Genomic DNA, 229,545 nt, shown 5'->3' with positions numbered 1-229,545 from the left:
ACGGCACCTGCCACTGCGCCGGGAATTAAGAACAGGTTGGCGAGAGGAATCCAGGTCACGAGCATAATTAACCCGCCGTAGGTGAGACTTGGCCACCACCGTTTCGATAATCGTGTACGCATATCGCGAAAGGTAATCTTATTGTTATCCATAGGATAATCTAAATAAGTGATTGCCATGATCCACGCGGAAAAAAGGATCCACAAAATAGGCGCTATCAGGTTTAGGCCAGGTATCCAGCTAATGATAAACAGTATCACCATGCGTGGCAGAATATAACCGAGTTTGACTAGCTCGCGACCCAAGGCATCGACGGCGGTTTTAGCGAGCCCGCGGTCATCCAGGGGTTCACGCCCTGTTGCTTGACGCTCTACCTTCGCGGCTAAAAAACCATAGAAAGGTGCGGCGATTAAGTGGGTGACCAGGGTGAAGGTAAAAAAGATCACCAGCAGTAGGCTGATAAAGAACAGTGGCCAGATTAGCCATGAGAGCCACTCAAGCCAGCTTGGCACCATGGTCATCGCACTATCTAACCAGCCAGAAAAGCGGCTGACTACGAAGCTGAGCATGCTGGCATAAACGATTATATTGACCACGATGGGTAGGAAAATATAGCGCCGCAGACCTTTCTGGTAGACCAAGCGAGTGCCTCGACTCAGCGCCGTCATCGCATCCAACATATTTGCTCCTTAGAAAAAACGCCCAGAGGGAATATCTGGGCGTATTGCAGGAGGAATCGCGTGCTAGGTCAAGATTTTTTAAGTACCTGCGGGTCGATATTGTCGGGATCGCTATGGCGAATATCTAGCCCTTTGACCAAGTAGACAACGTACTCCGCCAGGTTGTTGGCATGATCCCCCACGCGTTCTAAGGCACGTAGCACCCACATAATGCTAAGTACAGAGCTAATCGAACGTGAATCTTCCATCATAAAGGTCATCAGCGAGCGCATGGCGCTACCATACTCATCGTCAACGAACTCATCTTCGCGCACAACTTGCATTGCAAGATCGGTATCAAAACGCGCAAAAGCGGTAAGTGCATCGCGAAGCATTTTACGCACGTGCTCGCTGATATGGCGTACTTCGACTAAACCACGGATGCTGCCGCTACTTTCGCTCAACAGTAGTGCATTTCGAGCAATTTTGCTGGCTTCATCGCCGATACGCTCGAGGTCGGACGTTGCGCGAATAACCGCCAGCACTAAGCGTAAGTCGGAAGCCGCTGGCTGACGACGTGCTAATACCCGCGTACATTCATCGTCAATTTGCAGTTGCAGGTCGTTCACTTGGCGGTCATTGTCGCGCACTTTCTCAGCAAGACGGCTATCACCTTCCAGTAGCGCAAAAACAGCATCTTGCACTTGTTTTTCCACCAGACCGCCCATGGCCATCAGGTGGGTTTTTAGCTCTTCCAGCTCTTGGTTGAACTGGCGAGAGATATGTTGGCTGTGGCTATCGCTCGTAATATCCATTGAGCACTCCTGACGTGATGTCTTTGGGGCCTAGGTAATGCGGCCAGTGATGTAGTTTTCGGTGCGTTGTAAACGCGGGTTGGTGAACACTTGATCCGTTGGCCCGTACTCAACGAGTTCACCGTGCTGCAAAAAAGCCGTGTAGTCAGAAACCCGCGCGGCTTGCTGCATATTGTGGGTAACCAGCACTAGCGTTAGCTGTGATTTAAGGTTACGAATCAGCTCTTCAATTTTCAGCGTTGAGATCGGGTCTAAGGCTGACGCTGGTTCATCAAGTAGCAGTACATCCGGTTGTACGGCAAGCGTACGAGCAATGACCAAGCGCTGCTGCTGGCCGCCAGATAGCTGCCAGGCCGACCGGTGCAGTCGGTCTTTAACCTCATCCCACAGTGCTGCCGATGTCAGTGCCCATTCGATAATGTCGTCCCGCTTCCGCTTGGGTAAGCGTTGCTGTAAACGCAGGCCAAAGGCCACGTTTTCATAAATCGACATAGGGAAAGGGTTGGGTGTTTGAAACACCATCCCAACGCGCCGTCGCAACTCGGTAACATTCATGTCCGGGGCATGAATATCCTGACCTTCAAGCTGAATATGGCCACTGTGTGTTACCGATTCATTAAGGTCGTGCAGTCGGTTAATCGCGCGTAGTAGTGTCGACTTTCCACAGCCTGAAGGGCCAATAAAGGCCGTTACACGGTGGCGTGGTAGGTCTAATGTTAGATCGCGCAACGCCATTTTCCCCGCATAAGCGAGGTGAAACTTTGCAATGCTCAAGCAGCGCTGTTCGGCAGAAAAACGCGCCACGGGTGCGAGAGCCGCATTGTTGGACGATAAAGACGCTAACATTCGTTTCCTCGCTGACGCCTCAGATAATGACGCAGAAATATGGCAGTTAGATTAAGCACGAGTACGATTAATACCAGCAGCAGCGCAGTGGCGAAAACTAGCGGAATGGCGGCCTGCACATCTTCACCATGAAAGGCGGTATCAAATAAATGATAGCCGAGGTGCATAAACTTGCGCTCTAGATGAAGGTAGGGAAACTCACTATCTACAGGCATTTGCGGGGCTAGCTTGGCGACGCCCACTAGCATTAGCGGCGCCACTTCACCTGCGGCTCTGGCGACGGCTAAAATCATCCCCGTTAGCATGGCGGGCGTTGCCATGGGTAACACCACCCGCGTTAACATTTCCAAGCGTGTCGCACCCAGCGCAACGGCACCTTCCCGCTGGGCATCAGGTATGCGTGCTAGCCCTTCTTCGGTAGCGACAATCACTACCGGTAACGTGAGCAAGGCAAGTGTTAGCGAGGCCCAAAGAAGGCCGCCGGTTCCAAATGTGGGTGAGGGCAGTTCATCGCTAAAAAACCAGCTGTCGATAGAGCCGCCTACTCCGTATACAAATACCCCAAGGCCAAACACGCCATAAACGATTGAAGGCACGCCTGCCAGGTTGCGTACGCCAATGCGAACTAAGCGTGTTAAGCGGTTTTGGTGGGCGATTTCGTTTAAGTAAATAGCCGCGAGAACCCCAAACGGAGTAACGATCACTGACATCAGAATGACCATTAAGACGGTGCCAAAAATGGCTGGCCAGACACCTCCGCCAGTATTTGCGGCGCGTGGCCCTTCACTCAGAAATTGCCAGATGCGCTGCCCCCAGGCGATGGTTTTTTGTCCCCAGGACATGGAATTTGGTGATTGAAAATAGGTAACACTTGCCAGCGGCTGGCGAAGTATTTGGCCATCGGCGGTGGCTAGCACTAACGTGCCAGGGGGCCGTTGCTTGACGGGTAAGGCAAGCGCATCATGGATGAAGGTCCAGGCTGCTTGTTCTGTTAACCGTTGATCGCCACTCTCCAGCGTCATTAAACGGCCTATAAAATCACCCCATGGGGTGCGCGTTAAGCGGATAAGATTGGCTGGCTCGGCCTGTTGGCTAATCTCATCAATGGCAATCCACTGCCAGTTGCTTCCTGTAATATCCTGATTACCAGTGAAATAGAGCCGTTCTGACCCTGCTCCCTTGGGCAGCGTCGTTTCACGAACTGGCTGCCCAATGACGATATCGCCTGACTTGAGGGTAACTTCCTCTAATGGTGCTGGCCAAAAATGGCCTAACCCCCGAATCGTCAGCAGCGTTAATAATGCTGCCAACATTAATAACGAAAGCGCCACGCAGGCAGCACAAAGCCAGGGCCAGAGCCCGCTGCCGCTCATTTTTAAAAAACCAACGTTTGCAAAACCAGCCCGCTGCCCACGCATTAGAGTGTGCTCCCTAAGCGTTGATAGCGTCGGCGCAAGCGCTGTCTGACAATTTCAGCCAGTGTGTTCACCACAAAGGTAAAAATGAACAAGGCCAGCGCCGCCAGTATCAGTAAGTGATAGGTCAGCCCGCCTGGTGAAGCCTCGGGAAGCTCAATGGCGATAGAGGCTGATAGTGAACGTAGCCCTTCAAACGGACTGGCACTCAAGAGCGCGGTGTTACCGCTGGCCATTAACACAATCATGGTTTCGCCCACGGCGCGGCCAGCGCCAATCATCACCGCTGAAAAGACCCCAGGACCTGCCGTGGGTAGGGCAACTTTCCATAGTGCTTGCCAGCGGCTAGCGCCTAGCGCTTGAGCACCTTCCATTAAGGTAGGGGGCACATCGGCAAGTGCATCTTCTGCGAGTGAATAAATACTGGGAATCACCGCAAATCCCATCGCAATGCCCACAATCAATGCATTTCGAGTGGCGTAATCAAGACCGTAACGTTGATCCAGCAAGCGTCGCAGGTCGCCGCCAAGCCAGTGTTGTTCAATGATGGGAGCAATCCATATAGCCAGTACAGCCATGCCAGCCAACCAGGGGATCAGCCATAAGCCTGCCCAAGAAAGCGGTAGTCGTTGACGAACGTGGGCGGCCGTCCGATACCATAGATATCCTGCTAAGGCTGCGCTAAGAGGTAGCCAAATAATGATCATCAAGGCACTGGTCAGGTTTCGTTCCACCCAGGGGGCGAGTAATAAACCAGCAATAAAACCGATGACCACGCCAGGCACCGCTTCCATCAACTCAAGCGTTGGCTTCAAACGGCTACGGAGCCGTGCGGACATAAATAGCGCAGAGTACATTGCCGCGCCCAGGGCAATAGGCGTTGCGAATAGCATGGCCGCCAGTGCCGCTTTTAATGTTCCCCAGGCAAGGGGCGAGAGTTTAGCGAGGCTGAACGTGTCGCCAAAGGCGAGCAAGGGTAGCGTTTCCCAAAAAAGGAACACGCCAATCGCTAAAATTGCCAACAAAACACCGATGCCACCAGCGGTGATAAGCCCGGTAGCAAGTCGGTCTTGTATATGGCGCAGCGGCTGACGCGAGAAGGGTAGCCGAGGAGGAGTCATGTCGACATCATAGAAAAGCGAAAGCCATCACGAAAATAAGCATGCATGGTCAAGTCTCCTTACCCTATCGTTTATTTATGACAATTAAATGACAGTTCACAGGTGTTGGCGCTGGGCATCACGCAGGTGATTGGGCAGCGGCACAAAGCCTGCAGCTTTGACAATCTGCTGGCCCTCTTCGGAAAAGATAAGTGCCAGAAAGGCCTGCTCCACGGGTGGCAATGACTCGCCGGGCGGCAGGTTAACGTAAAGATAGAGATCGCGTGATAATGGGTACTTTCCTTGCTGAATAGAGCGTTCGTTGGGCGCAACGGCAGCGCCGGATTCATCTACTAGGCGCAGTGCGCGCACCATTGGGTTTAAGTGGTTGTAGCCTGCATAGCCCATGGCATTGAAGGACTCTCCTACAGCAGCAATGACCGCCGATGAGCCTGGGTGTTCACTGATATCTAGGCGGAACTCGCCATCGCACAGGGCTCTTGCCTGAAAGAGGCCATGAGTACCTGACGCTAGGTTACGACCATGCAGGGCTATTTGGCCATAGGGCCAATCCGTCGCCGGGATCAGCGTACTCCAGCGCCGGATGGGGTGGGGAGCACCGCAAGCGAGGCTAGTTGAAAAAGTCGCATCGACTTGTTGGAGTGTCAGGGTATCCAATGGGTTATGGCGATGTACAGCCACGACTAATGCATCCCGAGCAACTCGAAGTTCAAGCGGTGGGTAACCGTAGCGGTCAATAAACTGCTGGCGTTCTGCATGGGTCATGGGGCGTGACATCGGCCCTAGGCGGGTGGTGCCTGCCACTAAGGCAGTTGGCGCGCTGGCTGAGCCGCCGGCCTGAAATTGCAGGTTGATATCCGGGTGGCGGGCGCTTAAGGCTTCGCCCCAGCGCAGCACCAAGCCTGCCATGGTGTCAGAACCGACGGCACCTAACGTGCCGCTCACCGAGGTTGGCTGCCCCCAGGCAAGCGTGCCTGCCATTAAAAGCCAGCCAGTCAGAAGCAGTAGCAGTTGATGTTTACTCACACGTCGTAAATTGTAACGCTTCAAACGACACCCCTCTTGTGATTAACTATTACCAGCCTATTGCGATGCAGCAACATCACAACAATAACCTTTTGAAGCGACCACCTTATGACACCGCTGGACACCGATTTGGACGATGTACCTGCTCCGCAGGGGCAGCTCACCTTAAAGTTACTGGCTTCTCGGCAAGATACCAATCTCTATGGTGATATTCCGGGTGGTTGGTTAGTCAATCAGATGGATCAAGCCGCCGAACTAGCCGCGGGCCGAGAGGCAGGCGGTCGCACAGCGACCGTAGCGATTGAGGCGATGGATTTTTTAAGCCCGGTACGTGTGGGCTCAATGGTGAGCGTTTATACCTGCGTGCGGGAAATAGGCCATAGCTCGATTAAGATTGATGTTGAGGTATGGGTGCGTCCACCTCAGGGTCGCCATTTGGAAGAGCGGCAGAAAGTGACCGAAGCGCGTTTTGTGATGGTAGCGTTGGATGATAATGGGCGTATCCGTGCGGTGCATAGCTGAGAGATTGGTTGACCATTAACATCATAAAAGGGCGCCAAGGCGCCCTTTGTTGTGTCGCTACTAAACGTTGGCGAAATTCCTAGACGCCGACATTGTCGCGGTTTTTCAGGTAGGCGTATTCGCCGACATCGCTGAATGGGCGCAGTAATTTCTGGAAGGCTGAGTAAGAGTCATAAACACGGCGAGACTCTTCGTCACTGTCTACTTGGCGTTGGATCGCCTCTTTTGATGATTCATACAGTGCTGCCATCACGTCTTCCGGGAAGGTGCGCAGTTGAACACCATGTTCATCGACCAGCGTTTCCAGTGCCTGAGCGTTACGGTAGGCAAACTCGCTGATCATGGCGAGGTTAGAGGCTCGCGCGGCTTCACGGATAACGTCTTGCAGATCTTCTGGCAGGGAATTCCAGGCGTCTAAATTGATAGTGCCTTCCAGCACGGCTGTCGGCTCGTTCCAAGCGGAGGTGTAGTAGTAATCCGCCACTTGGTGAAGGCCAAACGCCATATCATTGTAAGGCCCGACCCAGTCCGCTGCATCAAGTGCGCCGGTTTGCAGCGAGGTGAAGATTTCTGAGCCCGCCATAGTGACGGTACTCACACCAATGCCGTTCATCGCTTCGCCAGCAAGGCCTGGCAGGCGAAGTTTTAGGCCCTGCATATCGTCTAGAGAGTTAATCTCTTTTTTGAACCAGCCGCCCATTTGCGTACCGGTGTTACCGACAGCGAAAGGCTTCAGGTTGTGGTTGGCGTAGATTTCATCCCACAGCTCCTGGCCGCCACCGTTATACAGCCACGCATTCATTTCGGTGGTGTTCATGCCAAACGGCACCGCGGTGAAAAACTGTGAGGCCGCGACCTTGCCGCGCCAGTAGTAGGATGCGGAATGCCCCATCTCTGCGGTGCCCGCAGCGACCGCATCGAACACCTCAAGTGCAGGCACAAGCTCACCCGCACCGTGTACACGTATGCGCATGCGGCCATTGGAGAGCTGCTCGACCCGACGTGCGAAGTCATTGGCACCTGTGCCAAGCGCTGGGAAGTTTTTCGGCCAGGAGGTCACCATATCCCAGGTGTAGGTTTCGTTGGCGCTAGCAGTGGAAACAAAAGGCGCAGCAGCGACACCGGCGGCACCGAAGCCGGCGGTTTTTAGAAATTGGCGGCGTTGCATGGCGGGCATAACTCCGAAATTATCTGATGTTTTTTTATTAATGCGCAGTGAGCGCAGTGTCCATCAGCCAGTATGCGCTAAGCAGGTTTTAATGGGCAAGTACTCGCCTACCGCTTTACGCTTACGTTAACACCGCTCAAAGTGGGGTGAGTTTGGCAAACCCTAGTACGAGCCATTTCACCCCTTCACCTTCAAAGCTGACCTGTACGCGGGCGCGGGCACCTTCGCCTTCCGCGTTTAAAATTATGCCTTCGCCAAACACTGGATGCATTACCCGCTGGCCAACATGCAGGGCAGGTAGATCGCCGTCGCTTTCAACCCGCTGTTGCGCAAAACTTGAGCGTGAGGCGGTAACGGGACGGGAAATATGACCGCGTAGGCGGACTTCTTCCAACAGATGGGGCGGAAGTTCACGTAGAAAGCGCGATGGCCTGGGGAACACTTCTTTGCCGTGCAGGCGGCGGGTTTCGGCATGGGTCAGGTAGAGTTTCTGCATCGCGCGGGTAACGCCGACATAGCAAAGTCGTCTTTCCTCTTCGAGCCGCCCTGGCTCTTCGATCGACATTTTATGAGGAAATAGGCCCTCTTCAACGCCGGCAATAAACACCACGGGAAACTCCAAGCCCTTAGCAGAGTGCAGGGTCATCAGCTGCACGCTGTCTTCAAATTCATCGGCTTCATGGTCGCCCGCATTAAGTGCCGCTTCGGAAAGAAACGCTTCCAGCGCTGCCATACCTTCGCCTGCTTCCGGGGTTTCGAAGGCATCGCCGTGGGTAAAGGCGCGCGCAGCAGTCACCAGCTCTTCCAGGTTTTCCACGCGCGCTTGGCCTTTTTCGCCGCGCTCGCTCTTGTGATGCTCGATCAGGCCGGTATGCGTGGTGATGTGGTCGATAATTTCATGCAGCGGCAGGCCAGATGCATCGTTGTCTAATTGCTCAATGAGGTTGGCAAATGTCTGCACCGCGTTGGCTGCGCGGCCTTTTAGCGAGCCGTCTTGAATGGCATCGTGCAGCGCCTGCCACAGAGAAATGCTTTGTTCTCGGGCACGATGGCGCACAATTTCTACCGTACGGGTGCCTATCCCGCGGGTAGGTACGTTAATCACGCGCTCCAAAGAGGCATCGTCATCACGATTAAGCAGTAGGCGCAGATAAGCTAAGGCATTTTTGATCTCTAAGCGCTCATAGAAGCGGTGCCCGCCGTAAATACGGTAGGGCATGCCTTGGCGGATCAGCGTCTCTTCCAGTAAACGCGATTGAGCATTGGAGCGGTAAAGAATGGCAACATCGCGGCGATTAAACCCTTCATCGACCTTTTCTTTGATGGTATCGACGATATAGCGGGCTTCTTCTAAGTCGTTAAACCCGGCATAAACAGAAATGGGGTCGCCTTCGACACCGTCAGTCCATAGGTTTTTACCCAGCCGCTCGCTGTTATGACTGATCAGCGTGTTAGCGGCTTCCAGAATCGCGCTTGTGGAGCGGTAGTTCTGCTCTAGGCGTACGGTGTGAGTGTTAGGAAACTCCTCCTCAAAGCGGCGAATATTTTCCACTTTGGCGCCACGCCAACCGTAAATTGACTGATCATCGTCACCGACGGCGGTCATCGGTGTTTGTAGCCCAGTGAGTAGTTTTAACCACGCGTATTGCAGCGTATTGGTGTCCTGAAACTCATCGACCAATACATGACCAAAGCGCTCGCGGTAATGGTTTAGCAAAGGCGGATTGTCACGCAACAGTTCTAGGCTGCGCAGTAGCAGTTCACCGAAGTCCACTAGGCCGCCGCGTTCGCAGATAAATTGGTAGCGCTCATAAAGCTCTACCATCTGGCCAAGATAACCATCGCCGTCCACGTTGACTTGATGGGGGCGCAGGCCTTCCTCTTTGCAGCCAGAGATAAAGCCTTGCACCTGGCGGGGCGGGAAGCGCTCATCATCGATGGAATAATCTTTGAGCATCCGTTTTACCAGCCGTAACTGGTCATCGGAGTCGATGATTTGGAAGTGCTGTGGCAGCCGAGCATCCTGCCAGTGAGTGCGCAGTAGGCGATGGGCGATGGAGTGAAACGTGCCAACCCATACATGGCGCATGGAGATGCTCAGCAGAGCTTCCAGACGAGTGCGCATTTCCCGCGCGGCCTTGTTGGTAAACGTGACCGCCAGCAGGGCATACGGCGAAAGCCCTTCGGCCTGCATTAGCCAAGCAATGCGATGAACCAGCACGCGGGTTTTACCGGACCCGGCACCCGCCAGTACCAGTAAGTTACCCTGGGGTGCGCTTACTGCCTCGCGCTGGGCAGGGTTAAGCTGATCAAGTATCGCCGTGACGTCGTCCATATAAGCCGCTGCCGGTTCGAAAAATGGGCGGTCAGTTTAGCACAGCCAGTGAACTGGCTGTGCATACAGTCGAATGGACAGCTACGGCTCTTCAGGGTAACGCAGCGTATTCAGGCTCTTTTTGACGGCTTTTAGCTGCTCAGCAAGCCTCGGGCCGCGCGTTTTGGCAACGCCAACGGCGAGGACGTCGATAAGCACCAAATGAGCGATTCGTGAGCTAAGCGGCGTGTAGATTTCGGTATCTTCATGCACATCGATATACAACGGCAGACTCACTTCGCCAGCCAGCGGTGAGTCACTCGGGCACAGGCCAATAACGGTAGCGCCTGCTTCGCGCGCTAGGCGAACGCTAGCGACCAGTGCTTTGGTGCGGCCAGTTTGTGAGATGGCGACCACCACATCACCCTCTTTTAGCGTGACCGCCGACATATTTTGCATATGCGGGTCGGCATAAGCGGAGGTCGATATCTGCAGGCGGAAGAACTTGTGCTGGGCATCGAAAGCTACGGCACCGGAGGCCCCAAAGCCATAGAACTCAACGCGGTTTGCCATGGCGAGAGCGTTGACCGCACGCCCGAGGGCATCATTATCAAGCCGGTCGCGCACCGATAAAAGTGTGCCCACGGTGGAGTCGAAAATGCTGTGGGAAAATTCGGCAACCGAGTCGCTATCGTTCATAGAGAACTGGGCAAACTGACTACCACTGGCCAGCATCTGGGCAAGTTGGAGTTTAAAGTCCTGGAACCCATTACAGCCGAGTGCGCGACAGAAGCGCACGACGGTGGGCTCGCTAACTTTAGCCTCTGTTGCGAGGTCGACAATCCGCATATGGATGACCTCGTCTGGGTTGCGCAGTACGAACCGCGCAACCTTTTGCTCGGAGCGACGAAAGTGCTCCATGCGGCGTCTCATTTCATCGAACAGGGCGCGGCTCACATTAAGCTCCTTAAATTCTCTTTAGTACTTATGCAGACACAGTATAAATGCGATTGACTCATGCGTTTAAACGCCGTTAGGGCATTTCAGCTGGATTCGTCATCATTTTGTCAAGTAGGTTATAGTAAGAAGTGAAGTGCCGCACTGCATCATTTAAATAAACAGTCGTCACGGATGCAGGTGGACGTAGGCATATTCACCTGGAGGAACGTCGATTATGAGAAACGTCGAACGAATCACCTCGGTAAAAAGCGAGCTGCTCGACATCTTTATGAGTATGGAAGTGGATGAGCATGTTGAGCGTCGGCGCAGCGCCGCGCAGCGTAGCCTAAGGGCGCGTAGGGGTATCGAGCTGCATCGGGAGTTTCAGAAACTATCGCGAGATATCGCCCCCATGCCAGACGATGACGAGCAGCAAGAGAGCGAACTGCATTAAAAAAGTGCACTAAAGAGTGCACTTAAAAAGGTAGGCTTAAAAAGTATACCTAAGGGATTGTAGAACGTTGAAGCAGATCCGCCCCGCTCATGCACAGGGCGGTACTGCTCAATAGTGCTGACTGTCAGTGAGGGCTTAGAGTAGCCCTGTGACGAACACTGCAATAACGCCTGCGGGCGCTATAAAGCGCGCGATGACGTTCCATACGCTAACGCCTGTGGACGAAAGCCCCAGTTCAGCCTCTACACTGTCACGCTTCAAACACCACGCAACAAATATAATTGCCCCTAGCCCGGTTAATGGCAGCAAGATCTTGCTGGTAAACGTATCGAGTAGATCAAAAATATTAAGGCCGAAGAAAAGCACTTCAGACCACACGTTAAACGACAACAATGCGGCGACGCCCAGTACCCAGACACCAATCCCGCTTGCTAACGTGGCGGTAACGCGAGACATTGCAGTGCGCTCTTCAAGCATTTCTACCGTCGGTTCCAGCAGGGAAATTGCTGACGTTAAGGCAGCAAAGGTCAGCAGTAAGAAAAACATCAAGCCCAAAATTGTACCGCCAGCCATATTACCGAAAGCCAATGGCAACGTGACAAAGATCAAGCCTGGACCTTCTCCAGCACTGAGACCATTAGCAAACACAATGGGGAAGATCGCCAGCCCCGCCAGCAGTGCAATCACCGTATCAAGAATGATCACCGTGCGGGCCGTGCTAATGAGATTAACATCTTCGCCTAGGTAGGAACCGTAGGCCATCATGATGCCCATACCCAGCGATAGGGTGAAGAACGCTTGTCCCATCGCGGCGAGTACAACACCGCCGTCAAGTGCATCCCAATTCGGGCTGAACATAAAGGCTAGCGCTTCACCAAAATAGCCGCTGGTCATGCCGTAGCCCACCAGTATCAGCATTAATACCACTAGAGCAGGCATCAGCAACCGTGCTGCGCTCTCAAGGCCCTTGGTTACGCCACGTGCGACGATACCAATGACGAGCACCATAAAGGCAGTATGCCAAAGCAGCAGGGTCGTCGGGCTAGCCAGCATGCCGCCAAAAAGGCCACTAATCGCATCAGCATCTTGGCCGTTAAACGTACCAATGACTGAACTGAGGGTGTAGTTCAGCGACCAGCCCCCAATGACGCTGTAAAAAGACAGAATCAGGAACGCCGCTAATACGCCGCTCACCCCGATTAACGCCCACGCCTTGGATTTACCATGATCGGCTGCTAGGTCCGCCATAGTGTTGATTGGATTTTTCTGGCCACGACGACCAATCATCCATTCAGCCACCAATATGGGCAGGCCCACCAACGCTACGCAAGCAAGGTAGACAAGCACGAAAGCTGCCCCACCACTATCGCCCACCATGTAAGAAAAGCGCCAAATGTTGCCAAGGCCAACGGCTGAACCAGCGGCCGCTAGCACAAACCCCATGCGCGATGACCACTGTGCATGTGCAAGTTTTGCCATGAAATCACCTGTTTAGTTAATTGTAATAAGGCGTTATAAGCCTAATGTGCTGATTTTCGGAAAAGAGAAATGTTCTAACGTTATTTTCCGAAAGTACGCGCAATTTATCCGATCGTGGTGGGGGTTGCCAGTCAGTTAGCCTAAAAAGATCGGTCAAAACAGTTGGCTCTGCTTCTCGTCGGCGAATGACGCAAGCGCTGGCAAAGTGATGCGTTGTTGAACTTCATGGTACAAACAGCGCGCCAGTTCTGGTGACGCTCGGTTATCAGCAGTATGCACAAATAAGAAAGGGGTTTTCCCCTGACTTATCCACAGGATGAGCCTGTCTATCCACGGCTTGAAGTAGTCCCTATTAATTGTTTTGTCAATATGGCCAATAAAGCGAATGACTGGATAATTTGCTGTGGAAAGCACGTGTAGCGGGAGTTTCGGCTTTTCTTGCTGAGCATGCGCTAGGCCAGGATGGTCATTGGCGGGTGTTGAAAACACCGGGCGAACATCGAGCATCACGCGGTTAGCTGAATAAGTTATTAACAAGCGGTTCAGGGCTTTTTCAGCGTCTCCTTTAAGGAAAAAAGCGGGGTGGCGTACCTCAACTGCGCAAGGCAAGTGGGTCGGCCATTGAGCAAGTAGTGCTTCTAGTTGTGGCAGCTCCGAAGGGCCAAAATCACGTGGTAGCTGAACCATGGTAGGACCAAGGCGATCATGCAGTGGCGTGAGTGCTTCGAGAAACGCCCAGGCATTTTCTGGCTGGGTTAAACGCTGGTCATGGGTGACTGTGGCAGGAAGTTTAAAGCAGAAACGAAAATGAGGCGGTGTTTGCCGCGCCCACGCGGCCACCGTTTCTGCCTTTGGTGCGCCGCTATAAAACGTTGTGTTGCCCTCAACGCTTGAAAAGACCGCCGCATAATCGCTTAAAAGGTCAGTTTTGGCATGCCTTGGATAGAGAGTGCCTAGCCAATCCTGATTGGCCCACATGGGCAGACCAAGGTAAAGCGGTAGCGTCATGTTAAGGCCTTTCGTAGTTATCTTTATACTAGTGTAACTGTTTCATAGAAGCGTTTAGGTGCTTTTCTAGGGCACTGTTTCTAGAACATTATTTCTAGGACACAGTTTCTAGGGCACAGTTTCTAGGACATTGTTGCGACGATTAAATAGACAAGAACTACTTGGGTGAGCATTGGCGCCGATCTGTACTGCTCTCGGAGGATGAGCAAAAAAGTGCATAGTGTTCCTCCAAGAACTGCATAGTGAAGGCTGGGGGAAGCCTCTAGGGTTAGACGTACCTCATAAGTAATAAAAAGGTAACGACCCATGACTGCATATCGCTCCCCCTCCGACTGGCAGGCTTTCGTCGAGAGTTGTATCGACTTCCGTCCTGATGAAGGCGTTTTTAGGGTTTCTCGTGACATGTTCACCGATCGGGCGCTGTTCGATCTCGAAATGGAACTCATCTTCGAAAAGCAGTGGATCTTCGCCTGCCACGAAAGCCAAATTCCCAATAAGAACGACTTTATTACCATGCAGGCTGGCCGTCAGCCGATGATCATCACTCGTGATGGCAAGGGAGAGCTGCGGGCGCTGGCCAACACCTGCCAGCACCGTGGGGCCACCCTGACCCGGGTTGGCAAGGGCAACCAGTCCACCTTCACCTGCCCGTTCCACGCCTGGTGCTACAAGTCCGATGGCCGCCTGGTCAAGGTCAAAGCGCCGAGCGAATATCCCGAAGACTTCGATAAGGCCAGCCGTGGCCTGAGCCAGGCGCGCATCGAAAGCTATCGTGGCTTCGTCTTTATTAGTCTGGACACAGAATCCACCGTCAGTCTCAAGGAGTTCCTCGGTGACACCAAGCTGTTCTTCGACATGATGGTCGAGCAGGCGAAGGATGGTGAGCTGGAAGTGCTGCCCGGTGAGTCCCGTTACACCTTTAACGCCAATTGGAAGCTGCAGAACGAGAACGGTCTGGATGGCTATCACGTCAGCACTGTGCACTATAACTACGTTTCCACCGTACAGCACCGCCGTGAGCTGGAAGCCCAACAGAAGGGTAGCAGTGGTGACACCCTCGATTACAGCAAGCTAGGTGCTGGCGACAAAGATACCGACGATGGTTGGTTCTCCTTCAATAACGGCCACAGCCTGTTGTTCAGCGACATGCCTAACCCCCAGGTACGCCCTGGTTACGCTGCGGTGATGCCGCGCCTACTAGAGCAGCTCCCCCAGGAGCGTGCTGAGTGGACCATGCACCGCCTGCGTAACCTGAACATCTACCCCAGCCTGTTTTTCATGGATCAGATCAGTTCCCAGCTGCGCATCGTGCGCCCGGTGGCTTGGAACAAGACGGAAGTGATCAGCCTCTGCTTGGGCGTGAAAGGTGAGTCCGATGCTGATCGCGAGAATCGTATCCGCCAGTTTGAGGACTTCTTCAATGTCTCTGGCATGGGGACCCCCGATGATCTGGTGGAGTTCCGTGAGCAACAGCGTGGCTTCGAAGCGCGGGCCACTGAGTGGAATGACATTTCCCGGGGCTACCAGTGCTGGGAGTACGGCGAGACCCACAACAGCCAGGTGCTCGGGATTAAACCGGTGATCACCGGAACCGAGTTCACCCATGAGGGACTCTACGTCAACCAGCACGGCAGCTGGCAGCAAATGCTGCTCGCGGGTCTCGAGAAGAAAGCACTCAAGCTCCAGGAGGTATAAGTCATGAGCCAGCAGCAATCCATCGAACAGTTTCTCTATCAGGTCGCCGAACTCTGTGACAGCCAGGATTGGGATGCTTATTTAGACCAGTTCGCCCCAGAGTGTGAGTTTCATATCCCTCAGTGGAAGGGCGACCATGAGATCACCCAGGATCCGAAGCGTGAGATGTCGCTGATGTACTACGCGGACCGCACGGGCATTGAGGATCGCATCTTCCGCCTGCGTACTGGTAAGTCCGCTGCTTCCACGCCGATGCCCCGCACGCTGCATCTGATTAATAACGTGCGCTGGGCGCCACGTGATGATGGTCAGGTGCAGGCTAAGGTGAACTGGGTCACTCACTTCCACCGCTTCGGTGAGAGCGGCTACTTCTTCGGCACGGCCAGCTACACGCTGCGTGGTGATGGCGACGACTGGAAGATTACCCGTAAGCACACGGTACTGCTCAACGACAAGATCGATTCCGTCTTGGATTTCTACCACGTCTGATGTTGCTGGAGGGCGAGTCATGCATAACACAGCCGCCATTGTCTTTCGGGACGGCACCACCCGCTTCGTCAAGGTCGATAAGAATGAGCTGCTGATGGATGCCGCTCAGCGTCACGGAGTCAATCTGCCGGTGGATTGCCGAGAAGGGGTTTGTGGTACCTGCCGCTGCCTGCGCGAGTCCGGTGATGTCGACGTCGAGTATATCGATGAGGAAGCCTTGACCGAGGAGGAGATCGCCGCAGGGCATGTATTGGCTTGCCAGACTCGCCTGCGCTCCAGTCAGGCTTCTTTCTACTTCGATATCGATTCCAACGTCTGCAGTGTGGCTACCGAGGTGCATAACGGCACTGTCAGCGCCGTGGAGCAGGTCTCCGATGGTGCTGCCATCCTCGAGATCACCCTCGACGATCCCACTCAGGCATTGCCGTACCTGCCTGGTCAGTATGCTCGCATCGAGGTGCCGGGTAGCGATCAGTGGCGGGCTTACTCCTTTGCCACCTCGGCGGTACAGGAGGGAAAGTTGCGCTTTTTGATTCGCCTGTTGCCGAGCGGTGTGATGAGCGATTACCTGCGCGACTGTGCCCAGGTGGGCGATGCCATCTCTCTGGAGGCGCCCTTGGGAGCCTTCTATCTCCGTGAGGTACAGCGCCCGTTACTGATGGTGGCCGGCGGCACAGGCCTTTCTGCCTTCCTCGGTATGCTTGAGGAACTGGCCGAAAAGGGCGAGTGCCAGCAGCCGATCCGTCTCGTCTATGGAGTAACCCAGGAGCAGGATCTCAGTGAGCTCGCGCGTCTAGAAGCTTTCACCGAGACGCTGCCCGACTTCGCCTTTGGCACCGTTGTAATGACGCCTTCCGAAGCGTGGCAAGGCAACAAAGGCGTCGTCTGTGACCTTTTTGATCTCGACTTCCTCGCCCAGCCCTTCGATGCCTACCTGTGTGGGCCGCCGCCGATGATTGAGGCTAGCAAGACTTGGTTTGAGGAAAATCCGGTGGGCGAATGCCGAGTGTTTTTTGAGAAATTTATCTCTAGTTGAGGTTTCTATGCGCGGCGTCTCTATTGAAGACATTCAAACAGTGCTGGTCGATTTACCGACCATCCGCCCACACAAGCTTTCCATGACCACTATGGCCTGCCAAACCATGGTCATTGTGCGCATGCGCCACTCGGATGGGGTTGAAGGGCTAGGCGAAGGTACCACCATTGGTGGCCTTGCCTACGGCCCAGAAAGCCCCGAGAGCATCAAGCGCAATATTGATACCTACCTAGCGCCGCTGCTGATCGGTCAACCGTCAGGCAATATTCATCAGCTACGCGCCCGTCTTAACCGCCACATCCGCGGCAATATGATTGCCAAATCGGCGCTGGAAACCGCGCTGTTAGATGCTCAGGGAAAACGTTTGGGGCTAAGCGTGGCCGAGCTGCTCGGCGGCGCCCGCCAAACACATTTGCCGGTGCTCTGGACGCTGGCCAGTGGCGATACCGCCAAGGATATCGACGAAGCGCAGTTGCGCTTAGAGCAGCGTCGGCATTGCGACTTTAAGTTGAAGATCGGCGCACATCCGGTGGATCACGATGTACGTCACGTGGCGGCCATCAAAGAGGCCTTGGGGGATCGCGCCAGCGTGCGCGTTGACGTCAACCAGGCATGGGATGAGTCCACCGCGGTTCGCGGTATTCAGGCACTGCAGGAGGCCGGTATTGAGCTGATCGAGCAGCCCATTCCTGCCCGTGAGCACGCCGGGCTGGTCCGACTGGCTAATCGTTTCAATGTGCCAATGCTCGCTGACGAGGCAGTACAAGACGCTCGCGACGGGCTTGACCTTGTCTGCGGCGGTTTCAGTGGTGCCTTCGCGCTGAAGATTGCCAAAGCCGGTGGCATGTACGGCGTGCTGGAACTGGCCCATGTTGCCCAAGCTGCGGGGGTTGGCTTATACGGTGGCACCTTGCTGGAGGGCACCATCGGCACTGCCGCGTCACTCCACGCCTGGGCAACGCTACCAGAAATGGCCTGGGGTACGGAGATGTTCGGCCCGCTGCTGCTCAAAGACGACATCGTCGTTAAACCGCTTAATTACCATGACTTTGGCGTCGACTTACCGACAGGGCCGGGGCTGGGTATCACGCTAGATGAAGACAAGGTTACGCACTACTCACGTAAAGACTAGTCGCGTAAGAGCCGAGGAGGAGAGCGCCATGCTGTATCAGGTAGAAATGACCGTTAAATTGCCGACGGATATGCCCGCCGAGCAAGCGGCAGACATTAAGGCTGCTGAAAAGAGCTACTCCCAAGACCTGCAGCGCCAGGGCAAATGGCGCCACTTATGGCGGGTGGCAGGCAGCTACTCGAACGTCAGCATCTTTGACGTTGAAGATAACGCCGAGCTGCAAGCATTGGTTAGCAACTTACCGCTGTTTCCCTATATGGAGATCAGCATCAAACCGCTGTGTCGTCACCCCTCTTCAGTGCGTGACGACGATAGCTGATATACCCAGGTGCAAGGTTAGTTCTTATTAATAACAACAGCTTATAACAAATAGAGGGTTTCACCATGACCGTGAAGATTTTTGACACTCCCGACGTGCAAGACTTCATCAAAACCGTTGCTGGCTTTGGCCAAACCGGTGGCAATGATCGCGCCAAACAAATTGTGCATCGCTTGGTATCTGATCTGTTCAAGCTAATCGATGACTTCGATGTGACCGAGGAAGAGTACTGGGCGGCGGTCAATCTGCTCAACTCGCTGGGTAGCCAAACTCAGTTTGGTTTGCTGTCTCCTGGACTTGGTTTTGATCACTACCTTGATATGCGCCAGGACGCTATCGATGCCGAAGCCAAACGCACCGGCGGCACCCCGCGTACTATTGAAGGCCCGCTGTATGTCGCTGGCGCCCCGGAAGCCGAAGGCTTTGCCCGCATGGACGATAGTCAGGATAACGACGGTGAGACCATGTGGCTGACCGGTCAGGTGCGTGACGTGAACGGCACGCCGATTGCTGGCGCGAAGGTCGAGATTTGGCACGCCAACTCCCATGGAGGTTACTCCTTCTTTGATCCTTCGCAATCTGAGTACAACCTGCGCCGTACGATTTATACCGACAGCGAAGGTCGCTACACCGCGCGTAGTATTATCCCCTCCGGTTACGGCGTACCCGAAGGTGCGCCCACGGATGTGGTGCTGAAATCCCTGGGACGTCACGGGCAGCGTCCAGCGCATATTCATTACTTCGTCTCCGCCCCGGGCCACCAGCACCTGACCACTCAGATTAACCTAGCGGGTGATCCCTACACCTATGACGACTTTGCCTTTGCCACCCGTGAAGAGCTGGTCGTCACTGCCGAACGTATTGAGGACCCCGCCGAGATTGCCAAGCGTGAACTAGACGGTCCGTTTTCTCATGTGGTGTTCAATGTGGCACTGGCCAACGTTGAGGCGCCCGAGCTACAGGTGCGCCATGCCCGGCCGCGGGCTAAAGAAGATGAGCAGGATCTCGCCAGTCAACTGGCCGGGACCGCGAAGGTTTGAGTCTGTTTTAAAACCACATAAAAACTATATAAGAGACCCATTATGACTCCTGCGAAAGCCTTTCTGAACACTGCCATGGCGGCCTCTCTACTCTTTAGTGCCGTTTCTGCCCAGGCTCGCGATTTCCGCCTGGGGGTGATTACACCTCCCCAACATCTCTGGTCCACCGAGGCTGTGGCGTTTGCCGACTCTCTTCATGAACGTTCTGATGGCGAGCATAGCGTCAGTGTCTTCCCGGCCCAGCAGCTCGGTAACGAAGCACAGATGGTTCAGCAATTGCAGACTGGCGCACTGGACATGGCCTTTCTGACCATCGCTGAAATTTCCAATCGGATTCCTGACTTCGGTGCCCTCTATGCGCCCTATCTGGTTGATGATGTGGATCATGCCGCGCGCCTACTGCGTTCCGACACTGCCGGTGAACTGCTCGACCTGATGCCCCAGGGCGTGGGTATGGTCGGCGTTGGCTATGGCATGGTAGGCATGCGGCAGGTGCTCTCTCGGGCACCTATCGAGAACCAGGCCGATATGAGCGGGAAGCGCTTGCGTATCACCCCCTTTGAGCCAATCCGTGACTTCTATACTGCCACTGGCGCGGCTCCAGCCCCGTTGCCATTGCTCGAAGTCTATGACGCTCTGGCTAATGGCCAGGTAGATGCCATCGACATGGACTTTGATTCTATCTTGATCCTCAAGTTTTATGAGCAGGCGCCTAACTTACTGATCTCCAACCATATGATGTTCCCTATGGTGGGTGTGGTCTCCGGTCGGGTTTGGCGCGAACTCTCAGTAGAGGATCGTGAGTTGATCGAGACCACCATGGCTGAGCACCTGGAGAATGTCCTGTCCGGCTTTCAGGCTAAGGATGCTGCCCAAGAAGCTGAGATCCGTGAGCTTGGTCTGAACATTGTCGAGGCCGATGCTGAGTTCTTCGGCGACGCCATTGCCGAGTGGGAAGCAATCTGGGGTGAGAAAGCTCCGAGACTGGAGATGCTTCGCCAGGAAGCCGACCGTCTACGTGAATGAGGGCGACGTGATGTTGTCACGACTTTCTGACCGACTTGCCAAAGGAGAGGAGATCACTGCCGCTGTCCTAGCGGCGGCAGTGACCCTGCTGATCCTTGTCAATGTGGCTTTTCGTGCCGCCGGCTACCCGATCTACTGGATCAGCGAGCTGGCTATCTACGCCATGATCTGGATGACTCTGCTGATCTCCAGTGCGGTTTTTAAACGGCGCCAAGGGATTGCTGTGACGCTGTTCACTGATCTCTTGCCGACCTCTTGTCAGCGCCTGGTAGGTTTGTTCGTCGACCTCATGGTGGCGCTCTTCGCGCTGATGCTGCTGTGGCTTTGCTGGCGCTGGTATCAGCCATTACTGCTGTGGCAGACCGGCTTCGATATTCAGGCTTTTCAAGGCGAGACCTTCAATTTCATCTATGCCGAGAATACCTCAACGCTGGGTATCAAGAAGTTCTGGGTGTGGCTGATTCTTCCTTGGTTCGCCGCTTCCTTGCTGTTCCACAGTCTGATCAATTTATGCCAATCGCTGTGCAATCTTGGTCGTCCGGCATCCCACACCACTCAAGAGGAGGTGGCCCGATGACTGTCGCTGTCTTTGCTGTGCTACTGCTGGGGGCGGTGCCCATTGCCCTGGTGCTGGCACTTACCGCCCTGTTCTATATCTTGGTATCGGGTAATACCGTGCTCTTTGAGTCCTATCCTCAGCAGTTATTCGCGGCCATCGAGAGCTATGGGCTGCTGGCCATTCCACTCTTTATGCTGGCCGGAGAGTTGATGAACGAAGGTGGGGTAACTCGCCGATTGATCGACCTGGCACGGCTGCTGGTGGGTGGTTTTCGCGGTGGCTTGGCCTACATCAATCTGGTTGCCAACATGATGATGGCAGCGATTATCGGTTCTGCCGCCTCGCAGATCGCCATCATGTCTCGGGCTATGGTGCCAGCCATGGAACGGGAGGGCTATGACAAGCCCTATAGTGCGGCCATTACCGCTGCTGGCGGCTTGCTGTCACCCATCATCCCGCCCTCGATGCTGTTCGTGCTGTTCGGCGTGATGGCCCAGGTCCCCATTGCGGATATGTTTATCGCCGGTATCTTGCCGGGCCTACTGCTAGGCGGCACCTTCTTTCTGACTATCGCCATCATGGGGTTGGTACAGCAATACCCCAAGGGAGAGTGGCTGAGTCGACAAGAAGCAATAAAAGCGCTGAAGATGGGCCTGCCGGCCATGTCGATACCGCTGATTATTATCGGCGGTATTCTGCTGGGCTTAGCGACTCCCACCGAATCGGCGGCGCTCGCCTCGCTGGCGGCATTGCTATTAGGGCGCTATCTCTATCGTGATTTGAAAGTCGCCATGCTGCCCGAGATACTCAAACGCACCGCTATCAATGCCGGCCTGGTGATTATGTTGATCGCTGCTGCTGGAGTCTTTGGCTGGGTGGTCGTCTACGAGCAACTGCCGCAAATGGCTGCCGCCTGGATCGCTGCTTTGACCACCGACCCCTTTATTTTTCTGCTGTTGCTGGTGGGGGTGTTGCTACTGGTGGGAATGATCATCGATGGTATCGCTGCGCTGATCCTGGTAGTCCCCATCCTGCTGCCGATTGCCACCCAGCAGTTTGATATTACTCCCTACCAGTTTGGTGTGGTGGTCTGTCTGACGTTAGTGCTGGGACTTCTGACGCCGCCAGTGGGTGCAGGACTGTTTATTGCCTCTTCCATGACGGGGGTGCCGCCTATGCGTATCTTCCTGGCATTGTTGCCATTCCTGCTGGCGAGTCTTGTGACCTTGGTGTTGTTAGCTTGGCAACCCTGGCTGACGTTGGCACTTCTCTAGAAAACGGATGTACAGCATATAATTAGCAGAGCCCCCTCAAGGTGTGACCTTAAGGGGGCCGCCCACCTTCAAACTATTCATGGCTACCTGACTGGCAATATCACGGATGCCTTCCATTGGGCTGACCGTGGTCGATAAGAAATGGGATAGCTCTGCGAGATCTGCGACCACCACCTTAAGAATAAAATCATGGTTGCCGGTCACCGCGTAACAGTCAATCACTTCATCTCGGGATAACAGCGTTGCCACTGCATCTTTGGGAGACGTCATACAGCCTTTGTCAACCGAGAGAAAAATAAACGCGGTGACTTTGAGGCCGAGCGCCTCTGGGTCAAGCCGTAAGGCATGTCCTTGGATAATGCCATGCTCTTCCAGGCGGGTAATGCGCCGAGAGCACTGGCTTGGCGATAAATTTACCGCCTCGGCTAGGGAGGCCAGGGTTAAGCGAGCATCCCGTTGTAATGCTTGAAGGATCCAGCGATCAAAGCGGTCAAGATGTTCCATTCTTAAATACGACCATTTTATGCAAAGAATTTGCATAAAATGCCTTTTTTGTGACGTAGAACGCAAGTTATTTCCTCTCTATCCCTTCTAGAATCATGAGTAGTTCATTATTCGGTTAACTGGAGGCTGCCATGACCCCAACCCTTAAAAGTGTGAGTGAGCTGGACAGTCACGACCCCCTAGCGCCGTTTAAGGCTCACTTCGCTTTACCTGACGACGTGCTTTACTTGGACGGCAATTCCCTGGGGGCCCAGCCTCTGGCTGCTCGAGAAGCCCTTGCCGCCACTCGCGACCAGTGGCGTGATCAACTGATCAAAGGCTGGAATCAAGGTTGGTTCGATGCGCCGGAGCGTTTGGGTGACCTGTTAGCGCCATTGATTGGTGCAGGCGCTAATGAGGTGATCGTCACCGATAACATCACACTCAATATCTTCAAACTACTTGGCTATATCACCGAATCGCAGGGGCGCTCGCGCCCCGTTATCCTGAGCGAGGGAGGGAACTTTCCCACTGATGGATATATCGCCCAGGGGCTGTGTCGCTTCGCAGGCTTTGAGCATCGAGTGCTTCCGGAAGGTGCGGCGCTAGCAGATTACCTTGACGACGATGTGGCCGCCGTAGTGCTAAGCCAGGTTAATTACCGGACTGGGCGGCTGCGCGATATGTCGGAGACGACTGCCTTGGTACATGCGCACGGTGCAGAGGTAGTGTGGGACTTAGCTCACTCCGCAGGAGCTCTTCCAGTGGATCTGCATGGCTGTGGTGCTCGCTATGCAGTCGGCTGCACCTATAAATATCTCAACGGCGGACCTGGAGCTCCGGCATTCCTCTATGTGCACAAAGATCATCAAGACGGTGGCTGGCAGCCGCTATCAGGCTGGCATGGTCACGCGACTCCTTTTGCTTTTGGTGGCGACTATACCCCCGCTGCGGGCATTACCCGTTTTCGTACAGGAACCCACTCGGCGTTGATCTATGCTCCTCTAGAAGCCTCCCTACGGCTCTGGCAGGAAGTAGATATGACCGCTCTAAGGGAAAAGAGCTTGGCGTTGAGTGAGCTGTTCCGCGATTGTCTGGCCGATTTACTTGAATCTGAGGGCATTGAGGATATTACCCTGCCTCAGGGAGAGCGTGGCAGCCAGGTCGCTTTTATCCATCGCGAGCATGGCTATGCCATTGTTCAGGCACTGATTGCACGTGGAGTGATAGGCGATTATCGGGAGCCAGGACTAATGCGCTTCGGCTTCACACCTCTTTATCTTAGCTATGCAGATGTCTGGCAGGCGGCTCAGCACTTCCGTGAGGTGGTGGAAAATCGAAAGTACCTGGAAGCACGTTTCCAGATTCGCTCGGAGGTGACCTGAGATGTTGCCCGGTGAAGGTTTAGCAGCTCGTGAACATGCTTTTTCGCCGAGTCGCTGGGCCCGGGATTTTGAGGCAACGCTGGATCGCCAAGCCGCGTTAGGCGAGCTGCTCAGGGAGAGTCACCCGCCTAAACGTCTGGTCTATGGAACAGGGCCGCAAGAAGGGCTCAATCTGTTTGTTCCAGAAGGTGAGGGACCTTGGCCGCTAATGGTCTTTCTCCATGGTGGCTACTGGCAGGAATTAAGCGCTTCCGCGACCGACTTTATGGCTTTCCATTGGCTCGAGCAGGGCTGGGCTTTTGCCTCCATGGACTACCCTTTAGCACCAAATGCCTCAATTGAAACGATGGTGGCATCTTGTCGGCAGGGGGTTAAGGCTTTACGTCGTGAGTCAAATGCACTTGGGCTGAATGGGCGTATTCACTTAGGTGGGCACAGTGCTGGAGCTCAGTTGGCACTGATGAGTTGTTTAGGGCCAGAACGTCTGAGTGGTATCGAATCGCTCTTGCTGGCCAGTGGGATCTATGACCTACGCCCTTTAGTGGGGACCTATATAGATGCGCCATTAGGATTAGATACCGAACGAGCAGAGCGCCTCAGCCCCCTGTGTCAAGCATTGCAGGGGTTACCACCGCTGCAACTGGTGCATGGTGAGCTTGACCCACCCGCATTTCGTGCTCAAGGGCAGACCCTTAAGGCGCTGGCACAGGCTGCTGGTGTGGATGTGGAGCTTTGTACTCGACCCGAGTGTGATCACTTCGATGTTGTCGAGTATATAAATGCCAATTTCATGTTTTTTAATAATAAATAGCGTGAGATTGTTTAAATAACACCATAGCGGGTAAATAAAAGCTATAACTGTCTTAAATGGAGTGACTATGAACAGCCCTGATAATAAAAATGCTAGCCAGAATGCGTTAAGCTTGAAAGATGAAAAAAATGTTCACTGGGATCAAGATATTAGTTACGGACAGTACTTGGAGCTAGAGCCATTGTTGTCTTGTCAGCGTCCCCGTTCAGAAGTTCATGATGAGATGCTGTTCGTTATTATTCATCAGGTCTCTGAGTTATGGCTTAAGCAGTGTCTTCATGAAGCCCATGCGGCTGCTAATAATATTATAGCTGACGAATTGCGCCCAGCTCTCAAAATGTTGACGAGGGTCGCGCGGATACAGGAGCAAATGATTCAGGCCTGGGAAGTGTTGGTTACCATGACGCCAGCCGATTATATTTCCTTCCGTGATAGTCTCGGTCAAAGTTCTGGATTTCAATCGTATCAGTACCGCGAGCTGGAGTTCTTGCTGGGAAATAAACATCCAGGGCTGGTTGAAGCACATCGCTCGCATCCTAAGAACTATCAACACCTGGCGAATGTTTTAAACGCACCCAGCCTTTATGATTCTTGTCTTAAATTATTGAGTCGGCGCGGCTTTTCTCTTCCCGAAAAAGTGATTAACCGAGATTGGTCTGAGCCGTATGTGGCTTCACCTGAAGTAGAGGCCGTTTGGGCCGATATTTATCGCGATACTAATCAGTATTGGGATCTTTATGAGCTAGCCGAGAAGCTTATTGATACTGAATACAATTTCCATAAATGGCGCTTTAGCCATATGAAAACGGTGGAAAGGATTATTGGGTTTAAAACGGGAACTGGAGGGACTGCAGGCGTAAGCTACCTTAAAAAAGCGCTTGATTTGAAGTTTTTTCCTGAACTTTGGTCTGTTCGTACCTCTATGTAGGTAAAGAGTTTATTAATTCTAGAAAATCTTTCATTTCTTTGTGAAGACGGTCAGGTGTGCCGTCTTTATGCCTAATTTCTGGGTGTGGTTTTTTCCACTCCTATTAGCTAACTATTGATGATAATAAAAATTACAATCCTGGCGATTGTTATCTTTTTAAGGATGACCACTATGATAAAAAAAACATCTGTTTTCGGCGGTGCCTGTATTGTTGCCAGCGTTTGCGTTGGTGCGGGAATGCTCGGTTTACCTACTGCGGGAGCAGGCGCTTGGATGATATGGTCTGCATTTGCACTGCTTGTTACGATGCTTGTCATGACACTATCTGGTTGGATGCTGTTGGAGGCGTTGAAACACTACGATTATAGAGCATCATTCAGTACCGTTACGAAAGACTTGTTAGGAAGTAAAGTTAATTATTTTAATAATTTAATGGTCTATTTTGTTGGTGGGATTCTATTGTATGCTTACATTACATCCGCAGGTTTGATGATTTCAGGCGTTGTTAATATTGGCCGTGAGTTATCTGCTGTAATCTTCGTTATTATATTTTCATCGTTTGTTCTCCATTCTACCAAGGCAGTAGATAAGATTTCTGTTGTGCTGATATTGTTTATGGTGTTGAGTTTTGTTTTGGGGGTTTTTGGACTGACTTTTAATGTTAAGGCATCTAACCTTTTTAGTGGCCTATCTCAAGAGTTTCGCTATTTTCCTTATGTTCTTGCAATGTTCCCTGTTGCACTGACATCTTTTGGGTATCATCACTCCGTGGCTTCGTTAAGGTCATACTATAAAAGCGAAGAATTGGCGAAGAAGGCGATACTAGGAGGGACTCTGATAGCGTTATTTTTATACATGGTATGGATTTTTAGTGTGTATGGTAATTTACCTCGCTATGATTTTGGTCCAGTGATTGCTCAAGGAGGAAATATTGATGCTCTGTTAGCGAGCTTAGGTGATGCGATAGAGTCGGAACGGGTTTCTAATATTATTAGTATTTTCTCTGCAGCTGCTATTTTTTCATCGTTTGTCGGCGTTGGCCTGGGTGTATTTGATTTTATCGCTGATCTATGTGGCTTTGAAAATGATCGTAAAGGCCGTGTGAAAACATGGGGATTAACTTTTCTTCCCCCACTTATATTGTCGTTGTTTTTCCCCTTTGGTTTTTTAATCGCGATTGGTTATGCTGGCGCTGCTGCTACTGTTTGGACATGCATCGTCCCCGCATTGTTGGCGAAAAAATCACGCACCCTTGCTAAAGGTGGGGTGGGGTTTGTGGCACCAGGTGGGAATAAGATGATTCTCTTGGTCGTTTTTTATGGCGTTGCTGTCGCGGTACTACATTTTATGGGAGTTCTAGATTTATTGCCTCACCCTAGCCTATGAAAATAACCGGCTATTGCCTGCGCCGGTAAATAGTACTTGGCACTGGTAAGGCAGGAGCTTTTATTGCAACAGTACAGTGGCCGAGCGCTTTAGGGTTTCCGAGGGCAGTTCGCTGAAACGCACCTTGTACTCCTGTGAGAAGCGCCCCAACTGTTGGAAGCCACAATCCATGGCGATGCTTGAGACGCTTTCGTTGGGGGTGGCTAGTTCCAGGCGCTGGCGCACATAGTCGAAACGCAGCTGGCGGAAGTAGGCGATGGGAGAGACCCCGTAGTGGGTATGGAAGTCTCGATAGAGCCGTTCTCGAGAGACGCCAGCCGCTTGTTCCAATTCGGCTAGGCCGAGGGAGCGATCCAGGGACTCATGGAGTAGCGCTTCTAAGTCACTCAGGTAGGCAGGGCGCCCCTGTTGGCGACCGAGTAGCTCGCTTGTGTAGTTGTGAGGCTGGGTATACAGCAGGCTGGTAATCAGTGAGTTCTCGAAATTGCCCCACACCTCGGGAATATCGCAGAGTGAACCTTCGGCATGCAGCATTTCCTGCAGGTTAGCTACCATCTGCCACCACTCCTTCACCGTTCCGCTCAGAAGCATGCGTGGATCAAAGATGACTGGCTGCGATAAATGGCGGTGCAACAGCTGTGATAGCTTGTGTTCAAGGGCCTGGCGGGAGAGGCGTACAAGGCGCTTCTGGCATTGCTCGTCCATACTCAGGCGCAACGTTTGGCTAGGCGAGATGATCGCTCCCACGGCAGTATCAGAGTCGAAGGCTTTATCTTGATACTCCATGCTCTGGGTGCCCTGAAGGGGCAAACTAATACTGTAGCTGTGGGTCAGATCGGCAATGTCGACGGTTACCCGAGTGGCGTATTCGATGGTACCGATCGAAACACTGCCTAGGCAGGTTCCTTGATGGCGAAAGCTGAGCTGACGCGGTTGAGGTACTTCCAGACGATGGGGGCCGTTGACTTGGCTCATCCAGCGGCAGGCCGAGTCGGGATGACGAAACTCGGCGGTGATTTGTTGTCGGGTCACAGGTACGGTCATGTTTCCTCCTAGCCTCGCCGCAGTAATCATTATTTTGGGGCCTTGAGGCCGTAGCGCGGTCGAGGGTTTGTTCGCATGTCGTCTTTAAGTGCGCATTGCGAACTTGTATTGTTATTTTGCCACTTTGGTGAAGCAATGGCTATTCGTCTAAAAGTATTGCTTTTAGCCGCCTGAATAAAGACAAAACCGCAGACTTTCTGCTCGCTACCGGCCGACGAGACACCGGCTTCGTAGTGTCTCGCTGGGCGATTCGCCAAATACCTGACGATAACTGAGGCTGAAGCGCCCCATATGAGTAAAGCCCCAGCCCATGGCAATGTCGGTGATTGTCGCCGTGTCAGTGTCGGTTAGCAGCGCCTGCCGGACTCTTTCTAAGCGCACCTGACGTAAGGTTTCCATGGGGCTCTGATGGCGAAAGTCTCGGAAGCCAGCATAGAGGGTTCTCAGGCTAACACCAGCTACCGACGCCAACTGAGCTGGCGTCAGCGGCTCTTGGGCATGGGCCTCGATATACTCCTCCACCCGTTTGACGTGGCGTGGGGCGAGGCGTTTATCCCCTTGGCGCAGCGCATCGCTGTAATTGTGGGGCTGGGTCGTTAACAGGGTATGGATGATCAATTGCTCAAGCTGGGGGGCAATCAGCGGATCTTGGTGTGCCTCCGGTGACTCCTTGAGCAGCCGAGTGATATAGCCGATTAGGTTGAACCAGCTGGGCGTGTCGCGCCAGTACATTACGGGGTGAAAACTTAAAGGGGCGCGTAGAGGGCGTCCTAAAAAGCGGCTACAGGCATGCTCTAGTGCTTCACGCTCGATACGTAACATCAACTGATCACAATCTTCACTATAGTGCATCCTGAGTCGTGCCGTGGGGTTGAGTACTGAGGCCAGCAGCTGTCCCGAGTCGATCTGTTCGCCGTCGTTGTCAATCCGGGCTTGTCCCTGTAGGGGCATCTGAATCAGGTAGAAGTGCTCGAGCCGCTCAGGGTCGATGCGCACAGCTCCGCCATAGGCGAGGCGGTTATAGGAGACGCAGCCCAGCGCTACTGAGTGCAGGCGGGCAGACAGTTTGCCACCGTGACTCAACGGTTCCAGATGATGTGACTTAAAGATATTGGCGACGTTTGTGCGTGTTTCCTCAGCGGCAGTCGAGCTGAATACCAAGTTCCGATGATCCTCCATCAGGGCTTGCTTCATCCAACGGGGTAGTGATTGTTGCGTTGTCATAAGGATCTCAATTGTTGTTATGTGCCCGCATCAATGGGGAGTGTCGAAAGTCCTTTCAGTATAAATAGCGATTTTCTTGATTCATTTCTTGGCAAATTACTTTCTGCACTCAGCGGATAGAGATGGCAGTTAGCGGATCGTGAAGTGCTTACTTTCTTGTCTAAGGTGATGGCGTGGACTTTAGCAATGACCCGCCAACAACAACGAAAGGTATCTACATGGGCACTTGTATCGAGATCAAGGCAGCGGATGGCAGCGGAAACTTCACTGGTTATCTGGCCGTTCCCGCCTCCGGCAGCGGCCCCGGGATTGTGCTGCTGCAGGAAATATTCGGTGTTAATGCCACCATCCGTGAAATCGCCGATTACTACGCTGAAGAGGGTTATGTGGTGCTGGCACCGGATCTGTTCTGGCGTCAGGCGCCTAGCATTGAATTAGACTATACCCCGGAGGATTGGCAACGTGCCTTTGGTTTATTTCAAGGCTTCGATCAGGAGCTCGGTATTGAAGATATCGCCGCTGCTGTCGAGACCCTACGGTCGCGTCCAGAGTGCAGTGGTGCCGTAGGTGCCCTGGGCTTCTGTCTCGGTGCCCGTCTGGCCTATTTGACGGCTTGTCGTTGTGATGTAGATGCCGCGGTGGGTTACTACGGCATGGGAATCGAGAACCATCTGGACGAGGCAAAAAACATCCGTGGGACTCTAGTGCTGCACTTCGCCGAACAGGATGAATATTGTCCCGCCGCCGCCCGCGAGGCGATAGAAGCTTCCCTGGGCGAGCAGGATAATATCGAGCTGTATCTATACCCGGGTGTGGATCATGCCTTTGCCCGCCCTCATTCAGAGCACTACCACAAGCCCTCAGCGCTTATGGCTCACCAGCGCTCGGTGACGGCTTTTCGCAATGCCATGGGACCTCATTACGACCTCTCGGCGCTGTGGGATAAGCATTGCGAGTACGAGTTTTCCACCCGCAACGTGGACGACACCATGGCCACCATGGTGGAACAGCCCTATGTCAACCATATCCCGACGCTCACGGGCGGGGTGGGGTATCGGCAGCTCTATCGCTTCTACAAGCATCACTTCGTCGACAGTAATCCCGCCGACACTACCCTAATTCCTCTATCACGCACTATCGGGGCGACTCAAATCGTTGATGAAACATTGTTCTGCTTTACCCACGATCGCGAGATCGACTGGTTGCTACCAGGGATTGCGCCCACCGGTAAGTATGTGGAAATCCCGCTCGTCGCCATCGTCAAGTTCCGTGGTGACAAGCTCTATCATGAACATATTTACTGGGATCAGGCTTCGCTACTGGTGCAGATCGGGGTGCTCGACCCGACAGGGTTGCCAGTAGCAGGTCATGAGACAGCCGTTAAATTGCTAGACGAAACCTGGCCTTCCAACGAACTGATGCACACTTGGGGCAACAGCGCCAATCGCTGATCTATTTGTGCCTGCCTACTCGTAGCAATCACCTCAAAACCACTTGATGTTAAGAGAGCGTTTTCTGCTTGATCAGCGCAAGCTGCTCGGTTCTTTACCATTGTACGTCTGAGTTAGCTGCTGATGACGCGGTTGAAACACCGTCAGATTTGGCAAAAAAAACGCGTTAACACGTAAAGAAAAAGGGTGCCCATGATGGGCACCCTTTTTCATTAGCGGCTTGCTAACGACGTTAAGCGCTTTGTTTAACGCCTTTTTTGAGCTCACTTTGTTTGCTGTCATTGGCATCGCTTGGCTGTGGAAGCGAGGGCAGTGATTTAGCGAGCATATCGACACTATGCCGGTAGTAGAGCTGGCTCTTGTTGTGTTCGCCAAGGCTTGCATAGAGGCGAGCAAGCTCGGCGCATACTTCACCGCTGGGGCGTTGACGTTGACTGGCTTCAAAGTACTCCAGTGCTTTTTCCCACTTACCAGTACGCAGCGATAGTCGGCCACAGGTCAGCAATAGTTCGGGATCGTTGGGGCGTTCTTGCAGCCATTTTTCCGCTTTTGCTAGCTGGCGCGCAGCGTCTACGTTTAGTAGGCCGTAGCGTTTTACTAAGCGCGCATCCCAGTGGTTGTCCAGTGAGTGATTAAGCAAGCGCTCAGCAATAGGCTCTTCGTTGGCCTGTAAAAGCGCCTCGGTATAGAGCACGATTAGCTCGGTATTGCCGCGTAGATAGTCCGGCATATCGGCCCATAGCCCGCGTACACGCTCGATATTCGTGGGGTTTTTGGCCTCAAAAATAATCAATTCACGGTATGCTTTGAATTCCAGTTGCTCACGTTCTTGCTGAGTGATCAGCTTTTGCGCTGCCAAACGGGGTATTAACTGGCGTAAGCCTTCCCAATCGTTAACGCTTAAGTGCACTTGCTTAAGCAGCTTGAGGACTTGCGGGTGGTTGGGCAGCTTCTTATCCAGACGATTCAGAATGGCCAGCGCCTCTTCAGGCTGCTGACGATCAATCATCAGTTGAGCTTGCATCAGGCCAATCGCCGTATCAGCCCCTTCGGTAGTGAGCTGAGCCTGATTCAAATGCTCCTGAGACATTTCGTGGTGGCCTTGGTAATGCGCCGCCAGTGCCGCAGAAAGATAGTTCACAAGAGGTGTGCTGGAATCGTCAGCCGCTCGCACCAACGTTTTCTCGGCTTTTTTCCAACGGCCTTCGGTTAAGGCCACCAAGCCGCGCACGGTACGTTTCATGGCACGACGATTGCGGGCACGGCTATTCCAGGTGCGAAAACGCCCGACTGGGCGAATAATGCCGCTGAGCAGGCGTAATGCAAAGTGCAAAACGATGAAAGCACCCAGTAGCAGCACCAAGCCGAACCAGAACGACGTTTGTACCGAGGTGTCACCAACGCGTATTAACCAGTAGCCTGGCACCGACATCATTAGGTGCCCGAACAGTGCGCCGACCGCTAGGCCGGCAACAATTAAGAGAATTAGCTTTCTCATGCATCACCTCCACCTTGGCGACGCGACTCAAAGCGGTTTTCAATGAAGCCCGCTAGTGCCTGTTGCGAAGCACTGATGTCTGGTAACTCAGGCTGCACCTGGGTTTGCTTCAGTTCTTGCAGGCGAGCAATAACGCTTTGCGTCTCTTCTCGTTCGGTATCGTAGTAGCCGTTGAGCAGCGCCAGTGCCTTATCGATGCTTGCCTCAAAAAGCGCTTGCTCTTCTTTAAGCAGTGCCAACTGAGACTGTTCCAGAATCAGGCGTAGGCTTTGACGCAGATAGGACTCTTGCTCGGGTGTAATCAATGTTTCTAACGCTTCGTCGTGCTGACGAATCACCACAAGATCTTTTAGCTCTTCCCCAAAGCGAGCCAATTGACGTTGGAAGGTGCCCGTGGGCGGCTGTTCAATGCTAGAGGTAACGGCGCGCTCTTCAATCTCTTGTGACAGGCGTAGGCCAGCAATACGCTCTTGTTGAGCGTTCAATGCGAGATAAATACCTGTGCGATCAACCTGTGGTACGGCGTCCAGGGCGGCAAGTTCGTTAGCAATTTCACGACGTACTGGCGTTAATGCAGGGTTGTCGGCATCGACCAAGCGAGCATCGGCGGTGCGCAGCAGGGCGGCAGCACCTCCAACGTCACCTTCCAGCTGCAGGCGCTGGTTGGCTAACCGTAGCAGGTAAGCGGCTTCAGCGTGTAGCCAGTCTCGCTCGTCGGTCTCCTGCTCTTGAGAAAGCTGTGCTAGCACGTTGTCTAATGTGTTGTTGACCTCGCCACGATAGCTGTCCAGCTCGCTACGCAGTTCGCTCATCGTGCTATTCAGCGCTTGGGTGCGCTCGGCTTCGCTGCTCTCAATGCGCGATGTTAGGTTGCTAACTGCCTGTTGCGAGGCACTGCTTTGTGTCAGTTGGGCGAGCTCGTCTATACGCTGCTGCTGGTTATCCAAGCGTTGCCAGCCTTGCCAAGCAGCAAACGCGACGGCAAGTGCCAGGATAATCACCAATGCAATGGCGATACCACTGCCTTTGCCACCACCACTGTTCGTGGTGCTGTTCTTAGAAGAGGGCGGGACATGCGCAGCATTGCCAGACGCGCTATTGCTAGACGTGCTATTGCCACTGCTCGTTGGCTTGGCGCTTGCCGTCTGCTTGGTACCTGCTGACGGCTTAGTGTCTGCCGAAGATTTAGTATCTGCAGAAGATTTAGCATCAGCTGTCTGTTTGGGCGCGTCGCTTGGTTGGGGCGAGGCTTGGTCATTATTGACGTTCGCTGAGGTGGTGCTGGCACTGGGCGCGCTAGAGCCCGCTTTATTACGGCGACGCGAGCGGCTGTTTTTAGCGGCGTAAGAAGATGCTGCCGTATTGCCTGCTGTTGACGTTTCGCCGCCCGACGCGGCTGACGCGGAGGTGTCGCTCGGTTTAGCGTCGTTTTGAGTTGTATCGGCAGACGCGTTGTGTACGCCTTCCTGATCATTTGGTTGTTTGCTCATCTGTCGCTAGCCCTTATTAAGTTCCTTGATCGACATCGGCACCCTTCGGGTTGCAGGACCGACCCAACGCCGCTGCCAGTGCAGCTGGTGTTGCTCCCGACGCCACCTTGAGGTCACGAAAACCCAGTTTACCGGCCAGTTTAGCTAAACGGTGACTGGAAACGATTAGCGGTTGGTTCAACGCTGCTTGTTCACACCATCTTGCCAGATGTTGAAGCAGTTCGCCGCTGGTAGCGATTAACGCTCGATAATCGCCGGTTAATAGACGTTGTTGCAGGGCAGGCGTTGGCGCTTGATATACGCGTCGATACACGGCTATGCGGGTCACGTTGGCCCCGCGTGCGCTCAATGTATCGGCTAATAATGAGCGACCACCTTCACCAGCCACTAGCAATATACGCTGATGCGTAAGCGTTTTGAGTGAGGCTAGTGACAACAGCGCCTCGCTCGTGTCTTCTCCGTAGTCAGGCGAAGGAATATGGACACGCACACCCAGTTGTTCAAAGAGCATGCTTGCCGTCGCACGGCCTACGCTATAGTAATCAATGCCCACAGGCAGCTGTGGCCAATAGCGATCAAGCGCCTCGCTTAAACAGTAAGCGGCAAAGGGGCTGACCACCACTATTTTATGGTACTGATCAATATCTAACCACACGCTACGTTGAACGTGGTCCTCGGGCAGCGGCTCTAAGCGCATAACATTGAGGCGCTCTACAGAAGCTCCCTGAGCACGCAGCGAGTCTGCTAGGGCTTCACCCCGCTCACCGGGGCGGCAGATCAGTACCGGTTGACTCATACGTTGCGGCCATACACCTCGGCTAATATATCGCCTGCCCCTTGATCCAGCAGATCCTCGGCGATTCGGATACCCAGGGCTTCGGGCTCATGAATGGAACCGCTGCCTTCTGCACGCAGTACCTCTGTACCTTCTGGGTTGCCAACCAAACCGCGCAGCCAAATAGTATCGCCTGCCTTATCAAGCACGGCATGGCCTGCGATAGGCACTTGGCAACCGCCTTCAAGACGGGTGTTCATGGCGCGTTCGGCACGTACACGAGTGGCAGTGTCGGGGTCATCCAGCGGGGCTAATAAGCCGATTAGCTCGGGGTCATGGAGGCGACACTCGATGCCTAGTGCCCCTTGGCCACAGGCAGGAAGGCATATTTCAGGCGGCAGTGCTTGGGCAATTCGTTCATCGAGACCTAAGCGTTTCAAGCCAGAGGTGGCGAGAATAATGGCATCAAATTCGCCCGCATCTAATTTGGCTAAGCGAGTCTGTACGTTTCCGCGTAGATTAAGAATCTGCAGATCAGGGCGCGCTTCACGTATTTGCAAGCCACGACGCAGACTAGCGGTACCGATACGAGCACCCTCTGGTAGCTCGTCGATGCTGGTATAGTGGTTAGAAACAAACGCATCGGTCGGATCGGCGCCTTCCAAAATGACAGAAAGACCGAGCCCTTCGGGAAAGTGCATAGGAACATCTTTCATTGAATGAACGGCGATATCTGCACGCCCATCGAGCATGGCATCTTCTAGCTCTTTCACAAAGAGCCCTTTACCGCCAATCTTGGAAAGCGGTGTGTCGAGAATTTTATCGCCCTTAGTGGAGAGCGCAATAAGTTCGACTTCCAGGCCGCTGTGTGCCGCCATCAAGCGGTCGCGGACGTGCTCGGCTTGCCACATGGCAAGCTGGCTTTTACGCGTGGCAATGCGCAGTTTAGTGATGGATGACACGTGGTTCTCCCTTTGTCGCTGACAGGTCGCGACGAACTATGATAAGTCTCATCATAAAGCACCCAGCCACACAGTAAAAATAACCGGCTGAATTTAAGGCCAGTGTTGTCAGGCAAACCACATATTTAGGTAATGCCATGCCCCTTGCTAAATCTCAAGGCAAGTTAGACCAGTTTTTTTTATTATCACAAGACTTATTCTTTAGTATTGATTTCGCAGGCATTTTACTTAACGTCAACCCTATGTTTGAAACCTTGCTGGGCTATTCCGCTAGCGCATGGATAGGCAAGCCATGCAGCAAGGTAGTGGACCGTCGCGATATCCCAGTTGTCGAGGAAGCATTGGCGCGTCTCCAGTCCCAAAAGAGAGTACCTCCGTTTGATGTTCGAGCGCTGACGGCTGAGGGACAAATGGTGTGGCTAGAAGTTACCGCCGTGGTGGGGGAAGGGGTCATTTACGTAGTCGCCCGTGATATTTCGCGACGAAAAGCCATCGAGAAACAGCTCATCCGTAATCAGAGGCTCTTCCAAATAGTTGGCGAGACAGCGCTGATTGGTGGCTGGTATGTTGATATGTCCGAAAGGCTGCCTATTTGGTCGAACGAGGTGTGTCGCCTGCATGGCGTTTCGCCCGGGTTTCAACCCACTGTTGAGGAGGCAATTGACTTCTATGCGCCGAGCTTCCGGCAGCGTATCCGTGAGGTTTTTGAAGCCTGTTGCGAGCACGGTATCAGCTTTGATGAAGAGCTAGAGATCATCACTCGACAAGAAGTAAGGCGATGGGTAAGAGTGATTGGAAAAGCCGTACGAGACGAACAGGGGCACGTTGTTCAGGTTCAGGGCTCAACCCAAGATATCACTGAGCGCAAAGCGACAGAACGGCAGCTTACACTGCTAGAGAGGAGCGTTGAATCGAGTATCAATGGTGTCATCATTGTTGATGCTCAGCGGCATGATTTGCCAATAGTTTATGTGAACATGGCTTTTGAGCGAATTACCGGCTACTCCCGGGGTACGGTGATAGGGCAAAACTGCCGCTTTTTGCAGGGCGAAGAGACGGATCCCACCACGCTGGATCAACTGCGCAGAGGGATTCGAGCGCAGCAAGACGTTCATGTCGTGATGCGCAATTACCGTCGTAACGGAGTGCCATTTTGGAATGATCTGTATGTTTCCCCTGTGCGCGATACTGCGGGCGCTGTAACGCACTTCATTGGTGTACAGAATGACATTACTGCCCAGCGCGAATACCAAGCGCAGCTTCGACATAACGCTTGCCACGATGCATTAACAGGCTTGCCTAATCGATTGTTACTCGACCAGCGACTGGCACAAGGCTGCCAGCTGGCTAAGCGGTATCACCGCTATATAGCCGCGCTATTTGTCGATTTAGATGACTTTAAACCGATTAATGACACGCTTGGTCACGAGGTAGGCGACTATATGTTAATTGAGGTCGCCAAGCGCCTTGAAGAAGAGCTGCGCCCTTGGGATACCGTGGCGCGTTTTGGGGGAGACGAGTTTATCGTTCTATTGCCTGATTTAGCCCATGAAAAAGATGTCATGCAGGTCGTTGAGCGGCTGCTCGCTCGTCTCTCTGCGCCCTACTGGTATCGAGGCAGCGAGCTGCGTATGACTGCCAGCATAGGAATTGCCACTGATGATGGAACGATTAGCGAGCCGCGCCAGCTTATACAGCAGGCGGATCTGGCGATGTATAAAGCCAAGCGGCAAGGGCGTAATACCTATCAGTGGTATACCGATGAGCTAAATCGTAAAGTTTCCGAACGGGTTAATTTACGTCATGCGTTGCAACAAGCCATAGAACAGTCGCAATTTGAGCTGCATTACCAACCGCAAATACATGGCTCCACTGGTCGAGTTTCTGGCGTAGAGGCGCTGATTCGCTGGTATCACCCTGAGCGTGGCAACATTGCTCCTGGTCAGTTTATTAGTTTGGCAGAAGATACCGGACAGATTATGCCGATCAGTGAGTGGGTGTTGGAGAGGGCGTGTCGTGATGCTGTCAGATTGAACGCGAGCGCAAATGTGCCTATTACCATGGCGGTGAATATTTCGCCCATGCAGTTTCAGCGCGCGGGATTTTTGTTATCTATTGAACGGGTGCTTGAGCAGACAGGCTTGGCACCCGAATTATTAGAGCTAGAGCTTACCGAAGGCGTGCTAATGGACAGTACGGAGCATGTCATACAAACATTGCAGGATCTGCGTTCGCTGGGTGTGCATATTGCGCTGGATGATTTCGGAACCGGCTTTTCAAGTCTTAGCTATCTCAAACACTTGCCGATTAACAAGCTTAAAATTGATCGATCATTTGTGCGCGACGTGGTCAACGACACTCGGGATGCTGCGATTGTCGATGGCGTGGTAACCATGGCGGCCAAGCTGGGTCTTGAGGTATTAATCGAAGGCGTAGAGACGGCAGAGCAGTATGCATATCTCAGCGCACGCCATAGCACGCATTTTCAGGGCTTCTACTTTGCTCGTCCGATGCCATTTTCAGCCATACGTAGCTTATTACACGAATCTCCTTATCCGTTTAGTGACGCTGAGCCCTCGCCGACATGAAAAACGACTATAAAACGGCATGCCGCTGAGTGCGGCGACTCTGGTACACTTTCTGATAACGATGACTTTAGTTTTTAACGACTCCTTCAGTTTTGTCAGCAGGATATGCCTCCGATGAGCCAAGCTACGAACCAGTCTTGGGGCGGTCGCTTTAGCGAGCCCACCGATGCTTTTGTCGCACGCTTCACCGCGTCTGTGACTTTCGACCAACGCCTGGCGCGCCAGGATATTCAGGGCTCGATTGCCCACGCCACCATGCTAGCGCGAGTCGGTGTCCTGACCGATGAAGAGCGTGACACCATTATCAATGGTCTCACCGAGATTCAGGGTGAAATCGAGCGAGGCGAGTTTAACTGGTCGATTCCGCTTGAAGATGTACACATGAATATCGAAGCGCGGTTGACCGACAAAATTGGTATTACCGGCAAAAAATTGCACACCGGCCGCTCACGTAACGACCAAGTAGCGACCGATATTCGCTTGTTCATGCGTGATGAGATCGATGTGATCGAAGCGGAGCTGGTGCGTCTGCGCGAAGGCATGATTGAGCTTGCTGACCGTGAAGCCGATACCATTATGCCCGGCTTCACTCATTTGCAAACGGCACAGCCGGTGACCTTTGGCCACCATCTATTGGCATGGCAAGAGATGCTAACCCGTGACCACGAGCGCTTACTGGACTGCCGCAAGCGGGTGAACGTGATGCCTCTTGGCGCCGCGGCGCTAGCGGGTACCACGTACCCCATCGACCGCCATGTCACTGCTGAATTACTCGGCTTTGATCGCCCGGCAGAAAACTCGCTGGACGCCGTCTCTGATCGTGACTTCGCTATCGAATTCACCAGCTTTGCCAGCATTCTGCTAATGCATCTATCGCGGATGAGTGAAGAGCTGGTGCTATGGACCAGCGCTCAATTTGATTTTATCGACCTGCCTGACCGCTTCTGCACCGGCTCTTCGATTATGCCGCAGAAGAAAAACCCTGATGTTCCCGAACTGGTTCGCGGTAAAACGGGCCGTGTGTATGGTCATTTAATGGCGCTGTTAACGCTGATGAAGTCTCAGCCCCTGGCCTACAACAAGGACAACCAGGAAGACAAAGAGCCGCTGTTTGATGCTGTTGATACCGTGCGCGACTGCTTAAAAGCCTTTGCTGACATGGTGCCTGCTATCGAGCCGAAAAAAGACAGCATGTATGAAGCCGCACGACGTGGATTCTCAACCGCCACGGACCTTGCTGATTACTTGGTTCGCAAGGGCGTCGCCTTCCGCGATGCCCATGAAATTGTCGGTCAATCGGTGGCTTACGGTTTGAAGACTAAGAAAGATCTGTCTGAAATGACCCTTGAAGAATTGCAGCAGTTCTCTGCCACGATTGAGCAGGATGTGTTCGAGGTGCTTACATTAGAAGGCTCTGTGGCCGCCCGTAACCATATCGGTGGCACCGCGCCTGACCAGGTGCGCGCCGCTGCCAGCCGTGCCCGCGAGGCGTTAGCTGCGCTTAAAGGTGATGCATGAAACGCTGTGTTACCACCTTGAGTGCGGTGCTGATGATCGCGCTGCTATTAGTGGGCTGCGGCCAGAAAGGGCCGCTCTATTTACCTGATGAAGACACCCATGGTTCGGCTGCCGAGCAGGAGGGGTAATGGATCACTTTAACTACCGCGATGGCGTGCTTTATGCCGAAGACGTCCCGCTTACCCAGGTCGCCGCTGAACTGGGCACGCCCTGTTATGTTTATTCGAAAGCGACGTTAGAACGCCATTTTCGTGCTTATACCGAAGCCCTGGGTGGTCATCCCCATTTAATTTGTTATGCGGTGAAGGCTAACTCTAATTTGGCCGTGTTGGGTTTGCTTGCTCGCTTGGGCGCTGGGTTTGATATTGTTTCGATTGGTGAGCTTGAACGCGTGCTGAAAGCGGGTGGTGATCCGAAAAAAGTCGTGTTTTCAGGCGTTGCCAAGCAGCCTCATGAAATGGCCCGTGCGCTAGACGTTGGCATTAAGTGCTTCAATGTTGAATCACGCCCCGAGCTTGAGCGATTAAATGCTGTTGCGGCGGAACTGGGCAAGGTGGCACCGGTATCGCTGCGGGTAAACCCCGATGTGGATGCTGGTACCCATCCCTATATTTCCACTGGGCTGAAAGACAATAAGTTCGGTATTCCAGTCGACGAAGCGCTGGATGTTTACACGCTGGCTGACAGCTTACCTAACTTGCGTGTCACCGGGCTAGACTGCCATATTGGCTCTCAGCTCACTGAAACGGCACCCTTTTTAGATGCTCTTGAGCGGCTGTTAATGTTGATGGAGCGGTTGCGTGAGCGCGGCATCGAGATTGACCATTTGGATTTAGGTGGTGGGCTAGGTGTGCCTTATCGTGATGAAAAGCCACCTCAGCCGTTTGATTATGCGAGTCAATTGCTGGCACGCCTTTCTCGCTGGGAGGGCGGTGAAGCGCTTACTTTGCTATTTGAGCCGGGTCGCTCTATTGCCGCTAACGCAGGTTTAATGCTGACCCGCGTAGAGTTCTTAAAGCCCGGCGAAACCAAAAATTTCGCGATTGTTGATGCCGCCATGAATGACCTGATCCGCCCTGCGCTGTACCAGGCATGGCAGGCGATTGTGCCGGTGGATACCCGCCAGCAGCGTGAGCGTGCGGTCTATGATGTGGTCGGTCCTGTCTGTGAAACCGGCGATTTCCTCGGTAAAGAGCGCGATTTGGCAATTGCTGAGGGCGATTTACTGGCCGTTCGATCAGCGGGTGCTTACGGCTTTGTGATGGCGTCAAATTACAATAGCCGTCCACGCCCTCCGGAAGTGATGGTCGATGGCAGTAGCTATCATGTGGTCCGCGCTCGGGAAAGCCTGGAAAGCCTGTGGGCCGGTGAAGCTCTGCTGCCGGAAGGGGAGCGCTGATGCTGTTGCACTTCACCAAAATGCATGGTCTGGGTAATGATTTTATGGTGGTGGATCTGGTGACTCAGCGAGCGCGTCTGCGTGATGAGCAGATTCGCCAGCTAGCAGACCGGCGCTTTGGCATTGGCTTCGACCAATTATTGGTGGTTGAGCCGCCCCGTGATCCAGAGATGGACTTTCGCTACCGTATTTTTAATGCGGATGGCAGCGAAGTTGAAAATTGCGGCAATGGCGCGCGCTGCTTTGCACGTTTTGTTCGCGATCAGCGCCTGACACATAAGCATGAAATTCATGTGGAAACTGCCGGTGGGTCACTGGTACTTAATGTTCAGCACGACGGTATGGTGCGCGTTGATATGGGGAGACCGCGCTTTAATCCCGCCACGTTGCCGTTTGAAGCACCGGGGGATCAACCCTTACACACTGTCGAGGTCGACGGTGATACGCTGGAGCTGGGAGTTGTCTCGATGGGCAATCCCCATGCTGTGCTGCAGGTGGAAAGTGTTGATAGTGCACCGGTTGAGCATCTTGGTCCGTTGCTTGAGTCCCACCCTCGCTTTCCTAAGCGGGTGAATGTGGGGTTTATGCAGGTTGTGTCGCCCAGCGAAATTCGCCTGCGAGTGTATGAGCGTGGCAGCGGCGAGACGCTTGCTTGTGGCACCGGCGCCTGCGCTGCTGTGGCTAGTGGTATTCGCCAGGGGTTATTGAAAAGCCCGGTCACCGTTCATTTGCCGGGTGGTCAGTTAAGCATTGAGTGGCCCGATCCCGAAGCGCCGTTGGTGATGGTGGGCCCTGCTACACGCGTCTTTGACGGTCGTGTCACACTCAACTAATTCGAGGAGAACGGCGATGTCTCAAGCCCCCGAGCCGCGCAAAACGCTCGACCCTGATCAAGTGGCGTTTTGGCTGGCCCGTCATCCCGATTTTTTTGTTGGTCGTGAAGGCTTGCTGCAGCAACTTAAGGTACCGCACCCCCACATTGATGGGGCGGTATCGCTGCTAGAGCGCTTGGTAATCGATTTACGTCAGCGCGCTGAAACAGCAGAGGGACGGCTTGAGCACCTGCTAGAAACAGCACGGCATAATGAAGCCCAATACCGTCGACTGCGTGAGACGCTACTCAGTCTGGTGGGAGCAGAAGATCGTGATGCCTTGGCCCAAGCGCTCGCTGTTCAGTTAAGCGAGCACTTTCAAACGCCGGCAATGGCGCTATGGTGCCCATCCTCATTGAGTGACAATGAGCCGACGCCGCCTCAACCGCCACGCCACGTATTGGACCAGCATGCCAGCGCCCGTTTGGCTGCGCTGCTAGATGGGCGCACTAGTCGTTGTGCCAAGCTCAGCGTTAGCGACTGGAAATGTCTGTTGCCGCATACTAAAGCACCCCGGCGGGCGGGTTCCTGCGCCATTTCGCGTCTTTCGGCGGGCGAGCAACTGGGGTATTTGCTGCTCGCAAGTCCTGATCCCGACTGTTACCGCGCCAGTATGGATACGCTGTTTACAGAGTACCTGAGCGATATCGTGGCACGGCTACTGCTGCGCCTAGAACACCATGGATAGCCCAAGCTCATTAACGACGCAGGTCGAGGCGTATTTACGTAAGCTTGCGACCCACGCAAGCCCTGCCACAGTGGCTGCGTATCGTCAGGATTTAACCGCCCTGCAGCGTTTTTCTGAGCAACGCGGCGTCACCGAGGCAGCGACGTTAGACACTACATTTCTACGCGCCTTTTTGGGGGCGGAGCGCAGTCGCGGCCTGGCGCCGAGAAGTTTAGCCCGCCGCCGCGCTGCACTATCACGTTTTGCTGACTATCTTGTGCAGCATCACGTGCTTGCCGACAATCCTGTGGGGTTACTGCGCACGCCAAAGCAGCCAAGCCACTTGCCCAGACCGCTTGATGTGGATGCGCTCTCACGCTTTTTAGACACGCCGCACGACGGCACACCGCTGGCAATACGTGACCAAGCCATGCTCGAGTTGTTTTACTCCAGCGGCCTACGCTTAGCGGAGCTTGCTGCGCTGGATTTGGGGCACTTAAATGCTCAGCATGTGCGGGTGATGGGTAAAGGCAGTAAGCCCCGGCAAGTGCCCGTTGGTCAGCGAGCGGATCAAGCAATTAAGGCGTGGCTGTCGTGTCGGCCTGAGCTAGCTGCAACCGGCGAAATGGCGTTATTTGTCGGTCAGCGTGGGCAGCGGCTGGGACACCGCGGTATTCAAAAGCGTTTGGCGCAACTTTCTATTGTGCGTGGTTTGCCTGAACACCTCCATCCCCATCGCCTGCGTCACTCGTTTGCAAGTCATTTGTTGGAGTCCAGCCAAGATCTGCGCGCGGTGCAGGAATTGCTGGGCCACGCTAATTTATCGACGACACAAGTCTACACCCGCCTGGATTGGCAGCACTTGGCCGAAAGCTATGATGCCGCTCATCCTCGCGCAAAACGCCGCACGACACGGAGTTAACCATGGCTTCTCTGCAAGCGATTACGTTTGATCTTGACGATACGCTATGGGACAACCAAGGCGTGATGTTAAAAACGGAAGAGGGCCACTATCGTTGGCTAATTGAAGCGCTGGCAACGTGGCGCAAAGCACGCCACGAAGCGCCATTAGCGCTAAGTTACCAGCAGGGGCTGGCTGATTACCTGGAGCGCCGCCAAGAGTGGGCCAAGCGGGTGCCAGAACGGCGCGGTGATTTTACCTGGCTGCGTTTGCGGGCGTTAGAAGCACAGCTGGAAGCCCAAGGCTTAGCACGCAGTAGTGCGTTGCTATGGGCTGCCGCTGCTATGAATGAGTTTCATCGTCTGCGGGTACAAGTAACGCCGCACCCCGAAGCCGCGGGGCTATTATCTGCGTTGAGCGAACGTTACCAGCTAGCCGCTATTACCAATGGCAATATTCACCTTAAACGCCAGCCGTTAGCGGCGTACTTTCCAGTGGCTATTGCTGCAGGCGAATTACTGGCGCCAAAACCAGATCCTAGGCCGTTTCTCACCGCCCTGGAGCGTCTGAATGTTGTGCCACACCGCGCCATGCATGTAGGTGATTCCTGGCAAGAGGACATATTACCTGCACAGCAACTGGGCATGCACGCCGTATGGATCGCCGCGCAAGGCGACCAAGCCTTGCCAGCACGCACCCACCGCATTGCCCACGTGAAAGAATTGCCCGAGTTGATCGAGTGGTTGGAGCGACGCTCGTGAAAAAGCGGCTTGTTTAAGAAGACTGAGTTTGTTTGGCAAGATTCCGTTTAATCGGGAAAGCTTGGCTTGTTCGGCGATCCTTGGTTTACTCAGAAGTATGCAGCCACTGGTCGAGCTTTTGAGAAAGCGTATCTACACCGTCGCGCTTGAGCGATGAGAAGAGCTGAACGGAGACTAAGTCTTCCCACTCTTTAAGACGAGAGCGGACTTTTTGCAGCGCGGCACTAGCAGGGCCTTTTTTTAATTTATCGGACTTAGTAAGCAGAATGTGCACAGGCATTTCGCGCTCATCTGCATAGTTGAGCATCATTTGGTCGAACTCGGTTAGCGGGTGGCGCACGTCCATTAGCAGTACAAGGCCACGTAGGCTGAAGCGGCCACGAAGATAGTCAGACAGGTGCTGCTGCCACTCTAGTTTTACCGCTTCAGGCACTTTGGCGTAGCCGTAGCCTGGCAAGTCGACTAAGCGACGCGATTCGTCGTTCATGACGCTGAAAAAGTTGATCAACTGGGTGCGGCCTGGCGTACGCGAGGTGCGGGCAAGGGCATTTTGTTGAGTAAGTGCGTTAATCGCGCTTGATTTACCCGCATTTGAGCGCCCAGCAAACGCGACTTCTGCGCCGGTATCGTCTGGACACAGAGCAAGCGTTGGCGCGCTGATCATAAAACGCGCTGTGGGGTAGTTCAGTCGAACGACTGGGTGATCATTGGCAGTAGACATGGTGTTAATCCTGAAAAACAGACGTATAAGACGGCCCGTTTCACCACGTTAACGTGAGTAAATGACGGTACCGCGACGAATTACCCCAAAAGCAGACCTGGACTTGCATTCCCGCCGCTAGGGTGATTCGTTATAATGCAAGCGGTTTATAACTGCGACCTGGGGCGCTAGTGTACCATCGCGCTCTAGCCAGCAGCGACCAACACGGCATGTTGTTCGTTTTGGCGGAGCTGACCCTGGTAAAGTGCTGAACCTGGGCAGCGCCCGGGATGCGTACCAGTCAATAATCAAACGGCATAGTGGAATAGCAATGAGAAAGTTACTGGCAAGCCTGGCAATTACCATGGGTGCCGTTGGCACCGTACACGCTCAAACCGACCACCAAGCTGACGCGGATGCGGCGGCAGGTCGTGAACTGGCTCAAACCTGTGCGGCCTGTCATGGTCAGCAAGGTATCAGCGCAGTGGGTACTTTCCCTAATCTGGCAGGGCAGCAGATGTCCTATCTGGCCAAGCAAATCATGGATATTCGCGACGGCAACCGCTTGGTTCCCACCATGGCTGGTCAAGTCGATGCATTCTCTGATCAAGATGCTTGGGATGTTGCGGCTCACTTTGCTGGCCAAAACGCAAATCTTGGCCAAACCAACGATGAAGACTCAGAGTTTTTAGCGCGCGGTGAAGAGCTGTACCGGGCGGGTGATATGTCCAAAGGTATTCCTGCTTGCAGTGCTTGTCATACACCTACGGGGGCTGGTATTGGCAGCGCGGTATATCCAGCGCTTTCAGGTCAGCACACAGAGTATATGGTGTCTACATTGCAAGACTTTGCTTCCGGTGAGCGTGCTAACAGCCCGAATAACATTATGGGCGATATTGCTTCTAAAATGAGTGATAACGACATGGAAGCTGTAGCGAATTATCTATTAGGCTTGAACTAGTCGCTGATGATAAATAAAGGTGCCCTATCTCACTGGTAATTAAAGAGATGGGGAACCTCTATGCATGTCCTGCAGTCATAGCCTCGCTCATTCTTGGAGAATTTTCGCTATGTTGAAAACGTTAATGGTCGCGATTGCTGGCTTAGGTTTATCTGCGGCAGTAAGTGCTCAGGAGTTGGTCGAGGGTCAGCACTACACACTGCTTGAGTCGCCAGTGGAGACACAGGTCGACGAGGGGCAAATTGAAGTGACCGAAGCGTTTTGGTTTGGCTGCCCGCACTGCTATCGGCTGCAAACACCCGTAAATGAGTGGTACGAAACGCTTGAAGACGACGTTAGCATTGTCCATATGCCGGCTACCATGGGTGGTGCCTGGAACACCCATGCGACGGCGTTTTATGCAGCAGAATCTCTGGGTATCGAAGATGAACTGCACGCTGATTTCTTTGAGGCCATTCATGAAGATGGTCGCTCACTGACAGATGAGGATGAAATCGCCGAGTTTTTCTCTAATTACGGTGTCAGTGAAGAAGAAGCTAAGCAGGCGTTGAAGGCATTTGGCGTTCGTAGCGAAGTCAATAAAGCCAACAGCCGCATGCGTGAAATGCGCTTAATGGGTGTGCCGGCGCTTATTGTTGATGGCCGCTACGTTGTGTCGCCAAGCACGGCAGGTAGCTTGGAAAATATGCCGCAAATTGCGGATGCGCTTGTCGAGCGCGTGCGTAACGAGCGTGCACAATAACGGTGTTAAAGCATGGTCACGCAGGTGGGCAAGTAGGCTCGTCTGCGTTGTCTTTGGTTGAACGTGGCCATATCCGCTTACTGACATTTAATTTGCAGGTAGGTATTCAAACGTCGGCGTATCACCACTACCTCACGCGTAGTTGGCAGCATGTTTTGCCTCACCCTCAACGTCTGGAACGCTTGGCGCAAATGGGTAATGTGCTAGAGCCATTTGATGTGGTGGGCCTGCAAGAGGTTGATGGCGGTAGTTTTCGTTCCGGTCGCGTAAACCAAGTTGAATACCTTGCCGCTAAAGCACGCTTTCCCCACTACTTTCAGCAGCTAAATCGTAATTTAGGGCAGTTTGCTCAGCACAGTAATGGGCTATTGTCACGTATCGTGCCTAGCCACATCGAAGAGCATCGTCTGCCAGGAATGTTGCCAGGGCGTGGTGCAATTCACGCACGCTATGGTGAGGGACCAGATGCACTGCATATCTTTGTCGCCCACTTGGCGCTGAGCCAGCGCGGGCGTGTGCGTCAGCTAAATTATTTAAGCAATATTATCGAGCCGCTGCGCCATGTGGTAGTCATGGGTGATTTAAACTGCACGCCTGACCAGCTTCATGCTCATGAACGTTTTAGTACTTCGTTGCCACTTCACCCGGTTAAGCCGCTGCTTAGCTATCCATCCTGGCAGCCTCGACGCGCCCTGGATCACATCCTGCTTTCCCAGACACTTGAAGTCGCAGATGTCCATGTACTGGACCATCTGTTTTCTGACCATTTACCGATTGCTGTCGATTTACCGTTACCTCCCGCCTGCCTAGCGGCGATTCGCCAAAGCGTTTAATAATAAGCTTGCTAGGCGGTTTATGGGCGCTGCATTGTCTGCGTATATGCGCTATTGTCTGGGGCGCTGACCCCCTTAGTCGTTTTACGCGAGACACTTCCATGTCAGATACAACACAACTACCTGCGTTTATCGCTGCGCTGGACCGCGCTTCGGAGTGGTTCGGACGTAGCCTTGCGTGGCTGATCATCATTATGATGTTGATTCAGTTCGCGATTGTACTGCTTCGTTATATTTTCAGCGTTAACAGTATTTTTATGCAAGAGCTGGTGATGTACATGCACGCCAGTGTCTTTATGCTCGCTGCGGCCTATACCTTTCGCCACGATGGCCATGTGCGTGTCGATATCTTCTATCGTGGAATGACGCCCCGTCGCCAAGCGCTGGTTAACATCGTGGGTATTATCACGCTGTTGATGCCTGTGATGGTTTTTGTCATCGCTTCCAGCTTGGGCTACGTCGCTAACTCCTGGCGTATTATGGAAACCTCCTCCGATTATGGTGGCATTCCAGCCGTCTTTGCACTGAAAACGTTAATACCGCTCTTTGCCATGCTAATGATACTGCAAGGTGTCATTGAGGTAGTGCGCAATGGCTATGTATTTACTGGCCGGATACCCCCATCTGTTGGTGATGACAACCGCCTTGAGGAGCGCGTTTGATGCTGGAATTTATGCCGCTTGTTTTATTTGCCACCATTTGCATCGTGCTGATGTTTGGCTTTCCTGTAGCGCTTTCATTAGCAGGTACCGCGCTACTGTTTGCAGGGATGGGCCTAGGCCTTGAGACCATCGGCGTAGACGCCAATTTCGATAGTGGTTATCTCGCCGCGTTGCCCAACCGGCTTTACGGCATTATGACCAATCAAACGTTATTGGCAGTGCCATTATTTGTCTTAATGGGCGTTTTATTGGAGAAGTCCAAAGTCGCAGAAACACTGCTTGATGCAATGGCGCTGCTGTTTGGTGCCATGCGTGGCGGATTAGGTATTTCAGTGACATTGGTAGGTATGTTGATGGCAGCATCTACCGGCATTGTGGGGGCCACCGTGGTTACCATGGGGCTTATGTCGCTACCTACCATGCTAAAGCGCGGCTATAGCACCTCGCTGGCGACCGGCACCATTTGTGCGACCGGCACGCTTGGCCAAATCATCCCGCCCTCCATTGCATTGGTACTGCTTGGCGATGTGCTGTCGTCCGCTTACCAGCAGGCACAGCTCTCGATGGGTATTTTCAGTCCTAAAACGGTCTCTGTAGGTGATCTGTTTATGGGCGCGCTGGTGCCGGGGTTACTCCTGGTCGTTATGTACATGATTTACGTGGCCCTGGTCGCGTGGTTGCGCCCGCAAATGGCGCCTGCCGCAGACCGTGAAGAGCTCATGGCGGAGCTTGGGCATACTTCCGGCCTTGGGATGCTGTTGTTGAAAGGCTTAGTACCGCCCGTGGTGCTCATTGTGGCAGTGCTTGGCTCGATTTTAAGCGGCTTTGCAACGCCTACCGAAGCGTCGGCTGTCGGTGCCTTTGGTGCCCTGGTGCTGGCCATTGCTTATCGTCAACTGGATTGGGCAACGCTGAAAGACGTGCTGCGTTCAACTACCCATGTGACGACCATGGTGTTTATGATTTTGATTGGTGCGGCGCTGTTTTCGTTGGTCTTCCGGGCCTACGGCGGCGAGCATATGGTCACCGACTTGTTCGAAGGTATGCCTGGTGGAGTGGTGGGGGCGACTATTATCGTAATGCTGGTCATCTTCCTACTTGGCTTTATTCTCGACTTTATCGAAATCACGTTTGTGGTGGTGCCCATCGTTGGGCCGATTCTGCTGGCCATGGGGCTTGACCCAATTTGGCTGGGCATCATGATCGCTATTAACCTGCAAACGTCATTCTTAACCCCGCCGTTTGGCTTTGCGCTGTTTTATCTGCGCGGCGTAGCGCCACCCTCGGTACCGACCTCGGCAATTTACCGTGGGGTTATCCCGTTTATCCTGATGCAGCTTGGCATGTTGCTGATGCTAACGTTTTTCCCGCAGTTGGCCACATGGCTACCTACTCAATTTTAGGCTACGTCTTTTTGATTAGTGGCGAGTTGAAAGCTATCGTGACTATCAACGCAACTAAGTGGCAACCTTAATCAAAAGCAGCCAAGCTGCATAAACTAACGGCTTGTAACAAACCGCCTAGCCAATTGGGCTAGGCGGCCTTCTCCTACCTATAACAGTAATAATAGAAGCAAGAGGGTTAATGTATGAAAGCCAATGCTTTACCTGTCGCCATTGCGATGACAACCGCTCTATCCACTAGTTTGCTGGTGGTTTCAAGTTTTGATAATCAAGCTCAGGCACAAGAAAATTTCCGCTGGAAAATGGTCACTTCCTGGCCGAAGAACTTCCCAGGTGTGGGGCAGGGTCCTGAGCGGCTCGCGCAACTGGTGGACGAGATGTCCGATGGTCGCCTGACCATTGAAGTGTTTGGCGCTGGCCAGTTGGTACCTGGGTTTGAGGTCTTTGATGCTGTGTCTGACGGCACTGCTGAGCTTGGCCACTCTGCTTCTTATTACTGGAAGGGCAAAGCCCCTGAAGCACAGTTCTTCGCTGCCGTGCCGTTTGGCATGAACGCACAGGAAATGAATGCCTGGCTGCATTTTGGCGGTGGCATGGAGTTGTGGAACGAAGTTTACGAGCCTTTTGGTGTGGATGTCATGGTGGCGGGTGCTTCTGGCGTGCAAATGGGTGGCTGGTATAACAAGGAAATCAATTCGATTGAGGACCTTGATGGCCTGAAAATGCGTATGCCAGGCTTAGGTGGTGAAGTGATGAGCCGTATGGGCGTCGCCATTGTGAACATGCCGGGTGGCGAAATCTTCACATCACTTCAGTCAGGTGCCATTGATGCGACGGAATGGATTGGCCCCTATAATGATTTAGCGTTCGGTCTGCATCAGGCTGCCGATTATTACTACTATCCTGGCTGGCACGAGCCGACAGTGATGTTTGAAACCATCGTCAACGAAGAAGCCTTAGCCGAATTGCCCGCTGATTTACAGGCTATTTTGACGACCGCAGTGCGCGATATTAATGCAAACGTGCTTGATGAATACACCGCGCGTAATAACGATGCGTTGGAGACGTTGGTCAACGAGCATGAGGTTGAACTGCGCCGTATTCCTGATGACGTGTTGGCTCAGGCCCGTGAGCATTCAGAAGACGTTATTGCTGAATTGGCTGAATCAAGCGAGCTGGGCACACGGATTTATGAGTCGTACCGTACCTTCCAGGATAAGGTCGGAAACTATCATGCGATTTCTGAGCAGGCATACTACAACGCACGTAATCCAGAAGGTGACACAACGCAGTAACGGCTCAATAGCGATGTAGCTATACTATTAGCATACTACTCTCGTTGAACACGCAATGGCTGCCTCTTAGGCGGCCATTGTTTTGGTTAAGAAGCCCTGTTTGGCGTTGTATTTGGGTATTTTAGAACACGACTGAACCGTTAATTAAGGAACACCATGTCCAACGATTCCCGCCTTCGCAATGTACTGACAATCGCAGGATCTGACCCCTCTGGTGGTGCTGGCTTGCAGGGTGATCTGAAAACTTTTTCGGCGCTGGGTGTCTACGGCACCAATGTCATCACTGCTGTCATCGCTCAAAATACCTGTGGTGTGGCTTCCGTGTATCCGGTTTCGCCTCACGCTATTCGCGAGCAGTTAGAAAACCTGATAAATGATGTGGCGTTAGACGCCGTTAAAATTGGCATGGTCGCCAGCCGGGAGGTTGCCGAAGTAATCGCTGACGTATTGCGGCAAAACCGCCCCCGCTGGATCGTGCTGGACCCGGTAATGGTGGCCAAAAGCGGTGATATTCTGGTCGATGACGCAGGCATTCGTGCCGTGCGCGATATATTGGTACCGTTGGCTGACGTAATTACGCCCAATTTGCCTGAAGCTGCTGTTCTGTTAGATGCCGAGTCACCGAATTCGCTGGATGACATGGAAGCGATGCTACCAGCGCTAATTGAGTTGGGCGCGCCTTATGTGGTGCTGAAAGGTGGGCACCTGCGCGGAGATACCTGTCCTGACTTACTGGCAACCCCGGACGGCCACACATGGCTTCCTGCTTCGCGTATTGACACTGACAACCTGCACGGCACGGGCTGTGCTCTCTCGTCTGCGATCACTGCGTGTCTAGCAAAACTACCCGCCGATGCGGCGCCAAACGCACCTAAGCAAGCGATTGGTGAAGCCAAGTTGTGGCTACATGCTGCATTAGAAGCGAGCACGCGGCTAAGTGTCGGTCATGGGCGTGGGCCGGTGCACCACTTTCATGCGTGGTGGTGATGTAAATGACCTAGCGCCATAAAGGTGCCGAGCAGCAGTGTAAAAAGTAAGTCACACCTTGCAGTATGCGCCAACGGACACCATGCTGAACATTGCCTGTTTGGCTATCTCACGTGTTACTGACGGTGCCGACTTGATCGGCCAGGGAGTTGTGCCATGTCTCGCACGCTGCTGTTTGCCACGGACCTTTCTCAGGATAACCGCGCTGCGTTTGCTCGCGCTCTTCGGCTGGCCTATGCCCAAGGGGCGCAGCTCGACATTCTTCACGTCCTTGACCCTCACTTACCCCACCGTGTTCTTCACGACGTTGAAAGCGCGGTTAACGAAGATATCAGTGCCACATTGACCGACCTGCGCGAAGATTACGCGCTGGAAGCGCCTTCGCTGCTTATTCAAACCGTTGTGGGGGAGCCGCATGTTGAAATTGTGCGAGAAGCCCACGAACGTAATGCCTCGTTAATTATTATGGGTATGCACCGTAAGCGCGGTCAGAAAGATCTTCTTTTGGGCACCACTGTGATGCGCGTGATGAGAAGTGCGCCTTGTCCGGTGGTGGTCGCCTCTTATCTACCGACGCAGCCTTGGCAGCATATCCTGGTGCCGATCGATTTTTCGCTGACTGCTCGGCAAACACTCAGGGAAGCACTCATTCGCTTTCCAGAAGCGACGTTGACGCTACTGCATGCTTGGAGCTTACCTGGTGAGCGTGAGCTGGGCTCCCAGGCTAATTTTGCCCAGTGGCGAGATCACGAAGTAGAACGTTTACGCAGAACGCTGGATAACGAGATTGAGAGCTTGATGCGAGACCTTGACGGTGTCCCCGATATCGAGCTGGTGCTCGAACCAGGGCAGCCCTGTGATGTACTTCAAGATTACATGAAGCGACACACTCCCGATTTGGTGATTATTGGTAGCCGTGGCCAGCCCCAGCACACCAGCCAAGTGACTGAAATGCTGTTAGGCGAACCTCACTGCGACCTCATGCTGTGCCGCTCCTGGTAGTTGTTGTATGGGAACCTTTATTTAGGCGGTTTTCGCGATTCGCTACTGGGATAGAGCTAATCCAAACAAGGCTTTGTCTCAAGCCTATGCCAGCGATTACACTGCCCCTTGTTGGGATGATATCGTAAGGGGCAAGAGTGAAAGCACTGATTCAGCGGGTAAAAAACGCCAGCGTGGCGGTCGAAGGTAAGATGGTGGGGGCCATTGACCATGGTCTTTTGGCTTTAGTGGGCGTTGAAAAGGGCGACAGTGAGGCCGATGCTGAAAAACTACTGCATAAGCTGCTGCACTACCGCGTTTTCAGTGACCAAGAAGGCAAAATGAATCATAACCTTCAGCAGGCTAACGGGGGCTTACTGCTGGTATCACAGTTTACGCTGGCCGCTGATACTCGCAAAGGTTTGCGCCCCAGCTTCTCTAGCGCGGCACCACCTGCTGAAGGCGAGCGCCTGTTTGACTATTTGGTGGCTCAGGCATCCGCTGCCTGGCCCAACGTTGCAACCGGCCAATTTGGCGCTGATATGCAAGTGGCGTTAGTTAACGATGGGCCGGTAACGTTTATGCTTGAAAGCTAACCTAGTTAATTCGACTGGATTCAAAGCAGCGAGGATTAGCTAGCGTAGGGCTAAGCGTCTTCGCTGGCCAATAGCTCTGCTTCCATTGTTTCCAGCGCTTCCTCGGCGGCGAGCCACTGCTGCTCGGCGGTGTCCAAACGGCTTTTGATTTTCGCCTGTTGGGCAAGTGCTTCGGTCAGTTCTGCTTTACGAGCGCTGTCGGTATAAAGCGTCGGCTCAGCCAAAACAACTTCTACTTCTTCAAGCGCCTGCTGAGCTTTTTCCATGGTTTTTTCAGCTTGATCGCGCGCTTTTTTCAGTGGTCGCAGCTTCTCGCGCAGCTCTGCTGCTGCTTTGCGAGCGGCTTTTCGGTCACCGCTAGGCTGCTGACTTTGGCGTTCGTTTTTTTCGCTACGCGCATCGCGCCTGCCCTCTTCCAAACGCGCCTTTAACCATGCCCGGTAATCATCGAGATCGCCATCAAAGGGTTCAACACGATGGTCTGCTACCCGCCAGAATTCATCAACCGTGGCGCGCAGTAGATGACGGTCGTGCGACACCAGAATAACCGTACCCTCAAAGCTTGCCAGTGCCTCGGTGAGCGCCTCGCGCATTTCCAAGTCTAAGTGGTTGGTTGGCTCATCGAGCAGCAGCAGGTTGGGCTTCTGCCAGGCGACCAGCGCGAGCGCTAAGCGCGCCTTTTCACCGCCAGAGTAAGTACCAACTTCGCCAAAGGCGTCATCGCCCTTAAAGCCAAAACCACCTAGGAAGTTGCGAATTTCCTGGTCACTCGCCGTGGGAGAGAGCCGTTGCACATGTACAAACGGCGTCGTCGTCACGTCCAAGCTTTCCAGCTGGTGCTGGGCAAAATAGCCAATGGCTAAATGCTCACCTGGCACGCGCTTGCCCTCTAGCAGCGCAAGCTCACCGGTCAGTGATTTAATCAATGTCGATTTACCCGCGCCGTTGGGGCCTAACAGACCGATGCGGCTACCGGGTAATAATGTAATGTTGACCTTCTCTAGCTGCGCGACATCACCTGCTTCGCTGCGATAGCCAAGGGTCGCTTGGTCAAGCACAAGCAGCGGATGTGAGGTCTTATCTGCGGCAGGCAGCGTGAAGTGAAAAGGCGAATCTGTATGAGCAACAGCGATATCCCCCATACGCTCCAGCATTTTCACACGACTTTGCGCCTGCTTTGCTTTGGTTGCCTGGGCGCGAAAACGCGCTATAAAGCGCTCAATTTCTTCGCGGCGAGCCTGCTGTTTGGCTGCTTCTGCTTGCTGTAGAGCGAGTTTTTCAGCCCGCGTGCGCTCAAAGCGAGAGTAGTTGCCGCGGTAAAGCTCGAGTGTTTGGTGATGCATATGCACAATGTGATCACACACGGCATCCAGAAAGTCGCGGTCATGAGAAATCAGCAGTAACGTGCCTGGGTAGCGGGTTAGCCACTGTTCTAGCCAAAGCAGGGCATCGAGATCCAGGTGGTTGGTCGGCTCATCAAGCAGTAGTAAGTCGGAAGGCATAAACAGCGTGCGGGCTAGGTTCACCCGCATACGCCAGCCACCGGAGAAATCTGACAAAGGCCGCTTAAGATCCGTTTGCACAAATCCGAGCCCTACCAGCAGCTGCGATGCCCGCGATTCTGCCGTGTAGCCATCCAGGGTTTCGATAAGCCCATGCAACTCGGCTTCCCGATGCGCATCGTCTGCTTCGCGCGCGGCGAGTAGATCAGCCTCCGCTTGTCGCAGCGCATAATCGCCATCCAGCACGTACTCCACAATGGGACGATCCAGCGCTTCAACTTCCTGGGCCATGTGGGCTATCCGCTGACCGCCGCTCATCTCAACGTCGCCCTGGTCGGGGCCGAGCTCGCCTAGCAGAAGTTTGAATAAGCTCGACTTACCGGCGCCGTTTGCCCCGATAATGCCTGCCTTTATACCGCTGTGGAGCGTAAGGTCAGCGTTATCGAGTAGCGTTTGTGTACCCCGTTGCAGGGCGACTTGGCGCAGTGCGATCATGCATTCTCCCGAAAAAGTGGGTAAATCAATGTTCGATTCTAACCGATTCCAGCGCTTACAGCAGGCTCCACTATGGGATTTTGCACTGACATTTTATGCCCAGCCCGGAGTCGAGCAAGCATGCCTTGTTCTGCAAGATAGAGCAGGGGTGGATGTGTGTGAGCTGCTAGTGCATAGCTGGCTCTACCACTACGGTCTTCAGGTAACGCCTAGTGCGCTGTCAATGGAGCGCAAAGTGCGGGAGTGTTGGCAGCAGTCGGTCACCGCTGTTTTGCGGCAGTTGCGTCGTGATCTTAAGCCCCAAGCAGCAGAAAGTGAGGGGATTGCCCAGTTGCGAAAGACACTTCAGCAGGCCGAACTTCAAGCTGAGCGTGAGAACCTTCAACGCTGGCAGCACTGGATATTGCAAACGTCTGAGCTTAACCAGCGGTTAACAAACTGCGCTATAAGTAAGCAAGATGTTGCACAATGGCTGCAAAGTAAGCTGTTTTCTGATGGCCTTGCGTTTGATCAAGTAGTTGTGTCACCCGAGCGCGAGAACGTCAGAGAGGCGATTGCTATACTTGCGACACGGCTTGACCGCTACGAGCGACCGCGCTAGCCTGAAATTAAGCTATTTTTGAATAACGCGTGTTTTAAGGTTGTTATTGCTTGTGTAACTGTTTCTAAACGGATTCAAAAAGATAGGCTTTATGAATGATGGTTTTATAAATAGTTACTCTAAAGTCACTGGCAACTAACAGAGCGTTTAAGAGCGACACGCATTATACAAAAATTAAATATTGGCGCACTCGCATAGCGCGCTTACCACTGCTAGGGGAACTCTGCATGAAGGCAAGCAAGTTAATTTCGACTCGTTCAGTAACGACTAAGTTAATGACGACGGCGAGCGTTGGTGCACTACTATTTGGTCTCAGCGCAGCCGCTCAAGCAGATAACTGGCGTTACGCCCACGAAGAGTACGAAGGCGATGTCCAAGATGTGTTCGCTTACGCATTCAAAGAATATATCGAAGAGAATTCCGATCACAGCGTTCAGGTTTATCGTTTTGGTGAATTAGGTGAATCTGATGACATCATGGAGCAGACCCAAAACGGCATTCTTCAGTTTGTAAACCAGTCGCCTGGTTTCACGGGTTCTCTGATCCCAGAAGCGCAAATCTTCTTTATCCCTTACCTGCTACCAACAGATGAAGAAACCGTCCTGACTTTCTTCGATGAGAGTAAGGCCATCAACGAGGTGTTCCCAGAGCTCTACGCTGAGCAGGGCCTTGAGCTATTGAAGATGTACCCTGAAGGTGAAATGGTCATTACCACCGACGAGCCGATCAGCTCGCCGGAAGATATGAATAACAAGAAAATTCGTACCATGACGAATCCTTTGCTTTCAGAAACTTATGATGCCTTTGGTGCAACACCGACGCCGCTACCGTGGGGCGAAGTATATGGTGGTCTGCAAACCGGCATTATCGATGGTCAAGAAAATCCGATTTTCTGGATCGAGTCTGGCGGTTTATATGAAGTATCACCGCACCTTACCTTCACAGGTCATGGCTGGTTCACTACCGCCATGATGGCTAACCAAGACTTCTATGAAGGCTTGTCCGATGAAGACAAAGAGCTAGTTCAGGAAGCGTCTGATGCTGCCTATGATCACACAATCGAGCACATTAAAGGGCTAGCCGAAGAGGCATTAGCTAAAATCCAAGAAGCTTCGGATGAAGTCACTGTGACTCGTTTGGATGAAGAACAAATCCAGGCTTTCCGTGACCGCGCTCCACAAGTTGAAGAAGCCTTCTTAGAAATGACGGGTGATAAAGGTGCTGAGCTGCTGGAGCAGTTTAAAGCTGATCTCGAAGCTGTAACTAACGAGTAATTTACCGTTTAGTGCACTCATTTTGAACGGTAAATCACCTAGGGGGCAGCCAGCGCTGCCCCTTTTTTATTTTTATATGCACACCCGGTGCTGACAGCCACCTAGCAAAAAAAAGCGCGTAACCTTGCGTAAAACACAGAAAAATTTACGTACATCCAGCGTTGAAGCGGAAAGAGTTATTAACCGTTACGCTACAAAATGAGTAAGGCTGGACACGCTCCGTTCGGTGGTCAGTGAAAGAAGAGGCACTAGGTTTTTAATCGTTAGCTGCCACGCTGCATAAGAGGAGATCGGCCATGACCGAAGAAGAATCCGAAAAGAATTACAGCTCTGGTTTGCCCGGCATACTAGGCGTGATCGACACTGCAATTAGCAAAATCGAGTCAGTCATACTGGCGATGGGGGTTTTGCTAATGGCGCTGAATACGGTCACTAATGTTATTGCCCGCTTTGTATTTGGCAATAGCATTATGTTTTCAGGGGAATTAAACCGTATTTTGATCATTATGATTACCTTTGCGGGTATCGGCTACGCTGCTCGACACGGCCGTCATATTCGTATGTCAGCCATCTACGATGCCTTGCCTGTCGGGGGGCGTAAGGCATTGATGATAGGTATTTCGTTCTTTACCTCCCTCGTCATGTTCTTCCTGCTGTACTACTCCGTGGTGTACATCCTCGACCTTCAAAGCAAAGGTCGCGTGCTGCCGTCACTCGGGCTACCTATTTGGATCATTTATATCTGGGTACCAGTAGGTTTTCTCATTACGGGCATTCAGTACCTGTTAACGGCAATTAAAAACCTTACCTCTCGGGATGTATATCTCTCGACAGGGGTAGTTGATGGTTACAAAGACACCGAAACAGAAGTGTAAAGCAGGGCTTGCACTCTAGGGGAACGCTATGACGACGATAATGGTAGTCACCATGATTGCCCTGCTGCTGCTGGGCTTTCCTATGATGATCCCGCTGATCACGGCAGCGGTGATCGGCTTTTATATGATGTTTAACGGCTTCGGCCAAATGGATACGCTGATTCAACAGATGATGGCGGGTATCCGGCCTGCTTCGTTGATTGCGGTGCCGATGTTTATATTAGCGGCAGATATTATGACGCGTGGCCAGTCGGCCAATCGCTTAATTGATATGGTGATGTCCTTTATCGGTCATATCAAAGGCGGCCTTGCGGTCAGTACGGCGGCCTCCTGTACGCTGTTTGGCGCAGTTTCTGGTTCTACCCAGGCAACCGTAGTCGCGGTGGGCTCACCGCTGCGACCCAAGATGCTGAAAGCGGGCTATTCCGACCCGTTTACACTGGCACTGATTATCAACGCGAGTGATATTGCCTTTTTGATACCCCCAAGTATTGGCATGATCATCTACGGGGTTATTTCAGGAACATCCATTGGCGAGCTGTTTATTGCGGGTATTGGGCCAGGGCTTCTGATCCTGTTTATGTTCTCAGTTTATTGCATCGTTTATGCTGTGGTAAAAGGCGTGCCTACCGAACCCCGCGCTAGCTGGAAAGAGCGTGCCGTAGCCGTGCAGAAAGCACTGTGGCCGCTAGGCTTTCCAGTCATTATCGTTGGCGGTATCTACGGAGGTATTTTTAGCCCGACAGAAGCCGCTGCGGCCTGTGTGCTATATGCCGTATTGCTTGAGTTTGTGGTATTCCGTTCGCTCAAAATGAACGATATTTATGCGATTGCTAAATCCACCGGCTTAATTACCGCAGTGGTGTTCATATTGGTCGCTGTTGGTAATGGGTTCTCCTGGATAATTTCATTCGCGCAGATTCCACAAATGATTTTGGAAGCGGTAGGCGTCAATGAAGCTGGGCCGACAGGCGTACTGATTGCAATCTGTATCTCTTTCTTTGTCGCTTGCATGTTTGTTGACCCGATTGTGGTCATTCTGGTGCTTACGCCAATTTTTGCTCCGGCGATTGCGGCGACCGGTCTGGATCCTGTTCTGGTAGGTATTTTGATTACGCTGCAGGTAGCCATAGGTTCGGCGACCCCACCCTTTGGCTGCGATATATTTACCGCGATTGCGATCTTTAAGCGGCCTTACTGGGAAGTCATCAAAGGCACACCGCCCTTTATCTTTATGCTGATTTTAGCGGCGGCGCTGCTGATCATGTTTCCGCAAATTGCGCTGTTCTTGCGTGATATTGCCTTCCGCTAAGCAGTCACAAGGAGAACGCGGATGTTTAATCGCATTTTAATTCCCGTAGATGGCTCGAAAGGGGCGATTAACGCACTGGAGAAAGCGGTTGGCCTGCATATGCTCACCGGTGCCGAGCTTTATTTGCTGTGCGTATTTAAGCACCATAGTTTATTGGAGGCATCGCTTTCTATGGTGCGGCCGAATAAGCTGGATCTGCCTGATGATGCGCTAAAAGAGTACGCCACGGAAATTGCTGTACACGCTAAAGCCTACGCCATAGAGATGGGCGCAGACAGTGCGCGAGTAAGGGCGTTTGTGAAAGGTGGCCGCCCCTCGCGAACTATCGTGCGCTTTGCCCGAAAGAGGGAGTGCGATTTAATCGTGATCGGTGCTCAAGGAACCAATGGCGAGAAAAACCTGCTGTTGGGTAGTGTCTCCCAGCGCGTGGCGGGTGCGGCACACTGTCCCACATTGGTCGTTTAAGACACCAAACTACTGAACTTAATAGCGGTCTTACTAACACCCGCCATCTCAGGTAATGCAGCCTGAGATGGCGGGTGTTAGTCTTTGAGCTACTCAAACATTTGGCGCGTTGCGCCGTTGGATAAGGTTTTTTACATGAAAGCATTGTTTTCTTCCACCGCTTTGGCGAGTTTGTTACTGGTTGCTCCGTTCGCGGCAGCGGCGCCTGAAACCGACGAACAGCGCCTTGCTTATAGCTTAGGCGTCACTCTAGGCGAGAGCATGCAGGCTGATATTGAAGACCTCGATCTAGATACATTTACGGACGGCATGCGCGATGTCTTTGATGGCAACGAGTTGGCGTTAAGCGAGGAAGAAATGATGGAGGCGCTGGTCGCTTTCCAAGAGCGTTCTATGGCAGAGCGCGAGCAAGAAGCCGCTGAAATTGCCCAGCTTAATCTAGAGGAAGGTCAAGCTTACCTAGCGGAAAACGCTGAGCGTGAAGAAGTTGAAGTGACTGAGTCTGGCTTGCAGTATGAAGTGCTTGAGTCTGGTGACGGCGCAACGCCTGGCGCTGAAGACACCGTTGAAGTGAACTATGAAGGCATGCTGCTGGACGGCACCGTATTCGACAGTTCCTTTGAGCGTGGTCAGCCGGTGAGTTTCCAGGTAAATCAAGTCATTGAAGGTTGGCAGGAAGCGCTTCAACTGATGAGCGTTGGCGACAGCTGGATGCTATATATCCCTGCTGAGCTGGCTTATGGTGAAGGCGGCCAAGGCCCTATTGGCCCAAATGAAATGCTGACGTTCCGTGTTGAACTGTTAGGCGTCGAGTAAATGATACGTCCCGCCGCTTCTACATCCTGTTTTTTGGGTGCGCTGTTACTGCTGGGCAGCACGGCTGTTCACGCTGAAGCAGATACCGTGCCTGGTGATTTACCTGCACTAAGCGCAGCGAGCGATCACGCGAGCGTGGTAGGTGTCTCTTCTGGCGGTTACATGGCCGCACAGTTGGCGGTTGCTTGGCCTGAGCGCTTTAGTGGTGTAGGTGTATTAGCGGCGGGCCCTTGGAGCTGTGCCCAGGGCGCGCTCAGTTTGGCGCTTAACCAGTGCATGAGCATCCGCCGTGGGTTGCCTTCCTTGGATGAGCTGGACCGTCGGCGCGAGCGTTACGAGTCGCTTGAGCAGGTGGGTGAGCGCGACGCATTAAGCCAGCTGCGTGCCTATGTATGGCACGGTGATGAAGATGACACGGTTTCTCCAGAGCTGGGCAGTTTGTTAGCAGAACAGTGGCAGCGCTGGCTGGCATCTTCAGAACAGCTGCGTTTCGTGCGCAGTGAGCACACAGGCCATGGCTGGCCCATCAAACTGCCGAAGCAAACCAACGCTAGCCCCCAGGCACTTGGCGACTGTCGCCAGGGCGGTGGTAGCCATGTGCTTGCCTGTGATGAGGACGTGGCTGGCGATATGTTCTCATGGCTTTACCCTGAGCGTGAGGCTAATGCTAGCGAGGGCGAAGTGATTGCCTTTGATCAGTCGGAGTTCGCGGTTAAAGGCTTGGCCGATGTGGGGTATCTGTTTATTCCGGAGGCGTGTGAGGCGGGAGGGTGTCCTGTCACAATCGCCTTGCATGGTTGTCAAATGAGTGTTGATGCCATTGGCGATACGTTTGTACGCCACAGTGGTTTGAACCGTTGGGCAGCAGACCATGGTCAAGTGGTGCTATACCCGCAGGCGGAAAGCAGTATGGCTAATCCTCAGGGGTGCTGGGATTGGTGGGGCTTTGCCGAAAGTACTTGGCAGCTCAACCCGCTGCATGACACGCGTGATGGCACTCAAGCCAGAGCGCTAATGGCGATGCTTGAACACCTACAAAGCACGCCTTAATTCCAAGTACATCCTAAATCCAGATACTTCGTCGTGTATTTCGGCTAGCTACCTAACTCATTCTCCAGCGCTGACACTAAGCCGTGCGGTGCTGGGGAGTAGAGCACTCTCTGTAAAATCTCACCGTTGCGGTTAACCAAGAAAAGCGAGGCGCTATGGTCAATGGTGTAGGCCATGGCTGAATCGGGCGCCTCCACTCGCCGCCAAATCACGCCATAGCGTGCCGCTACATCTGCAAGCTGCTCTTGACTACCCACCAAGCCGATAAACGTATCACCAAAGAACTGCATATACTCTTCCATGCGCGGCAGCGTATCGCGTTCAGGGTCAACCGTTATCATTATCGGCACCACGCGTTCGCGCTGTGCATCGCTTAGCTGGGCCAATGCCTGACGTTTAACAGCCTGATTCATTGGGCAAACATCTGGGCAGTAGGTGTAGCCAAATGAAACAATCGCAATGTCGTCTTCATCTAGCTGGGCGAGAGAGAAATCACCTTGAGTAGAGGGCATTTCTATTGGTCCCCCCGTCACGTCATCGCTGTCTGGCTGGAAAGCAAACTGGTAAAGGCCGATAGCCGAAATGGTCAGCAAGACAAGTATTAGCACTAGTCCCAGCCAGAGTGCTTTACGATTGTTTGGTTTAGCGGCCATACGTACTAACTCCTAATCACGTCAAAGTCGAACCAACTGCCCAGCTTGCCTTCTGGTGTTTCCAGGATAACCCGTGCTCGCCAGGGCATCACGTCTTGCGTGCAGATACCGACTTGCCCTTGGCCATGAAAGTGACCGGGCGCAGAGGCGGTTAACCCAAAACGGTGTAAGCCCATATCCATATCACGCCCGATAAAGTCGACCGAAACATGGCTTGGGTTGAGGCCCTCGACTTCTACATCCAGTGGCAGAATATCCAGCGCATTGATACGGCCATCGGCATCAACGGTGAGTGTTAGGCGGCCTTTATCGCCCAGTACTGCCGAGCACGTACTGGTGTGTAGGTTGCAGTTGGCATCTGGTGTAAACCAGGCAATATCACCATCATCGCGCAGCCAGTTGGCAAACACGTACCACGTGCAGGCGGCCAGTGAGATGCCCGTGATGAGGATAAGCACTTTCAGCGCTGGAAAACCCGTAAAGTAGCCAGGTTTAGGCAAGTTCTTCATGGCAGAATGGTCACTACGCAGGCCGTAAGATGGAAGTTAGTTTCATGGTAACAGTAATCGCACGGATGTCGCTGTGCTGGGATGTCGCAGTTAACAAGGAATAACAATGGAGAGCATTACTGGCGCACTTGGGCCACTGTTTTTATTGATTTTACTGGGCGCTGCCATTGGCTATGGCCGTTGGCCAAGTGCTACGTTCTGGCCGCAAATGGAGCGTCTGATCTACTTTGTGCTATTTCCAGCCATGCTGATAGGTACGCTGGCCACTGCTGATGTCAGCCAAGTACCGGTTGGGCGTATAGCGCTGGTATTGCTCGGCACGATGGGGGTTTTGGGCCTGTTGCTATGGCGCTGTCGTGGTTACCTTGGCTTAACTCCTGCGGCGTTCACGTCGGTGTTCCAAGGCGCCGTGCGTTTTAACACCTACGTGGGTGTCGCGGGCGCTGCGGCACTGCATGGCAGCATGGGGGCGACTACCGCCGCTGTGGCGGTGGCACTCATGGTACCGGTGGTGAACGTAATGTGCGTCGCAAGCTTTGTCGCGGCAGGGACGCTAGGCAGTGGAAGCCTTGGCCAAAGTGCCCTCGCACTGGCTAAAAATCCGCTGATTTTGTCCTGCCTGGCAGGTATCGGACTCAATCTTTCGGGGGTTGGCTTGCCCGGTTGGAGCGAGGATACCGTAGGGTTATTGGGAGGTGCGGCGCTGCCGTTAGGGCTCATTGCCGTGGGCGTGGCGCTGCGCCCCGCAGCACTGCTACGGCTTGATCGTGGCGTGATAGCGACGAATAGCATCAAGCTGCTGTTAATGCCTGCGGTGGTGCTGCTATTCGCGTGGCTGGTGGGGCTGGATCCTATCAGCCGTGATGTGGCGCTGCTGTTTGCAGCGCTGCCAACCGCCACATCTGCTTACATTCTTGCTCGGCAGTTGGGAGGTGATGCAGAGCTTATGGCGGCAATTATTACCGGCCAGACGCTGTTAGCGATGCTGACGTTGCCCGTTTGGTTGCAGCTGGTGGGGTAGTGTAAAAAAACTGTCTTAAAAATAAATAAAAAGTATTCGCATTTAGGTTGACGCGGTAAATGAGAATGATTATATTGTGATTGTCAGCGTTTAATGAGACGTTGGCAGCCACGACAGAAACCGCCAGTTTCCTGTCATGGTTTCTCCCTCTCATTGCTAGTCACGGTCTTTTGCCGCTCCCTTGGAGCGGCTTTCTTTTTTTCTAGTGCCCGTGTTTGCTGAAACATTGGCAACCACGACGCTATTTCAAAGATCAGCGCCAGTTTCCTGTCATGGTTCCTCTTTCCTTGCTAGTCACGGTCTTTTGCCGCTCCCTTGGAGCGGCTTTCTTTTTTTCTAGTGCTCGTGTTTGCTGAAACATTGGCAACCACGACGCTATTTCAAAGATCAGCGCCAGTTTCCTGTCATGGTTCCTCTTTCCTTGCTAGTCACGGTCTTTTGCCGCTCCCCTGGAGCGGCTTTCTTTTTTTATAGCGGCATCTTTCTTTGATCTCGGTGAATACCTCTTGTGACGTTTGGGCAGACAATAGGCGAATTGCCTATGCTGATCATCTATCCAGAGCCAGGAGACATGCCATGCGCGTTGCCGTTTTTAGCGCTAAGCCTTATGACGAAACCTTCCTTACTCGTGCTAATGCCTCGAATCGACACGAATTAAGCTTTTTTGATGCGCGCTTGACCGTCGATACGGCGCCTCTCGCGAAAGGGTTTGAAGTTGTATGCGCTTTTGTAAATGACCATCTGTATGCGGACGTTTTAGAGCAGCTACACACGAGCGGCATACGATTGGTCGCACTGCGCTCGGCGGGCTTTAACCATGTTGACTTGGCGGCGGCCGAACGGTTGGGAATTACCGTGGTGCGGGTGCCCGCTTATTCGCCTCATGCCGTAGCAGAGCACGCGGCGGCCTTAGTGTTAAGCCTGAACCGCATGACCTATCGCGCTTACAACCGAGTGCGCGAGGGCAACTTTGCCCTAGACGGACTGCTGGGGTTCGATCTGCATGGCAAAACCGTGGGTGTGATTGGCACTGGGCAGATTGGCTTGATCTTTGCCAACATCATGCATGGCTTTGGCTGCCGAGTAGTTGCCAGCGATCCTTTTCCAAACCCGAATGCCGAGCCGTTTGTGGAGTATGTGCCGCTGGCGTCGCTTTATGCTCAAGCAGATATTATTTCGCTGCACTGCCCGTTAACACCCGATACTGATCACCTGGTTAACGTCGATGCCATCGCGCAAATGAAGCAGGGTGTGATGCTGATTAATACCGGACGTGGGCGAGTGGTCGATACTCAAGCGGTGATCGCTGGTTTGAAAAGCGGCAAAATTGGCCGCTTAGGGCTAGATGTTTACGAAGAGGAGGAGCAGCTGTTCTTCGAGGATCTATCGCACAAAGTGATCGATGATGATCAGTTCATGCGCCTGACGACCTTTCACAATGTGCTGATTACCGGTCATCAGGCTTTCTTCACTACCGAGGCGCTGACCAATATTGCCGAAACCACGCTGGCGAATATTGATGCCTTTGAAAGTGGTAGCGGTACGCTGCATCGCGTCGTCTACGATAAGCGAACGTAAACGACGCTGAGCTATCTTTAGTCGCTGTGTTTAAACGTCACGGCGGTAAATTAAATCCCATACGCCGTGGCCAAGTTTCTCGCCGCGGGCTTCAAACTTAGTTAGCGGGCGAAAGTCTGGGCGTGGAACGTAGGGCGCTGTGTCGGCGCTGGCGGTATTCGTATAGCCGGGTGCGGCGTCCATAACCTCAGCCATCCACTCGGCATAGGCTTCCCAGTCGGTCGCCAGGTGGAAGGTGCCGCCAGGTTTTAAGCGCGTACGAATCAGCTCAACAAACGCAGGTTGCACAATACGCCGCTTGTGGTGCTTCTTTTTCGGCCATGGATCGGGGAAAAAGAGCTGTAGCGTGGTTAATGAGTCTTCAGGTAGACACTGCTCCAGCACCGCTAAGGCATCTTCGCGGTAAACGCGCAGGTTAGTTAGGCCGCGTTTATCTACCTCATCTAGCAGCTTGCCCACACCCGGCGCGTGAACCTCGATACCGATAAAGTCAGTATCTGGGTGGCGTTCGGCTTGCTCGATGAGTGAGTTGCCCATACCAAAGCCAATTTCCACCACGCGCGGTGCTTGGCGGCCAAACAGGGTGTCCAGATCCTGACGCCCATCGGCAATCGTCAGTCCTAAGCGTGGCCAAACGTCTTCTAAACCGCGGCTTTGCGCTGGGGTCATGCGCCCTGCGCGAATCACGTAGCTCTTAATCCCCCGCCGGTGTAGCGGGGCATCAGCATTTTCAGGGCCTGTGGTGTTGCTCTCAGCGCCAGCAGTGTTGTTGCTTTCAGGCGTGGTGTCGTTCGTATCGGTCATGGTGTCTCTGTATCAGCCGTTAATTCGGCCTGCAAAAGGCGAAGAGGGATCGGCGCTCTGGCGGCGTGGCATACGGCCTGCTAAGAAGGCATCGCGGCCAGCTTCTACGGCCAGCTTCATGGCGTTAGCCATACGCAGCGGGTCGCGGGCATGAGCGATCGCGGTGTTGAGCAGCACACCGTCACACCCGAGCTCCATTGCCATGGCGGCGTCAGAAGCGGTGCCGATGCCCGCATCGACCAGCACGGGTACACTGCTTTGCTCAACAATCAGGCGTACATTATGCGGGTTTTGAATGCCATGCCCCGAGCCAATCAGCGAACCTAGCGGCATGATGGCGCAGCAACCCATGGCTTCTAGTTCACGTGCCACAATGGGGTCATCACTGGTGTACACCATGACGTCAAAGCCATCAGCCAGCAGTGTCTCAGCGGCTTTTAGCGTCTCGACCACATTGGGATAGAGGGTGTGATCGTCGCCGAGCACTTCCAGCTTGACCAGGTTATGGCCGTCTAGCAGCTCACGCGCCAAGCGGCAGGTGCGCACAGCGTCTTTGGCGTTGTAGCAGCCAGCGGTGTTGGGCAGCAAGGTGTAGCGCTGGGGGGAAATGACATCGAGAAGGTTAGGCGCGTCGGCATCCTGGCCTAAGTTGGTGCGGCGCACAGCAAAGGTGACAATTTTCGCGCCGCTTTGGGCAATGGCCGCGCCGGTCTCGGTAAAGTCTTTGTATTTGCCAGTACCCACCAGCAGGCGGGAGCTGAACTCGCGTCCAGCAACGGTAAACGGTGTATCAATCAGTGGCGTCATAGCGGTTCCTTTTGAAAGCAAAAACGGTGATGGGCTACGCTAGCCGCCGCCAATGGCGTGAACGACTTCTATCTGGTCGCCATTGGCTAAATGCGTTTGAGCAAGCTGGCTTTTGGGCACGATCTGTTCGTTAATTTCCACAGCGATACGGCGCCCGGTCAGGCCTAATTGCTCAATTAGATCAGCGGCGCTTAGGCCAGCTGCCAGCGTATGCGATTCGCCATTGAGCGTCAGTTGTATCGACTCATTAGGAGTAGGCATAACGGTAAGTGTCCCATTCGGTGAGGCAAAACATTGTCTATTGTAGCGGTTTCGCACCGCTCAAGGTATGTGACAACGTTAATCATCTCAGTGAAATATCGAGTGCGTATGTCGAGTACTTATCTCAAGTATTTATAACGAGTATTTATAAACAGGAGTAACGCATGCAGCGAGCAGACAAACCCTGGTGGTGCCTAGTCGCACTCTCAGGAGCATTAATGGTGATACTCGGGGCCTATGCGGCTCACGGGTTGGCATCGCGTACCACTGCTGCCATGGTCGACATCGTTGAAACTGGCGTGCGTTACCAAGCGTGGCATACGTTGGCTATGTTAGCGGTACTGGCTTGGCGCAGCCAGTGCCCTCAGCCAGGACAGCGCATCGTGCTAGCGCTATGGGCGTTGGGTATCACCGCATTTTCGGGCTCGCTTTACCTAATGGCCCTAGTAGGGCTTAGCGTTGGTATTGTAACGCCCATCGGTGGTTTGCTGCTGATGGCAGGCTGGTTAGGCTTAGCCGTCACTGCGCTGCTCAGCCGTTAGCGCGGTGGTTAGCCAGTTGGGCTGTCTGGCAGCGCGTAGCTAGCGGTAATATGCGCAACCGGTTTAGTGTCATCGCTGGCAGAGAAAATCTGCACTTCGCCGACCGCTAAACGGCGGCCTAACTTGATGAGTTTGGCGTGAGCAACAATATCGTGCTCGCCGGAAGCGGCGCGTAAGAAATGGCAGTTCAAGTCACTGGTGACCGCCATGGCTTCGGGGCCTATTTGCGCCAAAATGGCCACATACAACGCCACATCGGCAAAGCCCATCATGGTCGGACCAGATACCCTGGGGCCAGGGCGAAGGTGTTGCTCACCGATGGTTAGTCGCAGGGTGGCACTCATCGCACCAACGCTTTCAATTCTGCCCATCCGCTGGGGGAACACCTCATCTAAAAAGTGCTCAATCTGCTCGGCAGTCATTACGGTCATTATTATTATCCTTTATAAAAAAGCCCCGAGGCATGCGCCTCGAGGCTGATGATACCGCAAAGCGCGTTTACTTCGCCTTATGCACCTGACGCCACGCGTGAAGTAGCGGTTCGGTGTAGCCAGAAGGCTGTACGCGGCCTTTGAACACTAAGTCAGAGGCTGCTTTAAAGGCGGTTGAGCCTTCGAAGTCGGCGCTCATGGCCGTGTAGGTGGGGTCGCCAGCGTTCTGCTGATCAACCACTTTCGCCATACGCTTAAGCGTTTCTTCCACTCGCGGCGCATCGACAATGCCGTGGTGCAGCCAGTTGGCGATATGTTGGCTGGAAATACGCAGCGTAGCGCGGTCTTCCATTAGGCCAACGTTATGAATGTCCGGCACTTTTGAGCAGCCCACGCCATGTTCAACCCAGCGCACCACGTAGCCCAGAATGCCCTGACAGTTGTTATCCAACTCTTGTTGAATCTCCTCATCCGACCAGTTGGCATTTTCGGCTACTGGCACGGTGAGCAGGTCATCTAAAAAGTCGGGTTCGCCTTGGGCTTCCAGTTCGCGCTGTACGTCCGCTACGTTGACTTGGTGGTAGTGAAGCGCATGTAGCGTAGCCGCCGTTGGAGAAGGCACCCATGCCGTGTTAGCACCCGCTTTCGGGTGACCAATTTTTTGCTCTAGCATGCTATGCATCAGATCCGGCATCGCCCACATGCCTTTACCGATTTGAGCACGACCACGCAGGCCACAGGCTAAGCCTACCTGCACGTTGTTCTTCTCGTAGGCGGTGATCCACGCAGCGCTCTTCATATCGCCTTTGCGAACCATCGGGCCTGCTTCCATGGCGGTGTGCATTTCGTCACCGGTGCGGTCAAGGAAACCGGTGTTGATGAACACAACACGAGAAGCCGCTTCAGCAATACACGCCTTCAAGTTGACAGTAGTGCGGCGCTCTTCATCCATGATGCCCATTTTCAGGGTGTCGCGGCTCATGCCCAGGATGTCTTCAACGCGACCAAACAGTTCGTTGGCGAACGCCACTTCTTTCGGCCCGTGCATTTTCGGCTTCACGATATACACTGAGCCAGCGCGGGAGTTACGCGGCTGATCGGCGTCTTTCTTCAGATCGTGCAGTGACAGCAGCGAGGTCACTACCGCGTCCAGAATACCTTCCGGCAGTTCGTTGCCATTTTCGTCCAGGACGGCAGGCGTGGTCATCAGATGGCCAACGTTACGCACGAACATCAGCGAACGACCCGGCAGTGTAACGGTGCTGCCATCAGTGGTTTGCCAAGTACGATCGGCGTGCAGCGTCCGCTTGAAGGTTTTGCCGCCTTTGTCGATGCTCTCTTCCAGGTCGCCCTTCATCAGGCCAAGCCAGTTGCTGTAAACACCGACTTTATCTTCAGAGTCGACAGCAGCAACGGAGTCTTCACAATCCATAATAGCGGTCAGCGCCGCTTCCACCACCACGTCTTTCACGTGAGCGGGGTCGGTTTTACCGATCGGGTGGCTGTCGTCGATCTGGATTTCCAGGTGCAGGCCGTTGTTAGTAAGCAGGATTGCTTCCGGCGCGGATGCATCGCCGTTAAAGCCGATCAGCTTGCCGGAATCTTTTAGGCCGGTTTCACGACCGCCTTCCAGACTAACGACCAAGTGGCCATCACGAATAGCGTATTTCACCGCATCGCGGTGAGAGCCGGTGGCCAGTGGGGCAGCACGATCAAGCACACCACGGGCATAAGCGATAACTTTTTGGCCACGTTTCGGGTTGAAACTGGTGCCTTTTTCAGCGCCATCTTCTTCTGAAATCGCATCGGTACCGTATAGGGCATCGTACAAACTACCCCAGCGGGCATTAGCGGCGTTCAGTGCATAGCGGGCATTGCTCACCGGTACCACCAGCTGCGGGCCTGCTTGAACAGCCACTTCACGATCTACATTGGCCGTGGTGGTTTTAACGCTACTGGGTGCATCCACCAGATAGCCAGCTTCTTTCAAGAAGCTGCGGTAAGCCGGCATATCGCTAACCGGGCCCGGATTTTCACGGTGCCAGACATCCAGTTTTTCTTGGAGCGTGTCGCGCTCTTCAAGCAGCTGGCGATTTTTCGGTGTCAAATCATGGAACAGGGCGTCAACGCCAGCCCAAAAGGTGCTTTCGTCGACACCAGTGCCCGGTAAAGCCTGCTCATTGATGAAACGGTCCAGGTCTGCTGACACCTGTAAACGGTGACGCGTGATACGCTCGCTCATGGGGTTCTCCTGTAAAGGTGCCCGTGGGATATTATCGTGCCACGGTCAGGGTAAATGTATATTTGTGGAAAATACTTCCACAACTGCGAGAGCATGTAAACAGTCTATGCCGTAAAGCAGCAAAATGATCGACCAAATGATGAGAGCGGTAGTGGTCTCCGCTATCATTCAGCCAATGGATAGGTGGCGTTCACGGAGAGACGTTAATGCATAATTTCCAACACCTGGAAGGCTTGTTTAGACAAGCAGCAGGCGAGTCATCGCTCTCCCAGCTTAGGCCGGGCGACACGCTAACGGACGCTGTGCATGACTATTTTCGCCACTACGGTTTAGAAACGCTACTAAACGATACCAGCGAAGTGCACGCGGGATTTATTGATACTGGACGCTTTGCTCTGTGGTGCCAAGTATGGAGCCCGCCTGTGCCCACGGGCACTGCGTTTGTGATTCATGGTTACTTTGACCATTTAGGCCTTTACCGCCATTTGCTCGGCTGCCTGCTGGCCAAAGGGTGGCGAGTGGTGTTGTGGGATCTTCCTGGTCACGGCCTTTCCAGCGGACCACGCGCCGACATTGACGATTTTGACGACTATCAGCACTGCCTTGCGCATTTACAGGCAACATTACAATGCCAGGGCATGGCCCCTACGCCGTGGCTAGGTGTTGGGCAGAGTACGGGGGCGGCCATCTTGGCGACCGACGCGCTCACTCGTCGTGAAACGGCAGGCTGGGCCGGTATTGTGCTGCTAGCGCCATTGGTACGCCCCTGGCGCTGGAGCCAGTCTAGCTGGCTGCACCTGATTGCCAGCCCTTTTCTAAAGGAGCTACCACGTAAGTATCGCCCCAACTCCACCGATGAGCAGTTTACGGCGTTCCTACGTGACCAAGACCCGCTGCAACCGGAACGCTTAAGCGTCGCCTGGATAACCGCGATGCGACGTTGGATGCCGCGTTTGCTAGCGTTAGAACCTAACCCACTGCCGACGCTTATTTTACAGGGTGAGCAAGATCTTACCGTCGATTGGGAGTGGAATTTGGCGGTGTTGGAGGAGAAGTTTCCCAATGCCGAGGTCCACCGCCATCCAGAAGCACGACACCATTTGGTCAATGAGGCCGATCCCATTCGTGAAGTGTTGTTTGAAGCTCTGGATGGTTTCGTAGATAACGTTGTTGAGGGCGTTCAATAACGTAAATGTTTAAAGCGCGGGGAGGGACAAGCTGAGGCTAGGGCGCTTGCGCGCGCCCTGCCTCAGGCCTATTTTCGTTACTGAGTTTCGTTACTGAGCGTTCAGAAAGTCCTCCACATCGAGCAGTATCAGCTCATTATCATCAGCGCGTCCTTGCTGGCGGCCAATCGAGAAAGGGTAGTTGTTGTCATTGGCGACCACGATGGTGCTCTCATCGACGCGATCGACGTTCTCAATGGTCACAAAGGGAAAGTTAAAGGTGCCGTTGATCGTGCCGCGGGGTGCGATGCCATCTGGATCCTGGATGTTCATCAGGTCTATATAGGCGATTTTCTCAAGCACTCCCTGCTCGTCTGTACGGTCGAGGTCGATAAGATAGATGCGTTTGAACTCAGCGGGATTGTCTGCCCACGCTTCTCGCGGGTCACCCTGGCGGCTATCACGCTCGATAATCAGGCCGCGTGTTCCGCCAATGAGATTGAAATCGCCAATCGCATGATCCGCTGACTCCAAGGGGTAGTAGCGGGTTGTGTCGCCCCATTCTCCGGTTTCAGTATCGAGCTCGAACATTCTTAATACGGGAGTGCCATCAATGGTTTCCGGGGCATTGGCGTTGCTGTCCCAGATCGGTTTTTCCAGCAAGGGATAGAGCGTTGTTTGGTCTTCGGAGAGCGCCATGCCTTCATAACCGCCGGAGCGAAACACCACCACCTCATCAGCGAGAGACGCGCCAGGGTTCGGGGTGAGGGTAAAAGCATTGTCAGGTGAGCGCATCAGAGTGCCGCCGGGGTCTGTGGCCAACACTTGCAGCACTTCGCCCTGATTATCGACCTGGATAATCCAGGGGCCGAACTCATCGCCAATCCAGTAGCTATCGCCCACCGGCTGTATCGATTCAATATCGAAATCAGCGCCGGTTAAAAAGCGACCTGGCGTGGCTTCATTCATAATTGGGAAGGGCACTTTGCGGTTTGGGTCCGATAGTTGAACGGTCTCTTCGATGATGACACGCCCGGTGTCCCAGTCAGTCTTTATGATGTTAAACATCAGAATGACGTCAGAGGAGTTGGCTTTGGAGCCAAAGCCGTTATCGGTTAATACCAAGAAACGATCATCGCCTAGTGAGCGAATACCTGAAAACCCCTGCAATGGCTGGCTGGGGAAGGGTAGCGCTAAGCCGGTGGCTTGCATGTTGGTATACAACTGCTCAGCACGGCCCTCTGGGCCAGTAAAACGGCCTGAAACGTTGTAGTGCTCAGCGGCGCCGGAAGGCGCCGCCACAAAGCTGCTGCCGGGTAGCTGGGCATGGCCGGACAATGTGGCGCTAAAATCCTGCTGGGCGTGTGCCGCACTGGTAAATACAAAGGCGAATAGGGCAGTCGCTAGTAACGGCTTGGTCATCACGGTTTCACCATTTAGGAAGAGAAAGTAGAGCAGCTTCAGAATTTGCTAATTTTCACCCGTAATAGTGATAGTTAAATGACAACGTGCAGATGTTTTAATGATGATGAACTTGCATATCGAGCCTCGCCGCTAATCAGTCAAAAACGCCTTGCTCTAAAGACACAAATGCTAAATGGTGAGTCTTTCAAACACGTTCTTATAAAGAGGAAGTGGTATGGCATCAGTAGCAAAAGTTCTCGTATTAGCGGGCAGTGCTCGTGAAGGCTCGCTTAACAAACAGCTCGCAAAGCTTGCCGCCAAGCGTATTGAGGCCTTGGGTGGAAAAGCGACCTTTATCGATTTAAAAGACTACCCTTGCCCGCTGTTCGATGAAGATATTGAAGCCCAGGGCATGCCTGATAATGTACTGAAGCTACGCGAAATACTGGCCGATCACCAAGCAGTGATGATCGCTTCGCCAGAGTACAACGGCTTTATCACGCCGCTGCTGAAAAACACACTGGACTGGCTGTCACGACCCTACCAGGATACGCCGGGGCTCAAGTTATTTGCCGGTAAGTGGGCTGCGCTGGTAGCGGCATCCCCTGGTGGGCTGGGCGGTATTCGAGCATTGCCCCTTGGACAGCAATTGTTGGCCAATCTGAGTTTGACCGTACTGCCGCAGCCACTATCATTGCCGAAGGCAGGCAGTGCGTTTAACGAGTCAGGCGCGCTCAAGGATGAGGCGACGGGTGGAAAGCTCGACGCCTTATGCCAACGGCTTGTCGATGTAATGGCCAATCACCATCGCTAGGCACCTTTCAACAGCCTATCCAACTGCCGGTAGCCGATAGCCTCGATAAAGTGCGGCTGGGTGGGCTTGGGTTCGCCTTGTAGGTCGGCCAGGGTAAGCGCGACCCGCAGGACGCGGTGGTAAGCACGGGCAGAGAGCTTGAGCTTTTCCAGCACGCCTGCCAGCCAGGCGCGCTCTTCATCGTTAAGTGCGCAGGCGGCTTCTAAGGCTTTGCCGCTTAGTTGGCTGTTGAGTGCGCCTCGCGCCATTTGGCGCTCTCGGGCGGCCATCACCCGCTCGCGCACGGCGTTGGAAGGTTCGCCTTGGGTTTGGGCGGTGAGCTGCTCCGGCGGTAGGGCGGGCACTTCCACTTGCAGGTCAATGCGGTCTAGCAGCGGGCCAGAAAGGCGTGCCTGATAGCGCTGAATCTGGCTGGCGCTGCACTGGCAGCGCTGACGCGGATCGCCCAAGTGGCCACAGGGGCAGGGGTTCATGGCGGCAACGAGCTGAAACTGTGCCGGGTAACGGCGCTCATGACTGGCGCGTGAGAGGTGAATTTCCCCCGTTTCTAGTGGCTGCCTTAATACTTCTAAGACGTTGCGCGAAAACTCCGGCAGCTCGTCTAAAAACAGCACGCCGTGGTGAGCAAGCGAGATTTCCCCAGGTTTGGGTTTTGAGCCTCTGTCATTTTCAGCAATTAGTGCGACCCTCAGGGCGTAATATCGGGCTATTATGGTAGTCTGTACAGGATTGAGTGCGACAGAATTAATAGCAATTGATGCGACAGGTCTTGTTTTATTCAACATTTGGTGCGACTGCCCATGCCACTGCCTACATCCGTTCGTAAAATCGGCCCTACCCGACGAAGTGTGTCTGGCTACTATGCCTTTCGCGGGGAGGAGTCTATTGCGTTCGAGTCGACGCTCGAACGTGATTTCCTCATCAAGGCTGACTTTGATGTGAGCGTCCTTGGTGTGATATCCCAGCCGTGCGAGATCCCGTTTCATCATCCCGTGACCGGTAGGCGCTACACCTACACACCTGACTATTTGGTTTATTACCGTCTCGGTAACCGTCATTACAGGGATTACCCAAAACCTCTCCTGGTGGAGGTCAAACCACGGGAAAAGTGGCAAGCACATTGGCGTGAATGGTCGCCTAAATGGAAGGCGGCGATACGGCATGCCAACAATGAGGGCTGGGCGTTTCGCATTCATGATGAAAGCCGCATTCGTGATAAGACCTTGGACAACATTACCTTCCTAGCGCGCTACAAGCGGATGGTGTTTCCCTCTGTCGAAAGCCAGGCAGTCCTCAACACGGTGAGGGAAATGGGGGTGGCGACCTTGGATTACCTGCTTTCTCGGCACTTTATGGGCGATATTTACCGGGCAGAGGGGATTGCGCATTTATGGCATCTACTGGCGACTCGGCAGTTAGATTGCGATATGGCCCAATCCTTCAGTCCTCTATCGGAGGTATGGGTACCCGATTATGAATAACCATCGTGGCAGCGCAACTGAACCCAATAACGGCGTCGCCCAAACACGCCAACACTTGCAGATTATGGTGGGTGAGCAGGTTCAGAAAGATGGCACCGTTTACCGAATTTCCCAGGTGCTCGATTTTGAGACAGTCATTGGCATTGCCGTTGAGTCCGGGCGTAGTTGCCCGCTTCGCATCAAAGAACTAGCGCCTCTCAATAGCGGGTCCGTATCCCCTGAGCAGGATATGTCCGAGATTGGGGATGCCGATTGGCGGGAGGCCGAGCATCGCTTTTCCATCATTAAGCCCTTGGTGGATCGCCATACGGTGGGGCGGGATGCAGCGGAGGAGCGTGCGAAACAAACGGGGGTTGATACGGCTACGATCTACCGTTGGTTGAAGCGGTATAAAGCGACGGGCTCGGTGCTCGCATTGATTCCTCAAAAGCCAGGGTGGAAGAAGGGAAAGTCGCGTATTCCCGCGCATGCCGAGGCAGTGATTCAGGAAGTCATCAAAGAGGTGTATTTGACGCTGCAGCGTCCGTCCGCACAAAAAGCGGTACAGGAAGTCATGCGGCGCTGCCATGAACGGCGCATCGACCCGCCGAGCCCTGGTACCGTTCGTGCTCGTCTGCGTGATATCCCAGAGCGTGACCGGTTGCGTGGCCATGGTTTTAGAGACAAAGCCATTAACAAGTTCCAGCCGGCTGCCGGAAAATTTCCCAATGCGGACTATCCGTTAGCCGTTATGCAGATTGACCACACGCCTGCCGATATTATTTTGGTCGATGACGTGTATCGCAAGCCGATTGGTCGCCCATGGATTACGTTGGCCATGGACGTGTTTACTCGCATGGTCACGGGGTATTACTTGTCGTTTGACCCGCCCTCTGAAACATCTGTCGGCATGTGTGTGGCGCACTCCATGCTTCCTAAAGATGAGTGGTTGCTACTGCATAATGTGGAGGCTGAGTGGCCGGTATGGGGCACACCCGCCACGATTCATGTCGATAACGGCCCAGATTTTCGCTCTGAGACGTTTCGGCGCTCATGCCTAGCCTATGGGGTCAACCTTGAGTTTCGGCCTGTTAAGCAGCCTCGTTATGGTGGCCACATTGAGCGGGTACTGGGCTCTCTTCTAAAGGAAATCCATAACCTGCCTGGGACGACCTTCTCCTCCATTAAAGAGAAAGAGGGATACGATCCAGAGAAGCACGCGGCCATGACGAAAAGCGAGTTTGAAGAGTGGCTGGTGACGTTGATTTGCAAGGTTTACCACCAGCGCCTTCATTCTGGGATTGGTATGTCGCCGATGAAAAAGTGGGAAATTGGTGTGTTTGGCAATGCGGATGTGCAGGGAGTGGGATTAGCGCCGAGGCCTGCTGACAGGCTCTCTGTATTGCTCGATTTTTTGCCCAGCTTTCAGCGTACGATCCAGACCTTTGGTGTGACCATCGATGGCATAAACTATTACGATGAAGCGCTAAGACCTTGGATCAATGCCAAAGATCCAGACATGCCAGACAAGAAACGCACCTTTGTTTTCCGGCGCGACCCTCGCGACATTAGTGTCATTTGGTTCAAAGACCCGGAGCTCGGGCACTATTTTCGCGTGCCCTTTGCCAATCTTGCCCTCCCCTCGATGAGTGTTTGGGAGTATGCCCAAGCTAAAGCGCGCCTTCGGCAGGAAGGAAGAAACTCGGTCAATGAGACTGAAATTCTACGCGCTATTAGTGAGCTGCGAACCCATGTGGAGGAGTCGCAAGCACGTACTAAGCGAAGTCGCCGTCAGGCACAACGACGTAAAGAGCATGAGAAGAAGGTGACGCCTGCAGATCCCCTTTTACATGCGCCCTCAACTGCGGCCCCTAAAGAGACACCCGCTCAAGGGGACGGTCTTTTAACGGGTGATATCGATGTGAACTGGGACATAGCATGAGCACACACCTTCATCCTGATCTTCGTCACGTCTTGGGGCTGTCCGCTAAAGAGCGAATGGAGTTTATGGATCAACCGCGCTGGTTGGGCTATCCATTGGCCAATCGTGTCATTGAGGTCATGCGTGGGTTGATGGAGAAGCCCAGTCGTCCTCGTATGCCTAACCTCTTGCTCGTGGGTGACTCCAACAACGGAAAGACAACCATCGTTCAACGGTTTCGTAAGCAGTACGGTGAAGGCTACGTGAATGAAGACGTAGAGCCCGTGAAGCCTGTTGTTGTCACTCAGGCTCCCCCGAGTGCCGATGAGAAAAGTCTGTATATCGCAGTGCTAGAGAGTTTCTGGGCTCCCTACCGGCCTACAGATCCTGTTCCCAAGCTGCGCTACCAGGTGATTCATCAACTGCGTGCTTGCCATACGCGCTTACTGATCATCGATGAGTTTCACTCTCTGTTAACCGGTGGTGCTGTTAAGCAGCGCGAAACGATGAATGCCATTAAGCTTTTATGCAATGAGCTAATGATTCCCATCGTTGGTGTGGGGACGCAAGATGCTGTGCGTGTGCTGCATTCAGACCCACAGCATGCGAGTCGCTTTGATGTGGTCGCGTTACCAAAGTGGGAGCTCAATCAGGAGTTTCAGAAGCTGCTCGCTGGCTTTGAGAAGATATTACCTCTCAAACATCCTTCCCAACTGCATGAGCCCCAATTGGCGACCCAGCTCCACGCGATTTCTGGCGGTAATTTGGGTGACCTGCACCGGCTGCTGATTGAGTGTGCAAATGCCGCTATTTTGTCTGGAGCTGAGTGCATCGATGAGAAAATTATTCAGAGTAAATCATGGGTGCGGCCCACCCGTGGCATTAGGGAAGTGATGCTGTAATGACCTGGGCGCTGAGTGTGCCCCTGCTGCCTGAGGAGTCCCTTTCATCATGGCTCGTTCGGGCGGCGTTGCGACAGGGGTGTGATCCTTTGTCGCTCACCGGGGCTATTTGGCCAACATGGCGTATATGGACGAGGGACATTGATAGGGAAATACCCCTCGCAAGAATGCGCCCATTAGTGAATGCCTCGGGGATATCTTCCGCTAAGTTTCAGAAAGCGGGGATGCGGGACGATTGTGAGAAAGTGGTCGGTTACTCGTTACCGGAAACCCGGACTTGGCCCTGGTTGTTGGCACTCGGCAGCCGAAATCGAACCCGCCATGGAGGACAACAGGTATGCACGTTGTGCTTGGCAGAGGACTCAACCCCCTACTTGCGCCGGCACTGGCGATTCGCTTGGCACACTGGGTGCCGCTTTCATGGGGTGCAGCTGGTAGATGAGTGCCCAGCATGCAAGGCCCCTATAGAGCCCCATCGCCTGACAGCGGAAGATCAACATTTAGCTCAATGCAGCCGGTGTCATAACGATTTTAGAAAGGCGGTATGCACGTCGCCTTTACCTGAAGCGTTCAGTGTTCAAGTGATGGCTGATCGTGTGTTAGAACAGGATAAGGTGACGTTTAGGCAGGCCTCTATCGCACCCGCCGATTGGTTTTCTATGGTGGCCTTTTTTATTGGCGTTATACGGCGTGCAAGTCGGCGGCCTGTGTCACCCCTGGCCGATGCGCTTCTTTCATTGGGCATTTCGGTTACGGATTGCCGAATGCCTGTGTCTGGCCTGGCGTTTGAGCTGCTGGCTGTCAGCGAGCGTAGTGCCTTATTGGTAGCGTTGGAACGCTTGCTCAGTATGGGCCTTGAAGAAACGTTCAGCGTTCTGGTCGCGTGCAATGTCAAAACGAGCGCGCTTCATGATCCCCGAAGGTCGCCCCCCGTTGTGTTGTTGCCGCTGCTATCACGGTTATCTCACCACCCTCATGGGCCGCATCGCCGCCGTGTTCCCCCGGCTTGTCGCCCCATGTCGGAACGCGCTGTTAGAGCCTCATGGGCGCGTTTAAAACGCAGAATGAAAGCGGAGCCAACCTCTTGAATCAACACCAAACGGTCGACTGCGATGAGTGTGGCCGAGAAGTCTCCAAATTGTGGCGACGCCATAAAGGGCACGGCTACTGTTCAACTTGCTATGCTCGTGTGTTTAAGCGGCGGATGTGCCCACGATGTGGTGAGTTAGCCCGTCTGCCTAAGAATGACCCAGACGCCGTCTGTCGTCAGTGCAACGTTGACAAACCGTGTGCACGATGTGGAAAAGCCAGTTCAGACTACAACATCGGCAAGGTCACTCCCTACGGCCCTGTCTGTATCGCCTGCGCTCCCTATTTCAAAGAACCAGAGCCCTGCGAGGCGTGTGGGAAAGCATCTCAACGTCTTACCCGAGTGGCGCGTATGGGGCATGATCATCGCTTATGTCCACGCTGTTCGACAGCAGACCACGGTACCTGTTCTGCATGTCGTCGACATCGTTTATTGGTGGTGGCACCCAACGGGGATGCGTTGTGCAAAGCCTGTAATGAGCAAGGGGAAATTGCCTGCCCATCGTGTGGTAATCCCATGCCAGCGGGTCGAGGTGATGCCTGTGAGCCCTGCTATTGGACGCGAACATGCCGTAAACGCATCACCATTGGCCAAGCCGGTATCACTACCAAAGCGTTAAGTGAGGCCTTTGGGGAATTTGGTGAATGGCTGATTCGTATCACTGGGCCGCATAAGGCTGCCCTCAAGATCAATCATTTCTTCTCGTTCTTCCTTGAGCTCGACCAGGCATGGTCACGGATACCGAGCTATTCGGAGCTACTTCATCACTTCGGGGCGGAGGGCTTGCGGCGTGTGAGGCTTCCCATGCGATGGTTGCATGAAGAGCAAGGGGTAGAGCCGGATCACCAAGCAAAGCGGATCGACTCAGAGAAAAGACGTATTCAAGCGTGTCTCAGTTCTATGCCGTTCGCTTCGCTATCAGACCAAGTGCTGCAAGCCTATTGGCTGCAATTGGAAACCCGTATAGAGGCGGGCAAAACGTCCCACACCTCCGCACGACTTGCACTAAGAGCGGCAGCCGCATTGCTACTCGCTACTGACCGGGAGGGGCAGCGACTGCCTCAACAGGGCGATGTGGACAACTATTTGCATGCGGTGCCCGGACAAGCAGCCTCGGTCACGGGGTTTACTAATTTCTTAAATCGCCAACATGCCACCACGTTGGCTCCTCGGGTGGATGTAAAACGGGCAAGAAAGCGGCGAAAAGAAACACTAGCCCGCACCCTGATGACGATGGCCCGGTGTGCTGATCAAGGAGAGGCCTGGAGGGAGGCATGGATCGTTGCTGCCATGGAGTATTTCCATGACACAAAATTAACGCAGAAAATGCTTCGACAACAGACCGTAGAGCGGACGACAGACGGGATACAGGTGGTAGTGGGTGGCGTTACCTACTGGCTGCCTCTGGATATTGAGTGCTAAGACACTGATAGCGCGCAGTCACTTGGAGGGCCCCGCGACTCTGTAGGCGAATGTCGCCCCGCCGTTTGGACGGGGCTATGGCTCTCTACCTATATGCCAGGGCTCAACGGGGTGCCAAAAGGCGTGTCATGACCGTTGAGATGACGTCAAAACCAGGTCTTCATAAATGCCCTTGATAGCCTTCTCTTCTGGGCTGTGGCGCTGTGGCTCCTGTTCCTGCTTTGGATGTAGTGGGGTTATAAGCCCGTTAGAGAGTGACAGGACATCGCTGAGCTGCTCGTAATCGAGGTTTACGTTATCGACATTGTATTGGTTAAGGCGTGTCATGGTCTCTGTGAGTGCGGTCATACTGTGCTCTTCTTCTCCAAGCGGCGGAAAGGCTTGAATCAGCGGCTGACCGCCTTCCCAACCTATCTTGATCGGCTGATTGATGATGTTGACTTGGGTGCCGGGTGGAATGCGGTCAAATATAGATTCGATGTCTTTGGGTAACATGCGGATACAACCTCGGCTTGCGCGCATGCCAATGCCATCGGGCTGGTTGGTGCCGTGAATCAAATAGCCATCGAAGCCTAGGATGATGGCATGGTCTCCTAGCGGGTTATCGGGGCCGGGCGGTACAACGCTTGGTGCGGTTTCGCCGCGTGCTTCCGCTTCACGTTTTACCGACTCAGGCGGGTACCATGCGGGGTTTTTAATGTTCATGGTGGTCTCGGTCACACCAAGGGGTGTATCAAACCCTTCGCGACCGATGCCGATAGGATAGGTCTCAACGCGCGGTGTCTCACCGGTTTTGACATCTGGGTAGTAGTAAAGCCGCAGCTCGGCGATATTGATGACGACCCCAGTACGCTCGACATTCGGCAGGATGAAGCGTCCTGGAATGGTTACTTCAGTACCCACTCCGGGCACCCAAATACTGACCTCTGGGTTAGCACGTACAATCTCCTGGTAGCCAAGGTTGTGACGTCTGGCAATATCAATCAGAGTATCCTCGTAATTCTTCACGATGAAGGTGTCAGCCTCTCCGATAATATTGCCTTCCTCAGGTAGCGGGTAATGCCCCTTGGGCCATTCCGTCTCCTGGGCAGTGGAAGGTTGTGCCGCCATGGCGACAGGGAGCCATGCCAGAAACGAAACCATCACACTCACGATGAAGCCGATCTGCATTGGCCATGGGAGGAATCTCTTAAGTATTGCTGCGTTCTTTGCCAAGAGCATCGCTAGGTTCCTTTTTCATCTAATGCGTCGTTTTTTGATCGAGATAAGTTCAGTTGTAACCCGAGCAGTGTCAGCACCGCAGCGAGTATCCAAGCGGGGCCACTACCGGTGCGTGTGAAAGGAGTTAGGCCCTGCATCGGGGTCACCTCGCCCGTTAAACTGGCCTGTTCAAACTGTGGGGCACGGGCTGTGACGTGACCTTGTGAATCGATGATGGCCGTCACGCCATTACTGGTAGCTCGAAGTAGGTGACGACCATTTTCTAAGGCACGTAGACGCGCCATTTGAAGATGTTGGTGTGGGCCAATGGAGCGCCCAAACCACGTATCGTTGGAAACCGTTAATAGCAGCTCGGCATTACGCGCCTGTTGGGCGACATGGTCGGCAAAAATGATTTCGTAACAAATGGCATTGCCAATGGTGGCTCCAGCCACGTGTAACGGAGCCTGTTCGCCTGACCCTGGGGTCAGGCGAGGTACTGGCAAGTCGAAAAAAGCAAGGGTGCCAGCGAGGAGACTTTGGAATGGCAAATACTCGCCAAAGGGCACCAAGTGCGCCTTCTGGTATTCGCCCTGCACATCATTTAGCCCTATGACGCTGTTATAAGAGCGCCCTTCACTGTCGCGTTGCAAAATGCCGGTCAACAAGGCGGTGTCAGGCCCCAGGTCGGACGCTACTTGCTCAAGTATTTGCTGTGCTTCCTGCTCAAGCATGGGAAGGGCTGCCTCAGGCCAAACGATGAGATCGATATCCCTTGCTTGCTCCCGTGTCATCGTCGTGTAGATACTGATCGCTTCGCGCTGCCCTTGGGCAGTCCACTTAATGCGCTGGTCAAGATTCCCTTGCAGCAATGCCACCCGGATGGGCTTGCCAGCCGGGGTTGTCCATTGGGCGGGCAATAGGAATGGAACGATCCACAAGGCGGCCATTGGGACAAGGAAACTCCAGCGGCGACGCAGTACCTCTACCCCTAACGTACCTGTCAGCGCGGTCATGAGTGACAGCAAGTACACACCACCAACGGGCGCCCATGGGGCTAGTGGAGAATCAATCTGAGAGGTGCCCAGCAATAACCAGGGAAAGCCGGTGAGCATCCAAGTGCGTAGCCATTCGCTCACCACCCACATACCGGCAAAGCTAAGAAAGGCGAACCGTGGCCCCGTGATGCGTCGATAGAGCCCAAAGGGGACTGCAAAGAAGAGCGCCAGGACGCTGACAAAAAGAGTGGTGAGGAGCATCGCCACCAAGGCCCCGGTGCCACTGAAATCGTGAATAGCAACGAAGACCCACGACGTGCCTGAACCGAACAGGCCTACCCCATAGCACCACCCACGCAGGGTGGCCATGGCGGGCGTTAGCGACGCTATTCTCCAATAGACCAGTGCCACGCTCACTGGGCCAAGCCACCATAGGGAAAAGGGGGCGGCACTCAAGGTGGTCAGCACCCCAGCGGCGAGCGCTACAACGCAATCGACTATTGGTGAGGAGCGCCCAGCAAAAAGCGTATATTCTTTATCTTTATCGACCACATCCATAGCGTTACTCAGAGCGCTTAAAAGCAGGACTTTCACGCCATAACGCCACCGCGAACATCAATACACCGGCAAATAGCGCGATATCGGCCATGTTAAAGGCGGGCCAATGCCATTCGCCCCAGTAAATGTCCAGATAGTCGACGACGTACCCTCGCGCTAAGCGATCAACAGTATTACCGAGCGCGCCGCCAAGAATCAGGCTGTACGCACAGGCCTCCAAGCGCGACAGGGGTTTGCATAGCTGCACAACCAATACGACGACCACCACCAACGCTAAACCAAGAAAGAGGTAGCGCTGCCAACCCCCTGCTTCTGCGAGAAAGCTGAAAGCGGCTCCTGTGTTCCCGGTATAAACCCAGTTAAAAAACGGCGTTAGCGGAATGACTTGGCCAAACGACATCTGGGCATGCACAATTTCCTTGACCAGTTGATCGGCTAGAGCCATCACGCAAGCTAATGTGAACCATGGCCAGCGACGTGAAGGGCTATCGTTTGGCGCTGTTCTCATGACGTTGTTTTTCCTTGTGACAGGCCTGTCATTGCGGTACTGGGCGAAAAGCGGTAACCCAGCAGTCGCATGGCGTTCAACGTCACCAGGACGGTAGCACCGGTATCGGCCATCACCGCAATCCACATGCCGGTAATACCCAGCGCCGTTGTAACTAGGAAAATGGCTTTTAAGCCAAGGGCGAGAACAACGTTGGTTTTCACATTGCGCAGCGTGGCACGAGAGAGGTCTATCAGCTCAGCGATGCCGGTAACGCGGTTCTTGAGCAAGGCTGCATCGGCGGTTTCCAACGCCACATCCGTGCCACCCCCCATCGCGATACCCACATCTGCTGCCGCGAGTGCCGGTGCATCGTTGATGCCATCGCCTACTTTACCGATGGGGCCACGGCCTGCCGCTTGCCAGTCTCGAACATACGCTGCCTTGTCTTCAGGCATTAGTTCGCCGTACGCTTCAATGCCTAAGCGACCCCCCGTGGCAGCGACGGTGCGGGCATTATCACCGCTGAGCATGACCGCCTGTACGCCTAAACGGGATAGCGCCGCTAGGCCTTCCATGGCATCTTCGCGTGGCTCATCGCGAACCGCGATCAAGCCCAGTAAACGCTCGCCTTCGACGAGGAGAGCGAGGCTCTTACCGGCTTCTTCTAACGCGACAATCCGAGCACTGAGACTTTCCTCAAGGATGACTTTCTCGTGAAGGTGACGAGGCGTCATTAAGCTCAGCTCGCGACCCTCCACCTGGCCGGAAACACCGCGCCCCGCCAGAGCGCGGCCGCCGGTGACGGTGGGGAGGTTGATGCCCGACTGTCGGGCATGCTCAACGATAGCCGTGGCGATAGGGTGACTGGAATCCCGCTCTATTGCGGCGGCGAGCCGCAATACGCTGTTATCGTCTTCCTCAGCAATCCAAGACTCCACATCTGTGACTCTTGGGGTACCCGCAGTGAGGGTGCCCGTTTTATCTAATGCCACCAAGCGAAGCTTACCTAACTGTTCAAGAACGGCTCCCCCTTTGATCAGTAGTCCGCGCCGAGCTCCCGCCGAGAGACCGGCGGCGATGGCGGCAGGGGTGGAAATGACTAACGCGCAGGGGCATGCGATTAACAGCAATGCTAACGCACGGTAAATCGACTCCGACCATGCCATGGTCGATACCAGCGGTGGCACTATCGCCATCAGTAGGGCGAGTAAGACGACGGCGGGCATATAGTAATACGCAAAACGATCAATAAAGCGTGCTATCGGTGCCTTGGCGGCCTGTGCTTCTTCAACCAGACGAATAACGCGTGCGATCGTATTGTCATCAGCGCCTCGTGTTACCTCCACCTCCAGGGCGGCATCAAGATTCACTGTGCCAGCAAAAATGTCATCACCAGGCGCTCGCGAACGAGGTATGGACTCGCCGTTTACCGGCGACTCGTCAATGTCGGAGGTGCCCACCAGGATGCGTCCATCGCAGGGTACGCGATCACCGGGCCGCACCAGCACACGCTGACCGGGTTTAAGTGACTCCGCCGAGACATCACGCAGATGGCCGTTGTCCATCAGCCTCGCCGTTGAGGGTGTTAAGTTTGCCAAGGCTGAGATACTGCGGCGCGCCCGTGACGCAGCTACCCCTTCGAGTAGCTCACCTACGGCGAACAAGAACACGACCATCGCAGCTTCAGCAGCAGCATTGATGGCCAATGCGCCAACCGCAGCGATGCACATCAGCATCTCGATGGTAAAGGGGTTGCGCATTTTGAGGGCGCCCCAGGCACTCTGCGCAATGGGCATTAAGCCGACCAGCGTGGCCAGAATGAACGGCACATTACCCAGCGCAGGCCATGCTAAACGAAGCGCGAAGGCTACGATCAGCAGATTTCCCGTGATAATGACCAAGCGCCCTTTAGCGGTTTGCCACCAAGAGGATGAAGCACCAGATGCGCGTGTTTGGCCAGCAGGGGAAGTCACTTGATAGCCTAGTTCGTTCAGGATGCCCTCAATGGTCTGTTGCGAGGGGCCTCCATGATCGCGCTGGTGAATCTTCACCGATCCTGTGACGGAGCTTGCCGTGACTTCCTCAATGCCGTCCAGCCGCTCTAGCGCCGACACAACCTTGCGCTCACAACCGCCGCAGTCCATGCCTTCAACACGCAGTGTCAAGACGGTAGGCGCTGTCGCCTGCGTTGATGTTTTCATGGTGCCTCTTCTCCCAATGAGCTATGGTTTTGAAGTGTAAACCTTGTAGCAACTACAGCTTCAAGCCCTGCGTAAGGAGTTTTACCATGTCGATGATGGGGCAAAGTATCAGCATTGGTGAGTTAGCACGACGAGCCGATTGCAAACCTGAAACGGTTCGCTATTACGAGCGTATTGGGCTGTTGCGCGATGCGACACGAACCGGCGGAGGACAGCGCCGCTATGGAGACGACGCTGTGCGGCGCTTGACCTTTATTCGTCATGCCCGTGACTTTGGCTTTTCGGTGGAGTCAGTGCGAGAGCTTTTGGCCATGTCAGATCAACCTGATATGCCTTGCCAAGAAGTCGATGCCATCGCCACGCATCACCTAAAGAAAGTGGAGTCCCGCCTTCAACGACTGTCCATACTGCGTGAGGAGCTTCAACGGATGGTCACACAGTGTGCCGGTGGTAAAGTGGAAAGCTGCCGAATCATTGAGGTCATCAGTGATCATCAGCTCTGTATCACTGAAAAATCGCACGGAGGGGCTCACGACTTGGGTTAGCACTAACGCTACGCCCCACGCCCAATGGTTAGCCCAGCGAAACATCCAAAAACAGCATGAGTACCAATCCGATGGAGAGGCCCAGCGTGGCCTTTTTTTGGTGCCCGCTCCGATGAGTTTCGGGAATAATCTCATGACTGATCACATACAACATCGCCCCCGCTGCAAAGGCCAACCCCCAGGGCAGTAGCGCTTGTGACATGCTGATGACTCCAGCGCCTAATAAGCCACCCAACGGCTCAACAAGCCCCGTAAGGGCGGCAATCGTCCATGACCGCCAACGTGAATAGCCCACGCTTAGCAGTGATACTGCTACGGCCAGTCCTTCTGGGGCATTCTGAAGTCCAATGCCAATCGCTAGCGGCATGCCTCCTTCGCTTCCCCCTGCGCCAAAGGCCACGCCAACGGCCAGCCCTTCTGGCAGGTTGTGTATCGTAATGGCAATAATAAACAACCAGATACGGCGTAGTGAGGCAGCCTCTGGCCCTTCTCGCCCCTGTTCGAAGTGCTCATGAGGTAAGAGCTCGTTCAGTAGTGCGACCATTCCAATCCCTAGCAAAATGGCCGCACAAGCAATGGCAGCAGGTACCACGCTACCGCCATAACGCAGCTCCGAGGCTTCTAAGGAGGGTATGATCAGTGAGAAGAAAGAGGCCGCTAGCATGACACCAGCGGCGAACCCCAACGCTAAATCGCGAACACCACGATTCGGTGTTTTGGTAAACAAGACAGGAAGCGCCCCTACAGCCGTCATCAAGCCCGCCGCAAGGCTTGCCAATACCCCCATGGTGACGGGAGAAACCTCTTCCATACCGATTACCTGTGTTGTGATAGATGAGTGATTACACGGCTTGGGTTCCATAACGAGACAAGCGCACGTTCACGTTACTAACCCCCATGCAACGTTGTTAAGCACGAGTGGTTACGGCTCGTTAAACGAGATCAAGTCATAAAGTGACGCCGTACCGATAGCTTGTTCTAAGCGATCTCTTGCCTCGTAAAGTGACGCTTGATATTCACTTTGAGTCGGCTGTTCGCCTAGCATGATGCGTTGACCTTGACCAAGGGGGTCAACAGGCTGGTTATTGACTCTCACTTCGTAATGTAGGTTGGGCCCCGTGGCGACCCCAGAGGCACCTACCTCTCCGAGCGACTCTCCCGCATTGACTAAATCCCCAACCACTAGCTGTGGGGAAAATCGGCTAAGGTGTGTGTAGCGACTGATTGCCCCTGTGTCGTGCTCCACCTCGATCACCTGCCCATATCCCCCTTGGCGACCCATAAAGGATACGCGCCCAGGTGCGGTGGCAATGACCGGCGTTCCTGTCGGCGCAGCCAAGTCAATTCCATTATGAGGACGCATCCCTCCATACACAGGATGTCGCCGATTCCCAAAGCGAGACGTTAAGCGGGCACTAAGCACGGGCAACCGCAACGTGCCTAGCAGGGTGTCGCTTTTGAAAAGAGCTACGTCCCCCTTTTGGGTGACCGGCCATATGACCTCCAAGGGCTCTGCCTGATCAGGCAGAGCGGCATAACTGAGGCGTGGTGGCCCAACACGGGCGCCGTCCTGGCGTCGATCTTCCTCCCACACTAATTGAATACGTTCACTGCCAGAAAACTCCAGCGGCGCTGCGATAAACTCGCTGAGCAGTGTTTCCAGTTTAGTGGCGAAACGCGTTGGGACACCTTCTGCTGCCAAGGCCTCGTAGAGGGTGGTATCAATGACGACATCACGCCCAAAGGTTAGGGTATCAACGCTATCGAGCGGTAATGTGCCTTCTTGCTCGCTAGCCGCCTGTAACTTGACAGGGCTAAGTTCAGACGGAGGCAATGACAGATGCGTTTGCCAATTGGCTTCGGCTAGCAAGGGGTAAAAGCCCACCAAGCCTAGTAACCACCAGCGCTGCATCACTGGCCATCCTCTTCCCCAGAGATCTCCGCTACTTCACTCTCGACGGCATCAATCAGCTCTTGCATACCAAAGGGGTCTAAAGGCTCGCCATTGACAAAAAAGGTAGGTGTTTGGCGAATCTGATTGGCTCTGACATCCGCCATGTCTTGGTCAATCACCGCCTGCACCTCAGCAGAAGTCAGTTGCTCTTCGGCAGCCGCTAAATCAAGGCCTCCTTGGCTCGCGATATCGAGGATAGCGGATTCATCAAAACTGCCATGTGAAGCCCATTGATCCTGGCGAGCCAGCAGCCTCTCCAGTACCGGTTCAAAGACGCCCTGACGACGAGCAACTTCTAATACCCGAATGGCCTTGTCCGATACGTCGCCGTGGAAAGGAGTGTAGCGCACGATGAGCCGCACTTTTTCTGGGTAGGTTTCCAGAATACTTTTTGTCAGGGGATAGAAAGCACGGCAGGCTTCGCAAGCCGGATCGAAGAATTCCACAATCGTCACCGGCGCGTCTTCTCGTCCCAAGATGGGGGAGTGTGAACGCACCAAGGAGTCCTCGGCCTGGACACCGCTCTCTTTTGCTGCCTGAGCTTGCATGTCTAAGAGGGCAGGCTTCGATACGGCGACGATCGCAGCGGTCAGCATTAACGTACCGGCCAATATAAAAGACGCTTTTTTGAACATGTTTCTCTCTCTGTCTCAACGATGGGGTGGAAAAGTAGGGTTGAAAAATAAGCCAATCGCTATGGGAGTAAGCTGCTCGCTATCTACCTGAGCTGGGAGCCGGCCTCGGTCTGTCACTCATGCCCATATAGATTGGCATTTTGATGCGCGTGGTCACTATGCTCAAACTCTAGGCTGGAATGAGCAATACTGAAGCGCATTTTAAGCTGCTCCTTGATCTCTGCTTTGACGGATTCAAGCTGCTGCCAGCCGGTTTCTGTCAGAACCACGTGGCAGTCAAGGGCTGCCATGTTTTCCTGCATCTGCCATAGATGCACATGGTGAATATCCTGGACTCCCTCGATATCTCGTACGGTCTCAACGACTGCCTGCCCGTCAATGTCCGGGGGAGATCCCAGCATTAGCGTACGGATAGGGCCGCCAATTTCAGAGAAGGCTAGGTAAAGAATATATAGCGCAATCCCTATCGTGATCGCGGGGTCTACCCAGCGCATGTCGTACAGTAAAATAAGCGAACCACCGATAATCACGGCGATGGAGGCAAACGCATCCGATAAGTTATGCAGAAAAAGGGCGCGGATATTGACACTCTCTTTTTGCATTGACCACGTGAGCATGGCGGTAAGGGCATCGACGACGAGCGCGACGCCACCAATAATCACGATCGTCCATCCCTCTATCTCAGGGGGATCGACCATCCGCATAGCGCCTTCGTAAATCAGGTAGACACCGACAATAATGAGGGTGGTGTAATTGATGAGTGCTGCCACTATCTCGATGCGGCCATAGCCAAAGGTCATATGCACATCGGCAGGCCGTCTGGCGATTTTACGAGCAGCAAAGGCAATGACTAATGCTGCCATGTCAGAAAAGTTATGTAACGCATCAGCGATCAGCGATAGGCTCCCCGCCATAATGCCACCGACGATTTGAGCGATGGTTAAGAGCCCATTGGCCCAAATGGAGATGCTGACGCGCCGGTCGCCAGAGGCAGGATCAATGTGGGGATGATCATGATGATGTCCCATCTGTTACCTTCTCTCGAATTATCTGTTCTTGGTACTATAAAACCTCTAGCAACTAAAGCTTCAACCCTTGAGCATTATCTATTTGCATCGCTGGATTGGGAAGCACGTCCCTAGCTACCAAGCGAGCCATGGCGCGCTGGGCCGAAGGTGATCATGTTTTAGGTGCGGGGCTCAATCCACTTCAACCGGTAACGTCTAATCCACCATGGGTAGATTCATTTATTTTGTCGAGGCGCACCTTGTCTGGTTTGTAATCGTCGTCGCGGGGGGAGGCTTACTCTTTCCGGCCACCGGAATAATGCTTAAGTTCGCGATTGGGCCATTACTGGCATTACTGATGTTGATTATCAGCCTCACATTCGATGCGCATGCAGTGCGCATCGTGTTCCGAAAGCCGTCACGGCAGTTGTTGGCATTGGGGCTGGTCTATGGGCCTATGTCGATTGCCGGGTGGCTAACGGGCCGTCTATTTTTTGGAAGCGGCCCGCTGGCTGCTGGCCAAACCTTGCTCGGCACGCTGCCGACAGATGTGTCCTCTCCTCTTTTGGTACTGATGGCAAAAGGCAATGTGGCGCTTGCCGCTGTTTTCAACGCAGTCAACACCGCGTTATGTCCGTTTATTGTTCCCTTCCTGTTTTTATGGCTCACCGGCCTTCAGTTAGACGTGCCGCTTGGATCAATTATTCTTGAATTAACACTAATCGTGCTTCTTCCTACCGTGATTGGGGTCAGCTTGCGTACAAAGTTCTCGGCTTTCTTTGCACGGCATGATTCAGCGTATGCAGGGATAGGGTCGATTCTGTATCTGCTGATCCTACTCGCCGTGGTCGGGCCGAATGCCACCACGATCATTGGCTATGGCTGGTATGCGTTTGTGATTGCGGGCGCGGCCCTGTGCCTCAATTTGATTGGGTACCTGGTAGGTATGTCCTCACGGTTACTCACCTCTGATCGCAAAGAGGTGATTACCTATCTTTTCACGGTCAGTAAAAAGGAATTCAGCATCGCTGCAGCGTTTGTCGCTGTTTCCGGCTTGCCATCAGAGATCGCGATTCCAGCCGCTTTTTTTGCCGTGATTCAAATGATCACTTCGCCCATCGCAGCGAAGATCCTCGCCCGCCACTGAAGGGATGGCCGTATCGGCTCTTCGTCAGAAGAGCAACCTGCACACGGGGTGTACAGGTTGCTCTTAGCGACAAAACAGACACCGCTACTCATAAAGGTGGCAAATAGTACCTATGCTAAGTCACTGCGACCAATACTGACCTTGCTAAAAGCATTTAACACAGAGGCTTCGCAGGGTATCTGTTCCTTTTTGGATTTAGGGTGCTTGAACGTATCGGCGAATCCTGGGCAGTGACCAACTAGTTTTTGGACAACACCTTCTACGTGCCGCACGTTAGACAGCACTTGGCGTAACCACTGCTCGAAGCTGCCTTGGTGGCTCAGCGTGAAGACTAAACCTTTATAGGAAGGAGGCTTGGATGCCTCCTCGCTACCGCCAGCTCTGGGTTTTGGAGGGCGTCGTTGGATCTCCATGAGATAGAGCGTTTGATCTAACACATGCACCCGAACGACGAGCACCCCGCGAGGTACCTTGGTCTGAGTATCAATGTAAACCCAATTAGCGACTGACGTTTCCACCTCCTCGTCTATTTCGAAAGGTTCGAGGCTGATCAACCGAGGGTCGGGGGAAGTGCTAAAGCCGTCTTCAAAGGTAAACCAGCTAACGCCACGAATCGTTTCGGGATAGGCCGATTGCAAATAGAGAAGCGCATTCCACATATCACGTAGAAAGCCCTGTGATTCCAGTGTAATAGGAGCATGAATAGAGGCCTGTCCGACCCCTTTTCCTGATCCATGCGGCTCCCCAGTGGAGAAAATAGTTTCGTCACCCGGAACGGGGACGCCTCGTGTATCGGGCACATTTTTTCGAGTATATCGTTTATCCAAGACGGCGCGAGGCTTACCTAAAATAACGAATTCGTCCTCAGGAAGGTCTAGCCAAGAAGAGCCATGGTCGGGCTCTTCATCATCCGTCAGGTCAATGACATCGGGGATGTCTTGAAGCTGATGATAGGGAAATTGAGTGGGAGCATCATCGCCATCGGTGGCTGGTACTGTCGTTGACTTCTCTCTTTCGCGGTGGATCGTGGCACCATCGGGCTGCGTACAGCCTAATATCTGCAAGCCTAGGAATGTGTTGCCACCATCAATTGGAACGCCAGAAACAGAGATTTCCCCGCTGCCTTGAAACCATGGGGTGGCTTTTAAAAGCATCTCATCTGGCGTGGAGCTGGTTTCAAATTGTGAATATATATATTTTGCAGCGCGCTTGGCATACGGATCGTACAACATATGCGCGAGCAAAATGGCATCGTGTTTATGAACATGATAGGTAAATTTGACAGGCCACGTACCTGGGGATGCAGGCGCATCAAGCGGTCGATAAAGACGTTTTTTGACTTCTTCCCAAGGGTAAGTGGCGAGCACTCGCTTGATTTCAGAAGATCGGCCGTAAACGCGAATAAAAAATTCTGTGCAAGGGATGAGCAAGTGTTTGCCATCTGGAAGGTCAAATTCAATCAGGTATGTTTTGTGCTGATTTTTCTGGGGTAAGTAGTTCGAGTCATGAAAAGCGGTATAGAGGCTTCGTCCTGATTGTCGTAAATCATCTAAGGTGACAATTCGCCAGCCGCCTGGAGAAAAAGAAACGGAGAATTTTCTTTCCTCGTAGGCAATACGCGAGCTACTCACGCCCTTTTCCCATACTGACCCTATTCTCAATAGCCCAAGATGCGTTAAGACAGTCTCACGTCTCATCACGCCTCCTAAGTTATTTTCATGGTCGATGGTTCTTAAGAAGATATGGATTTTAGGGACGCTTCGTAAGCGATTGTTCTTAAATATAGGCCCGTACCACCAAACGACCAAGCGCTCTGCCTCGTTTTTTAGGGTGCCATCATGGAAGCTAAAGGTTCTGGATTGTTTAAGAGAAACGGTCACAAAGGCGCACTCTATGTAAACTCAACATAGAGATTGTCGCAGCAATTATTGTTTAGTCGCAACAATTGTTGGAAATGACAGCCTCCACCCACTAACGCAGCGGCGCTGGCGCTGTGGTGGGGCTGGCGAAACGGGCGCTGGCCCCAGTCTGCTTCAAGCGGTAGCCCGCAGACTGAGCGCACAGCGGCCACCTGCAGCGCATCGTCTTCGCAAAGCGGCGGCAAAATGCCCGGTAAGCGGCTAGCGAGCATGGTTTTTCCGGTGCCAGGAGGCCCTGCTAGCAGCAGGTTATGGCCACCAGCGGCCGCCACTTCCAGTGCGCGGCGTGCCTGCTGCTGGCCGCGAACGTCGGCTAAGTCGGCAATGGGGGCCGTGGATCTCACCGAGGCAGACAGTTGGTGGGGCGGTATTTTCTCTTGTCCCAGCAAGTGAGCAACGACCTGCCATAGGGTGTCGGCAGGTAGAACCGGTAAGTCGCCCGCTAACGCGGCTTCGTCGGCACAGGCGCGGGGAATAATCAGTGCTTTGTTGACGCGCCGTGTGGCGAGAGCAAAGGGCAATACGCCGGGCACGGCACGTAGTTTGCCATCCAATGCCAGTTCGCCTGCGCACTCCATGCCTTCTAGCGCATCCACCGGAATCTGGCCAGAGGCGGCCAGAATGCCGAGCGCAATCGGCAAATCAAAGCGGCCGCCCTCTTTAGGTAGGTCGGCGGGGGCAAGGTTGAGGGTAATGCGCTTGGTGTTGGGGAAATCAAACCCGGCATTGATGAGCGCGCTACGCACCCGCTCGCGGCTCTCTTTGACGGCGGTTTCTGGCAGACCCACCAGCGTTAGTCCCGGCAAGCCGTTGGCTAGATGTACCTCGACATGCACGGCGGGTGCTTCCAGCCCAACCCCTGCGCGCGTGGCCACAATGGCTAGTGTCATGGCGCTCCCTCGCTAGTTTTTTATTCCTGAGATAACCCTACGTTAATTGGAACGTTTAAAAATAGCGTGCGCCTGGAAAACTGACCTTAGTTAACAGTTGAGTCGGTGACTTGTGCTGGGCTACCTGCCGACAGTGCAGCAAACAACTCCCTTGCAAAACGCTGGGCGGAGGGCAGTGCGCCGAAGCTCCATACCGGCGGTAGGCGAACTATCCTGTCATGCCTGACGCTGGGGAGTTGCTGCCACAGGCCGCTGTTTGCGAGCTGCTCTTCGGCTCCGATGGGCAGTGGGTCGATGATCACCAGCGTTGCTTCTGGGTAGCGCGCCAGCGTTTCAATCCCCGCTAGTGCAAACCCCCAGGCATTGGTGGGTTGATCCCAGGCATTGGGCAGCTCAAGTTGCTCCAGCACGGCGTTATATAAGCTGTTTTCCCCAAACACCCGCACGTGACGGGCATCCATAAACTGTACCATCAGCAGCGGCGCAGTTTCAGACTGAGAAAGGGGGCGAGATTCGCGCAGCGTGATCATCAACGTTTGGGTCTCTTCAATAAGCTGCTCGGCCTGGGGCTGATGCCCGGTTAACTCGCCCAGCTCACGGGTCAGGGTTTGCATCTCTTGCCAGGTATCGGTGCCGGGCGAGTAGAGCGAGAATGAAGTGACCGGGGCAATGCGCTCCAGGCGCGGTGTCAAACCGGCAAACATGGGCGAGATCAGCGTCTGTTCCGGAGGCACTTGGGCCAGCAGTTCTAAATTAGGCTGGGTGCGTAGTCCCATATCGGTGGCAGTGTCGGGTATCTGTGGCTCGCCCACCCACTGGTGATAATCGCTCTGCTGAGCAACGCTGCTAACCGGCGCATCAATGGCCAGTAGTGTTTCAGCGATGGTCCAGTCCACCGTGGCCCACTGCGCCTGGGCAGTAGAAACGCTCAGCATACAAACGGCGAACAGCCCGCAGCGCGCGAGCAAAGAGAACAGGTTAGTGTGGCGCATGGTGGTGAGAGGCTATCCAGAAAATAAGAACTGTATTTAAACGATAATATTTATTGTTTGCAAACCTGTATTCAAGGAAAAATGCCCAGGCTGAGTGGCCTGGGCAGGTGGGGTTACAATAAATTAATAATGCTTAGACAAGGGCTTAGATAAGTGCTTGGAACGTCGCTTAGCACGAGCGTTTAGAAACGGTAGTGAACACTGGCGGTCACACCGCGCTCGGCGCCGAAGTAACAGTACTCCAGCGAGTTGCAGGAGGCCACGTACTCCTTATCCAGCAGGTTGTTCACATTGAGGCGCGTTTCCACCCCTTCCACGCCGAGCTGGCTTAGATCGTAGCCAATGGTGGCATCCACCAGGGTGTAGTCAGGGACGGTTTCAGTGTTGGCTCGATCGGCGGCAATATCCGCATAGTGGCGTACGCCAACACCGACATCCACGCCGTTTAGCCAGCCCTTATTGGCCTCGTAGTGGCCCCACAACTGTACTTGGTGGCGTGGGGAGTAAATCGCGTTGTTACCCTGGTTGCCATCATCGCTTTTGGCGTAGGTGATGTCGGTGAAGCTATAGCCTGCCTGAACCGAGAGGGTATCCGTTAGCTGGGTTTGTGCTTCCAACTCCAGTCCTTGGGATTCAATTTCACCTACCGCGCGATAAGGGTCGGATGGCTGCACCTTGGTCGCGACGTTCTCTTGGCTGATATGGAACAGCGCCGCGCTGAATTGGCTGGCGCTGCCGTTAGGCTGGAGTTTTAAGCCGGCCTCCCACTGTTCGCCTTCCATTGGTTGAAGCAGGTCGCCACTCTCATCCACAAAACTAGTAGGGGTGAAGGCGGTGGAGTAGCTCAGGTAGGGCGCTACTCCATTATCAAACAGGTAGACCACACCGGCGCGGCCGCTGAACTGGGTGTCGCTAAGTGAACTGGTGTCACCGCTATCGCGGTTGGTATTGTCGATATTCACCCAGTCGTAGCGGCCGCCTAGCGTGAAGCGCCAGTTATCGACGGCGATTTGATCCTGTAGATAAACGCCGGTTTGATCAATCTCGTGGCGCTCACGGGTAGGTGCGTAAAATTCAATCGGCCCGCTGCCATAGACAGGGTTAAAGGCATTGATGGGGTGGAAATACCCAGTGGGCCACGATACGTCGTTTTCCCGCTGTTGATAATCGACCCCGACAAGCAGTGTGTGATCCATAAAGCCGCTGCTGACGGTGGCTTCAAGCTGGTTGTCGATAGTCCAAGCTTCCAGAGATTCATCGCTGCCAGAATAGTAGCGGGTTAATTCGTCAGAGGTGGGTGACGTCCAGCCATAGCCATAGACTTGATTAAGCACCACATCGGAATTGAGATAACGCAGTAGCTGGCGACCCGTTACGTCGTCATTAAAGCGATGTTCCAGGGTATAGCCAGCCATGCGCTGAGTACGCTCGTAGGCGTTGTAGTCAGCTTCGCCATCAAAGAAGTTGTTACTGATCTGCTTGCCGTTTCTGGGCACTACCGCTCCTTCATAGGGCACGCCGGAGTGGTAGCCGCCTTCGGGTTCATCCTGTAGGTAGGCCTCAACCGTTAGGCTGGTGTCGTCGGTGATATCCCAGGTTAGCCGCGGCGCAATGGCATAGCGCTCCTCTTCAGCGGGGCCAAACTGGGTGTCAGCGGTGCTGGCAATGCCGGTCAGGCGAAACGCTACTCGCTGCTCTGCGCCAATCGGGCCAGTGAGGTCAAAGGCGGCACTGCGCTGGTTATTATTGCCTACCCGAAAACGTAGCTCACCGCCTGGTTCAAATTCAGGGCGCTTGCTATTTAGCGCCACCACACCACCGGGTGAGGCACGGCCATAGAGCACCGAGGCAGGCCCGCGGACTACTTCAATGCTGTCTAAAAACCACGGATCGATGCGCATACTGCTATGGGAGTTGGCATCGCCCATCACTTTAAGGCCATCTAAGAAGGTGTTGCTCAAGCTGCCGTCAGAAAAGCCCCGTAGTACCAGGTAGTCGAAGCGGTTGGAGGCGCCCACCTGATTGCTGTAAACACCGGGCGTATAGTCGGTGGCGCGCTGAACGGTGTCTACCCCACGGTGTTCCATTTGTTCGCGGCTAATCGTAGACACGCTTTGCGGCGTTTCAATAAAAGGGGTGGCGACTTTAGTGGCCGCCTGCTGAGCGGTTACCGTCACAGTGCCTAGCGCTGTACTTTCCAGAGTACTTTCCTGCGCACTTGCCTGAGCGTAAACCGAGGGTGCCGTGAGTGCCGCGATGACAGCGGCACTGAGTGGAGAGCGTAACAAACGACGAGGCGTAAAAGACATGGAGGTATACCTGCAATGAGAAGCAATTAACCAATGTGTTAATGAGAATTATTGCGTTTAATTGCTTTGGAAAGGTATGCGCTATGACAAAGAGGTTATGCGTGCTGCCAAAAAATGCAGAGTAGGGGAACTTACGGCAAGACGTTATGGATAGTACGTTATGGGCTGTACGTTATGGATAGTACGTTAGCGACACTTGAAGACCTCATGCGGAGTGACACCAAAGGCCCGCTTATATGCCGTAGCAAAGTTGCTGGCGTGGCGGTAGCCGCAGGCGTGGGCAGTTTGCTGCACGCTATAACCTTTGCGTAAGTACGCCTGAGCTTGGGTCAGGCGACAACGCCGTAGGTAGTCGAATATCGAGCAGCCGTAACAGCGCTGGAACTTGGTGCGTAGGCTACTAGGGCTCATGGCGGCATTTCGGGCCAACTGCTCCAGCCGGTAATGCTGGTTGGGATAATGTTCGAGCTGCTGGCGCAAGCGCTCCAGGCGTTGGTGGTCGCGATGCGAAAGGCTCGGAGGGGGGCCTTCTTGTGTGTTTTTATCGCCGGTTTCCAGGCAAGCGGCAGGCAGGCCATGAGCGAGTAACTGGAGCGCGAGGCCTTGCCATAATAGGCACTGCCGTTCTGCTGACCAGTTCGACGTCAGCGCGGTTTCTAGGCTATGGCGAAGGAGCGGCGGTACTTGCCAAGTGTGTAGCACTGGGGTGGCTGGAGGGGCAACGTTGATGGGCGAGGAAGAGAGAGACTCGAGGCCATCTAGAATCGATACGTTGAGGGTGCGTAAGCGTTGTGGTGCCGGCTGGAAGACCTCAAGCCCAGTCTGCTGGTTGAAGTGTGCACTGAAGGCATCGCCAGCCTGTAATTGAAATGACTGGTGGCCGAGCCCCACGTGGATGCAGCCCTCAAGTATCACACTGAGAAACCACGGAGCGGTACGACGGGAGGTGGAGGCATAAGCGTGCAGGACGTCAAGATCTGAGTGCGTCACGCGTAGGGCCGGGGTGATCTCGAAATCGATCACACGCCCGCGAGCCACGTAAGGCGATGGGGAGCGGTCGGGCGCTTCGGGAAAGCGGTAATCGATCCCGAAGCGCTGACCAAGGGCCAGCAGGTCATAGGTGGTGAGTGGCGCGAGTGTGTCGAGTGTCGCCATTCCCATTCCCTCGCTGTTGAGCGGCTGCCTGCGAGTAGCCGGGCGGTGCTTAATACGCCATCGACCAGTTCAGGGTGTAAGTACGTCCGCGCCCTTGATAGTCGTAGAGGTATTCTGGTCCGTAGTAGGGCGAATAGAACATAGCGGCCCGCTGGCCCCAGACGGTGGAGTACTGATCATCGAGTAGGTTCTGTATGCCCAGACTCACGGTGCCAAAATCGGTCTCCTGGCTGAGCGATAGATCGAGGGTGGTGTTGCCGTCGATCTCACGATCCGCGTCGTCTTTCAGATCGAAAGTATGGCTGGCTTGCAAGCGCGCCGAACGCACGTAGTCGGTCCAGCCGATAAAGGCCGTTGAAGAGGAGAGCGATGCATAGCGGGCGTCACGCTTCTCCCACTCCCCTTGGCTGTTCTCCTGCTCGGAACGCACTAAGTGTAGGGTGCCGCCGACCTCCAGGCCGTTGTCGAAGTAACGGGTTACCGCGCTCTCTAGACCAAAGTCGCGTTTCTTTTCGTCCACTACGCTGACGCTCAGATCCTGGGCATTCTCTACTGCCTTGTCCGACCAAGCGTAGTAGAGTGCCGTTTGAGCCATCCAGTTGCCCCCCTGGTAGCGCCAGCCTAGCTCCACCTGATCTGTCTCGATGGCAGATAGAGGGTTGTTATCGACACTCACCTCGGGGCTCTTGCCGTAGTATTTGGCGGGATCTGGCAGCTCGAAGCCCTGGCTAAACTGCAGCCAGTTCTGGTGACCGTTGCCGTAATCGTAGAGAGCGCTGGCATTCAATAGCGTGGCTTCGTAATCGTTCTTACCGCCGGGAATACCCTGGAAATCGCCCACTTCGACATCCATATGCTGCTGCCGCAACCCTGCGGAGAGCTTAAGCGCCTGGGTGGCCTGCCAGTCACCTTGGACGAAGCCCGAAAGCCCGTCCACCTGATAGCCTGGATAGCGGGGCTCAACGCCCGAAGCCTGCTGTACCAGCCCTCCGGTAGTATCTGATACATCGGTATCGAACAGCATCTGGCTGGCATCGAATTTTTCGCGATCCAGGTCGAGCCCATAGGTCAATGAGATGTCATCACCCAGGCGCGACTCAAACAGCGCTTTAATACCGCTTAAATCAGTATTTTGTTGCGATGCACGAAACTGCAGGCCATCCGAGACAGGGTAAGGAAAGGCCTGGAAGCTGGATTCCTCTTCTCGGTGGAAGGCCTGTAGATAGAAGTTTTGCCCCCACAGGTTAGCGTGGTGGTAGTTGACGTTGACCAGCTTGCGGTCGGTTTCCGGGTCGCGCTGTGAACGGTAGCCGTCGCGAATCTCGGCATCGTTCAAGTTGGGCGTGGCTGCGTCGAGGTTGGGAAAGTAAACACCCCGGTTACCTTCGTAGCCGGAACGATACAGCTGGGCGCCCAGCTCCAGGCTCTGTTCGTCGGTCAAACGGAACGAGAGGTTGCCCAATACATCAATGCTGCGATTGTCCTGCAGGTCGGTCTGGGCAATATCAGGAAAGATCTCCTGACCGCTGCCGTCATAGTGACGGCCGTTGTCCACAATGGAGGTACCCAGATAGCCCTGAACCCGCTCATTGCCGCCGCTGATTGATTGCGACAGACGTCGATCCATATCATCGCTGTTGTTGAAGCCTGTGGTGATGCCAGCTTCGGTGCGCCAGTTCAGGCCTTCTTCGCCTTTGCGCGTAATGATATTGATCAAGCCCCCCGTAGCACCGCCGCCATACAGGCTGCTGGCACCGGAAAGCACTTCTACACGCTCAATATTGAAGGGATCAATGGCATCGAACTGACGGGAAAGCCCACGTGAACTGTTCAGAGATACGCCATCGATAAGCACCTGCACGCCCCGACCACGCATGTTTTGCCCATAATTGGTGCGCCCTTGCGGTGCCAGATCCAGCCCCGGCACAAGTTGCCCCAAAGCCGTCTTTAGGTCTGCACCATTGCGGGTCTGCTGTTGCAGCATCTCTTTATCAATCACCCATACCGCGCCAGGTATTTGACTGATCTGGGTTGGGGTGCGGGAGCCAACCACCACCATGGTATCTCCAGCGTTTGCGTTTAGCGTGGATCCAGACGTTGTGTTTTGGGCGAAAACATCGCTGGAAAAGCCTAGTAATAGACCCGTGCCAATGAGTGCAGCCGTTGAAGAAGACCAGTCAGACATGGTGAACAATCCGCAAGCAGTTAGGGAGTAGGAGGCGGAGAGTATCACCACAACAATCAAAGTCAATGATATTGATTCGTGTTTATTAAGTGGGTATGACGCTCTTTACGTCATCAACATCAACGTATTAAGCCACCACTTAGTCGGCAATAGGCGTCGTCAACCTATTGCCGTCCGTTCTGGATTTAGGCGGGCTTGTCATCCTCTGAACCATCACTGTTCGGTTCAGGAGCGGGGGTTGGTGGTGCTTCTGCTTCAATGGGGGAAGGACTCGTTGAGGTAGACGCTTCCACGGCGGCCTCAAGGCTGGCCACTTGGCGCTCTAGAGCTTCAACGCGTGAGCGGGTGCGCTGCAATACATCCATCAAAATATCAAAGTCTTCCCGTGACACCAGCTCCAACCTGTCAAAGGCACCACGCACTACCTGCTGTACGCCTTTTTGAATATCTTCCGGGGCTTGGGAGGCGTTCTGTAAACGATCCCCAATTTGCTGGGCTAAACGGCTAATGCGATCTTGAGGCGCCATCGCTCTCTCCTTAAATGACCACGCATAAATGTGCACTGCTTACTAATAAGGATACGCAACCCGCCGTCGATGCGCATGCATCGTTTGCAAATTAGCCTCTGGCCTCTCTTTATCGGCGGGGTGCATCGAAGGAGTGCATCGAAATAGAGCGCCGCGTTTTTATTCATGTTCTTTTATGGTGCAAGCGGGCAGTGGCGGCGGCTACTAAGTCTTCCTTGCCACCGAAAAATCTTAATTTTTATAAAACAAACTGCTGACTTATAAGAAAAAAAAGTTGGGTGGCACGGTATGCGCATTAACGAGATAAGCAGTTAATTCGGGCGGCGCTGCCGCTACCTAATCCAGCAGGGGAGATCCGGGATGAAACTCATCACCGCTATCATCAAGCCATTCAAACTTGACGACGTTCGTGAAGCGCTCGCTGACAACGGCGTTCAGGGCATCACGGTGACTGAAGTTAAAGGCTTCGGTCGTCAAAAGGGGCATACCGAGCTGTATCGGGGGGCAGAGTACGTCGTCGACTTTCTACCCAAGGTAAAAGTTGAAGTGGCCGTGGACGACACCCGGTTAGAGAGCGTATTGGAAGCGATCTGTAGCGCAGCTAACAGCGGCAAGATCGGTGACGGCAAGGTGTTTGTGACACCGCTTGAAGACGTTATTCGGATTCGGACAGGCGAACGCGGTGCAGACGCCGTTTGAAGCTGTTTTTTCGGATCATTTCTATAGTTCAACGGGGAACTTAAAATGAATGAGTTGACTGATCTGAGCTACGCGCTCGACACGTTTTACTTCCTAATTTGCGGCGTGCTCGTCATGTGGATGGCCGCTGGCTTCTCAATGCTTGAGGCTGGCTTGGTACGTTCGAAAAACACCGCCGAGATTCTGACCAAAAATATCGCGCTGTTTGCGATTGCCTGCACCATGTACTTGCTGGTGGGTTACTACATTATGTATTCCAGCAGCGCGGGTGGCTTCCTACCCAACCTTGGTTTCTTGATTGGCGCTGAAAACAGCGTGGATGCAGTGACCGCAGGCGGTGATGATGCGCCTTACTACTCAATGCGCTCTGACTTTTTCTTCCAGGTAGTGTTTGTGGCCACAGCCATGTCGATTGTGTCTGGTGCGGTTGCTGAGCGCATGAAGCTGTGGGCATTCCTGGCCTTCGCAGTGGTGATGACAGCCTTTATTTATCCGGTGTCTGGCTACTGGACGTGGGGCGGCGGCTGGTTGTCTGAAGTCGGCTATTCCGATTACGCGGGTTCCGGCATTGTTCACTTAGCAGGTGCCGCGGCTGCCTTAGCGGGTGTATTGGTGCTTGGCCCACGTAAAGGTAAGTACGGTAAAGATGGGTCTATCCACGCGATTCCCGGCGCCAACATGCCGCTGGCCACACTGGGTACTTTTATCCTTTGGATGGGTTGGTTCGGTTTCAACGGCGGCTCTGAACTGAAAATGTCCGACATCAGCTCTGCCAACAACGTTGCTCAGGTGTTTGTTAACACCAATGCGGCCGCTGCCGGTGGCGTGCTTGCCGCACTGATTCTTGCCAAGCTGTGGTTCCGTAAAGCGGACCTTACCATGGCGCTTAACGGTGCTCTGGCTGGTCTTGTCGCGATTACTGCGGATCCTCTGTCGCCCTCTGCGCTAGGTGCTGCGGTGATTGGGGCGGTGGGTGGCTTGATCGTTGTCGCTGCGATCGTCACGCTGGACAAACTGAAGCTTGATGATCCGGTCGGTGCGATCTCGGTACACGGTGTGGTGGGTATCTGGGGCGTGCTGGCGGTACCGTTGACCAATGGCGACGCTTCTTTCGGCGCACAGCTGATCGGTATCGTTGGTATCTTTGGCTGGGTATTCGTTGCCAGCCTGGTGGTATGGCTGGTGCTGAAAGCCATCATGGGTATCCGCGTTAGCGAAGAAGAAGAGTATGAAGGTGTCGATATTGCTGAGTGCGGTCTTGAAGCCTATCCCGAATTTAGCGTTAAGAAATAAGCTTACGCTAATGAAATGAGCTGGCGTGCTCTTTTGGCCTCCCCTAGCGGGAGGCCTTTTTGCCTTAGTGCATTGTTACAATCCATAGGCGCTGATTTTTTATTCTCTGCCTGTAGCGGTGTATGCTTAACGCTAACGGGCTTGGCTAACAGCAGTGTCCCGCCAACCTTTAATAAAAGGCCACCAAGCTAGAGGATGTCGCAATGAAATTGATCTCAGCCATTATCAAGCCGTTTAAGCTTGATGACGTACGCGAATCGCTCTCTGATATCGGCGTGCAGGGCATTACGGTAACGGAAGTGAAGGGCTTTGGCCGTCAGAAAGGTCACACAGAGCTATATCGTGGTGCAGAGTACGTGGTGGATTTTCTGCCCAAAGTAAAGCTAGAAGTTGCGGTAGATGACGATATGGCGGAACAGGTTATTGATGCCATTACGCAGGTTGCCAACACAGGCAAAATCGGCGACGGCAAAATCTTTGTCATGCCGCTGGAGCAGGTGATCCGTATTCGTACCGGTGAAACCGGTAAAGACGCGGTTTAGGTTTGTTAACTGTGAGTGGTGAATGGTAAGTAAAAAGCAGTAAGTTGCTGAACTGTAGGTAGTAAGCAGCACAAAGCCCCTGTGGATCATCTCCAGCAGGGGCTTTGTATTAGTGATGTAGTCATTAAAGCGACTAGAATTTTCCTACTCACTACTCACTACTCACTACTCACTACTCACTACTCACTACTCACTACTCACTACTCACTACTCACTTCTCAACAAAGGCACGCTCAATTACGTAATCGCCCGGCTCGCCCATCCGCGGAGAAATATTCAGGCCCAATTCGTCTAGCAGCGCGCTAGTGTCGTCGAGCATGGCGGGGCTGCCGCAAATCATCGCGCGGTCTTGGCGCGGATCAATCGGCGGAAGACCGGTGTCTTCAAACAGCTTGCCGCTGCGAATGTGATCGGTCAGGCGTCCCATGGTGTGGAATTCTTCACGGGTGACCGTGGGGTAGTACACCAGCTTCTCGGCAATCTCTTCGCCTAAATACTCGTGAGCAGGCAGCTCTTTGGTAATAAAGTCGGCATAGGCAAGTTCAGATACTTCGCGTACGCCATGCACCAGCACTACTTTTTCAAAGCGCTCGTACACTTCTGGGTCTTGGATCAGGCTCATAAACGGTGCAAGGCCTGTTCCGGTGGAAAGCATGTAAAGGTTGCGGCCGGGAAGCAGGTCATCGCATACCAGCGTGCCCGTAGGCTTGCGGCTGACCATAATTTGGTCGCCAACTTGAAGGTGCTGCAAGCGCGAGGTGAGCGGGCCATCGGGTACTTTGATGCTGAAAAATTCCAGATGGTCTTCGTAATTGGGGCTGGCGATGGAGTAAGCACGCATCAGCGGTTTGCCGTTCACTTCCAGGCCAATCATCACAAACTGACCATTTTTGAAGCGTAGGCTACGCTCGCGAGTGGTGCGGAAGCTGAACAGGGTGTCGTTCCAGTGGTGAACGCTGAGGACTTCTTCCAGGGCAAACTTGCTCATGCTAACTCCTCCAATGGGCAGAGTGGCCTAAGCCTCGTCTGCCATATTCTAAAAAAGCATAAAAAATGACTAAATATGTTGCTACTAATTCTAAATAAAGAGAGATATATCTGTTAAGCGAATTATACTGATAACACTTATCTAAAGAATAGATATGTCGCCGAAACAAGATAGGTTGTCTCTATGCATTACACCCTGCGCCAGTTGGAAGTCTTTGTGGCCGTCGCCCAGCACGAAAGTGTTTCTCAGGCGGCGCGTGCCCTCGCTATGTCCCAATCTGCTACCAGTACGTCGCTCGCGGAGCTTGAGCGTCAGTTTGACTGCCAGCTTCTCGACCGCATGGGAAAACGGCTGAAGCTTAATGCGTTGGGCTTTCAACTGTTGCCAAAAGCGGTGGCCTTGCTGGACAGGGCCGAAGAGGTAGAGGAACTGTTGCGCGGCCAGCAGGGCGTAGGCGCATTAGATGTGGGCGCAACGCTAACCATTGGCAACTATCTAGCCACTCTGTTGATCAGCGATTTCATGCAGCGCTACCCAGGCAGTCGGGTGCGGCTAGCGGTGCGTAACACGCGGCACATTATTGAGAGTGTACGCCAGCACTCGCTTGATTTAGGGCTGATTGAAGGGCAGTGCGACGACGATATGATTATTAGCCAGCCATGGGTAGAGGATGAGCTGTGCGTCTTCTGCTCACCGCGCCACCCGTTGGCGGGTCGCGAGCATCTTGAGCTGGAACAACTGTTGCGTGAAGACTGGATTATGCGCGAGGAGGGTTCTGGCACCCGCATGACTCTTGAGCACGCCGCGCGGCATCGGCGTAGTCGGTTTAATACCCTGTTGGAGCTTGAGCATACCGAGGGTATTAAGCGGGCAGTAGAGTCGGGCCTGGGGATTGGCTGCGTTTCTAGGCTAGCACTACGCGATGCTTTCCGGCGTGGCAGCTTAGTGCCTCTGCCCACACCGGAATTAGACTTAAAACGTCAGTTCACGTTCATCTGGCACCGCCACAAGTACCTTACCACGGGGATACGAGAGTTCTTGCGACTTTGCCGCGAGATGACCGCAGGTGCCAAGCGCAGCGATGATATTCCACTGCCGCCGATTCCTTAGTCACTTAATACGATAGTCACTCAATACGATGGCAAAGCGTTGGTTGCGTTGACGGTTAGAGGAGCCGAAGGGTGTTGAGACAGCTTAAAGCTGCTGATGGTGCCCTTAAGATGATCAGCTTGTTCTTTCAGCTGTTCAGCGGCAGTGGTGGACTCTTCCACCATGGCAGCATTCTCCTGGGTCATACGGTCAAGTTCAGACACGGCGATATTGATCTGTTTAATACCATCGCTCTGCTCACTCGTGGCGGAGTTGATTTCCTCTAACACATCGGTGACGCGAGTGATATGAGCGACAATGTCCTGCATGGTTGCGCCTGCGTTTTGCACTAATACAGTGCCGTTATTCACTCTGCTTTGTGAGTCTTCAATGAGCTTTTGAATATCGTTGGCGGCTTCACTACTGCGTCCTGCTAATTTGCGTACTTCATCAGCAACGACCGCAAAACCACGGCCATGCTCCCCTGCCCGGGCGGCTTCTACGGAGGCGTTAAGGGCCAGTAAGTTGGTTTGGAAGGCAATACTGTTCATTAGCGTGACGATTTCGCCAATTTTATGGGAGGCCTGGGAAATATCTTCCATCGTGGTAACCACATTGGCGACCACTTGCCCGCCTTCCTTAGCTACGTTCGTGGCCGTTTGAGATAGCTTATTGGCTTCTTGGGCCGATGCGGCGGTGTGCTCCACGGTGCTGGTGATCTGTTCTATTGAAGCCGAGGTCTGCTGCAGGCTAGAAGCCGCATTATCGGTACGGCGGGATAGATCCTGGCCGCCCAAGGCAATTTCATTCGCGGCATGGTGCACCGAGTCACTGCTGGTGCGTACATCGACCAATACCGCTTCCATTTTGCCCACAAAGCGGTTGAAAGCACCGCAGATCTGAGCCACTTCATCACTGCCCTGTTCGGGAAGTCGTCGGGTTAGATCGCCTTCGCCGCTGGCAATGTCATCCAGAGCATCACGCGCCCGTTCTAGGCCAGCGAAAGCACGCTTGAGCCACAAGCTCAACAGCAGAGCCGTGACAGCAATGATGGCGATTAGCGTCAACAATGAAGACTTGAGAATGGCACGTAACCCGGCAGTGGCTTCATGCTCGTCGAGTGCCACGCCGAGTTCCCAGTCGGTTCCTGCGATGGGAGTCACCGAGAGTCGCTTATCCAGGCCATCGACGTTGATAGGCTCCCACGTGTCTGGCGCAGCACTTAGTTGTTCGATGGACGCAGGGGATAGGGTATCGCTAATTCGACTCAGCGGTTTGAGCGTCAGCGCTGCGTCGGGGTGAGCAATGACTGTTTCGCCGCCGCTACTTAGAAAGGCAAAACTCGAGGGCGTTGGCCGAATAGCGTTGACCTGACTGACTAGGTTGTCGATGACGACATCGCCGCCGATTACCCCATACAAACGGCCATTACGCTTGACTGGCGTAGCAAAGCTAACCACAAGCTGATTGCTATTAGCGTCCACGTAAGGCAGCGAGACGATCGTACGATCCTGCTTTGTTGCGGCTTGGTACCATTCGCGCTGGCGTGGATCAAAATCACTGCCTGGTACCCAGCCATCGGACGAAAGGTGGCGTCCATCGGATTGGCCGAAAAATGCCGTTAGGAAACCGCCTGACTCTGCTAACTGGACAAGTGGCGCAAGCGGATCATTATCGATCACGGGTGTGCGAGCTGCTTCTAGTATGGCGACTCGGGCATCAACCCACTCCTCAATGGCCAGGGCGTTACCCTGTGCAATAGAGGCCAGCTGCTGAGTTACCTGCTGGTCATTATGTGTTTGCAGGGTTAGGTAGCTGACTGAGGCATTAATAGTCAGTGCTAGCGTAATTACCATTAACGTGATGATAAGAATACGCAAGCGTAGGGACGACAGCATGAATATAGTCTCGCTAGTTAGGAAAGCTAAGGCCTAAAACAGGCCACTTTTTAGGTACTATCTGTTACGTACTATCTGCAGCCCTACTATCGGCACCAATGCCTACGACTTTAGGCGTATTCTTAAGATTGTGTTGTTATAGGCCCGCAACGGGGAAGACATGCTTTGGAGTAAGCTGAGCTAAGGCAGGATGGATAACGAGGTGAGCCCCGCAATGAGACCGGGCAGGATAATGACCGCCGAAGTTCAGCAGAGCGATAAACCTGCGCTACTGCCGATCTCCTGGCGGTCTGGTTGAATCGCCGTTTAGTACTGTGCCAGCATTGGCGCAGGCAGTGTGTGCTGGCTCTGTGTATGGCGGCTGTCATGTGCTTCAAGGGTGAAGCCACCCACCAGTGCATCGAGCCGATCCGCCTGATCTTTTAGCTGTTCGGCGGCGGTGGTGGACTCCTCCACTAGGGCTGCGTTTTGCTGAGTCATCTGGTCTAGATCGGTGACGGCAATGCTTACCTGACTAATACCATCGTTTTGCTCGCGCGCGGCCGTGCTGATATCGCCGAGCATTTGAGTAACGCGCGTCACGCTTTGAGCCAGTTCATGCATAGCTGCTTCGGCATCACGCACCATTTGGGTACCGCTTTCTACCTTACCTGCCGAGGCATCGATGCGTTGGCGAATATCTTTGGCGGCGTCGCTGCTGCGCGAGGCGAGTTTGCGCACTTCATCAGCCACGACGGCAAAACCACGACCATGCTCCCCTGCACGGGCAGCCTCTACAGATGCGTTTAGCGCCAGTAGGTTAGTCTGGAAAGCGATACCATCAATGACGCTGACAATGCTCTGAATTTCATCAGAGTTGGTGCGAATATCCGTCATCGTGGCGACCACCTGCTCAAACGCACTGTCAGTACGGGACGCTAGCTCCGAGGCGGTTTGGGAAAGCCCGCTGGCTTCCTGTGAGGCGTGGGTGGTGTGGCCAACGGTACTGCTGATCTCTTCCATGGCTGAAGAGGTCTGCTGCAGGCTGGCGGCGGCCTGTTCGGTACGCCGAGAAAGATCGTGCCCTCCTTGGGTAATCTCATTGGCCGCATGGTTAACCGCTTCGCTGCTGCGCCGTACATCCAGCAAGATGGTTTGGATTTTCTCCGCGAAGGCATTGAACTGTTCTGCCACCGCTGCGCTCTCGTCGCGGCCATGAACTGGCAAGCGTTGGGTAAGGTCACCATGCCCTGTCGCGATCTCTTCCATCCGGTTGGCTAGGCGTTTAAGAGGGCGTGCGATTCGTCCACCAATCCACCACAGTGCGCCGACACCGATAGCTGCCAGCAATAAGCCCACCAGCGTCATGCCCAGCGTGTTTTGCTGACGCTGCTCGCTGAGCACGTCTTGCAAGGCGTTCAGTTCGGCCAGTACCACCGACTCGGGAAGCTGCAGTACCAGCACCCAGGGCTGGTCCGTATTGCCAAGGGCGATAGGCTGATAACGCTGGAACATACCATTGGCCATGCTGCTGTGTAGGCTGCCCTGCGTTGTTGCCTGTTCAATGCCTGCCAGTAGCGTGTCACTTAGCGAATCGCTAGCGGGCAAGCCCAAGGCTTCTTTGCCAGCGGTATCCGCTACCAAACCGCCACGTCCCGCCACCAGTGTCATTCGGCCTGCGCCGTTGTAAAGCGCCTGGTTAGCATCGTTTAACAGGGTTTGGATAAAGTTAAGCGCCAAATCAATCCCCGCCACACCGCGAAATTCGCCATCTACCAAGATCGGCGCGTTGAACGAGGTGACTAGCTGGGTTTCACCGCCGAAGTCGTAAGCCGCGGGGTCGATAATACAGGGAGCTAAGGTTTCCCGTGGACACAGGTAGTACTCGCCTTCGCGCACGCCGCTTGCCAGGGGCGTTTCGCTCTCTATGTCCTCACCTAGCGGCAGTATCGCCAGCTCGCCATCATCAGTGCGGTACCACCAAGGCATAAAGCGGCCGCTGGCGTCATGGCCGTAGCGCTCGTCACCCGCGTAGCGCGCGTCATCTCCAAAAGCGTTGGGCTCCCAGCCGATATAGGCATCCACTAGGTCAGGGTTGTCGGCGACGGTTTGGCGCACAAGGTTTGATAGCTGTCGGCGGCTTAAGTAGAGCGCGCGTTGGCCTTCTGCATCGTCCATGCCCATTAACGCATTGGTCATGGCGAGTTGGCTGGCCAGTGTCATCGCTTTGTCCAGCTCGCGCTGAATGCGCTGACCTTCTGCTTCGGCAATGGCGTTTAAGCGGGCATCCAGCGCGCCTTCCATGAGCTCACTGGTGTGGTCATCCACGGTTTGTTGGGTGTGTGAGGCGGCGATCAAGTTATACACCACCAGGGCGGCCACAATGGCTAACAGGCAAGGGCCTGCTAGTGCCACGACAAAAGAGCGTAATGAGCGGAAATGCATAGTGTAATCCCTAGGCGATATGGCGACGTTGGTTGTCAGGTGTTTGGTAGGGCACTTGCAAAGCAGGCGTGGCAGCGTGGGACAGTTTAAAGCTGCTGATAGTCCCCGCGAGATGCTCCGCTTGCTCTTTCAGTTGCTCAGCAGCAGTAGTGGACTCTTCCACCATGGCAGCGTTTTCCTGGGTCATGCGATCAAGCTCGGCAACGGCAATATTGACTTGATTAATGCCGTCGCTCTGCTCGCTGGTGGCTGCGTTAATCTCCTCCAGCACATCGGTAACACGGGTGATATGGGCAACAATATCCTGCATCGTCGCACCCGCATTTTGTACCAGAGAGGTGCCATTGTTGACTTTGCTTTGTGAGTCTTCGATTAGCTTTTGAATATCGTTGGCAGCTTCGCTGCTGCGCCCCGCAAGCTTGCGGACCTCGTCGGCCACTACGGCAAAGCCGCGGCCATGTTCGCCGGCACGGGCCGCTTCTACAGAGGCGTTGAGTGCCAGCAGATTGGTTTGGAAGGCAATGCTGTTCATCAGCGTGACAATCTCACCAATTTTATTAGAGGATTGAGAAATGTCTTCCATTGTTGTGACGACATTTGCCACCACTTGGCCGCCTTCCTTCGCAACGTTTGATGCTGCATGGGAGAGCTGGTTGGCTTGCTGGGCAGATGCGGCAGTGTGTTGAACGGTGCTGGTGATTTCCTCAATCGACGCAGATGTTTGCTGCAGGCTTGCGGCCGCGTTATCGGTACGGCGTGATAAATCCTGACCACCCATGGCAATTTCGTTGGCCGCGTGATGAACCGCTTCACTGCTCGTGCGGACATCAACCAATACGGCTTCCATTTTGCCGACAAAACGGTTGAACGCGCTGGCAATTTGGGTCACTTCATCGTTGCCTTCTTCTGGCAAACGCAGGGTTAAATCGCCATCTCCCGAGGCAATGTTATCCATCGCGTTGCGCACGCCAAGCAGTCTACGAAGCATCAATGAAAGCAGGACACCAAATATAACGGCGGTGATGGCCGCGACAATCAGCAAAGTGATAATCGAGGTAGTCGCAATGGCACGCAGGCCTGCGGTGGCTTCGTGCTCATCAAGCGCCACGACTAACTGCCAGCCACTACTGCCGCCCACTGTGCTGCCCATCAGCAGCTTGCCACTGTTTTGCAGCTCAAGCGCTTGAGGCTCTTCGGCTTGGATAATCTTGGCCAAGCTGTCGTTGGTTAGATCGCTGCTCAACACTGAGGACGGCTCAAGCGTTAACTCGGCGTCAGGATGCGCCACAAGCGTGCCATCTTCCGTCGTCAAAAAACCAAAGCTTGAAGGTGTCGGGGCGATACTGGCCACAATATCAATGACATCTTCAATGGTGATATCTGCACCAATGACAGCGGCGAGCTGCCCGTTACGGTAGAAGGGGCGTGCAAAGGTAACGATTAACCCCCCTGTTTGGGCATCGACATAAGGCGTTGTGATAATGGTGTCTTTGGCGTTGGCAGCGTCCTGATACCAGGGGCGTTGGCGAGGGTCATAATCACTAGGCGGCTGCCAGTTATCAGAAAAAACAGCATCAGACGTAGAGGGATAAGCCATATAGGCCGTCATGAAGCTTCCAGAATCAGACAGCTGTCGCAATGCGGCAAGCGGGTCGCTGCTGCCAACAGCATCATCCATGCTGGCCAGCATGGTATAGCGAGCGTTAAACCACTCATTAATTGCCTGGGTGTTGCCGTTAACGACGGCACTGAGATTGCGGCTTACTTGTTGATTGTTGTGATGCTTGACGGTGGTGTAGCTGGCTATGCCATTAATGATGAGGGCTACAATAATGGCCGTGAGGGCGGCTAGTAAGATGCGGGCTCGCAGGGACGAAAACATGGTCGCTCTCTAAATCGTCAGGGGTCAGACGACTATCGGCAAAAGCGACCACTTCTTTAGCAGAAAAGCGTGCTTAGTGGGAAAGCGAGGGTGACGTAGAGAGCATTAGCGTAGGTCGCTAACGGCGTTTTGAATATCGGCCAGGGAAGCTTTACTCAAATCTTTTGAAAGCGTGTGAATGACCAGTTTGTGGGTGGTGTTGTCGAGCTTTTCTCGCAGTAGCCCAAGAAATTTCGGTGGCGCGACCATAATAAGCTTTTCCATGCTGTTATCGACGCGTGCACCATATAAGCGTTTGGCGACTTCTTTGGCAAACAGCTCATTTTCATGCTGCGAGGCAGCGCCCTCTTCTCCAGACGAGCGCGATGAGGTTGACGTAGATTCATGGACATCGGCACCGCGGCGATCGGTGATTAAATCACCTTCGTGCAGCCTGCCTGCTGCGTGTACAAGGCTCTCATGCTCAGTGAGATTCAACGCATCACGGGTGAAAATACGCGCGCGGGCGGCGTCAGCTACCACGATATAGGTGGTCATCGTCGTACGTCCTCCTTGTCGTTAGTTACCCTCTAACCATGGCAAGCGTTTGCCGTTTGGTCAAACACTTGCGAAGGTAAAAAGGGGTTAAAGCACTTTGCTGCGCAGTAGGCTAGTAATGGCTTCGCCAATCAGTACCAAAATGATAATCGCGATCAAAATAGTAGCGACTGTCGGCCAAGCAAAGGTGTCGATAGCGCCTTGCAGAATCACGCCAATGCCACCTGCGCCAACGAGTCCCAGCACGGTGGATTCCCGGATGTTGATATCCCAGCGCAGAATCACGATGGCAAAAAAGGCTGGCATCACCTGGGGCACAATGGCGTAGGCGACCACTTTTGCCTTGGAAGCACCGGTGGCTTCCATCGCTTCCACCGGGCGACGATCGATTTCTTCAATGGCTTCACCCATTAATTTGCCAATAAAGCCTATCGAGCGAAACACAATCGCCAGGATCCCTGCTAATACGCCGGGGCCAAAAATAGCCACGAATAACAGCGCCCATATAATCGTATTAACCGAGCGGCTGGAGACCAGAATAAAACGCCCCAGCCATAGGCAAGCACGATTGGGGGTGGTGTTCTGGGCGGCGATATAGGCGACTGGCAAGGCGAGAAAAATAGTCAGAAATGTGGCCAACGTCGCGATATGTACCGTTTCCAGCAGCGCGTTCAGAATATTGCTTAACCCGGCAGGGCTAGGCGGCCACATGCGCGCAGCCAAATTAGACATTTGGTTGGGCGCGTCCCATACCCAGGGCCAGAAAATATCAATATCGCGAACCGCCCAGAACACCAGCATCAGTGTGCCTAGCAGTACAGCGTAGCGGATTAAGCGTTCTTTACGGTCGTAGCGATGCCAAACACGGTCGGCAAGTTGCTGAGCGTGATCTACCATATTTTTTTCCTCACCCAGCCGCTGATGCCTTCACTCAGTAAAATAACCGCAATAATGACCAGTAGAATCGCAAAGGCGAAGTCGTAATCATAGCGACCAAAGGCATTCATTAATGTGCCACCGATACCGCCTGCACCGACGATGCCGACCACCGCAGAGGCGCGTAGGTTGCTATCAAGCTGGTACATCGATAGACCGACCTGGCGGGGCAATATTTGTGGAAAGACGGCGTAATAAAGCGTGGCAATGTAGCCTGCTCCTGCCGCGCGCATGGCTTCTACCTGCCCCCAATCAATCTCTTCGATCTCTTCTGCTAGCAGCTTTCCAACAAACCCGATGGAGTAGAGAGTCAGCGTTAAAATACCTGCCAGCGGCCCAAACCCAACGGCCGCCACGAATAAAATAGCCACGATAACGGGGTGAAAGCTGCGCGAGATAATAATGACCGCGCGGCCAATCACGTAAATGGGCATCGGGGCGATGTTACGAGCGGCCATCACCGCAAAAGGAATCGATAGAAAAACGCCTAGTAGTGTGGCGAGAATGGCAATTTGGAAGCTCTCTTTAAAGCCTGTTAGTAGCAACTCGTAACGTTCCAGGCTGGGTGGAAAGCCCCCGCTAAAGATGCGCGCTGCCCGCGGTAAGCCTTCTGAAATGCGCGCCCAGTTAAACGGCAAAGAACCGAAAGCCCACACCAGATAAATCGCAGCGACAATAAAAATGCCGTAGCGGATGATGGGGTTGGCAATGAATGGCGGTTTTTTCCAGGTACGTGGGGGAGACGGGGAGTCAGACGGCGTCATGTCGTGGCTCCTCAGCATGGGCACCGGGCTGCTCGGTAATAGCATCGTCAGGCGCTTCAATACCACCATAAATGGCATCAAGAGCGTCTTTGTTGAAGTCTGCAGGCACGCCATCAAAAATCATCTTGCCGTGGCGTAAGCCGACAATGCGCTCAGTGTAGGTTTTTGCTTGCGCAACGTTATGAATATTAATCAATACCGGTAGCGAAAGCTCACTGGCAAGGCTCTGCAGCAGGATCATTATTTGCTCGGACGTGCGTGGGTCGAGCGATGCTGTTGGTTCGTCGGCCAGCAACAGGTCAGGTTCTTGCATTAATGCCCGCACCACCCCGACACGCTGGCGCTCACCGCCGGAAAGCTCATCGGCACGTTTATTGGCGTAATGAGCAATCCCAACGCGCTCCATAAGGGTAAATGCACGCTCTATATCGGCTTGAGGGTAGCGACGTGAGATTGCTTGATAGAGATTAACGTAGCCAAGCCGTCCAGCCAGCACGTTCTCCATGACGGTGAGGCGATCAAGTAAGTTAAATCCCTGGAAGACCATGCCAATTTTGCGCCGGGCACGGCGTAACTCAGCGCCTTTCACATTCACCAGTTCGGTGCCGTTGAGTTTGATAGAGCCCGATGTAGGTTCTACTAAGCGATTGATACAGCGAAGCATGGTGCTTTTACCAGCACCAGACGCGCCAACAATAGAAACAACGCTGTTGTCCTCTACCTTAAGATCGAGTCCCTTCAGCACCGCCTCGTTGTGGCCATAACGTTTGACCAGATTGGTAATTTCCAGCATGTGATTGTTTCCATCGAAAGGCGAATAATTGCGCCGCTGGGGGCGGCGCAATCGTTGTTACTCCAGGTTTTCTCGTGTATAGCTCACGTCATTAGCTGCCTGGATGGTACGAATCACTTGCCAGTTATCTTTGTAATTAATCGGAATAAACTTTTCGACGCCTTCAAACTCCTCGCCAAGCTCGGTGCCGACGAAATCGAAGGTAAAGAAGGCTTCCTCGATTTTTTCTACAAGATCCGGGTGTAAGTTATGGGCGTAGTTATAGGAAGTGGTTGGGAATCGATCAGATTCGTAGATCAGACGCACATCTTCCTCATCGTAAAGACCACGTGCTGCCATACGCTCGACCACTTCAGAAGCCACCGGCGCGGCATCGTAATCCCGAGCGACGACGCCCAACATCGATTGATCGTGGCTGCCCGAGTAAACGATGTCGTAATCCTCTTCGGGAGTGATGCCAAGCTCTGGCAGTAAGGCACGCGGCGCTAGATTACCGGAGTTGGACGTTGGCGAGGTGTGGGCAACACGCTTGCCCTTGAGGTCTTCCAGGCTCTCAATGTCTGAGTCTACGTGGGTAAATAGCTGCAGGGTGTAGCCGAACTGACCATCATCTGACCCCATCAGTGCGAAGGGGACCGCGCCTGCTAAGTTCACGGCAAAAGGAGTCGGGCCGGTCGAGAAGCCAGCAATGTGTAAGCGCCCGCTGCGCATGGCTTCGACTTGTGCGGCGTTAGATTGAACAGCAAAGAAGCGCACATCGCGTTCGGTGACCTCGGATAGATGATCAATAAAGGGCTGCCAGATATCCGAATAAATGGCCGGATCTTCTACCGGGGTATAGGCAAAAATAAGCGTGTCTGGGTTTGCCCATCCAGACTCGTCGCTTGGCCGATCAGCCACCATGTCGCCGTTTTCATCGCAGTACAGTGGGTCCAGGTCACCACGCTCGCACTCTGCCAAGGCATGGGTAGAGAGGAGTGCGAAGGGGAGCAGTGATGCAGCCGCTAGCATGGCAAGCGGACGCTTGCAGAAACGTGACGTTTCCATAGTTAGCCTCTTATGTGCGTTATTTTTGTGTTGTGCTATCCACTATCGAATTCAGCGCTTCTTTTACGGCGCGTACGTTTCGCAAGTGGACATTTGTAGCGCTAGATGTTTATTTTTCGAAAACGATCTCTTTCAATCTAGGGTTTATTACGAAGATATGTCAAACACTTTCACAGCTGCCTTCTACCATTGGCGAAATCGCTATCTGTTGATGCGCCATGGCCATAGCCAAGCGAACGAACAAGGCCTCATTATTAGTTCGCCTGGGCGTGGTCTTTGCGACTTCGGCTTGTCACCTCTGGGCGAAGAGCAGCTCTCAACAGTCGTTGCACAATGGTGTTGGCCGACGCCCACCAAGGTGCTGCACTCAGACTTTTTGCGGACAACACAAACCGCTGAAAGAGTTGCTGCAGCGTTTGGCTTAACGCTGGAAAAAGAGGAGCGCCTTCGTGAGCGTTACTTCGGTGAACTCGATGGCCAACCGGATAGGCATTACCCTGACGTCTGGGAGTTAGATGCCCAGGATGCTGAGCATCAACAGAATCAGGTGGAGGCGGTCAGCAAGGTCGCCGCAAGGATGTATGCAGTGATTGAGGAGCTGGAGCGTCGCTGTGAAGGCGAAACGGTGCTGGTGGTGAGCCATGGCGATCCACTACAGATATTGCTCACAGCACTCGCCAATAAACCGCTGACGCAACACCGCGAGCAACCTGCCCTGCAGCCTGCCAGTATTACCCCGCTGGGGAGTTAGTCGGGTTGGCAGTGGTTGCGGGAGAGCGGGCAATGAATCGGCATCGCTGGATATAACAATGGGCCTTCGCTGAGGCCCATTGCTTTATCAACTGCTTTATCAATTGCGTTACTTAGTGCCCCAGAATCTGGCTTAAGAATAGCTGGGTACGTTCTGACTGCGGGTTATTGAAGAACGGCTCAGGGGCGTTTTCTTCGATGATTTGCCCTTGGTCCATAAAAATCACCCGGTCGGCGACGGTTTTGGCAAAGCCCATTTCGTGGGTCACACACAGCATGGTCATGCCTTCATTGGCAAGCTCCACCATGACGTCTAGCACTTCCTTGATCATTTCTGGGTCAAGCGCCGACGTTGGTTCGTCGAATAGCATGACGTCAGGGTGCATGCACAGTGAGCGGGCAATGGCGACCCGCTGCTGCTGGCCGCCGGAAAGCTGACCCGGGTACTTAAGCGCCTGTTCAGCAATACGCACCCGTTCTAAGTATTGCATAGCCATTTCTTCCGCCTCGCGGCGCGGCTTTTTTTGCACCCACATGGGCGCTATACAGCAGTTTTCCAGCACTGTTAAGTGAGGGAAGAGGTTGAAGTGCTGGAATACCATGCCCACGCTACGGCGGATTTGCTCGATACGCTTAACGTCTTGGGTAAGCGGTACGCCGCCTACCACGATATCGCCTTGCTGGTGCTCTTCCAGGTGGTTAATGCAGCGAATCAAGGTTGACTTGCCCGAGCCTGAAGGCCCGCAAATAACAATACGCTCGCCGCGCTTTACTTCCAGGTCGATATCGCGCAGCACGTGAAAATCGCCGTACCATTTATTAACGCCGCGCATTTCAACCATCAGGTCAGAAGTAGGAGTACCAGAGATGTCGGTAGCTGCTTGAGTCATGTCTTTATCCTGCTAAAAAATCGTTAATAAAAGCGGCGTTAGTGCTTATGACCGGTGTGTAGCTTGCGCTCTAAATACTGGCTATAGCGCGACATGCTGAAACAGAAGACCCAGAACATGAAGGCGGCAAAGACATAGCCTTCCAGCGAGAAGCCCAGCCAGCGTGAGTCGGCCAGCGCCGCTTGCACGATCCCCAATAGGTCAAATAGCCCGATGATCATGACCAGGGTGGTGTCTTTAAACAGCGAAATGAAGGTATTCACGATGCCGGGAATCATCATTTTCAGCGCCTGGGGAAGCACAATCAGCCCCATACGCTTCCAGTAGGTCATGCCGAGCGCAGCAGCAGCCTCTTCCTGGCCTTTTGGAATGGCTTGCAGGCCGCCACGAATAACCTCGGCCATGTAGGCGCTTTGGAATAGCGTTAGGCCGATCAGCGCCCGTACTAAACGGTCTACATTCATTTCAGAGGGTAGGAACAGCGGCAGCATTACCGAGGCCATGAATAGCACCGTAATCAACGGTACCCCACGCCAGAACTCGATAAATACGACGCAGAAACTTTTCACGATAGGCATATTGGAGCGCCGCCCCAGCGCCAGCACAATGCCGATAGGCAGTGCGCCCACCATACCGACGGTGGCCAGCAGCAGGGTTAGCAGTAAGCCACCCCAGCGATGCGTAGGCACGCGAGGCATGTCAAAGTAGCCGCCGTGCAGCAGCACATAGGCAACGATGGGGAAACCGACGAGCGCAAATATCGCCACCCAACGTTTGAGGGGCAGGCGGGGAATGGCCAGCCAAGCTATCAGCGTAAAGAAACCAGCAAAGACGATGTTGGCGCGCCAGATTTCCTCACGGGGATACAAGCCGTAGATGAACTGGGTGAAGCGTGCATTGATGAAGACCCAGCAAGCCCCTTCCCGAGAGCAGTCATCTCGTGTGGTACCGATCCAATCGGCATTCAAAAACGCCCACTGAACGGTGGGAACGACAAGCAAATAGAGTATGTAAAGCCCGATTAGGGTAAAGATAGTATTGATCGGGCCGTTGAACAGATTGGCACGTAGCCAGGCAACTGCCCCGACAGAACTACTCGGGGCTGGCCGCTCTTTAATGATTGTTTGATTATGGATCATGTAAATATCCTCACCGTCGGCCTAGCGTTCAACCAGTGCCACTCGGGCGTTGAACCAGTTCATAAACATGGACACCAGCAGGCTGATGGTTAGGTAGACCGCCATGGTCATTGCAATGACCTCAATGGCTTGGCCGGTCTGGTTCAGCGTGGTGCCTGCAAACACCGAGACAAGGTCGGGATAACCGATGGCGGTTGCCAGCGACGAGTTCTTAATCAAGTTCAAGTACTGGCTGGTTAGCGGCGGAATAATGACGCGCAGTGCCTGAGGGATAACCACCAGACGAAGTACTAGGTTACGTGGCAGGCTTAGTGCCTGGGCAGCTTCCGTTTGCCCGTGCGAAATTGCCTGAATGCCAGAGCGGACAATTTCAGCAATAAATGAGGCGGTATAAATCGACAGTGCCAGCCAAAGCGCGAGGAATTCGGGGATTACCGTAATACCGCCACGGAAATTAAAGCCGCGTAATTCCGGCATTTCCCAGGTAACCGGCACGCCAGTGGCAACTAGCACTAACAGCGGTAAGCCAAAAATCAGCAAAAACGAGATCCAGTAAGCTGGCAGGCGTTTGCCTGTGGCTTCATGGCGACGCTTGTTCCATATCACCAGGGCAATACTGGCAACAATGGCGACAAGGAAGGTAAGAGGGATCAAGCCAAAGCCAGACTCAAACAGCGGCTGGGGTAAATACAATCCGCGTACGTTGAGAAAGAGGGCCTCGCCAAATGCCAGGCTATCTCTGGCGCTTGGCAGCGTACGTAATACCGCAAAGTACCAGAAGAATATTTGCAGTAGCAGCGGAATATTGCGGAAGGTTTCGATATAGGCGGTGGCTAAGCGCGCTAGCAGCCAGTTAGGCGACAGGCGGGCGATGCCAACAATAAAGCCAATGATGGTCGCGGCCAATACCCCTAGGCCACCCACCAGCAACGTATTCAGTAAGCCAACCAGGAAGGTACGGCCATAAGTGCTCTGAGATGAGTAGTCGATCAGACTCTGCACAATCCCAAAGCCTGCGGTGTTGCCCAAGAAACCAAACCCGGTGGTGATACCACGTGCGGATAAGTTGTCTTGGACATTACCGACAATGTAGAGCAGAAAGGCTGCCACAGCGGCGACGAGGAGTAGCTGGAAAATAAGCGCACGTTTGGCGCGATCTCGCCAAAACGGCGGCTTGTGGCCAGCGGGACGAGTGTTAGGACTTACGGACATGGAAGGCGTCTCCGCGATACGGACGGTCAATCAGATGGCCCGCCGATGCCCTTGGAAGGATGGAACGGCGGGCCGGGGTCAAACGAGACGCTTAGCGAATCGGCGGTGCGTACTGGAAGCCACCTTGGTTCCAGAGGGCGTTAACACCGCGCTCAATTTCAAGCGGAGAGCCCATACCGACGTTGCGCTCAAAGCTTTCGCCGTAGTTACCGACTTGGCTCAGGATGTTGTAGGCCCAATCGGCTTCTAAGCCCATACCTTCACCGTAGTTGCCATCTTGGCCAAGTAGGCGGGCAACATCAGGATTCTCAGAGCTGAGCATCTCCTCGGCATTTTCGCTGGTGACGCCATACTCTTCGCCGTTAATCATGGCGAATAACGACCACTTCACGATGTTAAACCATACATCGTCGCCTTGACGTACCACAGGGCCCAGAGGCTCCTTGGAAATAATGTCGGGTAGAATGACCGCGCTGTCCGGTTCATCTAGCTGAATACGCAGTGCCGCCAGCTGAGAGGTATCCGAGGTTAATACATCACAGCGCCCAGACTGGAAGCCACCCACGGTTTGTTCAGAGGTATCAAATACAATGGGGTCGAACTGCATGTCGTTGGCGCGGAAGTAGTCGGCTACGTTGAGTTCGGTCGTGGTGCCAGACTGAATACAAATAGCGGCACCATCCAATTCGTCGGCACCACTCAGACCCAGAGCGCGGTTAACTAGGAAGCCGATACCGTCGTAAAAGGTCACGCCAGTGAAGTTGAGGCCCAGCGTGGTGTCACGAGTGGTGGTCCAAGTGGTATTACGTGATAGTACGTCGACTTCGCCAGACTGCAGGGCCGTAAAACGCTCTACAGCGTTCAGGGAAATGTAGTTCACCGCATCAGCATCACCGAGAACGGCGGCGGCAACGGCACGACATACGTCAACGTCGAGTCCTTGCCAGTTACCTTCATCGTCCGGGGCGGAAAAGCCTGGCAGGCCGTCGCTGACGCCGCACTGTACGGCGCCGCGTTCCATCGTGTCTTCTAACGTATCAGCTTGAGCAGTGGCGACACCGGCCAACGTGATAGCACCCGCGGAGGCCAGCAGTACCAAGTGTTTTTTATTCATCATGGTCGTTCCCCTTACTCGATTTAATGTCGTTATGCATGCAGATGCATGACACTAGAAGCTAGCAAGGAAGGTGCCAGAAAGGATATGTCGTCAAATTCAACGCTTTTCAACGCAAAATGCCTGCTGTATACGAAAGTATTGGTGCAAAAAGAAACATTAGCGACTAGTGATTGCTCTATTTTGATGCATAGTCGCTAATGTGGCTGTTAGCTTAAAAAATAGTGTCGCTCAGTGTGATGGATTAACGGGCTTGAAGGATGAATAGGATTAACGAATAGGGGGTGCGTACTGAATGCCGCCATCTTTCCACAAGGCGTTTAAGCCTCTGGCAATCTTGAAGTCAGAGTCGGCACCAACGTTTCTATCAAAGATATCGGCGTAGTTACCCACCTGCTTGATAATTTGGTACGCCCAATCGGTATTGATGCCCATTGGCTCGCCAAAGTCACCATCTTGACCAAGCAGGCGCATGACATCAGGATTCTCCGAATTAAGCTGTTCATCTACGTTAGCTTGTGTAATGCCCAGCTCTTCCGCATTTAGCATGGCAAACAGCGACCACTTCACAAGATTGAACCACTGGTCATCATTTTGACGAACGGCTGGGCCCAGCGGTTCTTTCGAGATAATTTCAGGGAGCACGACCGCCATGTCGGGATCAGCAAGCTGCATCCGCTGGGCATACAGTTGGGAAGCGTCGGAGCTTAAAACATCGCAACGACCCGCTTCAAAGCCAGCAATAGACTGCTCCGGCGCATCAAAAACGACAGCATCATAAGTCATGCCGTTGATGCGGAAGTAATCAGAAAGATTGAGTTCGCTGGTGGTGCCAGACTGGGTACAAACTGCCGCGCCATCAAGCTCTTTGGCGCTTTGCACGCCTAGATCGCTGGCCACCATAAAGGCTTGGCCATCGTAGTAACTTACGCCGGTAAAATTCATCCCCATCGTTGTGTCACGGCTCGAGGTCCAGGTCGTGGTGCGTGATAGGACATCGACTTCGCCAGACTGCAGCGCGGTGAAACGTTCTACCGAGTCGAGTGGCACGAAATCTACTTTTGTCGCGTCACCAAGCGCCGCAGCGGCAATGGCACGGCATACATCGGTATCCAGGCCCCGGTATTGGTCGTTGTCATCTAATGACGAAAAGCCTGGCTGGGCGGCGTTGACGCCACAACGTACGCTATCGCGCTCCTGAACGGTTTCCAGCGTGCTGGCCATGGCCATCGCCGGTACTAAAACACCAATTCCTACTCCCAACCAACGAACGGTTTTCATTTGTTATTCCTTAACGTGAAAGGGCAAGTAAACGTAAGCACATAAAAAAAGCCGAGCAATGCTCGGCTTTTTGGCTATTCGCAGGCGCAGTGTTACGCGAAGGCTTTACGCATAAAAGGCGGCAGCGATAGTGCACCACGGTGAGCATCACCAGTGTAGTACTGTAGCGGCATTTTATGCTCAGCGGCAGCCTGTTCGCGGAAGCTTTCAACGCTGGTCGCTTTACCGGCCAACGTGACGCTCCACCAGCCAGAAGGGTAAACCGGCTGTGGGAAGGGCAGTGTGGCCACGCTATCAAAGCCCGCTTCACGCATATCGTTACGCAGTTCGCGAATAATAGAGCCGCTGTGGTAAAGCGGTGATTCGCTTTGCTGCACCATCACACCGCCATTTTTTAGAATACGGTGGCAGCGCTTCAGGAAGTCGGTTTTAAACAGCCCTTCGGCGGGGCCGACCGGGTCGGTAGAGTCGATAATCAGCACGTCGATGCTCTCATCGGCAGCGTCGTCTACCCACTTCACACCGTCTGCAAACAGCAGCTCGGCACGCGGGTCGCCGTTGGCTTCTACCAGCGCTGGGAAGAAACGCTCGGCGGCCTTGGTCACTTCTTCATCGATGTCGATTTGCGTCACTTTTTCAACACCAGGGTGACGTAACACCTCTTTTAACGTGCCGCAGTCGCCGCCGCCAATAATCACTACCCGCTTGGGGTCTTGATGGGTGAACAGCGCCGGGTGGGCTATCATTTCGTGATAGAGGAAGTTGTCGCGATCGGTCAGCATCACGCAGCCATCGAGCACCATCAGGTTGCCGTAGGTCTCCGTGGTATACACTTCCAGGTGCTGGTAGGGACTTTGCACATCCAGCAATTTCTCAGTGACTTTCAGCGAGAAAGCGCTGCCGTGGCTATCAAATACTTCGGTAAACCACTGGTCGTCGCGTAAATCGCTCATTACTTTGCTCCTGGGCGCGGGGCGTTCGTTTGGGTAGGAATGCCTTGATGATACTGCGGGCTTAAATCGTGCAGCGCCTCCATAAAGGCGGTGACGTGGTCAGGGTTGGTGAACTGGCTGATGCCATGGCCCAAGTTAAAGACGTGGCCCGGGCCGTGGCCGTAGCTCTCCAGTACGCGAGCCACTTCGGCGCGAATGGCCGAGGGGCGGGCGAACAGCACGTTGGGGTCGAGATTGCCCTGCAGCGCGACTTTATGGCCCACGCGGGAGCGGGCGTCGGAAAGCTCGGTCGACCAATCGATGCCCAGGGCATCGGCTCCGGCACAGGCGATGTGTTCCAGCCATTGGCCGCCGTTCTTGGTAAACAGAATAACCGGCACATGGCGACCATCGTGCTCACGAATCAGGCCGGAGACAATTTGCTCCATGTAGCGCAGCGAAAATTCCAGGTAGGCGGGGGTTGAAAGCGCACCGCCCCAGGTATCAAAAATCTGTACCGCTTGAGCGCCCGCGCGAATTTGCGCGTTTAGGTAGTCGGTTACCGACTGTGCCAGGGTATCCAGCAACTGGTGCATGGTGTCTGGCGTATCGTAAAGCATGGTTTTCAGATGACGGAAATCTTTGCTGGAGCCGCCTTCCACCATGTAGGTGGCTAGCGTCCAGGGGCTACCCGAAAAGCCAATCAACGGCATGCGGCCGTTCAGCTCACGACGAATGGTCGATACCGCACGCATCACGTAATCGAGATCGCGCTCGGCGTTGGGTACCGTTAACGCTGCAACCTCTTCTGGGGTGCGTACGGTTTTTCTGAATTTAGGGCCTTCACCGGTTTCGAAATAGAGCCCTAGCCCCATCGCATCTGGGATTGTGAGGATGTCGGAGAATAGAATGGCGGCATCTAGCGGGTAACGCTCAAGGGGCTGTAGCGTTACTTCACAAGCTAGGTCATGGTTGCGACACAGATCCATAAAACTGCCAGCATCGGCGCGGCTGGCGCGATATTCTGGCAGGTAGCGGCCTGCTTGGCGCATCATCCACACCGGAGTGCGGTCGACGGGCTGGCGAGCCAGCGCACGAAGAAAACGGTCGTTTTGCAAAGGTGTGGTGGTCATAAACACTTGCTCTTGAGAAGTTTGCCCGCATTGTAAGGGAGTCATTGTACTTGAAGATAACGGTACTTGAAGATAACTGTGTCTGAAGGCGGCAATTGTACTGAAAAACGTACTTAAAAACGCCTCTCCCTGTTGAGACCGTGAGGCTACCGCTGCTTCCTGGTAGAATGTTTTCTTATTTTTCCAACACCGGTGTGGTTAGCTGGTTTGGTTAATCGACGAGGTAACCTGTGACCATTCGCTTCATTGCCGCTTCCCGGCTGCCCACCCCTTGGGCCACATTCACCATGCACGGCTTCGAAGACGAAGCCACGGGTAAAGACCATATCGCCTTAACGCTAGGTGATGTGAGCGGCGGCGAGCCAGTACTGGGGCGCGTGCATTCTGAATGTTTAACCGGCGATGCGCTGTTTTCCATGCGCTGCGACTGCGGCTATCAGTTACAAGAAGCGCTCAAGCGAATTGCCGAAGAAGGTCGTGGCGTGCTGTTCTACCTGCGCCAGGAGGGGCGAGGTATTGGGCTGCTGAATAAAATCCGTGCTTATCATCTGCAAGATCAAGGTGCAGACACGGTTGAAGCCAATGAGCAACTTGGTTTTGGTGCGGACATGCGTCGCTATGACCTGTGTGTGCCGATGCTTAACCACTTGGGTATCACGGCATTAAAACTGATGACCAATAACCCTCGAAAGGTGGATGCGTTAACCCGAGATGGCGTGAATGTGGTTGAGCGCCTGCCGATTACCACAGGCCTAAATCCCCATAATGAGCACTATCTCTCAACCAAAGCGGGCAAGCTTGGCCATATGATGGCGCTGGACGATTTTACCCAGGCCAGCGACGTCGATATTGAACGTAAAGGGTGACTAAGCCCTTTTGTCACACTACTGAACCGCTCTTCTGTCTGAAAGCTTCTAAAGCCCGCTCTCCTGAGTATTTGTTGAGCAGATACTCGGCTGAGTTTCGTTAAGGCTGCGTAATAATCGAGATGTAATTAGCTTATAACTGCCTGAGTGACTATTTTGCATAGTGGGGTAGGGGAAATGATCTTCTCTACGCTGACTATCCTACGTTACGTGACAGAGGTTTGTTATGGCTGAAACAATTATTAAAATTGACCTTAAACAATCACCTTACGAGAACGAACAGATCCATAATCGCTGGCATCCCGATATACCCATGGCCTGCATGGTAAAGCCTGGCGACGACTTTATCGTTGAGTGTCATGACTGGACTGGCGGGCAAATCCATAACAATGATAGCGCCGACGATGTGCGCGATGTGGACTTAACCCAGGTTCACTTTTTATCAGGTCCCGTGGGGGTTGAAGGTGCTGAGCCTGGCGATTTGTTGGTGGTCGATATTCTTGATATTGGTACCTTTGAGGAGAGTCAGTGGGGGTTCAATGGCTTTTTTTCTAAACAGAATGGCGGTGGTTTTTTAACCGAGCACTTCCCAGAGGCTCAAAAGTCGATCTGGGACTTTAACGGCATGTTCACCAAATCCCGACATATTCCTGGTGTCGAGTTTGCTGGTTTAATCCATCCGGGTTTGATTGGCTGCCTACCTTCAAAAGAGATGTTGGCTGAATGGAATAAGCGGGAAAAAGCACTTTACGATACCGAGCCTGACCGTATCCCTCAGTTAGCCGCGCTTCCCTACGCAGATACGGCACATATGGGCAAATTGTCAGGCACTGCCAAGCAACAAGCTGCCGCTGAAGGCGCGCGAACCGTACCGCCCCGTGAACATGGTGGTAATTGTGATATCAAAGATTTATCGCGTGGGTCGACAATTTATTTTCCCGTTTACGTTAAAGATGGTGGCTTGTCGGTAGGCGACCTGCACTTTAGCCAAGGTGATGGGGAAATCACCTTTTGTGGCGCCATTGAGATGGCCGGTTGGATCCACTTGCGGGTTAACCTGATCAAAGGCGGGATGGAGAAGTACGCCATCAAGAACCCTATTTTCAAACCGAGTCCTATCACGCCGAAATACGATGATTACCTGATTTTTGAAGGGGTGTCGGTAGACGAGCAGGGTAAACAGCACTACCTGGATGTACATGTGGCTTATCGTCAGGCCGTTCTCAATGCCATCGAATATCTCAAAAAATTTGGTTACACCGGTGCTCAAGCCTACTCGCTACTAGGCTGCGCGCCCGTACAAGGGCATATCAGTGGCGTTGTCGATATTCCCAATGCTTGCGCAACACTTTGGCTGCCAACGGATATTTTTGATATTGATGTGAAGCCGAATGCCAATGGGCCTGGAGCGCAAGTCGCCCAGGGGGCTGATCTGCCGCTCTCCAAAGATAAGTAGAGCGCTTAGCCACCGCTGCATTGAGAAAGGCAGCGACACGCCAGTATCGCTGCCTGTTTAAAATGGATGCTAACAAGGAGAAAGTGGTATGCCTCTCTATGACTATAAATGTGCTACCCATGGCTTGTTCCACGAACTGGTTCCACTGCGCGAAGTAGGTGATGCTTGCGCTTGCCCAACGTGTGGAACGCTGTCACCACGAGTACTGCTGGTCGCCCCTCAGTTATTAACGATGGACCCAGCGCGGCGCAGCGCTTTTGCACGGAATGAAAAAGCCGCACACGAGCCCAGGCATGGTAACCAGCAGAGTGAGCACGAAAAAGGCTGTTGTCATCAAGAACGTCATAAGCCCCAAGTATTTTATACGGCGGAAGGCAATAAAATGTTCCCTTCCGCACGGCCTTGGATGATAAGTCATTAAAGCCACGTTACCTGCGCCAGCGTTGTAGGTATTGAACGCATGGAGTGATAATGGTGGGGCGTGGCATATCAGGAGCGCCCCAGGATGAAGGCTCTAGATGAACAACGGCGTGACGTGCTGCCTCAACAGCAGGGTGAGTTCAGCATTGTCGAAGAGTGGTTACACAGCATTACCCACGGGGTTGGCGCTGTGCTCAGCTTGGTGGGTATGGTCGTGCTGCTGGTAGTAGCGAGCTTGGCCGCCCACGTCGACCCTTGGAAAATTGTCAGCCTGAGCCTGTACGGCACCACGTTAGTCCTGCTTTATACTGCTTCGACTTTTTATCATGGCATTTCTCATCGGCGCTGGAAGCAACGCTTCCAGCTGCTTGACCATTGCGCAATTTACTTGCTTATCGCGGGCACTTATACGCCTTTTCTGCTCGTTAATATGCGCGGCACCACGGGCTGGGTGTTATTTACCGCCGTGTGGTCGCTAGCGCTAGTGGGAATTGGCTGCAAACTGCTCTGGCCACAGCGTTTCGCGGTACTACGCGTGGCTATCTATTTACTGATGGGCTGGATGATCGTCCTGGCCTCTAGAGAGATGGCGGCCAGTCTGTCGGTGACCGGCATCGCTCTGCTTGCCGCAGGGGGAATCATCTACACGCTAGGGGTTATCTTCTATGCCGTGCGTGCCATTCCCTACAATCACGCTATATGGCATCTGTTTGTGATTGCCGGAAGTATTTGCCACTACTTTGCCGTCTACAGCGCTGTTCTACCTCATGGGGCGGTTACCTAGCGATCAACTGCCGCTTCTTGCTCTTTTTCCACGGCACGGGCTAGCGCTGGGCGCTCAGCGTGACGTGCGCGGTAGACAGCTAGGGGTTCAGGCAGTCGGTGTTTCATACTGGCTGCCCACGTTAACGTATGGGTAAGGAAGATATCTGCCAGGGTGAACGTCTCGCCGACTAACGTCTCCTGGCCCTGGTAACGGCGTTCTAGTGCTAGCAGTGCCCGCTGAAATTCCCAGGCGGCGGTGGGCAATACTGAAGGCACGCGCTTATCTTGGGGGAGCGCAAATTTATGCTTGGCCTGAAGCCACAGCGGTTGCTCGATTTCGGTGACGATAAAGCTTAGCCACTGGTCGACCTGCGCTCGCTCAGCGGCGCTTTCTGGCAGAAGGCGGCCATCACCGTATTGCTCGGCTAGATAACGGCAGATAGGTGCCGATTCAAACAGCGTTAGCTCGCCATCTTCAATCACTGGCACCTTGCCATCTGGGTGGCGGGCTAGGTGCTCAGCAGTTTGTCCCTCGCCGCTATCCAATGCGACATGCTGGCAGCGGTACTCCAGGCCAAGCTCTTCAAGTGTCCAGGTAACCCGCAGCGAGCGAGAGTTCGGAAAACTGTAGTTCGTTATCATTAGGCGGCTCCTAAGCAGCGCGGTGAGGCTTTAATGTAGCGAGTGCTTAGAAACCTGTCGAGCTACCGGTCTCGGGCGCTGCGGATGCGTTCGTATGCGTTGCCAATTTCGCTGGTGCGTGCCTGGGCCACTTCACGCATGCTTTCAGGCAGCCCTTTGCCTGCGAGCTTATCGGGGTGGTTTTGGCTCATCAGGCGGCGGTACGCTTTCTTAATCTCGGCGTCGCTGGCATCTTCACTCACGCCCAGTACTTGATAGGCGTCTTTCAATGCCTCTTCGCTGGAGCCCTGCGAATTCGCGGCGGCACCGTGAAGCATGGCTTCGATTTGCTGCACTTCGGCGTCGCTACAGCCTACGCCGCGGGCCACGCGCAAAATCATCTCGTGCTCGGCAGGATGCAGCACGCCGTCGGCCGCAATGGCGGTTAACTGAACCTGCAAAAACACTTGGCGTAAAACCGGTTGGCGCTGGGTCAATCGGTTAACGTTCGCCAGCTCTGCATCAAGGTTAAAGCCGTCGGAGCGTCCGCGCTCGAAGGCCGCTCGCGCCTTGGCACGCTGTTCGCCTTGAAGATGCATTTGGTCGAACAGTTTTTCGGCCACGCCCAGCTCGCCATCGGTGACTTTACCGTCGGCTTGGCACAAGCAACCCATTACCGAGAAGATCGACTCTAAAAAGCCTTCTTGGATTTGTGTGCGGGCAGCGTTTAAGCGGCGGCTAATGCGTCGCCCTAGCCACCAGCCCAGCCCACCACCGACCAGCAGGCCAATGGGGCCGCCGACAGCAAGGCCAATCAGGCCAAACAAAATAATCAAAAATAGCATGGTGTTCTCAGCCGTTGAAAAGTGAAAAGTTACGGGAGACGAGCGCGAATAGCGCGCTCGATTCCGTCGGCATCCAGACCGCAGTCACGTAGCAACTCTGCGGGGGTGCCGTGTTCAACAAAGGTGTCAGGTAGGCCTAAATTGAGCACCTCGATTTGTACCCCTTCCGCGTGCAGCAGCTCGTTCACAGCGCTGCCTGCACCACCGGCGATCACATTCTCTTCCAGAGTGACCAGCAGCTCATGTTCATCGGCGGCATGCAGCACGGTGTCTCGGTCCAGTGGCTTGATAGAGCGCATATTGATATGCGTTGCGTCGAGCTTTTCGGCAACCTCAGCGGCGGCGCTGTTGACGCTACCAAATGCCAGCAATGCAATGCGTACACCTTCAGTCCCAGCGTCGCGGCGTAGCTGTGCTTGGCCAATGGGCAGCGGCTCTAAGTGTTCAGGAATGGCTGCGCCCGGGCCTGTGCCACGTGGGTAGCGAACCGCTGCTGGGCCTGGGTGATGGTAAGCGGCGCTAAGCATGGCGCGGCACTCTGCTTCATCAGCAGGGGCTAAAATCACCATGCCCGGAATGCAACGTAAAAAAGACAAATCCATGCTGCCGTGATGCGTTGGTCCGTCTTCACCCACAAGGCCTGCGCGGTCAATTGCAAATGTTACGTCTAGATTCTGGACGGCCACATCGTGAATAAGTTGGTCGTAGCCGCGCTGTAAGAACGTGGAATAGATCGCCACAACAGGCTTCATGCTCTCGCAGGCCATGCCCGCAGCGAGCGTTACGGCATGCTGCTCGGCGATCGCGACATCAAAATAGCGCTCAGGATACTGCTGGGAGAAACGAATTAAATCCGAGCCTTCGCCCATGGCGGGGGTAATTCCCATCAGCCGTGAATCGGTGGCTGCCATATCGCACAGCCAGTCGCCGAACACGTTGCAGTACTTTTTCTTAGCCGGGGCCTTGGGCGCTGCCGCGGGCTTCACCAGTGGCGCATTGGCAGTGGCGCTGGGCTTTTCTAGCTTAGTGATGGCGTGGTAGCCAATCTGGTCAGCTTCGGCGGGCAGAAAACCTTTACCCTTAACTGTTTTGATATGCAGAAATTGGGGGCCGTCCTGGTCGCGCAGGTTGCGCAATGTTTCGGTGAGCGCCTCCAGGTCGTGGCCATCGATCGGGCCGATGTAGTGAAAGCCCATTTCTTCAAATAGCGTGGCAGGGCTCACCATGCCTTTCATGTGCTCTTCGGTGCGCTTGGCAAGCTCGAGTGCGCCCGGCAGATGGGAGAGCACTTTTTTGCCTTCTTCACGCATCTTAAGGAAGGGCTTACTAGACAGTACACGGGCTAGATAGGTCGCGATGCCGCCAACATTTTCCGAGATCGACATCTCATTGTCGTTCAGCACCACTAGCATATTGGCGTTAACGTGGCCCGCATGGGCCAGTGCTTCAAACGCCATTCCCGCAGTGAGTGCGCCATCGCCAATAATGGCGCACACACGACGCGGGTCGTTTTGTGCCTGGGCGGCTAGCGCCATCCCCAGGGCGGCTGAAATTGACGTGCTGGAGTGGCCAACACCGAAGGTGTCGTAATCAGATTCTGCGCGGCGGGGAAACGCTGCTAGGCCGCCATGCTGGCGAATACTGAGCATCGCTTCGCGTCGCCCAGTTAAAATTTTATGCGGGTACGCTTGATGGCCTACGTCCCACACCAAACGGTCTTTGGGCGTATGAAATGCGTGGTGCAGCGCTACGGTCAGTTCCACAACGCCCAGGCCTGCACCGAAGTGGCCGCCTGTCACACCCACGCTGTATAGCAAGTAGGCACGTAGTTCGTCAGCCAACTGGGCAAGCTGCCTAGCATTCATGGCCCGCAGTGCAGCGGGATGATCAAAAGAGTCGAGCAGCGGCGTTGCCGGGCGCTCGCGGGGAATCTCGTCGAACAGCTTCATAGGCATGTTTTCATGGACAGGGTCATGGACATCGTTTAGTGGTCGCGCTCGATCATATAGTGGGCAAGATCGGCCAGCGGTGCGCCTTGCTCGCCAAGCGGGGCGAGGGCGGCAATGGCCTCTTCGATAAGCATATTTGCTTTGCGTTGTGCGCCGGAAAGTCCCAGTAAGCTGGGGTAAGTCGGCTTGGCACGTGCAGCATCAGCGCCAGAGATTTTACCCAGTGTGACGGTATCGCCCGTCACATCAAGGACATCGTCATGAATCTGGAAGGCTAGACCAATGGCGCGGGCGTAGCGAATCAGAGCGGCAAGCCGAGGATCGTTTTCATCCACCGCGACTAAGCCGCCTAAGCGCACGGCGGCCACAATCAGCGCGCCAGTTTTGTGGGCATGCATATGAGCCAAGGCATCCACGTCCGGATGGCCACCTACGGCGGCTAAGTCGAGTGCCTGGCCTGCGACCATTCCTGCCCGGCCAGAGGCAACGGCCAGCGTGGTGACTATGCTGCCAAGCCGTGGATGAGGCTGGCTGGCAAGTACCTCGAAGGCCAGTGCTTGCAGTGCGTCTCCCGCTAAAATTGCGGTGGCTTCATCGAACGCTTTATGCACAGTGGGTTGGCCGCGACGCAGGTCGTCATCGTCCATGGCAGGCAAATCGTCATGAATCAATGAGTACGCATGAATCAGCTCAATGGCTGCTGCAGGTGCATCCAGCGCGTCGTCCCGCGCCCCTAGCGCGTTACCTGCGAGATATACCAGCAGTGGCCGCAAGCGCTTACCACCTACCAATAGGCCGTGACGCATAGCGGCTTCCAGGCGCGGCGCGATGGCTGGTTGGGAGTCAAACAAGGCTGAAAGTGTGGCATCCACCCGCGCGTTACTCGCGTGGCGCAGCGTCGCCAGTTGAGAAGCATTAGCCGTCGTTACCATGGCGGCGTTTCCTCGCTGTCGTTGCCGTGATGAGTGGCATTGTCCGTTTCTGGAACCGTCGCGAAAGAGGTAACGTCAAGCTTACCATCGCGGTCTTCACTTAATGCGCGAACTTTTAGTTCGGCGTTGTCGAGCCGCTGCTGGGCTTCACGCGTGAGTCTCACGCCTTGTTCAAACGCGGTCAGAGCGTTCTCCAATGAGAGTTCGCCGGACTCAAGGCGTTCCACAATGGTTTCAAGCTGTGAAACCGTTGCGGCGAAATCTTGCGCTGGTGGAGTGTTATCGCTCATTGGGTAAGGCCTACTATTTTGCTGGCGCCCTGACGCTGATTACGGGCGGCGAATGTGACTATAGCCGTGTTATCAAAAAATAAACGCCCAGTATACACCGAGCTAAGGGGGTGGCGTCTGCCCTCATCCTGGGTCAATTCTGCTACTTGCGTCTGGTTCATCTTGTAAACGCACACTTTTCATCATCTCAAGACGCCGAGAGCGGCAGTGATTGTGCTACCATATGCGCCTTCCGTGAACCGATACACGGCGCATGCCGCCGACCATAGAGGTTGATTCAGCCATGGCCAAAACGTCCCTGGACAAGAGCAAGATCAAGATCCTGCTGCTCGAGGGCGTCCACCAAAGCGCGGTGGACAATTTTCACAACGCAGGTTATGAGAACATCGAGCACCTGCCGACATCGCTAGATGAAGCGTCGCTGATCGAAAAGATTCGTGATGTGCACTTCATCGGCATTCGCTCGCGTACGCAGCTCAATGAGCGCGTATTTGACGCGGCAGAAAAGCTGGTGGGCGTTGGCTGTTTCTGTATCGGAACGAACCAGGTTGACTTGACGGCAGCCCTTAAGCGCGGCATCGCGGTGTTTAACGCGCCGTACTCCAATACCCGTTCGGTCGCAGAGTTAGTGCTGGCGGAAGCCATCATGCTGCTACGTGGTATCCCCGAGAAGAATGCTCGCGCCCACCAAGGCGGCTGGCTGAAATCGGCGAAAAACTCCCACGAAGCGCGGGGCAAAACCCTGGGTATCGTTGGTTACGGTAGCATCGGTGCGCAGCTTTCAGTATTGGCTGAATCGCTTGGCTTCAATGTTATCTATTACGATGTGATCACCAAGCTAGGCATGGGCAATGCGAATCAGGTAGCGAGCCTGGAGCAATTGTTAGAACGCTCTGACGTGGTTAGCCTACACGTTCCTGACTTGCCTGCTACGCGCTGGATGATTGGCGAGAAAGAGATCGCGGCCATGAAACAGGGCGCCATCCTGATTAACGCAGCCCGTGGTAGCGTTGTTGAGATTGAACCACTGGCAGAGGCGATTAAGGCTGGCAAGCTGAACGGTGCCGCTATTGATGTCTTCCCGGTAGAGCCGAAAGGCAACGATGAAGAGTTCCAAAGCCCGCTACGCGGCCTGGATAACGTGATTTTAACGCCCCATATCGGTGGTTCTACCCTGGAAGCTCAGGAGAATATCGGTATTGAGGTGGCTGAAAAGCTGATTACTTATTCGGATAATGGCACCACGGTTACCTCTGTTAACTTCCCCGAAGTAGCGCTGCCCGCTCACCCGGATAAGCACCGTCTGTTGCACATTCATGACAACGTGCCTGGCGTGTTATCGCAAATTAACCGCGTACTGTCTGAAAACGGCATCAACATTTCAGGTCAGTACCTGCAAACCAATGACAAAGTGGGCTACGTGGTCATTGATGTCGATAAAGCCTATGGCCCACAGGCCCTAGAAGCGTTGAAGAAAGTTGAGCACACGCTGAAAATTCGCGCGCTGTACTCGTCGCATAATAGTTAAACACTGCTGTCAGCGTGATCATCTAAAACGGCCTCACTTTTGAGGCCGTTTTTCGTTTCAGGGCTGAGGTTGCGCTAGGCTAGATCAAACAGCAGCACTTCGGCTGCTTGTCCGCCGGTTACGCTAAACGTCTCACCCGGTTGAAAGGCGGCGGCATCTCCAGAGCCAAGGGTTTCGCCGTTAACGTCAATCGTGCCTTTCACCACATGCAACCAGGCATAGCGTGACGGTGGGGCCGCCGCCTGCTCGCCAGCGTCGAACAAGCCAGCGTAGAGGTTAACGTCTTGGTTAACGCTCACCGACCCTTCGCGACCATCTTGAGAAGCGACTAAGCGCCACTGTCCCTGGCGTTCAGCGATTGGAAAGGCTTTCTGCTCATAACTAGGGGCAATGCCGCGCTTGGCAGGCTCGATCCAAATCTGCAGGAAATGCAGCCCGTTCTCTTTTGAATGATTAAACTCGCTGTGCAATACGCCAGTACCTGCGGACATACGCTGTACATCGCCCGGGCGCATGACTTCACCGTTACCCATATTATCGCGATGCTCCATTTCCCCTTCCAGCACGTAGGAGATGATATCCATATCCTGGTGAGGGTGGGCGCCAAAACCATTGCCAGGGGCTACCCGGTCTTCATTAATTACCCGCAGCGCGCGGAATCCCATATGGTTAGGATCCACATAGTTGGCGAACGAAAAGGTGTGGAAAGAACGCAGCCAGCCGTGGTCGGCATAGCCCCGCTCGTTAGAACGACGGATGTGCATGGTGTTCTCCGAAAACGTCGTAGGAATAACACCAATATACGCCCGCTCGACGGGCGCGTGGGGTGAAGCTTTTTAGATGGTCAGATCGAATAAATCGACGATTGATCAGCGCCCCCTAGTCATTGTCAGGCAGAGCAGCACTTTGCCTGAATTGTTTGCTAAACTATGCGCGTTTATTTACCCGGTCCGCCCTTTGCGAGGGCGACTACCAGGAGTATTCCATGACGGAAACCACCCAAATGCCGCCCATTGTGGTCGCGGCACTGTATAAGTTTGTCACTCTGAACGACTTTGAAGCCCTGCGTGAGCCTCTGCGTCAGACAATGGTCGATAACAACGTTAAAGGCACGCTGCTGTTGGCTAAAGAAGGCATTAACGGCACCGTGGCGGGCACTCGTGAGGGCATTGATGCCCTGCTGGCCTGGCTGACCGCCGACCCTCGCTTAAGCGATATCGACCACAAAGAGTCCTACTGTGACGAAACGCCGTTTTACCGTACTAAGGTGAAACTGAAAAAAGAGATCGTCACCCTGGGCGTGCCGGATATTGATCCCAACGATACCGTTGGCACCTACGTGGAGCCGGAAGATTGGAATGACGTGATCTCCGACCCGGACGTGCTGGTGATTGATACCCGCAATGATTACGAAGTGGCGATTGGTAGCTTTGAGCGGGCGATTGACCCGAAAACGACCACCTTCCGTGAGTTTCCTGAGTACGTGCGTGAGCACTACAACCCAGAAAAGCACAAGAAAGTCGCGATGTTTTGCACCGGTGGCATCCGTTGTGAAAAGGCCTCCAGCTTTATGCTGAAAGAGGGCTTTGAAGAGGTCTATCATCTTAAAGGCGGTGTGCTGAACTACCTCGAAAAGGTCCCGGAAGAGCAGTCCTTATGGCGTGGTGAGTGTTTCGTGTTTGATAACCGCGTCACCGTGCGCCACGACCTTAGCGAAGGTGAGCATGAGCAGTGCCACGCTTGCCGTATGCCTATTTCGCTTGATGATATGCAGTCATCGGCCTACGAGCCGGGCATCAGCTGCCCTCACTGCATCGACTCACTCCCCGAAAAAACCCGCGCTGCCGCCCGAGAGCGTCAACGCCAAATCGAACTGGCTAAGGCCCGTGGTGAACCCCATCCTCTAGGCTATAACCAGCGCAAGGGCAACCGCGCAAACACGTAACTCACGAGGCCTCCTGCTCTTCAGGAGGCCTCTTTGGTCGTATCTCGCCAACATTAGCCTTTGTACGCGCTAGACTGAGCAACTCTCGACTGTCTAGGAGCTTTCTATGTCTGCCTCTTCAGATGCGCCACTGGCGTCTTCAGAACTTCTGCAACGCACTGATTATCAAGGGGTAACGACCCTTACGTTAAACCAGCCTGAACGCTTTAATGCATTGTCTGAGGATATGTTGACGGCGCTGCAACGTGCGCTTGATGACATTGCCCAGGATGAGCATGTGCGCTGCGTGGTGTTGGCTGCGAACGGCAAGGCATTTTGCGCAGGGCATGACTTAAAGCAGATGCGTGCGAACCCTGATAAAGCCTACTACCAAACACTGTTTGCTCGCTGTGGCGCGGTGATGCAGAGCATCGTTAACTTGCCTGTCCCTGTGATTGCTAAAGTTCAGGGCATTGCGACAGCCGCTGGCTGCCAGCTCGTCGCTAGCTGTGATTTGGCTGTGGCAGCTAGCAATGCCCGATTTGCTGTGTCAGGAATCAATGTGGGGCTGTTCTGTTCGACACCTGCAGTAGCACTGTCGCGTAATGTGTCGCGAAAGCGGGCGATGGAAATGCTGCTGACCGGCGAGTTCATCAGCGCCTCCCAGGCCGCGGACTGGGGGCTTATCAACCGGGTTGCCGAAGAGAGCGAACTCGATAGTGCCGTGGGCGAACTCACTGCGAGCATCTGCGCCAAGAGCGCAGTGGCGGTGCGCACTGGCAAAGCCATGTTCGCACGGCAGCTAGCGATGCCGTTAGCGGAAGCCTATGCGTTTGCTGGCGAAACCATGGCGTGCAACATGTTGGCAGACGATGCAGCTGAGGGTATTGATGCCTTCATCGCCAAGCGCCCACCTCAGTGGCGCCATCGCTAGCAACGCTTGAGATATCATTGGTGGAATTTGTTTCCGTAAACGCGACAGCGGCCCCGCTGGCGCGTTATCCTCCCTCACTTTATGCCTTCAGGAGAGGCGCTTTCAGGAGAAAGTAAGGTGAGTGACGTAAAGCGTAGGTCAGTCGGACGTCCGGCGGGGGCCACCAAGGCGAGCGGTGGGCACAGCCAATCATTAGTACGTGGCCTCACGCTGTTAGAGCATTTGTCGGCAAGCCCATTAGGGTTAGCTTTATCGGAGTTGGCGGAAATGGCTGATCTCGCGCCATCCACCACTCACCGATTGTTACAAGCGCTACAAAGCCAGGGGTTCGTGACGCAAGAGAGTGAGCAGGGACTTTGGCGCATTGATGTTAAAACCTTCCGCATTGGTAATAGCTTTTTAGAAGCACGTGATGTCGTCGCCCAAAGCCGGCCCTTTTTACGCCGTTTAACCGCAGAAACGGGGGAAACGGCGAACCTGGGGATTCGGGATGGTGCGACGGCGGTCTTTCTTGCCCAGCATGAGTCGCCGCAGATGATGCGGATGATTACTCGTCTAGGCTCGCGGGCGCCGCTGCATGCTTCTGGGGTGGGCAAAGCCCTACTGGCTTGGATGAGTGAAGACGAGCGTACCGCGCTGCTTAAAGGTTACGACCTTGCCCGAGTGACTGAAAATACCCTGCATCAATCCGATGAGCTGTTGATCGAAATGGCGACTATTCGTGCTCAGGGATTTGCCTGCGACCGCGAGGAGCATGCGGTGGGTTTACACTGCGTGGCCGCCTGTATTCACGATGAGCATGGCACACCGCTGGCAGCCATTTCAGTCTCTGGACCCATGGCGCGTATTCCTGAAGAGCGCCTATTGGCGCTAGGTGCGTTAGTGCGCACCATCGCCGACGAAATCACCCTTCAGTTAGGTGGCCAACTGCCTCGATAAGCGGTGCTTTGCGCACCTGCAGTGACTGACAAAGACGGCACTCATTATGTTTAGCCTATTCTGGGTGGCGTTGGCTAGCGCCACCTTACTGCCTGGCGGTTCAGAGGTGTGGCTGGCACGGTTGTGGTGCTTAGGTGAGCCCGCGTTGGGGCTTTGGCTCGTCGCCACCGCTGGCAACACCCTGGGCAGTATGATCAATGTGGCGCTGGGACGTTATGCCCGCCAGTTTCAACATCGTCGCTGGTTCCCCGCGTCACCCACTGGATTAGCGCGTGCAGAGCGTTGGTACAAACGTTTTGGTGAAGTTAGCTTGCTGCTCTCGTGGGCACCCGTTCTGGGTGATCCCCTTACTGTACTCGCAGGTATCTTTAGATTGCCCTGGTGGCGTGCGTTGCTCTGGATTGTGGTGGCCAAAGGGGCGCGCTATGCACTGTTGTTGGCGCTAGCCCACCAATGGCTGGCGCCGCTGTGCGGATAAATCGACAGATGATGCCAGCTTAACTCGCGTTGATGTCACAAATATTGACGCGGCGAGTGGCGAGCCACGCTCTTTTTCTCATGTTACCCTGTTTATCAATTATACAAATCTTGCACTCGCCGAGAGTGCAATATGAATAGCGTGCACTATGATGTGCATGAAACGATGTGCATAAAAGAGTTAGCAATGACATTGAGTGAAAGATTCATCCAAAGGGAGGTTTAGGTGTGACGCCATTACGTTTATTCCCCTGGCTAGGCGTCTGGTTATTGATGCTATTCGCCTTTCTGACAACGCCTGCACTCGCTCAAACGACGTTGAGTGCGGGAAGCGAAGACACCGCTAACGCAGAGGAGCAGCCCTCTTATTCGGCACTTGCCGATCTGCTGGAAGATGAGCAAGCGCGCCAAGAACTGATTGAGCTGCTGCGAAATCAAGCGTCAGTGTTACCCAATGAACTGACTAGTGAGTTATCACCGGAAGCAGCCGCCCAGGGGAGTGACCTTGCCCCTGAGGATGTATCACTGCCCCGTCAGCTTGCAGAGCTAACCAGTCGTGTGGTTGGTGATGTTGGCGGACAGATAGAGCAGGCAGTGGCCGTGGTGGGCGACCTATTTACCGGCCAAGGCGCTAGCTCGTTCGACATGGCCGCGTTTGTTAGTGCGGCAATTAATTTGGGTATCGTGATTGTTGCGACGTTCGCGATATTTTTGCTTTGCCGCCGTTTGGCTAAACCGTTATTTACTAAAATCAGCGGCTGGTCTCAGCAGGGCAGTGGTTTAACGCCCGTGCTGCGTTTGGTGTTATGTGTCGCTATTGCTGCCGTCGTAGATGTGTTGTTGGTTGCTTTTGCTTACGTTGGCGGTAACTTGGTGGCGGCGTTTGCGGTGGGGGAAACAGGCGAACTTTCTACCCGCGCTTCACTATTTCTAAACGCCTTCTTGGTGATTGAACTGCTGAAAGCCGGTATGCGAATGCTGTTCTCTTCACGCTATGAAGGGCTGCGCTTGTTACCTATTTCAGCAAAAGAAGCTTCCTACTGGAATCGCTGGTTAGCGCGTTTAATTGGCATGGTCGGCTATGGCTTGATGGTGGTCGTGCCGCTGGTTAATTTCTATATTGCGGCAACCCTAGGCCAAGCCGTCGGCACCTTTATTATGTTGCTGGCCTTCATCTACGCGGTCGGCGTCGTGCTTAAAAACCGTGTGCGCCTGCGTGACAATCTTAACCAGATGGCAGCGCGAGCGACGATGACCGCCAGTCGCGTGTCGCTGCGTTTGTTTGCTCGAACCTGGCACTTGTTTGCGTTGCTCTACTTCCTGATGGTGTTTGTGCTTACCTTGTTACGCCCTGGGGATGCATTGCCGTTTGTGCTGTTTGCCACCTTGAAAACATTGGCCGCCGTGGTCATCGGGCTGTTGAGCTCGGCGTTCCTTACGCAAACGATTGGCCGGCGTATTCGGCTATCCGATGATCTGCGTCGCAAACTGCCGATGCTGGAAGTGCGCTTAAATAGCTATGTGCCCAATGCCCTGCGTGTGCTGCGTACCGTGCTATTAGTAGCGGTCGTTATGGTCGTCTTGGATGCCTGGGGAGTGTTTAACCTAGCGGCATGGTACGCCTCCGAACGTGGCGCGAACCTCGTCGGGAAACTTACCAGCGTCGCCATAATCTTGATCGTTGCGTTCGGTGTGTGGCTGGGGCTAGCAAGCCTGATCGAGCATAAGCTCAACCCAGAAACCGGCCATGGCGAACCCTCTGCGCGTGCTAAAACGCTGTTGAGCCTGTTCCGTAATGCCTTAGTGATTGCCATGGTGACAATTACCGGCATGATCGTGTTGTCGGAAATAGGCATTAATATCGGGCCGCTCATTGCTGGTGCCGGTGTGCTGGGTTTAGCGATTGGTTTTGGTGCTCAAAAACTGGTTCAGGATGTTATTACCGGCATCTTTATTCAGGTAGAGAATGCCATGAACACCGGTGATGTGGTAACGGTAGGCGGTGTCACTGGTACTGCTGAGCGATTAAGTATTCGTTCGGTAGGCATACGTGATTTGTCTGGCACTTATCATATCGTGCCGTTCTCCAGCGTTGATACTGTGTCGAACTATATGCGTGAGTACGGTAACCACGTTGGTGAATACGGTATCGGCTATAACGAGAGCATCGATGAAGCAATTGAGCAGCTGCAGTTGGCGTTCGAAGACCTGAAGGAGAGCGAAGAGCACAGCCATAAACTGCTGGCTGACCTGACAGTGGCAGGTGTTACCGCGTTGGCCGACAGCTCTGTCAATATTCGTGTGGTGATCAAAACGACGCCGGGCGATCAGTGGGGTGTTGGGCGTGCCTATAACCGTTTAGTGAAGTTGCGCTTTGATGCAGCAGGTATCGAGATTCCATTCCCGCATACCACGCTCTATTTTGGTGAAACGAAAGGTGGCAAAACACCGCCCGCCAATGTGCGCGTGTTGGACTCCACCGCTGAACGTAAAAAGGTAGAAACATCGCCAATCCATCAGGAAAGCGAACAGCTATCCAATCAGTCAGTTCAAGACACCAATGAGTCTGATCATCTAAAACCTGATCATGGTGATGTAGACGGTGTGTAATAGAGTGCCGGTTATTGACACGGCTAACTAAACAACAGTGCCGCCCAAAAGGGCGGCACTGTTGTTGAAACATCTGCTGTAACTCATGTTCGTCAGAACGTTAGAACCCTTTATAGGTTATCCAGTTCGGGTGCTCCTTTGGGGCGTACGATTTTGATCTTCTCCTTCATTAGCGCCTTCATCAGTGCAAAGACCATGGCGAAGACCATGATAAAGATAGGCAGGCCGATGACGGTAATCACTTGCTGTAGCGCTACTAGTCCCGCATCCCCTGCGAGTACGATTAGCATGGCTGCAACGGCACCTTCCGAGACGCCCCAGAATACCCGCTGATGAATTGGGCCGGGGTCCGTATCACCGGTACATAGTAGGTCGATGACCAGCGACGCGGAGTCTGATGAAGTAGCAAAGAAAATCGCCACGATAACGACGGCAAGCCCTTGAATCAGCGTAGCAGCGGGGAAGTTCTCAAAGAACGCAAACATTGCTAAGGGCACGCTCTCCATGACAGCGGCCGTCATCATACCGGCCTGGTCGCCCAACTGTTCGCGAGCGGCCGCGCCGATACCATCGATTTCCATGGCCGACCAGCCAAAAATAGCAAACCACACCAGCGTAAACAGCGAAGGCGCAAACAGCACACCAAGGACAAACTCACGAATGGTACGCCCCTTGGAGATGCGTGCGACAAACAAGCCGATAAAGGGAGACCACGTCACTGTCCAGGCCCAGTAAAAGACCGTCCAGTTACCCTGCCAGCCCCAGCTGCCTTCTTCACGGGTATATTGCGCTAGCGTGTCGTTCCAGAACGACAACGGCACGATGTTGGAAATATAAATGCCGAGCGTTTCGATAATGCCACGTAGCAGAAAGACGGTCGAACCGGTAAACAAGACAAACAACATCAACCCTACGGCCATGCCGATATTGATGTTGGAAAGCAGCTTCACGCCTTTATCCAGCCCGCCTGCAATGGAGGCTACTGCGACTGCCGTTAACACAATGATGATAATGACTTTAGTGGTCACGCTATCAGCAACGCCAAAAAGTTCGCTTAGCCCTGCATTAATTTGAGAGGTACCTAGCCCGATAGAAACGGCTACCCCAAACAGCGTTCCGAGTACCGCAAAGATATCGATCGTTTTACCGATTGGGCCGTAGATACGCTCCTTGAGCAGCGGATAGAACACTGAGCTGACGCGTACAGGGAGGTCGTAGCGGTAAATAAAGTAGGCAAAGGCTAGCCCTGGCAGAGTGAAAATGGTCCAGGTATGCAAGCCCAAGTGGTAAAGCGAAAAGCCCATCGCTTCACGAGCGGCTTCTACCGTATGTGGCTCAATATCGCCATGAGGCGGGTTGGCAAAATGAAAGACCGGCTCGGCCACCCCCCAAAACATCAACACTGTGCCAATACCACCGGCAAACAGCATCGTGAACCAGGAAATATTGCCGTACTCCGGCCGATCGTCTTCGTCGCCCAAGCGAATATTGCCGTAACGGCTGAGTGCTATCCACAGCAGGAAAACCAGCCAGAAACTAACCCCAAAGATAAAGAACCAGCCAAGATTGGTAACCACCCAGCTACGGCCAGCGGCAAAAATGCTTCCGATCGTCTCGGGGGCAATAATGAGTGCGACCAGAAACAGCACCATCAAGCCAGCCGAAGTAAAAAAAATGGTGGGGTCCGTGCGCAGCCCCAGTCGTTGCGCGAGTTTTTCCATGAGAATTTCCTTTTTATTGTTGGAATAGTCGCCTAGATGGGTTGCATGCCAGCTGAAATAAGACGACTTTCACGAGTCTACAGACAACTATTCTGTCCATGGAAGGTGGGAAATGTGACCTTTGATTAAATCGTGCGGGGCTTAACGTACCGTCAACGAAAAGCTGCCGAATGACTTAATAAGCATCGGCAGCGTATGGCGTAAGAGGGCGTTAAAGACAGATTTTAAAGACAGGTTTGAAAGATAGATTTGAAAGCTAGGCTTAAAGGTAGGTTGGAATGCTTTCAGCCTGGATAGTTTTCGGAATGTTGCCCTTCAAGGTTGATCGACTCACCCCCATCGACAAAGAGAATTTGCCCAGCAACAAACTCATTGTCTAATAAATAGTGCAACGCTTGTACAAGGTGGGCGGGATCACCCTGGTGTTTAACGGGTATACCTTCAATTCGCCACTGAATATAGTCGCTGGTGCGTTGAGAAGCGGGCAGTACCACGCCGGGAGCAATACCATTAATACGCAGGCGTGGTGCAAACTCTAGCGCTGCCATACGCGTCATATCAGCAAGGCTCTTTTTCGATAATAGATACGCGGCATACGGGTACTGGTGATAGGCCACTTTATTATCAATAATATTAATGACTTGGCCTCTATCGACGGCGTCTGCAAAGTAACGTGTGAGCAGCAACGGTGTAAACATATTGACCCTAAACTGCGTTTCCAGCATGGCCATGTCGGTGCCTGAAATGGGAGCAGGTTCATATGCAGAGGCGCTATTAAGAAGCACATTTAAGTTTGGGAAGTGTTGTTTGGCGGCTGTCACAAGCTCTTCAAGAGAGTCGCTCAGGAAATTGCATGGCAGTATTTCGCAGCGCTGTCCTTTGGCGCGAATCGTCTTGGCAACGTCTTCGGCTTCACCACGTGAGCTATTCACATGTAAGGCAATATCATAGCCCTTAGCCGCTAGGGCTTCGGCGAAATAGCGTCCCAAACGTGTTGCGCCGCCAGTGATCAGTGCAGCTGATGAACTCATGCAAGTTCCCCAAGTGGATTAACGTTAGCGTTGAGTATGACTTTCTGCGTGAGCGTAGCGTTTGTCAATATCTTGTACATAGCTTGAACAAAATAGCAGGCAAGCTAATCTTACGTATCATCAATATGACCTGACAACCGCCTTCGAATTTTGACGCTAAGCGCCGGGTTTCTAAAGTAGGGTCTACAAGATTAGGATGCAGCTATGCCACTCTCATCGTTAAACGCTACGCCAGATACGGCCCTCCATGAATGCTTAATCTCTCTCGGTACCAATATTGAGCCGGAACACCACTTTCACGAAGCACTGACTATTTTGCGCAGCGAGTGTGAGCTGATAGCTAGCTCAGAAGCGATTCGCACAACGCCGGTTGGCTATCAACACCAGCCGGACTTCCTGAATGCAGCGTTACTCGTGCGTACCTCCCTGGATCACGACGCTTTCCGCGCTTACTTAAAAGAGGTGGAAAACCGCCTTGGGCGTGTGCGAGGCCCTATTAAATCTGGGCCGAGAACCATGGACTTGGATATTGTGGCGTGGGACGGAGACGTCATCGATGAGGGGTACTACCAGCATAGTTACGTGCGTCGCCCGGTAGATGAAGTGCTGGCTGCCAGCTGCCGCACACTTAAACAACGAGCATATTCATGATTTTTGCGTCGCGGCCGATAATAGCAGTGTAGCCTCCTACCCTTGGGCAGGCTGACCTTCCTCGGAGACGAGCGTTGCTAAGCCTAAACACAAATCTGATGTCTCTTATCGTGCAGAATAATCTGCGCAGCAGTCAGCAAGCGATGCAGACCGCTATGGAGCGTCTTTCTTCTGGGCTACGCATCAATAGTGCCAAGGATGATCCGGCAGGGCAGGCGATTGCTAATCGCATGGGGGCTCAGCTGCGTGGCATGGAGCAAGCCATTCGCAATACCAATGATGGCATTTCCATGGCGCAAACAGCAGAAGGTTCGCTCGACCAAATTAACGATAACTTGCAACGTATTCGTGAGTTGAGTGTTCAAGCGGCTAATGGCACTAACTCTTCCGATGATCTTGGTTCAATTCAAACTGAGATCGATCAACGCCTAGAAGAGATTGATCGCCTTGCCGAGCAGAGTAATTTCAACGGCATCAAGTTGTTTGATAGTAGCAAAGCGGTAAATATTCAGGTGGGTGCTAACGATGGCGATAGCATTGCGGTGCGCTTCGCAGCCATGAATAGGCAGGCGCTAGGGCTGGACAGCTTTAGTGTTTTAGATGATGGCAGCGCAACGGATAACCCGCTAAAGGCGATGGATGATGCTATTCAACAGGTGGATCGCCAGCGGAGCTATTTAGGCGCGGTGCAAAATCGCTTCGAAAGTGTGATCGATGGACTCAATACCAACATCATTAATACGTCTGCTGCTCAGTCGCGCATCCAAGATGCTGATTATGCCCGTGAAGTTTCCAATCTAATTCGCGCGCAAATTCTACAGCAGGCCGGTATCGCTATCTTGGCTCAAGCCAACCAGCAGCCGCAGATGATTCTGCGCCTACTGGAAGGTCTATAACATAAGGGCTATTAACCGTTACTCGATAATGCCTTGCTCGCGCGCCATGGCATAAGCTGCCTGGGGGCCATTCCACAGCGATGGCAGTAAAATCAGTGAAACGGGAATCGCGGTAATCACGATAAACTGCTGTAAGGCGCCAATTTGCCCTGCTCCCATATACAGCAGCACCGCTGCCATTAGCGCCATGGCAATCCCCCAGAAAGCACGTACGTAAGGGCTTGGATCATCATGGCCAGCACCTACTACGGCAATGGCATAACTCATCGAATCACCTGTGGTGGCCACAAAAATTGTCGTCAATAACAAAATTGCCAGTGCCATCCAGGTGCCGCCGGGGAGCGCTTGGGCCACGGTAAGCGTCGCTACATCAAACTGAAAATTATTCAGTGCCTCTGTCAGGTCAATGACGCCTGTGAGCTGATAATAAATGCCTGAGCCGCCCAGCAGAGTGAACCATACGGTCGTCGCAATCGGGGCGAGTACCGCCACGGCAAGAATCATTTCGCGAATACTGCGTCCGCGTGAAATACGCGCCACGAAAATCGCCATCAGCGGTGCATAGCCAATAAACCAGGCAAAGAAAAAGACGGTCCACCACTGCATCCACCAAGCGGGAGCGGTGTCGGCGGTCATGGTTGCCATGGTGAAAAACTTACTAATGTAAGCACCCATGCTCGACACATAGGTGTTGACCAAAAACAGCGTAGGGCCAAACACGATGATCACCGCGCCAATGGCAAGTGCCAGCAGTACGTTAAAGCGGCTAAGCAGTTGAATGCCTCTATGAACACCACTCATCGAAGAGAGCACGTAAATGCAACCTAGTACCGCAAGAATAATAAGCTGCCCGAGGTAGCCTTCGGGAAGGCCGAACAGCTCATGCAAGCCAAAACTTACCTGAGTAGCTAGAAATCCGATGGGGCCGACAGTACCTGCTACCAACGCAATCACGCAGCAAGCGTCTACCACGCCACCTAGCGGGCCACGCATAAGCCGCTCGCCAAAAACCGGGTAAAGCAGTGTGCGTGGCTGCAGTGGCTGGCCTTTCACATAGTGGGCGTGGGCAAGCACCACCGCGGTTAGCGAGCCAAGTACCGCCCAGGCCAAAAAGCCCCAGTGCATGAACGATTGGGCAAGGGCGCTTGAGACGGCTTCGGCGGTGCCGGCTTCGGTGTCAAAAGCAGGAGGGGTTACCACAAAATGATAGACCGGTTCTCCGGCGGCGAAGAAGACACCACCCCCTGCTAGCAATGTGCACAGAATAATCGATAGCCACTTGAAGGTACTCATTTCTGGTGCATCGAGATTGCCAATCTTGGCTTTTGCCGCTGGCGTAACAGCTAGACCAATGGCAATAAAAAAAGTCAGTAACAGTAACAATTGAAAGTAGCTGCCTAGCACCAGGGCTGTCCAAGCAAAGCCAGCGCTGATTGAGTTGGCGACAAGATCAATGTCATAAAAGGAGAGGCCAAGAAACGCCACGATGAAACCGATGCTAAGCACCAGTACGATGGGGTCGCCGAGGGAAAACCGCGAAGTACCCTCGCTTGTGTTGGCAGGGTGGTTCATTAAGAACACCTATGTTTAATGAGGGGATGAGTAAGCAGAGTATTGAGCTTAACTAAACCGGGCGTGAGTAGGCGTAACGCCTAAAAGCATCCGATTTTCGAAACAAAAAAAAGCGCCATTCAATGAATGGCGCGAGGACAGGAAACTGTGGGTAGTATATCTTCTCTATAGACCAAAGTCTAATAATGAGGGATGAATTGCATAAAAATGGTGCGAAAAATAAGCGAGATGCACCATTATGAATAGATTAATGACGGTCATAGCTACTTAAAATACGGTATAACTATATGATAATAAATGAAAAATAAGGCGGCTGTGTTTGGGGCGTCGCGCGTTACCAGTGATAGAGCAGTGATGCGCTGGTAGTGCTGTCAGTGCGTTCGCTGGCATCTTCAGGCGGCTGCGAGTTGTGTTTGATTTCATGGGAAAGGCGTAGCGAAAGTCGTGAATTTAGCCGAGCCGTTAGTGCCGTTAATGAACGCGCTGTAGTGTTCTGATGGGTATATTCCACCGACATTTCCTGGGCGATATCCGCATAATCTGAGAAGCCAAATTGATAGTCGAGTGCTGTATAAGCAACTGCCAATTGCTCATTATCAGCGCCGCGTAATCGATCATTACGATAGCCAGGGCCTGCTTCTAACGACAGTGAATGTTGTTCACCAGCTAGCAATTGTCTCCCATAACCACCAATGGCAGAAAGCTGCTGGTCGTAGCCAGCAAAGCGGTCTTTTTCCCAGCGGGCAAAGCCAAACAGATAGTGGGGCCCGCTAAAGTCAAAACGCTCTCTGCCGGCCACTAAATATTGCTCAGCGCTGGTTTCTCCGTTTTTGCTCACATTGCGGACTTCACCGCGCAGCGAATGAGTGAAGTCTCCCGTCAGCCATGTCAGGCGTGTCTTTCCAATCAATGTTTGGCTATTGGTATTGCCGGAAAGGTGGGTAAAACCAAGTTCGGCATCGCCGCTGAACACCGGCGTATCATCTTGTGGCGGTGGTGGGGCGTAAAATGGATAAGCAGCGGCGGAAGTTGCCCATAGCGACAAGCTAGCTAATAAGACATTTCTTAATAAACTCAACAAGTAACTCCTCCTGAGTAGCGGTCTTTGTGAGCGGCTGCGATGTTGCAGGATGAGAGTTCGTCATGCACGCTTTAAAAGCGCTGAGTATATCGATAAAAACAAAATCAGTGGCTGCTAAATAAGTAAATAGTCGAAAAAGCGCAACGGCTAACGCCGCTTGGCGCTGCATGCCATAATGACGCTGTCGCGCCTAGTGAGTTCCTTTATGACCGCCCCACGCCCACGTACGTTGGCCGAATTACAGCGCTGGCGCCGTACTCGTGCCAAGCGCCGCTGGTACAAGCGTAGTTTTCGCCTGCAAGTCATGCTGCTGGTCGGCTTTCTGCTGGCGGGTATGTTGCTGGCACAAGGCACCTACCTGAACCACCGTAAAGCAGAAATTATCACCCACCAAATGGGCGAGCGGGCATTGGCAGTGGCCAAGACCGTCGCGGGCATGCCGCAAATTGTTAATGCTTTCTCGACACCCGACCCGTCGCTGATTATCCAGCCGCTTGCTGAACGCGTTCGCCACGAGACTGGTGCCCGTTATGTGGTGGTGGGTAATGCCCAGTCGATTCGTTACTCGCACCCAGTGCCTGAGCGTATCGGCCAGCCAATGGTGGGCGGGGATAACGATCAGGCGCTGATTTACGGTCAGTCATACGTATCGGAAGCTACCGGAACGTTAGGCACCGCCATGCGGGGCAAAACGCCCATCTGGGATGAAGAGGGCAATATCATCGGGGTGGTTTCGGTGGGCTTCATGCTAGAACGAGTTGATATGGATGTGGCTCGTTATACCAGCTTGGGGTGGGCGCTGGTGGCGCTGATGATTTTGCTAGGGTTTGCCGGGGCCTATTGGCTGTCGCAGCATCTTAAAAAAGTCATCCTTGGTTTAGAGCCTTATGAAATAGCCCGCTTGGCCATGGAAAAAGAGGCCATCCTGCAATCTATCCACGAAGGTATTCTGGCGGTTAACCGCGATGGTCAGATCACGTTAGTGAATCAGCAGGCACGCCGTTTTCTAGGGTTATCGGATGAACAGGTTTTGCTGGGGCAGCCAATTCGTGAGGTGGTGCCCAACTCGCGCTTAAGCGAGGTGTTAAAGCACGGCGAGCAGGAGTTTGACCAGGAAATGTGGCTGGGCGACCATCCCGTGGTGGCTAACCGCGTGCCTATTTTGCACGAAGGTGAGATCGAAGGTGCCGTGGCGACATTTCGCAGTCGCCGCGAAATTATTGATCTTTCCCAGGCACTTACCCAGGCAAGCCGTGATGTGGATATGCTACGTGCCCAGGCCCACGAGTTTTCCAACAAGCTTTACACCATTTCTGGTCTCCTGCAGCTTAACCGCGTTGATGAGGCGCTAGCGCTGATTCATCACGAAACCGAACGTGCCCAGGCGCAAATGAGCTTTTTAATGCGTCACGTAGCTGACGCAGTACTCAGCGGCATCTTGTTGGGTAAATTGACGCGAGCACGGGAGTTGGGGGTTGCACTGGAAATTGATGAGCAGAGCTCGCTCTCCTGCCCACTAACGGTCACTGGGCAGGAGGTCATGATGAGCGTTGTGGGCAACTTATTAGATAACGCCTGTCATGCGGCGCTTAATGGCCCAAACAGTGACACCCCGAAAGTTCGCCTGTTCTTTACGGATCTGGGCGAGCAGCTGTTGATTGAAGTAGAGGATAACGGCTCAGGTGTGCCCGGCGAGCATGCGGAATCGATCTTTCAAGATGGATTTTCGACCAAAACCGGTAAACATCGTGGCATTGGCTTAGCGCTGGTCGCGCGGTTGTGCCGTCAGCATGGCGGTGAGGTGACATTAGAAGAGAGCGAGTTAGGCGGCGCGTGCTTTATTGCCGTGCTGGATCGCGCGCTTTGCGACCCCATCGCCACAACGCCTTAAATCATAATAACGACGCCAGGAAGAGGAAACACTATGTCTGCGACGCAGTACGGTATTTTGGTCGTCGAAGACGATTTTCGCATTGCTGATATCCACAAGGCTTTTATTGAACAAAGCGACGGCTTTTATGTGGTGGGATTGGCGCGTAACGGCAACGAAGCCAAAGCCCTGATGGCCCAGCATGCTGATGCTGTTCAACTCATCTTATTAGATGCTTACTTGCCTGATGTGGAGGGCCTGGAGCTGCTATGGGCCATTCGCCGTGACTATGTGCATGTGGATATCGTCATGGTGACAGCTGCCCGCGAAGTAGAAACCATCAGCGAAGCGTTGCGTGGTGGCGTCTTTGATTATCTGATTAAACCGATTGAAGCGACGCGTATGACGCAAATGCTGACACGTTTTCGCCGCGAGCGAGAGGCATTGGCGAATCGGGCTGAAATGAGTCAAGACGAGCTGGATCAGGTGCTTGCTCGCTTGCAACCAGGTGAATCTCCGCGGCTAGCTACGCGCACGTTACCTAAAGGCATCGACCGCTTGACCCTGCGCTGTGTGGTGGAGTCGTTGGCAGCCGAGCATGATTCCCAAACGGCGATGCAAGTAGCGCAGGCAATGGGCGCAAGCCGTTCAACAGCGCGTCGTTATTTGGAGTTTTTAGTAGCTGAACAAGCGGTTAATGCAGAAATTGGCTATGGCGATGTCGGCCGCCCTGAGCGCCGCTATCGGCTGCTGGAATCCTCTTCCACATGGCTGGAATCACTGTAAACGAGCCGTTCTAACCGGCCGTGAACAAAATGAACAAAACGCACAAAAAGCACTTTTTGCCATTAATGGTCATAAGCTTGTCGCGAGGAGTAGCGGTCTTCTAATGTGAAGGGCGTAACCACACAAAGATACGCAGATAACAACCATCTATAACAATAGATAGCTAATGTGGAGAACGCCCATGACCATGCTTCCCCTAAAGCGCTTTGCCGTGCTTGCTGTACCGATGGCAGCCCTTGCCATGACAACGTCCGCCAGCGCCCAAGAGTGGACGCCGAGCCGTTCGATTGAATTTGTTGCACCGGCCAACCCCGGTGGCGGCTGGGACACGCTAGTGCGCACCATGTCCCGCGTTATTCAGCAAGAAGAGCTGGCCGACGAAAGCTTTGCAGCCATTAACGTGCCTGGCGGTGGCGGTGCAGTTGCCTGGGCTCAGGTAGCCCGTGATAACGGTAATCCGCATAAACTTTTCGCTACCAGCCCGCCGATGATTTTAGTCCCCCTGGCAGGCGCATCGCGTTACGACCACACCGACTTCACCCCGATTGCGCGTATCAATACCGACTATTCGATTATTTTGGTGGCGGCAGATTCCGAGTATCAAAACCTGGATGATCTTTTTGCAGCGCTCAAAGAGAACCCTAGTTTAAGCGTGGGCGGTGGTAGTGCGCCGGGCTCGATGGATCACATCTCAGTTGCCGGTCTTGCTTCCGCGGCGGGTATGGAAGCCTCCTCGGTTAACTACATTCCCTTCTCAGGTGGTGGCGACGCCATGACTAACCTGATGGGTGGCCATATCGAGGCAGTCATTGGCGGTGCCGGTGAAGCGGTAGGTCAGTTGGGCGAAGGTAGCCAGCTACGCGCGCTGGGCGTGTCTTCCGAAGAGCGCCTGGGCGGTGGACTGGCCGATGTACCCACTTACCAAGAGCAGGGTTACGACTACACTTTCGATATTTGGCGTGGCGTAATGGGCGCGCCGGAAATGCCTGAAGAGGCGGTTGAATACTACGAGACGCTCTTCGCCGAAATGCTCGAAACGGATGCATGGCGCGAAGCAAGCGACCAGCTGGGCTGGATTGATGCCTACCAGGATAGCGACGGCTTCGCTACCTTCCTGGATGAGCAACAAGAGCAGTTCAGCAGCGTGTTGACCGACCTGGGGCTGATGCGCCAGTAAGCGCTCGTCCCAAAGGCTCCCCCGGTGGCAGCGTGCCACCGGGATCTTCCGTCTGATACCGCAAGGGTCTTGCTGTTCAGCAATGACGTCTTCGGAGAACTTTCCCATGACTCGATTCAATACCAACCAATGGCTAGCGCTTGTGTTGGCGTTAGTGGCGGCTGCCTATCTGGCAATGGCCTGGCAAATTCCCAACTTTCCGCTGCCCCGCCCAGTGGATTCTGACCTGTTTCCAAAAGTGCTAGGTGTTTCCTTGTTATTGCTGTCGGCGTGCTTGTTTTTTGAGCGTCCTGGTCCTATTGCGGGGGCCGATCAGATTGATCAAGCCGAAACTCAGGGGCCGCTACTGCTAACGCCTTGGGCGCGGGTGATCGTCACCGCCATCGCCATTGCGGCCTACGCGTTCCTGCTCGTGCCGTTAGGCTTTGTGCTGGCTTCGACGCTGCTGTGTGTTGGCCTAACTGCTTACTACGGCTACCGCCGCCATGGGATCAATCTGGCAACATCGCTTGGGGTGGTGTTAGCGCTGTATTTAACCATGACGCGGGTAATGGATGTTTACCTACCCACTGGCGTGCTGCCGTTTTAATCAGGCCGCGCTTGCCCACTGTTAGCGGGTTTAAAAGAGAGACACTCCCATGGATGCCTTTAACAATCTAATGTACGGCTTTGGCATCGCGCTTGAGCCTATCAATATCGCTTACGTCTTTGCCGGTGTCTTTGCTGGCACCATCATCGGCATGTTGCCCGGCCTTGGGCCGATCAGCGCGCTGGCGCTGATGATCCCGATTACCTTCGCTATGGAGCCTTCTTCAGGACTGATCTTGATGGCCGGGGTGTATTACGGCGCTATTTTCGGCGGCTCCACCTCATCTATTTTGCTGAACGCCCCCGGCGTGGCGGGAACGGTTGCGACCTCTTTTGACGGCTATCCGATGGCCAAGCAAGGGCTGGCAGGTAAGGCGCTGGCGATTGCCGCTTACTCCTCCTTTGTTGGCGGTACCATCTCCGTTGTTTTCTTGATGTTGATTGCGCCGCTGCTCTCCAAAGTCGCGGTAAGTTTTGGCCCTGCTGAATACTTTGCGTTGATGGTGCTGGGCTTAACCGCGGTTGTGTCGCTATCCGATAAGTCGCTGGTTAAAGGGTTAATTGCCGCTGTTATTGGGGTGATGATCTCGATCATCGGGATTGATATGCAAACCGGCACCGAGCGCTTTACCTTTGGCTCTATCCACCTGCTCGACGGTATCGACTTTCTGGTCGTCGCGCTGGGTATCTTCGCGTTAGCCGAAGTGTTCTACATGTTGCTACGCGGAGGCGGTGGTAAAGAAGCGCCGCGTAACGCGATCGGGTCGTTGAAATTGACCCGCAGTGAAGTCAAGCAGATAGCAGGCCCTGTTAGCCGCAGTTCAGTGTTGGGCTTCTTTACCGGCGTTCTGCCGGGCGCAGGTGCGACCATCGGCTCGTTTCTTGGCTACAGCATGGAAAAACGTATTGCCAAAGACGGCGATACGTTTGGTAAAGGCAACATCAAAGGCGTTGCTGCGCCAGAAGCGGCAAATAATGCGGCGTGTACCGGTTCGTTTGTACCGCTGTTAACCTTGGGTGTGCCGGGGTCTGGCACCACCGCCGTACTGCTTGGCGCACTGCTGGTGATGGGCGTTAATCCTGGCCCGATGATGCTTGAACAGCGCCCAGACGTGTTCTGGGGCGTGGTCGCCAGTATGTACATCGGCAATATCTTCCTGCTGGTGCTTAACCTGCCGCTGATTCCGCTGATCGCCAAGATTCTCGATCTGCCCAAACCGTTGCTGCTATCACTGATTTTGATCTTCTGCATGATCGGTGTTTACGGTATGAGCTTCAGCGTGTTCGACTTATTGCTGCTGCTGGGTTTTGGCTTGGTTGGTTTGGGAATGCGCTTGTTCGGCTTCCCCGCCGCGCCGCTGATTCTGGCGCTCATTCTAGGCAACATCATGGAAGAGTCCATGCGTCGCGCGCTGCAGATCTCCGGTGGGGATTGGACGACCTTTATCGACAAGCCGATTTCGCTGTCGTTACTGGTCATCGCGGTGCTGTCGCTTGGTTTACCGCTGCTGAAAAAGCGCCGCACTAAGCGTTTGAATACTGCTGAATAGAACATAGGCATGCGTGTAAAGCGTCCTAGGATCTCCTAGGGCGCTTTTTTTTGTGCAAGAAATGGGCGGGGTTACTAGGCGTATGCAACAGAAAGCGCACTATTGGTGCGAGGTGTCGTTGTGGTGCATAAACAGCGTGCATTTTTTGGATGTTGGCGCGCCACGATAGTGCGGCCGGTGAAGATGGGATAACTTTTTTTAAAACTAACCTTTTGATTTTAAGTCTTTTAGTGTTTCTTTTTGTAGTGTGGCGCAAACCTTGCAGCAGCTAGGAGCTAGTGGATGCACCAAGCCCCGTAATAACCGTTCCAAAGTTACATAACGGGAGTTCTTGGCCGCGAAGCTCAAATAACGAGCCCCGTCATAAGGGGCGCAAGGAGGTTCAAGTGACCACATTGCAGCGCAAGACACACCCTCGTACCGTTGGCCGTTTCGCTACTGCCTTAATGACCGCCGCCGTTATGGGGGCCAGTACACAAGCCATTGCCCAGGATGACGATCCGATCAAGGTCGGTATCCTTCACTCACTTTCAGGCACCATGGCGATCAGTGAGACGGTTCTTAAAGACACCGTTGAGATGCTTATTGAGCAGCAAAACGACGCGGGTGGCTTGCTGGGTCGCCAACTTGAAGCGGTTGTTGTCGACCCTGCCTCTAACTGGCCGCTATTTGCCGAGCGTGCTAGGGAGCTACTGGCGCAAGAAGAGGTCGACGTGATCTTCGGCAACTGGACCTCCGTTTCCCGTAAGGCAGTACTACCGGTAGTGGAAGAGCTTAACGGCCTGTTGTTCTACCCGGTGCAGTATGAAGGTGAAGAGTCCTCGGAAAACGTCTTTTATACCGGTGCCGCCCCCAATCAGCAGGCGATTCCTGCGGTTGAGTATCTGATTAATGAAGTCGGCATCGAGCGCTTTGCGCTGGTCGGTACCGACTACGTCTATCCGCGTACCACCAACCGTATTCTCGAAGCTTTCCTCAAAGATGAGCATGGCATCGCTGATGAGGACATCATGATCAACTACACGCCGTTCGGCCATTCAGATTGGCAGAACATCGTGGCAGAAATACGCCGCTTTGGTGAAGAGGGTAAACCCACGGCGGTTATCTCAACGATTAACGGCGATGCCAATGTGCCGTTTTACACCGAACTCTCTAACCAAGGTATTGATGCTGCCGATATTCCAGTCATCGCCTTCTCGGTGGGCGAGCAAGAGCTCACCGGCATTGATACCGGCCCGTTAGTCGGCCACTTGGCGGCCTGGAACTACTTCATGAGCGTCGATACTGATGACAACTACGACTTTATCGACGCCTGGATCGACTATACCGGCGACGAAGAGGCTGTCACCAACGATCCCATGGAAGCGCACTACATTGGCTTCAACATGTGGGCCGAAGCGGTGCGTAAAGCAGGCACTACCGATGTCGATGCGGTAAAAGACGCGATTATCGGTGTCGCCGTGCCTAACCTTTCCGGTGGCTATGCGGCGATGATGCCCAACCATCACATCACTAAGCCGGTGCTGATTGGTGAAGTTCAAGACAATGGCCAGTTCGATATCGTCTGGCAAACGCCTTCTACCGTAGCGGGCGATGCATGGTCTGACTACTTGCCTGGCTCACGTGATTTGATTGCCGATTGGCGCAAGCCCATGGAGTGCGGCAACTTCAACGTGGTGAACGGCTCGTGTGGTGGCAGCACCGCAGCAGAAGAGGCTGAAGCGGCCCTCGCTGAGTAAGTAAAGCGATATATAGCAGGGAAATGACCGCTGTTAACGCTGTGGTGTAAGAACAGGTTGAAGCGAGGGTCTTTCGCCATGGATGGCGAAAGTAGCGCCCATGGATGGGTTCACAGCGCCCTCGCGGAAACTTGTTCTTGGCACCGTTATCTTCAGTTCCCCCCTTTTTGTTAACCAAAGGAAGAACCCCATGAGGCGTTTCTTTTCCTTAGGGTTGCTGTGTCTGCTGTTGTTAAGCGTCACAGTCACCGCCCAGGCACAAACAAGCGCCACCGTTGAGGCTGATGACGCAGCGGCGCTTGAGCTACTAAACGCGCTGGACGTGCGTTCCTATTCCGCCAAAGGCGAAGCGATCAACGCTATTTTGCAAAGCGATGATGAGCGCGCGCGTGATTGGCTGCAGTCCTTGTTGGATGGCCGCTTGCAGCGCACTGACGACGGTCGTTTTGTGGTGGTGCTCGATAATCAAGGTCGCGATTGGCCAGTTGCAGATGCGCTAACCAATGAACCGCTGGGGGAGATGTCCCGCCGCGACCTGGATCGTATTGGCATTAATAACAATTTACGCAACCAGCTACGCAGCGCTATTGCCGTAGTGGATTTGTATTCGCCAAACGTTGAGCGCCGGCGTACTTCAGCCAGCCGACTACTGGGCGAGGTCGATGAAGAGCTGGCCAAACCGCTCAGTCAACTGATCGCTGAGGAAGAAGATGCCGAGGTAGCGCGCAGGCTTACCCAGGCGCTGGCGATTTACCAAGTTGAAAGCGGCGAGCTTGAAGGCGTTGAAACGCTGCGAGGCAGTTTGCATCCACGTGTTCGAGTAGCGCTAAGTCGGGCAGCGAATAGCGATGACCCCGTGATTGCCGATGCCGCCAATGAAGCGCTGAGCAGCATTGAGCAGGATCTCAAAATTAACCGTGGCCTGGAAACGCTCTACTTCGGGCTTTCGCTTGGCTCGGTACTGGTGTTGGCGGCGATTGGCCTGGCCATTACCTTTGGCGTGATGGGCGTTATCAATATGGCTCATGGTGAGCTAATCATGCTGGGCGCTTATACCACCTGGATGATGCAGCAACTGTTGCCCGGCCAGCCAGGGTTGGCGCTAATTCTGTCGATTCCCGCGGGCTTTATGGTGGCCGCGCTGGTGGGCATTGCCATTGAGCGAGGCGTTATTCAGTTCCTGAAGGGCCGTCCGTTGGAAACGTTGCTGGCGACGTTCGGTATCAGCCTGATTTTACAACAGCTGGTGCGAACGGTGATTTCACCGCTAAACCGTACGGTCATAACGCCCGAATGGATGAGCGGTTCATTAGTGATTAACGATGCACTGTCGCTAACTCTTAACCGTATGTTTGTACTCGGTTTTGCACTGGTAGTGTTTGCCGCGCTGATGCTGATTATGCGCCGCACGCGGCTAGGGCTTGAAGTGCGTGCAGTGACCCAAAACCGCGCCATGGCACGTTCCATGGGTATCCGCGCCACGCGGGTCGATATTATGACCTTCGCATTAGGGTCTGGCGTCGCAGGTTTGGCAGGCGTTGCGTTATCACAACTGACCAACGTCGGCCCCAACCTGGGCCAGAACTACATTATTGATTCCTTTATGGTCGTCGTTTTCGGCGGCGTGGGAAATCTATGGGGCACCCTGGTGGCCGGGCTTTCCCTGGGCATTATCAACCAAGTGTTGGAACCCTGGGCAGGCGCCGTGCTGGCCAAAATTATTGTCCTGGTGTTCATCATTCTATTTATTCAAAAACGCCCGCGTGGACTCTTCCCGCAGAAGGGCCGGGCTGCGGAGGGCTAAGCGATGTCATCAACGATCTCATTAATGACGCAATCATCTTCAAGCCAGTTTTGGCTAACCCGCCCGTTTGGCGAACGGGCCACGCAGATTTTTCTTGGTGTTCTGTTTGCCGCCTTGCTGTTGGTTACGGTGCTGCATTTGGCAGTACCCCAAGGCCACCCGCTACATGTCAATGCTTACACCGTGAACCTGTTCGGTAAGTACTTAAGTTACGCGTTGCTAGCAGTGGCGGTGGATTTGGTATGGGGCTATTTGGGTATTCTGAGCCTGGGCCACGGGGCATTTTTTGCCATTGGCGGTTACGCCATGGGCATGTACCTGATGCGCCAAATTGGTGACCGCGGTACTTACGGCGACCCGGTACTGCCGGATTTTATGGTGTTTCTCAACTGGGACAGCCTGCCCTGGTACTGGCTCGGATTTGATATGGCCTGGTTTGCGTTTGCCATGGTGCTGTTGGCTCCTGGGTTATTAGCATTGGTATTCGGCTTTCTAGCGTTTCGCTCGCGGGTCACTGGGGTGTATCTGTCGATTATTACCCAGGCGCTGACCTTTGCCCTGATGCTGGCATTTTTCCGCAATGAGATGGGCTTTGGTGGCAACAACGGGCTGACCGATTTCCGCGAATTGCTGGGCTACAACCTGCGCAGCAACGACACCCGCTTAGGGCTGTTTATTGCCACCGGCGTTGCGCTGGCGCTGGGCTACATCCTGTGTCGGGCGATTGTTACCAGCAAACTAGGCCGGGTATGTGTGGCAACCCGGGACGCCGAGGCGCGTACGCGGTTTATTGGCTACCGGGTCGAGCGCTTCCAGCTATTTGTATTCGTGGTTTCCGCCATGCTGGCAGGCTTGGCTGGCGCGCTTTATGTCCCTCAGGTAGGGATTATCAACCCCAGTGAGTTCTCACCGATTTTCTCAATTGAAATTGTGCTGTGGGTGGCACTGGGTGGCCGCGCCACGCTTTATGGAGCGGTTATCGGGGCGATCTTAGTTAACTACGCCAAAACAATTTTCACCGGCGTGATGCCGGATGCATGGCTGTTTGCCCTGGGCGCGATGTTTGTCTTGGTCACGGTGTTGCTACCCAAAGGCGTGGCGGGATTATTGCTCCACCTAAAACGCCGCAAAAAATCCGCTACCTTGCCGAAGGAGGCTACCGCATGAGCTTGTTGCAATCGCTAACCACGCGGGATCGGGTATTTGATTTTATGGCGCCTCAGGCATCACCGGTGGATGTGCGCCATGGCCCGATTCTGTATATGGAAGATGTCTCGGTGAGCTTCGATGGCTTCAAGGCAATCAATAACTTAAACCTGACTATTGATGACGGTGAACTGCGCTGCATTATCGGCCCTAACGGGGCCGGTAAAACCACCATGATGGACATCATTACTGGCAAAACGCGCCCCAACGCAGGCAGCGTGTGGTTTGGTAGCCGTCATAACCTGCTGCAAATGAATGAGCCGGATATCGCTAGCTTGGGAATCGGTCGTAAGTTTCAAAAGCCCACGGTCTTTGAAGCGCTAAGTGTGTTTGAAAACCTGGAGTTGGCGATGGCCGCCGACAAGCGTATTTTTCCCACGCTGACTGCCCGCATGAGCGGTGAAATTAAAGACCGCATCGATGAAGTGCTTGAAACGATTGGCCTGACCGAGCTGCGTTACCAGCCAGCAGGGATTCTTTCCCACGGCCAAAAGCAGTGGCTGGAAATTGGCATGCTGCTAATGCAGCGCCCGCGTTTACTGCTGGTAGATGAACCGGTTGCCGGGATGACCGAGCAAGAGATGGAGCGCACCGCTGAGCTGCTGACGGGCCTGGCGGGTAAGCAGTCGGTGGTTGTGGTCGAGCATGACATGGGCTTTGTACGCTCCATTGCCCGTAAAGTGACCGTATTGCACCAAGGCAGCGTGCTGGCGGAAGGCAGTATGGATCAGGTTTCAAGCGACCCTAACGTGGTTGAGGTGTATCTGGGTGCGGACGACGAGGAGGCTGCCTAATGCTGGCGATTGAAAAACTTAACCAGTTCTACGGGGAAAGCCACACCTTGTGGGATCTAGACCTCGATGTGCCTGAAGGCCAGTGCACTTGCGTGATGGGCCGCAACGGGGTGGGTAAAACCACCTTAATGAAAGCCATTATGGGCGAAGTGGCCGTAAAGAGCGGCCAGCTGCGCTATCAGGGTGAGGGCAGCGACATTGAGCTGACCAAAAAAGCCGTTGAGGCACGTTCCCGCTTGGGCATTGGCTTTGTCCCCCAGGGACGGCAGATTTTTCCGCTGCTCAGCGTGGAAGAAAATCTACGCACCGGCTTGGCAGCGCGCAGTGATGGGCTGAAAAAAATCCCCGAGCGTATCTATGAACTGTTCCCGGTTTTAAAAGAGATGAAGCATCGCCGTGGCGGTGACTTATCTGGTGGGCAACAGCAGCAGCTCGCCATCGGTCGCGCGCTGGTAATAGAGCCCAAGCTGCTGATTTTGGATGAACCCGGGGAGGGCATTCAGCCCAATATTGTGGCGCAAATCGGTCAGGTGATTCGCCAGTTGATCAAAGAAGATGGCCTAACGGTGCTACTGGTCGAGCAGAAGCTACCCTTTGCCCGCAAGTACGCCGACCGCTTTGTGATTATGAATCGTGGCCGTCCGGTGGCCAAAGGCGAAATCGCCGAGCTTTCCAACGAACTGATCAAACAGCACTTGACTGTTTAAGTTATCCACACCTACGCCTGTTTGGCTGGCGCAGGTGAGGTGTGCATATTGACAAGCCTAGTTGTGAAAAAACAACGGGTGCCAGGACAAGCGCATCGCTTGTTTCAGCTATCTAGAAGTCTAACGAGGCCGAAAACATAAAGGTGCGGGGGGCTCCTAGCGCAAGGCTTGAGAGTTGTGGCATGGCCCAGTACGCCTTATCGGTTACATTGTCGATAGTGGCGCGCAGCGTCAACGGGTAGCTGGAAAGGTGAGTAGTATAGCGTGCACCAACGTCGTAAATGGTGTGTCCAGGAACCGACAAGGAATTGTCACTATTAATATACTGCTCTGACATCGCGGTGGCATTAGCGGTCAGTGTTAGCCCTGGTGCTGCGGATAGATCCCATTCAGCGCCTAGCTTGGCTTGAAGGTCGGGCACACCAGTGGCCTGACTACCTTGGTTTTCATCGCTAGCGGCGCGGGTGACTTTAGGGTCTACATAGGCGATCCCACCCATTAAGCGGAGGTTACTAAGGGGGCTGCCGAAGAAGTTCCACTCCGCTCCTCGGTTACGCTGCTCACCGCCAAACGAGAAGATATTAGTTTCCAGGTCGGTGTAACTGCTGGGCCGCTTGATTTCATAAAGGCTAAGTGTATGTGAGAAATCGCCTAGGTCAAACTTCACCCCAATCTCGTTTTGTTTGGTCTTGTAAGGCTCAAATACCTCACCAGCATTGGCAGCACTCATAGGTGCCGTGGCCCCCTGACTGAGCCCCTCGATATAGTTGGCGTAGAGTGATACCTGGTCGGTGGCTCTGAAGAGTAGCGCTGCGGCGGGGGTGACCGCGCTTTCATCATAGCGGGAGATGCGTGCGCCGCTCGTTACGCTGTAGGCGTCGCTCACTACCTCCTGGCGTCGGGCGCCGAGGGTCAGTTGTAGGCGATCATCGGCAAATGAAATCGTGTCCGCCAAGCCATAGCTGTTCAAGCGTAGCTCTGTATGCATGATGTGTGGGGTGATAAATTCGGCAGCGGCGCCCCACTGCGGATCGTATAGGTTGGTGACCCAGTCCGCACCGGGGACAGTTCTGCGCCCGTAGTCGTGCTGCTCATGCTCGTAATGAGTGGCATTGACGCTAATGGCATGGCTGACGGCGCCGGTCTGGAAATGACCGCGAACCCCGACTTCCGCCGATGTTTTTTCGACATCGAAGGCGAGCTGACCAATGCTTGTGCGATAGTTGCCTTGATCATCAAGCACCTGGGAGGACATGGCACCGTTGTAGGTGTAATTCGTTTCGCTTCGACCGATCGCTGCGTACCCCATGATCTCGTCGGTAAAGTCGAATTCGCCACGTAATATGGCCCCCTTGTCGCGCGTGTTGGCAAAGGCCCAGTCAGGGTTGATCAGCGTATCGGAGTCGGGAGGTGTCGGTACTGCCAGGCCGGGGGCCAGGTTGATACCCCGAACGGGGCCATCGATATGGTCGTCCGCACTGTACAAGTCGGCTGACAGCCGAGCTTGTTCTCCGCGCCAGTCCAGCCCCAGAGCACCCATTTGAACCCTGGGTTTCTGGTTATCCACAGCCCCCTCGCCGTCCCGGTAGACGCCGTTGAAGCGAACGCCAAACTGCTGGTTGTCCCCCAGGCGTCGGCCAACATCAAGGTGCCCACCAAGCTGCGCATCGGACATGTACGTGGTGGTGAAACGCGTCAGCGGCTCATCGTCAGCCCGTTTGGGAACTAGGTTGATAGCACCACCAACGGAGCCTCCAGGGGGCATTCCGTTAAGCAATGCAGAAGGCCCTTTGAGCACCTCAATACGTGAGAACATCTCGGGGGATGTACGGTAGTAGGGGGCCATCCCGGCAAGGCCATCAAATGTCATGTCAGTGGTGCTGGAATTGAATCCACGGATCGAGTAACTCTCGCTCCAGGCACTGGTGACGCCATTACTGAATACACTCGGATCGGTCGCCGCAATGACATCGGCAATATTCTGGGCTTGTTGATCCTGGATGAAGCGATCCGTATAGCTGATGGCATTGAAAGGCGTTTCCATAAAGTCCTTGTTGCCCAGAAAGCCCGCTCGATTGCTATAGGTCACCTGATCACCTGCATAGGTATCGTTTACTGACGTTGCTTCACCGTGTACGGTGACCGGCGCCAAGGCCACAGCATTACGCGCCTCGCTGTGCTCGGTGTCCTCGGCAGTTTGGGCAAGCGCCTGTGAAGAAAGCAGCATGAGAGCACTCGCGCTCAGGGCTAACGGAAATGCGTTCCGGGCGAGTAATGGGGGGCTTAAACAGGCAGCCGCGAGGCGCAGTGGAGCTCTTGCCCATTCTGGTTGTGTTTTAGGGGGGGGAGGTAAGGCCATGTCGGTCTCCTTTTATATCAGACAGGCGGAGCTACGCCGCTCCAGTCGAGCCGTCGTTGGAACGCTCGATACAGCAGTCGGCTAGATCGTTTTTGAAGTGCTTTGGTTGGTTAAGTCTCTAGTCGCGATACCCATCGATAATGTCATCCGCGATGATCTCTAGGGCGCTCACGCTGGCGGCGGTGACATACCAAGCTTCGGGATCGACATAGATCACCCGGTTATTTCGCCAAGCGCTGGTTTGGCGTATTAGAGGGTTTGCCATGCTGCTGGCATCCATGGTGGGCCGGTGTTCCATTATGGCAGTACGATCCACGACATAAATGATGTCGGGGTCGGCCTGTTGAATGAATTCGCTGGAGACAGGCTGGCCGTGCATGCTGGTATCGATGCCGGGAGCCGCAGGCTCAACGCCTAGCTCGGTGAAGATGAAACCGTAGCGCGACTGCACACCGAAGGAGTTGAAAGCGCCATTGTTATGCAGCAGGATGAGCGCTCTCTCTGACCGACCTTGGGTAACACGCCTAACCTTCTCGACAGTACTGTCCAACTCGGCCGTGCGCTGACGGGCCAGTGTCTCCTTGCCAAAGATCTTCCCAAGATCGATGAGATGGTCTTTGATAACGTCAATGTGGTTGCTCTGGCTGTTACGGTAATCCACGTCGAAGTGGAGCGTTGGCGCGATTTGAGCTAATTCGTGATAATGGTTGGCCTGTAACGATGTCATGAGAATTAGATCAGGGTTGGCTCGATGCACCCGCTCAAGGTTGGGGCGCACGATAGAGCCCAGGTCTTCAACCGCCGGATTGTGTCGATGCTCCTCGAGAAAATGGGGAATAAAGTCCTTCGGCATACCCACCACTGGAACGTCCAACTGATCCAAAAAGTCGACTTCATTCATGTCTAATGCCGCTACCCGGTGTGGACGGTGGTCGATCACAGTGCTTCCCAACACGTGTTGAATCGTTAGCGGTGTCATAGCCTCCTGTGGGGGCATGTCATTGGTCTGATCGCACCCTTGCATCAATGCCATCGAAGCGAGAAAGAGGAGGTGTGCCAGGCGGCGGCTGTTGAGATATCGCGTCATACCAGATTTCCTGAGGGCTTGAAGTAATTGCATAGATAGCCGCGCTCGTTATGGGCGACGTCGAAGTTCAGTCCATAAAGCTCACTCAAGCGCTGCTCGGTGATGACGTCGGCGACGTTGCCATCGCAATGCACAGCCCCTCCCTTCATGGCGACAATGTAATCGGAGTAGTTGGCGGCAAAGTTGATGTCATGGACGACCAGAATGACCGTTCGTCCATATTCATCGCAGAGGCGGCGAAGGGCCTGCATGATCTGAACGGCATGCTTGATATCGAGGTTGTTCAGAGGCTCGTCGAGCAGTAGGTAATCGGTTTGCTGCGCAATGGTCATGGCCAGGAACGCCATCTGACGCTGGCCACCGCTGAGCTCATTCAGATAAGCTCCGCGTAGAGCCGTCAGCGATAGAAAGGACAGGGCATCATCGATCACTTGATGATCATGCTGGGTGAGCGTGCCGTGGGTGTAAGGAAAGCGACCAAAGGCGACCAACTCCTCGACGGTCAGGCGCAGGTTGAATTCAGGCGTTTGTCTCAGCGTGGCCACCCGCTTGGCAAACTCGCCGATGCGAATGTTCTCTACCGGGGAGCCGTCAAGCTGGATGACTCCTTGAGAAGGCTTTAGCAGTCTTGCGATCATCATCAGCAGGGTCGTTTTGCCTGCCCCGTTTGGGCCCACCAGTGACGTCAATTGACCCGTCGGGAAGCGGAGATTGATAGCCGATAGCACTGTGCGGCTAGCATAGGTTTTATGAAGGTCTTGAACCGTAATCATGCCGTGCCCCGCGTCCGCACCATCAGCGACAGGAAGTAAGCCCCACATACGAGGTTGACGAGAATGCTGACGGTGGTTTTGTAGTTAAAGAGATGTTCGACCAGCAGTTGGGCGAGGAGGAAAGTGGCGATGGAGATGGCGCATCCTAAAGGCAGTGTGACTCGATGCCGGTAGGTGCCTGCCAGCGCGTAGGCAGTATTGGCCACGAAAATACCCATGAATGCCGTGGGGCCAAGCAGGCTGGTTGAGATGGCTACCAGCGCGGCAATCAAGAAAAGCTGGCGTTGTACGCGGCGTCGATAGTCGATGCCGAGCGAGATGGCCTGCTCCCGGCCTAGCAACAGCACGTCGAGCACCGGAAGGGCCTTGTAGCCCACCAGACAGATCGTGACCACGATGGAGGTAGCGTAGAGCAGTTGTGCAGCGCTGGCTTTGCCGAAAGTGGCTTGGCTGTACCCCAGCAGAATGGAAAATTCGCCCGGGCTCATCTTGAGCTGAATGAACTGCGTAAGGGTGGTAATGACCATTGTCAGCACCAGTCCGACTAGCAGCAGGAAATAGACGTTGTCTCTACCATCGCGAAACAGCCAGCGATGCAGCACCCAGGAGTAGCCAAGCATCAGCAGCATAGAGAGTATGACGTTGCCGTGCTCGCCGAGTACCACCAGACTGCGGGTGCCCAGCATCAGCATCAACAGAGCCTGAAACAGCAGATAGATGGACTCGTAGCCCATGATGGCGGGCGTTAATATCCGGTTGCCGGTAAGACTTTGAAACGCAATGGACGACCAAGCGACGCAGATGCCGCCGATCACCATAGTGGCCAAGCGTTCCAGTCGTTTCGGAATGACATAGTCGAAGTCGAGTCCTGAGCGCACGAAGATAAAAGCGAGCGCTAGAACGATCACGGCTGCCCAAACGGTGTGGCGAGTCTTGGCTGTCATCGTTGTGCTCTCCCGATAATCAAGATCAGAAACAGCACTCCCCCAACGCAAGCCGTTGTTAAGCCGATGGGCACTTCAAAGGGGTAAATCAGCAGCCGACTCACAATGTCGCAGGCCAGCAGCAAGGTTGCCCCCGACAGTGCTACTACTGGCAGTGTGCGAGTCAGGTTATCGCCGTAGTAGAGCGCCACCAAATTGGGAATCACTAAGCCGACAAAGGGCATGGCGCCCACAGCGATGACCGTGACCGAGACCGTGATGGCCACCAGCATCAATCCTAGTATGGCGATGGCAAGATAATTCATGCCTAGGCTCACCGCCGCCGCCTCACCCATGCCCAGTACCGTGAAGCGATGGGCGTAGAGGTAGGTAAGCATCACGACCGGCAGAATGAGGTAGATGATTTCGTAATGGCCTTGCACGATCTTTGAAAAGTCGCCCAGTAACCAGCCCTGCATGCTTTGCAAGATGTTATGGCGGTAGGCGTAGAACTCGGCAAGGGCGCTTAGCATGCCGCCGTACATCAAACCGATGACGGGAATCAGCACGCTGTTGGTGAACTTGATGCGGCGAACAATAGTGATAAATACGACATTTGCAGCGAAGCAAAAGAGCAGCGCGGCAAGCATTCGTAATCCAGCGCCAGCTGCAGGCATTAGGGTTAGCGATACGAGAATGCCCAGTTTAGCTGCATCAAGCCCGCCCGAGGTGGCTGGCTCCACGAACTTGTTACGCACGATGTGCTGCAGAATCACGCCGCAAATCGACAGACCTACACCAGTCAAAATAACGGTGATGAGACGCGGCAGTCGGCTGGCTGTGAGCGTCAACCAGGCATCATCCGACAGAGTGATTAGTTGGTGCCAACTCAACTGCTGCGCGCCTATCAGTAACGATACTCCGCAAAGCAATACAAACAGACAAGGCAGATACCCACGCATCAGGTGTCTTCTCTCCCTTCTGCATTCGGTGTAATGCGCCATGTTTTAGCGGCCTGGCGCTGGCCAAGAAAGGTGGCGTAATGCCCTTTGTGGACGAGTAGTTCAGCGGGTGCACCCTGCTCCACGACGCGGCCGTTATCCAGTACGATGATCTGGTCGGCCATGGCCACGGTAGATAGCTGATGAGCGATCACTAATAGCGTACGTTGACCACGCAGCCGTGCCAGTGTCTGAGTAATGATGGCCTGGTGCTGTGGATCCAGTGCGGCCGTCGCTTCGTCTACCAGCAAGATGGGAGCATCTTTGATCAGTGCTCGAGCGATCGCGATGCGCTGACGTTCTCCGCCGGAAAGGCGGACACCTGCTTCGCCCACCGGCGTGTTTAGCCCCTGGGGTAAGCGTTCGAGTATCTCTGTGACGCCCGCAAGATTTGCCGCTTCCATTAGCTCGGCATCGCTGGCTTCGGGGCGGCCAAAGCGTATGTTGTCGGCTATGCTGCCAGCAAACAGATGGCTCTCCTGGAGGATCTGGCTAACATAGCCTGCCAACTGAGCACTGGACATGTCGCGCACGTCGACACCGCCAATGAAAACGCGGCCTTGGTCGACATCGAAAAAACGTGCCACAAGGCGTGCGATAGTGGTCTTGCCCGAGCCCGATTCGCCGATCAATGCCGTCATGCTGCCGGGCTTGACCGACAGACTCACTCCGTTGAGCACATTGGGCGCATCTGCGGCATAGCGAAAATGTACTGCGTGAAGTTCGATAGAGGTATCACGCGGCGGCTGAGGCGTGGTTGTCTCGGGTAAGGGCGATGCGTCGAAAACAGTTTTTATTGTCTCCAACTGCCCTTTGGCGCTGCGTAGAACGTCGCTATGCTGGGCCACATCAAGCAACGGCTCGATAAACCGGCTGATCAGCAACAGCGCCACAATAACACTGGTGACGTCAGGTGCCTTCAGCGGCTCACCCAGCAGCGTATTGATCCACACCATGATGGTGATCAGCAGGGCAGCAAATACCGCCTGCACTGCCCATGTATTGAGTAGCGCCGATAAAGCCGAAAGGCAGGCTAGCCTTGTGCCGGAATGGTGCTGCTTCTCCAGTGCGTTCTCCAGAAAGCGCGTACTCTGGCCTTCGCCGCTGAAGGCGCGTAATACCGCCTGCGCATTGGCAAATTCGACTACCCGCTGGCTGGTTTCGGAGAAGTTCTGCTGGAAGGCTCGGTCGGCGTGACGGGTGAGCTTGGAAGTGAGCCATAACACGCTCACCAGTGGCGCTAATGCTATCAGTGCTGCGATACCGAGCGGCGTGTGCAGCGCTAACAGAGCGATTAGGATGACCAGTGGCACGACCAGGCCGGTGATCACCGGTGTGAAAACGTGGGCGGGAAGCTGGGCTACCGCCATTATACCTTGAGTCACTACATGGTTAAGACGCGCAGTATTGGTGCTGGTAAACCAGCCAACGGGCAGGCGAGCTACATGGCTGCCTAGACGGTGACGCCCAGACTGCAGGACGGCGACGCCCACACGAACGCCCGCCTTCTCTACATGTGATCGCACTAACCAGCACGCGAGAATACCTAGCAGCAGTATGACCAACCATACGGTGGCGTTGGTCGAATCTCCGGACATCAAATAGGTGATGATGGGGATAAATGTCAGGATTGTGACACCGCTAAGCAGGCCATAGCCAATCGCTAGCCCGAGATAACGACGTAAGAGTACGGCGTCCTCGCCGAGCAGATGAGTCAGTATTTTCAGCACGTTGGTACCTCTGATTCCAGCGTTGAGGTGGCGTTGCTCAAGGCCCAAAGGCGGGCATATAGGCCATGTTGAGTGAGAAGGTGGTCATGGTTGCCCTGCTCGACGATCATGCCGTCATCGAGTACCAGGATCAGATCGGCGTATCGGGTCGTATCGAGTCGATGGGAGATAACGATCAGCGTGCGTCCACGGGTTAGCCGAGCTAGCGCTTCCTGAATGACCAGTTCGCTACTCGCGTCGACTGCTGCGGTTGCCTCATCCAGTACCAGTAGCGGAGGATCAAGCAGAATGGCGCGGGCAATGCTCACACGCTGCTGTTCACCACCAGACAGTTGGGTGGCGTCGTCAACGACAGTGTCATAGCCATCGGGTAATGCGACGATGCGCTCGTGAATGTTCGCCGCGCGGGCCGCGTCCTCAATCTCTTGCTGGCTGGCGGAAGGGCGGCCCAAGGCAATGTTGTCGCGGATACTGGCATGGATAAGGCGGACGTCCTGCAGGACAAAACCGATATGTTGGTAAAGTGTCGCCGTTGAGAGCTGGCGCAGATCCACGCCGCCTAAGGTGATGCGCCCCTGGGTGGGATCAAAGAAGCGCAATAGAAGTCGTGCCAAAGTCGACTTGCCCGCTCCGGATGGCCCAACAATCGCAGTGACACTTCCTGTGGCAAAGGTGACGTCGAGATTCGAGAGCCCACGATGTTCGTTATCATAGGCGTAACTCACATTGTCGAAACGAATTTCGCTGTTTGCAGGCAGTGTCTGCTGGTCGGAGAGAGGCGCTTGCAAGATAGGCGTTTCAAGTAGTGCCATGACGCGTTGCGCAGCGCCGGTTGCACTGCCCAGATCGTGCAGCAGGGTATGCAGAAGCAGCAAAGGGGCACAGATACCTGGCGCCACCAGAATGAACGGCACCAAGTCGACGGGAGTCGTCCAGCCGTTGACGACAGAAATCGTTCCGCACAGCAGCGTCAGTCCCAATATCGTCATCGGCGTTACCATCGCATGAACATGAGCCATGGAAGCGACCAACGGGCGGGTAAAGCGATCAAATGCATCGGCGAAGCTATCCACTGCGTCCTGATAGCCGCGATAGGCCTGTCCGGTGGTGCCGAACGTCTTCACGACGGGGATGCCGCTAACGAACTCATTGATGGCGCTGTTCATGTGCTCGAGCCGTATTACGAATTCTCCCATGTTGGCTTTGCTGGATTGCATGAGCCGATGCAGAAACAGAAAGAAGCCGGGCAGGGGCAATAGGGTTATCACAGCGATTCGCCAATCCAGCACAAGCAGATAAACCACCGAGATCGACAAGGCCCCAAGCGCGCGCCCGACGGCAGTGTAGAAGTGCGCGGTCAGGCTGTGCAGCGTCGCAATGTCATCCTGCATTGCTTGCTTGACCTGCCCGGAGGTTTGGCCGGTAAACCAGCCAAGCGGCGTCTGGGCCAAGCGCCTGAGAACGGCCTGACGTAGATGGTGTGTCAGACGGTTATCCGCCAGATGCGCGATCAGCTCGCCGAGGAACATGCTTCCCATGCCGATGAAGACGCTGACGATACTGGCCGTTACCACCCATACGATGTCGCGTTCGTTGCTCGCAGATAACTCCCAGGCTTGGTCTGAAGCGGTAGCGAGGATCTGCGCGATGTGCGCCATGCCGGCTAGCGGTACCATCGTGAATATTGTGCCGATGCCCGCCAGAGTGGCTGCTATGAGGAGCCGTGTGCGGATGGGGGCCAGTATTCGGCTGATAGAGCCTTGGGCAGTCGACGTAGTTTGCGTGTTCATGAATCGTTGCTACTCGGTCATGGGACGTTTAAGTGGTTACTCTCAGAGTCATCAAGTCGAAAGAACCGGTATTGCCACTGGATAGAAACGCGAATTAATCGCGTTTGTGAGATTAATTGAAAATTAGTTTAGTGTCTATAAACTAATTAAAATAGTTGCATGCTAATAAACTAATTGACCCTAGTGGAAGGGGCATGGCTTGATAGAGGGCGCTATCTAAAGGAGTGTGTTATGGCAGCGCGACCAGCATCTAAAGTACGAGGGCGGCCGCCCATCATTACGCGTGAGCGTATTGCGAATGCGGGTGTCGAGATTGGCCTACCCAATATCACCTTTGTGGGAGTGGCCGCCGCGTTGGGCGTTAGCCATATGGCGCTTTACAAGCACGTTGCTAACCTCAAAGCGCTGAAGGTGGTGGTGGCCGAAGAAATCTTTCGACGCTGGAGAATTCCGCGTGCGCGTCGAGATGAGCCCGAAGAGCTGCAGGCGTATCTGTTCACCTTTGCCATGTCGATAGCCGAGTTCGTTAAAGTACACCCAGGGCTGACGCCCTACGTGATCCGCCGTCTGGCGGCGACCCAACCCATGATTGAAAAAATACATGAGCACCAAGCGCATATTGCCGAGATCTATGAAATTTCCCAGTTACAGGCACGTTGGCTTCTGGCGACGGTAGCCTTTCACTGTTTTGCCGTAGCGGACACGATTTACTCGGTGATGGGGCAGGAGCCTGTTGAGGCAGTAGATCATGCCGTAGAAGAGGCGGAACTGGAGGCAGAACTGGAGCAAGGTATTCAGGCGCTCATTGCCGGGGCTATCGCCATGCTGGATGATCATCCGCAGGGGCAGAGCTGAATAATATCTTGACCTCCATCATCATGAATCGTGGCCGTCCGGTGGCCAAAGGCGAAATCGCCGAGCTTTCCAACGAACTGATCAAACAGCACTTGACTGTTTAAGTTATCCACACCCGGTTCAAAGTTTTGGGTCGGGCTGGAAGGGCAACGCCTCTGCCGTCGTGATGACTTGATCAAACAGGGGATGCTCAGGATTGAGCATGTAGTTGAATTCTCTTGGCACGACCACGCTGGGAATGGCCAAGGCCAGACTGTGGCCGGAGTCTAGCCATCCGTCGCCCAACTCGGCAGTTTCTGCTGGCGCAGGTGCTTCCCGCCAGTTGTCCGGTAGGTCAGCTTCCCCAACACCTAGAATGCTATCGGCCGGCAATGTCAGGCGCAGCAGCGCATAGGCATTGAGCAACTGATAGCTTTCCAGATGCACCATGATTTCAAGCAGCGCCAGCGACTCGGCGCTTGCCACATACACACAGGCCTTACCGGGGCTGTTCCAGCGCCCGCCATAAAGGCGTGCACCTTCGCCATCGAAAGCGTTGTCCTGATACTTGCGCTTGATCAAGCGGTAAGCGTTGACCTCATTCACGTAGCAACCCCGTGCTCCAGTCGCCCAATCAGGTTCAACACCGTTTGATACTCGGCAGAGGTTGCGCTCATTTCGATGGGCCTGCGCCCGCCCAGACCCGTATTGGGCTTGAGCAGCCAGGTGCGGGCACCCTCGACGTCGCCTTCAAACAGGTCTAGCGCCGCCTTGAAGAGTTCGGCAAAGCGATATAGCCGGTCGCTTTCCGCCATCTTAAAGCGCCCCGACTTAGCACGGCGGCTCAGCGTGGCCGGGGGAATATCGACGTAGCCTGCCAGCGCCTTCTGTTCGATACCTGACGCCTTAGCCAGTCTGGGGTAGACCCTATACTCAATGCCTTGATGCAAAAGCTCATGCAGCTTGCGGCCTCTGGCAGGCAGGCCGATCTGGTGCCAGAAACCTGATGCCAAGGCTTTGGGTGGCTGGTATTGAGTGAAGTGCATATCCATGGTGCTTCTCATTTGATATTTCAATGAACTATCAAATGGTATACATCCCGCCTGCCCAGACGTCAAGTGAGATGGGCGATAAGGAAGGCATCGCCTCTAATCTCTACTAGCGCAACGAACTTGGCGCTTCTGGTGTTTCGCGGGCGCGGCGGCGTTTCATGGACTGAGTAATCACGCCGTAGCGTGGGCCTGCTAAAAAGGCGAGGATTAGAAAAACGCCGGTCATTATCGCCATCATGCCGCCAATGGAGACGTTGAAATACACGGCGAGGTAGTAGCCAGAAATACTTGAAGCGATCGAAATTAGCGCACCGATGATAAACATCATCCACAGTCGATCGGTCAGCAAATAGGCGGCGGAAGCGGGCACAATGGCAAAGGCGATAAACAGTACTGCTCCCACAGCATCAAAGGCCGCTACGGCGGTGGAGCTTGTTAGCATTAGCAGCACATAAAAAAGAATCGATGGCATAAAGCCGAACGTTTTGGCCAGCGCTGGATCGAAGGTGGCCAGTTTCAGCTCCTTATAAAAGAGCCCGATAAACGCGTAGTTGAGCAGTGTCATCACGCTCATCGATACCAGCGCCTTGGGGATGGGCAGACCGAAGATGTCGAGAGTATCCAACCAGACAAAGCCGATTTCACCGAGCAGCACAGTATGCGTGTCGATATGCACATCGTTGGCGTAGACATTGAGTAACAGCACGCCGATGGAGAACAGCGCGGGGAAAACCAGACCGATAGCGGCATCCTGCTTTACCCGCTTGGTGTTGGCCAGGGCCTCGGTAAGTAACACGGTTAATAGCCCGGTTAATGCGGCGCCTATTAGCTGCACCGGCCCACTCTGCTGTTTGGTCAGCAGCCAGACAATCACTATGCCAAACACAATGGAGTGGCTAATCGCATCAGTGAGCATGCTATTGCCGCGCAGGACTAAAAAGGTACCCACCGCCGAGGAGGCAATGCCAACCATGGCACCTACCAGAATAATGGGCAGCGCCGTGTTGGTTAGTAATTCAGTAATCATGTCACGACCTCTTCAAAGGTGGCGACCACCTGTTTGGCTGCCTTTTCTCCCAGCGATGTTAGCGCCCATCCTGCGCCGCCATCAGAGGAGCGTATAAGGTAGCCTTGGCGCTTAAGTTTACTCAGCACCATGCGCGCGCCAAATGTTGCGCGATAGTGTCGGGAGGCGTCGGGGTGCTTGTAAAGCGCGTAGAGCAATTGCTGCTTCTGCAGCGCTTCTTTTTGGCGGTAATGCTTGATGAAGCCCCACAGCAGGCCTCGGCCGGGAGCAAGCGCCAGAGAGATGATGACAATAGCCGTTGCGGTGAGAATCACCAGTGGGCCGGTCGCCAGACCACGGGATAAGGTACTGATGGTAGCCCCCGAGACCCCGCTGACAATACCGATGCCAGCGGCAATAACCAGCATCCCCCCCAGATGACGGCTCCACTGCCGGGCCGCAGCGGCTGGCGCCACGATCATGGCGGCCATTAATATCACGCCAACCATTTGCAAGCCGACTACCACGGCGAGCGCCACCATAGCGGTAAGCGCGGCTTCGATGGCGTTGACGGGCATGCCGAGCGAGCGGGCGTACTGCCCATCAAAAGTGACCAGCTTGGCTTGTTTCCAGAAGATGGCGAGCAGCGTGAGAGTGACAAGGGTGATGCTGCCCATTACCCATAGATCCGAGCGTAGCGTAGCGGCGGCCTGGCCGAACAAAAAGGCTTCTAGCCCCCCTTGGGAGGCGTTATTGGTACCCTGGATATAGGTCAGCAACACGATGCCAATAGCAAAGAAAATGCTTAGGCAAATGCCGAGAGCGGCATCGGTTTTCAAGCGGCTTTTGCGGGTCAGCAGCAGCATCGTCAGCGCGGCTAACGAGCCGGTGGCCAGTGAGCCAATGATAACGCTGCCCATATCCCGACTGCCGGTGATGATGAAGCTTAAACACACGCCGGGCAGCGCCGCATGCGAAATGGCGTCACCGAGCAGACTCTGGCGGCGTAACACCGCAAAACAGCCCAGAGGGCCGCTGATCAGCCCCAGTAGCGAGGCACCAATCACCACGTTTTGAAAGGTGTAGTCAGACAGAAGGTCGAGCCACTGCATGGGTTATTTCACCTTCGAAGCAGTGAACATCAAGGCGTCGCTATCGTTCAGCAGGGCAATCTGGCCACCGTACGCCTGACGAAGATAATCAATATTAAACACGTCTTCAGCCTTGCCGCTGGCAATCACGCGGACGTTAAGCAGCAACAGCCAGTCGAAGTAATTACGTACGGTTTGCAGGTCATGGTGGACAACAATCAGCGTTTTACCCGCATCGCGCAGGCGGCGCAGAATGTCGATAATGGCGCGCTCGGTGGTGGCATCAACCCCGGCCATGGGCTCGTCGAGAAAGTACACATCGGCTTGCTGCACCAGCGCACGGGCTAAAAATACGCGCTGCTGCTGGCCGCCGGAAAGCTGACTGATCTGGCGGTCGGCATAGGCGCTCATTCCCACCATCTCCAAGGCTTCCAGCGACTCCTTACGCTCTTTACGCCCTGGGCGCCGGAGCCAGCCCAGGCGACCGTAAAGACCCATGGTGACCACATCCAGCGCGGTGGTAGGGAAGTCCCAGTCGACGCTGGAGCGCTGCGGCACATAGCCAACGCGCCTGCGCTGTGAGGCGTAGGGGCGCCCATGCACCATGACCTCGCCGGAAAGCGATGGTACAAGCTCCAGCAGGCTCTTGATTAGCGTGCTCTTACCCGCCCCGTTAGGTCCGACAATGCCTGCCATCACGCCGGTAGGAATCTCCAGGTTAATATCCCAGAGAACGGGCTGATTATGATAGCTGACGGTCAGGTTCTGAATGCTGAGCGCCGTGTCGGTCGTTGCGGGTGTCGCCATTGTTGCAGTGCCTTATCGAATGATTAGTGAGCGAGCTTCCACTCGGTAGCCCAATCGTTCATTTCATCGGGAAGCGGTGCCAGGGTACCGCCAAGCGCTTCGACAATATGCTGGGTGTTGCGGTAGATCATCCCCATATAAGTGCCATCGACCGTATCCGGGTCACCCATGGCATCGGAGTAGAGTTCACCGCCAATTTCGACAACCTGGCCCCGTTGTTGGGCGGCATCAATAACTGCCTGAACCGTGCGCGGGTTAATGGTGCTCTCGATGAAAAGGGCCGGAACCGCGCGATCCACCACAATATCTGTCATGTTGCGAATATCAGCAATCCCCGTTTCCGTTTCTGTGCTAATGCCTTGTATGCCTTCCACGTCGATATCGTAGGCGCGGCCAAAGTAACCAAAGGCATCGTGAGCGGTGACCAGAATGCGTTGCTCATCGGGAATGCTGGCAATACTGTCTGTCACCCATTCGTGCAGGGCAAGCAGTTGCGCCTGATAACGCTCGGTATTGGCATCAAACGTCGCGGCGCAGTCGGGGCGCGCTTCACTCAGCGCGGCATTGAGCGTGGGCAGTGTTTGCGCCCATAAAGAAACGTCCATCCACAGGTGAGGATCGATGCCGTACACATCCTGTGAGGTAATCAATGACGCGGGGTCAATCGAAGCAGGGGCTACGGCAAGCGTAGGTGTGCGTTCGGAGAACCTTTCCAGTACGTCGCCTAGCTGGCCTTCCAGCGAATAGCCTGAGTAGAAAATCTGTTCTGCGTTTCGCAGTGTTGCCACATCGCTAGCGCTTGCCTGATACAAATGGGGGTCTACGCCTGGGCCCATCATGGCTTCCACATTAACGCATTCACCGCCTACTTCCTGCGCCACATCGGCAATCATCCCAATCGTTGCCACCACGTTTAAGGGCGTCTCATCGGCAGTTGCCAACGCACTTAAAGGCAGCGCTCCCAATAGAATCACGGCATATTTTGTTGCCATTATTTAGCTCCAGACTCGTCATGAGGTAGATGGGGTTAAATTGCTTTGTGTAAACTGATTGTCTTAAGGAAAGAAGTATAGCCTTGGCTAAGTTTGTGGCGCGATTAATCCAATGTCAAGCAGATAAAAGGCGTTGAGGCGAGCTGAAAGGCGAGCCCGAGTGATGGTGGGAATAAACATGAGGCGCATGGGAAAATGGCGCATTGATGTAAAGGCACCATTTTCCCAGCTTCTCATTAATTACCGCATAGGGTTGATGATGGGGAATGTGTTGTTGAGCAATATTTAGGCGGTTTGACTAGCTAAACGCCGTTCCTGTAAGCGGTGAACGACAAACCAGTCAACGATAAGCATAAAGATCAATGAGGCGCCGACGAGTGGAAAAATAATTCCACCGATCACCAGAATGACAATCAGGCCGCGAAACACCCGTTTATCGGCCGGTAGCGGGGGCACTCCCATCGCGCCTGAGGGGCGTCGCTTCCACCACATCACCGCCGCTGACACTGCCAGCAGAGTGATGGCTAGGCAGACGGCCAGGAAAAAGAGCTGATTGAATAATCCAAACTGCTGGCCCATATGCACGTTAATACCAAATTCCAACCAGCGGCCTAAGGGCCCATAGTCGGCATAGCTCATGTCGATCAAGCGCTCGCCAGTGTACTGATCAAGGTGCACCACGCGCTGTTGGCTAAGGTCATTGGGGTAGACCGAGCCGGTGTACACACCGGTTTCTGTGGTCGGCAGGCTTACCGCATAGCCGTGATGCAATCCCAATTCATCGAAGATGGCGACAGCGCCGTCAAGGCCGATGCTCTCTACCTGACTTGGCCCCTGCGAGGATTCTGGGACCTGCGCCTGTTCGAGTGACCAAGTTGTCGGGCTTTGCGCGTTTAAACGCGCCTCCGACATGGGCACTTCAACGCGCACACCGGTGGGGTAGCCAAAATTGTTACCGTTGGCCCACTGGTTAACCTGCCCGCCCCATACGCCCGACCAGGGCATGCCCGTGATCGCCAGAAAGACGATAAAGGCGCCGACAAATAGCCCGGTAACCGCATGCAAGTCGCGCCAGAATACCCGACTTTTCGGCTTGCCACGTACGCTAACCACGCCGCCTGCGCCTTTACGCCGTGGCCACCACAGATAGATGCCGGTGAGCACCAGCAGAATTGACCAGCCGCCAGCTATTTCAATCAGTTTGCGTGCCGTTGGGCCAAAGTATTTCAAGCTGTGTAAATAGCGAACGGTCCACATGACTGTGCCACGGTCATCCAGTGCTCCCAGCACATTGCCAGTATAGGGATTCACGTAAACCGCTAACCGCTCGCCCTCTGCGGTGTTAATCGTGATCTCTGCGGAGCTTTTCGGCGTCGCGGGATCGGTGAATTTTACGGCGCTACCGGGATGAGCCGTCAGCGCCGCACTTACCAGCGCAGAGGGAGGCAGTGCGGCCTCTTGAGCGGCCACGCGCTTAACATCAGCGTGTATCAGTGCGTCCAGTTCGTCTTTGAATAGATACAGCCCGCCAGTGATCGCCAGGGTAATCATAAACGGCAGTACCAAAAGGCCGGCGTAAAAATGCCAGCGCCAAACGGCGCGATAAAGATCGAAGGTTTTGCGTTTACCTTCTTGTGAGGGGGACGCGGTCGTCATGTAGTGTCTCCAGACCACCAGGCAACGAGCCTGCTGGTTTAATGAGTCAGGGGAAACAGGTGCTCTACTGAGCACCTGAGTGAATCAGAAGCTGAAGTCGGCCCGTGCCCACACCATTCGACTAGGCTCGTTAATGCCGCGATCCAAATCAGCGGGGTAGCCAAAAGCGAGGATTCCAAATCCTGGCCAACGGCATTGCCTTTTTCGAGCGCAGTGCGGTTTTGATGTGGCGTTAGACACGTCGAAGAAAGGGCGGGGCTCGCGTTAGCGCGTGAGGGTAGTTATCACAGGACCGCATAGCCTGTGTCGGTTGCGTCAGCAGTTGACCATGCGTGATAAACGCTTGCTGGCTGATCGCGGGAAGAGCGGTTGGTGTCGTTGGAAACTGTTGCCAGACGGCGCAGTAGCCACATTGGTGAAACCAGTTGAATACCGGCTCTACCGCTTCAGCATGGCCTGAAGAGTGGTGATGTTGACTTGCTTGCGGGGCCGCGTGCTGATGATGGTTTCCGTTCTGGTGATTAGATGGATGACTAGAGGAATGGTCAGTGCCGTGGTTAGCGTGATGTTGCCCACCCGCTTGATACTGGGAAATCAGCGGCCCGCCCAGTAGGAGATGCATCGCCACAAACGCCATACAAAGCGCTATGCGATACCAAAGAGTCCCTACTGAACGTGATAATTGCATTTACTCGCTACGCTTGGTGGGCCGTGTTCTGTTTTTTTATATAGATTGCTTGGCAATTTTAGTTGAAATTTCCTTATGAGAGCGTGAGATTTGTGCGGCCAATTGACACGTGGGAGCTATTGGCTTCAGCTAAAACGAGTGCTAAATCAGTTAGTAGCTCCGACATTGCGTATTAGTAATGCAAGATCGATACACTGCGAACCAGCGCTGTCACCTGCTTACCTACAGCGAGTTTCATTTCATCTGAGGACTTGCGAGTTAAGCGTGATCTAAGGTGAATAGAACCAAGGCTCAAAAGCAGCTCCACCGAGTGTGGGCTGGTGGGCAACGTTTCCATTTTTTCAATGGTAGCCGCGAGCTGATTACGGTAGCTGGTGTCCTTTGTCGGTGAGAGTGCCAAGGCAATATCCCGCGCAAAGATACGTACGCGCAAACGGCTGCCGATAGGCGCTGATATACCCGGTATTATTAATTGGTGACACTTATCAAGCGCAAGATGGGTTAGCTGATATACATCGTCATGTTCGACAACTCGACCTTCGATAATCGAGGCAGCATCGAACCCTCCCAGCTCCTCGGTTAAATCAAAGCGCTGCAAAAGGTCATGCAATGGATCGCTAGCGATAACGCGCCCCTCTTTCATCAGTACGAGATGATCAGCAATCGCAGAGATCTCTTCGGGATCGTGGCTGACGTAAATCACTGGGATTTGAACCTGGCGAGTCAGTCGAGCAATGAAGCGCAACAGCTCTTGCTTACGTGGCCCATCCAATCCGGAGAGTGGCTCATCCATTAGCAGTAGCTGAGGATCGCTCAGTAGTGCTCTGCCTATGGCGACCCGGCGTGCTTCGCCGCCCGAAAGGGTGCCCGGTATCCGCGCTAGTAAATGTCCGATGCCAAGCAGTTCGACAATCTCATCGAAGCGGTGAGCTGCTCGTTCAGGCATGCCGTAGGTAAGGTTGCCTCGCACTCGGTAATGAGGAAAAAGACGCGCCTCCTGGAACACAACGCCAATGCGCCGTTGATGGGCGGGTACATTCTGGCGCTGTTGGGTGTCTAGTAGCACCTGATCGCCGAGTTGCAGTTTGCCTACGTCGGGTGTGTCCAGGCCTGCAATAATGCGCAGTAGGCTGGTTTTGCCGCTTCCTGATATGCCAAAAATACCGGTCACACCGCTAGCGGGCAGCGTGAGCGATGCTTGCAGCCGGAAGTTGCCAAGACGCTGTTCAACAGAGAGCGATAGCGATGAATGGGAAGAGGCGTCGGGAGACGTTGGGTTAGTAGGCATCACGTTCCTGTAAACGCTGTTGGGTGCGGCGCGCTAGCCATTCAGAGGCAATTAACGAGAGCAGGGCAATAATGATGGCGAGAAAACATAGCCGTGCCGCAGCGGCTTCCTGACCGGGCGTTTGAATTAGCGTATAGAGTGCTAGGGGCAAGGTGCGCGTTTCACCAGGGATATTAGAGGCGAAAGTGATAGTGGCACCGAACTCTGAAAGCGCGCGAGCAAAAGCCAGCACGGTACCGGTTAACAGGCCGGGGATCGCCAGCGGCAATGTGATGGTGGTGAATACCCGCCAGCGACTAGCGCCTAGCGTGCTGGCAGCCGCTTCGAGTTTGGGGTCAACGGCCTCAATGGATAAGCGCAGAGCCCTCACCAGTAGTGGAAACGCCATTACGCCGCTAGCAACGGCTGCCCCTTGCCAAGTAAATGGCAATGATACGCCTAAGCTGCTGTAAAGCCATTGGCCAAATACCCCTTGCCTGCCCAAGCCAATTAACAGTAAATACCCCACAACCACGGGCGGCAGAACCAGAGGTAAGTGTATTAAACCATTGACGAATGCTTTCCCGCGAAAATGATAGCGGGCTAGCCACCAAGCGACGGCAATGCCTGGAGGCAATATCCATGCAACCGCCGCTAAGCCGATCAGTAAACTTAGGCGAATAGCCTCCCACTCCGCTGGAGAAAGCGTCACGGTGCACTGATGCTTGTGTCAAAACCGTGCTCGGCAAAGATAGCGAGGGCTTCTTCACTGGCTAGCCACTCCCGTAGCGCCACGGCAGCAGCGTTTTGCTCGGCATCAATCAGGGCGATGGGGTACGTAATGGGGTCGTGGCTGGCGGCTGGGAATAACCCAAGTACCCTGACGGCCTTGCTGGCAAAAGCATCCGTTTGATACACCACACCGATGGGTGTTTCTTCACGCTCTACCAGCGCTAATGCAGCGCGCACATCATTGCCACGGGCTAGGCGCGGCGCTAGAGCTTCCCATTCGCCCAGTGTCTCCAGTGCTTGCTGGGTATAGATACCGGCCGGTACATGGTCTGGGTCTCCCACGGACAGCCGGTCGCGCTCGCCTAATAGCGTTTCAATAGCGATGCCTTCCCCTGGGGTGAACTGCATTGGCACGCTATCGCTGGCACTAACAAGCGCCAATCGATTTTGCAGTAAATCCCTACGTTGCTGCACATTGATATGCTGATCTTCAAGCCAATCCATCCACGTCACATTTGCGGAAAGAAATAGCTGCGCGGGACTGCCGCTGGCGATTTGTCGAGCAAGGGTAGACGACGAAGCATAAATCGCGGTCACATCAACGTCATTATGTGTTTCATAAACCGCAATGGCATCGTTTAGGGCATCGGTCAGCGACGCAGCGGCCGCAACGTGCACATTGTCGCTTGCGAGCGCTGATGCCGTCGGAAGGCTAAATAGAATAACGCTGGCAAGCAGGCGATTGTTCACACCGAAGTTAAGCATCGTTTTATTCCGCTATGTCTATGTGGATATAGCGGAGATTAGCGAATACTCAGCGCGTGTTCAATGACAAATAACGCGTGGCTTGATGGCGATCAATCATTGTCGCGCTCGGCATCATCAGAAGGTGACAGAAGCGCTAGTAGCGCTTTGGCATCGTCAGGCGTTGCCATCACAAACTGCTTTTCCAGTGCTCGGTAGTGGGTAAGTACTTGTTTACCCATCTCGGTTAGGTGTGCTCCCCCTCGTGCATTTCCACCGGAACTTGTTACTACCAGCGGCGATAAAAAGTAGCCGTTCATAGTTTCGAGCAGTTGCCAGGCTTTTTTATAACTCATGTTCAGCGCACGGCCCGCCGCGGAAATTGAGCCGGTTTGATCAATCATTTCCAAAAGATCAGCTTTGCCAGGGCCAATCACCACGTCGTGGTTTAACGCTAAGCGCAGCTGGAAGGTAGGGGAAGGGTGATGGGTGCGTGTCATTGTTGAACTCTGCTGATGACTATGTGCGTATCAGTTTAGCAACGATATAGCCCCCAACGCTTACCATTTAGTGGTTAGCAAAGAAGAGTGCGCAGCTTAGCTTAACGAGGCTTGGGCCTTCTTCTAGCAGCGTTGAAGGTTGCTCCGATTTGGTGCGCTTATCCATTTTTGTGTTCTCTTTTGGTGCTTAACCCCGTTTTTTGCTAACAAACTCAAGGCTTAAGTTATTGTGTTGGCATAGAAACATGGTTTTTCACCATTTTGGCGCATTCCTTGCATTTCAAGTTGAAATATTGACCAACAGGAAGCGATAGCGCCCATGACTCTGTGTGAACTTGCGACACCTGCTGCTGGCTCAGGCCATCGCTTTGATGGCGAGCGCCACTGGGCGGCATCGCTGGCGCTGCGTTTTGCTAACCGTGAGGGCATTACCCGGTTGGTGCAGGCTCGTCACCAAGGGCCGCTACGAGTACAGCGCCCGTTTTACCCAGAAGGGGGCACGGAAGCTTGCCATGTGTACGTGCTGCATCCACCCGGTGGTTTAGTCAGTGGCGATGCCTTGACGATTCGCGCCCACATCGAGCGTGATGCCCACGCGCTGCTCACCACGCCTGCGGCTAACAAGCTTTATAAAGCTGACAGTCAGGGCGTCGCCTGGAACCAAGATACCGAACTGAACGTGGAAGATGGCGGCATCCTTGAGTGGCTTCCTCAAGAAACGATCGCCTTTGATGGCTCCAAAGGCACTCAGCGAACCCATATTGCGTTGCATGGCAGTGCCCGTTGCCTGGGTTGGGAAATCATGGCGCTGGGCCGCCCCGCCAGTGAACTTCCCTATGTAACAGGCCGAATTGAGCAGCACTTTCGTTTAACCCTAGATGGCAAGCCGCTGTGGCTTGAACGCCAACCGTTGGATCCTGCACATCCGCGTTTTAACGGGCGCTGGGGGCAGGGGGGCGCCACGGTGCAAGCCACGCTGTGGGCGGTTGGTTTAGAAGATGCCGGTGCGGCGATTGATGAACTACGCGAAGCGCTGCCGGACAACCCGCGTTGGGCGGTCACCGTTCGCCAGGGCGTACTGTTATTACGTTACCTCGGAAACTCACGTAATGAAGCCTGGGCGCTGTGTGAGCAGGCTTGGCATTTACTGCGCCCGCGCTGGATCGCTCGTGCCGCCCACACGCCGCGCATCTGGTTAACCTAGATATTATGCAGCAGGTGCTAAATAAGTTATTACCACTAATGCAAATGAAAACCTTTTGCATTAAAATGGTGGTTTGTGACTTGCACCGAGATGCACCATGCCGCTCAACGTCTTATCCTCTTCCTATTGGCTGCTGATCTTACGCATCCTGGCCGCGACGCTTGGCGGCTATATCGTCGCTGCACTGTTCTCGGTGGCAGCGCTTGGCTTACCGCTAGATACCATGATGTCTCTGCGTATCGGTATGATGGGAAGCTTCATTATTTGGGCGGGTGTGGCGACTTGGTCGTTTATCACGCCAAGTTTGATACGTCTTTGGGGGGTTATCGGTTTAGCCATTTGCGGCCTTCTAGTGGTGGCTAACTATGGCATCCGCTAAGCGCAGCGTGAGGCGTAACATGGCTCAGTTGCACACATGGTGCGGCTTGTTGGCTGCTTGGCTGCTGTTTGCCGTTTTTCTGACGGGCACCCTGAGTTACTTCAAAGAGAGCATCTCGTTGTGGATGCAGCCCGAACTTCCGAGTGTCGCTGCGAACGCTGAGTGGGACAACCGACGTCTGGCGGATTACTGGCAGCACTATCTTACTGAACATGCCTTATCAGCGAGAAGCTGGCAGATCACCTTTCCTAATGAACGCGAGACGGTCTCGACAGCCGTCTGGTTTGGGCAGGATGGGAGAGAGCAGTCGGTACTTGACCCAACCACTCTGACGTTGGTTACCCCGCGAGAAACGCGTGGGGGGGATTTTTTCTACCGATTCCATTTTCAATTGCATCACCTCCCCGCCGTCTATGGCCGCTGGCTCATTGGTATCGCCACCATGATGATGTTCGTGGCAATCATCAGCGGCGTGATCACCCATAAAAAAATCCTGCGCGACTTTTTTGCTTTTCGGCCCCAGAAGGGCGCCCGTAGCTGGCTAGATGCCCACAATGCTTTTTCTGTGTTAACGCTGCCTTTTCAGTTAATGATTACCTATACCGGCTTGATAACGCTCATGTCGCTCTATATGCCTTGGGGAGTAGAGCGCGCGTTTCCCGATGCTGACGCGCGTCGCCAAGCGACCAGTGAGCTGCATGCCTTTCCCCTCTCCGGCCCGGCTACGGGGCAGCCTGCAGCGTTATATGCCCTTAGCGAACTGGTCGATGATGCTGAAGCGCATTGGCAGAAGCCGGTGCAGTCCCTGAGGGTCAGCCACCCTGGGGATGCAGGCGCGCGTGCCGTGGTTTGGCAGAGTGCCCACGAGGCGTTGTCTGCACACCGCCCGCAACGTATCTATGAGGCCAGTTCCGGCGCCTTGTTAGCAGAGACTCAGTCGCAACGTATTGATGAACAAGCACACGGCATTATGGTGGGGCTACATGCAGGTCGTTTTGCTAACTGGGGCATGCGCTGGATCTATTTTGCCTTGGGCGCTGCTGGGTGTGGCATGGTGGCAACTGGGCTACTGCTGTGGACGTCAAAGCGTAAGCATAAGAAGGGCGGCGTAGTGGGGATGTGGTGTGTCGAGCGGCTTAATATAGCCACGTTGGCTGGCATGCCGATTGCCGTATTGGCCTTTTTCGCCAGCAATCGACTTTTACCGGTGGCGCTTAGTGGGCGCGCCCAATGGGAAATCCATTGCTTCTTTGCCGCCTGGCTGCTCGCGTTGCTACACGCTGCTTTAAGACGCTCGGCCTCGCAGGCGTGGCGGGAGCAGTTAGCTCTGATCGTTATCTTGTTACTGTGCCTACCAATGCTGAATCTCTTGGCCCCTTCCTATCGTGTTCTAGGTGAGCTTGCCGCAGGTAATTGGCAGCGTGTTAGCGTTGACCTGATGTATTTGGTCGGCGCGCTGATCATCGTCTGGCAGATGAAACGAGCCGCTAAAAAAGCGAGCACCCGTGTGCAGCCCATTCAGGTGGCGTCATGATGCTCAGCACGATTCTGGCACTCTGTACGCTGGGCTTTGCATTAATTGCGCTATCGGATAGTCGCCATCGACGCCGTTGTGGTCTTAAGCCTGCTCAACAAAAACCTTGGTTCTGGGCGGGCAGTGCGATACTCGGTTGGCCGCTTTGGTTGGCAATGGAAACCTGGAGCACAGGGCTGGCAATAACGCTATGGCTGGGCTGTCTAAGCATCTCGGCGGGAGTGGTATTTCTTGGTCTGGCGATGTTTGAGCGCTTTCGCCAGCAGCGGTAATTATCCCCGCCGCTGGCGATTTAATAAATAAACCAAATAGATGCCGCCCAGCCCGGCTGTTAAAACCCCGACGGGTAACGCCCCAGAAGGCAATAAGTACTGAGCCGCTAAGTCTGCCGCTAATAGCAGCAGCGCTCCGACCACACCTGCCGCTAAGGGGAGCGGCCCAGGTTTTCGCCACAGGCGTAACGCCAACTGGGGGGCGGCAAGGGACACAAACGCAATCGGCCCTACCGTCGCGACCGCGCCACCTGCTAGAAAAGCCCCCATTAAGGCACTTAATAAGCGTGAGGCTGCCAGATTAACGCCGAGGCTTTTGGCGACGGGGTCGCCAAGCGCCATCAGACGCAGCCGGGGGGCTATCAGCACAATACCGGGCAGTAACAGCAAACACAGGCCAAGCATTGGCCAAAGATCGTGCCACTGGCGTCCTGCTACGCTACCGCTAAGCCAAATCATCGCGTCTCGCGCTTGCTCTTGGCCCAGCCAGGTCAAATTTAGCTGCACGCCTGCTAGGGCTAAGGCATTGATAGCGATGCCAGCAATAATCATTGAAGAGGGGTGGCGAAAGCCGTGCCCAGAGCCGCTATAGACCGCTAGCGTGCCGATGATCGCACCCAGTGCGGCCCCCATCGTGGTAGAGACAATGCCCGTCAGCCAACTGCTTGCCAGCAGTGCTCCGAGGCTAGCGCTGGCGGTAAGGCCGATAATGTCGGGACTGCCTAATGGGTTACGGGTGATGCCTTGAAACAGGGCACCCGATACGCCTAGCGCAAACCCAGCACACAGCGCGACGAATGCCCGTGGTAAGCGCAGCGTAAACGCCTGCCACTGTTCAAACGGTGTCGCATTGCCTTGGATAAGGTGCCCAAGCGCTTCCTTGCTAAGCCCTTGGCTTCCCAGCATGAGAGAACCCAGTAATAGCCCTAAAGCGATAATGCTGGCCAACATGTAGGGGGCTAAAGCTCGGGATGGCAAACGACGGGAGGCTGGCAGTAACGTATTAAAGCGTTTCATCATGACTCACACACCGCGCTGGTTTATGCGCACAGCAACTAACAGAAATGGCGCGCCTAGCAGCGCTGTCAGAATCCCTGTCATGATTTCAGAAGGGTTTAGCAAAAGGCGTGCGAGCAGGTCTGCAAGTATCATCATCAGGGGGCCCATCACCAGCGCGATGGCAAGTTGCCAATAAACGTAATGGCCGGCAATTTTTTTGGCCAATAACGGCACGGCTAAGCCCACGAAGGCGATAGGGCCTACCGTGGCGGTTGAAATCGCCGCTAGCAACGCGCTACCGCTAAGCACCGCCAGCCTCAAACAACCCGCATTCAGCCCCAGCGCTTTGGTCACGCCGTCACCCATTTGCAGGACGTGCAAAAAGCGCGGGAGGATAAACGACAGGCCTAGTCCGACCGCTATCCAGCCCAATAGCCGCTGGGCTTCATCTAGCGTATGCCCATTGATGGACCCAACGATCCAGAAGCGATAGTTGGCAAATAAGGCGGGGTGAGTAAGGGTGATGGCTTGTACGTAGGCAAATAGAACGGCGTTAAGCGCTGCCCCTAACAGCAGCAGATGTGATGGGTCATGCTGGCGATAAGCGCTCTGAACGCCGACTAAAACAGCCACGCAAAGCGCGCCAGGTAGCGCTAACCAAAAAGCGCCTGCAGGCAACGAACCAAGCACCAAACCAGCGGTGACGAGAGAGGCGGCTGCGCCTGCATTGATGCCCAGAAGCCCAGGCTCGGCAAGCGGGTTGCGAGTTAAATTTTGTAGCAGTGTACCGGCGACAGCAAGTGCCGCGCCGGTGGCGATGGCGAGCAGTGTGCGTGATAGGCGTGCTTCCACTAAGTCGTTGGCGTAGCTAGTGTCTAGCGCTTGAAGTGCCCGCCATACTTGATAAGGGGAGAGGTGTTCTGCTCCCACCGAGAGGTTGATCCAGCCAAACAGCAGTACCGCCCCCATTAGCCCGACCAGCCAGCGTGTTCGTTGCCGTAAAGAGGGAAATAGGCCGTTCTCCATACCCGCTCCAGCATTCATCGCTGTTCTGCTGCCTCGGCAAGGCGTGGCAAGAGCCGCTCGATCATCCATTGAGTCGCTAGTGGCGAACCGGCAGAACTAGCCACGATTAATGGCTGATCGGTTAGCGCCAGATAACGGCCATCTGAAATGGCTGGCAATGAGGCAAACAGCGGTAGCTCAGCGACTCTATCGCGCTGCTCTGCGCTGTGATACCAAGAGACCACTAAATCGACATCTTCGAGCATGGGCAGATGTTCAAACCCTAGGTAGTGCGCAAAGTGATTACCGCTTGGAGAAAGGCCTTCAACCGTTGGTGACAAGTGAAGTCCAAGGCCTGTCAGTGTGCCAACACGAGGGTCGTCTGCTAAGTACACAGAGACATTTCCGGAGGCTGGGTCGGGCCGCACATAGGCAAAAGTGGTGTCTGCAAGGCTTGGATAAGACTCGCCTGCAGTCCTCAGCGATGTGTCGAGATGACGTATTAAGGCAGCGCCTTGTTCCGGCACGCCAAGCGCTTGTGCAATACGTTCAATCTGCTCATCAACAGAGGTGAGGTAAGGACGCTCTGGGTAAGCGACAATGGGCACCAGTGGCGACAGCAGGTCATAAATAGCGTCTGGAACACCACTGGAAGGCGCCAGAATGACATCCGGCTCCAGCGCGAGCAGTGCTTCAACATCCAGTTCTGGGTATTGGGTAATCGTTGTGGGGAGCGGCGCTGCTTGTGCTTCTAGAGCGTCTCGTACCCATGGCCAATAGCCGTCTTCATCGCCGCCCCACTCCGCACGGCTGACCCCGACCGGCACCACGCCAAGTGAAATGGCAATATCATCAGCACCAACGCCAAGGGTGACGACGCGCTGCGGTGGCTCGTCAATGGTGGCTGTTCTCAGTGGGCTTGGGATGACAACGGGAAACCGATCGGCATCAGCCACTGCCCCCGTCATGGGGGCAGCCGCAATTAACAGGGTGATTAATGAGCGTAACAGCATCAGCTTCTCACCAATCCCAGTTGATTGACATAACGGCACTACGCGGTTCGCCAAGCCAATACTGGCTGTAGAAACCAATTTGCTCGTAGTAGTCCTTGTCAAACACGTTGTTGATGTTCAGCTGCGCGCTTAATTGATCGTTGAAACGGTAGCGTGCCATCAGATCAGCAACGGCGTAAGCATCTTGCCCAACCTTAACCTGGCCATTGGGGCTAGATGTGTTCCGCCAAATATCGCTTTGCCAACGAGCCCCGCCGCCCAGTGTTAAGCCACTCCATGCACCCGGTAGTTGGTAAGTGGTAAACAGTTTGATCTGTTGGCGCGGATGGGTCGTGTTGGTACGCTCGCCGTCGGAGTTTTCTGCATTGGCTAGTGTGTAGCTGGCGCTCACATTCCAGCCAGAGGCCACTTCGCCAATCAATTCGAGTTCAACGCCATTGACCTGATTACCATCAACACTGCGGTGGGCGGACGTACCCGGCTGGCCGATCACATCAACACCCGGAATGGCTTCTGCCACACCGTTTTGCTCTGTTCTAAACAGTGCAATACTGCTATCCAAGTGGCCGTTCAGAAGGGTTGCCTTAGCCCCCAGTTCATAGCTGCGACCCTGAATAGGATCAAGTAGAGAGCCATCCTCACGGCGGGCATTTTGAGACTGGAAAATCTCGGTATAACTCGCGTAAACAGAGGCGTAGTCATTAATATCGTAAATAATGCCTGCATAAGGCGTTATTTCGTTGCTATATCGGTACTGCCGCTCAGATCCATAATAAGTCTGATCCAATTCCCAGTCGCTCAGGCGTGCACCAAGAATGAGATTAAGCGGATCACTCAACGAAAAGCGCGACACCATAAAGCCGCCGCTTTGCGTTATCTGCATATTATCTGAGCTGTTGAATTGCCCCCACTGAGGCTTGGCCACCACACTGTCTCGCCAATTAAGGTAACTACCCGCGGAAGGCGGCGTGCCAACCGGGGTGGCCAGTTTTATCTCAAAGTCATCTTCGTTATGCATCCAGCCAAAGCCCAGCTCGTGTTGGCGGCCAAATAAGCTGAAATCACCTTCGGCCGTCACGTTAACGGTTTGTTGAGTGCGGTTGCCGCGGTAATTTAAGAAGGAGCTGGACATACCAAGGCCTGTCTCCCTGTCTGGGAAACCGCCGCGATAAAGGTACTCTAGGCCATAGTTACCATCGTTATGGCTGACCGCGGCGCGTAACGTCCAGCCGTTATCCAGTTGGTGGCTAAGATCAGCGAACACGCGAGTGGTCTCGTTGTAAAACGTTGACCAGTCGGTGTTGTTAGATGCGCTGCGGTCAAAGTCCGTGCGGCTGCCGTCAGCATAAAAAGCCGGGACACTGGCCCCCGCGCCGAGCGTCTCGTTGTGCTGATATTCAACCCCTACGGTTAATTGAGTAGCGGGGGTAAGCTCGCTACTGATAACACCGTAAAGCGTCTCATGGTCATCTTCGAGATGAGAGATAAAACTATCGTTCTGGTCTTTGGCGACGACAAAGCGGGCCCCTGTCGTGCCATCGCTGCTTAATGGGACAGACACATCAGCCGTGACGCGGCGCCGGTCCCAACGGCCGAGGCCTGCGGAAACAGAGGCAGCCGCTTCGGACAACGGGCGTTTGCGAATAAAGTTAACGCTTGCCGAAGGTTCGCCAGCGCCGGTCAATAAACCGGTTGCCCCGCGCACTACTTCAACACGATCATAAATCGCCGCATCCCAGTCGGTATCGCCAAAATTCCAGAAACCGCTGAGCGGAATGCTGAGTCCGTCAAACTGTACGCTACGGATTGAGAAACCCCGTGCGGCATAGCTAATCCGGTTACTGTCAGCTCGGCTTGGCGAAACACCGGGTACTTGGGCCAAAACATCACCGCCTGTCTGTACCGCACGGTCGTCTATCTGCTGGCGAGTAATAACACTTGTTGATTGGGGCGTCTCGCGTGGTGTTAATGACAGCCCGACCGCACTGCGGCTAGCGGGCACTGTGTAGCGTTGAGTGCCTTCACTGCTGGTGCTGAGGCGCTCACCGGTCACTAGCAAATTGTCCAATGTTTCGTCAGGAGCTTCAGCAAAGGCAAGCAAAGGGTAGGCAAGAATAAGTGCAGTGCATGTTGATCGATATAACAATGGCATGGAGCGGTTTTCCAAAGTGGATGTTGCTAGTAGTTAATATTTCATAATGAGAATTATTCCACTTGTGATGGGCGGGCGGTTATGCCCGCCGCGCAATTGATTATGCGCAAACGTCAGCCGTATCGTTTTAGGAGCGTTTAAGGGAACTTTCCGTCAAAGCACCCGGCGAGATACCGTAGTTTTTCTTGAAGGCAGTAATAAAGTTGCTGGCATGACGGTAGCCACTTAAATGTGCCGCTTGTTGAACGCTGTGGCCGCTAAGCAGCAGCTCGCGGGCTAGCGCAAGCCGGCGTTTTCGCAAATAGTCGATAGGCGCTAGGCCGTAAGCCAGCTTGAAATGCCGCATTAGCGTACTTGGGCTCATGGCCGCGCGATCCGCTAAGCGTTGCAGCGTGTGGTCAAACGACGGCTCTTCATCCAGCCAGCGGCGTATTAGCGCCAAGCGCTGTCGGTACAGTGCGCCACTGTCAGCCGTATATGGCGAACGGCCGTCCAGCCCCTGGGCGATGATTTGCAGTGCTAACCCTTGAAAGCGCATGCGCTGTGACTCAGCGCTACTGGAAGTACCGCATGCTTCATCGATGGTGAGCTGTAACCCAGGGCTGAGTTGCCAGACATGGAGGGATGACGATGAGATGTGAGCACCATACCAAGCCTGCATCGCTGGTGCGTCGAGCGACAGGCATAGCGTGCGAAGCCGTTGATTAGCAGGATGAAAAGCGCTGAGCGTTAAACCTGTATCCAGCCTTAGCCAGCAAGCTTCCCCGGCCGTTATCCAGCGCTTTTGGCCATCAATATCGAAATGTGCGCAGCCCTCTAACATCACCACAATCAGCAGATCGGTATTGCCCTTAGAGAACGATTGATAGGGGCGCAGTACGTCCAAATCGGAAATAAAAAGCTCCACACCAGCGGCTAGGCTAACTTCTTCTACACGCCCTTGGGCGATCGATGTTTTCGGCGTGCAGGCAGCGTTGGAAGTGATGGGAAAGCAGTAATCGATACTGTATCGGCGTCCGTAGCCTAAAAAATGATCAACGGTATAGCGGGTGCTAATGGTCACGTGGTGTGTCTCAACCTGGTGTAGAAACAAAGGTTCAACAAACAGCCTTATTTAAAAGACGCGCACAAATAGTAATGTGTTTTATTATTATTTGATAGTTAATGCTAAATGAAGCGTTTTAATTGCACTTCTTTGGTGCGAAAGAAGGGGCTGGCTAATTGGCATGGTGCAATTTTGGTGCGAATAAGAGAAAGTCGATATTTTTCAAACCATTGAATAATAATAACTATTTTTTCTATTCACCATTTTGGTACGGCGGTTGCGCTGCATTGCTTCAAATAGGCGTGCTCGGTTTCGATAGTCTGGGAGTGTTGTTCCGAATCCTGCACCGTCGTTTCTGTTGAGCGCAGCCACTGATTGAGCCAATGGAGCCGCTATGGAACTGACCCCGCGAGACAAAGATAAGCTGCTGCTGTTTTCTGCCGCCCAGCTTGCCGAGCGCCGCAAAGCACGTGGCCTAAAGCTTAACTACCCCGAAGCCGTCGCGCTGATCAGCTTTGAAATTATCGAAGGTGCCCGTGACGGCAGAAGTGTCGCCGACTTAATGAGCTACGGCCGTGAAATCCTTAGCCGTGATGACGTGATGGATGGCGTAGCGGAAATGGTGGATGAGGTGCAGGTAGAAGCCACCTTTCCGGACGGCACCAAGCTCGTGACCGTTCACACGCCAATCAACTAGTCGTCAGCAACCAGGAGGCTGCCATGATTTCCGGCCCAATGATTCCAGGACAGTACCAGTTAAAAGACGGTGATATTGAGCTATGCGTGGGCCGCGAGCGGATTAGCGTCGAAGTGGCCAATACCGGCGACCGCCCCATTCAGATCGGCTCTCACTACCATTTTGCAGAAGCCAACCCGGCGCTGGTGTTTGATCGCACGAAAACCCGAGGTTTTCGCTTAGACGTGGCAGCGGGCACCGCGATTCGCTTTGAGCCAGGCCAGACCCGCGAGGTCACGCTAATTCCCTTCGTCGGTAAGCGCGAAATTTACGGCTTCCGTGGCGATGTTATGGGTGCGCTCGATGGAGATAAACAATGAAGCCGGTTAACAAAATCAGTCGGCAAGCCTACGCCGATATGTATGGCCCCACCGTGGGCGACCGCGTGCGCCTGGGCGATACCGAACTGTGGATCGAAGTGGAGCAAGACGCTACCCACTACGGCGATGAGGTGAAGTTCGGCGGCGGTAAGGTCATCCGCGATGGTATGGGCCAAAGCCAGCGTAACGACGCCACGGTGATGGATACGGTGATTACCAATGCGCTGATTTTAGACTGGTGGGGCATTGTGAAAGCCGATGTCGGCCTGAAAAACGGGCGCATTGCCGCGATTGGCAAGGCAGGCAACCCCGACACTCAGCCCGATGTAGATATAGTGATTGGCCCCGGCACTGAAATTATCTCAGGCGAAGGCAAGATTCTCACCGCTGGCGGTATTGACGCGCATATTCACTTTATTTGCCCCCAACAGGTAGAAGAAGCGCTGATGAGCGGCGTGACCACCATGCTGGGCGGCGGCACTGGTCCGGCGACTGGCTCCAACGCTACCACCTGCACTCCCGGTGCCTGGCACATTGGCAAAATGCTGCAAGCGGTGGACGACCTGCCGATGAATATTGGCCTGTTGGGCAAAGGCAACGCCAGCCTGCCAGAGGCGTTGGAGGCGCAGCTGGAAGCTGGGGCCATGGGGCTTAAACTTCACGAAGACTGGGGCACCACGCCTGCTTCCATTGATAACTGCCTCAGTGTGGCAGAGAAGTACGATGTGCAGATCGCGATCCACACCGACACACTTAACGAATCCGGCTTTGTGGAAGACACCCTGGCGGCGTTTAAAGAGCGTGGCATTCACACCTATCACACCGAAGGGGCGGGCGGCGGTCACGCGCCGGATATCCTGACCGCCTGCTCAAAAGAGTACGTGCTGCCGTCTTCCACTAACCCGACGCGGCCTTATACGGTTAACACCATCGACGAACACCTGGATATGTTGATGGTCTGCCACCACTTGGACCCCAACATTCCCGAAGATGTGGCCTTTGCCGACTCACGTATTCGCCGTGAAACCATCGCTGCCGAAGATATTCTCCACGACTTGGGCGTGATCTCGATGATTGCCTCGGATTCCCAAGCCATGGGGCGAGTGGGCGAAGTGGTCTGCCGTACCTGGCAAACGGCCCATAAAATGAGAGTGCAGCGCGGTTTGTTGCCCGAAGATGAAGCGTTGGGTGCTGATAACCTGCGCGCCAAGCGCTATATCGCCAAATACACTATTAACCCTGCGATTACCCATGGCATTGCCCATGAGGTGGGCTCCATCGAAGTTGGCAAACTGGCTGATTTAGTGCTCTGGAAACCGGCATTTTTCGGTGTAAAGCCCTCGCTGATTTTAAAAGGCGGCATGATTGCGGCGGCGCCCATGGGCGACCCCAATGCGTCTATTCCCACGCCTCAGCCGGTGCATTATCGCTTTATGTTTGGGGCGTTTGGAAAGGCCGCCAGCCAAACGCGGCTCAACTTCGTGAGCCAAGCGGCGATTGACGCAGGCATTAAAGAGCGACTGGGCCTGCACAGCACGCTTTCCGCCTGTAAAAACGTACGCGGCGTGCGCAAAAAAGATATGAAGCTCAACGACGCCTGCCCAGAACTCACCGTCGACCCGCAAACTTATGAAGTGCGCTGCGATGGCGAGCTACTCACCTGCGAGCCAGCGACTGAGCTACCACTGGCGCAGCGGTATCATTTGTTTTGATTAAGGCTATTTAATTGAGGTAGAGGTGGCGGGGGTAGGCCGTAGAGAGGGTCTTTTGCCATGGCCGGAAAATGTTCCCTACATTTCCGGCATTCCCTCCGTCCATGGAGGTCAGATGGCAAAAGTAGCGTACAGGGATGTATTCACAGCGCCCTCTCGTAGGCCTACCCCCGGCACAGCCGCATAGATAGCGAAAGGACGGTAGTCATGTTGAAACTGATAGAACGTTTAGGGCCGATAGACGAAAGCGCCGCCAGCGACACGTTAACGCTGCCCTTTGAGCTGCGCATTCGCGGGCGCCTAAAAGCCGAGAGCGATAGCGGCCGCGAGCTGGGCCTGTTTCTAGACCGTGGCCCGGTGCTGCGCGATGGTGAGGGCTTGAAGGCCGAGAGTGGCGAGGTTGTCCGCGTGTGTGCCGCTATCGAACCGGTCGTCACCGCGCGGGTGAGCACTGGCTTACCGCTGGCGAAGCTTGCCTACCACTTAGGCAACCGCCATGTGCAGCTCGCGCTGGGTGAAGATGAGCAGGGCGGCTGGGTGCGCTTCCCCCCCGACCACGTGCTCGAAGAGCTGGCCGAGCTTTTGGGCGCGACGCTCGAGCACCACAACGCTACTTTCGACCCCGAACCCGGCGCGTACAACCAAGTGGGCGGTGGGCATTCGCATAGCCACGGGCATGCTCATTCCCACGACCACGACCACGACCACGACCACGACCATGCGCATGCGCATGAGCACCACCATGCCCACTGAACGTGCCGCGCTAGAAAGCCATGACTTAGCCCTGCTAGGGCTAATGCAACTGGTTAGCCCCGCGCTACCCATCGGTGCCTTTGCGTTTTCCCAAGGGCTGGAAAGTGCCTTTGAACTGGGCTGGGTAAGTGATGAACAAAGCCTTTCTGAGTGGCTTTCTGGCGTACTGGAAGATGGCCTAACCCGCTGTGAACTGCCGCTGATCGCGCGCTTTTACACCGCCCTTGAGCAGCATGACAGCGATGCAATCGCTCAGTGGGACGAGTGGTTGGCGGCCACCCGCGAAACCGCTGAGTTGGCCGCTGAGGATAGCCGCTTAGGCGCTTCACTCAAACGTCTGCTGGGCAGCCTGGACTTATTACCCTGCCAAGATGAGCGAAGTGAAGGCTGTCTGCCGCCTTTACTACCTGCCCATGCAGGCTATGTGACGCTATTTAGCTACGCCGCTTTTATGCGCCGTGTGCCCCCGCGCCAAGCGCTATTAGGGTTTGGCTGGGCGTGGCTAGAAAACCAACTGGCAGTGGCCTGCAAAGCACTTCCCCTGGGCCATACCGCCGCCCAGCGGGTGATTGAACAGCTGCGCGGGGAATTGGTGGAGGCCGTCGACCAAGCACTGTTGCTGGAAGATGATGATCTTGGCCCGATACTGCCCGGCGTGGCGCTGGCCAGCGCTCTGCACGAAACACAATATTCACGCTTGTTTAGAAGTTAAACGCTTAGCTATTTCAAACGCTTATGAGTAGGAGATAACAATGACGCACTGTTTACGTGTAGGTGTGGGTGGCCCGGTGGGCTCCGGCAAAACGGCACTGCTTAAGCAGCTTTGTTCGGCGCTACGGGATTACTACGATATCGCCGTCGTGACTAACGACATTTACACTCGCGAAGATGCGGACTTTTTGCTCAAACACGATGCGCTACCTGCCGACCGTATCCTTGGCGTAGAAACCGGCGGCTGTCCGCATACCGCCATCCGCGAAGATGCTTCGATGAACCTGGCGGCCATCGATGAGCTACACGCTCGCCATCCAAAACTAGAGCTGGTGCTGGTGGAGTCTGGCGGCGACAACCTCTCCGCAACGTTTAGCCCCGAGCTTTCTGATCTTACGCTTTACGTGATTGACGTTTCCGCAGGCGATAAGATCCCCCGTAAAGGCGGGCCAGGCATTACCAAGTCAGACCTGCTGATTATCAACAAAATCGATATTGCCGAGCAGGTTCATGCATCGCTTGAGGTGATGGAGCGGGATTCGAAGAAAATGCGCGGCGAACGCCCCTTTGTGTTTACCAATCTCTACGATGGCGTTGGGCTTGAAGAGATCATCCGCTTTATTCTCGACAAAGGCATGCTGGATGAGCGTCGGCCCCAGGCGGCAGCGGTATAGTCGGTAGCAAGTGTCGGTAATAAAAAACGCTCGCAGCAGTGGCTTGCCAAGCGGCAAGCCACTATGTTGAGCGGGTTTGTCGCTCAGCCAACAACAACGCAGCGCGCCGTGCCAACGGTGACAGTTCATCATCCTCACGTTCCAGTGAGGCCACTAGGCGCTGTTTCATTGGTCTTGCCCAGAAGGTTTCCAGGTGTCGACAGATGGCTGTTGCCGCCGTTTCTTCGTCGTGGCCGCTGCGCAAGTTCACGGCGATTTGATTAATCATGTGAATCAGGTTTTTATCGTTATGCGTCGACATTGAGTGTCTCCTCAGCCGTGGGCAATCGCCGTTGTAATGGGGCGGTGGTAGATCAAGTGGCGACCAGGTCGCGCAAAGCCTGCCAGTAGTAGGCCTGACGCTTGGGCCTGTTCCACGGCCAGCGCGGTGGCCGCCGAAACCGCCACCAGTGCGCCGATACCCGTGCTAGCGCACTTATGAACCATCTCGTAGCTGGCGCGGCTGGTGACTAGCGCGAACCCTTCTTCTAGAGGGGCTGCCTCGCGGGCGAGCGCGCCGATCAGTTTGTCCAACGCGTTGTGGCGGCCGACATCCTCGCGTAGCCGTAGGATGCGACCCTGAGTATCGCACCAAGCGGCACCGTGGCTAGCGCCAGTGGCTGCTTGCAGTGGCTGCTGGGTGGCCAGCTCCTGCAGGGAGCGCTGAATGGCAGCATCGCTAAGCGACGGTGCCACGACCGAGGGGATCGGACGAATAGCCTGTTCCAAGGCTTCGGTGCCGCACAGACCGCAGCCGGTACGCCCTGTGAGGCTGCGCCGCCGCTGCTTGAGATCAGCCATCCGTTGGCTGGCAATGGTGAGGTGAACGGTGAGGCCCTGAGGCGCTTCGTGGATATCGAGGTCATAGCACTCGGTGATATTGGCCAGGATACCTTCGGAAAGGCTAAAGCCGAGGGCAAAATCCTCAAGGTCGGCGGGGCTTGCCATCATCACCGCATGGGAGATGCCGTTGTAGACCAGTGCTACTGGCCTTTCTAAGGCCAGTAGATCCTCCTGGGTATCGGTGTACCAGCCGTTAGCGCCCCGACGCACCTCCACCGGCTGGCTCGCTACCGCGCTGCGTGAATGGTGGGTGCTCATGGCGCCTCCTGATGAGCGTTGGCTAGGTGGTCACGCTGGATCAGGTCGAAAGTGTTAAAGCGCTGCTGCCAAGCGGAGGGTTGGCTGACTTTTTCCACCTGCACCGCTGTGACCTTATATTCCGGACAGTTGGTGGCCCAGTCCGAGTTATCCGTCGTGATGACGTTGGCGCCGCTGCCAGGATGGTGGAAGGTGGTATACACCACCCCCGGCTGCATGCGTTCGCTGAGCCGTGCGCGTAGCACCGTCTGCCCCGAGCGGCTGGTAATACCCAGCCAGTCGCCGTCACGCACACCGCGCAGTTCCGCATCAGATGGATGCAGCTCCAACACGTCTTCATCGTGCCAACGCTGATTGTCGGTACGCCGGGTCTGGGCGCCTACATTGTACTGGCTGAGAATCCGCCCGGTGGTGAGCAGTAGTGGGAAGCGGCGGTTAGCGCGCTCTTCAGTGGCTACGTACTCGGTAATCGCAAAGCGCCCCAGGCCAATGGGGAAGTCAACCTCGTGCATGGTCGGCATGCCCAGCGGGTACTCGGCGTTGCAGGGCCACTGCAGACTGCCGCGCTCCTCCAGCTTGGCGTAGCTGACGCCCGCAAAGCTTGGCGTCAACTGGGCGATCTCGTCCATGATCTCGGATGGATGGGTGTAGTGCATCGGGTAGCCCAGCGCATTGGCCAGGTCCTGAGTGATTTCCCAGTCTTCCTTGCCAGCCAGCGCAGGCATCACTTTGCGTACCCGGTTGATGCGCCGCTCGGCGTTGGTGAAGGTGCCGTTTTTTTCCAGAAAGCTTGAACCGGGCAGTAGTACGTGGGCGAACTTGGCCGTTTCGTTGAGGAAAATATCTTGCACGATTAGGCAGTCCAGCGAGCGTAGTGCCGCCTCAACATGCTGGGTGTTGGGGTCGGATTGGGCGATGTCCTCGCCCTGCACGTAAAGCGCTTTAAAGGTGCCTTCGATGGCGGCATCGAACATATTAGGAATGCGTAGCCCCGGCTCGTCGTCGAGCTTTACGCCCCACACGGACTCAAAGCGGCCGCGGGCGATGGGGTCGGCCACGTGCTGGTAGCCCGGCAGCTCGTGGGGGAAGGAGCCCATGTCACATGAACCCTGCACATTGTTTTGGCCGCGCAGCGGATTCACGCCCACGCCCTCGCGGCCAATGTTGCCGGTGGCCATGGCCAGGTTGGCAATGCCCATCACCATGGTGGAGCCTTGGCTGTGCTCGGTCACCCCCAAGCCGTAGTAGATTGCGCCATTAGCTGCTTTAGCATAGGTGCGCGCCGCTTGGCGTACGGTCTCGGCGGGCACGCCGGTGATCGCTTCGGTGGCCTCCGGGGAGTGGCGTGGCTCACTGATAAAGGTGCGCCAGCTGTGATAGGCCTCGGTATCGCAGCGCTTTGCCACGAATGCCGAGTCCTCCAGCCCTTCGGTCACTACCACGTGCCCCAGCGCGTTGATCAGCGCCACATTGGTGCCCGGGCGCAGCGGCAGATGTTGGGCCTCGCTCATGTGCGGGGTCTTTAGAAGGTCGATGCGGCGAGGGTCGGCGACGATCAGCTTCGCCCCCTGGCGCAAGCGTTTGCGCATCAGCGAACCAAACACCGGGTGGGCGTCGGTGGGGTTGGCGCCAATCACGATAATCGCATCGGCCTGCATTACCGAGTCAAAGGTCTGGGTGCCGGCGGATTCGCCCAGCGTGGTCTTCAAGCCGTAGCCAGTGGGCGAGTGGCAGACCCGCGCGCAGGTGTCGGTGTTGTTGTTGCCGAACGCCGCGCGAATCAGCTTCTGCACCAGATAGGTCTCTTCGTTGGTACAGCGCGATGAAGTGATGCCGCCGATGCTCTCGCGGCCATGTTCAGCCTGAATTGCTTTCAAACGGCTGGCAGCAAAGCTGATCGCCTCTTCCCAGCTAGCCTCGCGCCAGGGCTGGTCGATGCTGTCGCGGATCATCGGTGTGGTCAGGCGATCCGGGTGGGTGGCGTAGCCAAAGGCGAAGCGGCCCTTGACACAAGAGTGACCATGGTTAGCGTCGCCGCCCTTGTAGGGCACCATGCGTACCAGTTGGTCACCCTTCATTTGCGCTTCGAACGAGCAGCCCACACCGCAGTAAGCACAAGTGGTCACGACGCTGTGCTCGGGAACGCCGTGGTCGATGACGCTCTTTTCCATCAGCGTGGCTGTTGGGCAGGCCTGAACGCAGGCACCGCAGGAAACACAGTCTGAATCCATGAACGAGTCGGCCTGCCCTGCTGACACCTTGGATTCAAATCCGCGGCCATCGATGGTCAGGGCAAAGGTGCCCTGGACCTCTTCGCAGGCGCGCACACAGCGTGAGCAGACGATGCATTTGCTAGGATCGAAACTGAAGTAGGGGTTGGTTTCGTCTTTGACGGCTTCAAGATGGTTCTCGCCTTCGAACCCGTAGCGCACTTCGCGCAGCCCCACACTACCGGCCATATCCTGCAGTTCGCAGTCGCCGTTGGCGGGACAGGTCAGGCAGTCCAGCGGGTGGTCCGAGATGTATAGCTCCATCACATTACGCCGCAGCTTGGCCAGACGTTCGTTCTGGGTGGTCACCTTCATACCTTCAGCCACCGGTGTGGTGCAGGCCGCGGGCATGCCTCGTCGTCCCTCTACTTGTACTGCGCACAACCGGCAGGAGCCGAAAGGCTCCAGGCTGTCAGTAGCGCAGAGCTTGGGGATATTAATATCCGCCAACGCGGCGGCGCGGAGTACCGAGGTGCCCTCCGGCACGCTGATGGTCACGCCGTCGATATTGAGGCTCACCGTGGCCGTGTCAGCAGCCAAGGCAGGGAAAGGCGTACCGAGGTCTTTGTTGTACTCGACGTTGCTAGAGTGCTGACGGGGGTCGAAATGGTTGATCATGAGTTATCTCCGTTCGCCGTCCGCTGAAAATCATCAGGAAAATGCGCGAGGGCGCTTTGCACTGGAAAGGGCGTCATACCACCCATGGCACAGAGCGAGCCATCCACCATCGTTTCGCAGAGGTCATGGAGCAGGGCGAGGTTGGCCTCGCGGTTTTGGTTGGCGCGGATGCGGTCAATTACCTCCACGCCACGGGTCGAGCCAATACGACAAGGTGTGCACTTGCCGCAGGACTCCACCTTGCAGAATTCCATCGAGAAGCGCGCCTGTTCAGCCATGTCGACGCTTTCGTCAAACATCACTACGCCACCGTGGCCCAGTACGGCGCTGTCAGCAGCAAAGGCTTCGTAGTCCAGCGGCAAGTCCCACTGAGATTCCGGCAGATAGGCACCTAGCGGGCCGCCCACCTGCACGGCGCGTAGTGGTTTGCCGCTTAGCGTGCCACCACCGAACGTCTCCATCAGGGTGCGCAGGGTGGTACCAAACGCCAGCTCTACCAACCCGCCGTGCTTAACGTTGCCCGCCAGTTGCAGTGCCAGCGTGCCTCGTGAGCGCCCCATGCCATGGGTGGCGTAGGCCTCGGCGCCTTCGGCAAGAATGAAGGGTACGGCAGCCAGCGAGAGCACGTTGTTGACCACGGTGGGGCGGCCAAATAGCCCTTCAATGGCGGGCAGTGGTGGCTTAAAGCGCACCAGGCCGCGCTTGCCCTCTAGGCTTTCGAGCAGAGAGGTCTCTTCGCCGCAGATATACGCGCCAGCGCCCAGGCGTACTTCCAGGTGAAAGTCGCGGCCGCTGCCCAGCAGGTTATCACCGAGATAACCGGCTTGTTCGGCGCGGGCAATCGCCTCGTCAAGAATCTCCTTGGCGAGCGGATATTCAGAACGCAGGTAGATATAGCCCTGGGTCGCCTCCACCGCGAGCCCGGCAATCGCCATGCCCTCGATCAGCATGTAAGGGTCGCACTCCATTACCAGCCGGTCGGCGAAGGTACCGGAGTCGCCTTCATCGGCATTGCAGACGATATATTTCTGATCGGCGGGGGTGTCGAGCACGGTCTGCCACTTGATACCGGTCGGGAAGGCGGCCCCGCCGCGCCCGCGCAGGCCGGAGGCTTTGACTTCCTCGACGATGTCCTGGGGCTCGCGCTGCAGCGCTGCTTCCAGGCCGCAGAAGCCGCTGTGGGCGCGATAATCCTCAATCGACAGCGGGTCAGTAATGCCGATACGCGCGAAGGTCAGGCGCTGTTGACGGGCGAGGTAGTCGATCTCCTCCGTGGGCCCCAACGCCAGGGGGTGGCTGACGTTACCCTCTAACAGGCCGCTGTCGAGCAGCGCCGAGACGTCGTTGACGGTGACGGGACCATAGGCGAACCGCCCAATAGGCGTCTCAACTTCCACCAGTGGCTCAAGCCAGGCAAGCCCGCGGGAGCCGTTACGCACCAGGGAAATCGACTGGCCTCGGGCGGCTAGCTCTTTTTCCAATCGGTTGGCGACGGCATCAGCGCCCAGGGACAGTGCGGTGGTATCGCGAGGAACGAATATGCGGATGCTCATGCCATTATCTCCAGCGGCCGAGTTTGCAGCTCATCCAACAGTGCATCAAAGACCTCTGGGGATACCCGCCCGCGTACGCTGTCGTCCACACGGATGGACGGGCCGCAGGCGCAGTTGCCCAGGCAGTACACCGCTTCAAGGGTGATCTCACGGTCGCCGGTCGTCTGATGGTAATCGACCCCTAGGCGTGTCTTAGCATGAGCTTCGAGCTGGCGTGCGCCTACCGCTTGGCAGGCCTCTGCACGGCAAATCTGAACCACGTGGCGGCCTGGTGGCGTGGTGCGAAAATGGTGATAGAAGCTGATGACACCGTGTACTTCGGCGCGGGTTTGATTGAGCGCTTCAGCGATGATGGGGACTGCTGCCTCGGGGATAAAACCGAAACGATCTTGGAGGGCATGGAGGATCGGCAGTAGGGCGCCGGGCTTGTGCTTCAGGGCGTCGACTTCGGCCTGAATAGCCTGTGGCGCCCACTCCTGGGAATGGTTCATGGTGCCTGCCTCGCGACTGCTTATTATGTTTTAAATTTGCACTACTTTTCATATTTGAAAAGGCGTGCATCACGGTTAAGACAAAGCTAGCATCAAGCTATCGACTTAAAAATATGAAAAGTAGTGCCTATGAAAAGAATCAAGGTAACGCCCACCTGGTGCTTTAGCGATGACGACGGACAGCGGCTCGATACCAACCTTTTACGTCTGCTGGGAGCAGTGCACCGTCATGGCAAATTGACTCACGCCGCCGCGGAAGCGGGGATCTCTTATCGTCACGCGTGGAATTTACTGCGCCAGGGCGGTGACTTTTTTGGTGTCTCGCTTGTTGAACTTGAGCGTGGACGCGGGGCGCGGTTATCGCCGCTGGGTGAAAAGTTGCTATGGGCCGAGCAGCGCGCCACTGCTCGGTTAAGCCCACAGCTTGATAGCCTGGGATCTGAGCTTAATCTTGCTATTCAACAGCATCAGGAGGGTATTCAACCCGTTCTGCGCCTGCATGCCAGCCACGGTTTTGCGATAGAGCTATTGCCACAGCATCTGGGGGAGCTCCAGCTTGATTTGCAGTACTGCAGCCCTTCGGAAGCGCTAGCCGCGCTTAACCGCAATAGCTGTGATCTGGCGGGCTGCCATCTGCCTCGGGGTAGCGTGGGGGAGAAGGCGCGACGCAAATACCGTCGTCTGCTCAAGCCCCGCAATCATCGACTAATGGGGTTTATCGCACGCCAACAGGGGTTAATGGTGGCGCCGGGTAACCCGCTGGGAATTGATGGTGTTGCCGCTCTGGCCAACAGGCCGGTACGGTTTATAAACCGTCAGGCATCGTCGGGTACCCGGGAGCTGTTAGACAACCTACTGGCCGAAGCTGGTATTTCAGCAGCCAACGTAGATGGTTACGAGATTGAGGAGTATACCCACTCAGCGGTGGCGGCCTATGTCGCTGCGGGAATGGCAGATACCGGCTTTGGTGTAGCGGCTGCCGCGCAACGGTTTGGGCTTGATTTTGTGCCGTTAGCCACTGAGGACTACGTATTGGCCTGTCACTATCACTCCTTAAAGGAGCCAAAGTTCGATGACTTCTTGCGGGTGTTACGTAGTGCTTCCTTTCAAGAAGCGGTGAATCGTTTACCGGGCTATAGCCCCCATCAATGCGGTAGTGTTATTGAAATTCCTGATTTCTTATGACGTTGGGGAAGGCGGTTCCACGTTTATCACCTAGTGTTTAGAGGCGGGGGCTGGCAGCGGCTGATGGTGACAATCGCGCCCACCATAAAAAACTGCGCTGCCCCAATAGGGGGCAGCGCAGTCAACAATAGGTGGCTAGCGGCTTGCTAAAACGGGCCATCCTTGGCCACCACACCCCTACAGTGGACGGGTAGGCCGAAGATAACCTTAACGCAGGTTATGAAAGCGCAATTTTGAGCGTTAATTTGCTGTTCATAAACAAAAAATACGCGAAGTGGTTAAAGTTGACACAGGTTAGGTCGATAAAAAACGCATAAAACTATTAAAAATTCTTCCGTTGACCTACTGAGAAACACTTTATGGCTACTCCTCCTCCTGCTTCGACCTCGCCAAAACGGAATCTTAGCTTACAGGCTAAGGTACTGATGCTTGTCCTACTGCCGCTTTTCATAGTAACCGCAGGGTTAGTCGCGTTTGACGCCTACGGACGTATTCAAAACACCCATGAGACGCTGGCGAATCAGCGTGAGGTGCTGATTGAAGAGCGCCGCAATGCAGTGCGCGATATTGTGCAAATGGCGACGTCTGCTATTTCTCCTATTTATGAGCAAGCAGGTGCTAATGATGAGGAAGCCAAACAGCAGGTAGCCGAGATCGTGCGCGCCATGCGCTTTGAAGGTAATAACTACGTTTTTATCTACGACTTCGATGGTAACAACATTGTGACGGCTCCTGCGCCAGAGCGTGAAGGTACCAACATGATGGACGTACGAACCCCAGACGGAAATTACCTTATTCGCGATATTCTTCAGGTTGCCAAGAACGGTGGTGGTTTTCATAGCTACTTATGGGAATACCCAAGCACCCGTGAAATTGAGCCGAAACACTCCTACGTCGATAGCCTGGAAAAATGGGGCTGGATGATCGGTGCCGGGGTTTACGTCACCGATGTTGATGCGGTTGTTGCAGAACTGGCGGCGACCGCTAACGCGGATCTACGCCAGTCTATCCTGTTCGCTATTTTGTTGGGTGCTGCCTTATTTCTAGCAGTGGCGCTGCTAGCATTTGGCTTTGTGCGTCGTACCGTCGGGCCGATTAAACGCACCGCCAGCGCTATGCACGATATCGCCCAAGGTCGTGGCGACCTTACCCGCCGCCTAGCGGTAGAAAGCAATGACGAGGTGGGTAACCTAGCGGTTCAGTTCAATGCCTTTGTCGAGCGCATGCAGGAAACCCTGCGTGATGTGCGCCGTAGTACCATGAGTGTTTATCATTCGGCGGGGGAAATTTCCCATAGCTCTGAGGAACTGGCCACCCGTACCGAGCAGGCTGCAGCCAACCTGCAGGAAACGTCGGCATCCATGGAAGAAATTACCTCGACCGTGAATCACAGTGCAGATAATGCCCAGCAGGCCAATCAGCTGGTGCAGTCCACTGCTGAAGTAGCCCAACATGGTGAAGAAGCCATGGGACAGGTCGAGCGGACGATGCACGATATCAACGACTCAGCGACGCGTATCAGCGAAATCATCACCATGATTGACGCCATCGCTTTCCAAACCAACATTCTGGCGCTTAACGCCTCGGTGGAAGCCGCGCGAGCGGGTGAACATGGCCGTGGCTTTGCGGTCGTCGCGCAAGAGGTACGCACACTGGCTAGCCGCTCTAGCAATGCCTCAAAAGAGATTCGTACGCTGATTGATAGCTCTGTTAAGCACACCCACACCGGTGCCGAGCTGGTACGTAAGGCGGGCGCGACAATGCATGACATTGTTGAAAGTGTCTCGAAGGTAACCGATGTGATCGGTGAGATTACGGCGGGTGCCAAGGAGCAAAGTAGCGGTATTGGCCAGATCAACACCGCCGTCGCGGAAATGGATACCATGACCCAGCAAAATGCTGCCATGGTGCAAGAATCCACCACAGCTGCTAGCAACATGCGCCGTCATGCCGAGCACCTTAATGAGCTGATCAACACCTTTGTGCTTGGCGACGATGAGCCACAAGCCTCATCGACACGGCCAGCGTTAAACCAATCGCGCCAGTCTCTGCCTTCCAGCACACCAAGTGCGCAACAGGCGCTCAAGCGCCCGACGCTCTCCTCTAAGCCAGCACCCGTTAACGCTGGCGAAGACGACTGGGAAGAGTTTTAAGCCTAACGCTATGCGCCTGCTGGCTGAAAACACACGTTGTTAAAAAGCCAGCGGCAAACAGGTGAAGTAGAAAAGGGGCTGCCACATGGCAAGCCCCTTTTTCATGTCCGTTTGTTTCAATGCAATTCAGCTCAGCGAGCTGCGTCTGCCAAGGTTTCAACGTAAATAGCGACATTTGATAAGCTTTTAAAAATAACGTGGCGATGGGGATATGGTTGTTATCTGACGAAGTAAAGCGATTAAGTTTGTGTAGATTGTTCAACTTGACCCAAGGCTGGGCAGGTTTTACATAGTTGAGCTTGAAGCCTTGTGGCATTGGGGGAATCATGCTGATTTTTTTGATTTATTTTTCCACGGTGCGGTTTTTGCATAAAATAATAATGGCTCAAAAAATTGAGGTTCATCATGAAGGATAAATTCTCAAGTATATTGAAAAATAAAAACATGCCTTATATTTCTTCAGTCGGCTATTTAGAAAATACTAAAATAAAGAAAAGAGTAGCTTTTATACTGCTAGAGAATTTTTCAATGATGGCTTTCACTGGCGCTGTGGATGCACTCGTTACCACGAATTTAATGAAGTCTACTACGATGTATGAAGTATTGGTGGTGGGTAGCGAGGCATCGGCAGTTGTTTCTGATTTAGGTATTGAGGTGGCTGCGGATTATTCGTTAGACAAGTTCGATGCTACAAGCCTCAAAATTGATGTATTGATTGTATGTGGTGGCCTGCGTGTACTTCCTAAAACAACTCTCCTCTTGCGCAGCAAACTGAGACATGCTGACAACAAAGACAGAATGTTAGGAGGGTTATGGAACGGCGCTTACTTCCTTGCAGAAGCGGGATTATTGAGCGGCTACCAGTGCGCTTATCATCCTGATGGCCGCGCGATGATGGCAGAGCAGTTTTGGGATGTATCGGTATCTAGCCGTAGCTTTATTGTGGATCGTAATCGTATCAGCTGTGCAGGGGCGAGTAGCTCATTGAGCATGATGCTTGAAGTAGTAAGAACTGACTGTGGCAATGAGGTGGTCAGTGCAGTTGAAGAGATGCTTCGCTGTGATAAGGGCTTAGATTCTCCAGATATTTCAACGATAGGTGTCGATCAAAACCTCACTCTGCCAGAAAAATTGAAAATATCGCTGCAATTGATGAAAAATAATATTGAAGAGCCTTTATCCATCTCCGAAATAGCTAACTGGGTCAATATTTCGAGACGCCAGCTAGAACGTATGTTTGGTAATTACGTTAATGCTAGCCCTTCTCGATACTATATGGAACTTCGACTAACGCGTGCGCGTCAGCTTCTTCAGCAAACTAACAAGCCCGTTGCTGAAGTGGCAGTTGCTACTGGTTTTGTGAGCATCTCTCATTTTCGCAACTGTTTTTTCCAGCTCTTTGAAGTAACACCAGGACAGTTTAGAAGGTCGTGCCAAGCTGGCGAGCATTCAATGTGAACTTCTTGTATGAATTCACGATGAGTGCACTGAGACTAGATAAGCGTTACTTTAAAAAGAGAGCCAAAAAGGCTCTCTTTAAACAGTGCAAACGCTGATTTAATCACCAGACCAGCCCAATAGGATCGGTACATAAACCACCAATAGCAGCACGCCAATCAACCCTAACAGATACGGGATAATTGCCCGAGTGATGCGCTCCAGCGGTAATTGAGTCACTGACGAAGCCACATAAAGGTTGATTGCCACTGGCGGGGTAATCATGCCAATCGATAGCCCCACCACAATAATCAAACCAAAGTGGATCGGGTCGATACCCAATTGCAGTACCAGCGGCAGCAGCACCGGGGTAAGAATAATCAAAGCGCTAGCGGTCTCGATAAACACCCCCGTGAGCAGAATCACGCCCACGACCAGCAGCATAATCACGTAGGGGTTGGTGGAAAGCGACAGCACTGCCTGGGCAATCGCACCGGGTACCTGCCAGCTTGAAAGCGTCCAGCTGAGTACTGCCGACATTGCAATCACCAGCATAATCACTGCGGTGGTCATCGCCGAGCGAATCAGCAGCTTATACACCTGGGGCAGGGTTAAATCCCGATACACAAACAGTGATACCAGCAGCGCATAGTTGACTGCGACCACGGCCGCTTCCGAAGGTGTGAAAATACCCGAAAAGATACCGCCCAAAATAATTATCGGCGTCATCAGCCCCCAGCTAGCCGCTTTCAGCGTGCGCCAAATGGTAGGCAGCGACAGCGGTGTGCCTTTGGGGTACTGACGCTTATAGGCTTGAGTGATGGCGATGGCCATCAGCCCCAGCCCCATTGCCAGGCCCGGCAAAAAGCCGTTCAAAAACAGCTTGGATACCGACTGCTGAGCAATCACCGCGTAGATAATCATCGGCACCGAAGGGGGAATCACAACGCCAATCGTGCCGCTAGCAGCAATTAAGCTGGCCGCTGAGGCAGGGTCGTAACCTTTGCGCTTGAGTTCTGGCACCAGGCTTGAACCCACCGCCGCGGTGGTGGCCGCACCAGAGCCGGAGATTGCCGCGAAGAACATGCCTGCCATTACCGACACCACCGAAAGCCCGCCGCGCATAAAGCCGACTAACGAATCGGCAAAGCTCACCAGCCGCTCGCTGACCTTACCCTGGGCCATCAAATCCCCGGCCAGAATAAACATCGGGATCGCGACCAGGGCAAACGAGTTAATGCCCTGGAACATTTGTTGGGTGACCACCATCAGTGGCACACCCGACTGGTACAGCGCATAAAGCGTGCTTGCCCCAATCGCAAAGGCAATCGGTACGCCCAGCAGCATAAACAGAAAGAACAGCCCGAACAGTACCAGCGTCATAGTGGCTCCTCCGGAGCGGCGACCGTCGGCTCACCGTTCACCAGTACGTCGATCATATCCACCAGGGCGTACCACGCCATGATGGCGGCAGAGAGTGGGATGACTGCATAGATGTAGGTCATCGAAAGCCGCAGTGAGGCGGATTTCTGAAAGCTTTGCACCTGCATATAGCGATAGCCGATCACGATGAGCGCGATCATAAACGCCAGCACCACCGCCAGTGCAGCCAAGCGCGCCAGCTTGCGCAAGGGCAGGGGAAGCGCATCCACGGCAAAGGTCACGGCGATATGTCGCCCGCGTTGGAAGGCTAAGGTGCTGGCTAAAAACGTAATCCACACCAGCAGAAAGCGCGCGACCTCTTCCGTCCAGCCAACGGCGCTGAACAGCACCCGCGACACAATCTGCAGAGTAATCACGCCAATTAATGCTGCCATGCCCGCAAAGACCACGGGCTGGATGATGGCATCCAGCCCGCGCTCACTACGTTGCAGCAGCGTCAAAAGAGGCTGTGCAAAGGCCATCACTGATTCAGCGCCTCCCGAATGCGTGGCAGGTAGTCACCAAACTGCTCGCCGTACTTCTCATATACAGGCGCCACGGCAGCTTGGAAGGCTGCCATATCCGGCGTTTCGTTGATTTCCATACCGGCTTCGCGCAGCGCCGCCAGTTGGTCGGCTTCCATATCTGCGTTCACTTGGCGCTCATGCTCGGCGGCTTCTTGGGCGGCTTCTTTCAGTACGGTTTGTGCCTGTTCTGGCAGTTGGTTCCAAACGGGCATGCCCATTACAAAAATGGCCGGGGCATACGTATGGCGGGAAAGGGTCATGTAGTTCTGGGTTTCATCCAGCTTGAACGAATGGATAACGTTCACCGGATTTTCCTGGCCGTCGATGGTGCCCTGCTGCATGGCGGTCAGCGCTTCTGTCCATGCCATGGGAATAGCGTTGGCGCCCAGCTCGCGGAAGGTGTCGGTGTACACCGGGTTTTCCATCACACGAATGCGTAGCCCATCCAGATCTTCCGGCGAATTCACAGCGCGTTCGCTGTTGGTCAGGTTGCGGAAGCCACGCTCTGCGTAGGCCAAGCCTTTCAGATTCACGTCAGACAGCTTATCCAGCAACTCCTGGCCGATCGGGCCATCGAGCACCCCATAAGCGGCTTCCGGTGAGGGAAATAGGAACGGCAGTTCAAACACCGCCATCTCTTCGACAAAGTTGGCCACCGGGCCGTTGGTAATTAGCCCCATATCCACCGTGCCGATCTGCATGCCTTCCAGTAGCGTGCGCTCGTCGCCTAGGGAAGCATTAGGATAGATCTCGATGTTGACCTTGCCACCGGTGCGTTCTTCCACCAGTTCTTCAAACTTGGTCGCGGCGATATGGAAACCATCCTGCTCGTTGACCACGTGGGCCAAACGCAGGGTAACGGGGTCCATATCAGCAAAATCAGCGGCATTCGCGGCGCTTACCAGCGCCAGTGAAATGCCCAGTGCCAGCGTGTTACGTGCAAAAGTTTTCATTATGTTGTGTTCCCAGTTTCACTAAAGATAGGAAGTGCTCCCAAAGCATGCACCACACTGCGGAAAACGGTCAATCAAAGCGCCTGTAAAACCGCTGACTAGCTGGACACAGCGCGCCCACACGGGTACGATACGCACCCAAAGCGCCCGTAGCTCAGTTGGATAGAGTGTCGGCCTCCGAAGCCGAAGGTCGCAGGTTCGATTCCTGCCGGGCGCGCCAAAACATATCTAGGGCTTACGTTAACGCGTAGGCCCTTTTGTTTTGGCTGTGTCAAATCTATGTCGTCCATGTGCCAAATCTGCCAGCACATGTGCGTAACCCTAATATTTATCTGATGACCTCTAGCTGTAACCTGACGCAAGTTGTGGCACAAGTTATTCAGTATATTCCCACCTATTCCACTGTTGTTGAACCAACGAGATCGCTGTGCTGCTGAAGCCTTTGTGGTCAAAATGTTTACTCTTGCGCGCGAACGTTGAAGAAGCTACCCGCTCTTTTTATATGCAATATCGCGTTCGCCACTATATTAAAGCCCGTTCCATCGCAGCCGATAATAATGAATAGGATTAAACTGCGTCCTGCCAAAGTTAGCCATCACTACAATAAATTAGATAACTACCAGGTGACTCAATGCTGGAAAAACTCCACAAGATCAATGTGAAATATACCTTGGCGTTTATCCTGGTGGCCTTGTCGCTGCTAGGCGTTGTGGTGGTCGATAGCCTGCTTGTTCAGTCGATGCGCGAACGCATGACAGCGTTTAGTGGCTCCTTTAATCCGGCGGTATCAGCGGTGCTCAATGCGGACCGTGACCTGTATCAGGCCCGGGTGGCTGAACTTGAAGTGTTGCGTGAGGCGCCGGGCAGTGATGGGGCGAGCGCTCAATACGATGATTACCGTGAAAATGCTGAGCAAGCCTATGATCGAATGCATAACTTCCTCACACTGCTGGATGCATATCCGCAGGTGAGCGAGGGCCTTGAATCGTTCGAGGATCGCTATATGGCATGGGAGGCGGCGTCCCAGGCCGTCTTCGACCTGCATGCGGAAGGTGAGCTTGGTGCCGCTGAAGAGCAGTTGGAGAGAGGTTCGTTAGCGGCCTTTAATGACTTACGTGAGCTTTACAACGTTGCCGGAGAAAGCGCCGACGCGCGTGGCTTGGCTCTGGAGCAAGAAACACTGGCGGCAGTCGCCGTGCAGCAGCGCTGGGTGATGGGCTTCACGGCATTCGTGTTATTGGCCACGCTGGTGATCGCTTTGATGGGGCCGAACCTGATGTCCCGGGCCATTCGTCAAGTCAGCAGGCGCATTCGCGATATTACCCAAGGCGAGGGTGACCTTACCGCACGCATTGATAGCAAGCGACGTGATGAGATTGGCGAACTGGCCCGCGAGTTTGATGGTTTTATCGCGCGTATGGATGCCAGCTTTCAGGCGGTTCGCGATGGGGCCCACAATGTCAATATGGCGTCTGGTGAAATTGCTTCAGGTAGCGAGGATCTTGCTTCGCGCACCGAGGAGCAGGCTTCCGCTCTGCAAGAAACGGCGTCCAGCATGGAAGAGATGTCATCCATCGTGCGCCAGAACAGTGAGTCGGCCAGCAATGCCGATAAGCTTTCCAGTCAGGCCGCTGAAAAAGCCGAGAAGGGCGTTAAAGAGGTTCAGCACTCGGTTGAGTTGATGCGCGAGCTCGAGACCAGTTCGCGCCAGGTGGGTGAGATTGTTGAAGTCATCGACTCGATTGCCTTCCAGACCAATATTCTGGCGCTTAACGCCTCGGTCGAGGCGGCGCGTGCAGGTGACCATGGCCGCGGCTTTGCGGTAGTGGCTAGCGAAGTGCGCAAGCTCGCCAGTCGCAGCGCGGATTCATCCAATAAAATTCGTGAAATGATTACGGATATTAGTGAGCGCATCGCTAGCGTAGCCGAGCAATCGGTGCGAAGCAGTGAGGGAATACAGAATACGGTGGAGGCTATACGCCAAGTGTCGGGGCTGATGAATGAGATTTCGCTCGCCGTGAGCGAGCAGGAGTCAGGCATCCAGCAAGTGGGTGTAGCGTTGACGCAAATGGATACTGCCACTCAGCAGAATGTCACGATGGTATCGCAAACCAGTAGATCGGCGGCGTCGCTTCAGGAGGAAGCCAACCGACTCACTCGTTTAGTAGATACGTTCAAACTTAGCGGTGAAAAGTCGGTGGCCGCGTCTTCTTCGCCTCCCCAAGCCGATCTCTTAGCTCACGCCGCAGCGCAACCTGAAGTTACAACGTGCTGAAGAAACAGTCTTGACCAGAGCCATTCATACAAAGCCTAAGCCACTGGGAGTGACTCATCGCTCCCCCAGTCTGCCCAAGAACCGTCGTACAGCGATAGCCGATGGTATCCCGCCAGTTCGGCGGCCAGCAGAATGATGCAGGCGGTAATGCCCGAGCCACAGGAAAACACCAGTTGGGGTTCACTGTTGGATTGGAGAGGCGGAGCAAGCGTTATAAAGATTGCCTTCAGCTCGCTAACAGATTTAAAACAATTTCCCTCTAGCACCTCTGGAAACGGAAGATTATGAGAATTGGGGATATGGCCACTGCGCACCCCAGGGCGGGGTTCAGGTACCTGTGCCAGAAAGCGTGAACGTGATCGGGCATCAACAACGGTTACTTGGCTATCGTCCAGATATTGCAAAACGTACGCTGAGTTTCGCACTCGGCTGTGATTGAGGTTGGCGACGAAATTGCCTGGCTTGGTTGTCGTTTCCGCGATGGTAGAAACAACGTCCCGCTGTTCGGCTAGCCACTGTGGCAATCCTCCATCCAGAACAAAAACGTGTTTAACGCCCATTGACCGGAAAATCCACCAAGCCCGAGGCGCTGAATAGATGCCTTGGTTATCGTACAGTACGACGAGGCTTTCGGTCGTAATGCCCAGCTTTTGAGCTTCCTCAGTGACTTGCTCCTCTGTTGGAAAGGCGTGAGTCTGAGAAGAGCCGGTGTCACAAAGCACACTTTCAAGATCGATCTGGCGGCTACCCGGTATCCACACCGGGCGATCATAGACGATAGGCTCTTTACCAATCACCGTCGCCATGCTCGCATCGATCAGCACTAACCGTTCGTTAGCTAGGTTGTCTTGCAGCCATTGGGTCGTCACAAGGGGGGATGACATGATGTTCTCCGATCAGGGACTGGCAGTTTGTGCTATTCGGGCGATAAGCAGAAATGTGTTATAGCATCTCTATCTCAAACGCCGCTATCTGCCGTTGAGCGCTTGAAAACTCCGCGCCTACTAGGTGACTTGGCTTGCCAGTCCCACTTATCGTAAATATATAGCCCTTCAAACAGGCAGCCCAGGGTATCCAGCAGCATACTGAAACCGATGGGGTAAGTCCTGGCGATGTTGGACAGCTTTTTAGTGTTCATGGGTGGAAATGACCCCTAATTGTCCGGCGTGTGCCCGTATAGTTTCCAACATGCTGGTTGCCGCAGCAGAGGGTGAACCTCGGGATGGCGTAATGATTCCCAGCGAACGGGGCACATAAGGATCAGTTAAAGGACGCCACTCTATACCTTCTGCAGAAATCTGACGGAAACTGAGCGAAGGAAGTGCAGCAACCCCAAGGCCTGCGGCGACCATTCGGCCAGCTGTACCTATTTGGCTCACTTCACACATCAAATCCATTTCCAAACTCAATTCGCTCAACACGTTCTCAATCGCAGCGCGTGTACTCGAAAGACGGCTCAACCCAATAATGGGGTAGTGCAGTAGCGTCTCCCAAGGAACGGTTTCCAATGCCAACAAGGGGTGCCCAACCGGGCATACCGCTACAAAATAATCTTCTACGAGTGATTCAAAATGGGTCGCTTCTGCGAGTAGCGGCTGTACCGATAGCCCAATATCTGCCCGCTGGTCACTCACCAAGTCATCCACCTGGGAGGCCAACACATCGTGAACACTAATGGCAATATTGGGAAAGCGTTGGCGGTAGTCGGCGAGCACGGTCGGTAAAAATCCCGCCGCTAATGTTGGCAACGCTGCCAACGTTATTTTGCCTCTCTGTTTGTTGAACAGCTCTCCAAGGTCGCCCAGAGCTTCATCCCAATCGCTAATCAGCCGTCTAGCAGTGGGCAGAAAAAATTTTCCTTCCGGGGTGAGCTGCACGCCGCGAGGAGAGCGGTTGAACAGCACGCCACCGACACACTCTTCTAATTTGCGAATGGCAATACTTAACGCTGGCTGTGACATGTAGAGGCGCTCAGAAGCCTCAATGAAGCTGCCGAACTCGGCGATTGCTACAAAAGCTTTTAACTGACGTATAGAAGGCTGCATAAATAAAGTAAAAGTCTCGTTCGTATAATTATATTAGACAAATACTAGCAGGCTCTCTCATTCTTAATAAGTTAAATGACGTACATCTTCTGGAACCAACAACCCACAATACCCAGAGAGAGCAATGACTATGTATTCGCTAAAAACGCCGCTCTTAACCGCTATCCTCAGTGCAGGCTTGATCGTTGGCACTGCGGCCCAAGCAGAAGAACAGCTTTTAATTGGCTCTACCTCCACATCCTCTAGCCAATACGGCTATTTCGTTGCCGTTGGGCAAATTATTAATCAGCATGTGGATGGTGTGCGCACCTCGGTAGTAGAGACCGGTGCCACGGTCGACAATTTGCGCCGCATTTTAAGAAACCAGGTCGATATGGGCCTCGTCACCACCAACGTGGGCTACCACGCCTATGCGGGTGAAGGTGAGTTTGAGGATCGTCCTGTGGATAACCGCCTTCTTTGGGTCTACTCCCAAGCACCACAAAATGTCGTGATGCGTGAAGATTCTGGCGTTACGAGCATGGCAGAACTAGACGGCGCGCGCCTTAACCCTGGTATTACCGGCTCTGCTACCGAAGCCACGACGATTGCCGTTATGGAGACGCTTGGGCTCACCCCTGAGTATGTGCGCGGTTCTACTACGGATGTGGTTGCCGGTGTAAAAGATAACCGTATGGCGGGATACGTTAAATCTGGCGTGGGTGAAAAGCTGGATGGCTCCTCCATGGATATTGCGACGTTTACGCCGATCCAAGTGCTGTCGCTTAGCGATGACCAGGCTGAAATTCTGAATGAGCAAATGCCAGATATTTCCGTGGTCAATATCCCCGAGGGGGCGGCCGATGGCATGCCCGCCTACACAACCTGGAGCTTTGGCTTAGCGATGCATGCAAGCCCAGAGCTTGATGAAGAAACGGCTTACCAAATTGTTAAAGCCGTGATGGAAAATCCCGAACCGCAAGTCAGTGCGCTAGCTAACCTTGCCGATGTTGATATCGCCGAGCTCACCCTAAACAGTGGAACGGTGCCCTTTCACCCAGGTGCCGCGCGCTATTTTGAAGAGCAGGGATACGAGATTCCTGAACATCTGATACCGTCAGAATAAGGCGAGGAGCTCGATTCCATGCGCAATAAACTGCTCATGCTGGTCGCCCTGTTTTTGGGCGGCTTCATTTTCTACACCTCAGCGACCGGGCCTTTTGAAAGCTTGGTTCATCGCAGTATCTTTCTTGCGCTGGTTATCGGGCTGGGGTTACTCACTTATCCATTGGGCGCTGGTAAAACTTGGCGCCCCTTGGGGATAGTAATTGATTGTTTATTAGCCTTGGGAGCAATAACTGCCTGCCTGTTTATTACTTTCAACGCTAACAGCATTCTGACTACCTTACCCTGGGCAACGACGCAGGATATGGTGTTCACTGCCATTTTAGTGGTGTCCATTTTGGAAGTTGCCCGACGGGCTATTGGATGGGTATTTCCACTACTAGTGGCAATGGGTATCGCCTATGCGCTGCTGGGAGACCGACTTTCAGGACCGCTCAGCCATCGAGGTTTTGATGCCAGTTTCGTGACGGAAACGCTATTTCTCGGTGATTTAGGCGTATGGGGGATGCTACTCGGCGTAGCCGCTACCACCATTGCCGCGTTTGTACTCTTTGGAAGCTTGCTGCTCCACACAGGTGGTGGCCAAACCTTTATTGATCTTTCAATGCGCATCGGCGGGCGTAGCCAAGGTGGGGCCGCCAAAATTGCGACGGTGGCTTCCAGCCTGTTCGCTATGGTCAGCGGAAGCGCGGTAGCCAACGTCGCCACTACGGGCAACTTCACCATTCCTATGATGAAACGGCTCAAATACCCACCGGCCTTTGCTGGCGGCGTTGAAGCTGTTGCCTCCACTGGGGGCCAGATCGCGCCGCCGATTTTAGGCGCGGCGGCGTTTATCATGGCTGAGATACTCGGTGTCAGCTACGTCACGATTGCCCTAGCTGCCGTATTACCCGCGTTCCTTTTCTATGTGGCTGTCTTTTTTACGCTGCACTTAGTAGCTGTGAGAAGCGAACTTCCTTTAGTACCTGAAAGCGAGCTTCCCGCGTGGCCAGATGTACTCCAATTTAAGCGTCTAACCCCTATTGTTGCCGCGTTGGGTGGCTTGTTTGGTGGCGTTCTTAATGGCTACTCCATCCAATTCGCAGCTTTCCTGGGCATTACCTTTCTGTTGATCAGTTATCTTTTCTTTGCTTTGTTGAACCGAACGCCGCCCCGTCAAATCGTACGTTCGCTAGTGACAGGCCTGGAGGATGCCGGCAAGGGAATGGTCATCATTGGCGTTTTGCTAGCAGGGGCACAGATTTTGGTGGCAATGCTCAACCTAACGGGTATTGGCGTCACGCTTTCGACGCTAGTAGTCAGTGTCGCGGGTGAGCAGGTTCTCCTGGTGGCGCTAATTGTCGCGGTCATCTGCCTCATTATGGGCATGGGCATTCCTACCACCGCAGCCTATGTATTGGTCGCCGCTGTACTGGCGCCTGCGCTAACCCGCATCGGGATCGAGCCGCTGGTTGCCCACCTGTTCGTCTTCTATTTTGCGACCATCTCGGTCATCACTCCGCCCGTGTGCATTGCGGTTTTTGTTGCTGCTGGCATCGCTAAGGCTGGCTGGCTACAAGTCGCTGGTCACGCGATTCGCCTAGGGGCCACCACCTACATTATCCCTTTCCTGATTCTGGCGTACCCCGCGCTTATCGGTTTAGGCGATGCCTGGGATATTACCTTGGCTGCCGCTCGTGCCATGGCCTTTGTCTTGGCTTTCGCCGGCATATTGGGAGGGGCTCGGCTCTTCGGCAACCGATGGCTGGATAGTGCGCTATTGGCAACCACAGGGCTATTGGCGCTGGTGCCGAATATCGCACTTGGGTTAGTGGGCATTGCGAGCCTGACGGGGCTCTATCTATGGGCGTGGCAATCCTCTCGGCGTATTGCACTTCAAGGAGTGGAGCTATGAGTCATCAAGGAGTGAGCATGACGAATATTGCGATGATTGGCTGTGGCACTATCGGCATTAGTTGGACCGCCTACTTTCTTTCTCGCGGTATACATGTCACCGCTTTTGACCCGGATGCCACCGCCCGCGCCAACTTTACGCTGCGCGTGGCTGAGGATATGCGTGCCCTTGGCACCGATACCCGTACGCCCGTGGTAGCGCAAACACTGGCAGAGGCCTTACAGGGCGCAGAGCTGGTCGTCGAAAATGCGCCTGAATCCGTAGCGCTCAAGCAACAGCTATTAGCAGATATTCAACGGGCAGCGCCATCGCAAGCGTTGGTGGTGAGCAGCACCTCCTCTTTAAAGCACTCTGATATCACCCAGGGTGTGCCTGCTCCTGAGCGCATTATTATCGCTCACCCCTTCAATCCACCCCACCTAGTCCCTCTGGTCGAACTCTATGGGCCAGATACTGAGCTGGTGCAGCGATTGGTCGATTTTTATCGAAGCATCGGTAAGCAGCCGGTGATGTTACGTAAAGAGATGATCGGTCATATTGCGAATCGCCTCTCTTCGGCATTGTGGCGGGAAGCGCTTTATCTATTACAGGAAGGCGTGGCCAGTGTGGAAGACATCGACCTTGCTGTGACGGCAGGCCCTGGATTGCGTTGGGCCATTCAAGGGCCGTTCCTGACCTATCATCTGGGCGGCGGCCAAGGGGGTATTCGTCACTACTTGGAACACCTCGGCCCTAGTCAGGAGTATCGCTGGGCAAGCTTAGGCCAACCGACCATGAACGACGAACTTTATGCGCAAGTGATCCATGGGGTTGAATCCTCCACGCAAGGGCAATCACTGCCAGACCTTTTCTCTGAACGAGATCGTCAATTGACGGCTATTCAGCAAGCGCTAGCGACTAACGTAAAACAGGAGGAGGTTCGATGAGCGCCTCATCTTGTTTGCTAATGGTCGCTCCCAACGGGGCTCGGCGCGTCTATCAAGACCATCCTGCCATCCCACTGACCCCGAAAGAGCTCGCGCGGGATGCTCAAGAGTGTCTAGCGGCTGGCGCCTCAGCTATGCATGTGCATGTGCGTGAAACCGACGGACGCCATTTACTTGATGCTGGTGCCTATCAAGATGCGATTAGCGCCATTCAGGATGCCGTAGGAGATCAGTTACTCCTTCAGGTCACCAGCGAAGCCGGTGGGCGTTATTCGCCTTCGGAGCAGAGACGTGTCATTGAGACGTTACAGCCATACTTCGTTTCTATCGCGGTGCGTGAATGGTTCGGCGATGCTTATGAGGTTCGAGCCAGTGGCGAGCTGTGCCGTTACCTGGCCAGTCGCGGCACACATATTCAATACATCGTTTACTCGCCTGAAGATCTCACCTACTTCAATCAGTTAAGAGAGCAAGGTGATGTGCCTAATGGCCCGGCTTTCTTACTCTTCGTACTTGGGCGCTATGCGGATCCACCCATTGCCGACCCAAACCGCCTACCGAGTTTTTTACACGCATTAGTGGCTGGCGACCATTGGGCGGTTTGTGCGTTTGGGCCAACCGAAGGTGACTGCTTAGCGCTGGCGGCCCAGCAAGGTGGTCATGCCCGAGTTGGCTTTGAAAATAATTTATGGCGAGCGGATGGCCAACTCGCTACCAACAATGCCGAGTTAGTCGCCGCGACTAAAGCCCGTATCGAAGCAACGGGACGTCGGGTGATGAGTGCATCCGAAGCCCGTCATTTCCTTGCATTTACTACCGTTGCTAACACGGGGGTGACCTTATGACGGTCGTGGTAGGTTGTGGCGCAGGCTTCTCTGGTGATCGTACCGATGCGGCTAGGCCGCTGGTCGATGCGCTCATGTCTTATGATGCCCCTCGTGCGCTGATGTTTGAAACACTCGGGGAGCGCACGCTGGCGGCTGCCCAGTTACGCCGGATCAAAGACCCGGACAGCGGTGATGAGCCACTGCTGGAAGAATTTTTATCGCCTGTTCTGAGTGACTGTCTGGCTAACCACATTACGATTTTGGGTAACTTTGGTGCGGCTAACCCAGATGCCGCGCGTCGTCGCATTCAGCAGTTGGCTAAGCGCTTAGGCCACTCTCAAGCGTGTTTGGCTACTATTCAAGGCGATGACGTAAGAGATCGCCTGCATGAGTTCGACTGGCTGGCCTGGGAAGGCGAAAAGCGCGCAATTTCAACCTTAGAGCAAGTTGTTGCCGCTAATGTCTATCTTGGTGCAGATGCCCTGATAGAGGCAATGACCCAAGGGGCTCAAGTTGTGATCACAGGACGCGTGGCCGATCCTTCACTGGCGCTTGCTCCTATCTGCTACCACCATGACTGGGCAAGCGATGATTGGGACAGGCGGGCAGCAGGGGCATTAGCAGGTCATTTAATCGAGTGCGGTACGCAAGTGACGGGTGGCTACTTTGCTGACCCTGGGGTTAAAGACGTGCCTGGCATGGCTTCGCTGGGGTATCCACTTGTCGAAGTTGAGCGTAATGGGCGACTCGTTGTGACTAAACCCCCAGGCACAGGGGGCTTGGTCACTGAGCAAACAGTAAAAGAACAGCTGTTATATGAAATACACAACCCCAGCGCCTACATCACACCGGATGTGGTTATTGATCTTGAGCATGTTCGCATAAAGCAACTGGCCAAAGACCGTGTTGAAGTCACCGGGGTACGTGGCAAACCCTCGCCAGCGCGGTTAAAAACCACCGTTAGCTTCCTCGCAGGCTATCAAGGTGAAGCTGAAATCTCTTATGCGGGCCCGAATGCTTTCGCCAGAGCACAACTAGCCAGAGAGACGCTGCGTCAGCGTTTATCATTACGCTGCCCTGCCGATCTGCGCGCCCGTTACGACTTAATTGGTGTTTCTAGCGTTTTTGATGGCGATGCCCACCTAAACACTCAACACAGAAACACAACAGCAAGCGACATTCGCCTTCGCCTCGCGGTGGAGCATGCTGAAAAATGCGTAGTGGAGCGGGCAACACAGGAGTTATTAGCACTTTATTGCTGTGGACCAGCGGGCGGTGGCGGTATACGTCGGCACCATACTCAACGGTTAAAAACCGCCTCTTATCTAGTACCAAGGCAGCAAGCTGCTCCTGTTGTCACACTGCATAAAGGAGAAGGTGATGAGTGAGCTATTGCACCGTTACGCCCATGCCCGGGCAGGCGATAAAGGTGACCGACTAAGCTTAGCGGTTTTTGTGTATCAGGAGGCTCACTATTCCTGGCTCATCGAACAACTCTCGGCATCAAACGTTGCCGCGCTATTTGAGCATCGAGGCGTTAGTCACGTAACCCGCTACTTACTACCACATCTCAATGGAATGAACTTAGTCCTGGATGATGCACTACAAGGAGGGGTCAATGGTGCGCTCAACTTGGATGGTCACGGAAAAACGTTGTCGGCCTTACTGTTGTCTATGAAAGTGGCACCACCCCCAACTTAACTGCATTAATGAAAGTCAGTAGGCGTTCTTGTTTTTAGATCATGACGTTTGAGCTTGTAGGGACGAGGAGGTTTGAGGTGGTGCAGCCGCTGTTCAGCCCATCAGAAGCTGACTGGCTAGGCCACCCCCTACCAGAAGTAAGCCAAACAGGATGAACCCCAGTATAAAAGGTCGGATACCCAACTCCTTGAGCTTTTCGATTCGGGTTTCAAACCCCAGTGCGGCCATGGCCATGGTCAACGCAATCTGGCCAGCCAGAACGAGTATTTGATGGAGGCCGCTAGGCAAGTGGATAACACTGTTGAACACAATCATGGCGATGAACCCGAAGGCAAACCAGGGGATCACCGGCTTGCCCGCTGCTGACCCAGAGTCACTGGCCTGCTGACGAAGCCACCATTGCCCGACGAGCAATAGGAAGGGCAACAGCAGTATCACGCGAACCATCTTGACAATGACAGCACTGGCCAATGCCTCGGGGCCCACCGCATCAGCAGCGGCCACGACCTGGGCGACTTCGTGGACAGTCGCGCCGATATAGACGCCAAAAAGATCTTCGTTCATTCCTGCAAGCGGGTATAAAAGAGGGTAGACAAGCATTCCCAGCGTGCCGAAGAGCACGACCGTGGCGACGGCTATGGATGAGGCCGCAGGCCGCGAACGAATGACCGTTTCGGTGGCGAGTACCGCCGCAGCACCGCAGATGGCACTGCCTGCACTTGTTAATAGTGTTGTTTCACGATCCATACCCAGTATGCGGGTGCCGATCTGATAGCCGATGATAAGCACACTGCAGATCACCACCAGATCCAACAGCAACACCTTAAAGCCAAGGGCGAAGACTTGTTGCAGGGTTAATGACAGGCCAAACAGTACAATGCCGCCCCGCAGCAGCCAGCGAGTGGCGAATGTTAACCCAGGTTGAGTACTTGGAAGGCGGTGAGCAAGAGGCAGGTTACCCACAGCCAGGCCTAACAGTAAGGCGAATACCAATGGACTAATACCTTTGGAAGCGAGTCCGGGGAGGTTAGCCAAGCCAAAACCTGCCAAGGTTAGGGTGCTACACAGAATCAGACCTTGCCACATAATGCTTTCTCTTGTTGGTGCGTATGTGGCTAGCATAGGGGCAAAAATGCTGTATGGTTATCAACATATAACCATATGGCTGTTCGGTAAAAACGATATATGACCCCTCATGTGACTTTTCGCCAGTTACAGGTTTTTGTCGCTGTTGCTCGTGACGGCACGGTTATTGCTGCTGCTGATCACTTAAAGCTATCTCAATCGACTATTAGCCAATCGCTCTCAGATCTTGAGCGTCATCTGGGTGTCGAGCTCTTCGAGCGGCTTGGCCGACGCTTACAGCTCAATAGTATGGGAAGCTACCTGTTACCCCGTGCTGAGCGCCTTCTGGAAGGTATGGCCGATTTTGTTGCTGTCGCTGAGGATCCTGAAAGCCAATTGCAGGGCACGCTTAATATATCGGCCAGCGCTACCACGGGTACCTATCTGCTGCCCCCTCTGGCCGGATACTTCAGCAATCAGAACCCGAGAGTGGATCTTCGGCTACGATTGCGTAATACCGGAGAGGTAATTACGGATCTGCTGCGTTTTGATGCTGATTTGGGGCTGATCGAAGGGCAGTGTCACGAATCGCGCCTGAAGAGTGAAACATGGTGCGAAGACCAGCTTGTGATTGTCTGTTCCCCACAGCACCCCCTTGCCAGCAAGGAGTGGCTGGATGACGCTGATATTAGAGCGGCCGCCTGGATACTGCGCGAACCTGGCTCAGGCACGCGTGAAGTATTTGAGGCCGCTGTGTTACATCATGTCGAACGATTGCAGGTGCGCATGGAGCTCAGCCAGCATGAAGCCATCAAGCAAGCAGTGAAAGCTGGTCTCGGTTTGGGCTGCCTCTCTCATCGCAGTGTGGAAGGGGAGCTTGAAAGAGGGGAGTTGATTGCGCTGAACAGTGGGTTAAAGCTCACCAGGATTTTTTCATTGGTGTGGCATCCAGAGCGTTATCGGAGCCCGTTGTGGCAAGCGTTTAAGGTTTTTTTGATCGATAATCATGGCAATCCTCCGCAGCCAGGCAGACCACAATAACTGGGTTCGAAATGTACAGATAATATATGTTGTGCACAGAGCCTATCGGTGACACTGCTTTTCACGCTCAGGCTGCCAGTAAATGGCATCAATTCGGCTCTGTGGTTTGGTACTGTTGGGTAGTGGCTATTTTCTATGATGCCGCCTATTTTTGAGACCACGGTTGAGGTCGATGAAGCGCACCTGCTTACTTTTTCATTATAAGTTAAGGGGCTATTCCGTTAACCCGCTCGATGATCTCGGTAGCTCCGCTAATATCAGGTAAGCACTCTCCTTGGGCCACTCGTTGGAGAATCGCCTCTTCCTGTTGTTGCAGCATAATGGCCTTTGAGGCAATCGTAACGGCTTCTTGAGCAGGTACTACTAGAACTCCACTCTCATCAGCGAGGATAATATCACCAGGGTGAATAACGAGCCCTCCGAGAGTGACTGGCATATTCATGGTGCCTCCCAACTCCGCCAATTTAGTTGTTAAGGCTGAAATGCCTCGGCACCAAACCGGAAATCCTAGCTCTTGAATAGTGTGTGCATCCGTCGCCATTCCGTCGATGATGACTCCTCCCACACCTAGCTTTTTGGCTACGTGAGTCATCACCCCACCCCAACATGCGTGTCTGTCGTCGCCTTGTCGGTCAATGATTAAAATGTCTCCAGGGCGTACTAATCGCATCGCGTGATTAAGTAGCGTGCCGTCTGTGGGTGGGAGAGAGAGGGTCACAGCAGTTCCTACCACCCGCGTCTGGGCGAGCAGTGAGTGAATCGCTGGATCGATGAATCCATTTTCTCTGAAATGGCCAATAGTGGCCGTTTCACACTCGAGTAGTTGCTGACTGATATGGGGGTCAATCGGTGTTGGCATCTGTGCGATGTGATACATGAATATCTCCTAGTGGTCAGATCAAGCTGGGTAAAAACGTGATAAGAGAAGGCAAGAAGAACAGTACTAGCATGCCGAAGAGGAAGCAGATGACGATCGGCCAAGCTGCGGCAAAGATCGTTTGCATAGGTACTGAGGGTGCGCCGCCTTTCACTGCAAATAAGTTATAGCCGAAGGGGGGGGTTAGGCTGCCGACCGAGATATTTATTAAAAATAGGGTCCAGAACCAGATGGGGTCGAAGCCATATAGCTTGACCAATGGTGCATAAATAGGAATGACGACCATCATGAATGCAATCTGGTCGATGAACATGCACGCAACGAGCGGCACTAGCATCAGTAGTAACAACATCCACATGGGATCAAGTTCTAGGCTTGTGGCCAGCCCTACTAGGCCTGAAGTCGCACCAGCGAAGGAGAGTAATTGGCTGAACAGTTTCGAACAGGCCAAGATAGCGATGATCATGGCGCTGATGCCCAACGAAGAGAGTATCGCCTGCTGTGCCATTTTGAGTGTGAAACGACGGTAGTAAACCGCTACCAACATGGCACCAAGCACGCCCGTGGCTGCAGACTCCGAAGGCGTGGCAACCCCTAGCATGATTAGCCCGAGCACCGAGAAAATGATGATACTGAACGGCGCCATATTCAGTAGTGCTTTACTACGTGCTCGCCACGTTCCGCCTCCACCTTCGTCGGCGTTAGGTGCTAAGGAGGGATTGAGTATCAATTTTACTACTACGTAGCCGACAAACAGCCCTGCCAGAAGGATGCCCGGGATAATGCCAGCGATAAGCAGTCGCGCGATCGAGATATCGACCATGGAGCCGATGATGATGACCAGCAGGCTTGGGGGAATAATCGGTGCCAAACTGGCTCCCCCCAGAATTAGACCGATAGAAAGCCTGTCATCATAGCCACGCTGCTGCATAGTAGGTAACGCCGAGCGGCTCAGCATAGCTGTAACGGCTAGGGCTGATCCTGACAAAGCCCCAAATAGGGTGGCAAGTACAATGACAAAGAAATATAGGCGACCTTTTATGCGGCCCATTAGCGTGTCCAGGGCATCAAAAATGACGTCTATCGAACCCGACCGGAACAGCAATTCTCCCATCAGCACGAACAGTACGATGGTAGTGAGTGTTTCTGACGTGACGGTACTGTATACGCTGTTGGCGAACATGCCGAAGCCTGCACTGCCCATAAGCCAGAAAGTACCCAAAACGTTGACGGTAAGAAAGGCGATAAAAATCGGCACGCCCAGAGCGAATAACCCCATTAGCAATGTCAGAGCAATGCCTAGCGAAATATACCATTCCATGCTTAAGCCTCCTGTCGCTCGTTATCATCATGAGAGGGCCCCGCAAACAATGCATGGCGCAGGAAGTACAAGGCGGTATTGATAAAGGCATAGCTGATGAAGCTTGAAACCCAGTATTTAGGAATATCAAGACCTAGTGCGGTTGTAGTGCCTCCGTCAAATTGGCGGAGCGTTTCCTTAACGATGATCCAGGCGGTGACAATACAAACACTTCCTGACATTAGTGCGATTACTCGATCATAGCGTTGGCGCATGGAAGAAGAGAGCCTTTCAGGGAGCACGGTGATCGCGATGTGGCCATTGGTGCGCGCAAGCTCCGGTATGCTCAGGGAAACCGCGATGCAGAGGAAATAAGCGACAAGGGAGCTTGACCATAGTGTCGGGGCATTAAAAAAGTAACGAGCGACCACTTCGATCCAGAAGCATAAGACGATGCCACATAAAGTGGCACCGCCAAGGTAGAACCCGAATCGCGTGATACGGTCATGGAGTCTAGCTATCGGGTGGGGCATAGTGATACCTACTCGACCGTCGCAGTCATGTTGTTCTGCTCAGCGATTGCACGCATGTTGCTGACCGCCTCTGGAGACTTGTCGACCCCTAACTGCCAGATTCCTTCATTGACCAGGGCATCAAGCCGCTCGGCATCAGATTGTTGAAAGTATGTTTCTTCCATTCCCTTTTCTTTCAATGATGCCCACTCTTGCTGTGCTAGCTCATCAAGAATGGCGGCTGTTTCGTTTTCTAGCGCTTTGCCTTGCTCGAGAAGTAAAGTTTGACTGTCCTCATCGAGCGCGTTGAAAGAAGCTAGATTCATGAACAAGTAGGTATAGGTTTGGCCGAAGGTAGGTTTGGTAAAGTACCCCGCGACTTCATTCCACCCGAAATCTTCGACGCCGTTGAGTCCCCAAGCGGCTCCATCGATCACACCACGATCAAGCGAAGAGTAAACATCCCCGCCTGACATTAGCACTGGAGTCCCCCCTAATCCTTGAGTGATGCTGGTATAAGTCGCGCTACCGCGAATCCGGCGACCCTCTAGGCCAGGAGTGCTCTCGATGGGTTCCTTGAGTACATATTGAAAGCCGCTGCTACCTAAAGGCGGAATTGCAATTAATTTGAGACCGAGCTCGTTATAGTGTTCATCGATAAAGTCCCAGAGGCCTGATTCGTGGGTAGCGTCAGGATCGACAAAGACCGCATCCATAGCAGCACCGACACCGGTAGTATTGGTATGGTAGGCTCCATGAGTGTAAAGCAGATCGAAAACACCAGATGATACAGGCTCAAGTTGCTCGAAGGGTGATACAACATCTGGTCCGTTCAAGCCGATTTTTAGAGCACCTTGGCTAGCTTCCTCGACTTTTGTTATATATCGCTGGGCAACTTCGCGTGTATAAGCACTCGTTTGGTCGTAGCTGGTGAGCATTCTCAACTCAGTAGCCATAGCATGTGATGCGCTCAATGTAAGAATGACTAATGCAAGGGAACGTTTCATTGTCTGCCTCTTTGTGTTTGTACTGACGAATTAAATGTTTTGCATGGGGCTATTGAATCTAGTCATGACAATGACTAACGGTCAATAGAATATAAAAAACTAGAGTTTTTTATTTTTTATGGATAAGATTAATAGAATTTATACAAAAGATTTTTATTTGGTGTGTTATCAATTTTTCACTAAATAATTTTTGGTTGTTAATTGAGTTTTGCTTTAGCGCTTGATTAGTACAAGAAAATATAAAAAAAGTGCTAGGAGCACTGTTTTGGTGCAATATTGTTCTATGCTGTATGTGATAAAATTAATTTTAAATAAGTTCAGTGGGCCACTTTTAGTATAAAAATTAGCTGTATTGTTAGAGGTTAAGAAGAGGCTTTATGAGACCCGTTCACGATACATTGGATTGGAATCTTCTTAGAACTTTTATTGTTATTGTTCAAGAAGAGAGTGTCAGTAAGGCTGCCAATAGGCTTTACCTTTCACAGCCAGCAGTCAGCCTCTCATTGAAACGATTGGAAGAGAGGTTAGGTCAGCGGCTAATCGAGCGCGATAGTCACAGCTTTAATGTGACAAAAGCTGGGCATCTCGTCTATCGAGAAGCCATCGATATCTACGCTAACGTAGCACGGCTGGCTGCTTCAGTAGGAGACTTTGACCCTGAAGTAGTCGGTCATGTTTCGCTACTTTTCATAACGGGAATTCAATGCCGATTCCTTGACAGTGTGTTCGAACGCTTTCATAAAAAGTTTCCCCAGATCACATTTAGTATTGAGGATATGTCTAGTCAGGAGGTGCAGAATGCGTTGGCCCAAAGGCAGGGAGCCATGGGTATCTGTCTCGCATTGCAATGTCCGAGTAATCTGAATAGCCAGACATTAGCGAGACAACGGTATCGGCTCTACTGCGGAAAAAGCCATGCACTCTTTGGCCGCCATAACTTGCCGATGGATAGCCTAATGAGTGAGAACTATGTCTCGTTTGGCAGCGAGCAACTTGATGGTGTGCTCTCTTCACTTGCAGTGTTTCGTGCCCACCATGGTCTTAAGGGCAATGTGGTCGGCCAATCGAGTAGCCTCCAAGAAATTCAACGAATGGTAATTGCCGGATGGGGGATTGGTTGTTTACCCGAGCATTTAGTGCTGAGAGATGTTGCGGAAGGTCGACTCTGGCCCCTTCCGCCCTATGATGGCGTCGCTGAAATCGATCTTCACGTGATGTGGCACCAAGATGCTCGTTTCAGTGATGCTGAGACCATCTTTATGGAGTTTTTCCTTAATGCTATGGGCAAGGTGCCGCTCGAGGAGCGGCTTACCACTGGACTTGAAGTGTTCGACGAAATACCTGATGTCGAAACAGCTAAATAATCGCTAATGGTATTATTTTTTGTAGGCCAAATTGAACCAAGTCGTCTTCAGATCTGAATACTTGTCCAGTGCATGAAGTGATTTATCACGACCAAAACCGGACTGTTTCATGCCACCGAAGGGGACACTAATATCACCATCGGCATAGCAGTTGACCCAGACCAAGCCAGCCTGAAGGCGCTTTGATACGCGATGTGCACGGCCAAGGTCACCGGTCCAGAGTCCAGCTCCAAGCCCATAGATAGAATCGTTAGCCAAGGCGATGGCCTCGGTCTCGTCGGCGAAGCGGCTTATACTTAACACTGGCCCGAAGATCTCCTCGCGCATCACCGTTGTGGTTTGGGCTCCTTCCAATATTGTTGGTTCAACGTACCATCCTCCCTCCACAGGCGTCGCATGCTTTCCACCGTGGTGGAGAGTCATGCCCTCGCTGAGTCCTTGCTCGATAAAGTTTAATACTTTGGCATGATGGTCGGCGCTGACTAACGCTCCCATACGCGTAGAGGGATCCAACGGATCGCCAGCTGGCATGTCTTTTGCGGCGGAAACCAGTCGTGGTAAGAAGTCATCAAAAATAGACGCTTCCACATAAAGCCTAGAGCCTGCAATGCATACCTCCCCCTGGTTGGTAAAGATACCTGCGGCAGCAGCATGTGCGGCGGCATCCAGGTCCGGGCAGTCAGCAAAGACTATGTGCGGAGATTTGCCTCCGCATTCGAGCCACACTCGCTTTAGATTGGACTCGCTGGAGTAGCGCATAAAACGCTTGCCTGTAGCGGTGGATCCTGTGAAGGCGAGTGCATCGACCTGTGGATGCATTCCCAGCGCTTCGCCAGCGATAGCACCGTGGCCAGGGGTGACATTGAATACGCCATCCGGCAGGCCCGCTTCCTTGGCTAGTGCAGCTAGCCTGAGAGCACTAAGGCTAGAGGCCTCGGCGGGCTTGAGTATGACGCTATTACCGACTGCCAGTGCTGGGGCGAATTTCCAGGCGGCGATCATCAGTGGAAAATTCCATGGCACCACAGCAGCGACCACACCGAGAGGCTGGCGGGTGATGGTGGCATGAACGTCTTCGCTAGTGGGGGCTATCTCATCGTACTGTTTATCGATCGCCTCGGCATACCAGGCCACACAGCGTGCTGTTTCGGGCAAGTCAAAGGCCAAGCTATCAGCGATTGGCTTCCCCATTTCGAGTGTTTGTAGAAGCGCTAGCTCTTCTGCGTGCGTTTCGATAAGCGAGGCGAAGCGGAGCAAAACTCGTTTGCGCTCTAGTGGAGGACAGCGAGACCAGTCACCTGATTCGAAGACTCGACGTGCGGCAAGTACCGCACGGTCGATATCCACACCACTGCAGGCAGTCACGTTGGCTATCATCTGGCCTGTCGCTGGGTTGTAAGCCTTTAGAGTTGAGCCGTCATAGCTGTTGACAAATTCACCGTCGATGAAGGCTTGAGTGGTCAGCTGTAGTCGG

At 54.1% G+C, this 229,545-nt stretch carries 212 protein-coding genes, 1 tRNA gene and 3 pseudogenes (2 of these 216 cut by a window edge); 105 read left to right on the top strand and 111 right to left on the bottom strand.

Features of this window, described 5'->3' with window-relative positions:
• From cysZ to NF683_RS06655, 6 genes are all read right to left on the bottom strand, one after another.
• On the bottom strand, window positions 1-680 hold the 5' portion of the coding sequence (gene cysZ, locus NF683_RS06680) for a sulfate transporter CysZ (protein WP_089040209.1). The gene continues 55 nt to the left of window position 1, outside the view; the window shows 680 of its 735 coding nt (coding positions 1-680); its start codon is at window positions 678-680; its stop codon lies off the left edge, out of view.
• Between the two features lie 68 nt (window positions 681-748).
• Window positions 749-1,474: a phosphate signaling complex protein PhoU gene (gene phoU / locus NF683_RS06675; protein ID WP_089040210.1), complete on the bottom strand. Its 726-nt coding sequence runs from the start codon at window positions 1,472-1,474 to the stop codon at window positions 749-751.
• A 30-nt stretch (window positions 1,475-1,504) separates the two neighbouring features.
• Window positions 1,505-2,320, bottom strand: a complete 816-nt coding sequence (gene pstB, locus NF683_RS06670; RefSeq protein ID WP_089040211.1) for a phosphate ABC transporter ATP-binding protein PstB — start codon at window positions 2,318-2,320, stop codon at window positions 1,505-1,507.
• Window positions 2,314-3,738 (bottom strand): phosphate ABC transporter permease PstA, encoded by a 1,425-nt coding sequence (pstA, locus tag NF683_RS06665; protein ID WP_253921598.1) that lies wholly within the window; start codon window positions 3,736-3,738, stop codon window positions 2,314-2,316. The genes pstB and pstA overlap by 7 nt, the downstream gene beginning before the upstream one ends.
• Complete coding sequence (locus NF683_RS06660) at window positions 3,738-4,856, bottom strand: ABC transporter permease subunit (protein ID WP_253921597.1); 1,119 nt, start codon at window positions 4,854-4,856, stop codon at window positions 3,738-3,740. The genes pstA and NF683_RS06660 overlap by 1 nt, the downstream gene beginning before the upstream one ends.
• Before the next feature lie 96 nt (window positions 4,857-4,952).
• Window positions 4,953-5,906, bottom strand: coding sequence for a PstS family phosphate ABC transporter substrate-binding protein (locus NF683_RS06655; RefSeq protein WP_253921596.1), 954 nt, complete (start codon window positions 5,904-5,906; stop codon window positions 4,953-4,955).
• An 84-nt stretch (window positions 5,907-5,990) separates the two neighbouring features.
• Here NF683_RS06655 and NF683_RS06650 point away from each other — a divergent pair, with 84 nt between their 5' ends.
• Window positions 5,991-6,404: an acyl-CoA thioesterase gene (locus NF683_RS06650; protein WP_083007699.1), complete on the top strand. Its 414-nt coding sequence runs from the start codon at window positions 5,991-5,993 to the stop codon at window positions 6,402-6,404.
• 79 nt (window positions 6,405-6,483) lie between these two features.
• On the opposite strand, the gene NF683_RS06645 is transcribed toward NF683_RS06650, so the two are convergent.
• From NF683_RS06645 to hexR, 3 genes are all read right to left on the bottom strand, one after another.
• Complete coding sequence (locus NF683_RS06645; RefSeq protein WP_253921595.1) at window positions 6,484-7,572, bottom strand: TRAP transporter substrate-binding protein; 1,089 nt, start codon at window positions 7,570-7,572, stop codon at window positions 6,484-6,486.
• Between the two features lie 136 nt (window positions 7,573-7,708).
• The gene (gene uvrD, locus NF683_RS06640; protein ID WP_089040216.1) at window positions 7,709-9,907 is read right to left on the bottom strand and encodes a DNA helicase II; all 2,199 of its coding nucleotides are present in this window, start codon (window positions 9,905-9,907) and stop codon (window positions 7,709-7,711) included.
• Between the two features lie 81 nt (window positions 9,908-9,988).
• On the bottom strand, window positions 9,989-10,843 hold the full coding sequence (gene hexR / locus NF683_RS06635; protein WP_089040217.1) for a transcriptional regulator HexR: 855 nt from the start codon (window positions 10,841-10,843) through the stop codon (window positions 9,989-9,991).
• 217 nt (window positions 10,844-11,060) lie between these two features.
• Here hexR and NF683_RS06630 point away from each other — a divergent pair, with 217 nt between their 5' ends.
• A complete protein-coding gene (locus tag NF683_RS06630) occupies window positions 11,061-11,279 on the top strand; it encodes a PA3496 family putative envelope integrity protein (protein ID WP_089040218.1) in 219 nt (72 codons plus the stop codon).
• A gap of 135 nt (window positions 11,280-11,414) precedes the next feature.
• Here the strand turns inward: NF683_RS06630 and NF683_RS06625 are convergent, their stop codons facing one another.
• Both NF683_RS06625 and NF683_RS06620 read right to left on the bottom strand, forming a co-directional pair.
• Complete coding sequence (locus NF683_RS06625) at window positions 11,415-12,758, bottom strand: sodium-dependent transporter (protein WP_089040219.1); 1,344 nt, start codon at window positions 12,756-12,758, stop codon at window positions 11,415-11,417.
• Window positions 12,759-12,911: 153 nt separating this feature from the next.
• Window positions 12,912-13,766, bottom strand: coding sequence for a DUF72 domain-containing protein (locus NF683_RS06620; RefSeq protein WP_089040220.1), 855 nt, complete (start codon window positions 13,764-13,766; stop codon window positions 12,912-12,914).
• A gap of 306 nt (window positions 13,767-14,072) precedes the next feature.
• Here NF683_RS06620 and antA point away from each other — a divergent pair, with 306 nt between their 5' ends.
• From antA to NF683_RS06575, 9 genes are all read left to right on the top strand, one after another.
• Window positions 14,073-15,461 (top strand): anthranilate 1,2-dioxygenase large subunit, encoded by a 1,389-nt coding sequence (gene antA / locus NF683_RS06615; protein ID WP_253921594.1) that lies wholly within the window; start codon window positions 14,073-14,075, stop codon window positions 15,459-15,461.
• Between the two features lie 3 nt (window positions 15,462-15,464).
• Complete coding sequence (gene antB, locus NF683_RS06610; protein WP_038479649.1) at window positions 15,465-15,950, top strand: anthranilate 1,2-dioxygenase small subunit; 486 nt, start codon at window positions 15,465-15,467, stop codon at window positions 15,948-15,950.
• 19 nt (window positions 15,951-15,969) lie between these two features.
• A complete protein-coding gene (gene antC, locus NF683_RS06605) occupies window positions 15,970-16,986 on the top strand; it encodes an anthranilate 1,2-dioxygenase electron transfer component AntC (RefSeq protein WP_089040223.1) in 1,017 nt (338 codons plus the stop codon).
• Window positions 16,987-16,993: 7 nt separating this feature from the next.
• Complete coding sequence (locus tag NF683_RS06600) at window positions 16,994-18,118, top strand: muconate/chloromuconate family cycloisomerase (RefSeq protein ID WP_253921593.1); 1,125 nt, start codon at window positions 16,994-16,996, stop codon at window positions 18,116-18,118.
• 28 nt (window positions 18,119-18,146) lie between these two features.
• Complete coding sequence (gene catC / locus NF683_RS06595; RefSeq protein ID WP_253921592.1) at window positions 18,147-18,437, top strand: muconolactone Delta-isomerase; 291 nt, start codon at window positions 18,147-18,149, stop codon at window positions 18,435-18,437.
• Window positions 18,438-18,502: 65 nt separating this feature from the next.
• Window positions 18,503-19,477: a catechol 1,2-dioxygenase gene (gene catA / locus NF683_RS06590; RefSeq protein WP_253921591.1), complete on the top strand. Its 975-nt coding sequence runs from the start codon at window positions 18,503-18,505 to the stop codon at window positions 19,475-19,477.
• Between the two features lie 42 nt (window positions 19,478-19,519).
• Window positions 19,520-20,503 (top strand): TRAP transporter substrate-binding protein, encoded by a 984-nt coding sequence (locus NF683_RS06585; protein WP_253921590.1) that lies wholly within the window; start codon window positions 19,520-19,522, stop codon window positions 20,501-20,503.
• Between the two features lie 10 nt (window positions 20,504-20,513).
• Window positions 20,514-21,080 (top strand): TRAP transporter small permease, encoded by a 567-nt coding sequence (locus NF683_RS06580; RefSeq protein ID WP_253921885.1) that lies wholly within the window; start codon window positions 20,514-20,516, stop codon window positions 21,078-21,080.
• Window positions 21,077-22,336, top strand: coding sequence for a TRAP transporter large permease (locus NF683_RS06575; RefSeq protein WP_193059579.1), 1,260 nt, complete (start codon window positions 21,077-21,079; stop codon window positions 22,334-22,336). The genes NF683_RS06580 and NF683_RS06575 overlap by 4 nt, the downstream gene beginning before the upstream one ends.
• A 36-nt stretch (window positions 22,337-22,372) precedes the next feature.
• Here the strand turns inward: NF683_RS06575 and NF683_RS06570 are convergent, their stop codons facing one another.
• Window positions 22,373-22,840, bottom strand: coding sequence for an Lrp/AsnC family transcriptional regulator (locus tag NF683_RS06570; protein WP_198361383.1), 468 nt, complete (start codon window positions 22,838-22,840; stop codon window positions 22,373-22,375).
• A 131-nt stretch (window positions 22,841-22,971) separates the two neighbouring features.
• On the opposite strand from NF683_RS06570, the gene kynU reads away from it, so the two are divergent.
• The 4 genes from kynU (at window position 22,972) to NF683_RS06550 (ending at window position 27,329) form a co-directional block, all read left to right on the top strand.
• Window positions 22,972-24,204 (top strand): kynureninase, encoded by a 1,233-nt coding sequence (gene kynU / locus NF683_RS06565; protein WP_253921589.1) that lies wholly within the window; start codon window positions 22,972-22,974, stop codon window positions 24,202-24,204.
• A 1-nt stretch (window position 24,205) separates the two neighbouring features.
• Entirely contained in the window at window positions 24,206-25,015 is an 810-nt protein-coding gene (locus tag NF683_RS06560; protein ID WP_253921588.1) for an alpha/beta hydrolase, read from the top strand.
• A 67-nt stretch (window positions 25,016-25,082) separates the two neighbouring features.
• Window positions 25,083-25,943 (top strand): tryptophan 2,3-dioxygenase, encoded by an 861-nt coding sequence (gene kynA, locus NF683_RS06555; RefSeq protein WP_253921587.1) that lies wholly within the window; start codon window positions 25,083-25,085, stop codon window positions 25,941-25,943.
• Between the two features lie 171 nt (window positions 25,944-26,114).
• Complete coding sequence (locus tag NF683_RS06550) at window positions 26,115-27,329, top strand: aromatic amino acid transporter (protein ID WP_253921586.1); 1,215 nt, start codon at window positions 26,115-26,117, stop codon at window positions 27,327-27,329.
• Window positions 27,330-27,389: 60 nt separating this feature from the next.
• Here NF683_RS06550 and NF683_RS06545 read toward each other — a convergent pair whose 3' ends face one another.
• Together NF683_RS06545 and NF683_RS06540 are read right to left on the bottom strand one after the other, a co-directional pair.
• A complete protein-coding gene (locus NF683_RS06545) occupies window positions 27,390-28,373 on the bottom strand; it encodes an AraC family transcriptional regulator (protein WP_253921585.1) in 984 nt (327 codons plus the stop codon).
• A gap of 204 nt (window positions 28,374-28,577) precedes the next feature.
• Window positions 28,578-29,597 (bottom strand): AraC family transcriptional regulator, encoded by a 1,020-nt coding sequence (locus NF683_RS06540; protein ID WP_253921584.1) that lies wholly within the window; start codon window positions 29,595-29,597, stop codon window positions 28,578-28,580.
• Window positions 29,598-29,770: 173 nt separating this feature from the next.
• Here NF683_RS06540 and NF683_RS06535 point away from each other — a divergent pair, with 173 nt between their 5' ends.
• Window positions 29,771-31,048: a dienelactone hydrolase family protein gene (locus tag NF683_RS06535; RefSeq protein ID WP_253921583.1), complete on the top strand. Its 1,278-nt coding sequence runs from the start codon at window positions 29,771-29,773 to the stop codon at window positions 31,046-31,048.
• Between the two features lie 232 nt (window positions 31,049-31,280).
• Here NF683_RS06535 and NF683_RS06530 read toward each other — a convergent pair whose 3' ends face one another.
• From NF683_RS06530 to hemC, 4 genes are read right to left on the bottom strand one after another with little or no spacing between them, the layout of a single operon-like run.
• On the bottom strand, window positions 31,281-32,546 hold the full coding sequence (locus tag NF683_RS06530; protein WP_193059341.1) for a heme biosynthesis HemY N-terminal domain-containing protein: 1,266 nt from the start codon (window positions 32,544-32,546) through the stop codon (window positions 31,281-31,283).
• The gene (locus NF683_RS06525) at window positions 32,543-34,036 is read right to left on the bottom strand and encodes a uroporphyrinogen-III C-methyltransferase (protein WP_253921582.1); all 1,494 of its coding nucleotides are present in this window, start codon (window positions 34,034-34,036) and stop codon (window positions 32,543-32,545) included. The genes NF683_RS06530 and NF683_RS06525 overlap by 4 nt, the downstream gene beginning before the upstream one ends.
• A 16-nt stretch (window positions 34,037-34,052) precedes the next feature.
• On the bottom strand, window positions 34,053-34,832 hold the full coding sequence (locus tag NF683_RS06520; RefSeq protein ID WP_089040237.1) for a uroporphyrinogen-III synthase: 780 nt from the start codon (window positions 34,830-34,832) through the stop codon (window positions 34,053-34,055).
• Window positions 34,829-35,773 carry a hydroxymethylbilane synthase gene (gene hemC / locus NF683_RS06515; RefSeq protein WP_089040238.1) on the bottom strand — a complete coding sequence of 315 codons (945 nt, stop codon included), beginning with the start codon at window positions 35,771-35,773 and terminating at the stop codon, window positions 34,829-34,831. The genes NF683_RS06520 and hemC overlap by 4 nt, the downstream gene beginning before the upstream one ends.
• A 137-nt stretch (window positions 35,774-35,910) precedes the next feature.
• On the opposite strand from hemC, the gene NF683_RS06510 reads away from it, so the two are divergent.
• From NF683_RS06510 to NF683_RS06475, 8 genes are all read left to right on the top strand, one after another.
• Complete coding sequence (locus tag NF683_RS06510; protein ID WP_253921581.1) at window positions 35,911-38,361, top strand: sensor domain-containing protein; 2,451 nt, start codon at window positions 35,911-35,913, stop codon at window positions 38,359-38,361.
• 114 nt (window positions 38,362-38,475) lie between these two features.
• A complete protein-coding gene (gene argH, locus NF683_RS06505; RefSeq protein WP_095603412.1) occupies window positions 38,476-39,879 on the top strand; it encodes an argininosuccinate lyase in 1,404 nt (467 codons plus the stop codon).
• A complete protein-coding gene (lptM, locus tag NF683_RS06500; RefSeq protein ID WP_089040241.1) occupies window positions 39,876-40,007 on the top strand; it encodes an LPS translocon maturation chaperone LptM in 132 nt (43 codons plus the stop codon). The genes argH and lptM overlap by 4 nt, the downstream gene beginning before the upstream one ends.
• Window positions 40,007-41,278 (top strand): diaminopimelate decarboxylase, encoded by a 1,272-nt coding sequence (gene lysA, locus NF683_RS06495; protein ID WP_089040242.1) that lies wholly within the window; start codon window positions 40,007-40,009, stop codon window positions 41,276-41,278. Before lptM ends, lysA begins: the two co-directional genes overlap by 1 nt.
• Window positions 41,278-42,111 carry a diaminopimelate epimerase gene (gene dapF / locus NF683_RS06490; RefSeq protein WP_089040243.1) on the top strand — a complete coding sequence of 278 codons (834 nt, stop codon included), beginning with the start codon at window positions 41,278-41,280 and terminating at the stop codon, window positions 42,109-42,111. Before lysA ends, dapF begins: the two co-directional genes overlap by 1 nt.
• Before the next feature lie 16 nt (window positions 42,112-42,127).
• The gene (locus NF683_RS06485; protein WP_038479597.1) at window positions 42,128-42,838 is read left to right on the top strand and encodes a DUF484 family protein; all 711 of its coding nucleotides are present in this window, start codon (window positions 42,128-42,130) and stop codon (window positions 42,836-42,838) included.
• A complete protein-coding gene (locus NF683_RS06480; RefSeq protein ID WP_253921580.1) occupies window positions 42,831-43,739 on the top strand; it encodes a tyrosine recombinase XerC in 909 nt (302 codons plus the stop codon). The genes NF683_RS06485 and NF683_RS06480 overlap by 8 nt, the downstream gene beginning before the upstream one ends.
• Window positions 43,740-43,741: 2 nt before the next feature.
• On the top strand, window positions 43,742-44,479 hold the full coding sequence (locus NF683_RS06475) for an HAD family hydrolase (protein ID WP_253921579.1): 738 nt from the start codon (window positions 43,742-43,744) through the stop codon (window positions 44,477-44,479).
• An 85-nt stretch (window positions 44,480-44,564) separates the two neighbouring features.
• Here NF683_RS06475 and yihA read toward each other — a convergent pair whose 3' ends face one another.
• Window positions 44,565-45,200 (bottom strand): ribosome biogenesis GTP-binding protein YihA/YsxC, encoded by a 636-nt coding sequence (gene yihA, locus NF683_RS06470; RefSeq protein WP_089040246.1) that lies wholly within the window; start codon window positions 45,198-45,200, stop codon window positions 44,565-44,567.
• A 310-nt stretch (window positions 45,201-45,510) separates the two neighbouring features.
• On the opposite strand from yihA, the gene NF683_RS06465 reads away from it, so the two are divergent.
• The 9 genes from NF683_RS06465 to dtd all read left to right on the top strand — a co-directional run bounded on the left by NF683_RS06465 (window position 45,511) and on the right by dtd (window position 53,639).
• Entirely contained in the window at window positions 45,511-46,140 is a 630-nt protein-coding gene (locus NF683_RS06465; RefSeq protein ID WP_089040247.1) for a c-type cytochrome, read from the top strand.
• Window positions 46,141-46,249: 109 nt separating this feature from the next.
• Window positions 46,250-46,882 carry a thiol:disulfide interchange protein DsbA/DsbL gene (locus NF683_RS06460; protein WP_038479582.1) on the top strand — a complete coding sequence of 211 codons (633 nt, stop codon included), beginning with the start codon at window positions 46,250-46,252 and terminating at the stop codon, window positions 46,880-46,882.
• Between the two features lie 2 nt (window positions 46,883-46,884).
• On the top strand, window positions 46,885-47,715 hold the full coding sequence (locus NF683_RS06455) for an endonuclease/exonuclease/phosphatase family protein (protein WP_038479579.1): 831 nt from the start codon (window positions 46,885-46,887) through the stop codon (window positions 47,713-47,715).
• A 101-nt stretch (window positions 47,716-47,816) separates the two neighbouring features.
• On the top strand, window positions 47,817-48,377 hold the full coding sequence (locus tag NF683_RS06450) for a TRAP transporter small permease subunit (protein ID WP_253921578.1): 561 nt from the start codon (window positions 47,817-47,819) through the stop codon (window positions 48,375-48,377).
• On the top strand, window positions 48,377-49,780 hold the full coding sequence (locus NF683_RS06445) for a TRAP transporter large permease (protein WP_120386047.1): 1,404 nt from the start codon (window positions 48,377-48,379) through the stop codon (window positions 49,778-49,780). The genes NF683_RS06450 and NF683_RS06445 overlap by 1 nt, the downstream gene beginning before the upstream one ends.
• 185 nt (window positions 49,781-49,965) lie before the next feature.
• Window positions 49,966-51,075 (top strand): TRAP transporter substrate-binding protein, encoded by a 1,110-nt coding sequence (locus tag NF683_RS06440; protein ID WP_089040251.1) that lies wholly within the window; start codon window positions 49,966-49,968, stop codon window positions 51,073-51,075.
• Between the two features lie 156 nt (window positions 51,076-51,231).
• Window positions 51,232-52,062, top strand: a complete 831-nt coding sequence (gene thiD, locus NF683_RS06435) for a bifunctional hydroxymethylpyrimidine kinase/phosphomethylpyrimidine kinase (RefSeq protein WP_193059349.1) — start codon at window positions 51,232-51,234, stop codon at window positions 52,060-52,062.
• A gap of 156 nt (window positions 52,063-52,218) precedes the next feature.
• On the top strand, window positions 52,219-53,064 hold the full coding sequence (locus tag NF683_RS06430) for a universal stress protein (protein WP_253921577.1): 846 nt from the start codon (window positions 52,219-52,221) through the stop codon (window positions 53,062-53,064).
• Between the two features lie 137 nt (window positions 53,065-53,201).
• On the top strand, window positions 53,202-53,639 hold the full coding sequence (gene dtd / locus NF683_RS06425; RefSeq protein ID WP_253921576.1) for a D-aminoacyl-tRNA deacylase: 438 nt from the start codon (window positions 53,202-53,204) through the stop codon (window positions 53,637-53,639).
• Window positions 53,640-53,689: 50 nt separating this feature from the next.
• Here the strand turns inward: dtd and NF683_RS06420 are convergent, their stop codons facing one another.
• Window positions 53,690-55,636, bottom strand: a complete 1,947-nt coding sequence (locus NF683_RS06420) for an ATP-binding cassette domain-containing protein (protein WP_253921575.1) — start codon at window positions 55,634-55,636, stop codon at window positions 53,690-53,692.
• Here NF683_RS06420 and NF683_RS06415 point away from each other — a divergent pair.
• The 7 genes from NF683_RS06415 (at window position 55,635) to NF683_RS06385 (ending at window position 62,029) form a co-directional block, all read left to right on the top strand.
• Window positions 55,635-56,237, top strand: coding sequence for a TIGR02444 family protein (locus tag NF683_RS06415; protein WP_253921574.1), 603 nt, complete (start codon window positions 55,635-55,637; stop codon window positions 56,235-56,237). The two genes, NF683_RS06420 and NF683_RS06415, sit on opposite strands and share 2 nt — an antisense overlap.
• Before the next feature lie 227 nt (window positions 56,238-56,464).
• Window positions 56,465-57,511, top strand: coding sequence for a TRAP transporter substrate-binding protein (locus NF683_RS06410; protein WP_089040257.1), 1,047 nt, complete (start codon window positions 56,465-56,467; stop codon window positions 57,509-57,511).
• 296 nt (window positions 57,512-57,807) lie between these two features.
• Window positions 57,808-58,386, top strand: coding sequence for a TRAP transporter small permease (locus NF683_RS06405; protein ID WP_089040258.1), 579 nt, complete (start codon window positions 57,808-57,810; stop codon window positions 58,384-58,386).
• Window positions 58,387-58,414: 28 nt separating this feature from the next.
• Window positions 58,415-59,698 carry a TRAP transporter large permease gene (locus NF683_RS06400; protein WP_089040259.1) on the top strand — a complete coding sequence of 428 codons (1,284 nt, stop codon included), beginning with the start codon at window positions 58,415-58,417 and terminating at the stop codon, window positions 59,696-59,698.
• 21 nt (window positions 59,699-59,719) lie between these two features.
• A complete protein-coding gene (locus tag NF683_RS06395) occupies window positions 59,720-60,163 on the top strand; it encodes a universal stress protein (RefSeq protein ID WP_089040260.1) in 444 nt (147 codons plus the stop codon).
• Window positions 60,164-60,298: 135 nt separating this feature from the next.
• Window positions 60,299-60,979, top strand: coding sequence for an FKBP-type peptidyl-prolyl cis-trans isomerase (locus NF683_RS06390; protein WP_089040261.1), 681 nt, complete (start codon window positions 60,299-60,301; stop codon window positions 60,977-60,979).
• Window positions 60,980-62,029, top strand: a complete 1,050-nt coding sequence (locus NF683_RS06385) for a PHB depolymerase family esterase (protein ID WP_089040262.1) — start codon at window positions 60,980-60,982, stop codon at window positions 62,027-62,029.
• A 44-nt stretch (window positions 62,030-62,073) separates the two neighbouring features.
• On the opposite strand, the gene NF683_RS06380 is transcribed toward NF683_RS06385, so the two are convergent.
• On the bottom strand, window positions 62,074-62,682 hold the full coding sequence (locus NF683_RS06380; RefSeq protein WP_089040263.1) for an SCO family protein: 609 nt from the start codon (window positions 62,680-62,682) through the stop codon (window positions 62,074-62,076).
• 5 nt (window positions 62,683-62,687) lie between these two features.
• Window positions 62,688-63,191, bottom strand: a complete 504-nt coding sequence (locus tag NF683_RS06375; RefSeq protein WP_089040264.1) for a hypothetical protein — start codon at window positions 63,189-63,191, stop codon at window positions 62,688-62,690.
• 106 nt (window positions 63,192-63,297) lie between these two features.
• Here NF683_RS06375 and NF683_RS06370 point away from each other — a divergent pair, with 106 nt between their 5' ends.
• Both NF683_RS06370 and NF683_RS06365 read left to right on the top strand, forming a co-directional pair.
• Window positions 63,298-64,212: an AEC family transporter gene (locus tag NF683_RS06370; RefSeq protein ID WP_089040265.1), complete on the top strand. Its 915-nt coding sequence runs from the start codon at window positions 63,298-63,300 to the stop codon at window positions 64,210-64,212.
• A 576-nt stretch (window positions 64,213-64,788) separates the two neighbouring features.
• Window positions 64,789-65,790, top strand: a complete 1,002-nt coding sequence (locus tag NF683_RS06365; protein WP_089040266.1) for a 2-hydroxyacid dehydrogenase — start codon at window positions 64,789-64,791, stop codon at window positions 65,788-65,790.
• Between the two features lie 30 nt (window positions 65,791-65,820).
• Here the strand turns inward: NF683_RS06365 and trmB are convergent, their stop codons facing one another.
• From trmB to thiS, 3 genes are read right to left on the bottom strand one after another with little or no spacing between them, the layout of a single operon-like run.
• Window positions 65,821-66,594, bottom strand: coding sequence for a tRNA (guanosine(46)-N7)-methyltransferase TrmB (gene trmB, locus NF683_RS06360; protein WP_253921573.1), 774 nt, complete (start codon window positions 66,592-66,594; stop codon window positions 65,821-65,823).
• A gap of 12 nt (window positions 66,595-66,606) precedes the next feature.
• Window positions 66,607-67,401, bottom strand: a complete 795-nt coding sequence (locus tag NF683_RS06355) for a thiazole synthase (protein WP_253921572.1) — start codon at window positions 67,399-67,401, stop codon at window positions 66,607-66,609.
• Between the two features lie 39 nt (window positions 67,402-67,440).
• A complete protein-coding gene (thiS, locus tag NF683_RS06350) occupies window positions 67,441-67,662 on the bottom strand; it encodes a sulfur carrier protein ThiS (RefSeq protein WP_009723207.1) in 222 nt (73 codons plus the stop codon).
• 164 nt (window positions 67,663-67,826) lie between these two features.
• Here thiS and NF683_RS06345 point away from each other — a divergent pair, with 164 nt between their 5' ends.
• Window positions 67,827-68,204, top strand: coding sequence for a DUF423 domain-containing protein (locus NF683_RS06345; protein ID WP_083007660.1), 378 nt, complete (start codon window positions 67,827-67,829; stop codon window positions 68,202-68,204).
• An 8-nt stretch (window positions 68,205-68,212) separates the two neighbouring features.
• Here the strand turns inward: NF683_RS06345 and NF683_RS06340 are convergent, their stop codons facing one another.
• Complete coding sequence (locus tag NF683_RS06340) at window positions 68,213-68,635, bottom strand: PaaI family thioesterase (protein WP_038479517.1); 423 nt, start codon at window positions 68,633-68,635, stop codon at window positions 68,213-68,215.
• A 67-nt stretch (window positions 68,636-68,702) separates the two neighbouring features.
• Window positions 68,703-70,877, bottom strand: a complete 2,175-nt coding sequence (locus tag NF683_RS06335; protein ID WP_089040269.1) for a malate synthase G — start codon at window positions 70,875-70,877, stop codon at window positions 68,703-68,705.
• A 206-nt stretch (window positions 70,878-71,083) separates the two neighbouring features.
• On the opposite strand from NF683_RS06335, the gene NF683_RS06330 reads away from it, so the two are divergent.
• On the top strand, window positions 71,084-72,064 hold the full coding sequence (locus tag NF683_RS06330) for an alpha/beta hydrolase (protein ID WP_089040270.1): 981 nt from the start codon (window positions 71,084-71,086) through the stop codon (window positions 72,062-72,064).
• 90 nt (window positions 72,065-72,154) lie between these two features.
• On the opposite strand, the gene NF683_RS06325 is transcribed toward NF683_RS06330, so the two are convergent.
• Entirely contained in the window at window positions 72,155-73,465 is a 1,311-nt protein-coding gene (locus NF683_RS06325; RefSeq protein WP_253921571.1) for an esterase-like activity of phytase family protein, read from the bottom strand.
• 217 nt (window positions 73,466-73,682) lie between these two features.
• Between NF683_RS06325 and NF683_RS06320 the strand changes: the two genes are divergently transcribed.
• On the top strand, window positions 73,683-74,261 hold the full coding sequence (locus tag NF683_RS06320) for an NADPH-dependent FMN reductase (RefSeq protein WP_253921570.1): 579 nt from the start codon (window positions 73,683-73,685) through the stop codon (window positions 74,259-74,261).
• Here the strand turns inward: NF683_RS06320 and NF683_RS06315 are convergent.
• Window positions 74,258-75,046 carry an ATP-binding protein gene (locus NF683_RS06315; protein ID WP_275050932.1) on the bottom strand — a complete coding sequence of 263 codons (789 nt, stop codon included), beginning with the start codon at window positions 75,044-75,046 and terminating at the stop codon, window positions 74,258-74,260. The genes NF683_RS06320 and NF683_RS06315 overlap by 4 nt on opposite strands.
• 15 nt (window positions 75,047-75,061) lie before the next feature.
• Between NF683_RS06315 and NF683_RS06310 the strand changes: the two genes are divergently transcribed.
• The 6 genes and pseudogenes from NF683_RS06310 to NF683_RS06290 all read left to right on the top strand — a co-directional run bounded on the left by NF683_RS06310 (window position 75,062) and on the right by NF683_RS06290 (window position 81,056).
• Window positions 75,062-75,742 carry a heteromeric transposase endonuclease subunit TnsA gene (locus tag NF683_RS06310; protein WP_022521280.1) on the top strand — a complete coding sequence of 227 codons (681 nt, stop codon included), beginning with the start codon at window positions 75,062-75,064 and terminating at the stop codon, window positions 75,740-75,742.
• Window positions 75,735-77,663 (top strand): Mu transposase C-terminal domain-containing protein, encoded by a 1,929-nt coding sequence (locus NF683_RS06305; RefSeq protein WP_016916422.1) that lies wholly within the window; start codon window positions 75,735-75,737, stop codon window positions 77,661-77,663. Before NF683_RS06310 ends, NF683_RS06305 begins: the two co-directional genes overlap by 8 nt.
• Window positions 77,660-78,544, top strand: coding sequence for a TniB family NTP-binding protein (locus NF683_RS06300; protein ID WP_022521282.1), 885 nt, complete (start codon window positions 77,660-77,662; stop codon window positions 78,542-78,544). Before NF683_RS06305 ends, NF683_RS06300 begins: the two co-directional genes overlap by 4 nt.
• Window positions 78,544-78,966: pseudogene (locus NF683_RS21410) on the top strand (TniQ family protein); the annotation flags it as partial. The gene NF683_RS06300 and the pseudogene NF683_RS21410, both read left to right, overlap by 1 nt.
• Window positions 78,967-79,128: 162 nt before the next feature.
• On the top strand, window positions 79,129-79,632 hold the full coding sequence (locus tag NF683_RS06295; protein ID WP_027965784.1) for a hypothetical protein: 504 nt from the start codon (window positions 79,129-79,131) through the stop codon (window positions 79,630-79,632).
• Complete coding sequence (locus NF683_RS06290; RefSeq protein ID WP_245846653.1) at window positions 79,629-81,056, top strand: hypothetical protein; 1,428 nt, start codon at window positions 79,629-79,631, stop codon at window positions 81,054-81,056. Before NF683_RS06295 ends, NF683_RS06290 begins: the two co-directional genes overlap by 4 nt.
• Before the next feature lie 126 nt (window positions 81,057-81,182).
• On the opposite strand, the gene NF683_RS06285 is transcribed toward NF683_RS06290, so the two are convergent.
• From NF683_RS06285 to NF683_RS06270, 4 genes are read right to left on the bottom strand one after another with little or no spacing between them, the layout of a single operon-like run.
• Window positions 81,183-82,226 (bottom strand): L,D-transpeptidase family protein, encoded by a 1,044-nt coding sequence (locus tag NF683_RS06285; RefSeq protein ID WP_016916424.1) that lies wholly within the window; start codon window positions 82,224-82,226, stop codon window positions 81,183-81,185.
• Window positions 82,227-82,279: 53 nt separating this feature from the next.
• Window positions 82,280-83,812, bottom strand: a complete 1,533-nt coding sequence (gene lnt / locus NF683_RS06280) for an apolipoprotein N-acyltransferase (RefSeq protein ID WP_016916425.1) — start codon at window positions 83,810-83,812, stop codon at window positions 82,280-82,282.
• A 4-nt stretch (window positions 83,813-83,816) separates the two neighbouring features.
• Window positions 83,817-84,320 (bottom strand): signal peptidase II, encoded by a 504-nt coding sequence (lspA, locus tag NF683_RS06275; RefSeq protein WP_016916426.1) that lies wholly within the window; start codon window positions 84,318-84,320, stop codon window positions 83,817-83,819.
• Window positions 84,317-86,503 (bottom strand): heavy metal translocating P-type ATPase, encoded by a 2,187-nt coding sequence (locus NF683_RS06270; protein ID WP_027965783.1) that lies wholly within the window; start codon window positions 86,501-86,503, stop codon window positions 84,317-84,319. Before NF683_RS06270 ends, lspA begins: the two co-directional genes overlap by 4 nt.
• An 86-nt stretch (window positions 86,504-86,589) precedes the next feature.
• Between NF683_RS06270 and NF683_RS06265 the strand changes: the two genes are divergently transcribed.
• A complete protein-coding gene (locus NF683_RS06265; RefSeq protein ID WP_082051477.1) occupies window positions 86,590-87,048 on the top strand; it encodes a MerR family transcriptional regulator in 459 nt (152 codons plus the stop codon).
• Window positions 87,049-87,076: 28 nt separating this feature from the next.
• On the opposite strand, the gene NF683_RS06260 is transcribed toward NF683_RS06265, so the two are convergent.
• From NF683_RS06260 to NF683_RS06245, 4 genes are all read right to left on the bottom strand, one after another.
• Complete coding sequence (locus NF683_RS06260) at window positions 87,077-87,859, bottom strand: ZIP family metal transporter (RefSeq protein ID WP_027965781.1); 783 nt, start codon at window positions 87,857-87,859, stop codon at window positions 87,077-87,079.
• A gap of 111 nt (window positions 87,860-87,970) precedes the next feature.
• Window positions 87,971-88,960 carry a M23 family metallopeptidase gene (locus NF683_RS06255; RefSeq protein ID WP_051233885.1) on the bottom strand — a complete coding sequence of 330 codons (990 nt, stop codon included), beginning with the start codon at window positions 88,958-88,960 and terminating at the stop codon, window positions 87,971-87,973.
• Window positions 88,960-89,637 (bottom strand): DsbA family protein, encoded by a 678-nt coding sequence (locus NF683_RS06250; RefSeq protein ID WP_022521292.1) that lies wholly within the window; start codon window positions 89,635-89,637, stop codon window positions 88,960-88,962. Before NF683_RS06250 ends, NF683_RS06255 begins: the two co-directional genes overlap by 1 nt.
• Before the next feature lie 113 nt (window positions 89,638-89,750).
• Window positions 89,751-90,665: a cation diffusion facilitator family transporter gene (locus NF683_RS06245; protein WP_027965780.1), complete on the bottom strand. Its 915-nt coding sequence runs from the start codon at window positions 90,663-90,665 to the stop codon at window positions 89,751-89,753.
• Window positions 90,666-90,870: 205 nt separating this feature from the next.
• On the opposite strand from NF683_RS06245, the gene NF683_RS06240 reads away from it, so the two are divergent.
• Complete coding sequence (locus NF683_RS06240) at window positions 90,871-91,791, top strand: bile acid:sodium symporter family protein (RefSeq protein WP_039175778.1); 921 nt, start codon at window positions 90,871-90,873, stop codon at window positions 91,789-91,791.
• Window positions 91,792-91,901: 110 nt separating this feature from the next.
• On the opposite strand, the gene NF683_RS06235 is transcribed toward NF683_RS06240, so the two are convergent.
• The 7 genes and pseudogenes from NF683_RS06235 to NF683_RS06205 all read right to left on the bottom strand — a co-directional run bounded on the left by NF683_RS06235 (window position 91,902) and on the right by NF683_RS06205 (window position 101,768).
• Window positions 91,902-93,671 carry a hypothetical protein gene (locus NF683_RS06235; RefSeq protein ID WP_128082404.1) on the bottom strand — a complete coding sequence of 590 codons (1,770 nt, stop codon included), beginning with the start codon at window positions 93,669-93,671 and terminating at the stop codon, window positions 91,902-91,904.
• Window positions 93,672-93,751: 80 nt separating this feature from the next.
• Window positions 93,752-94,600 (bottom strand): annotated as a pseudogene (locus tag NF683_RS06230) (YifB family Mg chelatase-like AAA ATPase); the annotation flags it as partial.
• 86 nt (window positions 94,601-94,686) lie between these two features.
• Window positions 94,687-95,592, bottom strand: coding sequence for an ABC transporter substrate-binding protein (locus NF683_RS06225; protein WP_253921569.1), 906 nt, complete (start codon window positions 95,590-95,592; stop codon window positions 94,687-94,689).
• Window positions 95,593-95,774: 182 nt separating this feature from the next.
• A complete protein-coding gene (locus NF683_RS06220; RefSeq protein WP_253921568.1) occupies window positions 95,775-97,901 on the bottom strand; it encodes a TonB-dependent siderophore receptor in 2,127 nt (708 codons plus the stop codon).
• Window positions 97,902-98,087: 186 nt separating this feature from the next.
• On the bottom strand, window positions 98,088-99,056 hold the full coding sequence (locus tag NF683_RS06215) for a helix-turn-helix transcriptional regulator (protein ID WP_253921567.1): 969 nt from the start codon (window positions 99,054-99,056) through the stop codon (window positions 98,088-98,090).
• A gap of 49 nt (window positions 99,057-99,105) precedes the next feature.
• Window positions 99,106-101,241, bottom strand: coding sequence for a TonB-dependent receptor (locus NF683_RS06210; RefSeq protein WP_253921566.1), 2,136 nt, complete (start codon window positions 101,239-101,241; stop codon window positions 99,106-99,108).
• A gap of 185 nt (window positions 101,242-101,426) precedes the next feature.
• The gene (locus tag NF683_RS06205) at window positions 101,427-101,768 is read right to left on the bottom strand and encodes an accessory factor UbiK family protein (RefSeq protein ID WP_089040291.1); all 342 of its coding nucleotides are present in this window, start codon (window positions 101,766-101,768) and stop codon (window positions 101,427-101,429) included.
• A 360-nt stretch (window positions 101,769-102,128) separates the two neighbouring features.
• Here NF683_RS06205 and NF683_RS06200 point away from each other — a divergent pair, with 360 nt between their 5' ends.
• The 3 genes from NF683_RS06200 (at window position 102,129) to glnK (ending at window position 104,302) form a co-directional block, all read left to right on the top strand.
• A complete protein-coding gene (locus NF683_RS06200; RefSeq protein ID WP_038479487.1) occupies window positions 102,129-102,467 on the top strand; it encodes a P-II family nitrogen regulator in 339 nt (112 codons plus the stop codon).
• A 45-nt stretch (window positions 102,468-102,512) separates the two neighbouring features.
• Window positions 102,513-103,760, top strand: coding sequence for an ammonium transporter (locus NF683_RS06195; protein WP_038479484.1), 1,248 nt, complete (start codon window positions 102,513-102,515; stop codon window positions 103,758-103,760).
• Window positions 103,761-103,963: 203 nt separating this feature from the next.
• On the top strand, window positions 103,964-104,302 hold the full coding sequence (glnK, locus tag NF683_RS06190; RefSeq protein WP_009098335.1) for a P-II family nitrogen regulator: 339 nt from the start codon (window positions 103,964-103,966) through the stop codon (window positions 104,300-104,302).
• 211 nt (window positions 104,303-104,513) lie between these two features.
• Here glnK and NF683_RS06185 read toward each other — a convergent pair whose 3' ends face one another.
• Complete coding sequence (locus tag NF683_RS06185; RefSeq protein ID WP_038479478.1) at window positions 104,514-105,290, bottom strand: ferredoxin--NADP reductase; 777 nt, start codon at window positions 105,288-105,290, stop codon at window positions 104,514-104,516.
• A 183-nt stretch (window positions 105,291-105,473) separates the two neighbouring features.
• On the opposite strand from NF683_RS06185, the gene NF683_RS06180 reads away from it, so the two are divergent.
• Window positions 105,474-106,400 carry a LysR family transcriptional regulator gene (locus NF683_RS06180; RefSeq protein WP_253921565.1) on the top strand — a complete coding sequence of 309 codons (927 nt, stop codon included), beginning with the start codon at window positions 105,474-105,476 and terminating at the stop codon, window positions 106,398-106,400.
• Window positions 106,401-106,420: 20 nt separating this feature from the next.
• Here NF683_RS06180 and NF683_RS06175 read toward each other — a convergent pair whose 3' ends face one another.
• The 8 genes from NF683_RS06175 to phnD form a co-directional block, all read right to left on the bottom strand.
• Window positions 106,421-108,277, bottom strand: a complete 1,857-nt coding sequence (locus tag NF683_RS06175; protein ID WP_089040292.1) for a methyl-accepting chemotaxis protein — start codon at window positions 108,275-108,277, stop codon at window positions 106,421-106,423.
• A gap of 306 nt (window positions 108,278-108,583) precedes the next feature.
• Entirely contained in the window at window positions 108,584-110,701 is a 2,118-nt protein-coding gene (locus tag NF683_RS06170; protein WP_253921564.1) for a methyl-accepting chemotaxis protein, read from the bottom strand.
• Between the two features lie 10 nt (window positions 110,702-110,711).
• Complete coding sequence (locus tag NF683_RS06165; RefSeq protein WP_193060680.1) at window positions 110,712-112,583, bottom strand: methyl-accepting chemotaxis protein; 1,872 nt, start codon at window positions 112,581-112,583, stop codon at window positions 110,712-110,714.
• Window positions 112,584-112,688: 105 nt separating this feature from the next.
• Entirely contained in the window at window positions 112,689-113,120 is a 432-nt protein-coding gene (locus tag NF683_RS06160; RefSeq protein WP_089040295.1) for a host attachment protein, read from the bottom strand.
• A gap of 87 nt (window positions 113,121-113,207) precedes the next feature.
• Window positions 113,208-114,017, bottom strand: coding sequence for a phosphonate ABC transporter, permease protein PhnE (gene phnE / locus NF683_RS06155; protein WP_089040296.1), 810 nt, complete (start codon window positions 114,015-114,017; stop codon window positions 113,208-113,210).
• Window positions 114,011-114,820 (bottom strand): phosphonate ABC transporter, permease protein PhnE, encoded by an 810-nt coding sequence (phnE, locus tag NF683_RS06150; protein ID WP_089040297.1) that lies wholly within the window; start codon window positions 114,818-114,820, stop codon window positions 114,011-114,013. The genes phnE (NF683_RS06155) and phnE (NF683_RS06150) overlap by 7 nt, the downstream gene beginning before the upstream one ends.
• Window positions 114,807-115,613: a phosphonate ABC transporter ATP-binding protein gene (phnC, locus tag NF683_RS06145; RefSeq protein WP_089040298.1), complete on the bottom strand. Its 807-nt coding sequence runs from the start codon at window positions 115,611-115,613 to the stop codon at window positions 114,807-114,809. The genes phnE (NF683_RS06150) and phnC overlap by 14 nt, the downstream gene beginning before the upstream one ends.
• A 57-nt stretch (window positions 115,614-115,670) precedes the next feature.
• Entirely contained in the window at window positions 115,671-116,660 is a 990-nt protein-coding gene (phnD, locus tag NF683_RS06140) for a phosphate/phosphite/phosphonate ABC transporter substrate-binding protein (RefSeq protein ID WP_089040299.1), read from the bottom strand.
• Window positions 116,661-116,817: 157 nt separating this feature from the next.
• On the opposite strand from phnD, the gene NF683_RS06135 reads away from it, so the two are divergent.
• Entirely contained in the window at window positions 116,818-117,411 is a 594-nt protein-coding gene (locus tag NF683_RS06135) for a histidine phosphatase family protein (RefSeq protein ID WP_253921563.1), read from the top strand.
• A gap of 112 nt (window positions 117,412-117,523) precedes the next feature.
• Here NF683_RS06135 and NF683_RS06130 read toward each other — a convergent pair whose 3' ends face one another.
• From NF683_RS06130 to hemE, 7 genes are all read right to left on the bottom strand, one after another.
• Window positions 117,524-118,252: an amino acid ABC transporter ATP-binding protein gene (locus NF683_RS06130; RefSeq protein ID WP_009723183.1), complete on the bottom strand. Its 729-nt coding sequence runs from the start codon at window positions 118,250-118,252 to the stop codon at window positions 117,524-117,526.
• An 86-nt stretch (window positions 118,253-118,338) separates the two neighbouring features.
• A complete protein-coding gene (locus NF683_RS06125) occupies window positions 118,339-119,439 on the bottom strand; it encodes an amino acid ABC transporter permease (RefSeq protein WP_253921562.1) in 1,101 nt (366 codons plus the stop codon).
• Between the two features lie 21 nt (window positions 119,440-119,460).
• Window positions 119,461-120,651, bottom strand: a complete 1,191-nt coding sequence (locus NF683_RS06120) for an amino acid ABC transporter permease (protein WP_038479441.1) — start codon at window positions 120,649-120,651, stop codon at window positions 119,461-119,463.
• Window positions 120,652-120,742: 91 nt separating this feature from the next.
• On the bottom strand, window positions 120,743-121,768 hold the full coding sequence (locus NF683_RS06115) for an amino acid ABC transporter substrate-binding protein (protein ID WP_253921561.1): 1,026 nt from the start codon (window positions 121,766-121,768) through the stop codon (window positions 120,743-120,745).
• Between the two features lie 267 nt (window positions 121,769-122,035).
• On the bottom strand, window positions 122,036-123,046 hold the full coding sequence (locus NF683_RS06110; protein ID WP_193060685.1) for an amino acid ABC transporter substrate-binding protein: 1,011 nt from the start codon (window positions 123,044-123,046) through the stop codon (window positions 122,036-122,038).
• A 92-nt stretch (window positions 123,047-123,138) separates the two neighbouring features.
• Entirely contained in the window at window positions 123,139-123,999 is an 861-nt protein-coding gene (gene speE, locus NF683_RS06105; protein WP_038479432.1) for a polyamine aminopropyltransferase, read from the bottom strand.
• The gene (gene hemE / locus NF683_RS06100) at window positions 123,999-125,111 is read right to left on the bottom strand and encodes a uroporphyrinogen decarboxylase (protein WP_089040305.1); all 1,113 of its coding nucleotides are present in this window, start codon (window positions 125,109-125,111) and stop codon (window positions 123,999-124,001) included. Before hemE ends, speE begins: the two co-directional genes overlap by 1 nt.
• A 230-nt stretch (window positions 125,112-125,341) precedes the next feature.
• On the opposite strand from hemE, the gene ribA reads away from it, so the two are divergent.
• The 4 genes from ribA (at window position 125,342) to trhA (ending at window position 128,637) form a co-directional block, all read left to right on the top strand.
• Window positions 125,342-125,977, top strand: coding sequence for a GTP cyclohydrolase II (gene ribA, locus NF683_RS06095; RefSeq protein ID WP_030071109.1), 636 nt, complete (start codon window positions 125,342-125,344; stop codon window positions 125,975-125,977).
• 226 nt (window positions 125,978-126,203) lie between these two features.
• The gene (gene fmdA, locus NF683_RS06090; RefSeq protein ID WP_089040306.1) at window positions 126,204-127,433 is read left to right on the top strand and encodes a formamidase; all 1,230 of its coding nucleotides are present in this window, start codon (window positions 126,204-126,206) and stop codon (window positions 127,431-127,433) included.
• Window positions 127,434-127,521: 88 nt separating this feature from the next.
• On the top strand, window positions 127,522-127,854 hold the full coding sequence (locus NF683_RS06085) for an FmdB family zinc ribbon protein (protein WP_253921560.1): 333 nt from the start codon (window positions 127,522-127,524) through the stop codon (window positions 127,852-127,854).
• 84 nt (window positions 127,855-127,938) lie between these two features.
• Window positions 127,939-128,637 carry a PAQR family membrane homeostasis protein TrhA gene (gene trhA / locus NF683_RS06080; RefSeq protein ID WP_253921559.1) on the top strand — a complete coding sequence of 233 codons (699 nt, stop codon included), beginning with the start codon at window positions 127,939-127,941 and terminating at the stop codon, window positions 128,635-128,637.
• Here the strand turns inward: trhA and NF683_RS06075 are convergent.
• From NF683_RS06075 to NF683_RS06055, 5 genes are all read right to left on the bottom strand, one after another.
• Window positions 128,634-129,260, bottom strand: a complete 627-nt coding sequence (locus tag NF683_RS06075) for a glutathione S-transferase family protein (RefSeq protein ID WP_089040308.1) — start codon at window positions 129,258-129,260, stop codon at window positions 128,634-128,636. The genes trhA and NF683_RS06075 overlap by 4 nt on opposite strands.
• A 62-nt stretch (window positions 129,261-129,322) precedes the next feature.
• The gene (gene djlA, locus NF683_RS06070; protein WP_253921558.1) at window positions 129,323-130,084 is read right to left on the bottom strand and encodes a co-chaperone DjlA; all 762 of its coding nucleotides are present in this window, start codon (window positions 130,082-130,084) and stop codon (window positions 129,323-129,325) included.
• A gap of 29 nt (window positions 130,085-130,113) precedes the next feature.
• Complete coding sequence (gene dxs / locus NF683_RS06065; protein WP_193060688.1) at window positions 130,114-132,039, bottom strand: 1-deoxy-D-xylulose-5-phosphate synthase; 1,926 nt, start codon at window positions 132,037-132,039, stop codon at window positions 130,114-130,116.
• Between the two features lie 29 nt (window positions 132,040-132,068).
• The gene (gene ispA / locus NF683_RS06060) at window positions 132,069-132,965 is read right to left on the bottom strand and encodes a (2E,6E)-farnesyl diphosphate synthase (RefSeq protein ID WP_253921557.1); all 897 of its coding nucleotides are present in this window, start codon (window positions 132,963-132,965) and stop codon (window positions 132,069-132,071) included.
• Window positions 132,959-133,255 (bottom strand): exodeoxyribonuclease VII small subunit, encoded by a 297-nt coding sequence (locus tag NF683_RS06055; RefSeq protein ID WP_120386078.1) that lies wholly within the window; start codon window positions 133,253-133,255, stop codon window positions 132,959-132,961. The genes ispA and NF683_RS06055 overlap by 7 nt, the downstream gene beginning before the upstream one ends.
• Window positions 133,256-133,538: 283 nt before the next feature.
• Here NF683_RS06055 and serA point away from each other — a divergent pair, with 283 nt between their 5' ends.
• A complete protein-coding gene (serA, locus tag NF683_RS06050) occupies window positions 133,539-134,783 on the top strand; it encodes a phosphoglycerate dehydrogenase (RefSeq protein WP_089040312.1) in 1,245 nt (414 codons plus the stop codon).
• 74 nt (window positions 134,784-134,857) lie between these two features.
• Here the strand turns inward: serA and NF683_RS06045 are convergent, their stop codons facing one another.
• Window positions 134,858-135,547 (bottom strand): pirin family protein, encoded by a 690-nt coding sequence (locus tag NF683_RS06045; protein WP_253921556.1) that lies wholly within the window; start codon window positions 135,545-135,547, stop codon window positions 134,858-134,860.
• 221 nt (window positions 135,548-135,768) lie between these two features.
• Between NF683_RS06045 and trhO the strand changes: the two genes are divergently transcribed.
• From trhO to ybiO, 5 genes are all read left to right on the top strand, one after another.
• The gene (gene trhO, locus NF683_RS06040; protein ID WP_089040314.1) at window positions 135,769-136,728 is read left to right on the top strand and encodes an oxygen-dependent tRNA uridine(34) hydroxylase TrhO; all 960 of its coding nucleotides are present in this window, start codon (window positions 135,769-135,771) and stop codon (window positions 136,726-136,728) included.
• A 106-nt stretch (window positions 136,729-136,834) separates the two neighbouring features.
• Window positions 136,835-137,641 (top strand): enoyl-CoA hydratase, encoded by an 807-nt coding sequence (locus tag NF683_RS06035; RefSeq protein WP_253921555.1) that lies wholly within the window; start codon window positions 136,835-136,837, stop codon window positions 137,639-137,641.
• Window positions 137,642-137,758: 117 nt separating this feature from the next.
• Complete coding sequence (locus tag NF683_RS06030; protein ID WP_089040316.1) at window positions 137,759-138,580, top strand: IclR family transcriptional regulator; 822 nt, start codon at window positions 137,759-137,761, stop codon at window positions 138,578-138,580.
• A 46-nt stretch (window positions 138,581-138,626) separates the two neighbouring features.
• The gene (locus NF683_RS06025) at window positions 138,627-139,058 is read left to right on the top strand and encodes a YqaA family protein (RefSeq protein ID WP_038479388.1); all 432 of its coding nucleotides are present in this window, start codon (window positions 138,627-138,629) and stop codon (window positions 139,056-139,058) included.
• Between the two features lie 227 nt (window positions 139,059-139,285).
• Window positions 139,286-141,667, top strand: coding sequence for a mechanosensitive channel protein (gene ybiO, locus NF683_RS06020; RefSeq protein WP_253921554.1), 2,382 nt, complete (start codon window positions 139,286-139,288; stop codon window positions 141,665-141,667).
• Between the two features lie 110 nt (window positions 141,668-141,777).
• On the opposite strand, the gene NF683_RS06015 is transcribed toward ybiO, so the two are convergent.
• The gene (locus tag NF683_RS06015; RefSeq protein WP_253921553.1) at window positions 141,778-143,388 is read right to left on the bottom strand and encodes a BCCT family transporter; all 1,611 of its coding nucleotides are present in this window, start codon (window positions 143,386-143,388) and stop codon (window positions 141,778-141,780) included.
• 284 nt (window positions 143,389-143,672) lie between these two features.
• Window positions 143,673-144,419 (bottom strand): SDR family oxidoreductase, encoded by a 747-nt coding sequence (locus tag NF683_RS06010; protein WP_253921552.1) that lies wholly within the window; start codon window positions 144,417-144,419, stop codon window positions 143,673-143,675.
• A 204-nt stretch (window positions 144,420-144,623) separates the two neighbouring features.
• Between NF683_RS06010 and folK the strand changes: the two genes are divergently transcribed.
• Window positions 144,624-145,070, top strand: a complete 447-nt coding sequence (gene folK / locus NF683_RS06005) for a 2-amino-4-hydroxy-6-hydroxymethyldihydropteridine diphosphokinase (RefSeq protein ID WP_253921551.1) — start codon at window positions 144,624-144,626, stop codon at window positions 145,068-145,070.
• A 74-nt stretch (window positions 145,071-145,144) separates the two neighbouring features.
• A complete protein-coding gene (locus NF683_RS06000) occupies window positions 145,145-145,966 on the top strand; it encodes a flagellin N-terminal helical domain-containing protein (RefSeq protein WP_275050931.1) in 822 nt (273 codons plus the stop codon).
• A gap of 18 nt (window positions 145,967-145,984) precedes the next feature.
• Here the strand turns inward: NF683_RS06000 and NF683_RS05995 are convergent, their stop codons facing one another.
• A complete protein-coding gene (locus NF683_RS05995; RefSeq protein ID WP_089040323.1) occupies window positions 145,985-147,538 on the bottom strand; it encodes a BCCT family transporter in 1,554 nt (517 codons plus the stop codon).
• A gap of 334 nt (window positions 147,539-147,872) precedes the next feature.
• The gene (locus NF683_RS05990; RefSeq protein ID WP_089040324.1) at window positions 147,873-148,616 is read right to left on the bottom strand and encodes a DUF481 domain-containing protein; all 744 of its coding nucleotides are present in this window, start codon (window positions 148,614-148,616) and stop codon (window positions 147,873-147,875) included.
• Between the two features lie 208 nt (window positions 148,617-148,824).
• On the opposite strand from NF683_RS05990, the gene NF683_RS05985 reads away from it, so the two are divergent.
• The 10 genes from NF683_RS05985 (at window position 148,825) to urtE (ending at window position 160,840) form a co-directional block, all read left to right on the top strand.
• Window positions 148,825-150,510, top strand: coding sequence for an ATP-binding protein (locus NF683_RS05985; protein ID WP_253921549.1), 1,686 nt, complete (start codon window positions 148,825-148,827; stop codon window positions 150,508-150,510).
• Between the two features lie 33 nt (window positions 150,511-150,543).
• The gene (locus NF683_RS05980) at window positions 150,544-151,275 is read left to right on the top strand and encodes a response regulator (protein WP_089040327.1); all 732 of its coding nucleotides are present in this window, start codon (window positions 150,544-150,546) and stop codon (window positions 151,273-151,275) included.
• 181 nt (window positions 151,276-151,456) lie between these two features.
• On the top strand, window positions 151,457-152,452 hold the full coding sequence (locus tag NF683_RS05975) for a Bug family tripartite tricarboxylate transporter substrate binding protein (protein ID WP_253921548.1): 996 nt from the start codon (window positions 151,457-151,459) through the stop codon (window positions 152,450-152,452).
• 106 nt (window positions 152,453-152,558) lie between these two features.
• Complete coding sequence (locus tag NF683_RS05970; protein WP_253921547.1) at window positions 152,559-153,041, top strand: tripartite tricarboxylate transporter TctB family protein; 483 nt, start codon at window positions 152,559-152,561, stop codon at window positions 153,039-153,041.
• Window positions 153,042-153,090: 49 nt separating this feature from the next.
• Entirely contained in the window at window positions 153,091-154,590 is a 1,500-nt protein-coding gene (locus NF683_RS05965; RefSeq protein WP_253921546.1) for a tripartite tricarboxylate transporter permease, read from the top strand.
• Window positions 154,591-154,976: 386 nt separating this feature from the next.
• Window positions 154,977-156,329 (top strand): urea ABC transporter substrate-binding protein, encoded by a 1,353-nt coding sequence (gene urtA / locus NF683_RS05960; RefSeq protein ID WP_253921545.1) that lies wholly within the window; start codon window positions 154,977-154,979, stop codon window positions 156,327-156,329.
• Between the two features lie 190 nt (window positions 156,330-156,519).
• Window positions 156,520-158,133, top strand: a complete 1,614-nt coding sequence (urtB, locus tag NF683_RS05955; protein WP_253921544.1) for an urea ABC transporter permease subunit UrtB — start codon at window positions 156,520-156,522, stop codon at window positions 158,131-158,133.
• Between the two features lie 24 nt (window positions 158,134-158,157).
• Window positions 158,158-159,300: an urea ABC transporter permease subunit UrtC gene (gene urtC / locus NF683_RS05950; protein WP_253921543.1), complete on the top strand. Its 1,143-nt coding sequence runs from the start codon at window positions 158,158-158,160 to the stop codon at window positions 159,298-159,300.
• Window positions 159,297-160,133, top strand: a complete 837-nt coding sequence (gene urtD, locus NF683_RS05945) for an urea ABC transporter ATP-binding protein UrtD (RefSeq protein WP_253921542.1) — start codon at window positions 159,297-159,299, stop codon at window positions 160,131-160,133. Before urtC ends, urtD begins: the two co-directional genes overlap by 4 nt.
• Window positions 160,133-160,840 (top strand): urea ABC transporter ATP-binding subunit UrtE, encoded by a 708-nt coding sequence (gene urtE, locus NF683_RS05940; protein ID WP_089040334.1) that lies wholly within the window; start codon window positions 160,133-160,135, stop codon window positions 160,838-160,840. Before urtD ends, urtE begins: the two co-directional genes overlap by 1 nt.
• A gap of 112 nt (window positions 160,841-160,952) precedes the next feature.
• Here the strand turns inward: urtE and NF683_RS05935 are convergent, their stop codons facing one another.
• The 7 genes from NF683_RS05935 to NF683_RS05905 form a co-directional block, all read right to left on the bottom strand.
• Complete coding sequence (locus NF683_RS05935) at window positions 160,953-163,067, bottom strand: TonB-dependent receptor (protein ID WP_089040978.1); 2,115 nt, start codon at window positions 163,065-163,067, stop codon at window positions 160,953-160,955.
• Between the two features lie 250 nt (window positions 163,068-163,317).
• The gene (locus NF683_RS05930) at window positions 163,318-164,286 is read right to left on the bottom strand and encodes a siderophore ABC transporter substrate-binding protein (protein WP_198361389.1); all 969 of its coding nucleotides are present in this window, start codon (window positions 164,284-164,286) and stop codon (window positions 163,318-163,320) included.
• Window positions 164,283-165,059 (bottom strand): iron ABC transporter ATP-binding protein, encoded by a 777-nt coding sequence (locus NF683_RS05925; RefSeq protein WP_089040336.1) that lies wholly within the window; start codon window positions 165,057-165,059, stop codon window positions 164,283-164,285. The genes NF683_RS05930 and NF683_RS05925 overlap by 4 nt, the downstream gene beginning before the upstream one ends.
• A complete protein-coding gene (locus tag NF683_RS05920; protein ID WP_089040337.1) occupies window positions 165,056-166,003 on the bottom strand; it encodes an iron chelate uptake ABC transporter family permease subunit in 948 nt (315 codons plus the stop codon). Before NF683_RS05920 ends, NF683_RS05925 begins: the two co-directional genes overlap by 4 nt.
• Window positions 166,000-166,944 (bottom strand): ABC transporter permease, encoded by a 945-nt coding sequence (locus NF683_RS05915; protein ID WP_089040338.1) that lies wholly within the window; start codon window positions 166,942-166,944, stop codon window positions 166,000-166,002. Before NF683_RS05915 ends, NF683_RS05920 begins: the two co-directional genes overlap by 4 nt.
• The gene (locus NF683_RS05910; protein ID WP_089040339.1) at window positions 166,944-168,713 is read right to left on the bottom strand and encodes an ABC transporter ATP-binding protein; all 1,770 of its coding nucleotides are present in this window, start codon (window positions 168,711-168,713) and stop codon (window positions 166,944-166,946) included. The genes NF683_RS05915 and NF683_RS05910 overlap by 1 nt, the downstream gene beginning before the upstream one ends.
• On the bottom strand, window positions 168,707-170,503 hold the full coding sequence (locus NF683_RS05905; RefSeq protein WP_089040340.1) for an ABC transporter ATP-binding protein: 1,797 nt from the start codon (window positions 170,501-170,503) through the stop codon (window positions 168,707-168,709). The genes NF683_RS05910 and NF683_RS05905 overlap by 7 nt, the downstream gene beginning before the upstream one ends.
• A gap of 231 nt (window positions 170,504-170,734) precedes the next feature.
• On the opposite strand from NF683_RS05905, the gene NF683_RS05900 reads away from it, so the two are divergent.
• Together NF683_RS05900 and NF683_RS21340 are read left to right on the top strand one after the other, a co-directional pair.
• Window positions 170,735-171,358 carry a TetR/AcrR family transcriptional regulator gene (locus tag NF683_RS05900; protein ID WP_089040341.1) on the top strand — a complete coding sequence of 208 codons (624 nt, stop codon included), beginning with the start codon at window positions 170,735-170,737 and terminating at the stop codon, window positions 171,356-171,358.
• 17 nt (window positions 171,359-171,375) lie between these two features.
• Window positions 171,376-171,462 (top strand): annotated as a pseudogene (locus NF683_RS21340) (ABC transporter ATP-binding protein); the annotation flags it as partial.
• Between the two features lie 16 nt (window positions 171,463-171,478).
• Here NF683_RS21340 and NF683_RS05895 read toward each other — a convergent pair.
• From NF683_RS05895 to NF683_RS05840, 12 genes are all read right to left on the bottom strand, one after another.
• The gene (locus NF683_RS05895; protein ID WP_253921541.1) at window positions 171,479-171,943 is read right to left on the bottom strand and encodes an RES family NAD+ phosphorylase; all 465 of its coding nucleotides are present in this window, start codon (window positions 171,941-171,943) and stop codon (window positions 171,479-171,481) included.
• A complete protein-coding gene (parS, locus tag NF683_RS05890) occupies window positions 171,940-172,389 on the bottom strand; it encodes a type II RES/Xre toxin-antitoxin system antitoxin (protein WP_089040343.1) in 450 nt (149 codons plus the stop codon). The genes NF683_RS05895 and parS overlap by 4 nt, the downstream gene beginning before the upstream one ends.
• Before the next feature lie 106 nt (window positions 172,390-172,495).
• On the bottom strand, window positions 172,496-173,416 hold the full coding sequence (locus tag NF683_RS05885; protein WP_253921540.1) for a metal ABC transporter permease: 921 nt from the start codon (window positions 173,414-173,416) through the stop codon (window positions 172,496-172,498).
• On the bottom strand, window positions 173,413-174,507 hold the full coding sequence (locus NF683_RS05880; RefSeq protein ID WP_253921539.1) for a metal ABC transporter permease: 1,095 nt from the start codon (window positions 174,505-174,507) through the stop codon (window positions 173,413-173,415). Before NF683_RS05880 ends, NF683_RS05885 begins: the two co-directional genes overlap by 4 nt.
• Before the next feature lie 3 nt (window positions 174,508-174,510).
• A complete protein-coding gene (locus NF683_RS05875) occupies window positions 174,511-175,293 on the bottom strand; it encodes a metal ABC transporter ATP-binding protein (protein ID WP_089040346.1) in 783 nt (260 codons plus the stop codon).
• Window positions 175,294-175,316: 23 nt separating this feature from the next.
• Window positions 175,317-176,285, bottom strand: coding sequence for a metal ABC transporter solute-binding protein, Zn/Mn family (locus NF683_RS05870; RefSeq protein ID WP_089040347.1), 969 nt, complete (start codon window positions 176,283-176,285; stop codon window positions 175,317-175,319).
• A 285-nt stretch (window positions 176,286-176,570) separates the two neighbouring features.
• A complete protein-coding gene (locus NF683_RS05865) occupies window positions 176,571-177,941 on the bottom strand; it encodes a PepSY-associated TM helix domain-containing protein (protein WP_253921538.1) in 1,371 nt (456 codons plus the stop codon).
• Between the two features lie 232 nt (window positions 177,942-178,173).
• The gene (locus NF683_RS05860) at window positions 178,174-178,563 is read right to left on the bottom strand and encodes a hypothetical protein (protein WP_253921537.1); all 390 of its coding nucleotides are present in this window, start codon (window positions 178,561-178,563) and stop codon (window positions 178,174-178,176) included.
• A gap of 238 nt (window positions 178,564-178,801) precedes the next feature.
• Window positions 178,802-179,917 (bottom strand): molybdenum ABC transporter ATP-binding protein, encoded by a 1,116-nt coding sequence (gene modC / locus NF683_RS05855; RefSeq protein WP_253921536.1) that lies wholly within the window; start codon window positions 179,915-179,917, stop codon window positions 178,802-178,804.
• A complete protein-coding gene (modB, locus tag NF683_RS05850) occupies window positions 179,907-180,608 on the bottom strand; it encodes a molybdate ABC transporter permease subunit (protein ID WP_089040351.1) in 702 nt (233 codons plus the stop codon). Before modB ends, modC begins: the two co-directional genes overlap by 11 nt.
• Entirely contained in the window at window positions 180,605-181,393 is a 789-nt protein-coding gene (modA, locus tag NF683_RS05845) for a molybdate ABC transporter substrate-binding protein (protein WP_249017199.1), read from the bottom strand. Before modA ends, modB begins: the two co-directional genes overlap by 4 nt.
• 92 nt (window positions 181,394-181,485) lie before the next feature.
• Window positions 181,486-181,872 carry a winged helix-turn-helix domain-containing protein gene (locus tag NF683_RS05840; RefSeq protein ID WP_125752717.1) on the bottom strand — a complete coding sequence of 129 codons (387 nt, stop codon included), beginning with the start codon at window positions 181,870-181,872 and terminating at the stop codon, window positions 181,486-181,488.
• Between the two features lie 319 nt (window positions 181,873-182,191).
• Here NF683_RS05840 and NF683_RS05835 point away from each other — a divergent pair, with 319 nt between their 5' ends.
• The 4 genes from NF683_RS05835 (at window position 182,192) to NF683_RS05820 (ending at window position 185,261) form a co-directional block, all read left to right on the top strand.
• The gene (locus NF683_RS05835) at window positions 182,192-183,076 is read left to right on the top strand and encodes an urease accessory protein UreD (RefSeq protein WP_253921535.1); all 885 of its coding nucleotides are present in this window, start codon (window positions 182,192-182,194) and stop codon (window positions 183,074-183,076) included.
• 97 nt (window positions 183,077-183,173) lie between these two features.
• Window positions 183,174-183,455, top strand: a complete 282-nt coding sequence (locus tag NF683_RS05830; protein WP_038479316.1) for a hypothetical protein — start codon at window positions 183,174-183,176, stop codon at window positions 183,453-183,455.
• Window positions 183,456-183,474: 19 nt separating this feature from the next.
• Window positions 183,475-184,989 (top strand): PepSY-associated TM helix domain-containing protein, encoded by a 1,515-nt coding sequence (locus NF683_RS05825; RefSeq protein WP_253921534.1) that lies wholly within the window; start codon window positions 183,475-183,477, stop codon window positions 184,987-184,989.
• Window positions 184,986-185,261 carry a DUF3325 domain-containing protein gene (locus tag NF683_RS05820; RefSeq protein WP_253921533.1) on the top strand — a complete coding sequence of 92 codons (276 nt, stop codon included), beginning with the start codon at window positions 184,986-184,988 and terminating at the stop codon, window positions 185,259-185,261. The genes NF683_RS05825 and NF683_RS05820 overlap by 4 nt, the downstream gene beginning before the upstream one ends.
• Here NF683_RS05820 and NF683_RS05815 read toward each other — a convergent pair whose 3' ends face one another.
• From NF683_RS05815 to NF683_RS05795, 5 genes are all read right to left on the bottom strand, one after another.
• A complete protein-coding gene (locus NF683_RS05815) occupies window positions 185,262-186,281 on the bottom strand; it encodes a FecCD family ABC transporter permease (RefSeq protein WP_253921532.1) in 1,020 nt (339 codons plus the stop codon).
• A 3-nt stretch (window positions 186,282-186,284) separates the two neighbouring features.
• Entirely contained in the window at window positions 186,285-187,286 is a 1,002-nt protein-coding gene (locus NF683_RS05810; protein ID WP_253921531.1) for a FecCD family ABC transporter permease, read from the bottom strand.
• Between the two features lie 14 nt (window positions 187,287-187,300).
• The gene (locus NF683_RS05805) at window positions 187,301-188,278 is read right to left on the bottom strand and encodes an iron-siderophore ABC transporter substrate-binding protein (RefSeq protein ID WP_253921530.1); all 978 of its coding nucleotides are present in this window, start codon (window positions 188,276-188,278) and stop codon (window positions 187,301-187,303) included.
• 7 nt (window positions 188,279-188,285) lie between these two features.
• Window positions 188,286-190,430: a TonB-dependent alcaligin siderophore receptor FauA gene (gene fauA, locus NF683_RS05800; protein WP_253921529.1), complete on the bottom strand. Its 2,145-nt coding sequence runs from the start codon at window positions 190,428-190,430 to the stop codon at window positions 188,286-188,288.
• Window positions 190,431-190,557: 127 nt separating this feature from the next.
• The gene (locus NF683_RS05795) at window positions 190,558-191,493 is read right to left on the bottom strand and encodes a helix-turn-helix transcriptional regulator (RefSeq protein ID WP_253921528.1); all 936 of its coding nucleotides are present in this window, start codon (window positions 191,491-191,493) and stop codon (window positions 190,558-190,560) included.
• Between the two features lie 376 nt (window positions 191,494-191,869).
• On the opposite strand from NF683_RS05795, the gene NF683_RS05790 reads away from it, so the two are divergent.
• The 6 genes from NF683_RS05790 (at window position 191,870) to ureG (ending at window position 196,381) form a co-directional block, all read left to right on the top strand.
• Complete coding sequence (locus tag NF683_RS05790) at window positions 191,870-192,172, top strand: urease subunit gamma (protein WP_009723133.1); 303 nt, start codon at window positions 191,870-191,872, stop codon at window positions 192,170-192,172.
• A gap of 38 nt (window positions 192,173-192,210) precedes the next feature.
• Window positions 192,211-192,531: an urease subunit beta gene (locus NF683_RS05785; RefSeq protein WP_193061146.1), complete on the top strand. Its 321-nt coding sequence runs from the start codon at window positions 192,211-192,213 to the stop codon at window positions 192,529-192,531.
• The gene (ureC, locus tag NF683_RS05780; protein WP_253921527.1) at window positions 192,528-194,243 is read left to right on the top strand and encodes an urease subunit alpha; all 1,716 of its coding nucleotides are present in this window, start codon (window positions 192,528-192,530) and stop codon (window positions 194,241-194,243) included. The genes NF683_RS05785 and ureC overlap by 4 nt, the downstream gene beginning before the upstream one ends.
• 207 nt (window positions 194,244-194,450) lie before the next feature.
• Window positions 194,451-194,996 carry an urease accessory protein UreE gene (gene ureE, locus NF683_RS05775; protein ID WP_253921526.1) on the top strand — a complete coding sequence of 182 codons (546 nt, stop codon included), beginning with the start codon at window positions 194,451-194,453 and terminating at the stop codon, window positions 194,994-194,996.
• Window positions 194,986-195,708 (top strand): urease accessory protein UreF, encoded by a 723-nt coding sequence (locus NF683_RS05770; protein ID WP_253921525.1) that lies wholly within the window; start codon window positions 194,986-194,988, stop codon window positions 195,706-195,708. Before ureE ends, NF683_RS05770 begins: the two co-directional genes overlap by 11 nt.
• Before the next feature lie 40 nt (window positions 195,709-195,748).
• Window positions 195,749-196,381: an urease accessory protein UreG gene (gene ureG / locus NF683_RS05765; protein WP_228632680.1), complete on the top strand. Its 633-nt coding sequence runs from the start codon at window positions 195,749-195,751 to the stop codon at window positions 196,379-196,381.
• A gap of 61 nt (window positions 196,382-196,442) precedes the next feature.
• Here ureG and NF683_RS05760 read toward each other — a convergent pair whose 3' ends face one another.
• From NF683_RS05760 to NF683_RS05740, 5 genes are read right to left on the bottom strand one after another with little or no spacing between them, the layout of a single operon-like run.
• Window positions 196,443-196,682 carry a formate dehydrogenase subunit delta gene (locus NF683_RS05760; protein WP_193061115.1) on the bottom strand — a complete coding sequence of 80 codons (240 nt, stop codon included), beginning with the start codon at window positions 196,680-196,682 and terminating at the stop codon, window positions 196,443-196,445.
• An 11-nt stretch (window positions 196,683-196,693) separates the two neighbouring features.
• Entirely contained in the window at window positions 196,694-197,521 is an 828-nt protein-coding gene (gene fdhD / locus NF683_RS05755) for a formate dehydrogenase accessory sulfurtransferase FdhD (protein WP_253921524.1), read from the bottom strand.
• Window positions 197,518-200,409 (bottom strand): formate dehydrogenase subunit alpha, encoded by a 2,892-nt coding sequence (fdhF, locus tag NF683_RS05750; protein ID WP_253921523.1) that lies wholly within the window; start codon window positions 200,407-200,409, stop codon window positions 197,518-197,520. The genes fdhD and fdhF overlap by 4 nt, the downstream gene beginning before the upstream one ends.
• Window positions 200,406-201,962 (bottom strand): formate dehydrogenase beta subunit, encoded by a 1,557-nt coding sequence (locus NF683_RS05745; RefSeq protein ID WP_253921522.1) that lies wholly within the window; start codon window positions 201,960-201,962, stop codon window positions 200,406-200,408. The genes fdhF and NF683_RS05745 overlap by 4 nt, the downstream gene beginning before the upstream one ends.
• The gene (locus tag NF683_RS05740) at window positions 201,959-202,453 is read right to left on the bottom strand and encodes a formate dehydrogenase subunit gamma (RefSeq protein WP_253921521.1); all 495 of its coding nucleotides are present in this window, start codon (window positions 202,451-202,453) and stop codon (window positions 201,959-201,961) included. The genes NF683_RS05745 and NF683_RS05740 overlap by 4 nt, the downstream gene beginning before the upstream one ends.
• A gap of 129 nt (window positions 202,454-202,582) precedes the next feature.
• On the opposite strand from NF683_RS05740, the gene NF683_RS05735 reads away from it, so the two are divergent.
• From NF683_RS05735 to NF683_RS05725, 3 genes are all read left to right on the top strand, one after another.
• A complete protein-coding gene (locus NF683_RS05735) occupies window positions 202,583-203,638 on the top strand; it encodes a substrate-binding domain-containing protein (RefSeq protein ID WP_206048339.1) in 1,056 nt (351 codons plus the stop codon).
• A gap of 359 nt (window positions 203,639-203,997) precedes the next feature.
• Complete coding sequence (locus tag NF683_RS05730; RefSeq protein ID WP_253921520.1) at window positions 203,998-205,791, top strand: methyl-accepting chemotaxis protein; 1,794 nt, start codon at window positions 203,998-204,000, stop codon at window positions 205,789-205,791.
• Between the two features lie 405 nt (window positions 205,792-206,196).
• Window positions 206,197-207,249: a GlxA family transcriptional regulator gene (locus NF683_RS05725; protein ID WP_253921519.1), complete on the top strand. Its 1,053-nt coding sequence runs from the start codon at window positions 206,197-206,199 to the stop codon at window positions 207,247-207,249.
• Window positions 207,250-207,348: 99 nt separating this feature from the next.
• Here the strand turns inward: NF683_RS05725 and NF683_RS05720 are convergent, their stop codons facing one another.
• The 3 genes from NF683_RS05720 to NF683_RS05710 are packed head-to-tail and all read right to left on the bottom strand — an operon-like array spanning window position 207,349 to window position 210,130.
• The gene (locus NF683_RS05720; protein WP_253921518.1) at window positions 207,349-208,611 is read right to left on the bottom strand and encodes a TRAP transporter large permease; all 1,263 of its coding nucleotides are present in this window, start codon (window positions 208,609-208,611) and stop codon (window positions 207,349-207,351) included.
• Window positions 208,608-209,132 (bottom strand): TRAP transporter small permease, encoded by a 525-nt coding sequence (locus tag NF683_RS05715; RefSeq protein ID WP_089040378.1) that lies wholly within the window; start codon window positions 209,130-209,132, stop codon window positions 208,608-208,610. The genes NF683_RS05720 and NF683_RS05715 overlap by 4 nt, the downstream gene beginning before the upstream one ends.
• Entirely contained in the window at window positions 209,132-210,130 is a 999-nt protein-coding gene (locus NF683_RS05710; protein WP_253921517.1) for a TRAP transporter substrate-binding protein, read from the bottom strand. Before NF683_RS05710 ends, NF683_RS05715 begins: the two co-directional genes overlap by 1 nt.
• Before the next feature lie 143 nt (window positions 210,131-210,273).
• On the opposite strand from NF683_RS05710, the gene NF683_RS05705 reads away from it, so the two are divergent.
• Together NF683_RS05705 and NF683_RS05700 are read left to right on the top strand one after the other, a co-directional pair.
• A tRNA-Arg gene (locus NF683_RS05705) sits at window positions 210,274-210,350 on the top strand.
• A gap of 411 nt (window positions 210,351-210,761) precedes the next feature.
• Window positions 210,762-212,405, top strand: a complete 1,644-nt coding sequence (locus NF683_RS05700; protein ID WP_253921516.1) for a methyl-accepting chemotaxis protein — start codon at window positions 210,762-210,764, stop codon at window positions 212,403-212,405.
• 35 nt (window positions 212,406-212,440) lie between these two features.
• Here the strand turns inward: NF683_RS05700 and NF683_RS05695 are convergent, their stop codons facing one another.
• From NF683_RS05695 to NF683_RS05685, 3 genes are all read right to left on the bottom strand, one after another.
• Window positions 212,441-213,289, bottom strand: coding sequence for a sulfurtransferase (locus tag NF683_RS05695; protein WP_089040385.1), 849 nt, complete (start codon window positions 213,287-213,289; stop codon window positions 212,441-212,443).
• A gap of 74 nt (window positions 213,290-213,363) precedes the next feature.
• The gene (locus tag NF683_RS05690) at window positions 213,364-213,543 is read right to left on the bottom strand and encodes a hypothetical protein (RefSeq protein WP_089040386.1); all 180 of its coding nucleotides are present in this window, start codon (window positions 213,541-213,543) and stop codon (window positions 213,364-213,366) included.
• Window positions 213,533-214,450, bottom strand: a complete 918-nt coding sequence (locus NF683_RS05685; protein WP_089040387.1) for a LysR family transcriptional regulator — start codon at window positions 214,448-214,450, stop codon at window positions 213,533-213,535. The genes NF683_RS05690 and NF683_RS05685 overlap by 11 nt, the downstream gene beginning before the upstream one ends.
• Window positions 214,451-214,580: 130 nt before the next feature.
• Here NF683_RS05685 and NF683_RS05680 point away from each other — a divergent pair, with 130 nt between their 5' ends.
• Genes NF683_RS05680 through NF683_RS05655 form a run of 6 tightly spaced genes read left to right on the top strand, consistent with a single transcriptional unit; the run spans window position 214,581 to window position 220,905 of the window.
• The gene (locus NF683_RS05680; protein ID WP_253921515.1) at window positions 214,581-215,555 is read left to right on the top strand and encodes a TAXI family TRAP transporter solute-binding subunit; all 975 of its coding nucleotides are present in this window, start codon (window positions 214,581-214,583) and stop codon (window positions 215,553-215,555) included.
• 18 nt (window positions 215,556-215,573) lie between these two features.
• The gene (locus tag NF683_RS05675; RefSeq protein WP_253921514.1) at window positions 215,574-217,451 is read left to right on the top strand and encodes a TRAP transporter permease; all 1,878 of its coding nucleotides are present in this window, start codon (window positions 215,574-215,576) and stop codon (window positions 217,449-217,451) included.
• Window positions 217,448-218,377, top strand: coding sequence for a 3-hydroxyacyl-CoA dehydrogenase NAD-binding domain-containing protein (locus NF683_RS05670; protein WP_089040390.1), 930 nt, complete (start codon window positions 217,448-217,450; stop codon window positions 218,375-218,377). The genes NF683_RS05675 and NF683_RS05670 overlap by 4 nt, the downstream gene beginning before the upstream one ends.
• Entirely contained in the window at window positions 218,374-219,222 is an 849-nt protein-coding gene (locus NF683_RS05665) for a BKACE family enzyme (RefSeq protein WP_253921513.1), read from the top strand. The genes NF683_RS05670 and NF683_RS05665 overlap by 4 nt, the downstream gene beginning before the upstream one ends.
• Complete coding sequence (locus NF683_RS05660) at window positions 219,219-220,592, top strand: acyclic terpene utilization AtuA family protein (protein ID WP_206048321.1); 1,374 nt, start codon at window positions 219,219-219,221, stop codon at window positions 220,590-220,592. Before NF683_RS05665 ends, NF683_RS05660 begins: the two co-directional genes overlap by 4 nt.
• Window positions 220,585-220,905: an AtuA-related protein gene (locus tag NF683_RS05655; protein ID WP_089040393.1), complete on the top strand. Its 321-nt coding sequence runs from the start codon at window positions 220,585-220,587 to the stop codon at window positions 220,903-220,905. The genes NF683_RS05660 and NF683_RS05655 overlap by 8 nt, the downstream gene beginning before the upstream one ends.
• A 93-nt stretch (window positions 220,906-220,998) precedes the next feature.
• Here the strand turns inward: NF683_RS05655 and NF683_RS05650 are convergent, their stop codons facing one another.
• Complete coding sequence (locus NF683_RS05650; RefSeq protein WP_089040394.1) at window positions 220,999-221,991, bottom strand: YeiH family protein; 993 nt, start codon at window positions 221,989-221,991, stop codon at window positions 220,999-221,001.
• A gap of 99 nt (window positions 221,992-222,090) precedes the next feature.
• Between NF683_RS05650 and NF683_RS05645 the strand changes: the two genes are divergently transcribed.
• The gene (locus tag NF683_RS05645) at window positions 222,091-223,011 is read left to right on the top strand and encodes a LysR substrate-binding domain-containing protein (RefSeq protein WP_253921512.1); all 921 of its coding nucleotides are present in this window, start codon (window positions 222,091-222,093) and stop codon (window positions 223,009-223,011) included.
• A 205-nt stretch (window positions 223,012-223,216) separates the two neighbouring features.
• Here the strand turns inward: NF683_RS05645 and NF683_RS05640 are convergent, their stop codons facing one another.
• From NF683_RS05640 to dctP, 4 genes are read right to left on the bottom strand one after another with little or no spacing between them, the layout of a single operon-like run.
• Entirely contained in the window at window positions 223,217-223,888 is a 672-nt protein-coding gene (locus NF683_RS05640) for an RraA family protein (protein WP_253921511.1), read from the bottom strand.
• Window positions 223,889-223,904: 16 nt separating this feature from the next.
• On the bottom strand, window positions 223,905-225,209 hold the full coding sequence (locus NF683_RS05635) for a TRAP transporter large permease (RefSeq protein ID WP_253921510.1): 1,305 nt from the start codon (window positions 225,207-225,209) through the stop codon (window positions 223,905-223,907).
• Window positions 225,210-225,211: 2 nt separating this feature from the next.
• Window positions 225,212-225,721, bottom strand: a complete 510-nt coding sequence (locus NF683_RS05630; protein ID WP_253921509.1) for a TRAP transporter small permease — start codon at window positions 225,719-225,721, stop codon at window positions 225,212-225,214.
• An 8-nt stretch (window positions 225,722-225,729) separates the two neighbouring features.
• Entirely contained in the window at window positions 225,730-226,707 is a 978-nt protein-coding gene (gene dctP, locus NF683_RS05625) for a TRAP transporter substrate-binding protein DctP (protein ID WP_089040398.1), read from the bottom strand.
• 377 nt (window positions 226,708-227,084) lie between these two features.
• On the opposite strand from dctP, the gene NF683_RS05620 reads away from it, so the two are divergent.
• Window positions 227,085-228,071 (top strand): LysR family transcriptional regulator, encoded by a 987-nt coding sequence (locus NF683_RS05620; protein WP_089040399.1) that lies wholly within the window; start codon window positions 227,085-227,087, stop codon window positions 228,069-228,071.
• A 12-nt stretch (window positions 228,072-228,083) separates the two neighbouring features.
• Here NF683_RS05620 and NF683_RS05615 read toward each other — a convergent pair whose 3' ends face one another.
• Window positions 228,084-229,545, bottom strand: the 3' portion of a protein-coding gene (locus NF683_RS05615; RefSeq protein ID WP_089040400.1) for an aldehyde dehydrogenase. Its footprint extends 41 nt past the window's final position; 1,462 of the gene's 1,503 nt are visible here — the last part of the coding sequence; its start codon lies beyond the right edge, outside the window — the gene reads right to left on this strand; its stop codon occupies window positions 228,084-228,086.

The organism is Halomonas sp. MS1 (assembly GCF_024182575.1).
Taxonomy (GTDB): Bacteria; Pseudomonadota; Gammaproteobacteria; order Pseudomonadales; family Halomonadaceae; genus Vreelandella.
Note: the sequence above shows the minus strand (reverse complement) of the source record. Positions and strands in the feature narration are given on the sequence as shown.

What these genes read in the sequence shown, in the direction of transcription:
- phoU (WP_089040210.1), bottom strand. Translation starts at nt 1,474, where the DNA reads ATGGATATTACGAGCGATAGCCACAGCCAACATATCTCTCGCCAGTTC.
- pstB (WP_089040211.1), bottom strand. Translation starts at nt 2,320, where the DNA reads ATGTTAGCGTCTTTATCGTCCAACAATGCGGCTCTCGCACCCGTGGCG.
- pstA (WP_253921598.1), bottom strand. Translation starts at nt 3,738, where the DNA reads ATGCGTGGGCAGCGGGCTGGTTTTGCAAACGTTGGTTTTTTAAAAATG.
- NF683_RS06660 (WP_253921597.1), bottom strand. Translation starts at nt 4,856, where the DNA reads ATGACTCCTCCTCGGCTACCCTTCTCGCGTCAGCCGCTGCGCCATATA.
- NF683_RS06650 (WP_083007699.1), top strand. Translation starts at nt 5,991, where the DNA reads ATGACACCGCTGGACACCGATTTGGACGATGTACCTGCTCCGCAGGGG.
- NF683_RS06645 (WP_253921595.1), bottom strand. Translation starts at nt 7,572, where the DNA reads ATGCAACGCCGCCAATTTCTAAAAACCGCCGGCTTCGGTGCCGCCGGT.
- uvrD (WP_089040216.1), bottom strand. Translation starts at nt 9,907, where the DNA reads ATGGACGACGTCACGGCGATACTTGATCAGCTTAACCCTGCCCAGCGC.
- NF683_RS06630 (WP_089040218.1), top strand. Translation starts at nt 11,061, where the DNA reads ATGAGAAACGTCGAACGAATCACCTCGGTAAAAAGCGAGCTGCTCGAC.
- NF683_RS06625 (WP_089040219.1), bottom strand. Translation starts at nt 12,758, where the DNA reads ATGGCAAAACTTGCACATGCACAGTGGTCATCGCGCATGGGGTTTGTG.
- NF683_RS06620 (WP_089040220.1), bottom strand. Translation starts at nt 13,766, where the DNA reads ATGACGCTACCGCTTTACCTTGGTCTGCCCATGTGGGCCAATCAGGAT.
- antA (WP_253921594.1), top strand. Translation starts at nt 14,073, where the DNA reads ATGACTGCATATCGCTCCCCCTCCGACTGGCAGGCTTTCGTCGAGAGT.
- antB (WP_038479649.1), top strand. Translation starts at nt 15,465, where the DNA reads ATGAGCCAGCAGCAATCCATCGAACAGTTTCTCTATCAGGTCGCCGAA.
- antC (WP_089040223.1), top strand. Translation starts at nt 15,970, where the DNA reads ATGCATAACACAGCCGCCATTGTCTTTCGGGACGGCACCACCCGCTTC.
- NF683_RS06600 (WP_253921593.1), top strand. Translation starts at nt 16,994, where the DNA reads ATGCGCGGCGTCTCTATTGAAGACATTCAAACAGTGCTGGTCGATTTA.
- catC (WP_253921592.1), top strand. Translation starts at nt 18,147, where the DNA reads ATGCTGTATCAGGTAGAAATGACCGTTAAATTGCCGACGGATATGCCC.
- catA (WP_253921591.1), top strand. Translation starts at nt 18,503, where the DNA reads ATGACCGTGAAGATTTTTGACACTCCCGACGTGCAAGACTTCATCAAA.
- NF683_RS06585 (WP_253921590.1), top strand. Translation starts at nt 19,520, where the DNA reads ATGACTCCTGCGAAAGCCTTTCTGAACACTGCCATGGCGGCCTCTCTA.
- NF683_RS06580 (WP_253921885.1), top strand. Translation starts at nt 20,514, where the DNA reads ATGTTGTCACGACTTTCTGACCGACTTGCCAAAGGAGAGGAGATCACT.
- NF683_RS06575 (WP_193059579.1), top strand. Translation starts at nt 21,077, where the DNA reads ATGACTGTCGCTGTCTTTGCTGTGCTACTGCTGGGGGCGGTGCCCATT.
- NF683_RS06570 (WP_198361383.1), bottom strand. Translation starts at nt 22,840, where the DNA reads ATGGAACATCTTGACCGCTTTGATCGCTGGATCCTTCAAGCATTACAA.
- kynU (WP_253921589.1), top strand. Translation starts at nt 22,972, where the DNA reads ATGACCCCAACCCTTAAAAGTGTGAGTGAGCTGGACAGTCACGACCCC.
- NF683_RS06560 (WP_253921588.1), top strand. Translation starts at nt 24,206, where the DNA reads ATGTTGCCCGGTGAAGGTTTAGCAGCTCGTGAACATGCTTTTTCGCCG.
- kynA (WP_253921587.1), top strand. Translation starts at nt 25,083, where the DNA reads ATGAACAGCCCTGATAATAAAAATGCTAGCCAGAATGCGTTAAGCTTG.
- NF683_RS06550 (WP_253921586.1), top strand. Translation starts at nt 26,115, where the DNA reads ATGATAAAAAAAACATCTGTTTTCGGCGGTGCCTGTATTGTTGCCAGC.
- NF683_RS06545 (WP_253921585.1), bottom strand. Translation starts at nt 28,373, where the DNA reads ATGACCGTACCTGTGACCCGACAACAAATCACCGCCGAGTTTCGTCAT.
- NF683_RS06540 (WP_253921584.1), bottom strand. Translation starts at nt 29,597, where the DNA reads ATGACAACGCAACAATCACTACCCCGTTGGATGAAGCAAGCCCTGATG.
- NF683_RS06530 (WP_193059341.1), bottom strand. Translation starts at nt 32,546, where the DNA reads ATGAGAAAGCTAATTCTCTTAATTGTTGCCGGCCTAGCGGTCGGCGCA.
- NF683_RS06525 (WP_253921582.1), bottom strand. Translation starts at nt 34,036, where the DNA reads ATGAGCAAACAACCAAATGATCAGGAAGGCGTACACAACGCGTCTGCC.
- NF683_RS06520 (WP_089040237.1), bottom strand. Translation starts at nt 34,832, where the DNA reads ATGAGTCAACCGGTACTGATCTGCCGCCCCGGTGAGCGGGGTGAAGCC.
- NF683_RS06510 (WP_253921581.1), top strand. Translation starts at nt 35,911, where the DNA reads ATGCCCCTTGCTAAATCTCAAGGCAAGTTAGACCAGTTTTTTTTATTA.
- argH (WP_095603412.1), top strand. Translation starts at nt 38,476, where the DNA reads ATGAGCCAAGCTACGAACCAGTCTTGGGGCGGTCGCTTTAGCGAGCCC.
- lptM (WP_089040241.1), top strand. Translation starts at nt 39,876, where the DNA reads ATGAAACGCTGTGTTACCACCTTGAGTGCGGTGCTGATGATCGCGCTG.
- lysA (WP_089040242.1), top strand. Translation starts at nt 40,007, where the DNA reads ATGGATCACTTTAACTACCGCGATGGCGTGCTTTATGCCGAAGACGTC.
- dapF (WP_089040243.1), top strand. Translation starts at nt 41,278, where the DNA reads ATGCTGTTGCACTTCACCAAAATGCATGGTCTGGGTAATGATTTTATG.
- NF683_RS06485 (WP_038479597.1), top strand. Translation starts at nt 42,128, where the DNA reads ATGTCTCAAGCCCCCGAGCCGCGCAAAACGCTCGACCCTGATCAAGTG.
- NF683_RS06480 (WP_253921580.1), top strand. Translation starts at nt 42,831, where the DNA reads ATGGATAGCCCAAGCTCATTAACGACGCAGGTCGAGGCGTATTTACGT.
- NF683_RS06475 (WP_253921579.1), top strand. Translation starts at nt 43,742, where the DNA reads ATGGCTTCTCTGCAAGCGATTACGTTTGATCTTGACGATACGCTATGG.
- yihA (WP_089040246.1), bottom strand. Translation starts at nt 45,200, where the DNA reads ATGTCTACTGCCAATGATCACCCAGTCGTTCGACTGAACTACCCCACA.
- NF683_RS06465 (WP_089040247.1), top strand. Translation starts at nt 45,511, where the DNA reads ATGAGAAAGTTACTGGCAAGCCTGGCAATTACCATGGGTGCCGTTGGC.
- NF683_RS06460 (WP_038479582.1), top strand. Translation starts at nt 46,250, where the DNA reads ATGTTGAAAACGTTAATGGTCGCGATTGCTGGCTTAGGTTTATCTGCG.
- NF683_RS06450 (WP_253921578.1), top strand. Translation starts at nt 47,817, where the DNA reads ATGTCAGATACAACACAACTACCTGCGTTTATCGCTGCGCTGGACCGC.
- NF683_RS06445 (WP_120386047.1), top strand. Translation starts at nt 48,377, where the DNA reads ATGCTGGAATTTATGCCGCTTGTTTTATTTGCCACCATTTGCATCGTG.
- NF683_RS06440 (WP_089040251.1), top strand. Translation starts at nt 49,966, where the DNA reads ATGAAAGCCAATGCTTTACCTGTCGCCATTGCGATGACAACCGCTCTA.
- thiD (WP_193059349.1), top strand. Translation starts at nt 51,232, where the DNA reads ATGTCCAACGATTCCCGCCTTCGCAATGTACTGACAATCGCAGGATCT.
- NF683_RS06430 (WP_253921577.1), top strand. Translation starts at nt 52,219, where the DNA reads ATGTCTCGCACGCTGCTGTTTGCCACGGACCTTTCTCAGGATAACCGC.
- NF683_RS06415 (WP_253921574.1), top strand. Translation starts at nt 55,635, where the DNA reads ATGCATTCTCCCGAAAAAGTGGGTAAATCAATGTTCGATTCTAACCGA.
- NF683_RS06420 (WP_253921575.1), bottom strand. Translation starts at nt 55,636, where the DNA reads ATGATCGCACTGCGCCAAGTCGCCCTGCAACGGGGTACACAAACGCTA.
- NF683_RS06410 (WP_089040257.1), top strand. Translation starts at nt 56,465, where the DNA reads ATGAAGGCAAGCAAGTTAATTTCGACTCGTTCAGTAACGACTAAGTTA.
- NF683_RS06405 (WP_089040258.1), top strand. Translation starts at nt 57,808, where the DNA reads ATGACCGAAGAAGAATCCGAAAAGAATTACAGCTCTGGTTTGCCCGGC.
- NF683_RS06400 (WP_089040259.1), top strand. Translation starts at nt 58,415, where the DNA reads ATGACGACGATAATGGTAGTCACCATGATTGCCCTGCTGCTGCTGGGC.
- NF683_RS06395 (WP_089040260.1), top strand. Translation starts at nt 59,720, where the DNA reads ATGTTTAATCGCATTTTAATTCCCGTAGATGGCTCGAAAGGGGCGATT.
- NF683_RS06390 (WP_089040261.1), top strand. Translation starts at nt 60,299, where the DNA reads ATGAAAGCATTGTTTTCTTCCACCGCTTTGGCGAGTTTGTTACTGGTT.
- NF683_RS06385 (WP_089040262.1), top strand. Translation starts at nt 60,980, where the DNA reads ATGATACGTCCCGCCGCTTCTACATCCTGTTTTTTGGGTGCGCTGTTA.
- NF683_RS06380 (WP_089040263.1), bottom strand. Translation starts at nt 62,682, where the DNA reads ATGGCCGCTAAACCAAACAATCGTAAAGCACTCTGGCTGGGACTAGTG.
- NF683_RS06375 (WP_089040264.1), bottom strand. Translation starts at nt 63,191, where the DNA reads ATGAAGAACTTGCCTAAACCTGGCTACTTTACGGGTTTTCCAGCGCTG.
- NF683_RS06370 (WP_089040265.1), top strand. Translation starts at nt 63,298, where the DNA reads ATGGAGAGCATTACTGGCGCACTTGGGCCACTGTTTTTATTGATTTTA.
- NF683_RS06365 (WP_089040266.1), top strand. Translation starts at nt 64,789, where the DNA reads ATGCGCGTTGCCGTTTTTAGCGCTAAGCCTTATGACGAAACCTTCCTT.
- trmB (WP_253921573.1), bottom strand. Translation starts at nt 66,594, where the DNA reads ATGACCGATACGAACGACACCACGCCTGAAAGCAACAACACTGCTGGC.
- NF683_RS06355 (WP_253921572.1), bottom strand. Translation starts at nt 67,401, where the DNA reads ATGACGCCACTGATTGATACACCGTTTACCGTTGCTGGACGCGAGTTC.
- thiS (WP_009723207.1), bottom strand. Translation starts at nt 67,662, where the DNA reads ATGCCTACTCCTAATGAGTCGATACAACTGACGCTCAATGGCGAATCG.
- NF683_RS06345 (WP_083007660.1), top strand. Translation starts at nt 67,827, where the DNA reads ATGCAGCGAGCAGACAAACCCTGGTGGTGCCTAGTCGCACTCTCAGGA.
- NF683_RS06340 (WP_038479517.1), bottom strand. Translation starts at nt 68,635, where the DNA reads ATGACCGTAATGACTGCCGAGCAGATTGAGCACTTTTTAGATGAGGTG.
- NF683_RS06335 (WP_089040269.1), bottom strand. Translation starts at nt 70,877, where the DNA reads ATGAGCGAGCGTATCACGCGTCACCGTTTACAGGTGTCAGCAGACCTG.
- NF683_RS06330 (WP_089040270.1), top strand. Translation starts at nt 71,084, where the DNA reads ATGCATAATTTCCAACACCTGGAAGGCTTGTTTAGACAAGCAGCAGGC.
- NF683_RS06325 (WP_253921571.1), bottom strand. Translation starts at nt 73,465, where the DNA reads ATGACCAAGCCGTTACTAGCGACTGCCCTATTCGCCTTTGTATTTACC.
- NF683_RS06320 (WP_253921570.1), top strand. Translation starts at nt 73,683, where the DNA reads ATGGCATCAGTAGCAAAAGTTCTCGTATTAGCGGGCAGTGCTCGTGAA.
- NF683_RS06315 (WP_275050932.1), bottom strand. Translation starts at nt 75,046, where the DNA reads ATGTTGAATAAAACAAGACCTGTCGCATCAATTGCTATTAATTCTGTC.
- NF683_RS06310 (WP_022521280.1), top strand. Translation starts at nt 75,062, where the DNA reads ATGCCACTGCCTACATCCGTTCGTAAAATCGGCCCTACCCGACGAAGT.
- NF683_RS06305 (WP_016916422.1), top strand. Translation starts at nt 75,735, where the DNA reads ATGAATAACCATCGTGGCAGCGCAACTGAACCCAATAACGGCGTCGCC.
- NF683_RS06300 (WP_022521282.1), top strand. Translation starts at nt 77,660, where the DNA reads ATGAGCACACACCTTCATCCTGATCTTCGTCACGTCTTGGGGCTGTCC.
- NF683_RS06295 (WP_027965784.1), top strand. Translation starts at nt 79,129, where the DNA reads ATGGCTGATCGTGTGTTAGAACAGGATAAGGTGACGTTTAGGCAGGCC.
- NF683_RS06285 (WP_016916424.1), bottom strand. Translation starts at nt 82,226, where the DNA reads ATGCAGATCGGCTTCATCGTGAGTGTGATGGTTTCGTTTCTGGCATGG.
- lnt (WP_016916425.1), bottom strand. Translation starts at nt 83,812, where the DNA reads ATGGATGTGGTCGATAAAGATAAAGAATATACGCTTTTTGCTGGGCGC.
- lspA (WP_016916426.1), bottom strand. Translation starts at nt 84,320, where the DNA reads ATGAGAACAGCGCCAAACGATAGCCCTTCACGTCGCTGGCCATGGTTC.
- NF683_RS06270 (WP_027965783.1), bottom strand. Translation starts at nt 86,503, where the DNA reads ATGAAAACATCAACGCAGGCGACAGCGCCTACCGTCTTGACACTGCGT.
- NF683_RS06265 (WP_082051477.1), top strand. Translation starts at nt 86,590, where the DNA reads ATGTCGATGATGGGGCAAAGTATCAGCATTGGTGAGTTAGCACGACGA.
- NF683_RS06260 (WP_027965781.1), bottom strand. Translation starts at nt 87,859, where the DNA reads ATGGAAGAGGTTTCTCCCGTCACCATGGGGGTATTGGCAAGCCTTGCG.
- NF683_RS06255 (WP_051233885.1), bottom strand. Translation starts at nt 88,960, where the DNA reads ATGCAGCGCTGGTGGTTACTAGGCTTGGTGGGCTTTTACCCCTTGCTA.
- NF683_RS06250 (WP_022521292.1), bottom strand. Translation starts at nt 89,637, where the DNA reads ATGTTCAAAAAAGCGTCTTTTATATTGGCCGGTACGTTAATGCTGACC.
- NF683_RS06245 (WP_027965780.1), bottom strand. Translation starts at nt 90,665, where the DNA reads ATGGGACATCATCATGATCATCCCCACATTGATCCTGCCTCTGGCGAC.
- NF683_RS06240 (WP_039175778.1), top strand. Translation starts at nt 90,871, where the DNA reads ATGGGTAGATTCATTTATTTTGTCGAGGCGCACCTTGTCTGGTTTGTA.
- NF683_RS06225 (WP_253921569.1), bottom strand. Translation starts at nt 95,592, where the DNA reads ATGCGCCACACTAACCTGTTCTCTTTGCTCGCGCGCTGCGGGCTGTTC.
- NF683_RS06220 (WP_253921568.1), bottom strand. Translation starts at nt 97,901, where the DNA reads ATGTCTTTTACGCCTCGTCGTTTGTTACGCTCTCCACTCAGTGCCGCT.
- NF683_RS06215 (WP_253921567.1), bottom strand. Translation starts at nt 99,056, where the DNA reads ATGGCGACACTCGACACACTCGCGCCACTCACCACCTATGACCTGCTG.
- NF683_RS06210 (WP_253921566.1), bottom strand. Translation starts at nt 101,241, where the DNA reads ATGTCTGACTGGTCTTCTTCAACGGCTGCACTCATTGGCACGGGTCTA.
- NF683_RS06205 (WP_089040291.1), bottom strand. Translation starts at nt 101,768, where the DNA reads ATGGCGCCTCAAGATCGCATTAGCCGTTTAGCCCAGCAAATTGGGGAT.
- NF683_RS06200 (WP_038479487.1), top strand. Translation starts at nt 102,129, where the DNA reads ATGAAACTCATCACCGCTATCATCAAGCCATTCAAACTTGACGACGTT.
- NF683_RS06195 (WP_038479484.1), top strand. Translation starts at nt 102,513, where the DNA reads ATGAATGAGTTGACTGATCTGAGCTACGCGCTCGACACGTTTTACTTC.
- glnK (WP_009098335.1), top strand. Translation starts at nt 103,964, where the DNA reads ATGAAATTGATCTCAGCCATTATCAAGCCGTTTAAGCTTGATGACGTA.
- NF683_RS06185 (WP_038479478.1), bottom strand. Translation starts at nt 105,290, where the DNA reads ATGAGCAAGTTTGCCCTGGAAGAAGTCCTCAGCGTTCACCACTGGAAC.
- NF683_RS06180 (WP_253921565.1), top strand. Translation starts at nt 105,474, where the DNA reads ATGCATTACACCCTGCGCCAGTTGGAAGTCTTTGTGGCCGTCGCCCAG.
- NF683_RS06175 (WP_089040292.1), bottom strand. Translation starts at nt 108,277, where the DNA reads ATGCTGTCGTCCCTACGCTTGCGTATTCTTATCATCACGTTAATGGTA.
- NF683_RS06170 (WP_253921564.1), bottom strand. Translation starts at nt 110,701, where the DNA reads ATGCATTTCCGCTCATTACGCTCTTTTGTCGTGGCACTAGCAGGCCCT.
- NF683_RS06165 (WP_193060680.1), bottom strand. Translation starts at nt 112,583, where the DNA reads ATGTTTTCGTCCCTGCGAGCCCGCATCTTACTAGCCGCCCTCACGGCC.
- NF683_RS06160 (WP_089040295.1), bottom strand. Translation starts at nt 113,120, where the DNA reads ATGACCACCTATATCGTGGTAGCTGACGCCGCCCGCGCGCGTATTTTC.
- phnE (WP_089040296.1), bottom strand. Translation starts at nt 114,017, where the DNA reads ATGGTAGATCACGCTCAGCAACTTGCCGACCGTGTTTGGCATCGCTAC.
- phnE (WP_089040297.1), bottom strand. Translation starts at nt 114,820, where the DNA reads ATGACGCCGTCTGACTCCCCGTCTCCCCCACGTACCTGGAAAAAACCG.
- phnC (WP_089040298.1), bottom strand. Translation starts at nt 115,613, where the DNA reads ATGCTGGAAATTACCAATCTGGTCAAACGTTATGGCCACAACGAGGCG.
- phnD (WP_089040299.1), bottom strand. Translation starts at nt 116,660, where the DNA reads ATGGAAACGTCACGTTTCTGCAAGCGTCCGCTTGCCATGCTAGCGGCT.
- NF683_RS06135 (WP_253921563.1), top strand. Translation starts at nt 116,818, where the DNA reads ATGTCAAACACTTTCACAGCTGCCTTCTACCATTGGCGAAATCGCTAT.
- NF683_RS06130 (WP_009723183.1), bottom strand. Translation starts at nt 118,252, where the DNA reads ATGGTTGAAATGCGCGGCGTTAATAAATGGTACGGCGATTTTCACGTG.
- NF683_RS06125 (WP_253921562.1), bottom strand. Translation starts at nt 119,439, where the DNA reads ATGATCCATAATCAAACAATCATTAAAGAGCGGCCAGCCCCGAGTAGT.
- NF683_RS06120 (WP_038479441.1), bottom strand. Translation starts at nt 120,651, where the DNA reads ATGTCCGTAAGTCCTAACACTCGTCCCGCTGGCCACAAGCCGCCGTTT.
- NF683_RS06115 (WP_253921561.1), bottom strand. Translation starts at nt 121,768, where the DNA reads ATGATGAATAAAAAACACTTGGTACTGCTGGCCTCCGCGGGTGCTATC.
- NF683_RS06110 (WP_193060685.1), bottom strand. Translation starts at nt 123,046, where the DNA reads ATGAAAACCGTTCGTTGGTTGGGAGTAGGAATTGGTGTTTTAGTACCG.
- speE (WP_038479432.1), bottom strand. Translation starts at nt 123,999, where the DNA reads ATGAGCGATTTACGCGACGACCAGTGGTTTACCGAAGTATTTGATAGC.
- hemE (WP_089040305.1), bottom strand. Translation starts at nt 125,111, where the DNA reads ATGACCACCACACCTTTGCAAAACGACCGTTTTCTTCGTGCGCTGGCT.
- fmdA (WP_089040306.1), top strand. Translation starts at nt 126,204, where the DNA reads ATGGCTGAAACAATTATTAAAATTGACCTTAAACAATCACCTTACGAG.
- NF683_RS06085 (WP_253921560.1), top strand. Translation starts at nt 127,522, where the DNA reads ATGCCTCTCTATGACTATAAATGTGCTACCCATGGCTTGTTCCACGAA.
- trhA (WP_253921559.1), top strand. Translation starts at nt 127,939, where the DNA reads ATGAAGGCTCTAGATGAACAACGGCGTGACGTGCTGCCTCAACAGCAG.
- NF683_RS06075 (WP_089040308.1), bottom strand. Translation starts at nt 129,260, where the DNA reads ATGATAACGAACTACAGTTTTCCGAACTCTCGCTCGCTGCGGGTTACC.
- djlA (WP_253921558.1), bottom strand. Translation starts at nt 130,084, where the DNA reads ATGCTATTTTTGATTATTTTGTTTGGCCTGATTGGCCTTGCTGTCGGC.
- dxs (WP_193060688.1), bottom strand. Translation starts at nt 132,039, where the DNA reads ATGCCTATGAAGCTGTTCGACGAGATTCCCCGCGAGCGCCCGGCAACG.
- ispA (WP_253921557.1), bottom strand. Translation starts at nt 132,965, where the DNA reads ATGGTAACGACGGCTAATGCTTCTCAACTGGCGACGCTGCGCCACGCG.
- NF683_RS06055 (WP_120386078.1), bottom strand. Translation starts at nt 133,255, where the DNA reads ATGAGCGATAACACTCCACCAGCGCAAGATTTCGCCGCAACGGTTTCA.
- serA (WP_089040312.1), top strand. Translation starts at nt 133,539, where the DNA reads ATGGCCAAAACGTCCCTGGACAAGAGCAAGATCAAGATCCTGCTGCTC.
- NF683_RS06045 (WP_253921556.1), bottom strand. Translation starts at nt 135,547, where the DNA reads ATGCACATCCGTCGTTCTAACGAGCGGGGCTATGCCGACCACGGCTGG.
- trhO (WP_089040314.1), top strand. Translation starts at nt 135,769, where the DNA reads ATGACGGAAACCACCCAAATGCCGCCCATTGTGGTCGCGGCACTGTAT.
- NF683_RS06035 (WP_253921555.1), top strand. Translation starts at nt 136,835, where the DNA reads ATGTCTGCCTCTTCAGATGCGCCACTGGCGTCTTCAGAACTTCTGCAA.
- NF683_RS06025 (WP_038479388.1), top strand. Translation starts at nt 138,627, where the DNA reads ATGTTTAGCCTATTCTGGGTGGCGTTGGCTAGCGCCACCTTACTGCCT.
- NF683_RS06015 (WP_253921553.1), bottom strand. Translation starts at nt 143,388, where the DNA reads ATGGAAAAACTCGCGCAACGACTGGGGCTGCGCACGGACCCCACCATT.
- NF683_RS06010 (WP_253921552.1), bottom strand. Translation starts at nt 144,419, where the DNA reads ATGAGTTCATCAGCTGCACTGATCACTGGCGGCGCAACACGTTTGGGA.
- folK (WP_253921551.1), top strand. Translation starts at nt 144,624, where the DNA reads ATGCCACTCTCATCGTTAAACGCTACGCCAGATACGGCCCTCCATGAA.
- NF683_RS05995 (WP_089040323.1), bottom strand. Translation starts at nt 147,538, where the DNA reads ATGAACCACCCTGCCAACACAAGCGAGGGTACTTCGCGGTTTTCCCTC.
- NF683_RS05985 (WP_253921549.1), top strand. Translation starts at nt 148,825, where the DNA reads ATGACCGCCCCACGCCCACGTACGTTGGCCGAATTACAGCGCTGGCGC.
- NF683_RS05980 (WP_089040327.1), top strand. Translation starts at nt 150,544, where the DNA reads ATGTCTGCGACGCAGTACGGTATTTTGGTCGTCGAAGACGATTTTCGC.
- NF683_RS05975 (WP_253921548.1), top strand. Translation starts at nt 151,457, where the DNA reads ATGACCATGCTTCCCCTAAAGCGCTTTGCCGTGCTTGCTGTACCGATG.
- NF683_RS05970 (WP_253921547.1), top strand. Translation starts at nt 152,559, where the DNA reads ATGACTCGATTCAATACCAACCAATGGCTAGCGCTTGTGTTGGCGTTA.
- NF683_RS05965 (WP_253921546.1), top strand. Translation starts at nt 153,091, where the DNA reads ATGGATGCCTTTAACAATCTAATGTACGGCTTTGGCATCGCGCTTGAG.
- urtB (WP_253921544.1), top strand. Translation starts at nt 156,520, where the DNA reads ATGAGGCGTTTCTTTTCCTTAGGGTTGCTGTGTCTGCTGTTGTTAAGC.
- urtC (WP_253921543.1), top strand. Translation starts at nt 158,158, where the DNA reads ATGACGCAATCATCTTCAAGCCAGTTTTGGCTAACCCGCCCGTTTGGC.
- urtD (WP_253921542.1), top strand. Translation starts at nt 159,297, where the DNA reads ATGAGCTTGTTGCAATCGCTAACCACGCGGGATCGGGTATTTGATTTT.
- urtE (WP_089040334.1), top strand. Translation starts at nt 160,133, where the DNA reads ATGCTGGCGATTGAAAAACTTAACCAGTTCTACGGGGAAAGCCACACC.
- NF683_RS05935 (WP_089040978.1), bottom strand. Translation starts at nt 163,067, where the DNA reads ATGCTGCTTTCTTCACAGGCGCTTGCCCAAACTGCCGAGGACACCGAG.
- NF683_RS05930 (WP_198361389.1), bottom strand. Translation starts at nt 164,286, where the DNA reads ATGACGCGATATCTCAACAGCCGCCGCCTGGCACACCTCCTCTTTCTC.
- NF683_RS05925 (WP_089040336.1), bottom strand. Translation starts at nt 165,059, where the DNA reads ATGATTACGGTTCAAGACCTTCATAAAACCTATGCTAGCCGCACAGTG.
- NF683_RS05920 (WP_089040337.1), bottom strand. Translation starts at nt 166,003, where the DNA reads ATGACAGCCAAGACTCGCCACACCGTTTGGGCAGCCGTGATCGTTCTA.
- NF683_RS05915 (WP_089040338.1), bottom strand. Translation starts at nt 166,944, where the DNA reads ATGCGTGGGTATCTGCCTTGTCTGTTTGTATTGCTTTGCGGAGTATCG.
- NF683_RS05905 (WP_089040340.1), bottom strand. Translation starts at nt 170,503, where the DNA reads ATGAACACGCAAACTACGTCGACTGCCCAAGGCTCTATCAGCCGAATA.
- NF683_RS05900 (WP_089040341.1), top strand. Translation starts at nt 170,735, where the DNA reads ATGGCAGCGCGACCAGCATCTAAAGTACGAGGGCGGCCGCCCATCATT.
- parS (WP_089040343.1), bottom strand. Translation starts at nt 172,389, where the DNA reads ATGGATATGCACTTCACTCAATACCAGCCACCCAAAGCCTTGGCATCA.
- NF683_RS05885 (WP_253921540.1), bottom strand. Translation starts at nt 173,416, where the DNA reads ATGATTACTGAATTACTAACCAACACGGCGCTGCCCATTATTCTGGTA.
- NF683_RS05880 (WP_253921539.1), bottom strand. Translation starts at nt 174,507, where the DNA reads ATGCAGTGGCTCGACCTTCTGTCTGACTACACCTTTCAAAACGTGGTG.
- NF683_RS05875 (WP_089040346.1), bottom strand. Translation starts at nt 175,293, where the DNA reads ATGGCGACACCCGCAACGACCGACACGGCGCTCAGCATTCAGAACCTG.
- NF683_RS05870 (WP_089040347.1), bottom strand. Translation starts at nt 176,285, where the DNA reads ATGGCAACAAAATATGCCGTGATTCTATTGGGAGCGCTGCCTTTAAGT.
- NF683_RS05865 (WP_253921538.1), bottom strand. Translation starts at nt 177,941, where the DNA reads ATGACGACCGCGTCCCCCTCACAAGAAGGTAAACGCAAAACCTTCGAT.
- NF683_RS05860 (WP_253921537.1), bottom strand. Translation starts at nt 178,563, where the DNA reads ATGCATCTCCTACTGGGCGGGCCGCTGATTTCCCAGTATCAAGCGGGT.
- modC (WP_253921536.1), bottom strand. Translation starts at nt 179,917, where the DNA reads ATGCCTACTAACCCAACGTCTCCCGACGCCTCTTCCCATTCATCGCTA.
- modA (WP_249017199.1), bottom strand. Translation starts at nt 181,393, where the DNA reads ATGCTTAACTTCGGTGTGAACAATCGCCTGCTTGCCAGCGTTATTCTA.
- NF683_RS05840 (WP_125752717.1), bottom strand. Translation starts at nt 181,872, where the DNA reads ATGACACGCACCCATCACCCTTCCCCTACCTTCCAGCTGCGCTTAGCG.
- NF683_RS05835 (WP_253921535.1), top strand. Translation starts at nt 182,192, where the DNA reads ATGACTCTGTGTGAACTTGCGACACCTGCTGCTGGCTCAGGCCATCGC.
- NF683_RS05830 (WP_038479316.1), top strand. Translation starts at nt 183,174, where the DNA reads ATGCCGCTCAACGTCTTATCCTCTTCCTATTGGCTGCTGATCTTACGC.
- NF683_RS05825 (WP_253921534.1), top strand. Translation starts at nt 183,475, where the DNA reads ATGGCTCAGTTGCACACATGGTGCGGCTTGTTGGCTGCTTGGCTGCTG.
- NF683_RS05820 (WP_253921533.1), top strand. Translation starts at nt 184,986, where the DNA reads ATGATGCTCAGCACGATTCTGGCACTCTGTACGCTGGGCTTTGCATTA.
- NF683_RS05815 (WP_253921532.1), bottom strand. Translation starts at nt 186,281, where the DNA reads ATGATGAAACGCTTTAATACGTTACTGCCAGCCTCCCGTCGTTTGCCA.
- NF683_RS05810 (WP_253921531.1), bottom strand. Translation starts at nt 187,286, where the DNA reads ATGGAGAACGGCCTATTTCCCTCTTTACGGCAACGAACACGCTGGCTG.
- NF683_RS05805 (WP_253921530.1), bottom strand. Translation starts at nt 188,278, where the DNA reads ATGCTGTTACGCTCATTAATCACCCTGTTAATTGCGGCTGCCCCCATG.
- fauA (WP_253921529.1), bottom strand. Translation starts at nt 190,430, where the DNA reads ATGCCATTGTTATATCGATCAACATGCACTGCACTTATTCTTGCCTAC.
- NF683_RS05790 (WP_009723133.1), top strand. Translation starts at nt 191,870, where the DNA reads ATGGAACTGACCCCGCGAGACAAAGATAAGCTGCTGCTGTTTTCTGCC.
- NF683_RS05785 (WP_193061146.1), top strand. Translation starts at nt 192,211, where the DNA reads ATGATTCCAGGACAGTACCAGTTAAAAGACGGTGATATTGAGCTATGC.
- ureC (WP_253921527.1), top strand. Translation starts at nt 192,528, where the DNA reads ATGAAGCCGGTTAACAAAATCAGTCGGCAAGCCTACGCCGATATGTAT.
- ureE (WP_253921526.1), top strand. Translation starts at nt 194,451, where the DNA reads ATGTTGAAACTGATAGAACGTTTAGGGCCGATAGACGAAAGCGCCGCC.
- NF683_RS05770 (WP_253921525.1), top strand. Translation starts at nt 194,986, where the DNA reads ATGCCCACTGAACGTGCCGCGCTAGAAAGCCATGACTTAGCCCTGCTA.
- ureG (WP_228632680.1), top strand. Translation starts at nt 195,749, where the DNA reads ATGACGCACTGTTTACGTGTAGGTGTGGGTGGCCCGGTGGGCTCCGGC.
- NF683_RS05760 (WP_193061115.1), bottom strand. Translation starts at nt 196,682, where the DNA reads ATGTCGACGCATAACGATAAAAACCTGATTCACATGATTAATCAAATC.
- fdhD (WP_253921524.1), bottom strand. Translation starts at nt 197,521, where the DNA reads ATGAGCACCCACCATTCACGCAGCGCGGTAGCGAGCCAGCCGGTGGAG.
- fdhF (WP_253921523.1), bottom strand. Translation starts at nt 200,409, where the DNA reads ATGATCAACCATTTCGACCCCCGTCAGCACTCTAGCAACGTCGAGTAC.
- NF683_RS05745 (WP_253921522.1), bottom strand. Translation starts at nt 201,962, where the DNA reads ATGAGCATCCGCATATTCGTTCCTCGCGATACCACCGCACTGTCCCTG.
- NF683_RS05740 (WP_253921521.1), bottom strand. Translation starts at nt 202,453, where the DNA reads ATGAACCATTCCCAGGAGTGGGCGCCACAGGCTATTCAGGCCGAAGTC.
- NF683_RS05735 (WP_206048339.1), top strand. Translation starts at nt 202,583, where the DNA reads ATGAAAAGAATCAAGGTAACGCCCACCTGGTGCTTTAGCGATGACGAC.
- NF683_RS05730 (WP_253921520.1), top strand. Translation starts at nt 203,998, where the DNA reads ATGGCTACTCCTCCTCCTGCTTCGACCTCGCCAAAACGGAATCTTAGC.
- NF683_RS05725 (WP_253921519.1), top strand. Translation starts at nt 206,197, where the DNA reads ATGAAGGATAAATTCTCAAGTATATTGAAAAATAAAAACATGCCTTAT.
- NF683_RS05720 (WP_253921518.1), bottom strand. Translation starts at nt 208,611, where the DNA reads ATGACGCTGGTACTGTTCGGGCTGTTCTTTCTGTTTATGCTGCTGGGC.
- NF683_RS05715 (WP_089040378.1), bottom strand. Translation starts at nt 209,132, where the DNA reads ATGGCCTTTGCACAGCCTCTTTTGACGCTGCTGCAACGTAGTGAGCGC.
- NF683_RS05710 (WP_253921517.1), bottom strand. Translation starts at nt 210,130, where the DNA reads ATGAAAACTTTTGCACGTAACACGCTGGCACTGGGCATTTCACTGGCG.
- NF683_RS05700 (WP_253921516.1), top strand. Translation starts at nt 210,762, where the DNA reads ATGCTGGAAAAACTCCACAAGATCAATGTGAAATATACCTTGGCGTTT.
- NF683_RS05695 (WP_089040385.1), bottom strand. Translation starts at nt 213,289, where the DNA reads ATGTCATCCCCCCTTGTGACGACCCAATGGCTGCAAGACAACCTAGCT.
- NF683_RS05690 (WP_089040386.1), bottom strand. Translation starts at nt 213,543, where the DNA reads ATGAACACTAAAAAGCTGTCCAACATCGCCAGGACTTACCCCATCGGT.
- NF683_RS05685 (WP_089040387.1), bottom strand. Translation starts at nt 214,450, where the DNA reads ATGCAGCCTTCTATACGTCAGTTAAAAGCTTTTGTAGCAATCGCCGAG.
- NF683_RS05680 (WP_253921515.1), top strand. Translation starts at nt 214,581, where the DNA reads ATGTATTCGCTAAAAACGCCGCTCTTAACCGCTATCCTCAGTGCAGGC.
- NF683_RS05675 (WP_253921514.1), top strand. Translation starts at nt 215,574, where the DNA reads ATGCGCAATAAACTGCTCATGCTGGTCGCCCTGTTTTTGGGCGGCTTC.
- NF683_RS05670 (WP_089040390.1), top strand. Translation starts at nt 217,448, where the DNA reads ATGAGTCATCAAGGAGTGAGCATGACGAATATTGCGATGATTGGCTGT.
- NF683_RS05665 (WP_253921513.1), top strand. Translation starts at nt 218,374, where the DNA reads ATGAGCGCCTCATCTTGTTTGCTAATGGTCGCTCCCAACGGGGCTCGG.
- NF683_RS05660 (WP_206048321.1), top strand. Translation starts at nt 219,219, where the DNA reads ATGACGGTCGTGGTAGGTTGTGGCGCAGGCTTCTCTGGTGATCGTACC.
- NF683_RS05655 (WP_089040393.1), top strand. Translation starts at nt 220,585, where the DNA reads ATGAGTGAGCTATTGCACCGTTACGCCCATGCCCGGGCAGGCGATAAA.
- NF683_RS05650 (WP_089040394.1), bottom strand. Translation starts at nt 221,991, where the DNA reads ATGTGGCAAGGTCTGATTCTGTGTAGCACCCTAACCTTGGCAGGTTTT.
- NF683_RS05645 (WP_253921512.1), top strand. Translation starts at nt 222,091, where the DNA reads ATGACCCCTCATGTGACTTTTCGCCAGTTACAGGTTTTTGTCGCTGTT.
- NF683_RS05640 (WP_253921511.1), bottom strand. Translation starts at nt 223,888, where the DNA reads ATGTATCACATCGCACAGATGCCAACACCGATTGACCCCCATATCAGT.
- NF683_RS05635 (WP_253921510.1), bottom strand. Translation starts at nt 225,209, where the DNA reads ATGGAATGGTATATTTCGCTAGGCATTGCTCTGACATTGCTAATGGGG.
- NF683_RS05630 (WP_253921509.1), bottom strand. Translation starts at nt 225,721, where the DNA reads ATGCCCCACCCGATAGCTAGACTCCATGACCGTATCACGCGATTCGGG.
- dctP (WP_089040398.1), bottom strand. Translation starts at nt 226,707, where the DNA reads ATGAAACGTTCCCTTGCATTAGTCATTCTTACATTGAGCGCATCACAT.
- NF683_RS05620 (WP_089040399.1), top strand. Translation starts at nt 227,085, where the DNA reads ATGAGACCCGTTCACGATACATTGGATTGGAATCTTCTTAGAACTTTT.